Origin of the sequence: Litorimonas taeanensis (assembly GCF_003634015.1) — a bacterium.
Classification (GTDB): domain Bacteria; phylum Pseudomonadota; class Alphaproteobacteria; order Caulobacterales; family Maricaulaceae; genus Litorimonas; species Litorimonas taeanensis.
Window position 1 is genome coordinate 115,344 of the sequence record NZ_RBII01000002.1, and the last position, 228,337, is coordinate 343,680.

The following is a 228,337-nucleotide window of genomic DNA, read 5'->3' on the forward strand; positions in this document are numbered from 1 at the left end:
GGCCCCTGTTAGAGTTTTGCCGCAAAGCGTTTGAAGGTTATCAACAAAACTTACTTGTGGACTGGAATGGCTCTCAAGCTTCTCATTTTGAGGTTGAGAATTGTCTGCGCATGCGACCAAAAAGGCGGGCAAAAGAATAGCCGCCACTGAAAAACGGGATAAAAATGAGCGATAAGAAGTTTTCATATAAAGGCCCTATCAGTCAACTTTAAGGAATGAAACAATAAGTTTTCAAGAAAGGTTTGACGGCGAGAGGGTGATAAAACGGCTCGTCCCATATAACTAGACATCCCATAACTAGAGATCCCACAGACATCCCAAGTCCCCCCCCCGAAACTCCCGAAACTACAGGCCTGTGAAAAGTTAAATGATCTCGCGAGACGAGTCGAATACACCTTGATATAAGACACAAAAACAAGGCCTTTGCGTTTGTATCTCTTTGATTTGGGCCAATAGGCTTATTAAACTACATTCATCTTCTGTCCTGACCTCTTGTTGTCGGCGTCACCGCTATTAAATTGACAACAGATTAACTTAGTTAAGATTTAAGGAGTCCCCCTATGCGCAAATCTCTCTTGATTGCAGCCAGTGGTATCGCGCTAATCGCAGCGCCCATTGCAATCTCCCAAGGCGTTTATTCAAACAGCCCCGCTATCGGTCAAAGCGGCGTCTTGACGATTGATAACAATCGCGGCGTTCTGACGATGGCGCCGCTATTAGAGCGCATCACCCCTGCCGTTGTCTCTATCGACGTGGAAGGTACGAGCAAACCCGCCTCTCAAGACTATAGCAGCCAAGAAGATCTCTTACGCCGTTTTTTTGGCGGTAATTTACCAGAAGCTCAGAACCGCCCCACACGCGGCTTGGGTTCGGGCGTAATCATCGACGCGAGCGAAGGTTTAATCGTTACGAATAATCATGTCGTCGAAGATGCCGATCGCATCACTATCACTCTCGAAGATAAACGAGAATTAGATGGCAAATTAATCGGCTCTGACCCGAAAACAGATATCGCCCTTGTCAAAGTTGATGCGAAAAACCTTTCTGAATTAAAATTCGCCAAAAGCCGTGATGTTCGTGTGGGCGATTATGTTATCGCCGTGGGCAACCCGTTTGGCCTATCTTCGACTGTGACCTCTGGCATTATCAGTGCCTTAGGCCGAGACCAAGGCGGTGCTGAAAATTACCAAGACTATATTCAAACAGATGCCTCTATTAACCCCGGCAATTCTGGTGGGGCTCTGGTGAATTCCAAAGGTGAATTGATTGGTATTAATACCGCTATTTTATCGCGCTCTGGCGGGAATAACGGTATTGGTTTTGCTGTCCCAACCCGCATTGTAACGTCTGTCGTTGAGCAGTTAAAAGAAAATGGTGAGGTTCGCCGTGGCCGTATCGGCGTTGGCATTCAAAATATTACGCCAACCTTGCGAGAGTCGCTCAACCTGACAACACTTAATGGCGCCTTGGTTAGTTCTGTTTCCGAAGGTACACCGGCTGATAAAGCTGGATTGAAAGAAGGTGATGTTATCGTCGGGTTTAATGGCGATGAAATTTCAGATAGTTCTGACATCCGTAATGCGGTTGGTCTTGTCCTCCCCGGTACGCGGACGGACATAACCTATATTCGCGATGGTAAGCGCCGAACTACCCGTATCGAAGTGGCCGAAGTCGAGGAAGACCGCGAAATCCTTACGGCCGAAGCTGTCGACGACATTCCTGCGATGGAAGCTTTTTCCGGCGCCTCAATAGGCGACATTCCTGATGATGTGGAACTACGCGGCGGCGAGAAAGGCGTTTACGTCATGTCTGTCGAGAACGGCTCCAAAGCCTATCGCGCTGGCCTGCGCCGCGGCGACGTCATCCGCTCGGTCAATTTGAAAGATGTGTCAAACCTAAAGGATTTTGAAAGCCGTATTGCAAATAAATCAGGACCATTTGCTTTGTCCGTTGAGCGTGAAGGCCAACGTGTTTTAATGGCCGTTAAATAACGTCCTGAAAACTCAAAGAAAAAGGCCCCGAATAAGGGACTTATAGAATAAGAGACTTAGACAAGAGTTTCATTTTCATGAAATCGGCTCGGCAAAATTGCCGGGCCTTTTTAATGTCTACCGTTTATAACAACAGGGCAGAGAATAGACCTGATGAAAACCCGAAAGCTGTCTCATTGACATAATCTATATGAATTCTTACGGTTATGCGTGGATTTAATGGGGGCATTCCATGCAGGCAGATACGATAGACCGTATTTATGAGGCATCGTTCATCCCTGAACTTTGGCCTTCAATTCTTGATGAAATCGCAGCGCAAACAGAAGCCCGTGGAGGGCTCTTATTCACCGTAAGAGATCGGATCCTTAATTGGACATCTTCTGATGATATTGAAGATGATTTTCATAGCTATGTGACAGGCGGTTGGTTCAGTCGATGCGGTCGCAAACTTTGTATGTTTAAGAAAGCGCACTCTTCTTTCATGATTGAAAATGATTATTGGACTGAAGAAGAATTCCAATCCAACGAAATCTATCAAAAATTCTTTAGACCAAGAGATTTGGGCTGTTCAGCAGGTACGGGGTTTCAAGTCCCCACGGGTGATAATATCGTCTTTAGCGTTGAACGCTCTCATCGACATGGCCCGTTAGAGCGGAAACATATCCATCACTTAAATTCGCTGCGGCCCCATATCGCCAGAAGCGCCCTCGTCTCCGCAAGGCTTGGTTTAAAAGCCGCTCAAGGCGCTAGTGAAGCCTTAAACAAAATCGGATTACCTACCCTGTTATTGAATTCAGAAGGCCATGTTGTTGAATCTAGTCATTTAGACGATACAGCGTCTGAATATATCATCTGGGGCGCGAATAACCGCATGGCGCTTTCGGATAAAAAGGCCAATAATTTACTCGTGACGGCTTTAGAGACTCTATCGCTTCACCCCGAAAAAGTTATCCGTTCTTTCCCTATTCGCGGACAAGACGGACAGCCTAGCTATGTCGGACATATAATTCCCATAAGCCGTTCCGCCCATGATTTATTTGCGCATAGTTACGCCGTCTTTGTTATGACACCATTGAATGTGAAACATGTCCCCCCTGTCGAACTCGTGCGCTCGCTCTTTGATTTCACTGCCTCCGAAGCCCGGGTCGCCCGAGGACTGGCCGCAGGGAATAGCTTGGAGAATATCGCTCAGGACGGTGATGTTGCTATAACCACAGTGCGTACTCAGTTACGAAATGTAATGGAAAAGACAGGGTGTAGCCGCCAAGCCGAAGTTGTGGCCTTGATGGCGAATATAAGTCTGCAGCGCCAAGATGCCCCTAAATAAAGACGCTCTTTAAAATGACCCTAAATAAAGAAAAATAGAAATTTTCTAAAGAATACCGCAAAACATCATCAATATTGATGATGCCAGTCCCATTTGAGGCCTCCAAAACCATACTGTTCAGATAACACAGTATTGGAGGATCACATGACAACCACTCGAAAAACAGCACAGTTTCTACTCGCCAGCGCTCTGGCTGTGTCTTTATCCGCTTGCGGCGCCTCTACGGGTGGCCTCGCGAAAAGCCTAGCAAAAGATGCTGCTATGAAGACTGTTTCCAATCAAGTCAGCCCACAGACCGTAGCGCCAAGCGTCGTGTCTGCGCCCCTCCCTGATGCTGCGGCATCAACCGAGCCAACGCCAACACCTATTGTGAGGCGCGCGAAAACAAACAAAAAATGTAAAGCTATTGCAGAAGAAATGAACGAAATTGATGCCAATATCGTCGCCTATACCGAAATAATTAATAATGGAGGGTCTTCTTTGGCTGGGCAAGCCGCAGCCACCGGTGCCTCTCATGCTGCTGTCCATAGTGGGGCCGCCAATGCTTTGATGAAAGTACCTTTTGGGGGGCTATTTGCAAAAAGCGCGATTGATAGCCTCGCAAATTCAGGGGCCAAAAAAGTCGAAAAAGCCCAAAAAGATTTAGAAAAAGCGAATTTACGGAAAGCAACACTTACGGGTCTTTATACCGGTAAAGACTGCGCCGCGTAAAACCTCCTACGGGGCGGTGAGACGGCGGGAAGCCAATGCGGCCCGCCGTCAAACAAATAAAGGAACACAGTATCTGCGTTAAATCTAGAGCGGAAAATGACACATATATTTGACAAATTTTTTGCAAAGATTGGCCTTGAAGAAGATGAAATACAAGGCTCCCCTCTGCGGGGCATTCTTTATGTCGGCATTGCTGTGATGACCGCCTTAATGTTTATCTTCACAGCTCTGACCATTTTCACCTGAGCATTAATAATTTAAAATCGGCGACAACCAACGCTCTGTATCTTCTACGCTCATTCCCTTGCGCCGTGCATAGTCTTCGACTTGGTCTTTTTCGATTTTCCCAACACCAAAATACACACTCTCTGGATGTCCGAAATATAGACCCGACACAGAACTCGCGGGATGCATTGCAAAGCTTTGTGTTAGAACAACTTCGGTTTCTTTTGTGGCATCCAGCAATCTGAATAGGGTTGCCTTTTCTGTATGATCAGGTTGTGCTGGGTACCCTGGCGCGGGGCGAATTCCAGCATATCTCTCTGCAATTAGATCCTCACCCATAGCTGTTTCATCCGGAGCATACCCCCAAAACTCTGTCCGAACACGTTTATGTAAATGTTCAGCGAAGGCCTCAGCCAAACGGTCACAAAGCGCTTTGAATAGAATAGAATTATAATCGTCACCCGCCGCGACATATTCTTTGGATTTAGCTTCTTCACCAAGGCCCGCCGTTACACAAAACCCTCCGATATAATCTCCATTCGGAGAACAAAAATCAGAAATGGCATAATTTGGCTTGGCTTGAGACCCTTTGCTAATCTGTTGACGCAGACCATGAAATGTCGCGCATTTCTCATTCATGTCTGGGTCGGCATAAACATCAATATCATCACCGCTTTTCTTGGCTGGCCAGAACCCAAACACTGCATTTGCTTTTACCCATTTGCCTGCAATCATGTCATCAAGCATTGCATTCGCATCGCGGAACAAATCTTTCGCCGCGGCGCCGAAACGCTCATTGTCTAAAATAGCTGGATAACGCCCTTTCAATTCCCATGTGGCAAAGAACGGCGTCCAATCAATATAGTCTCTTAAGTCTTCGAGCGGGTAGTCCAACAAGGTCTTTGTGCCAATGAAGCTTGGCTTATGCGGTTTAAAATTATCCCAGCCCTCTTTTGGGAGCCAAGGGTTGTCCCGCGCCTCTTTCAAGGTCAGTCTGACCTTGGCCGTTTGGCCTTTATTATGGGCCTCACGCGCTTTGACATACTCCCCTTTAATCTTGTTTTGATAGTCCTGTGACTCCTCGCCCAATAAAGACCCTACAACGCCGACTGCACGGGAGGCATCCGTTACATACACTACCTGACCCTTTTCATAAGCCGGATCAATTTTAACGGCTGTATGCGTTTTGGATGTAGTAGCGCCGCCAATCAATAGGGGCATGTCCATACCCAATCGCTGCATCTCTTTACCAACGTAAACCATTTCATCTAATGACGGCGTGATTAAACCTGACAAACCAATCATATCGACATTGTTTTCTTTTGCGGCAGCAAGGATTTTATCACAGGGCACCATCACCCCCAGATCAATCACGTCATAGCCGTTACATTGCAAAACCACCCCGACAATGTTCTTACCAATGTCGTGAACATCACCTTTGACGGTCGCCATTAAAATGGTGCCATTAGACGAACCCGCCGTGCCAAGTTCCTCTTTTTCAGCCTCCATAAAAGGCATAAGATGCGCAACAGAGGCTTTCATAACACGCGCGGATTTCACGACTTGCGGAAGGAACATTTTCCCCGAACCGAACAAATCACCTACGACATTCATGCCGTCCATTAAGGGGCCTTCAATAACATGCAAAGGTCGCTCTGCATCAAGGCGAGCCTCTTCTGTATCCTCGACGATATAGTCTGTAATACCTCTGACCAGAGCGTGCTCAAGGCGTTTATTTACAGGTAAATCACGCCATTTATTATCCACCTCAACCGCTTTAGATTTGCCATCACCTCGGTATTTTTCTGCAACGTCTAGAAGCCTATCCGTAGCATCATCACGGCGATTCAGAATAACATCTTCGACGCGCTCTCGTAGCTCTTCTGGAATGTCATCATAAATGGTGAGCTGCCCTGCATTCACAATCGCCATATCTAATCCGGCTGGAATTGCATGATATAGAAAAACTGAATGCATGGCTTCACGAACGGGTTCATTACCGCGAAACGCAAAACTGACATTTGATAATCCGCCAGAAATTCGTGCGTGGGGCAGCTTGGCCTTAATCCGTCTACAGGCTTCGATAAAATCGACAGAATAGTTATTGTGTTCTTCGATACCCGTCGCGACAGCAAATATATTCGGGTCAAAAATTATATCTTCAGGCGGGAAATTAATTGTTTCTGTCAGCAGACGATAGGCGCGTTCACATATCTCAAATTTGTGGTCAGCCGTTTCGGCTTGTCCTTCTTCGTCAAAGGCCATGACAACAACGGCCGCGCCCAGGTCGCGGCATTTTCTGGCTTGTTCCAAAAACGGTGCCTCGCCCTCTTTCATAGAGATAGAATTCACGACGGCCTTACCTTGAATACATTTCAGGCCAGCCTCGAGTACTTCCCATTTGGAGCTATCAATCATAATTGGCACACGGGAAATATCAGGTTCTCCTGCCAGTAATTGCAAGAAACGCGTCATCGCGGCAACACCGTCAATTAATCCGTCATCCATATTAATGTCGATGATTTGCGCGCCGTTCTCTACTTGTTGGCGAGCCACTGAGAGTGCCTTTTCAAAGTCGCCTTTGACAATCATCTTCTTAAAACGTGCGGAGCCAGACACATTGGTGCGCTCGCCTACATTTACAAAATTCGCTGTTGAGGTCATGCGATTGCGGCCCATCCACGCCGAGGACATTCGGCAAAAATTGAATTAAATAGATTAAAACGCATTGGGTGAATCCATGTCACTATACGATTTTCCATGAGTTGTAATGTAGCCCAGTAAAGGGGGAGGTTACTTAAAGCCTGCCCAAGAGCGTCAATAACATCAACGCAAAATATTTCTTTATTTTGCCTCATCACACAGCGATCTGAAAAGGTTCCAAACCTGACAAACGCAATGTCGCTTTAGGTTTAACCGGATGACGCGGCGCAATGCCTTCTGCCGCTTGGGCAATGGCTGCGATATGCTCTGGCGTTGTGCCGCAACAACCGCCCAGAATATTGACAAAACCCTCTTCGACCCATGGCGTAATTTGTCCGCTCATATCACTGGGTGTTTCATCATATTCCCCAAATGCATTCGGGAGACCTGCATTCGGAAAGGCAATGACATAAGTATCGGCGACGCGCGATATGGCTTCGATATGGGGCCGCATTTCATCTGCGCCCAATGCGCAGTTTAAACCCACAGCGAATGGGTTTGCGTGCGCTATCGAAATCCAAAAGGCTTCGGGCGTTTGACCCGAAAGTGTACGCCCCGAACGGTCGGTAATCGTACCTGAAATCAAAATAGGCTTTTTATACCCAACCTTATCAAAGACAGCATGCGTAGCTGCAATGGCCGCTTTGCAATTGAGTGTGTCAAAGACGGTCTCAATCAAAATCGCATCCACAATATCAATCATGGCTTCGATCTGGCCAATATAACTCTCTTTCACTTCATCAAAAGTGACATCGCGAAAGCCAGGGTCTTCGACCTTGGGCGAGATAGATAAGGTTTTATTCATGGGGCCAACAGACCCTAACACACATCGAGGTTTCTCAGGGGTTTTCGCTGTCCATTCATCCGCGCATTTTCGCGCTATCTGCGCTGCAGCGCGAGCAATCTCTGGCGCTAGTTCAGCCATATCATAATCGGCTTGTGATATCGTCGTCGCATTAAAGCTGTTCGTCTCTATCAAATCAGCCCCGGCCTTTAGGAAGGCATGATGTACTTTTTCAACGGCTTCAGGCTTGGTCAGGACAAGTAAATCATTATTCCCCTGTAAGGGAGAAGGCCAGTCTTGGAAACGCTCGCCGCGGAAATCATCTTCTTGAAGGCTTTGTTTTTGCAGCATTGTGCCCATGGCCCCATCGAGCATTATGATACGATTTTTGACGGCGTCTTCGATTTTCGACCAATTCGACATAAGGCATTCCTATTGCGTAGGGCTATTTAACAGGCCTCCCCTAAATATCAATATAAAGATTTCTTTATATGCAATAAATTTACACTTGATTCTCTCACCCAAAGCCCTAAAGCCCCCCCGTTGGTCAGATGGAAACATCTGTGAATATGGGAACGGACTGTGATTGTCCGACGGCTCCCGCCGCTGTGAAGGGCGAGAGGCGACACAAATGTCACTGGGAAACTGGGAAGACGTGCCGCCTCGACTAAACCCTAAGTCAGAAGACCTGCCAACACGTCGCCAGCGCGCTTGGTCGGGATGCCCAAAGCGTATGGAGGAACCTGCGGGCTCCGCTCCAATGACGACACAACTGAAACCGTCACCCTGCACATTGGCAGGATATAATGGAGTGTGACATGAAACGACTATTATTGGGCGTGGCCCTCTCAACCTTAGCCCCCACTGTTTGGGCACAAAATACAGCAAATGACCGCGATGATATCATCTCAATTGGCAGCCTCATCGACACAGCGGATACCGATACTTTAACGAGCCCCGTCAGCATCTTGACTGCCGCCGATATAGAAGCTCGTAATCAAGCATTTGTTACGGATTTACTGCGTACTATTCCAGGCCTTGCAGTCTCTCAATCTGGCGGCGGCGGTAGCCTGACGCAGATTCGCTTGCGCGGTTCCGAAGCAAACCACGTCCTTGTTATTATTGACGGTGTAGAAGTAAATAACCCCTCAGACGGCGCCTTTGATTTTGGCGGACTGCGTAGTGAAGACGTTGAAAAAATAGAAGTGCTTCGTGGAGAACAATCCGCGCTATATGGCCCAGACGCTGTCGGCGGCGTTATCAACATCATTACGCGTACAGGAAATGTCACCAAGCAATGGCGTGCCTCTGCCGAAGCGGGGAGCCGCGGCACGGTTGAAGGTCAATTCACAGGCGTCATACCCATAGGCCGCGCGGCCCTGACTGTTAATGGGAATGCCTTTAATACGGAAGGATTTGATGTCTCCGGTCTTGGCGGAGAGAAAGACGGCTCCAGTAGTCGCCGCCTCGCCCTTGGCCTGAATAATTTCGCCCTTGGCTCTGTCACGTTTTCGGCGAATGGCGCCGTTAATCTGCGCACTTCTGAATATGACGAAGATTTGCCTGATCAGAACTTTATATTCGATGGGCGCTTAGACAATTCTGATAGTGAAACCGATGTAAAAACCACGACGGCCCGTATCGACGCCCGTTTCTCTCTCGCAGGATTTGAGCATCTTGTGCAGTCAAATATGGTTGAAACCGAGACTGACACGAAAGCCAGCTTTGCGACGAAAACCACAGGCACTCGCCAAAATGCCAGCTGGGCCGCGAAACGCACTTTTGCTGAGGCTCACAGCTTTACCGTGCTTGGAGAAGTCGAACGGGAAGAGTATGAATTTGAGGGCGATGAGGATGTGCCTGATATTTATAATTACGGACTCGTTGCGGATTATAAATTTAGCCAAAACAATTTGGATCTCACGGGATCAGTCCGTCATGATATAAATGACGTGTTCTCAGATACAACGACATGGCGCGTAGGCGCAGGCTATGGATTTAATTGGAATGGCCGTTTGCGGGGCTCTGTTGGGACGGGAGTAAAAAACCCAACCCTGATAGAGTTGTTCGGATTTTTCCCAAATAGCCGTTTCACAGGTAATCCCGATTTGAAAGCCGAGACATCACTTGGCTATTCTTTAGGGTATGAGCAGGCGTTTGGCGATTTAAATGTATCTATCGATTATTTCCATTCAGACCTCGAAGACGAAATCACAACAATTTTTAATCCCGATTTTACGTCCTCTGTTATCAATCTTGCCACGGATAGCACACGTGAAGGCATTGAAGTTGCGGCTAATTGGTCTCTGACAGATCGGTTTACCCTAGATGGATCAGCTAGCTTTCTAGACAGTAGCGAGAATGAAATCGAAGAAATTCGACGCCCCGATTTCCTCGCAAGCGCAACGCTATCATGGCAAGCCAGTGACACTGTTAGCTTTACCTTAAGCGCGGATCACACTGGATCCCAGCTCGATACAGACTTTGGTACATTCCAACGCGTTGAGCTCGATGCCTATACTTTGGTCGGGTTAAATATCGCTGTGGATATAAATGATCACTTTGGTGTGTATGTACGCGGAACCAATCTTCTTAGCGAAGATTATCAAGAAGTCTTTGGCTACCGCTCTGCGGGCGCAGGGGCCTTCACAGGTATCAGAGCCGCATTTTAGCGGCTCTCATCCCCAGGACGTTCAATCGTTAATTCCGTGGGCGAGATTACATTCTCGCCCATAAATGCATAATGCCGTTCAACCTGATACCCTGCCTTCTCAAATTCTGTGAGCAGGCTTTCCTCGCCCAATAAATGCGCAACGCCAACCACGACAAGGCTTTCCCCACTGCCCTCCATATGAGGCACAAGGATTTCGGCCCATTTCTTATTGCGGTTTACCAAAACAGAGCGGTACATTTCTCCTGCGTCTTGGCGAAGTGGATCTATCATTTGTTGTTTCATAAAATCGGTTTGACCCACAGACCACCCAATAGAGAGACGTTTTAATTGCGCGCCTAAATCGTCAAACTGCTCCATCGTTTCTGTTAAAATTTCTAGCTGAAGGCTCTGCGGCAAGTCCGATACGGCGCGTATTTGATCTTCAACACTCTCTAAATAAATCACATTCTTTTGCTGTCGTCTTGCCATGGATTTCAAAGCTTCATCAGCCGATATATCACCTGACAATCCAGCTTGCTCCGCTGCCGTTAGGGTCAAATATTCACTCGCAAGCCAAGGCTTCATAGAATCTAAACTGGCTATTGAAATCTGCCCATTATGCGCCACCGCCTCTAAAAGTTTCATTTGATAATTATCGAGACTGTCAGCCAGACGTAAGCCATCTTGGCGAAGACCAAGGCGCGCACTTATAATCGTCGCATCGGCGCGCCCCGTTTCAGAAGTGTCGACCTCAAAAAACACAGTTCCAACGTCTCGCACCACATCCCTAAGGTCATCACGAAGCCAATTCGCATCGTCGGGCAAGAGATGCATCGAACCAAACAAATATAGCGTACTATCGAAATCTGTGACTTTCCAAATCGCAGGCCCATCGTTTCGTGCCCGCGCTTCAGCCACGCGGTCCGAGACGGACTCCGTCGGCCCCGAAGGGCCGTTACAAGCGGTTATCAACAATCCATATATCAGACTGATACAAAAGCGGCAAATTTTCATCATAATACGCCCTACCCCAAGGCATTAAAGATGGAAACCATCATTGCACAGCGCGCGCGATTGGCATAAGAGCCTCTCATTGGAAGCACCTATAGCTCAGCTGGATAGAGCGCTGCCCTCCGAAGGCAGAGGTCGCACGTTCGAATCGTGCTAGGTGCGCCAATATTAACATATTGATTTACAAAGGCTTTTACTTGCTACCTAACCCCCTCAAGGTTGGTAAATCTTGCCCAAAACACCCCCGCTATGTCCAATTTTACCGCCGACCTCTGGGCAAAATCTGGGCAATAGCTTTTTCACTCACCGCCGCTTGCTCACTCTTTAGTGTTGGCGCTAAAGCAGCCCCGATAAGCAATAAGCCCCCAGGTTACTGGGTCACGGTTGATCGTGTGGTGGATGGTGATACGTTTTGGGCGGAGGGTATCAAATACCGACTGGTTGACATCGATACGCCAGAAACATCCGCTGACAAACGTCATGGTTATAAATGCGATGCGGAGCGCCGCCTAGGTGAATTGGCCACAGCCGAAGCCGAAATCCTATTATTGAACAGAAAAGTTTGGATAAAGCCGAGCGGAAGTGACGACCGTTATGGACGAAAATTAGTCAAAGTTCGTTACGCCTATGGGCAATGGTACGGCGAACATATGATAAAATCGCGCTTGGCGGCGCGGTGGCAAGGGCGTAAACACGCTTGGTGCAAAACTCAAAATTAACTCACGCCGTTTTCGACAAACACGGCACGGCCTTTATTGCGGGCACAAGCCGGCAAGATTGTTTGCTGCAGCTTATCGGGACAGACACGCCAGACGCTTTACTGGAGGCCGAATGGCGGCGAGATTGGGCCGTCAAAGGGTTTCAAGTCCAAAAAATTAAGCGAATAAGACCTGCCGATAAAGGACTATCTGGCTATGATTTAAGTCCTGATTACGGCAGTCAGGATGGAGGACAGTCCGCCAATTTCAGCCTGATAACTGGCGGCATTGTGACAGGTTTAAGCTTAGCCCTTCTGGCCGTTATCATCGGAAGATTAGTCTAATCATCCCCCGCCGCAGCAATCGCCCGTATCCCATTTTACAGGTAGAATAATAGCCGCAAAGCGTAAATATAATACGACAAAATGTCGTTTTTCTCTTGCATAATACGACAAAATGTCGTATAAAATGTTATCGACGGGGAGTGGCCCCGCCGAGTAACAAAGGAGTAAATGATGTGAAAATCAAGTATCTCTGGTTTAGTTTAACCCTTAAATTTTTCGGTCTCAAAATCGAATTTAAGATAAAACGCTAAACCTCGAAGGTGGCCCGCAAGGGTCGCCTTCACCGAGATACATATCACATTTAAAAGTAATATGGAAGACAAACAAATATTCAAAGCTTGGATGGCTGAACTTGATTTTGATACGCGTGGCGGTATCGCAAAAGCGGCGAAGGCCTTAGGCAAGGACCGCCGCACAATTGAACGATATATAGAAGGGGCTTCGCTCTCTAAAGAAACACGCTTGGCGATGACGGCCATTGCGCAAAATCTTTCGCCATGGGATCCGCAAACCGAAGGACTCCCTGCTGTGCATTTCAGCCTATCTATCGGCGGAAAACAAAAGAAAGCTTAAAGTCGTGGCCTTCATCTTTGCGACGTTCGAGTAACAGGATCGTGATTTCATTTCCGGACTTAGAGAAACACACCAAGCGTTTCTCTAAGTCCTTGTATATGAGGTAAATATGACTCCACAAATAATAAAACTTAATGCTAACATTCGGTTATGCGAATATTTTATTGGTTAATCGGGATTTGGATTATACTTCAAAAGGTTATACTTCCTGGTCTATTTTTCGTCCTATCGGTATTTACCGCTCCAGAAGATATGTCTGAAGCCGTCAAGGAGAGCAGGATGATTTTGGACACTCTCAACAATAACCTTATTACAGAGATTACGCTATTCATCCTTCTTTTTGTTGGAGTTTTGCTCACATTCGGTAATGGAAATTGGCGTCATGTTGTTCACCGATATGCGTCAAAACCAAGGTTAAAAAGGTTATCAGAAGACGCCAAGCGAGTTGCTGAAGACATTGCTAACACTATCTCACAGCAAAATGCGCGTGAGTATGAACAACTAAATCAAGAATGGCATGAAAGACGGGAAGGAATAAATCGGCCAATGCGGCGGATCACTCAAGATCAAAGGTACTTATCAAAGCATATGATGGAATCTCACTCCGTTATACAGCGATTAAAGCAAGTCGGTTATTGGAACCCTGATAAATACTTTAGCGAGATAGGCATTGCGGGGGCCACTGGATTTGCTGCGGAATCCACCAGCAAAGCGCTTTTTTCAGCATCAGAACAAATTCGCTGTGACCTTGAGGATGGGTTTTTAACCATAATAACTCAACCTAAATTGCCTCAAGATGATAAATCAAGAGCTCGCTCTTAGCTAGCTTGTAAACGTTCGGAAGGTTAATCTAATCACCCTTCAGCGCCGCCAGTCTTTCTAAGGCTAAACGCCGCTCTTCATTCTGACGCTTTATCAATTGGGCCGCGGCTGTTTCGCGATTCTCAATCGCGGCTACCAAGCCTTGGCCCCATTTTAGCAGCTCGATAGACCAAAGCCCTAGGCGCTGCGCTCTCTCATCCGCGCTGTGGTAATCTGAGGCAATGGGCAAAGCCGGTTTTGGCGGGGCACGTTTGATTTCAGGGTCAACGGGGTCAATGGGTTTGGCAGGAAGGGGAATTTCAACGGCTTCGTAAGAGGCGGTCAATGTCCGTGTGGATTGACAGGCTGGTAGAAGGCAAAGGGGTAGTAGCGCAATCAGGCAAAATAGGGTTCGCATTTTCAATCTCCAATTTTAATGACTTAAGCGTGTTTCGAAGGGCCGTGTTTTCGGCGATGACGGCCGCATCAATGGCGGCGACCTCTTTGATGACCTCAATATAAACGGAGTCCGTTTTGTCAGCTTCGGCCGCCGCAGCGTCGGCATTGTCGTCCAGCTTGGACTTGGTTTTTTGCGCCTGCTCTGCAAAGGCCCGTTCAGTGCGGGAGACCCCAAGCGCGAATTGAGCCTTTCCGTAATCAAGGATTTGTGCCCGAATGAATAAGCCCATACCAAGAAGCGCCAAGACCCCGCCCAATCCGAATAAAAATTTAGGCTTTAGAAGAAAAGACAACATTAGCGCAGCACCTCCCACGCATCCGCGAGAGATACGCAATCCATAGAATTATCTGGCCGGCCATCACCCGTTAGATCTGTTTGCCCATTTTGATTGACGACGATGCAAATAGGCTGGCCGTGACTGTCCAGACCCGGAGAGCCAGACATTCCCCCAACCACAGGCTCGCGTTCAAATGTCGGGCGGGGACCCGTTTCAAAAACCACAATATATCCACCCATCGCATATGTTTCGCCGCCAGAGGCCCGTTTTAAATAGGCGTAACCCTTGCGATAAGCGAGGCCGTCAGCCCCTGCGGGATAACCTATGATTTCAACAATTTCGCCTGCCTCTATGTTTCGCGGAGAGGTCTTTGGAAAGCTTACACCATAAAAAGCCGCATCAATTTCAGAGGCATAAGAGGGCGTCAGCCCATCCAAAAAAGGCGGCGGGAAACCGTGCGTTTGTTTTGCCCTTTCAATTTCATCATGGCAGTGGCCCGCCGTGGCCCAGCCGCCCCAGAGGGGGAAAAAGCTGCACCAGCTTTGGCCCGTAAAATGGCGCTGAACAGGCAAGTCTGAAAATAAAGCCTGTCTGCGAGACTGGGTTATTTCTTGGCGCCAGCCTGTCGGAATATCCCATGGGCTCGCATCGGATATCTCATTTGAAAACTGTTTAATTCGTTTTATATATTGAATCGTTTCAGCGGCATGGCGGCCCGTAACTCGGCCCTGACAAGGTGCAATATCTTTCCACAGGCGCGCATCCCCGCATAGTTTTTGCGCTTTAAGGCAATTCCCCATCCCCGCATTATAGGCACAGAGCCCTAATTCATGGGCCTGTTCAGGTGTTCGATATCGTCGTCGCCACGGGGCCGTACGTTTTGCCTGATAGTAAGCGCCCTTATCAATGGCTTGGCGGGCATTAAACCTGTCAAAATCAAAACCAAATTGTTTCGAAATATCGCCCGCCGTGGCGGACATAAATTGCGCAATTCCGCCCGCGCCAGCAGGGGAGCGCGCCGCAGGATTGCAAAGGCTTTCTTGATAAAGCTGCGCCGCCCAAACGGTTGGATATTGAAAGTCATCAGGGAAGCGGCGGGAAACCGCCGCCCTGATATCATCAATGTAAACCTCGCAGGCGGTAAATTTTGACGGCCAAACAGGGCCGACTTGATCAGACGCTGAGGAGGATGGCGCCAGCCACAAACACCAAAGCAATGGCAATATAAAGCTGGCCTGTAAGCCCGGCGCGCGCCGCCGCAGACAGGTCGTCTGGAACGCCTTTAATTTCATCATGATAGACAGCGCGAATGCGCCAAACAAACCACGCCGCGCAAGGTAAAAGCCCCGAAAGCAAGCCTGTAATCGCCACAAATCGAATGACTTGTGCCAGGACAAAATCAGACGGGAAGAGAGACCCCAAAAATAAGATAATAAACAAAAGCCCCGCAAAGAACAAAGCCGAGAGAGGGTTGGTGAAGAATTTTCGCATGATGTTTCCTTTCGATGAGTCATAGCGTTTTCCATAAAAAAAGCGTCCCGAGGAACGCGTGTGAAAAGTAAGGCTTTAAGAGATTATTTGGTTTATTATTTGGGGGCTGATATTTCAGTAATTTCACCGAGCCCCGCGACATAGTCATTGTCGTTCGCGGCAAAGCGCCATTTTGCGCCTTCGAAAACATATTGTTTATCCGTCAATCGGGAATAGAAACTATATTCTAAATTATCGACATATCCGTCCCGCCAAGCTTTCTCATCCGCCTTGAAAAACTCGGCAGCGGTTTTTGTGTCATAGACCTCGGCATCTGTTTTACCGACGTAAAACTGGGCTGACCGGCTTAATAGATGCAAAGCATAATAATCACTGCACTGAACCATGACATAACGAACAGAGCCGTCCGATAAGACAATTCTTTTTTTAATCCAAATAAAGGCGCGCGCCGATTTCACTAATTGTTTTAACTCTGCCAAGCTGACAAGGTTATCATTCAAAGCTGTGCGCATTTCTAAAATCGTTATGTCTTCTGGGGCCTTGGCAAGGACGGCGCCGAAAAGCGTTCGCAACGAATAGAGGTCCCGCTCGGCCACATATCTGGCCTCGCGCTGCGAGTCTCTTTCCTCGGTAATATCTTTCACAGACCCGCCAATAAATGTCCCGGCCGCCACCACAATTGTGGCCAGCGCCGTGATCAAAGCTTCGGATAAGGTGGGCCAGCGAAAGCCTGATTTATGACCTGACAAATTGGATGACATCGCATTACTCTTTTGATTGGGTATTAATTGCTTTCAGTTTCAGTTTCTGAATTGCTCTCAGTTTCTGAATTGCTCTCAGTTTCTGAATTACTTTCAGCCAGCGCTGCCACCATTTCGGCATGTTTCTTTTTTAAAACCATTTCAAAATATTTTCTGCATTGGATGATTTCAGCCATGCCCACCACCTTGGACGGCATCGTCTCAATAAGGTAATCAATATCGGCAATAGGCCCTTCGAATATCAAAAACAGATCATTAAAAATGTCGACCATGCCTTGTAATTGGCTTTGTTCGGCGGCTTCGATTTGGGCGCTTGCTGCGGCGGCTTGTGCATCGGCAGATTGCTGAAAACTCGATTTAGTCATTGTTTATCCTTTAATTCGAAGGTTCAAAGATGGAGATTGAAACGGACCTAGAGAAAGTCCATGCGAGTGCACCCGTTGTCGGGGTAGGAAGATCGCTTTCGCTGTCGATGACCGTTTTCCAATTATAGGTCTCGGCCGAAGAACTCACTTGTTCATGGACATAGGTGCCCGACATGTGAAAGGTCTCACTGACGTGATATTGACCAAATTCTGGGTCGTATGGGCTTGTTGTTCGCGTGACGATGCCCGTCACACTGAGTGTATGGGCGAGGACATATCCTGAGCTGCCTTCTTCTCTGTAGAGTTTCAGAGTCGCCGCGCCCTTGGTATAAGAGGTGTTTCCCGCATCCGTAGAGCTCCAATAGGTTCGATTGCCCGTCCGAAGAAACGCCATTGTGGCTTCGGTTGTGTTTCCATTTGAGCCAATAGATGTGATTTCTGCGGTTGTTCCTGTTGAGCTGTTACTCGCTGATATAGGCGTGCCGCCTTCCTTACCGCCCTCCAGATAGCTTTCCCCATCAATGGTTTTGGCCCTCTTTCCATTTGTCTTCGTGCAGCCATCTACTGTGGCGGAATAGGGCCCAAACCATTCCATTAAATCGCTATTCGCGCCGAAACCAAGACCCAGAACATACATCGTGGTTGGATTTGTGGGCGTGCCGCCACCCACCCAGCGCAGGGCCTTGTTTAAGGTCATCCCATTCGCATCAGAATACCAGATAACCTCGCCATCAGCTTCGTGGCGGAGCTTGTCAGCAGACATTATAAAGTCAGATTCTGTAACTGTTCCTGTGTCTGAAGCGCGAAGATATAGACCCGATATTTCGTTATTCGCTCTGACAGAGAGGGTGGCCCCTGCGGCCGCGTAATTTTCTAAACCGACAACAGCGGCCTGCGTCAAGGCTGACTCTGCAATGATATTTGGAACCCTACTGGCTTCAATGTCGGATTGTGTAGAGGGGGCTATGGCGGCTTTATGCCAAGTAATAGTCCGAGAGCCTTGATTCAATCCAAACAAAGCGCCTGTCGTATAAGCCCTTAAATCCAATATGGCCTCGGCGCCATCCTGACAGTGTATTAGCTTTGAAAATCTATACCGTTTTCCTGGAACGCCCGCGCCAATAATATTACCTGAACTGTCTGGTTCGCTGGAAAAATTCAACGTATAACTAGCCAGAGATGTAGAGGCCGCATTTCTGGTGATAATCTGAAGACCAGACCCGTTTAATGTTCCCGTTTCAAGTGTGATGTCAGCCGAAATCAGCCAATATCCTGTGCTGAAACGACTATCATCTGCCGACAGATATCGGATACCTGCGCCCGAAGCGCCATCACTGATTTGTTGGAAAGCATAAGGCGAAACGCCTCCAGCCACTGAAACACCGGCGCCTCCTAAGGACGTCCAAGAGTCAGGTAAAACGCCGCTGTCATATGTCTCAAACGTACTATTCGGATTGATTGCCCCTGATCGAATAGCTGCGCTTGCCACATAAAGGTTTTGAGCTGATGCCGCAGCCGCCGCCGCATTCGTAGATTGTTCAATAGCCGTATCAGCGTGGCTTTCAGCTGTTTCAACAGCGGTGTTGATACGAAGTTCGGCAGCTACAACGGCATCTTTTGCATCTTCTGCGTCATCGGCGAAAGCAGAGGCTTGCGTTACAGACGTCGCTGCATTTGCTGCATAACCCTGCGCTTCGGTTGCGCTCCCGTCAGAGGCAAAAGCAAAAGCTCCAGCCGCGCCCTCGGAAGCCAGCGCCTCGGCGGCACTTGTGGCCGCCGCTTGTGCTTCGCTTTGTGCTAGCTTTGTTTGCGTTATATCTTCTACGGCCACGAAGGATATTTGAGCGATACAATCTGATGACCCTCCGCGCGCCGTATCAAAGGCAAAGCGCCAAGTGGACGCATTTTCAAAGCCATTTGTGGCCGCAGCTCTTAGCGCGAAAGGATTGAATTCAATGTCTCTGTTGAGCCATCCGTCAGCCACAGTCTGGGCAGACATAGATTTACTGGTAAAAACACTATACGCCCCAGTTTCTGTTAATCCGACGATTGAGATATAGGATAGGGTTTCGGTTCCTGTTGTTAAACGCCTACGAATTGTCAGTTTAACAATTTGGTTTTCAATGAAAGGCCGAGATGATCTTTCGCTAATGATGCGAAGAGTAGAGCCAGCATGCTCTAAAACCTTGCCTTCTCCCGACACATCTTCAATCGTTATATTACTATAGCTCTCTTGAGCAGGTGGGGCCGCATCCAGCTGGGCTTGCGATAAGGTATATCCCCCCACCCAATAATCGCCCTTAGAAAAATCTTGATCATATTGTTTGGATTGAGAAAATTCTATGTCCGCCTGAGTTGTCGCCACAAGCGTTTGAGCCGCCAAAGCAGCGACGGCAGACCCCTCGGCATTTGTCTCTGATGTAGCGGCATTGGTCTCGCTGATGGCGGCGTTGCTCTCGGCGGTTTCGGCAGACACTCTTGATGTGTCAGCGGCGGAGGCGGATTGGCCCGCAGAGGTGTCAGAGGCCGCAGCAGAGGCCGCGCTTTGCGCCGCCGCTGTGGCAGCGTTTTCGCTATCATCCTTAGCTGCAACAGCCTCAAGGCGGTGTTGATTGGCCGCCGCCGCATGAGACGAGGCCGCTGTCTCAGAATTACCCGCATTTGTCTCTGATGAAGCGGCATTGGTCTCGCTGATGGCGGCGTTGCTCTCGGCGGTTTCGGCAGACACTCTTGATGTGTCTGCGGCGGAGGCGGATTGGCCCGCAGAGGTGTCAGAGGCCGCAGCAGAGGCCGCGCTTTGCGCCGCCGCCGTGGCAGCGTTTTCGCTATCATCCTTAGCTGCAACAGCCTCAAGGCGGTGTTGATTGGCCGCCGCTGCATGAGACGAGGCCGCTGTCTCAGAATTACCCGCATTTGTCTCTGATGTGGCGGCATTGGTCTCGCTGATGGCAGCGTTACTCTCGGCGGTTTCAGCCGCTAATTTCGCCTGATTGGCGGCGGACGCAGATTGTTCGCTATCGTCAGCATATCCTTCTGCGAGGCTGGCGCTGCTATTGGCTGCTGTCGCAAAATCACCTGCGTTTGTGGCCGCTGTTGCGGCTTGGTCTTTGAAGGTTGAAGCTTGAGCGCTTGAAGACTGCGCGTCTGAAGCCGATTGCGCAGAATTAGTTTCTGCTGTTTCCGCGCCGCTTCTGGCCGTTTCAGCCAATACTCTTTCAGAGGAAGCAATAATAGCGTTCTGTTCTGCGGCCGTAGCACTGGCGCCCGCAGCGGTTTGCGAACTTGCCGACGCTAAGGCACTTTTAAGCGCGGCGTCTGACTCGGTAATATCGCAAAAAAGCAGTGTATCAAAATAGCTGTCATCATTGGCTTCACTGTTATAATCACTGAAAATAACCAGCCTGACTTGTGTGCAATCCGCGGGGAATTTGAATGGGGCTGAAGGGTCAATGCCTGTGTGGGATACAGGGTCGCTTTCAAAGTCAATCCATCCATCCGTGTCTTTGGTAAAATGCCCCGGCACACCAATGTATAAATACCCAGCATCACTGCCTGTGACATTACCAGAGGCGTCAAATGTCTGAACACCTATATAATATTGGGCCGTAACTGTGCTATCTGTTCGGTAGGCGCCACTAAGTTTATATGTCCTGCCCTGAGCCACAGGGATTCTTTCCGCCGAATATACATTAAATCTTGTTTGCGGCAGTCTGAGAACATGTTGCCGGCCCGCATATGTCTCTAAGACACTATGCGTGTTATATTGCGTATCCCAACCTTTATCGCCTAACTCAAAATAGGGATTTACGGTTAATCCCTCTTTTGAAGCCGCCAACACTGACATTTCGGAATGCGTAACGGCTGAGGACTGCGCTGTCTCCGCGGCGAGTTTTGCGGTTTCGGCGGCGGTCTTGGCTGACTGCGCAGACGTCTCTAAACCTTGAACGGCTGTAAGCGCGGTTTCAGCCGCGCCTTGGGCTATCTCAGCTAAGTTTTGTGCAGCCGCGCTCGTCTGAGCATGGGCTTCTGCGGCGTCTTTAAAACCCAAAGCCTCAGACGCACTCTGCGCGGCTGAAACTGTGTCGCCGTAAGTTTCAACAAGGTCGTCAACCCCGCTTAGAGCGGTTTGAATATGGGCTAAAACTTCATCTGCAGGCTGTCCGCCTATAGCGACAGAATTGCCAGCCGTGAATTCGGACGGCACAGCAATGTCCGTCAGAACAACCTTATCCGATAAGGCCGTGACAGACCCGCGCACATCACGCCAAGACAGGCGGATATCGATAGGGACGCCGGGCGTTAATCCAGTCAGTGTTTTGGTAGGGTTTTCAGCAGGGGCTGTTGTCGGCGCGCCCCAGTCAGTTGAACCTGAAACTCTACGTTCAATTAAAAGCGTTTCAAAAATAGCGGGATCAACAGGGTTAACCTGAATATCTACGACAGGAAATTTGACGCCGTCTGAATTGGTTTGAACCCGTCCAATAGCGCTGGCGCCGAGCGGCGCAGGCACGAAACTCGCACTGGTAATATTCTCGACAAGCAGCGGGCTTGAGCGTTGCCCGTCAAAATCAACAGATCTGATTTCAGCATTATATTGACGGTCAGGAAGCCCCGCCTCAAAGCTAAATTTACGCGCGTCAGGCGAAAGTGTGGGGCCTGTTATAGGGGAGACATCTTCGCCTGCGCCGCCTGTACGCCAATAACGGGTTTCAAATCCAGCAAGGCCAGATTTGTAACCATCGGGCAAATCAAAAGTGACGGTAATGGAATCGCGGCTGGATGTGACCCCAATCAAAAGCGGTAAGGGCGGCGCCGTCCAATTGGTTGGGCCAGACGGAACATGTTCGGGCAGAGCAGGCTTTGTGAGGCGCTCTGGCAAATAGGCGACTAATTCAACATCAAATTGGCGCGGGCCTGAGGGCTCAAGATGTTTTACCAAACCTTCAAAACTATCTTCGCCGGCTATCCCAATAATCACTAAATCATCAGGATCTAAGGCAACACCCTCTGGCAAGGCTTCGCCCAATGTAATGATGTCTGTGGTCAGTTCGGGGTTGAGGATTGAGACCCAGCCTTGCGCCTCGATAGAGGCCGTTCCATCTTCATGGTCAAAGATTTTTCGATAGCGTAAAATATAGTCTTCTCCGAGACCAAATTCTATGGGTTTATCAAGACGAAGTGAGTTTCCCGCAACAGAAAGAATCCGCGCCGAGTCAGCCACAGAATTTAAGATTGGGTGTTGTAGACGGACGAAATCGCCGAGCTGAAGCGTTGTCCCTTCTATGTCCATCTCAAAATTGGCAACAGTTGATAACAGCCTCGCCGAAGAGAGATAATAATCCCCGCTTTCATAAACGCGGTCATATTGTGTCTGCCCTGGGGTTGAAATCTCTTGGAACTCTGTTGCCGACAATGCGTCAAATCCCGGGGCGTAAACCGTGACTTCGTCATCTTGGAAATTATTATCTCGGTTTGTGAATGGAATTCTAAGTGCGTGAATGGCTTGGCTGAAAGTGCGGGTAAAGACAAAGCCCCGTGCATTTTTTGGGGTGATGATTTGGCTTGGGCCTTCTAGCCTTGGGCGATCAATGGCAATATGTTTTTTTCCATCAGATCCACGAAAGACCCGTCCGCGCCCCGCAGCGGCTATCATTTCTTCGACTTCGCGCCGCGCTAAATCCTGCGCGATAGGTAAATCAAAATTATAATTATTTTCATCACACCAAAGCCAGAAGGCCGCATAATCAGGCCAGTAAATTTCAGTGTCAGGCGTCGGGCGTTTCGTATGCGCGCCGCGTACCGCATCGAGCAATACATCCGCGCAGTTTCGGCTGGGTGTTGGATTGTTGTCCCAATGCGCCGCGCTGGCCAGAGCCGGGTCAAAGGTTTCAGGGTCAGCGTTAAATGTCGGGATAATTTTCTGAGCCCGCACATTCAAATTCGAGACTAGCCCAGAGAGTTCTCCTGAGGCCTTCATTCGGAAAAAGGCCGTGGCAAGTTTTGGCTCTGGCGTTAGATCCTTTTTTGACCAGCTATTGAGCTTGAACCAAGAGACATCATTCGCAACAAGGGAGTCCGTGTTTTTGGCCGTCGTTCGGCGAACCCGCACATCATATTGGCGGCCGGGCGGTACTGAAAAACGGATGCGATCTGCAAAGGGTTTGATGTCAGAACGGCGATATGTCTTTGACAACCCATTTGATTGCGAAATAACGGCTTGGTGATATTCAGAAAAGGTGGAAAAATTAGACCAATAATCATAGCGCCCGCCGCGCATTTCAGGATCCCAATAGCTATCTGCGACCGCGCCATTATTGGGCCCCGCATTTTCCCAATCTCCATAGGTTTCGCCGGCGCCTTCATCAGGATAAACCACACGATATTGAACGTCGACAGTGACAGAGACGGATTGCGGATTACCGGAGTCATCTGACGTGCCAAGGCCTCGAGCAAAAGAGAGCATAACATCGATATCGGCGACATCATCGGCTGTGCGCTCGATATGCCAAGTCGTGTCTAAATCCACCCCCAAATCAGTTTGGGTGAAATCCCCAGGAATAAGGGTCTGCCGAGGCGCGTCTTGCGTTGCTTGCTCTTGGATCTCTACCCCTGAATAATTTGAGAGCGGAGTGTCGCCCAGACGCCAATCTGAAAACACGTAATCACCAACACCAACGCAAACGCCAAAAGATATCCAAATATCATCTCCAACAGGTTCTTGATATTGCTCGGTGATAAGGCTGGGTGTGTAGCGATGCTCACCCAGAATGACCTCTACAACCTCGCGCGGACGCAGGCGGTTTTGTGTGCCTTGGAGGCTATAGGTCGGATCAGTCTCAGCGCGTGCATTGCCAGAGGTGGTTGGAACAGGCAAAAGCGCATTAATCGCAAGATTAGCGGTTAAGGTGAAGGCTGCCGCCGCCACGGCCGCCGCCGTTTTAGACCCAAAGAGAAAGGCGCCCGCCGCCGTCGGCCCAGCAATCCAAGCGGCGACAACGGCAACGGCGATAATGAGCACAGTTTTGAGGATTTTTTTACCCGTTTGCCCCGCAGGTTTTAATCCAATTTGAACCCGTGTTTGTGCTTTTGGCCGAATATGCGACCAATTCTTGCGGGGGATAATTTCGCCGGCCATTAAAATCACGGCATGCGCGCGCAAGATGGGGTCTGGCAGCGCGGCATTCATTACCTCTAAGAGAGACTTGCCAGCCACAAAATTCACTAGCCGTGGCTGGCAAAACCTATCGAGCTTTTCAGCGCTAATTGAGTGGGACATTTTCATCCTTTTGCGCCGCCGAAAGCAAAGCCTCTGATGGCCAATAATATCCAGTTATTTGATGCTTTAATTCATGTAAGGGCGTTTGCACGACCGCGCCTGCGCCGCCATTGGCCGTTTCATCCGCGTGAACAACCCAGCCGCCAAAGGCATAGACACCGATATGCGTGATGTTTTTCCCGCGCCGCATTTGGACAAGGCTGAGAGGACGGGGCGCGCTGAGTTTATCCCAGAGTTTGACTTCTTGCACGACCAAGGCATTGACCGCTCGAATTCGGGCGGTTGAGAATTCCCCTTTGGCAGGTAAATCTTCGGCAAAATGCGGTAAGTAAACCCCCGCTTGTTCCTGCCAAGCCAAACAAGCAAAGCCCCAGCATGAAAGCCCCGACCTGTCATAACCATGAAAATCATAAGGCAGACCAATATAGGGGGCCTGCCAGCCCAAGGGCGGGCTCACATTATTTGGGCTGGACATCACGCAAAAACCCCGGGGGTGACGGCAGGGTGAAAACGGTAGGAACAAAAGGGTTCCAAGCTGTCATCTGGCGGAGACATATCTGTTTCAACGGAAAGCGGCTGGAGCCGAATGGTTGAAATTTTAAAGACGGTAAAACTTTCCTCGATGATATCAGGGGTGGCGGCGAGAATATGCTCCGCCTCCACTATAATTTCAGCATCGGATGGCAAGAGTTTTACGGCTTCGCCAATGCGGCGATCAATATTTTCAAAGCGTAAATTGGCGGCAGAAACATCGTCGCCTTGCGCAGGCGGGGTGAATTCGAACTGCCAAGGAATATAGGTTTTCCCCTGGGAGGTGATGGGCTCTGTATTATCAACAAAATACATTGTGCCAGCCTCCCAATTCAGTGGGAAGTCCTCAAAATCTTCCGCCGTTAAATCAGCCCAATCGGGGAAATCCGCGCAGGAAAGCCGCAAGAGAAATAAATCCACATCCTCAGAAACACTGGCTGTGGCATGACGAAAATATCTAGGAGAGGGCACGGTCGAGAAACCTTACTTCGAAATTGACAAACATATTCGCGCCGGGCCCCGGCGAGGGAACATATGCCCGACCGCCTTCTTGGGGGACAAAATACGCCGCCACCGTGTAGGAGGAGAGAGGCGGATTATAGGTAAAAGGCCGAATGCCGTCTTTGAGCTCATCGCGCACAAAGGCTTTAAATATAGCGAATTCGCCGAGAGAAAACCGCCAAACGCCCTTATGTTTTGACCAGCCAATTGTGAATTTACGGGCGGATTTCGCGCCGTCTTCCATATCGGAAACCCGCATATTATCGGCAGGTAGAGGCTGAAATCCATCCTTACGAATTTGCCCTTGATTACCGGGCAGGCCCGCAGGCCAAGACACTGGGGTCACTTAGGCGGTTCCTAATTTCGGCCGAAAGCCATAGGTTTGTTTCATGGTCTTTTGTCCTTGGGGGGAGCGCAGCGCCGCCAACGCTCCTGTTTGAATCCGTTTATCTATCTTGAGAAGGAGTTCGCGTTCGCCGCTTGGGTTCTGGCGCTCTTCGGTTTCAACCTGAGCATTGGCATTGTTTATTACCGTCATTTTAATCGGCACGTGGACCGCCGCCGAAGCCGCAGAAGGGCGGTTGATGGCCGCAATCAGCGCGCGGTTGTCACTGGCCGAAAAGACGCGTTCATTGGCTTGCAAAATGGCAGGATATTCATCCGAGCCAATTTGGGCTTTACCCTGATGATAACGCGGGGCTTGATTGAAAATTTCAGCGCTGACATTTCGGGTTACTGATGCGCTTTTGCCGACTTGGGCGATGCCGATGTGATGTACGCCCGCTGTTACGGTTTGCGGCGTGGGGGTAGAGCCGCCAACCCCCAGCGCGCCCGCAAGGCCCGAACCGATTGTTTCAAGAAGCCCGCCTAACCCGCCACCTGCACTCAGCCTATCCAGTTTTGACTTGGTTAGGACGGCCTCGGCGGCAATCTTGATTAAGGTTTGCAAAGCAATCGTCTTAAAATCTTTCCAGCTCGCTATATTGCTGTCTAAACCCTGCCCCATTTGGCCTAAAATATCGACGTGACCTTCGCCTTTTTTATTCAGTGCCTCATAGGCCTCTGTCGCCTTTTTAATCGCGCGCGCATATTCCTCTTCGGTAAGGCCGCCCTCAACCCCAATAGAGGCCCGCAATCCTGCGAGCCGCTCTAATTCAAGATTAAGCCTTTGATGATCAGTCAGCAATGAAGCCCTAACCGCTTTGGCAGCTTCGATTTGTTTAAGACGTTCCGCTTCGGCTTGATTGGCGGCCTCAAGGTCAGTTTTCAAAACTCTAAGTCGCGCGGAATAAGTTTCGACAGATAAATAGGGTTTAAGCTCGTTCAACGCGCGCAGCTGATTATTATAAATATCTTGCGGTGAATGGACCGCGTTTATGGCATCAGCCAAGGCCAAAGATAAATCGGCGGCTTGTTGTTTTAGACGGGTTTCTTTTTCCAGCTGCGTAATCGATTCATCGCGCGTGGTTTGCAGCTCTTTCAGTGCGGCTTGATATTGCTTATCCGACAGGCGGGATCGAACGGCGTTCAGTTTTTCCAGTTCAGCCGTATAACGCTCAGTCGGAGTCAGGCTGTCCGCGACAATCCGTGCCACAAGGCGTTCTTCTTCGGCGCGGCGGCGCGCGGCGGCAATTGCGGCTTCTTGAGCGGCGACGTAATCGTTGGACGTTTTAGATGGCGGCTTTTTTTCACCATCATCTTCACCTTCTTCTTTGAGCAAACCCTCACGACGTTCTTGAATTTTTGCAAGTTTAGTTTGAATTTTCTCAAGCTGTTTATCTAACACTCCAAGATAAGGGTTTGTCCAAACCTTACCTTGGTCATTTATAAACTCACCAACCCCTAAATCCCCTTTTAGCTTCCCTAATAGAGTTAAATTTTCATCAACATTGGGCTGACTTCGCAAAAGGTCATAACGCCGTTTTAGAATTTGGTTTTGCTCTTCGGCGGCTTTGTTCTGACGGAGAATGGCCTGCCGATTATCCACTTTTTCTAAGCCTTTAAAGCCATTTACAAAATCTTTCGAGCTTCTGACGAAGTCTGCGAATTTGGCGGTCGCCGTTACAATGACAGGCGCGAGGTCGACGAAAGCGGATTTCAATTGCAAGTCTATGACCTGAGCTGAAATCGAAAGTTCTGAGGACATTTTTTCGGATTTCCGCAAAACCGCTTCATCAATCACCAAGCCCATATTGCGCGCTTCGGTAATCAGGCCCTCAATTGCGTTTTCCTGATCGCCCAAAACACGGATCATGGAGCGCCCGCTCTCCCCAAAGGCTGCTGTCGCGATTAAGGTTTTTTCTTCTTCGTTTCGCGCTTGGCTCAGAGCCCGCGCGACCGCGTTCAGCTTACTTTCCATGGTTGTTTCAAGCTGAATTGATTTTAAAAGCTCTGGGTGCGAATTTTTAAGCTTTTCAGATAATTCCCCTCGGCCCGTTGAGGCTTCGGCGGCAGCACGGGTAAATTGTCGTAGCGCCGCCTCTGTTTGCCCAAATTCGACAGAGGCCTGAGCCGAGGCGGCCTTTAAAGCCTGAAAACTATCCGTACCAAGTCCCAAATCATCTGCGGATTTAGCCATTTGGTCAAACGCTTTTGCGGCGTCCAGCGCGACTCTAAGCGCGCTAGCGCCCGCAACAGCGACTGCGCCTATCCCAACCGCCGCAAACTTCCCCGCAGGCCCCAGACCCCCTAAAATTCGGCCCAATGGCCCCGCCTGAGATTGGAGCCCATCCAACGACCCTTCGAGCTCTTTGACCGAGCTATCGAGAAAATTAAATCCGGGCGCTGTTTGTTTGGTCGCGCGGTCCAGCCTCTTAAGCGCGGTTTCTCCAGCAGGGCCAAGAGCAATGAGATCCTTGCGCAGGCGCTCTCCACCTGTGCTGGTGAGCTCTATAACAATCTTACCTGATTTGCGTTGCATAATGTTTACTCAACATCCGGGTCAGAAAGGGGCTTTTCAAGCGGGTCGGCTTGTCCCGCCAACGCACCCCCTTCGATACAGCGTAAAAAATAGGCGGCGGTTTCTTTGTCCGCCGATGTTGCTGCTGAAAGACGGCTCATCGCGTCGTTAAAATCCAAGCCCGTTAATCTGCCCATAGGGCCAATACGCCACGCCCCGCCCTGCGCCGATTGAAGCGCAGCCGTCCCCTCGATTGATGTCGGCGCATTGTCGACAAAAGGACATCTTTTACCGTCTAAGCCTTTTTCGCCTTGGGCGCAGGGGGCATTGTCGTCTTTGCAGGATTTGCAATATTTTCCGCCGCCGCGCCAATCCCATTGCGCGAGGGCGAAAAGACGTTTCCCTCCAAGATGACCTTATCCGCTGCGCGCGCCTCTTGGTCGATAAAGTCTGATCCAATTTGTTTCATAACTTCGGTGATCGCGGCACGAGACACGCTGATGTTTTCGCCTGAAGGCGTTTCAACCCCTGTCCAGCTTTCAATGATCAAAACACCGAGCTCAACCGCGTAAGCAAGTTCTGAAAATCCCATTAAAACATGAGGCTCTGTCAAAGCGTCAAGATGATCAGGCGAATATCCAAAGTCGGATAAGACTTCGCCGCCATCCGCAAGGGTTCGCATTTTAGAGGCGGCTTTATTTCGCGCCGCTGTCCGCGTAACAATATCCGCGTAAGCGACCGTTATTGTTACGTCCCCTCCCGCCAGAGACAGTGTGCGAGATTGTTTGTCGGGGCTAAGCATTAAAACCATTATAGATAGTCGTTTTCTGCGACAAAGTTATAAAGCTCAACCGTTAGCATTGGATCATTGACGGTTTGCTCAGCCATGATTTCATATTGCACATCAATCCCGCCCGGGCCTGTTATCGGCTCTGTGGTTGGCGCGACACGGCAATTAGGCGCTTTTAAAATGAGCTTTGCCTCGCCTGCGCCTTGGAATTCAATTTCAACGGGGAAAAGACCATCCTCACCGCTAAAGGCGTCGGCGGCGAGATTGGCATAAGTTTCGTTTTTATAGCGAACGGTAATCGGCGAAGAAAAAGTGCCCTCCCCCGGATAAATATCACCGATAAAGGCATCGTCTGTGAGAAATTCTGCTGTCTCTAGGTTATTGTTATAAACAGGAGCGGCGCTGAGTAAACTGGCCTCTGCGATGCCGTCAACGCGGAAAATACCGCGATAAGCCGCGTAACGCAAAAGACCCATAGCTGTGCTGGCTGTGCCCAAAGAAAGGTCAGTCAGTTTTTCAACTTTTCGTGCAGCGCCCGCCACATTAATCCGCGCAAAACCTGCATTGCGGCCTAAATTAAAAGTCATCTGGCCACCAACAAAGCCCAGTACACGGCGATGCTTATCCGCTGCGAGACTGTAAGCCAGTGTTGTGGCGGGTAGAGCGTCTTTGCCGGATGTATAAACCCGTTTATTAGGTGCACTATCAATGCCCGCTGTAAAGGTCGGCGCGCCAAACATCATATTGAGCGCATAACCCAAATGATTAAGGCAGCCAGGCAGAACAAGAGAACAGGCACTATCGGCAAGCCCAGGCGCTGGCGCTGAGGCATCACGATTGTTATTCAAGTTACCGCCCAGAATCGGGTCCGCTTCAAAACTTTGCCCTCCGCCAGGTGAAATGGAATACATGAAGCTATTGTGGTAGCTGTCCGCAACAGCGGCGGTTTTAAGGTCGGCTTGAGGGCCAAAGTAAAGAGGGACGGATTTACCGCGTATTTGTGACATGGAAGTCTCCTTTTAAGAGGGTCTGATGAGAGAATGAAAGAGTGGCCGCGACCTATCGCAGCCCGATGCCTTTTTCTTTATCTGTGGGAATACGGGCCTCACCCGTTTTTAAAGCTTTGGCTTCCGCCAAAGTTAAGGTCGCGATGGTACCGCGCGCGCCATACACAGGGCTATCTTTAAGTAAAAGCCGGTAAGTATAGCCCGCCGGCGCACCATCTTTTTCAAGGGGGCGAAGACCTTCTTGAACGGTTTTAGGTTTTGATGTCACCGTCTTGATAAGAGTTTCATCAGCCTTTTTTTCAGCTGCCTTATTATCTGTCTTGTTTTCATCCGTCATAAGAACTTAGCCTTTCTCTATCCAACCGGACTGGTCGAAGTGTAGTGAAGTTGAATTGTAATCTGGGTGGCGCGAGATTTTTCAGCCCCTGCCTCTGGTTCGACATCGTTTGTCGCGCCAATAATCAGAACGTCATCGACGGCGTCCCCCAAGCGCGGATCTGTTTCGATTGCCTCAATAACCCGCGCGCGAATGATGGCCTCTTTGGCCTTATCCTTATGCAGGGTCACAATATCAAAACTGGCCTCGGAATAGACTTCATAAAGCGGCCGCGTCGCGCCGATTAAGGTTTCGACGAGCACGTCATTGCCCTCTTGCACCGTGACAAAAACATCGTCTTCGCCCAGATGGCTGGGATCAAGTTCGTCTTCGGCAATCGCCTCCAAACCTTCGAGGGTTTGAAGTTTTGCCAGAAAGGCCGCTCGCGCGCCTGTCGCTGTTTGATACGCCATCAATCGACTCGCCCATTTTCAAGAGAAGCGGCGATACCCCGCGCCAGAAATGCGCTCCAATCCGCCGCCAAATCCCGCTCAATTGCTTTATAGTTCAAGCGTTTTTTCAGGCGGGCTTGCGGCACGAGAACAAATAAAACCACATCTTCGGTGCGCCCTGTTCGGCGGGCCGTATCAGAGGCCGTCCGATATCCGCCCCGTTTGCTGCGAGATTTCTGCAAACCATCCGCGACTAAAAGGCCGATTTTTTTTCCCTTAACAGGGATTAATCGTAAACGCCCGAAACGGGATTCAGCTAATTTGATGAGGTTTTTTCTATTTTGCGAACGTGCACGCGCGGATATTGATGATAAAAAATCAGCCGTCGGAATTGGCAGGTAATGCCCTGCACCCGATTTAATCGTTTCGCCCGTTTCAAAAGCATTGATAATAACCGCGGCTTTATTATCAAAGCGAACTTTCGGTTCCATCGATAAGGCTCGAGACGGGAAAACCCGCGCGCGCCATGTCTTTGCCAATTTAGGCCCCAAACCGCCACGTTCAACATCACCGCGCAAGGCGCGCTTACCGCGGCCTTCCATGCGGTAAGCCGCATCCATAGCCCCGCGCTCAATCGCGTGAATTTCGCCTTCGATAAAATCACCGAGTTTGCCTTGAACGGCAAGGCCGAGTTCGAAACTCATGCCGAGACCTCGACCAATTCGAGCGTCCATTCGGCCTTGTCACTATCGAGCAAGCGCGGCGCAGCGTTGACCTTGTAATCAGTTCCATCAATCGCAGGGAAGGTGATAATATCGCCGACCACAATAATGGGAATTTCAGAGCGCCGCACCGTATAGATATTACGCACGGCCGTTACGTCGAACCCGCCGAGATTATAAGAGCCGTCGCCTTGATCGGCCAAAACCAAACAGTCCTGCCCCTGCGCGCCTGATTTGGGCGCGAAGAACGCCGGTAAGCCAAGCTCTTCATAAACGCCGTTCAAAACGGCATTGGCAAAATCAGAGGACATGTTGCAAAATTCAGCGGGTTAAAATCTCGGCGGATTAAAGACTGCGTTTAAGCCGCTTTGGTCTGCGCTTTAGCGGGCGCGGGATTTAAAACCGCCTCGAGATCATCAATCGTGATATCATTATCCGCCAGAATCTTTTCGATACGATCTTTATAGGCCGTCAGCGCTTTATTATCCGCTGCCAAGCCTTCATTTTCAGTTATAAGGCGCGCAATTTTTGACGTGTCTTGCGGGGCGCTTTCGCCCAATACAGTACCTTCTTTAAGGAAGACGCAAGAAGCCAATCCCGCAGCCGCTGTGTTTTCAGGGACCTTGATGGTTTCGCCCAAATCATAAGGTTTGTTGGTTTTCGGGTCTAAGTAGAGGCCAGCGACAACAACCGAAATCATTTGCATTTTAGTTTTAGTAGACATGAAATGTCCTTTCAAATTTTTATAAGGGAGGGATAAAACCCGCCCGAAGGCGGGTTTTAAGCGGTTTTCTTTCCGATCGATTTAGTTATCGGTTACCGTGCAGTGATTGACCGCGTTCGGATTGCCCGGCACGATAAGCGGCGCAGATTGCGTCATAAGATTCCGTTTTGAAGGATCTTCCTGATCCCACATCTTTGGGAAATACTTTGTCGCAACCATCGCTTCATGGTCTTCGATCGCGCCGAAAACTTGCATGCCGTTTAATCCAGCAGGCGCAACAGAAATGCACGTCTTACCAGGAAGATAAGGCACTAACTGGCCTGATTGATTGGTGTATTTTGCTCCAAACACCCAGAATTCATGGTCACCAGAACTGCCTATATAACGCGCGCCTGTTGCATTAGACGCCACATTCCCATCCCCCAAGGCAATTGCAGACAGCTCTACATTGCCGGAGGCCTGACGGCGGTTATCAAGGGTTTCCCGCCAGTTGGTGTCTTTCCGTGCGAGTTTCCACGCTTCGGGCGTCATAATATGAACTGTCCCTGCAAAGCCGGTTTCGTCCTGAATTTTACCCGCACGCTCTTCGAAGAAATCTTCGGCGTTAAAGCCGGATTGATCCCAACGCGCCGTACCCGAGAGTAATTCTGTATGAGACGATTTACGGCCAAAATCGACAGTCACCGACGGATAGTCATCGCCTTCGACCGTCACAGACCCGCTAATCATCGCTGACCATGCCATCCATTCGAGGCGGCGTTCGATCATATCGACTTGTTTCTGCAATAATTCAGCCACGTAGAGATCACGGCGCTGCGCAATTGATAAACTCCCTGTAATTGGCTCACCTGGACGGCGCTTTCGAGCCTGACTCGGCGAGACCGTATGTTTGGGTTTAATATAAGCGGGGCGGAAGACCTTGGTATCAAAGCCTTTATGTTTAATCGACTTTCCCGCCACATTAGGGCTGACAAAAGGCGCAAGCGGAGCCGAGAAGGGCAGCTTGTCAAACATAATATCTTCGTCTTCTTGTTCTTCAATTCGGCTGAAAAACATATCCAACGCAAAAGTTGGCGGGGTTTCGACGTGCTCTTCAATCATGCCCAAGAGCTGGGACGTTGCATAAAGATCCATTTTTTCTTTCCTTTAAATGGGGTTTGGCCAATAAAAAACCCGCTCAAAGGCGGGTAATTTTTGGCAATCGCGTTTAACCGCTCTAGATGGCACCGAGCGTTTTGAGGGTGATGGGCGTCCGATCAAAGGCCGCAATCAATGCAGCGTCTGTCCAATCACCCTTTTCGATTTTGCTAATGTCAAAACCGCCTGACTTATAGAACGTCAGCGGATCATCATCCGCCGCGGCCGCATGCGCTGAAATACCAATTGGAACTTCAGAGCCGTCTTCGGCCGCGGGATCAGAGGCAATGACTTTTTTGCTTGATGTCACACGTCCGATAACAGTAATCGCGGTCACGGCCGCGCCTGCCGTTGCCGTTTCGGTTTGAATGGGATAATCGCCGGCATGAATTTCCTCCGGCGTGTAGCTTTCGCTGTCGAATGTCGCTGTCATGTTGTCTCCTTTTCACAGCGTTGATCGAAATTTTTAACATCGGTCATCGATCGAAACCGAGTTTAGAGGCCGGAGGCCGCTAAGGGTCGACCGCTATCCTCTGCGGCCAATTCGAAGTTTAGGATTGGCGGCCTTGGCCGCGGCCATGCGCTGGACAGGGTCCTTTGAGTCTGCACTTGGGCCGCCTTCGCTGGGTTGAGCGCTGTTAAGCGGTTTTGGCGCATCCGAAATCATCGTTTGAAGCTGGGCACTGGCAGCCTTTGGAGCCGTTTTAATGAGATCCAAAGCCTCAACCGATGTAAGTTTTTTATTATTGACCAAGGCTTCGGCAAAATCACTACAACCGGCCGCTTGACCCGCTTTCATAATTGTCAGGGCGCGGGCAGTGGCATCTTCGTCTTCATCGACGGTCTTTGGGTTTTGGTCATCGCCCTCAGCTTTTGTATCTTCGTCTTCGCCCTCTGCTATTGTATCTTCGTCTTCGTTTTCAGCTTTTGAAGCTTCGTCGTCACTTTCAGCTTTGGGGTCTTTCTCATCGCCTTCGGCCTTTGAATCATCGCCTTCAGCTTTTGATTCTTCATCTTCATTTTCAGCGGCAGTTTTCATCGCCAAAGAAAGCGCGGATTTTTGATTTAGGTTTAGGGTTGAATTGCTGGCTTCGAGCAATTTTTCAAGAGCGGCTTTGAATGACATATCAGTCTCCTTTGTGGTGGCCGTTTGGGTTGGTGTGGCACGCGCGGCAGGGGCCGATTGCGCCGGGGTTACGGCGACCGACGGGCCACCCTGTAGAAAAGATGAGAACAAGGCGCGGGCCCTGCGTGGATTAGCCACGATATCGACAAGGCCTGCCGTCTGGGCGGCGTGACCTGTGTAAATATTGGCATTTTGAGCGAGCACATCGGCGGTATCCAAACCGCGCGCACGCGCGACATGCGCAACAAAGACTTCGCCAACCGGAGCAATAACATCATAAAGCCGGGCGCGCTCATCCTCATCGAAAGCTTTATAACTGCCGCCATCACCTTTGAAGTCGCCAAAATGAATTGGGACAGGGCGAATGCCGATTTTTTCGTTAAATCCGGTGTTATCGGAAAGGAGCAACATCACGCCGATGGATCCTGTGACAGCGGTGGATGAGGCGATAATGCGATCGCAGCAGGCGGCAAGGGAATACCCCGCCGAACAGGCCGCGCCTGTCACAATGCCCCAAACCGGTTTTGCGCCTTGGGCTTTGGCCTGAAGGATATAGTCAACGGCTTCGAACCCTCCCTTGACGAGGCCCCCAGGAGTGTCGAGCTCAAAAATAATGCCCTGAACATTTGGGTCAAGCTGCGCTTGTGCATGAGCCGCCGCTATCCGGTCATAGCCATCGCGGGCCACACTTTGCTCGTTTTGGTCCTCAATCATGATGGCCCGATCATAAAGTGGACCTGAAATTCTTATTGTAGCGATTCCCTCTGAGAGGTTATCCCACAATGGCCGCGCGCCTTCGCCGCCATTTATTTCGGCGTGATTCAAATAGCGATAGGTGGGGCCCCGAGAACCCATCATAGGCATAAGGGCCGAAACACCGGCCATGAGCTGGGAAATCAGACTGCCAAGGGCGGGTTGCATCGCGCCGCCAAGCTGGTCCACAAATTGCGTTTGCCCCAATGGGGCCAGCAAAAGCGGCTGACCCAAATAATCAGAGAGGCGCGGTAATTGGGCAAGGGTTTCAGTTTTATAGGTCATGCTAGGCTCGACTTTTGTTTTTCATGAAATCGATTTGTGTGACTTCGGTTTCAGCATTTACGGACTCATTATCTGTATTGCCTTCATCCTCTGTATTGCCCTCATCGGATTTATCTTCGCGGGCATTGGTCGACATCGCGACTTTGAACGGCATAACTGGCAAACCTAAATCTTCGCGGGCTTTGCGCTCGCGGGCTTTTTGGTGCAGAATATCTTTCCAATCTTTGCCTTGTTCAGCGGCCTCATCAGCAAGGCTGGATAAATCCAAATTCATGCGAATGCCCGAAGCTGTGGCCTCTTTGACGGGATCGACCCAGCCTTTGGGCGGCAAGATAGGTTTAAACCGCGCATAGGCCGCAGGCGCGTCGTAAAAGTCAGGGGCAGTGTTGCCCGACTTTCCTTTCGGCGGGGTAAGACGGCGAAGGGCGAAAGCCTCTTCGAGCCATGCGAAAAACCAAACCCCGAAAAACCCTTTGGCAAAATCTTCTTGATCACGGCGAAAGTCTTTATAAATTTCGAGTAATGCGCCTCGGGCCGCAGAATAGTTTAGCTTGTCCCATCGCATCGTCATCTGTTCAAAGGTCAATCCAGCTGCCGCTGCAACATGATGCAAAACGCGATTCACAAAATCTTCACCCGTATCGCGCCGCGTTTCAACGGGACTGTATGTGTCACCACCTGGCAACACAGGATATTTTCCACCCATCGGGTTTTTCCGCACCCCTGGATTCGCTTCGTAATAATCCAAGCGTTGTTCTTCGATTTTTGTGGCAACCTCAGCCGCGACAGCTTGCCCAGCCGTAGCCACATCAAATTGCGAGGTAATAAATCCCGTGACAACAGAATTGGCGACCTTGGTTTGAAGCTCTGCATCATCAAAAACATTCAACGCTCGCAGCGGTTTGAGCAAAGGCGTCAGGCGCGACGTCCCGCGCAATTGACCAATACGGGTGCGAACTTTGTGGTGAATAACATTGGGGCGGCCTGTGCCGCCGCGCATTGGAACGCGGCGCCAAGTTTGGGATTTCATCGGCACTGTCCAATCAGCGGGATGACCTTCGCGAATATGAATCGCAATCACCCGCCCATTACCGTCAATTTCCATCCCGCGTTTTAACGTTTCTGTGTCCATGGCGTTTTGCGGGTTAGAAACACGGTCTGGGTCAATCAACTGTATCCGCGTCGCGTAATGATGGCCGCGATGCGGCGCGACCATAGGCAGAAGCGCAAATACCTCGCCGTCACGATAAGTATAACGATAAGCCATGCCGAGGATTTGCGAGAGGCTATAATCTTCTTCGATCGTCAGGCAGCCCAAGGGATGGTTTGTGTATAGCTCCCACTCACATTCAATTAATTCGGCCAAATCCACAGCGGCGTCAAAATCCAAACCTAGCGCTTTGGCATTGGGCATAGCGGTTAAGCCCCAACCATGGCCGATGATATTATCAACGCGCCGTTCAATCGCAGAGCGGGCCAGCGGGTCATTATTTTCAAGGTCACGGATCCGCGCTGTGACGGTATCGCGTTCATATTGATCGCCCAGCGGGTTAGGCGCGTTTAAATAAGCCGACCAGCCTTCGAGAAGTCGGCTGTCATCCCCTGCCCCATCAAAACGCCGACCGCCAAACCGGGCGCTGCGGGTTTCAACGGGCACACGCAGTCTCGTTTCAGTACCGTTAGGTTTTGGCGTGATAGAAAACATTCCGTCCTGCACGGACGACACCGTCAAATCGGTTTGAATAGGTGTTGAAAGGGTCACAATGTTCCCCGCACATAACCATGGCGGCGTGCGCGGGACGCCCCATTTTGTTCTGGGCAAAGCGACTCTAATTCCCGGATCGCTTCGTTTAAGGCGGCCAAATCGACAGGGGCATAAGTGACCTCTTTATCGTTATAGCGCGCCTTAGTTTTTAGCTTTCCTGTCAGCAGGGCTGTTTTGGCGGCGCGGAGACTGGTCAATTCGGCGCGTTGCGCGTCAGTGCACATAATTAATCATCCCCATCATTATTAAGGCGGGCCAAGCGCGCAAGCGCCGCCGCACGACTGGCTGTGCGCGGCAGGACTTTGGATTCAGTCACACCTGCGGCCTCCAATTTATCCTGGACAGAGGCCAAAGGTGCGGGCCCCCATAAATCTTCGAGAGATTTTTGTTCTTTTTCAGGTTCGCCGCCGCGTTCTGCAATCAGGGCCTCCCAATCGGCAGGGGTCCGGCTGTCCCAGCGCAGACGGCCGCAGGCTAGGGCCAGATTATAAATCGCAATATCATGATGCTCATTGGCGCGGCGTTTGATTTTTTCCCAATGATAGGAAATGCGGCCGCCCCGTCTTTGATGTGGAATTAACACTTCTGCAGTTAATTGGGCAAAAAACTCAATGTCAGCATTTTGCCCAAAATGGATAATGCCTCTGGGCCATTGGCCAACCTCATTTGGGCCTTCTGTCCATTGCCGGATCATTCCATATAAACGGGATTTAAGATTATACGTGCCAACATCAAATTTTTGAATCTGGCCCATCACGATATTACCGACCTTATGTTTCAAAGTACGGGCCGTGCCCAAAGGTGGGGCATGCGGTTTATCGGAACCACGCCCATCCAAATTCAGCACATTCGGAAAACCTTTGGTCGCCTGATAAACATAAGGCGAACGATAACCTGAATCGACGCCCCACAAATCAACCGGAATTGTCACTCCAGAAGAATATCTATAGGCCTTAGTTGCCCATAATTCGCGGGCCTTTTCCCAAACTTCGGGCTGATCAGTTGCGCCCTCAAGAATACCTTTTTCGACGAGTTGCCCCTGAAGATTTGGGCCCCAAGCATAGGTGCCCCATTCAATTCGGTCGATTTGGACATCCATAGCGCCGGTGGCGAAATACATGCCGGGCAAGATTTGCGCATCCGGGAAGCTCTCGACCCGTTTGGCGAGATCTTCGTGGTCGGGGGCTTCGCCGCTATCATCCCACGGTTCGGCCAAAGTTTGTTGCCAAAAGACTTTCAGGCTTTCGGGATTGCCTTCGGCGTCTTCGGATTCGACAAGGATGGATGGCCAATCGCCAAGATTAGAATAGATTTTCCAGAGATGATAACCTTTGACGCGGCGGCCTTCGCAATCGCGGGCGCGCCAATGGGGCAGAGCCGCGCGGGCGACGATAGACGGCGGGGCGGGATTACTGGCGTCTTTGGACGGGAAGCAAGGCAGCCAAACGCCCTGGGCGACCATATCGAATTTATCGCGTTCATAAATATCACAACCACAAGAGCCGCAGGAATAAACCGCAACTTTTGCACCTGAGCCTGATAAGCCCCAAGCAAGGTTTTCCCAGTCCAGAATTTGGAAATCATCGCAATGCGGACAGGGAACATAAAATCGGCGTTGATCGGAGCGTTCATATTCTTCGGAAATTTTGCAGCTATGTTTTAACTGGCAGGTCGAAGTGAGCAGATATTTCGAAAGCGCGCCCCAAGCCTCCATCCGTTTAATGGCTTGGCGTACGGGGTCGCCGCGCGAGCCCGCCTCGGCCGGATATTCGCCGACTTCGTCGCCCCAATAGCGGGCGCGAGAGGAGCTCTGCAAATCGGCCGAGGCATTGGCGGAGCCCAAATGGCAGCCGCCGCCCGCGAAATGTTTGAAACGCGTTGTGGAATTTTCGCCGAGCCGGTCGCCTTCGGGTGCAATCGATTCGCGCATACGCGGCGTGGCATCGATAGAGGGCTGTAATTTTTCGCGGTTGAATTTAACCAGCTGGACGATACCCGGCTGGGTTATCAGCATCGGTTTATGATCAATATCGGCGACATAGCCGAGCCAATTAATGCCAATTTCGGTTTTGCCGACTTGCGCCGACATTTTACAAACAACCCCAGCACAGGGATCATCGGAGCCGAGCGATTCCATAGGTTCGACCAGATAAGGCGTTGTGGCATTGTCCCATTTACCCGGACGCGGGGAACCAGAGCCGGGCGCAATATAGCGATATTTTTGCGCCCATTGCGCGGGGTTGATATCTTCGGGCGGCAAGACAGCTTCGGCCAAAGCGTCAAAAGCGACGATATGGCCGACCGCCACAGCGGAGAGGCCAATGCGTAGGCCCCATTTAATGAAACCTGAAGACAGCACATCATAGCCCCTGTCGAGGTATGATTTTAATTCAGCGGGGGTCATTAACCGTTCCCGTTGCCCGATAGGGTTTGCGCGCCCGCAGGGCGTGACGGCGGGGACGCCGAGGCGGTCGCAGGCGTGGGCCCCGCAGGGGAAACCTCTATATCACCAAAATACTTCACAATCGCAGCCGTTAGCGTCGATTTGCGAGAGTCCACATGACCAATCATGGCGATGCGTTTGGGGCGTTCGATCATAGCGTTTAAGCGCTTCGCCGCGTTTCAGATTGGCCAGCCTCTTGAGAGGCAGCAGCGATTTTATCGAAGCCGCGCAGGGCTTCGGCATATTGTTCCAAAATATCAAAATCGGCGCGTTTAAGCGCAACAAGGATATCATGGGCGGATTGATGTTCGAGCCGTTTGGCCAAATCGGTGCGGCGGCGTTCCATCGCTTGGTGCAAGAGCGCAGCCGCGGCGGGGCCCACGCCTTGGACTTCGATTTTGGGTACGAGGTTCCCCGCGGCGCGATTATATTTCAGATTGGACATCCGCGCATCGGCGGTTTCTTTGGCGGCCCGAGAGGCTTTGACACGATCAGCCATTTCGTCGCGGACGGGCTCGGGCGGTTCTTGTCTTTGTGCGGCCTCTGGGTTTTGGGGCGCTTCGCTTTGTGCTTTAAGCGGGTTTTGCATGGCGGCAAGGTTAGAATCTGTGGCGGCCACATCGACGCGTATTTTTTGATTAGCATCATGGACCAAAACCAAATGGCCTTGATTTTTCCATTTATTGACAGTTTGGCGTTCAACCCCGCGATAGCGGGCATAGGCAGCTTTGGTCATAAGGGTGGGAATATCCGCGCCTGATGTTTCAGACATGGTTTATTCAGCGGCCTCTAGTTCAGCCGATTGATATTCGGCTTCGTAATCGGATAGGGGACGACCGTCGAGCGTGGGTTGTTCGCCCGTGGCGAGACGCCAACGGCGTAAAATACGGTCGCAATAAGTTTCTGATAATTCAATCAGGCGCGCTTGGCGGCCACGGTTTTCGCAGGCCATAAGCGTGGAGCCTGAACCGCCAAACCCGTCAATGACGATATCACCCGCTTTGGTCGAATTGCGCAAGGCGCGTTCAATTAAAGCGACAGGCTTCATCGTGGGATGGAGGCCATTGCCTTGGGGTTTGGGGAATTCCCAGACCGTGCTTTCATTTTGCGGGCCGTAGAATTTGTGAGACCCTTTGACCCAGCCGTAAAGGATCACTTCGTGTTGATAGTGGTAATCCGCGCGGCCAAGGACTATATGATTTTTAACCCAAATGATTTGATGGTTTAGCGGATAACCTGAATCGGTCATTGCGTTCATCATTGAAAAATTGCCCTCGGAGCCACCCGTCATGCAAACGTAATATGCGCCGCCCTCGGCCATAAAGGCGCGCGCGGCGGTAAAAGCATCGGTAAGAAACGGGATGAGATCAGCGGCGTTTAGAGCATCGTTTTCGATAATTTCTTCATTTTGACTCTGCGTCCCCCCGACGCCCCGACGATTCATATCGGCAGTCTTTGCGGAATAACTCACACCATAAGGCGGATCGGTAAAGAGGAGGTGCGCTTGCGCGCCAGCCATAAGGCGTGTCCAGTTTTTCGGATCGATTGAGCTGCCACATAAAAGCTTATGCTGGCCCAGATGCCAAATTTGCCCCGAACGCACGATTGACGGGCCGTCTTTCGCCTCTATTTCAGGGTCGGCAGATTTGGTTTTGGTTGCGGCGCGGCGCTCGGCGCTGATATCCATATCCGGCAGGAACTTGATTAATTCACGGTCATTAAAGCCCAGCATCGATAGGTCGAAGTCTTCGTCAATATCGGCTTCGGTTTGGAGGGCTTCTAATTCGCTTTTCAAAATATCGTCATTCCAGCCCGCTAGGTCTGATGATTTATTATCCATAATCACAAAAGCGCGTGCTTTCGTGAAATCAAGATGGGAAGCATCAGCGCAGGGGATTTCCTCTATGCCTTCGAGTTTGGCGGCTTCAACCGTGCCGTGACCCGCTAGGATGAGATTATCACGCCAGATTACAATTGGTTTGCGGAAGCCATATTCGCGCAACGATGTCCTGATGGCCTCAATGTTGCGCTTGGAATGCTTGCGGGAGTTTTGATCGTAAGGCTTTAAGGCATTAACTGACCGATAGACAATCGACAGCTCGGGCGCTGTATCGGGCGCGGGGCTTTCTGTGATGTCAGTTTCGGTTTTCATGAAATGCGAGTTTCCTTTTGTAATTGGTGGGGCGGGATTTTGTAAACCGCGCGGCCATTTGTAAGCCTTGTTAAAAATACGAGTAAAAAAAAACCTCAAACGCTCTGCCCGCCCGTATACGCGGGGTGGCTAGGAAGGACCCTACGATTCAGGGGCTTCGGTTAAGGGTTTTCTGGGGATAGCCGATATATGCATCGCTTTAGGGGGGGAAGTCAATCCAAGCTGAACTGCCAAGTGCGATAGTCCCAAACGTAAGAATGCACCCCCCACCATCCGTCGAGCTTCAGCCTTGCTATACGCCCCGATAAACCCGTCAATCCCTGTCAGCGTAGCCCCGTTTATCACGACAGCCACCACAGCCTGTCGCACTTCAGGAATGAGCATACCCATAGCCCACTCCCAGTTTTCCTGTGCCTGCACCCGCGCAGCCATAGCCCGATCAGCCCCCGCTCCCCCGCCACCAGATGTCCGCTCTTCGTATTTAACCGACCGCATAGTCGATCCGAACCCGCGATCATGCACAGCAATAAGCCAAGCCGCCGCCTTAAGGTCCGCATCTGATAAAGACCCCTTCGCCCGCATCCGCACCAATGTCGTCGGCAAGCTTTCCGTCAGTCGAACCGTCCCGAACCGAGAGACCGAAACCAAAGAACCCGACCCCACAATCCGCTCAACCGTAGGACCGCTTCGCGGCAAGCCAGAGAGCTTTCCCTTAACCTCATCCCGCTCAGTCTTAACCGTTTTACCCATAACTCTTTTCCTTCTTAAAAATAACTTCAAATGCAAATATGCAAAAATGCAAACAATTCAGGGGTTAGCCCCGCGCACACACACCCACACATGGAGCAACGCTCCTGCAAAGTTTGCATATTTGCATAAAACCTAACCTAAACTCTTGTTTTTAAATACATTTTCTAAAATCTCTTTGCATATATTTTGCATTATAGTCGCATGTTTTCGGTGGAGTTTGCGGCCAAAACCCCCAGATGCGCTCTGATAAGAACGCCGCCAAACCGTCCAAAACCCATGGCCGCTCCTGGGGCTTCATAACAACTCCCCTTGAAAACCGCCCTGAAAACCGCCCTGAATCTCCGCCACATCATCAGACCCTATCGAACCCGCTACCGACCGAGTAGCGCGGGCATTCGCCACGCATCCCGCATAAAAAGCGGCCCGAACAATGCGCCGCAAATTCATATCCTTATGCGCCGACCGCCCCGCCAAAAATCGGTATATCCGCTCGCACGGCTCCTCAAATTCGGGCGGCATGTGCGGCGGATCTGGACGGGCATCAAGCAAAGGCGGACATTCGCCAAGCGCGCACACAGCGCATTCAGCGCCCTTGCAAGAGGCGGAACATTTCGGCCCGCCAACCGCTTGCAAAACCGCGCTCGCTTTATCGGTTAATTGCATTTCCCCAAAGCGCACATAGCCCCGCTCCCACAGCGATAAACAAACCCTCTCCCGCGCCTCTCGCTGATCCGCAGGCATACGATAATCACCGCGAATATCGCGCAAAACATCCACCTCAAAATCAGTAAGTTCTAAACACTTCATCACGCACCGCCTTTCAGGGCTGGCCGCGCGGCATGAGACGCCACATATTCGCGCGCCACATGTTTAGTCTCGCAAACAATATACTGGCCAAGGGCTAAGGGAAATTTTACGCGCCCGACCCAACCCTCGGCGTTCTTATAAACAGCCCCGCGATAACGACCCTCGGCATCCAAACACACCTCGGTTCCACGACAAATTTTTTCAAACGACACAGCCTTTTCTATCTTCTCTTGTTCTTTACTGGTCATAATTACCCCCAAATTCAGCCGCGACCTGCGAAAGCAAACAGTCGTAATTGTCATTTGCTGTAGATAGCAACAGGTCAACCTCGCGACCTATCTTAAGCGCTACTTGTCCAGCCACGCTCTCGGACTTCATCAAGTTTTTCTGCTCTTTACTGGTCATGGTTTGTCTCCTTTGGGCTTGGAATTATCCTCGCGTCCTGAGTGGCAACAAGATGTTCATCGCGCGAAAGATAATAAGCAAGAAGAATGGCATCGAAATGTGCGGCCATCTCCTCGTTGCGACAGGCGTTTCTCTTTTTTACTAAGTCATGTACCACAAGCCGCAGGACTTCTGTGCGACTAAGATGAACTGAAACACCCATAGCTATATCCATACTTCTAGCAGAGGCCATTCCATCCATAAACTGTTGCATTAATGCTGTAGGTTTATCGCTCATTAAGCACCTCCTTCTAGGGGCGAACAAGGCTCTAAAATTGTGCTTATCATCACTCACCGCCTTTCAGGGCTTCTTGCTCTTGCATCCAATTCACCATGTCTTCGTAATCGGTATCATCCCAAATTACGCCTAAGCCGCCACACTCACCGCATCCTGAACCTTGCTCGCAGTTGAAGAATGGATGAAATGAATACCACCCCGTCGAAGCCCCTTCATTAGTTTCGTGACAACCCGAACAAGACTTCCAAAAACCACTCTCGTCCATTGCCTCCCTTACCGATTCGTCTGGCGTGGAAAGCTCTCGCCTCTCACTCTCAGCAAGAGCGGCTTTAAGACGGATAATTTCGGCGCGTAGTTCTTCAACGCTCTCTGCGGTTTCAAGAGCTTCATTAAGCACCTTTTTCCCGACGTCAGGAATATGGTCGCTCTCTGTGTGTTTTGTGTTGGTCATTTTATTGGCTCCCCTTTTGAGGTTAAAAAAACAGTGTGATTGCAACGAGAGCACTCATTGAACGGGCCGAATGTCCAAATCTTTCGGATATATCTGTGACCAAAAACACAACAGATTATCTTTTTCATAAACACCCCCTCATCAATCCGACAGCTCAATGCCGGCCTCCATTGCGGCGGCATCGATATTCTCTTTGCCCCGACTTTTTTCACGGGTTTCTTCTGTTTGCATCATCTGCAAACCAGACTTTAATTGGATCTGATCTTTGAATGTCTGCCCGCCTGGGCGAACCGAAACGATTTGCCTATCAGAGAGCTGCGCAGAAAATGTGCGGCTGGCCATAGGTCTAAATGAATTCATTTCACACCACGCGGCGTAATCTTCATAAAGCTCCGAAAGCGGGATTTTATGATCGACAGTTTGGCCGTAATCAAACCGCTCATCCAACCAATCGCCCATGGGGTCAGATTGCCCACGATATCGTTGCACCGCATCTTTCACGGCGTCAGGCGGATTTAAACCGTCCGCCATCCAATCCCCCAAACCCTCAATTGCCCAGTTTAAAATACCCGCAGCTTCTGCCTGTAATTTGCGGTCAATATTACGGTCTCTTACCGCTTCAGGAATGCGGTTTGTCCATTCCAATAATTGGATGCGGCGCCATGTTCCGTGATCCGATGATGTGATAATGGGCTTTGGATTGCAGGGGACAATCATTTTAAAAATAGGGAAAAACTCAAAGATGTCTTGGCGCAATTTTCGCGCCGTCATCCGGTCCCCTCCCGTCAAAGATTTTACGCCGGCCTCATCCAGCTTATCACCCTTTTTCGGCTCGGACACATAAACAAACCGCGCCGGCCCCGCCAGACGGGCAATATCAGGGCTAGCATCCGACCCGCTGCGATAATCATTGGCTAAAAACGAACGAATGCTGACGCTCATCGCATAATCACCCAACATATAAGCCAGCGCGTTAATCGTAACGGATTTACCGTCTGCGCCCTGCCCTTGCATAATCAGAAATTTCTGTTCTGATATATCCCCCGTCAAAGAATATCCGCACCAGCGTTGAAAATAGGCGCGCTTTTCAATGTCAGGCAGACACATCTCCAAATGCTTACGCCAGAGCGGACAATCTGCCTCGGGGTCATAGGCCACCCGCGCGGTCGCGGTGCAATAATTTTGCTTGTTATGCGGAAACAATACCGCCTCAACACCATTATCAGACGGTTTAAAATGCAAGGTCCCATTTTGCACATTCAAGAGATAAGGGTCTTCATCCCAATCTTCGCGGTCACGCCGGACAAGCGCCCCCGCCTGATCCAGCATCGCACGGGATTTGCCGGCATTGCCCGAATCCGCGCCCCATTTACGATGCGCGGCGATACGGGCGTTAAAATCTTTGGCCTCCTCCCCTTCATAAGGGCCTTTGGCCTTCAGCGCGTCGGCTTCTAAATCGATTGCATCAGCGGTCGCATGCGCCGCAATCCGCGCCTTGGATTCCCCGTCATCATCAATGGCCCAGCAAACACCATTCCAGGCCCGCCACCCCTGCCTTGGGACAAAACGGATATCATCACCAAAACGTTCAATCATTCTCCGGGCATTACCCAGATCCGATTTAGGCAAGCGCGCCAGCATTAAATCATCTGCAGCAGGCTTGACCTGTTCTTCTGAAAAACGAGGCATTAGGCAATTCTCTGCTGTGAATATACCGCAGGCTCGCCGTCCCAAATTTTACCGATATAGCGCCCGTTTATTTGAGACCACAAAGCCTGCATCTTCCCATCAGATTTCATATCAGCTCCATCTGTTTTTCCCAGGCTTCACACTGGGCTTTAATATCGGCGTTCAAGGCATCAGGGCCTCGCCTTAATGTGTAACGGCGCCCCATCTGGCCAGAATCGCGCTCAATAATTGCGCCCGCATCAATCAAACCCTGCAAACCAAGGCGCACAGTCGCGAATGAAAATTGCAAAACCCCAGAGATATAAGAGCGGGATGCAGGGCCATCATGGCGATGCAGCATTCGCAGAATTAAAGCTTCACTGCGAAGCAAAGCCGGCAAGGCCTCAGGGGTTTTTTCAGATGTCCTCGCAGGCCAAAACCTCTGCGTTCGGCCGCGCTCTACTGGCAAAGCTCGCCAATCACCTCTCTCCACAAGGCCATTTGCAACCCGCCGAGAGAAAGAGCGGCTAATTTTGAAATGATCGGCCAAGGCAGTTAAAGTCAAACCTTCAGGATACTCAAGAATTAGCCTTGCCTGATCACGTACCGAGTCTTCCAATAGACTTTGATAGCGCAGGTCAGCGGCCGTCAGCCCCGCCTCACCCTCTTCAGAGGATGGCATACGTGTCTCGGCTGCACGGCTTAAAGCCTCCGCCACATTGCGCCGATAAGTCTTTTGCTTTTCAGCCGCGCGAAGTCGAGAGCAGGGATTGATGGTCTCTAAAGAACGTAACAAACGAAGAGAAGATACAGTCTTTGAATCTGACATAGAATCTGACATGGAATCTGACAGCGCAATGGCTTTCTTTGATCCTTTCAAACATGCCAAAACATAGGCTGCCCCATCCACACTCAGCCCCATGGCCTCGGATAAACGCAGCCGAATATCAAAAATAGTCAACTCAGAGAGATCATCCCAATCATGCAATAGGCTAAGCGCCCAGACCTCTTTGATATTCAACTTAGCAAAGGGCGGCCACTTACAATTAGTGGTCCATAAAAAAGGGGTTTCTCCTCGGCGGAGGACACGGCAATGAAAGGGCGACAGGTTCTGCAGCCTCAAATAACCCAAAAGCGTGCGGGACGGTTTAGGCGACCAGCCATAAAAATCCACCAAGGCCTGGGGGTCAATGCCTTCAGGATAGGTTTTAATTAAAACAGGTAAATCCTGAATAAGCTCAACAACCTGCTCAGCAAAGCCTTCACATCCCCGCAATTGTCCCAAAATGTCAGCGGATGACCACGTCATTGACTACACCGCCGCCGCGTTCTTCGGCATATCGCCGAGCCAGACTGGAAATCCATATCGCTCTGATACCGCATTAAATTTCCAGACAATCGCATCTGATAAATTCACGCCGTAATATTGCGCCATGATCATCAAATATTTTTGGCAACGTCGAAGGGATTTTTGCGTTTGCGGCGATAAGGGCGGAATCGCATGGGGCATGATAGAGTCCTCGCGCCGTAAATGGCGGATCTTCTCACCCAAAATGCCTAACCAAATCCCCAGCTCGACCGTGATATCTTCGCCGCCCAGAAAGGATGATACTTCTGGAAAATTATGCTCGTAGCTTTCAAAAAACTCCGCCCGCATTCCCAGTTTTTCCGCTAAAATATCTAAATAGATAATGGCGTCCGCAATTTCATACCCTAAATCGAGCATTAATGATTCATGGCTTAAACCTAAATGGGCCCCTAAATCGGCAATGCCATCATCCAGCCGGTCCAATTTTTTCCGCGCGCCAGCCGCTTCTCCCGCCTCATTCAACAAAGCGCCATAAAGCTTAGCAATATTCCAAGACGTTTCCGCTTTGGCTTGCCAATATTTTTGGCGTTTTATATTTGCCTGTCTCAAATCCGTGACCGTTAAATATGTTGACATAAAGGCTCTCCCTTCATTTTCGACTCAAGAATATCCATGGCATCCTCCAAGCTAATATTACGCGCTAAAGCCACGAGCTGGACAACATCACCTTGCGCACCGCACAGGGCTGGCGGCTGGCCTTTCAAAGGCTGCGGTGGAGTCTTCACCCCGCATAAAAAATAATGTTGCGACGTGGAAATGTCCGGGCCGTGGCAAACCGGACAAATATGAATGGCAAGGGAAAGCCCTTCTAATTCCGCTAGTAACCGATAACCATCCGCGATGGTATAATGCGCCTTTATCAGCGCACGCCTGTGGCGATTATGCACGCTCTTTGGCAAAGGCCCATTCATATCAGCCCCTTTGCGCGCAGCCCATCGGCAACTCTTATGGCGGTATGATAGCTCACATGATGACGTTCGGCCGCGTCTTTGACAGGAAAACCTGCTAAGATATCCGCCCGAATGGCACATGAATCCACATCAGCGGTTTTACTATGATGCAGATAACGGTCCTGAATAGTGTCTAAATTTATGTCAGGTAAAATACGGTCTCGACGATAGACTTCCGCAATATTTAAGAGCTTTTTTCGCTCTGGAAGATCATAACCAACCCCCCAAAGCGTAACAATTGGACAGCCCATTGCCGCAAGAACACGCCTTACCTTACAAATATAGACATCAACAATTTTATCCAAGGGCGGTTCATGATTATCCCAATACATCGCCTCATAAAGTTGGCGTTTTGTTTTCGAACCTTCACAGAGCGCCGCCAGAATACGACCCGCCAGAGGGCCAAAACCCGCCCGCTTTAATAGCGGATGCGCGTCCTCAACAGCCTTACACAACACAAACAGGTCAAAACCCTTTTCCGTGAAATCACTTTGCTGCTCTCGAAATAGAAAATCGACATTGGCCGCGTAATTTTCCAATATTTCACGGTCCATAAGTTTGAAATCTGGCGGGCTTTTAGGAAAGATGAAATCCGTCACGCCCGCACATCCAATAGCGCATCTTTTTGAGGTTGGCGAAACACCCCCACTTCCCCCGCGCGAAGGCGCGCATGGCCAAACTCAGTAATATTACAATCCTGCCCAATCACGCCTATGGATTTCAGACGACTTAACATCGTCGTCGACACAATAAAGGTGCCGCATTCGCCAGTCATCTCGGTGCTATGGCCGGTCCATCCGTCTCTCACCCCGACAACGCGGCCCAGATCGTTGATGGCCTCTAAATCCGCCAAAACCGCGTCGCTAATTTCGACGGCAATTGGCGCGCATTTTGGTTCTAATTTATCGGCCAAGGCGCGAAGCCCTGCCGCCGTCAATCGGCTCCAGTTTCCAGATTTTAATAAAACGGTACTCATACGTCCCCCGAAGATGTTGAAATAAAGGCCTCTAAATTGGCCAAACTATCGGCATTATCGGCCGCGACCTTTCTCTGCAGGGCGTCATTGGCATCACAGCCAGCCGGCGGCCAAGCGATCCAAACGCCGCGCACCCCTGCCTGCGCATTGAATTTGGCAGAGGCGAGGTGAAAGGCCTCTTGCGCGCGCTGCGTGCCGGGTATTTTATTCTTCAGGTCATCCTTTAAATCGTCTTCAGCGATAATTCTGACGCTGCCATTCCAATGGTCAGGTGGTACAAACCCAGGGCGATTAAGATCAGGTTTTGGCACGCCGCGCGGCAAACCAAGCTTTGGCACGGGGACACCGTTTCGGGTAACAATCTGTGTAAATAGAGGGCGGTTATATTTATCCCGCGCCTGTGCGCCCGTCACATTGCCGAGCGAAAGCCCCGCCCAATAGGCGCCATGTTGCGCTGTATGGCCGCTCAAAATATCAAGCTGCCGCGCGGCCATGACCGATTCCAATCCTTCGCCAATATTTAACGTTTGCGGCGATTGCGAAGGCGCGGACGGGTTTAACGCACCCCAAAGCGGCGCAGCCCCGCCAAAACAATCGCCATACATTTGTTTGGCGGCGCGCTTGCCTTTTGGGCCGCGCTTTGTGGCGTCGATTTTTCCAGACCCGTCCGCCTTTAAAAAGGTCACATGTGCGCCCGTGACTACGCCGTTTTTATAAACGGGATGGGTCATGGCCCGAAAGACTTCGCCGGAGCGGTTTTTAAGGCTGGGGTGATAACCCAGCGCTTTCGGTAATCCGCCTAACACATCAACGCGGATATCGCGGCCATATAAATAGGTCTCGACAATCGTGCCGGTCGCAGGTCGCGATTCAGAAATTATCTTTTGCGCATATTCAATCAACCGCGCACGATATGCCGCCTCATCTTCATCGCGCTGCTGAATATCGCGGTCAATCGCCTTGATTTGAGCAGGGCTCGCCTCGCCAATTTCAAGGCCTGCCAGAACTTGCGCTTCTTTAATCGCCTGCGGAAAGGACAGACCCTTTTGCGTCATAAGCCAGGTAAAAATATCACCGTGACTACTCGTTGAAAAACAATGATAATGATCGCACCACACTTTAAACGAAGGGGAGCGCTCGGCAGAAAAGGGTGACAATCCCACATCTTTTTTGGCATCTTCACGCTTTAATTTTACGGAACGGCCAATCACGCTTCGCAGATCAATACGTGCAATAAGGCGCGCCTTATCAATCGCGGACAGGGTTTTATACTCCCCGCTCATCTATCGCCCGCCTGCTGGGATGTATCGGCAATCGCGCGAAAATGTGCTTTCAAAAGCGCAGCCCCGTTAATCACAAGGTCCAGCTGGGTCATCAGCTTTAAATCCGAAACCTCATCGGCGGTCACCTTGCCATCAGCGATCGTGCGCGCCAGTTTGGCAATGACTGCACCGCCCTCGGCGATTTGATCCGCCGTTTGGCTTAAAACACAGCCACGAACTTCGGGCTGGGCAATCAAATCATACCCCAACTGGTCTGCCATATAAGTCAAAAGCGCCGTATTGTCTGATGCCGCCATTAAATCGAGGGCAACATCAACTGGCATGAACCGCGCCGTATCATCGCTATGCTGCGATGAAAATCGCTGCAAGCATGACAAGCTTTCAATTCGCGAATGCGGCGCGGCGCATTTCAGCGGACCAAAACTATTTAACAAAGCCTTGGTCGCTGTTTTTAATCCGCGATAAGTGGATGAAGAAAACGCGCGCATTAAGCCTCGCCTCCACTCTCAGGGATAGAGGCGGCCAGAGGCCCTGTTAAGGCCCCATCCAAAGGCATGGGGATATTCACCCGCGCTTTCCCCATGACGGGGTCATTATCAGACGCTAACTTGCCCTCATGACCCAAACGTTTCAAATAAGCTTCAATCAGCTCAAGCGTCCCAAGAGACACGTTTTCACCCCTTTCAAGCTTGAACAACACGCGCTTATCAACCCCAGCCCCCAAGCAAAAAGCCCGCGCGCTTACGTCATGCGCCTTGCAATAATCCTGCGCTTGATTCAGAATAGTTTCACGAATTGTCATGAGGCTGGAAATAGTGGGAATAATTATTCCCGTCAAGTATTATTATTCCCGTGCGGGGATAATTGTTTCCGTATAAGGCCGTGATATGGTAGACAAACAAGACAGAAGCGCAATTTTACGCAGCCGGCTACGAACGCTTATGCGACTAAAAGGCATCTCTGGCCGCAAGTTATCAGCACACACCGACCTTTCAGAAAGCTATGTTAAGCGCATTTTATCTGGCCACATCCTTATACCCAGCGCAGATATCCTCGCGAGAATAGAGCGCTCACTTGGTGTTCCGCTTGGCTATCTAACCGCGGCAAAAGAAAATATTTACGACGAGAATTACCTGGAACGATGTATCGACGCGGAAAAATATCGTGAAATAGCCAAGAATACCTCTGATAAAGATCAGAAAGCGCGGCTGTTACATGACGCGGACCTTCTGGATGAGGCATTTTACGACGGATCGTTTGAATGGCTTGCTGCATACGCGCCGCGCGGAACGGTTCAAAACTATATAAAACGCATGCGTTCACGTGAGCTCTTTTCGCCTTACGACACGCATGATTATACATATAACACGCACAGCCCACATGAAGCCTTAGAGATGGCCAGCGCGGACGAAGAATTTGACTCTGCACCTTACATGGCTGCGCCGACCCCACAACCAAACCAAATCCCGATCATGGGCTATGTCGGGGCAGGCGCCGAGATTCACCCCATCAATGATTATGCCAAGGGGGATTATGAAGACTCAATTATTGCCCCCTTTAATGTCCCAGAAAACGCCGCAGCCCTCCTCATTAAAGGCGATTCAATGTACCCCGAAATGGATGATGGCGATATTTTGGTTTACAGTCCTCATGCCCCGTTTGAGCTGGAAAATTGCTTGGGCCGTCGCTGCGTCATTCATACCGCGGACGGACAAATACTTGTAAAACGGCTAAAACGCGGCAGCCGCAAAGGCCTGTTTAATTTACACAGCGCGAATGCCCCCTTAATGGAAAACATAGAAATTACATGGGCCGGCCGCGTTCACGGCACAATTTATCGCTAATCGAGATTAATGCGCCGGTAACATCGGCTCGCGAATTTTTCTTGGCAGGTCCGCTCAACGATTACGACGATGCGCTCGCCGGTCAAAAGCTTAAGCGGGCAATGATAAATATTCGGGGTCTTTTTTTCCCCGCCAAGCATCGCTTCAGATATTTCATAACCCGCCTCCTTATTCACCAAATTCGCGCCCATGACGCAGGTCTCAATAACGTCGGCATCACTATAATCTGAAACTTTACTTCCCCCCACCCCTGTCATGGACTCCAAGACACTCGACCCAATCAGGAATGCAATAACAATCAAGATGACAACGACGAAAGTAACCCCGCAGCCACTCTTATTACGTCTTTCCACGTAAACAATTTTTTCTTCAGCCATAACTCCTCTTACACGTTTAATCTGTAATCGGAAAGGACTACATACTGAAAGAGAAGGTATAATAATTCCCGTTTTTAGAAATTATTCCCATAATTGAATTGACACGGGAATTATAATTCCCTATTTGTCGCTCCAAATTACGGAGCTGACTCATGCAAACCCCTGACACACCGCGATCACATTCACTGGCACCGACGCCGCCTATTCGCCTCGGCTTACCAGACTATAGCGCACCACGCTTCACAGCCCGCGAAACAGCTTCAGCAGAAGACTTAATCGCGGCGGCTAATCGGCTGACCTCTCTCATCGAAAGCGCACTCCTTGAAAACCGACTCTGGAATAAAACCCAATTGCGGGACTGTATTCGCGACATCGGCCTAAAAACCACAATCCTTTGCCGCCATCAAACACACCCTGTCAGAACAAATGGTGAGTGTCCCTAATGTCCCGCCCTATTAACGCTTATCCTCTTCAATGGCCGCAGGGTCATCCGCGCCAAGGCCCGCGCAAGGCGACGTCTCAATTCAGAACGCAGCTAAAAGGCGCGCTGAATAACGTAAAAGACAGCCTGCAGAAATTTGGCAATGACAGCGGCAAAGCGGTCACAAACTTAGTGATAAGTTCTGACGTCACGCTCGGCGTTGATAACCCGCCTGATAGCGGCGTTGCCGTTTATTTTGATTGGGCGGGGGAACCGCGCGTAATTCCTGTCGACCGCTACAGCAAAGTGCAAGACAACCTCCAAGCTATTCACCACATTATCGAGGCCCGCCGGACCGAGCTCCGCCACGGCGGCCTGCACATTGTGAAAACCAGTTTTGCAGGCTTTAAAGCGCTGCCCCCTCCTGCTGATTATGAAGATTGGCAAACCATTCTAAAGCTTGGGCAGGACGCTACCCGCGCAGAGATCTTCAGCGCCTATAAAAACTTGGCTAAAATACATCACCCCGACAAAGGGGGAAACGAAGCCGAGATGCAAAAAATAACAGCGGCCCGCGATACGGCCCTTGCTCAATTGGGGCAAGACTAATGTACGCCCCATTCCCATTCCCTGCGCGCCCCGATGTAAAAAGCGCAGGGGTAAAGCCAGAGGGGCCGGCCATCAGCTCTCCGCGCCCCTCTGGTAATCCTATCCGCATCGGAGGCCCGTTATGAGCCCGCCGAAACGACCGCGCGTCACGCCAAAAATAACATTATCAGATGGCTCTATATTTGAATTACTGCCCGATGAGAGCGTGTCCGAGGCATTGGCCCGCGCCGAAGACTTACGCGCGCAAGGCCTGAGCCCCGCCAATGTCAAGGCCGCCGATGTCGCGGGGCAACCGAAAACCACGTCGCTGTCCTATGACGATGATGAACATGCCAAAATTGCCGAGGCCTTTGACCGCGAGAAAGCCGGCGAAGCCTCCGAGTCAGACAAAATTCTGCTGGATGTTGCACGCGGCAAAGGCGGAACAGACGGCGCAACAATTAAATCCAAATTTGTCGCGGCGGCGCTCTGCAATTTTATCGGCCGCGTTGAAAATATAAACGCCGAAATCAAAGATCGGCAATGGGACCGAAAAGAAATCTACACCGAGGTTAAAATTTTCGGCTTTGATGTACCCACCGTCAAACGGGTTGTCCGCCTGCGCCAAATTGAACGTGCCTTGCGCGAAGAACAAGCCGCCTTAGATCAAATCTATCTAGAGGCCACCGAAGGTGAGGACGGCTCTGACATTCCTCTGCCATCACTGCCCGAAGCCAAAAAAGCCCGGCGAAAATCACAAGCGCGGCTGAAAAAAGACAAGGCCCGAGACGCCATGGAGGCCGATGCCCGCGCCGCACGCGAAGCCGTAGCAGCCCGTGTCGAAGCGGTCTCAAAATCTGGGTTAGGCAGCCATAAAGGGGGTGCCCGATGAGCCCTGTTATCGATAAAGTTATCGACAAAGCGCCCCCCGACCAGACAACAAAACCACGGGATCCGCGAAACTATGCCCGCGCGCCCTTGCTCCTGGGCAAAAACGGAACGCGCCGTTTTTTGGTTGATGTCATGGTCTATGATGTCCCGCATCATGACCGGGTCAAACAATGCGGTTTCAGCACTGGGTTTTGGCCGCAGCGTGCACAAGCCAAACGACTCGCCGATCACTGGAAAGACCTCTTGGAACGCCCAGATTATGGCACAGAAAAATGGTGCGCCGATAAAGCAGCCCTCTTGGCCATAACCCTAAAATCCCGCGACGCCCATTTTAAGGCAGGTGTGTAATGGTTGATTTTACCAATTTCGAAAACTGGCTGACCGATACAAAACGCCTAAGAGATCACCTCTCAATCCGATTGAGAATGTTCCTATCGAACCGCACAGAAACCAAGCCTGAAACCGTTGTGCCAGGGGTCTTATTAACCGCTTACAACTTTCACCGCAGCCATTGCAGCGCGCGCGGCGTAACCGTCGAAGCCGACATTATCCGCAGCTGGGAATCCCACTGCAACCTTATTCCCAAAGTCGCAGCAGAAGCCACCAAACATCAGAAAGGCCCTAACCATGGCAGCTAGCGTGAATAAAGTTATCCTTATCGGCCATGTCGGTAAGGACCCTGAAATCAGAAGCTTTTCCAATGGCGGGAAAGTCGCCAATTTTTCGATTGCGACCTCTGAACATTGGAAAAACAAACAAGGCGAGCGCCAAGAAAAAACCGAATGGCACAATATTGCCGTCTTCAATGACGGGCTGGTCGGTGTGGTCGAACGCTATATCAAAAAAGGGGCCAAGCTTTACATCGAGGGCAAACTGCAGACCCGAAAATGGACGGATCGCGACGGGAATGACAAATATACAACTGAAGTCGTACTGCAGGGTTACAGCGGCATTATTAAGATGCTGGACAGCCGAAGCGGCAATGACGGCTCATCCCGCCAAGCCTCGCGCACACAATCCGCCGATACCAAGGCTGAAACCGATTTCGACCTTGATGACGACATCCCATTTTAGAGAACACCAATAAAGGAACACCATGCCCAAAAAAAACACTCTAGCAGATCTCAACGATCATCTGTTCATGCAAATTGAAAAGCTTAATGACGATGAGCTTACGGGCGAAGCACTGGAAGCTGAAATTGATCGCGCGGAAGCCATGACGAACATAGGCAGCCAAATAACAAACGGGATGAAGCTCCAACTTGAGGCCGCGAAGATCATTGCGTCTCACGGAGATAAATTTAGACATGACTTAACGGGCTTGACGAAATCTGAAGACACAGCACCCCGCTTGTCTGAAAACACGCGCCCAAAAGCTGACTAATGAAACCCCGTCGGATTTTATATAGTGCTGCGGAACGCGAATGGATTAAATCCAATTCGCGTCGCCCCCGTAAAGATATGCATGCCGATTTTGTCCAAAAATTCGGGAGAGAGGACGTATCTATTCATAATATAAAATCGCTTTGCACGCGAGAAGGATGGGTAACCAGAACTCCACGACCCAAAATTGTTCTGACGCCGGCCGAACTCAATTGGATCAAAACACACCGAAAGAATCCTCGCGCCCAGACATTGAAATCCTTACATGCGAAATTTGGCAGAACTGATATTGATGTAAAGAATTTGCAATCTATCTATACACGAAAGGGTTGGTTGCGCCGACAAAACGCACATAGAGGCTGGATATCTTACAGTGAAGAAGAACTGGCATGGATTAAAAGTCATGCCTCTATGCCCCGAAACGCAATTTTCGAATTATTCGTAGAGACCTTTAAAAGAACAGATGTTCGTCAGGACGACATAAAATCTCTATGCACGAGACGTAAATGGAGAGCAGCCAGTGACGGTCGCTTTAAAAAAGGGACCATCCCGCCCAATAAAGGCAAAAAGAAAGTCACACTGCACCCTAATACCCTTCGGGCTCAGTTCAAAGCCGGGCACCAACCTGCGAATTCCAAGCCCTTAGGGTATGAACGCATATGTTCTAAAAACGGCTACATCTTAATAAAGGTTGCGCAAACTAACCCTTATACGGGTGCCCCAACCCGCATTATGCCTAAGCACAGATATTTATGGGAACAAGAAAACGGCCCTATCCCTGCTGGCTGTGTTTTACGCTGCCTAGATAATAATAAATTAAACACCGACCCAAACAATTGGATATGCATTTCCTTAAGTTTAAATGCTCGATTGAATATTGCTGGATATAATGAAGCGCCTGCATCACTGCGACCTAGCATTCTGACAACCCAAATGCTCAAGGATAAAGTCGGAGAACATCGGCCTAGCCCTATGCAAATCATAGCCGCTAAAGAAGGTTTTAAAAGACCCAGTCGCCGCGCAAAACCCGCCGATAACTTACGGGATCTTATCGAAGAAACAGTCTTTGATTTTAATCCAAGCCACTATGCTCAGAAAATAGACCAAGCCATTGCGGCCGCCTGGCACGGCGGTGCCAATCTCTCAGATTGGGCTGTCCCCCTACCTTTTCTAAAAAATGACGAGACGCCCACGACTATTCACATTGACTGGAGACGCCTTCGCAGACGGCCGGACCTCCGAAACCGTTTGAAACAATTAATAGAGGCCACCTTATGACTAATGAAATTTATGTCACCGACATTGAAACAACAGGTACAGATCCTAAAACCGATGAAATCATAGAAATCGGTTCACAAAAGTGGATAAACCCGCAACCTTCATTCGGAGTAGAAGGCCCGGATGAACAAACGAGTTGGGTAAAATTTTCCGCGCTTGTAAGGCCCAATCAAAGCGTGCCAGCTGAAACATCAGCCATCCATCATCTCACCGATTGGCACCTAAGCGAAGCCCTTGACTTGAGCGATGTCTTAACTGACTTCACTTATAAAATGCACCCTCGCCCTATATTCGCCGCGCACAACTCAACATTCGAAGCCAGTTTTTTAGAGGCTAGCTTGGCTGAAAAAGGTGTCAAACCACGATGGATTTGCACTTACAAACTGGCTTTGCATCTTTTCCCAGATGCACCTAGCCACAGCAATTCTAGTTTATTTTACTTTCTAGGGGTGTTCAAAAACCTGCCTGAATTCTGGGAATCGTTTTTGCAGAAAAACAGGCTGCACCGCGCTTGGCCAGATGCCTATATTACCACTCAGCTTTTAAATATCTTCTTGAATTATGTTAGCATACCAGAAGCCCTGAGAATATCATCCGCCCCAGCCCTCTTGCCTAAAGTGAACTTCACAAAGGATCACAGAGGTAAAAAATGGGCCCAAATGGATGAAAGCTTTCTTACGTGGGTTTTGCACCCTGACCGCGATTTTGACGCCGACGTCATTCACACAGCCCAGTATTGGCTAGATAAGGCCAAACAAGAAGACGAATGACGCAACCCCGCGCCATATCAGATCACGCCGTCGCGAAGGCTTACGGCCTCAATATCCGCCGGTTAAGGCCGTTTCTGGACAAGCATAACCTTGCCATTCGATTGGGCAATGGCCCGCGTAACGTCTTGATCAAAGACTTGCCACATCTAGAATCACTCCTTAAAGCCGAATCCCAATGCTTAAACTCGACCAACGACCTTCCGGAATTTGGCGGATCCGTGGCACTCTCCACGGAGTCACCGTTGACAAGAGCGCTCGCACTCGCAGCCGAGCAGAGGCGGAACAAATCCGTAAAGCGTGGGAACGCGAAATCTTCGCCCAGATCTATGGCTTCAAAGACAACAGCAAAAATCACACCTTTGCCGATGCGGCAGAGGCATGGGTCCTAAGCGGCGGCGATACAACTGCCTTTTATTATTTCGAAAAAATATTAACCCAACTCGCCCAGATCTCCCTCAATGATTTAACGGTCGGCCGGATTAAACGCGAAGCTCGAGTTTCGTTTCCCACACAATCAAATGCAACAATTAATAGGCACTTCATGGGCTTGGTGTCTGTAATCTTGAATCATGCGGCGGACGAAAAAATGATTCCAGCTGTTCGAATGAAGCGCCTCCCAGTCAAGAAAACTCGTATAGATTGGCAACCCCCCTCTGTAATAGAAAATCTAATCGATGTTGCGGGTGATATGGCGCCGTTGATTACCTTCGTAGTGGGCACAGGGGCGCGCACAAATGAAGTCTTTCGTCTTGATTGGAAAGATGTCTCCCCGAAAGGCGAACGCGTCACACTTTGGCGAACCAAAGGAAATCACCCACGCTCTATCGATCTCTGCCCACGCACCCGAGCTGCGCTGCCAGAGAGAGGCATTGGCTTTGTCTGGAAACGTCAAGACGGCCAACCTTGGAGTGAAGCACCCAATGGTAGGTTTTATGGACCCGCCCGGAAACTTTCACGTATATGCAAAGCACATGAATTACCTAATATCGGAATTCACAGCCTTCGTCACAGCTGGGCCAGCTGGCAGTATGCAATAGATAAAGACCCAATTGCCTTAATGGGGCGTGGCGGTTGGACATCGCTTAAAATGGTTCTTAATTACGCACACCTCGCCACTGATGACCTTGCCCAGCAAGTGGAAGAATATGGTTGGTTTTCAAATCAAACTGGGCAAAATCTGGGCAAAATACAAGACCATGCAATTTAAACCATTGTTTTTATTATCATTTATTCACAATATCAAACGCCCTCCGAAGGCAGAGGTCGCACGTTCGAATCGTGCTAGGTGCGCCATTTCACAAAGATTTAACTTCGTAGGCTCTTCGTTGTCATTGTGCGCTGGTGCAGACACTCGCTGGTCATACCTGATAGCCTTTAAAGCGATGAGAAAAGGTATGGGCGCGCCTGATTGTCGTGTGGGTTTTGATGGAATGACTTTCCCCGCCCTAGGGTTTAAATGATTCTATTCTTTGCCGTGTTTACGGTTGGCCTCGTCTGTCTTTCTGTCCATAAGCACATATGCTTTTTCGGAGCTTAAATAGAATCATTTTGCCAAGCTGTGTTACGACAAGCCTTTTTTTATTGACGGCCTGCCAAGAGCCAAGAGCAACGATAGCTGTCAAGGCACCGGTTAAAACGGTGAGCACATCGCTTTGCGGAGATAATTATCTGCAAGTCTTTTTGCCTGACACCATTGCGGCTTTATCATGGCAATCCCGCTCCGCTCTTTCACGTGCCTCGCCTGAACATAAAGCCTTACCCCAAGTCAAAGCTACGCCTGAAACACTTTTGGGTTGGCGGGATTCGCTTATCCTTTTAGGGGCCGGCGAAAGTCATGGCCTTAAAATCACGTTGCCACATCAAATAGAGTTATCTTGGGGAGAAGACTTCAACAGCGTTTCGAAAAATGCCCGCGAAATCTTGTCTGCTTTATCATATTCAAAAGACCGTCTATTGTTATGGGAAGATAGGCTTAAAACCTTATTGACGAAAACAAGTTCCATTCCAAAACATCTGGCCAAACCCAAAATTTTATACCTGTCACGCGCGGGCGGGAGCGCAGGCCCGCAGACCTTTATTGATAGCGTTATAACAGCAGCAGGCGGCGAAAATATTAATCCCCAATCGGGTTGGCATACGCCAAATATTGAAACCGTTTTATCTTATGAACCCGATATTATTTTGACGAGTTTTTCAGGCGGCAATTATCACTCCCGCAGTGATATAACTAACCCTGTGATTAGGGACTATTTGGCCAATAAAACCATCATAGATATAGACGGGTCTTTTTGGCCATGCGCTGGGCCGGGATTGCTTGACGCCGCCGAGCAATTACAAGACGCAATAATAAAGTGGCAGAGCTTGCACGATGCGTAACCTATTCCTCTTTTTCGGCCTTATCATCGGCACAGCCATATTGATATATGGCGCTTTATTTTTAGGGTCTACAGCCTTATCTCCGCGGGCTGTTTGGTTGGCGGTCATGGGACAAGGGGACCCCCTTACTCAGACTATCATTACTGAGGTTCGTCTCCCTCGCCTTTTACTTGCCCTTTGCATTGGCGCGGGGCTCGGCGGCTCTGGAGCCGCCTTGCAGGGCTACACACGCAATGATTTAGCTGCGCCTGGCCTATTGGGGTTTTCGGCCTGCGCGGCATTAGGGGCTGTTTGCGCGCTATATTTTGGACAGCGATTATGGATAACGCCCGCTGCCATTTTAGGCGCTTTAATTGGAGCAGGTTTGATATTTACTATGACATTGGCCAAGGGCCACGCAGGAGAAAGCTCAGGGCAATTAATTCTCGCAGGTATTGGGATTGGGGCCCTCGCAACAGCGCTAACGGGCTTATTAATGAACCTTGCCCCTAACCCTTGGGCCCTGTCCGAAATTGTATATTGGATGATGGGGTCATTGGATAAGGCCCATATGGACCAAGTATGGATTTGCGCGGGATTTACGCTTTTGGGTTTACTGTGTTTAACCTTCACTGGGGCGTATTTAAAAAGCCTCAGCCTAGGAGAAGAAACGGCTAAGAGTCTTGGCGTGAATTTACGGTTTACTCAGGCCCTCATTATCACAGGTACAGCGCTTTGTGTGGGCAGCGGCGTCGCAGTAGCCGGAGCAATTGGTTTTGTTGGCTTATTTATCCCTCATATTATGCGGTTTTTAATTGGCCCTAACCCGGCAAGACTTATTCCATTCTCTGCTCTCGCTGGAGGGTTATTCTTACTTTTAACGGATACTGCTATCCGTGTGACTAGCGGGCCGGGCACGCCGCTTTATCTCGGCGTTGTTACGGCGCTCATCGGTGTACCTTTCTTTTTATATCTGGCCATGAGGGCTCAGCCATGACGCTATATGCTGAGAATTTAAATGCCGCTTACGGCAAAACGGATGTCTTAAACGATGTCTCCGTCCAATTTGAAAGAGAAAAGTTTTACGCGTTAATAGGTCCAAATGGATCGGGAAAATCGACTTTATTAAAAGTTCTTGCCGGTCTGAAAACGCCAACAGGCGGAACTATAAAAGGTCTCTCAAACGTGACGCCTCACGCTCAGCAGATCGCCTATTTATCGCAAACACGTATAGCCCACCCTCTTATGACAGTCTCGGACATTGTTGCTTTGGGCCGCGCCCCCTATCGCAAACCTTTTGGCAATTTAACCTCTCATGACAAAAATAGCATAGAGATGGCCATAGAGAAAACGGATCTAACCGCTTTGAGAGATAAAGCCTATGGAAAGCTCTCTGGCGGGCAGCAGGCTCGTGTTTTGCTTGCACGCGCCTTGGCCGTAGACGCCCCCATCTTATTGGTAGATGAACCTGCCGCAGCGCTAGATCCCTATTATCAACTTACAATATTAGAATTGCTTGAGCAGGAAGCACTAACAGGTAAAACTGTCATTGCTGCGCTCCATGACCTTGCCTTAATCCAGCAATTTTCTGATGAAATTGTTGTTATGAAGAATGGATATATTCAAGCAAAAGGACAGGCTGAAACAACACTCACCAATGAAATATTGGCGTCTGTATTTCATATAAAAAAAACGGGCGGCAAGTACCGGCCCGTTTGATTTTATTTGTCATGGGAAGGGAACAACCCTTATTTCGCGAATTCGCTCTTACCCAGATTACGCTCAAGGAATTTGTCTAGCCCTTTGAAAAAGGCTTTCCGGTTTTCCTCATTTGAAAGATAATGATCTTCTTTCTCAAATTCCATATAAGTCACATTTGCATCACTTTTTCTCAGCGCACTTTTCATACGTCTAAACTGATTGAAATCGACTTGTTGGTCGTATTTACCGTGCGCCAAAAATAAAGGCACGGTCATGTCTTCTGCAATTTTTACAGGGGAATTTGCTTTAATATCATCTTTGTCTTTAAAGCCATTGCCAATAAAGGCACGAGATGTTTGGCGACCAAAACGATATTGTTTTTGCTCCCGCATGAACCCTTTTATGTCTGTGAGGGCGGCCATCGCAATAGCACATGTATAGAGGTCTGGTTGTTTAGCAGCCCCCATCAAAGCCGCATAACCGCCATATGACCACCCTGCTATACAAATACGGTCTGGGTCAGCATAGCCTTTTTCAATAAGCCATTTCGTACCATCTTCGACATCATCTTGCATGACGGTCCAATTATCGCGCCCAGCCTGTTCGAAAGATTTACCATAACCTTCAGAGCCTCTGAAGTTCATTTGTAAAACCCCATAACCTCGCGTAGCAAAAAACTGCGCAAAATAATCAAATCGTTTTGCATCCCGCGCATAAGGACCACCGTGAGGTAAAACAATGAAGGGAAGGTTTTTGAACTGAGATGTTTCAGTTATAGAAGGTGGAAGTGTTACAAAACTCGGGATTTTTTGATTATCGCGGGCACTATAACTAATGCTAACGACTTCACCCAATTCTTGTGGTTTTAGAGAAGGTCTTAAGCCTGCTAATTTTTTAAATTTCTTGTTACTGCTTTCGTAAAGCATGATGGCACCAGGATCATAGGGACTGGACACCTTAAATAATATTGTTTTTCCGTCCTGTGATTGGTCAATATGATCGACTGTGAAGCCAATAAACTGCTCCCGAATATTTTGCATAATAGTGACTGTGTCACCCAACATTTCAGTTTGCGGTGTGTCTCCAGTGAATTTTGCTCCGATAATTTTATCCCCATCATGCGATAAGATTACACCCGTCGCATCATATGTATTATTATGATAAATTGTCCGCGTGATTGATTTCTTTGACAGATCATAGACATAGAGCCCAATCGTATCTTGGCCTTGATAGCTACTAATTATGAGCTCGTCTGGGTTTGATGTAAAACCATGAATATCTGTATCGCTCTCCAGTCCAGTGTAATCGTCAGCCGAATTCCAATCCCCGGTTTTACTATCCCGAATACGCATAACCCAACTGGCGTCTGAATCATCTGCTCGACCTTGGCCAATTCGGGGCTCCCCTGTGAGGTCTGTGTACCAATACTGGACATCTGGCATCCCGCGTTGAACAACCGTATCTGAGCCAGTTGACACGTTTACACGGCGAATATCGGGCTTAATGTTATTATCATTTTCAGAATATGACATTAGGATGTGGTCAGGGTCATCCTCTAACCAATCGACAACAATATTATTAAATTGACGAAAGACGCTGCTTTTTGCCAGACGGCTTCCTGTACTAGGCCTGCCGCTTTTTGATGGATCTACTAATATACTCCCTTTCATAGAATTAGTATCTAGTGAATAGAGATAGCCTGTTCGATATGGCACACCACCGGATTCTTCGCTTTGCCAAAAAGACAATATTACCCGGTGATCATTCACCCACTTCACATATTCTGGCTTAACCCCCTCGCCCAAGCCTATAGCTTTGGGGCTAGATTCTTTTTCTTTTAAATTTGTCATGGCAAGAACCGTACGGCCATCTTTATTCATTATATAAGCAATTTTCGAAGAATCTGGAGATAAAGCAGCGTCATGAATATCAGGCAGTTTCCCGAAAAGCTCCGCGGCGGGCGGCGCAGCATGGGCCTGATTGAAAGAAGAAGAAAGAGGAGCGCCTAACAGGAAGCTTAGAAGCAAACTCCCAAACATTATTTTATTTAACATAGAGAATGACCCTGATTAATCTTGCCCTTTCTTATCACAGGATTTGCTATTTTAAAGTGTAAAATGCTTTGATAGCCTCAAACCTTGCGATTGGTAATGTGAGCCCTTTGTACCGTATAATTCCTGTGGATCTTCACTGAGTGGTTCAAAAACGAGCTTGGCAACAGATTGCCCGTGACGGAGCAAAAATGGCACGTCCCGCCCGCGAACCTCTAAGACGGCACGGCTACCCTGTCCGCCCGCTTCTTCTAGGCCAAAACCCGGATCGAAGAACCCTGCATAATGCGCGCGGAACTCGCCAATCTCGGGCGCAATAGGTGCCATTTCTGCGGCTCGGTTTTGCGGAATACAAACAGCTTCTTGACTGGCTAAAATATAGAATTCTTCCGGATCCAATACAAGTTGCTCATTGGGCGCCATCAAAGGTTCCCAATAGTCTCGGGCTTTATGAGCGCCGATACCGCGTAAATCCACCATCCCCGAATGTCGGCGGGCGCGCCATCCAATAATATCAGACCCATCAATCCCGCGCAGGTCAATGCTGACAGTTTGCGTGTTTAATATTTGCGCCTCACCAGAACGAAAACGCAGCTGAACAAGTCGGTCACCTGGACGGACCAATATAGGAAAAGTTCGCGGCGCAACTTCGACATAAAGTGGGCCCGAATATCCAGCTGGCACAGAATCAAATCGGGTCGCTCCATCGCAAATCACACGGGTAAAGACGTCCAATCGCCCTGTAGAACTTTTGGGGTTGGCTGCTGCGCTTAGGTTTTTGGGTAAATCTAGCGCTTCAACCAGAGGCAAAAGATAAACACAGCCAGTTTCCAATACCGCTCCGTGAGTAATATCGAATGAATGGAGGCATAAATCCTGCAAAGTATCTTTGATAATGCCCCCTTCCCCGGGTAGATAGCTTGCTCGCATACGATAGGCCGTAACCCCTAATTGCAGGTCCAAGCTGGCAGGTTGAACAAGCGGCGGCAGTTCTTGGGCATCAGGGAAAAGGTCATCTATTTCGGAATTCCGAATGACCCCTGAATCGATTAAATCCCGAATAGCTTGCTCTGGTAAAATGCCCTTATTCATAAAAACGGCGTACCATGCCTTTCGCGTCACACAAGAATGAACTGCAAATTTATGTCTTAATATGGTCTAAAGACTTGCGACTCTGGATTTCTAGGCGCAATATCTTGCAAGAGGGGTCGAAAACGCAATCCTTGCGCTTTTGATACGAGAGGGAGACTGGGGTATGCCTGACTTAGAGGGTTTCGTCATTAATGACATTGAAATGCCAATTTCGTTTGAACAACGTACAAAGGATGTCATTGTTCGTGTCGAACCTGAATTCCTAGCTGAACAATCCTCTGTTTCTGACTCCCGTTTTATTTGGGCCTATACAGTCGAAATCGACAATCAAGGCACGAAAGACCTACAAGTAACGGGTCGGTTTTGGCAAATCGCAGATAGTCGAGGCCAAGTCCAAGAAGTACGCGGCTCGGGTGTTGTGGGCGAGCAACCGACTATCAAATCTGGCGAAGTGTTCCGATATACAAGTGGTGCGCCTCTGACGGCGCCATCAGGAATGATGCGCGGTACATATCGCGTCGAAGCCACAGATGGCGAGAGCTATGACATTGATATCCCAGCTTTTGTCCTCGATAGCCCCCATGAAGGCCTTGTTCTTAACTAGAGAACTGTAAAAACAGGTGACGGAGCCGCCCTCGCCATGATATGGGCCCGCCCATGGCTTCAACCACACTCATACAACAGGCAGACATCACGTCATCGTCTGCCGATACGCTATCCGTCGATAGTCGCCCGTCCTTAGTAGGCTTAGGGCGTAAAGAAATAGCGGCCCATTTGGAAACAATCGGTATTGAACCGAAAAAAATCCGTATGCGGACAAAGCAAATTTTTCACTGGATATATAATTACGGCGTCCGCGAATGGGACGAGATGACTAATATCGCCAAACCTTTGCGCGCTAAACTCTCAGATCATTTCACCCTCGCCCGCCCAGAGCTCGTCGAACGGCAAATTAGTAAAGATGGCACGCGCAAATATCTGATACGCATGGCGCCGGGCGTCGAAGTCGAGAGCGTTTTCATCCCTGATGTCTCTAAAACAGGGGCCTTATGTGTGTCTTCCCAAGTCGGTTGTACGCTGACCTGTAAGTTTTGCCATACAGGCACACAGCGCCTTGTACGTAATTTGACCGCCCGCGAAATCGTGTTGCAAGTTATCATGGCCCGAGATGATCTGGGTGAATGGCCTACAACCCAAGAGAACCGCAGATTGACCAATATTGTCTTTATGGGCATGGGCGAGCCACTTTATAATACAGATAATGTTGGGGATTCACTAGACGTGATTTGCGACCCCGAAGGCCTTGGCATTGGCCGTCGTCGTATCACCGTATCAACCAGCGGCGTTGTACCTGATATTGGCCCCATGGGAGAGCGAACCTCTGCCATGCTCGCCATTTCTCTACATGCTGCAAATGATGCGCTGCGAACGCAAATTATGCCCATTAATAAAAAATACCCACTCGCTGAATTAATGCAGGCTTGTCGTGATTACCCCGGGCTTTCAAATTCTCGGCGTATTACATTTGAATATGTCATGCTTAAAGGCATTAATGACAGCCCAAAACACGCCAAAGAGCTTATAAACCTTTTGAAAGGCATTCCTGCGAAAGTGAACCTTATTCCGTTCAACCCTTGGCCAGGCTCTGATTATGAATGTTCAGATTGGGATACAATTGAGACATTTGCCGACATCGTCAATCGGGCGGGCTATGCAAGTCCTATCCGGACGCCCCGAGGCCGAGACATTTTGGCGGCTTGCGGTCAGTTAAAATCTGAATCAGAGAAAAAGCGCGCTTCCGCCGTTCGTGCCCAAGCAAAAGCCGAGACAGAGTCCTCCGCCTTATCTGATAAAGGCTAATAGAAAGACGAATTATGCAGCCTGCCCTAGACAGTCTGGCCAATGGCCTCCCTATTTTGATTTTTTATCTGGTTGTTGTCACACTAATTTTTATTGCAGGCCTTGTAATTTATACGCGCCTAACACCGCATAAGGAATTAAAGCTCGTTCAAGAAGGCAATATGGCCGCCGCCATTCATTTCAGCGCCCTCATCATTGGCTTAACACTCCCTCTCGCTGCGTGTCTGGTGAATCGGTTTAGCCTATTTGATGTTGCCATATGGGGCACAACCAGTCTTTTCCTTCAGCTCTTTCTCTTTCGCTTAACAGATGCAATTTTCAAAGGCATGCCAAATCGCATTATCAATAATGAGACGGCGCCAGCGCTTGTATTGGCAGCGTTTAAGCTCGCAGGCTCAATCATTCTCGCTTTAGCTATCGTCGGATAGAGCTATGTTCCGGAAAATACCGGATTGGGTACTTTACGCTCTGATTTTAGGCGGCATATTCTTTTATGCCTCTTACCTGCGTGACAGAATTGATGCCCCGCCGCCGCCGACAGACTTAGGGCCGCTTTTACCAAGCGAAACACCCAAGGATGAACAAGTTATCACGCGTGTGGCCGAGCCAAGGTCGGGTATTGGAACCGCTTTCTCATTGGATGATAGAGGGCTTTGGCTAACGGCTAGACATGTCGTTGATAGTTGTGACCAAGTTGGCTTAAAAATAACAAACCAAAAAATCATTCGGGCCGAGGTCGAAGTTTATGAGGATCATGACCTCGCACGGTTACGCACGCAATGGCGGCGTCAGCCCTTACCCCATGATGTGCTAAGCCAGCGCTCTATTGGCGAAACAGGTTATTTTATTGGGTTTCCTCAGGGTCGCCCCGGCGAAGCTGTGGGCAGTCTTATTGCCCGCAACCGAATGGTTGTTCGAGGCCGTTATAGCGCCGAAGAATCTGTCTTGGCTTGGGCTGAAACCGGGCGCACAAGTGGACTACGTGGCAGTCTCGGCGGATTATCTGGTGCCCCCGTCTTAGATAAAGACGGTGAAGTGATTGGCGTCGTCACCGCAGAAAATCCACGCCGTGGCCGTATTTACTCTGTTGCACCACGAGCCTTAATACCTTTTTACCCTGAAGAAAGCGGAGACCCTGAACCCGTCCCTCATAATAATTATGGCTTGCAAGCCGACAAGCTGAGACGAGATAGGCGCATCGCACAAGTGCTTTGTTTCGTGGATAATTGACGTTTATATCTTATAAGATGTCATGATCCGATGGAAAGGCCCAGTAATTTGGATAGGCGTTGCCTTGCTCTTTATGGGCTCATTTTATCTTGTGAACAGATATGTGCCCCCTCAACATTTGGGGTGGAAGAGGCTTGATACCTCACGCCCCCTTGGGTTAGCCACCAAAGCACAGATCTTGCGCCTATCCCTGTCATCATCTGCAAGCTGTATGGATATGGCGCGAGACACTATTGGCTTTGAGTCTATCCCTGCTGATCCGAAACCCTCCCCTGAAAAAGGAAATGGTGCAGGCGTTTGCGGATTTGACATTGGGCGGGTCGTCTATGGGCAAGATGACATCTCCTTGACGCCCGGCGAGGCGAACATGCAATGCCCTCTTTCTATTGGGGCCTATCTCTGGAGCCGCGAAATCGATCAAATCGCCCAAGAACGCTATGGTTACGGTCTGGCAAAAATACATCATATTGGGACTTATTCCTGTCGTCGTCAAAACGGGAATAGTTCGGGCTTATGGAGTGAACATGCCTTTGCTAATGCTTGGGATGTTTCGGGGTTTGAGTTGGAAAACGGACATTTGGTGACCGTTCTCGCCCATTGGGATACCGTGGATCAAGATGCGGCCTTTCTTCGTGATATTCGCGAGGCGGCTTGTAAAATTTTCCGCGTTACACTTTCCCCTGATTATAATGCCGCGCATCGTGACCATTTTCACGTCGATATGGGCCCATCTTCAACATGTCGTTAAGAGACATGCGATTAAGGATAAAGAGTCTAAGGAACAGAAATTATGCACATCCTCGCTCTTATCACTACTATAGCCATGGCAATTTTCTGGGTCTCGCGTGCCGCTCGAGGCTCTCGTGATATCATCGACGCGGCCCATGAGATTAAAAACTTACCTCGAAATCGTAAGTTTCAAAAAGCCTTTGGAAAAACCGGTTATGACTTAGTCGAAACTCCGATAGAAGCGGCGACTGTTTTAATGATTTCCACGGCACGCCTCGATAATTTACGTGAAATCAGTGCTGCCGAAATCGCGGCCATCACTCTAGAACTCGAAACTCATATGCATTTAGACATCGACATCGCTGACGGGATTTTTCGTCAGATGCAGAATTTAACTCAACAGATCACATTACCCGAATCTGCCTTATTTCCGATGCTCGATATCTTGAAATCCAATATAAGCCGTGATGATGCGTTTCAGCTTGCGGCCATGATGGAACGTGTGGCCTCATGCGAAAAATCCGCTACGCATGAACAGCTAGACTTTATCCGCCGCTTTAAAAACCGCATGGGTATTTTAAACTAAGACATCTCTTAGCTAAAAGGCTTTATCGCTTTTGCCAAATAGCGCAGCCAATAATTTTCCAAGCCCTTGCAATATTTCTTGCCATCTAAAGCCAACCAGAATTAAACATGATAGCCAAACCAAACAGGCCGCAATAAATAATCCGCCGCCATCATTATTTGGATCCGTACCAAGCGGCGTAAATAAATGGAATGAAATTGCGCCTGTCATTATTGCTAGCCCCAACAAGGCGCCCAACCCCTGCAAACGCTTGAAACGCGGTATGATGCCAATGAGCAAAAAGAGCGAGGCAATACCCTCTGCCGTTCCAATTGTATATTGCGAAAACAATCCCGTTTGCGCGAATAGACCCTCTGCGCCAAGACTTGCCGTCCAATCATTTAATCGACCAAAAATTTCTTGGGTATTCGGATGGTTTGTGAATTTATACCGCAGGCTATCAATGAAAATTGCGCTACAAAATAACGACAAAATTGCAGGAATAATCAGTTTAACAAATTTCATAAGATTTACCTTTTTCCCTTATATTCCATTTTCATACGGATTTGTCACGCCGCATGACATCTACGGTCGCGTGTTGAATATGGAAAACCTCTAACAAGCGTTCCTTTATGGCGGTGCTGACAGGCTCAAGGCGCGTCTCAGGTGCAACAAAAGCTTCTAGTGTCATCATTGGCCGTTCGGGGGTTATCGACCAAGCGTGAATATGTTCGACCGCTAAAAGCTCTGGAATATGCGCGAGCAAATCTTCGCTTATGTCATGAGTATTTAAATTCTCAGGTGCACCCTCTAGCAAAATATGAGCGCTGTCTTTGATGAGCGCCCATCCACTCTTTAGAATTATCAAGGCAACGAAAACAGATAAGATAGGGTCAATAGGTGTCCACCCTGTTTGTAATATAATCAACGCCGCAACGATTGCGGCTACCGACCCCAACATATCCCCCAGCACGTGCAACACAGCGCCTCGAATATTCAAGTTATCCTGATCTGCGCCCTGTAAAATTTTGAAGACGACAACATTCACAATCAGTCCGCCAATCGCGACCCATAACATGGGGCCAGCCAGAACCTCCCCAGGTATGAAGAGGCGCTCTATGGCTTCCTTTACAATTAAACCCGCGACAAGAAACAGGGTAAGCCCATTTACAAAAGCAATGAGAACAGAGAATCTGTCATAGCCAAATGTGTGTTTCCAAGTGGCCGGACGCCGCGCAATCGTGAATGCCCCCCAAGCCATCGCCAAAGCAGCGAAGTCTGTCAACATATGCCCTGCATCAGCGATAAGGGCGAGAGACCCCGAAATATACCCGCCTGCGGCTTCGGCGATCATAAACACGCCTGTCAAAAAAGCGGCAAACCCGACTCGCGTTCGGTTTTTCTCATTGACCTTGGGCGCATGATTATGAGCATGACCGTGAGTGTGACTATGGTCATGGCCCGCTGAGTGATCATGTGAATGCAAATGGCCCATAGTTTTACTTAAGCCCTATGCCCTTTTAATCAAAGGCAATTACAAATTTGCGCTTAAATCTTCATAAAAACAGTGAAGGTAGCCTCGGCTTTAAGGCCCTCTTAGCCCTTTTTTGCTATGCCCCATTCCTATGGCAAAGCCGTTAGAAAATATTTGGGATAAGACCGTGGGCGGAAACACCTTGCAAACCTATGTCTATAAAAGCCAAGATCTGCCTGACGCCGTGCGGGCGGCTTGGTCTCGGTTGCGCGCATCAAACCCTAAGCTCTACTCACCTTATTTCCACATTGATTACACTCTTGCTGTCGCGTCGCTACGCAAAGACGTAAATATCGCCGTTTTAGAAGAGGCTGGCGAGATAGTCGCGATATTACCCTATCAAGGCGAAAGCTTTGCGCGGCCAGTCGGCGCGCCGATGACTGATTATCATGGCCTAATTTGCGGCCCTGATTATCGTTACTCCCTCCAAGACATTTTATCTGCCACGTCAGTGGGGGCTTACCATTTTAGCGCTTTGGTAAGTGATATTGAACAAGACGTCCCTAAAACACATTTAGGCGCGGTTATGTCCTTTCCTGAAGGCGCAGAAGTCTGGCGCGAAGCTCGCGACAGTTCTTTTAGAAAACATCAGAAAAGTCTACGTCGCCGCATTCGCAAAGCAACGGAAGAGATTGGCGCCCCACATATTATTTTTAGATCCCAATCCATCGAAGAATTTGACACCTTAATTGATTGGAAAGTGGCCCAATACGCGGCCAGCGGATATTACAATGTCTTGGGAGCTGAATGGACATTGCCGCTCTTAAAGTCTCTCTGGAAAAAAGGAATAGACGCGCCATTGCGGCTTGAAATGCACAGCCTCTATTTCGGCAATCAATTGGCCGCCATTGATACGGGCTTAACCGATGGCACGACTTATCACAGCTGGATTGTCGCTTATAATAACGCCTTCCGTTCATATTCTCCGGGCACACAATTACTGAACCAAATTATCGATGCGTCGGATACGCTTGGATATAAGACAATCGATCTTGGTCTTGGGATAGACGATTTCAAGCAATATTATGCCAGCGAAACCGTGAAAGCGGCCTCTGGCTTTGCCTCAATTTCTGGGCCTGCCGCAAAGCTGTCTAAGCTCTATGATGCCGCAGAGAAACTGGGACAAAAGCATTTATCTGATGCGCCTGGACGTTTGCGCCGACGCTACAATCAAGTCTCGGCCTGTGAAGATACACTTAGCGGGCGGGCCAAAGCGATGTTTTCAGCGGTAACAGCCAAAAAGTCTTAACCGCTTTATATCGCGGTTCGGCGCCCATTGGATTCTGTTTAACATCCATACAGTATATCTCCTGCCTTTCGCTCGACAGCTATCACGAAACCCGCCATATTCGTAGAAAACACAGAGCGGGAGAACGATGATGGTTAGGATTAATCCAGACGCCAGTGCGCGGAAAAAAACAATCTTGAAATCTGATACAGCCAAAAACATTGCCCGTATTCGTGCAGTACAAAGACAAGCCTTTGACGCCGCGCCCTACCCAGTCTGGGAAACACGAAAAACAAATCTTATTAAGCTTCGTGATGTTATTTTGGGTCATGAAGCTGAATTCGTAAAAGCCATATCGGATGATTTTGGGCACCGCGCCGCGGAAGATACAATCATCGCAGAATTTTTAGTCATGCAAGGCGGCTTTTCCCATGCGCTCAAACATACGCCAAAATGGATGAAAACCCGCAAGGCGCCAACCGCTCTGCAATATAAACCCGCATCCAACCGTATCGTCCCGCAACCTCTTGGTGTCGTGGGCATTATCAGCCCGTGGAACTATCCGCTTCAACTCGCCATCATGCCGCTTATTGGCGCGCTAGGAGCTGGCAATCGCGCCATGATTAAACCTAGCGAATACACACCTCGAATGTCGGCTTTGTTAAAGTCCCTTTTGGCGGAGGCTTTCTCAGAAGACGAAATTTATGTTGCTACAGGCGGGGTGGATGTGGCGAGTGCCTTTTCAGAACTTCCCTTTGACCATCTAGTCTTCACAGGCTCAACAAATGTAGGCCGTATTGTCGCCCAAGCGGCCGCGAAAAATCTTACACCTGTCACACTTGAACTTGGCGGGAAATCTCCTGTTATTATCGATGACAGCGCCAATCTAGATTTAACTCTTCCGCGTCTTGTAAATGGAAAATTACTTAATGCGGGGCAAACTTGTGTCGCGCCCGATTATGTTTTGATGCCGCAAAATAAAATTAAAGGCTTTACAGACGCAGTTATTAAACACGCTGAGACCCTATACCCAAAATTTTCGAGAAATGATGATTATACGAGCATCATAGCGGACTCGCATTACGCCCGCCTGCAAAACTTACTCGAAGACGCAGAAAATAAAGGCGCGAAAATTCAAACCGCCGGGGATGATGATAAACAGCAACTGGCCAAAGAGCGCCGCGTAGCCTTTACCGTTGTCACCAATACGACGCCAGATATGAAAATCATGCAGGAAGAAATTTTTGGCCCTCTCTTACCTGTCGTCGCCTCAGAAAGCCTTGATGAGAGCCTAGCTTATGTACAAAAACATGACCGTCCCTTGGCTCTCTATTGGTTCGGCGAAGATAAAAATAAACGCGAACAAGTCTTAAAGGAAAGTCATTCTGGCGGTGTTAGCATCAATGAATGTGCATGGCATGTCGTTCAAGAAGACATCCCTTTTGGCGGTGTTGGGCCATCAGGTATGGGCGCTTATCACGGTGAAGCTGGGTTTGAGAGCTTTTCTCATATGAAAGGGGTGTTCATCCAGAGCCGATTTTCACAGGGCAAAACGCTGTTTCCGCCATACACTGATAAGACCCGTAAAATGATCGGATTTATGAAGAAGTTTTTATAGGCTTCACCATGGGCAAATCTCATCCACTCCTTTCACTGTCTGGCGCCCCAATAGCCGACACTTATGATTACATTATTTGCGGCGCGGGGTCGGCGGGCTGTACACTTGCTAACCGTCTTTCAGAAGATGAAACGGTTTCTGTCCTTTTGATAGAAGCAGGTAAGTCACATAAGCATTTCTCTGTCACTGTCCCGGGAATGGGATTGATTACCATGCTGACGAAAAGCCGTAATTGGGCCTTTAACACAGTCCCGCAAGCCGGGCTTAATGGGCGCAAAGGGTTTCAACCGCGCGGCAAGATGCTCGGCGGATCCTCTGGGTCTAACGCCATGATTTATATTCGCGGCCATAAGGCAGATTATGACAATTGGGCCGCTTTGGGAAATAAAGGCTGGGCCTATAAAGATGTATTGCCTTACTTTAAAAAATCCCAACACCGCGAAGCTGGGGCTGATGAATATCACGGGCAAGGCGGCCCGCTCAATGTCGCCCCTATCGCCGACCCTGGGTCTGTAAACGCCACCTTTATTCAAGCCTGCAAAGCGCTTCAAATTCCACACAACCCAGATTTCAACGGTGCGCGCCAAGAAGGTGTGGGCCTGTACGAAGTTACGCAAAAAAATGCGGAACGCTGGTCCACGGCTAGGGCCTTCCTAGATCCCATCATGGATCGTCCGAATTTACATATTGTGAAAAACACTACAGTGGAAAAGGTAACGCTTGAGAATAAAAAAGCTACGGGTGTCATTCTAAAGCCAAAGTCCGAAAAAATCCCTCTTACAGTTTTAGCGAAACGAGAAGTCATCCTGTGCGCGGGGGCCTTTGGGTCGCCGCAAATTCTTTTGCTCTCTGGCATTGGCGATGCAGAGAAAATCACGCCGCATGGAATTCAACACCACCACGACTTAAAGGGCGTAGGCGAAAATCTTCAAGACCACCTAGATTACACGCTGAGCTATGATGGGTTTGTCAAAGATAATTTCAGTGTGTCTTGGCGCGGAATATTTGGGTTTCCTAAACAAATTTGGAAATATCGCAAACACCGCAAAGGTGTCCTGACGACGAATTATGCGGAATCGGGTGGGTTTATATATGCCGACAGACAAGAACCCTCGCCTGATCTGCAACTGCATTTAATACGTGGCATTGTCGATGATCACGGCCGTAAAATGCACTTTAGCAATGGCTATACTTTGCATGTCTGTGTTTTGCGGCCCCATAGCCGCGGCACATTAACATTAGCGTCTAATGACCCCAGTGCAGCCCCACTGATTGACCCGGCCTATCTTAGTGATGAACGCGATATGGATAAGCTTTATCAAGGGGCACGTTTGGCCCAAAATATTTTGCAAAGCTCTGCGTGGAGTACGGTGCGCGGAAAACCCTATTATGATTGCGACGCCAAAGATGAGGAGACATTAAAAGAAGATATCCGTAATCACTCCGATACGGTTTATCATCCTGTAGGAACCTGCAAAATGGGAAAGGGTGACGAGGCTGTGGTTGATGCACGGCTGCGTGTATATGGGCTCACAGGATTACGCGTCATTGACGCCTCTATCATGCCGCAAATCATATCAGGCAATACAAACGCCCCAACCATTATGATCGCTGAAAAAGGCGCCGATATGATAAAGGAGGATTGGAGCCATTAAGGCTCTTAATTTGCGCTTTTCACCTATGCGCCCTATTTCTCTATAGTGAAATAGAATGTGGATCCCGCATCGAGTTTAGATTCAACCCAAATCTTTCCGCCATGACGTTCGACAATTTTACGGCAAATAGATAAGCCTACACCGGTCCCTGCATATTCGTTTCTTCGATGCAATCTCTGAAATACTTCAAATATTTTATCGAAGTAAGACTCATCAATTCCAATACCATTATCTGTCACTGCGATTTCCCACGCATTGTTAAGGTCACGCGCGCTAACATGGACGTTCCCATTTTGGCCCGGTTTCTGATATTTCAAACCGTTTGAAACCAAATTTAGCATTAATTGATATATTTGAGTCTTCTTGCCCATAATGGTCGGCAGAGCGTCCCAAGTTATGTGTGCAGACTCTGATGAATTATCTTTTAAATACGTCTTCGTCACGACAGACAAAATAGAGTTCATATCTACAGCTTCTATATGTCTATCGTCGGCATCAATACTGGAATATGATAATATATCGCGAATTAAATCCTGAGCGCGTTTTGCCCCATCGGTTATGAAGCTTAGGTATTTTTTGCCTTTCGTATCATTTTCTAGGCTGTCATGCAGGTGCCGCTCCAAAAGTTCAGAAAAACTTCTTACCATGCGTAAAGGCTCTTGTAGGTCGTGAGAGCAAACATAAGCGAAGCGTTCTAATTCTTCATTCGATTCTGAAAGTTTATCGACAAGCTTTTCTCGTTGTAATTCCACTTCTTTACGCGGTGAAATGTCCTTCATAAAACAATGATGACCATCAAAGGTGCCAGCTTCATCAAAGAGAGGCACCATTGTGACTTGTTTATAAAACATTTTCCCCGTTTTGCTTTGTCCACGGGTTTCTAATGTGACCTTCCCCTCTTTGATCATGTCTTGATAAGCGGCTTTTAGAATAGGAAGTTCTTCAGGATAAACCGTGACGTCCCATTTTTCACCAATAAGTTCCGAGGGTTCATATCCGGCCGTCAGGGCGTAGGCCGAATTAACACCCACATATCGTCCCGACCGAGAAACCCTTGCAATACCTTCGACCGCTTTGGAAATAGCTTCTTGGCTTTGGGCAAGGTCTGCATAAGGCTGAACAATCAGTCGCCGCCCATAATAGGCAAGAAATGTAAATGATAGGAGCGCGGCAAAACCCGCAAGCATAAGAAACTTTACTAAAAAGCCTCTCTGCGTGATGTTAACGGAGGTTCGGCTGGTCACATGCGTTATGTTCACGCCATATTTGTCAACATATTGAATTTTAGAAAAAGGCTGTTCAATGGCTTGAATATCAGTCGACAGGACAACGTCATTTTTCGAAAGGATAACCCCTGAACTGTTCGCCTCAAATTCTGTCAGGTTGAAAATATTTTCGAGTGATACTGGAAAACGGGCCACCATAACGCCTTCGCGTCCCCGTCCAAATTTTATTGGAATTGCGAGTTCGAATTGCGCTTTTTCTGAGTTGGGGATTAAATGGAATTCTTGCTCAGTTGCACCGTCTATAATTTTACGGGCCCAACTATAGTCCTGCGTTGTTTCGCTTTCAGTAAAGATTATTTCTGCATTTAAATCGAGTACGGTTAGAATAGGGTCTTCTCTTAACAATTTTGCGTGGCTCACAAAATCTCTAAAGTCAGCACGGTCACCCTGGGCCAATAAAACCGCATTCAAAACATAGGAAGACTCCGCAATATCCAGCAAGCCAAACTCTCTGTCTTCGATATATCGGTGTAGCATGCTGGCATATGTTTTGGCATAATTTTCATCTGATTGGTTTTGCACCTTATCAAATACATTTTGAACTTGAGGGTATATTAATGCCGCGGTCAGGCCGAGAAAGATGACCACAGAAAGAAGAACATAATAGATAAAGTTCCGGGAAATAGATTTCCTATCATAGGCAGACTCTATTGTGTCTTGCGCGTGTTTCATATTAGGGCGCTGAACTTTGAACTAATATCTGATTGCGATCCCCATATTTTGCCAAACATATATGTTCAGCGCCCAAGGCTTCATGGGCATCAGGGTTATCCGCCGAAAACACAGAAAACGGTCTTTCATAGGTTTTCATCAAACCCTTAACGGGTGTATCAATACCTTCTAAACTCTCTCTCAAATCTGCGCGAAGGGCTTGAATATCGCCTTGGTTTAATTCCACTGTCTCCAAGGCAGAGAGCAATATCTTCATTAGGTCATATGCATGAACAAAACCCACAGGGGATTTTATATCTTCGGGTGAGGATATATCATTGGGGTATATTTGTTTGACTTTGGAAAAAACAGTTTGCCCAATTGGCGGGAGGGGCTCGTCTAGAAATGAAAAACAGGTTTGGAGAAACGAAACATCGACGATTTTTCGCAGATCTTTATTGATGACTTCATGAAAATTTCCACCTGTTATACCCCAGTGACTAATGACAGGGATGCGTTGATTGTCATCCAATTCAGTGATAGCCAGAGCAATCTGAGAACCCTCAGCCACATTGGCCACTAAAATGATACATTCAGCCTTAGCATCAACCACATTTTGGATAATGTTGCGGGCTTTGTAACTCTTTAGCGCCCACGTCATTCTCTCTATACCAGCCGGTATTGTTCCTTGGCGCTTCAATGCGGCTTTGATACTTTTCTCATTTGAATCACCCCAAGAAGTACTCTCCAATAAAATATAAGGTGAATTGCAATTGAAATCATGCGTCGCAAAATCAACTAAGGCTGCGCCCGCCTTTGTATCGTCTAGTGACAATCGAAACATTGAATTTTTAGGGGATGGATATCGCGTAATGGGGCCGCCCGCCGCCCATGGCACTAATACTGGAATTCCATTTTCGTTAATAAAATCTCTATTTGCGATTAAAGGCGGAGAATGCATTCCAGCGAATACTGCAATCGCTTGGTCATCTTCGAGGAAGTCCTGCATGTTCCCAAGGCTTCGCGTTACGTTTCCGCTATGATTTTTTTTCACTAACGTAATTTTCACACCATTAATTTCATGCCCAACCTCTTTCAGGGCAACCGTCATTCCGCGCCAAATGGCCTCGGAAGACTCATAATTATTTGACCAATCAGAATCGTGGTAAATTTTAAGCGCAGGCACGTCTTGTCCCGAAGCCGCATCAGAGTGCGCAATCCAGAGGCCCAGTAAGAGGCCTAGAATTTGAAATATTCGCATTGTACCCCCTTAATCCAGAACCCAACGAAGTTGAAGCTGTGCAACCCGCTCATCCACATCTTTAAGTCCAAATTTATTATTCCAATGTTGGTATTCTATACCCAAGAACAGTTTATCGGCTTGGCCCAGATGTGTACCAATATCGGCCAAGAGGGTTGGAGCCGCTAATTGATAGCCAGATCGTGTCCCCTCTGACCCTGCCATATCCACAAAACCATCAAATAAGAAGGGCTGACCTCTGACAGCGAAGGTTTTTTTCCATGCAAAAGTTGTGGCCCATGTGTGCCCAGCTAAATCCGGATTATCACGGAGATAGAAATTAGTAGCAAAAAATTTGAACCCGGGGATTGTCCAATCCGCCCCGACGCCAAATAAATATCTGGCTGAGCCCTTTTCAGGCACTTCAAGCGTTGATGCCAAAAGAATATCTTTGACAGGTCCAATCTTCACCGGAGCCTTCCTAATTTTTTTAAGACTCAAACGCGAATGCCATTCAAAATAGTCTTGGCCAGAAAGGGTCGCATCATAGAAAACCATATTGTCCCCTAATGTCCATCCATGAGCATGCTGCAGAGTGATAATTTCACGTTGAGACGACCCGAGGGCATAACCACTACCGCGCAGTAGCTGAACATTCGTGCTATGCCATTGGATGAGGCCATCATCCTTTGCGAAAGCAGCCACTGGCCAAATTGCACAGATAAAGACAACAAAGCCTATTTGCCAAAAATTATTCAATACGCGCCACACAATGGGTATAAGATGAACCAACACGACTTAATTCGGCATTTTTAAAATAATAATCATTCACCGTGATTGGAATCAAACACTTAACCAACCCCTAATTTATTTGATATTTCAACTAAAAACAATCTCGGAATTCTATGATAAGTTGAAAAACTAGCAAAAATTTACATAAATCAGAATGAATTACGAAATAACAATCAAGGGTAGTAAGCCTTAAAAGAGTCAATAATAGAAATTCTAAAACCAGAACTGGCAGTGACACCATCGTCAGAATTTAAAAGGAATGGTGGGCCTGTCAGGGGAAAGTTTGAACCTTTTGTTTGAGGAACTCTCCCAATGGAACCTTGAACTTGAAAACGTTACAGCTCTTGGGCGGAATTCTAAAGAGCAGCATAATAATACAGCTGACTGACAGAACTCAGTATTTTTCAGGACAAGTTGCACCACCGCGTCGACAGGATTTACAGCGCGGGGAGTCCCATCGTCAGAGTTTAGAGCGTGGGCGCGCTGTGGCAAGGCAATTCCCTGACGGGAAGTGTGGCGTGATCGCGATTTAAAAGAGCGCGGCAGAGTATCAAGCAAGCGAGTGTTGCGACCGACTATCGGGAGTACGGCGGCGTGGGTTTCGTCCGATTAAGTGGACAGCCCGCGTGGTGGCCTCTACGATGGAGACCAATGATGAGTTTTGTTTTACGCAGCTTCCACCACGCGGCAGCGGTTTATTATGAACGGCATGATTATGACCCCGCAGCCCCGCTGTCCCGCTCGGCAGAAGGTGTCGTCTTCCTGTCCATATTTGAAAGAACATAATGAAAATAAGGGTGAATGGAGACGCGGGGATACGATTGTTGAAAAGACAGTTTTATCGGAGGAAATGAGTGTTTAGAGCGAGGATGCATGCGTCTAACTTAATTGCAGAGTGAGACCCGCCCCGCGAGGGTTCTGGGTGCGCGGCGTGCCTTGGGACGAGCTGGATTTCTTGGTCTTGCGCCCGCCTAAAATGAAGTCATCATCATTGGCCATGCGATTAACATAACAGAAAACGGCTCAAGAGTCCCGATTGGAAAGAGGGAGTAAATTACAGGATTCTACAGGGTTGCGGGATAGGGTCACTTCTGGCCCAAGGTGATGATAAAATAGTGTCACTTTGGCCCACAAAATAAGTCGTAATTACAGAGCTTTAGCGTCGAAGTGGGCCACAATGGCCGCTTCGCTTTATCTTGTTTCACGCCTAATCTGACACTTTTTATGATTTCACCGAACAAAATTTGCTTCCAATCTATCAAATAACCTATTCGAATTTCGGTTGATAAAAAACGCAAAAGACTTCCGTTTCATCATTGATTTTTTTTACAATGAAGCTTTTTTCAGGAAAGTCTATTTTGAGCTTTGCTCTCCACATTTCGGTTACTCGAATAGCGATATACTCTTGAACTTTAGATGTAGCGGATGAACATATGCTTTCTATACTAATTAAATTCATCCAATATTCTAATTGAACTTCATTGTTAGAAATTACCTCTCGATATTTTTTTTCAGAAAACTCTTCCTTCAAAAATACAAAACCATCCACTTCATGAAAGGTTGGCCAATAAAGCTGCAACAGGGCAACAGCTAAATCAGGAGAAATATTGTCAAAATTTAGTTTTGCATGAACATAGTCCAAAAGTGAAAATCGCTTAGATTTATTCGCTTTCACCCAACTTTGATAATCTGAAAGTTCTTTCTTCATCTTATTACTATTCGCCTTACTATCTAGGTATCTCATCAGGGAAAGGTGGCCGAACTTCTGTCTTACCCGGAAACTTTTGCCCATTTGGGGCTTCGTTCAATTTATTCTCTTTTACGTTAAGACGAGGAACATCACCATGATCTTTCCCCGACCCGCGATATTGCTTAAATGTACCGTCCCCATTGTGAGTTGTATACTGACCATCTGGTCCGGGCTTCTCAATTATTGAATGAGGTCGACCTTCAGCTTCTTCCAATGGGTCAGGCCTGGTGCTTCTATTTTTCTTACAATTATGCACCAGAACTTTGTTTTCACCAACAAAGTAAGTTTCAAAATCGGCTACCGTTAGATTGTATGTTGCATCAACTCGGTCAGTTTTGACAACTTTAGTGATGACCATAGTCTGGTTGTCAGCAGTCGTCACAATCATGTCGTCAGATAATTCAGCAGTTTTTTTCCAACTCCCGTTCCCGTCCGCATCAACAATCCACCAAGGATGGTCATCTGTTGTTTCAAAGAATTCGGACGAGTTGTTCTCGCCTGAAAGAGAGACTTCCCAAATCATTCGTTCATTTAAACGGATGAGGTCGGTAACAGCTTTGAAGGCCGTCTTGCCTGTTTCAGGATTTCGAGCTAGAACGCGGTCGTCTAATTCAATCTCTTCAATTGGACGCAAACCATCTTCTGTTTCGACGAGCGTTCCTGCGACAAAGCAGCATTTGCCTCCAAGTAACCGCTTCGCTCCCTTAGCTTCATCTCCAAACCCTGTTGCGAGGTCGAAGATTGCGAAGGCTTTATCACCTAAGGATGCGTCCTTACTTAATAATGTCGCACCATTTTCGACATAGCTAAGCGCTTCATCTTTCAAAGCCCCCTTTAGGTTTCCGCCGTTTTTGTAAGTTCGTTTGCCGACGTTATACACGGATTTAACGATTTTCAGAAACTCGTCATTGGGGTCGGTTGCGTTAATCGGATCGTTCCAAGTGTAGGCATATCTATTGAACTGACCGGGATAAGGTTTGTCCAAGAACGTTATGGGGTCTATGCTCAGGAACCGCCCCATAACCGGATCATAATAGCGGGCCTGCATATAGTTCAGGTCTGTGGCTGCATCTTTAATATGCCCCGTGAACCCGCCTTGGTTGGTGAGGTCGGGATTATCATCCATTGCGATGCCGAACGGTGTGTAGCGTTCCCGCTTTATCGCCGCGCTGCCCTTTTTCGTCGCCACGGGCGAGCCAAGGTGGTCTGCGAAGATGTAGGTGACCGTGGATTTGTTCTCGACTCTGGCTATGGATTTCCCGCCGAGGCTCACATAATCTGTGCGCTTTTCGGGGACGGATTGCGCTTGCGCGTCGGTATAGGGGCGTTCATCAACATGGACTAACTGACCTGCCATATTGTAAACATTATAAATCGTCCTCCCGTTGACGACAGACCGAACCCCGAACTTATGAAATTTGCAACGATGATGTTTAAAACGATATGGGAGAAAAATCTGGCGGACGCCCAAAACCGTCAAAAAGCTGCACAGCAGAAATTGAATGCACTGGAGACGCGCGTCAAAGCACTAGTTAACAGGATTGTGAAGGCCACACAGCCGGCACTGATAAATGCATATGAGGGTGAGTTGATCAAACTGGAATCTCAACGATTAGCCGCCGAAGAACAAATTGAGCATTTGGAAAGCCAAAAGGGGCATGAAAGCCCTGACTTTGAAGGGGCTTATAGAACCGCCATGCGATTCCTCTCAAACCCTTGTTATTTATGAGAGTCTTCACACATCGGATATAAACGAACTGCGGTCAAATTGGCCTTTAAGGGCTCCCTACTTTATGACCGAAACGAAGGCTACAGAACCGCCCAAACCAATCTTCCTTTTCAAGTAATTCAAAGACCTAGCAAGGTAAGAAAAGGGGATTCCATTCAAAACGAAGGAATGGTGGGCCTGTCAGGGGAAAGTTTGAACCTTTTGTTTGAGGAACTCTCCCAATGGAACCTTGAACTTGAAAACGTTGCAGCTCTTGAGCGGAATTCTAAAGAGCAGCATAATAATACAAAGGTGACGTCTTCCTGTCCATATTTGAAAGAACATAATGAAAATAAGGGTGAATGGAGACGCGGGGATACGATTGTTGAAAAGACAGTTTTATCGGAGGAAATGAGTGTTTAGAGCGAGGATGCATGCGTCTAACTTAATTGCAGAGTGAGACCCGCCCCGCGAGGGTTCTGGGTGCGCGGCGTGCCTTGGGACGAGCTGGATTTCTTGGTCTTGCGCCCGCCTAAAATGAAGTCATCATCATTGGCCATGCGATTAACATAACAGAAAACGGCTCAAGAGTCCCGATTGGAAAGAGGGAGTAAAATGCAGCTAGATACAAGGTTCAGAGAATAGGGTCACTTAGTGCAATTTTTGCTCGTAAAAAATGCACGGGGGCCAAGGTGATAGAAAAATGGTGTCACTTTGGGCCATAAAATTAATCGTTTGCTACGGCAAACCAGTGGTAAAAACAGAGCTTTAGCGCTTTGGAGGCGGTTGGCCTTGACCGAAGGTCTGGGCCAAATAATCGGTTCGGGGAACCGATTATAGACGGAAAAGGCCACGGCAGTGGCGGGGTGGGCCACAATGGCCGCTTCGTTTTATCTTGTTTCTCACCGAATTTGACCCTTTTTTTCATACCTTCAAGAGTTCTCCATCATACCAGACATCTTCGTAGCCATGAGCTTTCAAGAACCTCCAACCGGGCGGAAGACCAAGAAACTTTAGAATACTTGGATACAAGTCCATAATGTGTTCTGTATGTATAGGTTTAAAAAAGTCGGGGTCTTCAGAATACTCGCCAGCCCAAACATACCAACCATTTGTTCCCTCACTTAAGGGATGCCTTAGACCATGAATCGGTTCTTCACCTTTTTTTACTTGAGCGGATATCCCAATAATGTTCTCAAAAGGAGATGGGCAATATATTGCTCCATAATCCGCACATACTTCCCGCTGTGTAATTTCTATTTTGTTAGTCAAATCCATGCTCTCTTTTCATTGCCTTTGAGAAAGCACTCATACGACCACCTTCAGCATTAGAACAGGTCGGACAATGCGGAGTTACTGCTTTTGTGCTACGCATCCTTGTAGTGTTTATGGTTCCCGTACTGTAGTACTCTTTTACCAGTGGTGGAGTATGATTTGCGCGTTGAACTGGTGCAACTTTTCCATATTCCGTGCAAGGCTTTCCTTGCACAGCAGCTCTTTGGGCGGGCGTTGTTGCATTTGATGGCCGCGCATATGGTTGCGTAATCGTGGGTTTTGGAATGGTTGCAGTTACTGATCGTGTTGCAGCAGGAGCAGCTGTTGTATTTGGCCCAACTCTACCCATGCTTGCATTGCCTAAACTAGCTGTCAAAGCACCAACAACTTGCATTTCGCCGTTTGAAATTGATTGCCCGCCAGGCATTGTCTGACCAATATCAGAAATAGGCTGGCCATACTTTTCAACTAATTCTTGGGGATTGTCGGGACCCGGCAGCGCATTACGAATTGCATTTGCAACTTTGTTACAGAGGCCTTCATCACAAATCATTCCTGTGGAGTCAGCCCCATTAATAGGATCATTGAATACATAGGCATAACGATTGAACATTCCAGGGTTCATGTCAGCGTCCATCATGGTCACGGGGTCAATGCTCAAGAACCGTCCCATAACCGGATCATAATAGCGGGCCTGCATATAGTTCAGGTCTGTGGCTGAATCTTTAATATGCCCCGTGAACCCGCCTTGGTTGGTGAGGTCGGGATTATCATCCATTGCGATGCCGAACGGTGTGTAGCGTTCCCGCTTTATCGCCGCGCTGCCCTTTTTCGTCGCCACGGGCGAGCCAAGGTGGTCTGCGAAGATGTAGGTGGCCGTGGATTTGTTCTCGACTCTGGCTATGGATTTCCCGCCGAGGCTCACATAATCTGTGCGCTTTTCGGGGACGGATTGCGCTTGCGCGTCGGTATAGGGGCGTTCATCAACATGGACTAACTGACCTGCCATATTGTAAACATTATAAATCGTCCTCCCGTTGACGACAGACCGAACCCGTTTCAGATTTCCATCATAGAGATAAGTCCCATTCGCCGCGCCCGTCACGAGGGTCGGCTGATTGCTGTAATCATATGCTCTCACTCGGGCGACGTTACTTAAAATGGTGTCACTTTGGGTCATAAAATTAATCGTTTGCTACGGCAAACCAGTGGTAAAAACAGAGCTTTAGCGCTTTGGAGGCGGTTGGCCTTGACCGAAGGTCTGGGCCAAATAATCGGTTCGGGGAACCGATTATAGACGGAAAAGGCCACGGCAGTGGCGTAATGGGCCACAAAGCACGCTTCGCTTTATCTTGCTCTACACACTTTCTGACCCTTTTTAATAAATTTTTCTAAGAGCGATGCCTTCTTCAATAAATAAAAACCATCACACATATCGATAATTGTTGAACTCTCTAGCAAGTCTTTTATGTGACTTTCTTCAAAGTATATTCCCTTACTTTCAAGATATAAGGCAATTCTCCAAGCACTAACTTTGTCTGGCTGATCGATATGTTTTTCCATATCTACTGATAATTCATCAGAGTATCTGATAAAATTAACCCCAAAACCATGTTTGATATAACGCCACCTTTCAGTATCGATTGTTAAATCGCCTCGTTGGTTTTTCGCATTTACCAAAAAGACTGATGACAACCTATGCTGATGACAAATAATTTCTTTAACAGATTTTTCTATGATTTCTAACTGAGGTTCTGTCATTATCGACCCCAATTAGCGTTAGCGGCATCATTTATATACTCTGAGGCTTCGGTAGCATTCGCGGGTTCTCTGACACGTACAGGAACTTCGTCAAGGCCTGCTCTAATCGCAGCTTTTGCTCGATGATGACCGTCTTCAATAATAACGTTACCGTTTACGTTTACGCCACTAATAGGTTCACCCACGTATCCATCTTTCCTCATAGATTTAGCTATCCTTTTGACGGCGCTATTTGTCATTTCGTTTCTACCTTGCCTACTAAGTAACAATTTAGGGCTCATTTTAACTACATCATCGGCACTACTGATTACAGTCCTTGCAGCCATACCTCCTACAGCGACCTCAGAAACCGCAAATGCTTGGCTTTGAACATAACCCTCTATAGCGCCATCTAATGCGGCTGGCGCACCTGCACCTGCAATGCGGTCACCAAGAGATGCATCATTTACATTTAATGTTTGACCTCCATCTATACCGCCACTGCGCTGTCCCATTGCAACATAATCACCAACAGCAGAACTCGTATCTGCAGCAAACATTTCAGTAAATATATTGGAAATCCAATCAGATTGGCCTGACGGGTCGGTGCAATTCACAGGGTCGTTCGCGCAATATCGATAGCGGTTAAAGTATGATGGATTCCCAGTATCCAAGAACGTGACGGGATCGATGCTCAAGAACTGACCCTATCCAATACAGACAGGTTTATTTCATAAAGTCACACTCCTTTGTCATAGTTTCAACTCACCCGTCGTAAGTTAATTTTATGAGACCTATTCTATCCCTTTTCAAGTAATTCAAAGACTTAGCAAGGTAAGAAAAGGGGATTCCATTCAAAACGAAGGAATGGTGGGCGATACTGGGATTGAACCAGTGACCCCTACAATGTCAATGTAGTGCTCTCCCGCTGAGCTAATCGCCCGTCCTATTCGACGTCAGACATATGTAACACATATGTCATCGGGAAACGGGCGTATAGGCGAGGCGGCGTGGCTAATCAAGCCCGAAATCGCCTCTCATACAGCTCATTTTACTTATTTTATGAGGGCGTGACTTGCGGGGGCTTAAACATCGGACTAAGTCTCCGAAATGTTCTATAGACGTGGCCATAATCTCATCGCGATAGCCCTAGCCAGTCTTGTGCTTTCGCCGATTGCTTATGCGCAATCAGGACCGTCAAAGCTCACACCCGCAGAAATGATAATTTGCCAAAATGCAAAACAATGCCTTGATATTCTGGCACGGCATGACGAAAAAAGTTTCGATTATTCAGTTCTTATCGAGGCCTTTTCGCGCCTAGGCAATCAAGGGCGTAACGCTCTCATGCGCGCTTTAAGGGATAAGGATAAAAATTTATCCCATCGCGCCGCTTTGATATTAGCGCGAGCTGAATTTAACTATGGCCCGAGCGAACAAGCCTTCATCGCTGAAACGTGGGTTCGCGGGGCCTCCGCAACCCTTTCCAAAGTCATGGAGCAGCAATACACGCCCACCCTGCGCGAGGCTTTCATTAACACGCTTAATCACTCTGATTCGTCCATTCGCCAAGCGTCACGGACCGGAATTTACGTTGGTGAAAATATAAGCCGCCCAAACAAAGCCCTAACTCCGCCCTTCAATGCTAAACCAAATCTCTATCCGGCTCTCGCAAAAGCCGCTTTGGATAATCCGACAGCGGAAATCGCAAATTTCATCAGCGCTTACCCCCTACAACGCTCGCAATCTATATTGGCGCGGCTATTACGCTCTGAGAAAGAGGATGTGGTTTTTGCGGCCTATCAAGGGCTTTATGACATCAATCCCGAATCCGCTTTTGAGACTCTTCTCTCAACGCTTCGTGAGCTCAAGGCTGGGGACGAACCTATTGCCTTGGCTCTCGGCGATCTTTTGGCAAGGCGGCATCAAAATAGAGCCGACGGGTTTTACTTGCAATTTGCCAGTGAGCTCATCGAAGATACTGCCATGCCAAAACTTGCACAAATGGCTGCGGTTCATGCCATTATGGAGCAAGGTCAGAGTAAAAATCAGGCGACAATCTCCCTTCCCAACGCCGTAAATGTTGGAAGCTTATTGAAAAGCCTCATACAAATTCAAAACACCATTCCTCGCCAATATAGCGAAGCGCTCTATAATAAATTAGGGACGCAAAGCGAGGTTTTAATCCCGCAGCTCTTTGACGGGTTCAGCGTGTTAGGGGATCAAAACATAGAGCATTTCATTTCAGCGTTAACATCGCCTCCCAACAAAAAAGAAGAGCTGAATCAAGCTGCCACCACGGTATTGCTTCAATTATTAGATAATAAAGCAGATTGGCGTCTTGCGTCTAGGAGCGCGCAAATATTGAGTGAGAACAAGGTTCAAAGCGCCTTGCCCACTCTCAGGAAAATTGCCTCTCATTCATTGTTTTCTGAATTCCGTATTAGAGCCTTAGCGGCCATTGATACGCTCAACGGTAAGAGCGACTTTCAAGCACAATTTGATAAACATGCGAACAGGCTTTTAGAGAATAGCGACTCTTGTACAATTCAGCCGACTGATTTTTCTGTAAAAGCCAGACAGCTTCCTTTTTTTAAACCATCCGAACTCGCCTTCGGATATAGGACTGAACGCGCTTCTTTAACGTCTGCTGTCCCCACCAAGAAAGGCTGGCTTGCAGGGTATGACAAAGGAGAGTGGTCAGGCGGGTTAGTCGCCTATGACACTTTGGCCGGTACGGATAAACTTATATTGGGATCAAAAACGTCTAAATTTATAATCCCCAACATTAAGGCCATTATGCCAAAAATGCCCACTCCCCTTGGTCAATATTCCTCTCATTTTTGGGCGGTCTCGGGATTAAATCATTTAAGTTTAAACCATAGCTTTGTCATATCTATCACAGATAATGATGGGGACTATTTCATCAAGCATCACCTACGTTTACCGCGCGTCCCTTCGGCGATCGCCCAGCAAAAAGATGGCAGTGTTCTTTTCGGCTTTGGTGACAAACCTGAAAAATTTAATCGATACGACATTTACCAACCCCCTCTTCGCCTATGGCCTGACGGGAAATTAACGGATGCCTGCACTGGAACACCTAAATCAGCCACCGGAGTCATGCGGTAATGGCTTATTCTGAAAGTGAAGCCTTAAGGGCCCTAAAAGGTCTCTCTGACCCTCTTACGGGTAAAGACTTAGTCACGGCCGGTCTATTAAATGCCCTGCAGTTTGAGAACGGCGTTGTTCGCGCTGTCTTGCAGATTGATCCCAGTCACGCAGATAAATATGAAGCACTTCAACGCGCTACGCAAAAGGCGTTAGCAAGTGTAAACGGCGTAGAAACCGCTTCTGTTATTTTATCAGCCCATAAATCAGCGCCCAAAGTTGGTGGGCGCAAACGTCCGCAGCCCCATGCGGCGCGGCGCCCCGAAGGATATCAGGGCGACTCCAAAGTCGCTCGTGTCATCGCCGTAAGCTCTGCCAAAGGCGGCGTTGGAAAATCTACAATGGCCGTAAACCTAGCCGTTGCTCTAGCAAAATCAGGCCAGAAAATTGGGCTGCTTGATGCTGACATTCACGGCCCAAGCGTGCCGATGCTTCTTGGCCTTGCCGGAGAACGCGCCAAAACCGAAGAGGTAGAAGGCAGGCGGTTAATTAGCCCAAAAATCGCTTTCGGTCTTAAAGCGATGTCGATTGGGTTTTTAACGGATGATGATGGCCCTGTTGTCTGGCGCGGCCCTATGGTTCAGGGCGCGATATCCAGAATGATTTGGGATGTGAATTGGGGAACGCTTGATACGCTCATTATTGATATGCCGCCAGGTACTGGCGATGCTCAATTAGGCCTCGCCCAAGATATCAAACCCGCCGGCGCTATCATTGTTTCTACGCCGCAAGACCTTGCATTACTAGACGCCAGAAAAGGCGTTCGCATGTTTGAAAAAGTTGGCATTCCTGTTCTCGGTTTGATTGAGAATATGGCCGTTTTCACCTGCCCTGATTGTGGGTCACAACATCATATTTTTGGCACAGGCGGTGCCAAGCGTGACGCCGAAAAACTTGGCATATCCTATATCGGCGCCGCACCATTAACCTTGCCAATTCGCGAAAGTGGCGATGCGGGCAAGCCTATTGCTCAAGGCAATAGCGAAGAGGCTAAAATTTTTGATGCCTTAGCAAAAGCGGCCTTTAACTAAGCCAAACATCCTGCGCGTCAGTCTTCCACCCAACCGTTATCGTGTGACCATCGGTAATAATGGGGCGTTTTATCAGAGTTGGGTGCTCCGCTATTAAAGCAACGGCTTTTTCAAGATTAACATCGGTCTTTTCAGAAGCCTCTAAACCCCGCCATGTTGTTGACCGTGTATTCAGGACAGCCTCATACCCCAAAGTCTCTGCCCAGTATTTAATCTGCGACTCTGATACGCCATCAGCTCGCACATCAATTAACTCTGGTGATAGCCCTGATTGGGTCAGAGCCTTAATCGCTTTCCGGCATGTATCGCAGGTCTTTAGGTGATAAACAGAGAGGGTCATTTTTCATTCATTTTTATTTGAGTGTTTATAAAGGCGATCATTTCTGACAGAACTTCGGCGCGCGGCGTATCGTGATGCATTTCATGCTCTGAGTTCTCATAAGCACGGAAAACAATATTTCGTCCAGCTTCTGCAAAACTTTCACTGCCTTGGAAACTCGTCAACTGATCTTCCTTTGCATGCATCAGCAATAAGGGCTTTGACCATAGCCCGGCTCGGTCCGATATAGATTGACCTATCGCGAGGGCATCCATAGCAAAACCAAATCCGATTTGGTTATGATTAAGTGGATCCGCTTCATAGCTTTCTTGTTCTACAGGCAGGGTTGATATCTTATCTCCAGACAAAGGCTGTCTCATAGTCGCTTGGGGTGCAATTTTTGCTATAACTTTCGCAAGGCCTCGCAAAATTGCTGGCGGCGACTTGGGAAGTAATATGAATGGAGCCGAAGCCATAATACCCATGATATCAGCCTCAGCCGTGAAGCCGTAATCAAGCACGACTCCGCCTCCCATAGAATGCCCATAAAGGAAATGAGGTCGCTGAGGATAAAGGCGCCGCGTTGTATCAAGGAGCGCTTGTAAATCACTCCGTAATAGAGCGTAGTCCGTACACACACCGCGTTTCCCGTCGCTTTGACCATGACCGCGTAAATCAATTGCTACTACAGCCACACCCGCTTTGACCAAATCCGGAGCAAGGCTTTCATACCGACCTGAATGTTCACCTAGGCCATGCACTAAACTCATAACGGCTTTTGGCTTCTGTACGGCCCAATGCCGACCGACCAATTTTGTTTCATCAGCCAAACTGATTGTTTCGAAAAGCACCGAGGTCAATTTAGGCCTCCCGCATTTTCACAGCCGTTCCATAAGCCAGTAATTCTGCGCCGCCTGGGCTTTGAGGTGATTTCCCTGAGACAGCTGAAAATTCAATGCGAATATTATGCACAGCCGTCGCCCCCAGCGCATCAGCCTCTCTTAACATTCTCACGACAGCCTCACGCCGAGCGCGTTCTAAAATCGTCTCATAAGAGCGAAGTGACCCTCCAAACAAAGCCTTTATCGCCGCTGCGATTTTCTTGAAATAATCAAGCCCAACCACAACACTTCCACTCACAAGGATAGCCCCTCCTTCCAGATCTCCTGCGTGGACATCTGGAATATGTTTAAGGTTTGTTTTTAGAATATGTGAAAATGCGGCTTCATCTTCTCTTAGGCGCTTAAAGTGCCGTCTTTCATTAATCCCGCCAAATATAACACCGATTGATATCAGTATGACAATAAAACCGAGCTGTATTAAACCCGCCATTAGTCAAGAACTACGGCTGTGCCATAAACATATAGCTCTGACGCGCCTTGGGCGACCGAGCTCGTCGAAAAGCGTACATTGACAACGGCATTTGCGCCCATCGAGCGGGCTTCATCGATCATGCGCTCTGTGGCCTGCCCGCGCGCATCTTCTAAGAGTTCTGTATACCCTCTCAGTTCGCCCCCCACGATATTTTTGAGGCCCGCCATTATATCACGGCCTACATGTTTGGCGCGCACCGTGTTGCCCTGCACCAATCCCTTCCACGATACGATTTCGCGCCCAGGAACAGTCTCTAAATTGGATAAAATAAATTCGCTCATAAAGTTCTCCTGTTTCACATTAACTCAGAGCTACATATCTGGCGACTGAAAAACGAAAAAATTGGTTAGGCGATAACGAATTCGTCATATACGATTTTGATAGCGTGACAGACTTGCGCGCGGCTTTCGGCTCTGGCACGAAGTCACTATGACGAAACACTCTCCTTTGCGCATTGCTTTCCAAATGGACCCCATGGAGGCCGTCGATATCAACGGCGATACAACCTTTGCGCTCGCGGAAGTCGCGGCGCAGCGCGGTATGTCCCTCTTTGAATATGGCCCGCAACATCTTGTTTATAACCATGGCCGTATTCAGGCCTATGCGCGCCCAATGACGGTTAGACGCGAAAAAAGAAACCACGTCAGTTTTGAGTCTCGCCGCCTTATTGACCTCGTCGATGACATTGATGTTGTTTGGATGCGCCAAGACCCACCTTTTGACATGGCATATATTACCGCTGCCCATATTTTAGAGCGGTTAAAAGGACAGACACTGGTTGCCAATGACCCTGAATGGGTCCGCTCTGGCCCTGAAAAAATTCTACCGCTTGATTACCCTCATTTGATGCCTGAAACTCTCATCACTCGCGATGAAACCGCTATTAGAGCCTTTCGTGATACGCATAAAGATATCATCATCAAGCCTCTCTATGGGAATGGCGGAGCCGGTGTATTTCGAATGAAAGAAGGCGACAGCAATTTTGCCTCTTTGCTTGAAATGTTTTTCTCTGTGTCTCGTGAACCGATTATCGCGCAGGCCTTTTTAAAAGACGTATCCAAAGGTGATAAGCGCATTATTATCATTGATGGAACACCTGTCGGGGCAATAAATCGCGTACCACAGCCTGGGGAAACACGGTCAAATATGCATGTCGGCGGAGAAGCCCGGGCGACCGATTTAACAGAAACCGATATGATTATCTGCGATGCCATTGGCCCGATGCTCAAAGAACGAGGACAAATTTTGGTCGGCATTGATGTCATTGGCGATAAAATGACAGAGATTAACACGACGAGCCCGACCGGCGTTCAAGAACTAAAACGCTTCACGGGCATAGATGCTGCGGCTTTATCTTGGGACGCAATCGAGCGGCGTTTAAATGCAAATTAAATATCAAAATATAATTATAATAAGAGGGAATACTGCATGGGAAAAACGACCAACCAGCCATGGCTAGAACATCACGCGGCATTGGGAATTAAAGCCTCCGAATTTGAAAATCGGCCTTTAGGATCCTATATCGAAGAACATGCCGAACAAAGACCTGAAGCCCCAGCCCTATGGTATGTCGCCCGAGCCATTTCATTTTCCGACTATAATAAATATGCCAACAAACTCGCAAATGCCCTAAAGGCGCAAGGCATTCAAAAAGGTGACGTCATTGGTATTCACATGCCAAATATCCCGCAATATGCGATTGCTTTGGTTGCCATAAGCAAAATGGGCGCGATAGGGTCGGGTATTTCCCCTTTATTAGCTCCACCCGAAATTGCACATCAAGTTAAAGACGCAAACATTAAGCTCATATTGACGCTTTCAGATTTGACACCCGCTTTATCGGCCATGACGGAAATACCAGATTGCCTCAAGGCTGTGGTCGTTACAGGGGCAAAAGACTTCCTTGCCCCAGATGACATCACACTCCCCACCCTGAAAGCCGTTGATGTAAAGGCTTACTTACCTTTTACACAAAACGAATCTGAGTCCTTTTCTCAAATCGAAGTCGACCCGCATGATACTTTCATGATTCAATATACAGGGGGCACAACAGGGCGCTCCAAAGGCGCCATGCTCAGCCATCGCAATATAATGCATAATACGGCGCAAACCTTAGCCATTAATCCAACGGAAATTGGCAAGGGTATCATTCTAAGCGCATTTCCTATGTTCCATATCGCAGGGCTATCCAATGCTATTTCAGCCGGGAAATATGCCGCCTTAGCCGTCTTAATTCCAAACCCGCGGGACACAGATTTTATTTGCGCCCAGTTGCGCGCTCATCCGCCGACCATTATCGCTGCGGTGCCTGCGTTATATGATATGATGGTGGCAAATCCTGAATTCTCTAAGCTGGATTTCTCTAAACTAGAAATGGCTATAACTGGCGCAGCCCCTTTAACACGTTCCACACACGAAGCCCTTACGACTATCCTTGGGGACAATAAAATCAGTGATGTTTTTGGCATGACTGAAACTTCACCTTGCTACACCGCCAATCCACCGTCCCGCTATAAACTTGGGTCGATTGGCATGCCTTTGCCGGGCGTCACCGTTCGTATCCGAGACACAGAGACAGGGGAAAAAGATATGCCCACAGGCGAAGCGGGTGAAATCGTTTGCACAGGGCCACAAGTGATGAAGGGCTATTTAAACCTCCCCAAAGAAACCAACATTGCCTTACGCGAGATAGATGGTGAACGCTGGATGTTCTCAGGGGACGTCGGTTATATGGATGAAGAAGGATATATATTCTTGTGTGACCGCGCTAAAGACATGTTGATTGTCGGCGGGTTCAAAGTCTTTTCTGTCGAAGTTGAAGATAAGCTTTGCTCACTCCCCGAGATTGCGGCCTGTGCCATCATCGGCACCAAAGACAATGAGCGCCCCGGCAATGATATCGTTAATCTTTTTGTTGAACTCACCCCTTCGTTTAAAGGCGCTAATGAAGCTGAAATAAAAGATAAAATCATTAGTTTTGTTCGCAGCACTATGGCGGCCTATAAAGTGCCGAAACACATTCATATTATCGACGCCATACCGCTCACCCCTATCGGAAAAATCGATAAAAAAGCGCTACGCGCCTAAGAGTTAAATAGCTAAAGCACTGAATATAAGAGGTAAGTCATGTCTGTACTTTCAATCCTTGAAAGCCGTTATTCCGTTCGCGGATTTAAAAAAGATCCTGTTGATGCAGAATTAATAAAATCAATTTTTTCTCAGGCCCAGCGCTCGGCCTCTAATTGTAATGTTCAACCTTGGCAAAGCTATGTTGTAAGCGGTGAAACAAGAGACAAAGTTTCAGAAGCCCTTGTTAAGGCCGTAATGTCAGGCAACCCACCAAATCCGAAATTTGACTGGGTGACACGTTATCAAGATGAGCATCGCCAACGCCAATTCGGTTCAGCCAATGCGTTATATTCTGCTCTTGGAATTGCCCGTGAAGACAAAATGGCACGAAATATTGCCATGCTTCGGAACTGGCAGTTCTTTGATGCTCCTCATGCCGTGTTTTTCGTTATGGAAAAATATATGGGTATAATGGGTGCGGTAGACATTGGGATTTATGCCCAGACATTGTCATTATTACTTGAGGAAAATGGCATTCAAAGCTGTATGCAAGGCGCTCTTGGCCAATTCCCTGCGCCAGTCGAAGAGCTCTTAGGCATTCCAGAAAGCCAAGGTATTTTGTTTGGCATGTCTTTTGGTTATGAAGACAAAGAACATCCTGCCAATGCCGCCCGAACGGACCGCGCCGATTTATCCGACGCGGTTAAGTTTTTTACCTAAGCTAAACACTCACTTTTTGGGGGATGGGGCAACTCACCCCCGTTGGGCCATGCATGCAATAACCTTCGGGGTTCTTAGCAAGATATTGCTGATGATAATCTTCAGCAGGGTAATATTTCGGCGCTTTGCCAATTTCAGTTGTTACAGGACGACCATAAGCCTTTTCATAGCGTGTCGCCGCAGCTTTGGCCTTGGCAAGATGTTCATCCGAATACACATATAAAGCGCTGCGATATTGCGACCCAACATCATTTCCTTGTCGATTGCCTTGCGTTGGGTCATGATTTTCAAAATAGACCTTTAAGATTTCATCAAAACTGATAACTTTGGGGTCATAGACGACATGGACAATTTCCGCATGTCCTGTCGCACCCGAACACACAAGTTCATAATTGGGCGTTGTTACCGTTCCGCCTGCATAGCCCACAGAGGTCACGTGAACGCCGTCAAGCTTCCAAAGTATTCTTTCGGCGCCCCAGAAGCAGCCCATACCCAGCAATACTTGCTCAAATCCCTCTGGCGTTTCCCCAAACATGGATTGACCATTCACGTGATGTTTATCAATTGTTGCGAGCATATTAATCTCCTATTTTGGAAGTGGGTCAAACTTTCCAGCGACAATCAACTCTAAGCGATCCGCCAAAATATCTGCCATCTCTTCGGCTTTGTCTTGAGTATCGATATGGTCTTGGCGTATCTCGATTGCAAGGTGACGGAGTGCGCGCGGGGCCACATGTTCATCAACTGTATAATTTAAGTCATAAGCAGAATAAGGCAGATTCATTCCAATTGTGAAGTTTCGACCAAGCCGCATAAAGCTTTCTCGTAAAAGTTCGGCGCTTTCCTCATCATGACGAATTAACAATCCAATATCTGTCATGCGAAACTCGCCCTCTCGCGGCTGTGGCGTAAAGCTGTGAATAGACAAAACGAAAGGCTGATTTAGACTATCCAAAGTCTCTCCAAGTTGACGGTGATATGGGGCATAAAACCGTTTCAATCTCGATTGCCGCTCTTTCGCCGATATGTTTTGATTGCCAGGCACCCATGTTCCGTCGCTTATCTCTGGAATAAGCCCCGAGGCTTTGGGATCACGATTTAAATCTATCACAAGGCGCGAAATGGCCGCCAGCTGCCCGGGGCATTTAAAATGCGCACAGAGGCGGCGAATTATCGTTTCTGTTCCGATGTCCCATGCAATATGACGGGTGAGCTCATCCCCGGATAAACCCAAATCATCGTATTCGGGCGGTATAAAATTTGACGCATGGTCACCGAATATAAAAACGTCATCACAACCCGTTGCGGGAATAAGGTGAAAAGCATCTGTCATAACGCTTAATTGCCCTAGATAAGCCTATTGTGCCAGTAAAGTTTCAGTGCTAATGCGCCGCTTTCCAAGGTTATAGACACTTCAGAGGTGAGGTGGCCGAGTGGTTTAAGGCGCACGCTTGGAAAGCGTGTTTAGGTTTGTAGCCTAACGTGGGTTCGAATCCCATCCTCACCTCCAGTGGTTCAAACAAAACCACACCTCTTCAGAATTCGAGACCCAGTAAATATATCTGTTGAGCGGTCTATATGAACGTCTCTATTCGGCCTATTTCTTGAGAAAGGGAACCTTCTCAAGCGACGAGGCGCTCATGGGCTTTGTGAAATAATCGATGACAGATTTATGCGCTCTTGACTTTGCTTTATCTTCGTCCTGATCAGAAGATGTGAGCATTATCACAACCGCCGAACGGTTTTCCCACGTTTCATATTCGGCTAAAAACTCATGCCCATTCATACGCGGCATATTGATGTCTAGAAAAATAACATGTGGCTGTTCGGGCAGCTCCATTAAAAGGTCTAGCGCCTCTTGGCCATCATACGCCTGTAAAATATTGATACTTGAGTCAAACTCTTCAATCGCATCTTTGGCTAAATATTGATCGGGCTCACTATCATCGACAATCATAACAGTACGCATATCTATCCCTTTTACATTTGAGAGGGCCCTGATGTTCTATGGGGCCTAACATTTGATTATAATGATAAAGGTATTACCACTTTGAAGATAGAGCCAATTCCAGGGTCTTCATAAGAAATGTCTCCCCCTAATATCGTAACGCTCTTTTTCATCATATATAGTCCGAGGCCAGAGCCAAAAGATGTGCGGGGATGGAACCGTTTGAACATTTGGAACAGGTTCTTTTGTTGATTTTTGGGAACCCCTAATCCATTATCTTTAACGGATAAAACAAAGTTATTTCGTTCCCTATATGTCGATATTTCTACTATGGCATTTTCATTAGACAGGTCTTGATATTTAACGGCGTTCGATATCAAATTCTCTATGATGAGAACCACCCGACTTTTCTTTGCGTAAAGCGTATCAGAAAATTCAAGGTTTTGTTTGATTTTTAAACGGTCAAAATTATCCATATATTTCAACTTATCGAGTGTCTCCATCACGACAGCTTCAACATCTATGGCTTGCTTATCCTCTTTCTCATTTTTTGTTTGAGTCAGCACGAGAATATCTTTGACCAGTTCCTCTAACTTTTTAAGGGACTTTTGAGTGTGAGATAAACTTGCCAGAGCCTTTGTTTTATTATCAGCGTGAATAGCCTTCTCAGCAATGCCTAATAAGCTGATTGAGGAAACAAGAGGTGACCGCAAGTCATGCGACGTCCGATAGGCAAATTCCTCTAATTCAGCATTCGCCTGTTTAATCTCTGCTTCCGCTTTTTTGCGCTTACCAACATCACGGAATACAACCACGGCCCCAGCAAGTTGATTGTTTTTATCACGTATCGGTCTGCTGGTATATTCCACAGGTATAGCTGTACCGTTCTTATGCCAAAACACTTCGCTGTCATCGGAATAGGTCTTCCCGTCTCTTATTGTAGAAAGAAAGTTACCATCTTTTTCATCAAAGGGCGTACCATCGGCATAGCTATGCTGGATTAAATCGTGTTGAGATTTATTCAACATCTCTTCCAAACTGTACCCTAAGAGGTTCTGGGCGGCTTTGTTTGCAAAGGTTGTATGCCCTTCTAGATCAAGTCCATATATACCCTCCCCTGCACTATCGAAAACGAGTTGCAAGCGTTTTTCGCTCTCAACTAATTTGTCAGTTTGCCTTTCGACTTCGCGGGCAATGATTTCCTTACTGCGAAGCAAACGCATCAAGGTATAGTACAAAAGCATGGAACATAACGCCCCAAATATAAGAACGAAAACAGACAACTTTTGGCTATAGGGCGGAGTCAATTCATGCGTACCATGCCAGTAAACAGTCCATTGCCGCCCTGCGAGTTTAAGCATCGTTTGTGTTTGATAGAGGCTATCGGAAGTTGAATCTGTGACTGAACTATAAATAAGTCCATCTTCAGATATCTCATTGCCGTCATACACACGAAAACTGATTTGATTTCTATTGACATCGGCAAGCCCCTTCATGAAATCGGATGCAATAAAAGGCGCATATACCCAGCCGGTAAAATGCTCCCGTCGCGCATCAATCGTATCGGGCACAAATTTTGTCTCATATACTGGGACCAACAGTAAAAACCCTGGCGTTTTCTGGCCATCCTGTACGAGGATGATTTTCTCCGTCAGTGATGGAACACCAAAGTCTCGCGCCTTTTCAGCCGCCGCGCGCCTATTCTTTTCAAACCCTATATCCAGCCCAATCGCTTTTTCGTTAAAGGCCTCTGGCTCAATATAGGTAATTATAAACTTATCAGGATTTGATGTTTTTGGATGGTTGATAAAAGTGGGTGCTGCATCAAGGCGAGCCTTCTCGATAAAGACAGGCAAGTCTTCAACTTGGACAGAGTTAATAAAACCGATTCCCGCGATTCCCGGCAATGTCTCTTCTATATTTAAGGCTTTAACATAAGCGCGCCAATCAAGCCTTTCTACACGGGTTGACGCGTACATCACACCAACACCGCCTAAGAGAGTATGTTGATAAAGACTGAAGCGCTCGTAAACTGCATCATGGGTATCAGAAACTAAACGTTCAAAATATTCCGTATTACTAACGGCCGTTGCTTCTTTTATCCCATAACTTGATAACAGAGTTAGTATCATCACAATGGCTGACAAAGTGGCGGGCACCACGCGCCATAAATCAAGTTTTTTGACGTTTTCCTCAACAAAGGCCAAGGATATTATACCAATTCCTAAAACGACAAAACATGAGGCCGTGTGAATCGCCATGCGCGTAAGACTGCCCCACCCATAGACGCCTTCAACATTTGTCAGATATCCAATCAGCGCCAAAATTGATAAGACAATTATAGAGCTACCTAAGCTTATTTGAATTTTTTGGTTTCTGGGGCCAATAGATAACACCAATCCGACAACGGTAAAACAAAGCGCTGTATTGGGCGCCATTCGCCCAGGGTGAGAGGTCTTCACCATGATGTACGCGTCCATGAATAGCTCATCAAGGCCGACATTGAGACCAAATATATATTGTAGAAGTGTAATACCCCCGAGCAATATACACCCTATCCCACAAAGAACCGTCAGCTTTGAATACTCGCGCGTAAGTGCAAAGAGGCCTAACCCAGCCAAGAGAAACCCTAAAGCTGTGTTATATTGCATGGGAGCAAAATGAGGCAAAACTTGTATCAACGCCTCATTCGCTGTGTACCAGCCAAACAAGACTAAGAGACCAAAAAACGCCGAAACTGCGCCGCATAGCCGTGGGAAAACTCTTAAATTATTAACGATAGTTAGCATCAAGGCTGCTCTATCAGTCAGGCATTAAGAAATTCTGATACCCTTTAAAATCACAATGTTCAGTGATATGATTTGAAGCTTAACAGTTCAAAGCTCTCGCGTCATCTCAGCTATCTGCTGACTCCCCCATTGCCATTTCGCTTACATTCCCTTAATCCCACGCGATGCCGAATATTCGGTACGGGGATAGAAAGAAGACAACTATGACAGTGCATTTCCACAAAGGCGATTTACCCGACAATTTAGACCTCGGGACCTCCATTGCAGTTGATACGGAAACACAAGGTTTGTCTCTTGTACGTGATAAGCTCTGCCTTGTTCAGCTCTCGGCTGGTGATGGTGATGCCCATATCGTGCAGATGGACAGAAATACCTATGACGCGCCTAATTTAAAAGCGTTATTGTCTAACCCCAAGGTTGAAACAATTTACCATTTTGCGCGCTTTGATGTCGCTATTATCAAGCGTGATTTGGGCGTGGATCTTGGGCCAATATTTTGCACCAAAATTGCCTCTGGTCTTGTCCGCACCTATACAGATCGCCACGGCCTGAAAGATATATGTAAAGAGCTTTTGGGCGTTGATATCTCTAAGCAACAGCAAAGCTCTGATTGGGCATCAGATGAACTTTCAGAAGCTCAATTAAACTATGCCGCTTCTGATGTTTTATATCTCCACCAACTTAAAACTATTTTGACTGCCCGTCTATTACGAGAAAGCCGCTATGATATGGCCAAGGCTTGCTTTGAGTTCTTACCAACGCGTGCAGCGCTAGACCTAGGTGGTTGGCCTGATGTTGATATTTTTTCTCACCGCATGCGTCGCCCTGATTAGATAACCGTTATAGGATGCGGGGCTCGCACGCGAAATCCTACCTTAACAAGTCTTCATCAGACAGAATTGGCGCTACACTTTGCGCGCTGACTACCCTATAGATTTAGCCATGGACGTAACCTCAACATCATCACCCAATGGCGTGCGTAATTTGCCCGTGCGTGATCATGGAGCAAGCGAGGCTTTAGGCCTGTGGGAACCCAAGCGTTCTTTGACATTAGAGGCAGCCCGCCGGCACACCCAACGCATCCAAATTTTGCGAAAAATTCTTATCGCCATGGCAACAGCCTTGGTCATTGTATTGGGATTGCAATTTATGGGCAAAGGCACCAGCACCTTTGACAACCCTAACCCAACAGAATCCGTAAAGATGGTAAACCCTCGCTATAGCGGACGAACAGCCGATGGATTACCTTTCTACCTGACGGCCGATACAGCCACACGAACAATGGCCAAAAGAGACGAAGTCGCGCTTATAAACCCAGTCTTGGAATTTGTCCGTCTGGACGGTGCAGCCTCTTCTTTTGTTCTCGCCAATAATGGTACTTATAATGATGTAACCAAGGTTCTCGACCTTAATGACTCTGTAAATTTAGAAACCGATGATGGCTATATCTGCCAAACGACGTTTTCGCGTATATTTGCGCGTGAAAAGCGCATTGAAGGTTCAGAGCCAATTCAATGCACGGGAACTTTTGGCGTCGTCAATGGCCAAGCTTATGAAATTAATAAAAACTACACTGAGTTTATTTTTAAAGACGGCATGAGCGCGCAAATCAAACAAGATCCAGCACAAAAACCTGCGGCTGACGCTAGCAACCCAGAGGCCTCAAACCAATTTGCCTTTAGCGGCGATGGTCTTGTCTATGTAGATGCAGACCGCGGTATATATGAAGGCGGAACGACCAAGCTGTTTGCGCGTGAAGGAGAAACCGTAACAGTGAAGCAAGGTGCGGCCACAATTAACGCGCAAGAAATAACAATTCTACGGCGCGAAGCGACGTCACAAGCTGATGGTTCATTGCGTCTCGGAGAGGTCAATAAAATCATCGCCCAAAAAGATTTCCGCTATCAAAACCCACAGAATGACGCTCGGGGTGATCAGGGTGTTTACGAACGCGATAAAAGCCTTATCACCGTTACGGGAAATGTCCGCGTCATGCAGCCGAGTGGGAATATGGTCAAAACAGATCGTCTGACCTATAACACTATCACAGAAACGGCGCGGTTTTCAGGTAATTGCCAAGGCCGCGATTGTGGTTCAAATGGCAGAAGCCGTACAACAATTGGCGGGAATTAGGTCTGCTGATGCAGGTAATAGGAACAGGAATGACTATGCGTATTTTATCAGCTCTGCCCGTTTTCTCTCTCTTAGGGATGATAGGTTTTGCATCACCTACCTTTGCACAGTTTTCAAATACTTCCAACGCGCCGATTACCATTGACGCCGATGATAGTCGCCTTGAAAGTGGTTCTGCCGTTTTTTCTGGCCAAGTCGATGCTCGCCAAGGCGATGTGCGAATCTTAACAGATGAAATGACTATCACAGGTCGGAAAGGCGGCGGGGTGAATGCTGCTGTAAGTGACATTGACACCATCGTGGCTGTTGGAAATTTTTATTACATTACGCCGACCCAAGAGGTCCGAGGTCAACGCGGAATTTATCGTCAAGCCAGCAATGATTTTACCGTCACTGGAAATGTCGTTCTCTTGCAAAATGATAGTGTCGTCACAGGCGACACACTCATTTACAATCTCGAAACCGAAGAAGCACGGATGGTCAGCAATTGTAAAGGTCGCAAATGCGGCCTAAGCCAACGTGTTCGGGTTCTTATTCAAAACACTGACCAAAACGGAACCAAGGGTTAGCCCGTTTCCAATTCATCCCAAAGGGCGAAGCATCAGGCTTATACGTAAAGAAATTTAATGGCTGAAACAAAAACAACATCCGCAGGACAAGTCATTACGCCGCCCGCCAAAGGGTTGGCTGCCAATCATATTGGTAAAGCCTATCGAGGCCGTGTTGTGGTAAAAGATATCACGCTAACGGTTCAGCGTGGAGAAGTCGTTGCCTTAATGGGGCCTAACGGCGCAGGTAAGACAACCAGTTTTTACATGATTATGGGCTTGATCGAAGCTGATCGCGGCATGATCACTTTGGATGGTCAAGACATCACGGCTTTACCTATGTACCAACGGGCCCGTTTGGGCGTTGGCTATCTCCCGCAAGAGCAAAGCATCTTCCGCGGCCTTACTGTCGAAGAAAATATCCGAGCCGTCGTACAGTTAACGGAAAAAGACAGATCCAAATGGAGCGATAATGTAGATGCGCTTTTGGACGAACTCAATATTGGTCATATCAAACACAGCCCTGCTCTTGCGCTCTCAGGCGGAGAACGGCGCCGAGTTGAAATCGCGCGGGCCCTTGCCTCTCGTCCTAGCTTCATGCTTTTGGATGAGCCCTTTACGGGTATTGATCCAATCGCCATCGCGGATATTTCTGAACTTGTTCTCTATCTCAAAAAACGGGGCATCGGCATTTTGATTACGGATCACCGCGTAAGAGAAACCCTCGATATCGTTGACCGCGCCTCTATTTTGTTCCAAGGCGAAGCCTTATTCGAGGGAACACCAGACGAAATCCGAGCTAACAAAGATGTACGGCGCGTTTATCTTGGCGAAAAATACGCCTAGTTCAAAACTAAATATTCTAACTCGCGGCTAAATGCTTCACCATCATATTGGCAGATCCTATGATTATGCAAAGCAGTGAAAGGCCACTCTTCTTTCAACATTTTCTTTGGATTATCGGACAGCCTGAGACGTGGCTAACCTTACTAATATGGGCTGTCTTAATTTTCGGCGTTGCAAAAGGTATCAGGCGCTTGTGGAAGACTGGCCGAAAGAAGTGGTCGGTATTTTTATTTATAATCGCTGTGACACTTCTCTCTTATTATATTTGGTTATCGGTAAATGCCGTAAGCTTTTATGCAGAAGGTCGGGTCTCAGAGCTAAAAGCTCTACGAAATGGCAAACGTATTGTTATCGGCCTTTTAGGCCTTTCCCTTTTTTGGTTAATTTTTGACCGACACATTTCAAAACTTTTGAAATCGTAATCCCTATCCCATCAGGATATTGTGAACATCTTTTGTTAGCTCCAATGACCGCAGTCTTGCCGTTTGATCATAAAAGTTTTTCGCGATGATAATTTCATCGAGCTGTAATTCATCTAAGAAATAGGACAATCGTTTAGCAATTGTCTCAACGGTTCCAACTGCGCTAACCTGCAACATCGCCTGTAACTGCGGCGCAATATGCGCTGGGACTTCGAAGTCTTCAACAGGGGCCCGGGTCAAGCCTCGATTATTCGTCAAAATCCCTGTAAATGCCTGCACTAAAGTCGAAAATTGGAATTTTGCCTCTTCTTCGGAATCTGCTGCAAAAACATTACAGGCCATCATGAAATAAGGCTTCGTTAAATGTGCTGAAGGCTTGAACTCACGGCGGTATATTTCTGCGGCTTGGAATAAATGAGTTGGTGCAAAATGCGAGGCAAAAGCATAGGGCAAGCCAAGCTTCGCCGCGAGTTGCGCGCCATATAGGCTAGACCCTAATATCCATACAGGCACTTCTGTGCCCTCTCCTGGAATAGCCCGTACCGACACCGTCTTTGTTTCATCTGGTTTAGCTAAATAGCCAATCAACTCTTCTACATCAGAAGGGTATTGCCGCCCCGCCCGTTCATAATCTTTGCGCATAGCCCGTATCACGCCCATATCCCCGCCTGGGGCACGGCCCACCCCCAAATCAATTCGGCCGGGGTGCAACGTGGCCAAAGTCCCGAACTGCTCTGCGATTAAAAGCGGCGCATGGTTAGGTAGCATTATACCCCCAGCGCCAAGGCGTATAGATTTCGTATGCGCCGCTATATGAGCGATTAAAACAGAAGTCGCGGAACTCGCTACACTCGCAATGTTATGGTGTTCGGCATACCAAACGCGCTTAAAATTTAAGGCCTCGGCTTTTTGAGCTAGCGCTACACTGCCTTCAAAACTTTTTGCAATTGAACCCCCATCTGTAACTTGAGCCAAATCTAGAATAGAAAAGGGAACCGTCATCTGCATAATCCTTTAGCAATCAGGCAATAGACGTATGGCTCATTACACAGAAATCAAGGCGCCCTATTGCATTCACGGCAGTTCACAAATGCACTCTTCATCAAGTAACCCTGAAAAACCCCTTTAAACCTTTATGCTACATGTAATTTCAACTGTTTTGATGTCGTAAAAATGTCATAATAAAAATAAATCCGACACAAAAATAAAAGGATGCAGGGGTGGACACACATATTTTGAAATCTCAAAGTCTTTCCAAACGTGGAAAACGGCGAATTCGGCGTAATACTCTGCAAGCTTTTCTTGAGGCCTGCAAAGTACAGGGTTCAAAGAAGAAAATCCTTACGGATGGTGACGGACGTGAGTTTAGCTATGGCGAGCTGCGCCAAGCCATTTTTGCGCTCTCCTCACCGTTAAAGAAAAAAACTCACGGCCATAAAAATATAGGGATATTATTACCCACAGGAGCAGGCGCCGTTATCGCGCTCTTATCTATACATGCTGCGGGCAGAACGCCCGCAATGTTAAACTTTACCTCAGGTATAAAGAACCTCAAAGCCGCTATAGCCACTGCGCCTTTGAAAACCATTGTCACAGCGCGTAAATTCATTGAAATTGCAGGACTCTCGGCATTGATTGAAGAGTTATCTAAAGCCGTCAATATTGTTTACCTTGAGGACCTGCGCGAAGAAATAGGGTTACAAGGTAAGTTGCGTGCCATTCTGGGGCCCATATCTCCGCAACTTTTTGTTCCTCACCAGAGCCCAGATGATACAGGCGTCATATTGTTTACCTCTGGTACAGAAGGAAACCCTAAAGGCGTTGTGCTGACCCACAGTAATATTCTCGCTAATATTGAACAAATAGAGGAACATGTAGAATTAGAAAAAACAGATAAGTTCTTTAACCCTCTACCGACATTCCATTGTTATGGCCTGACCGCAGGAACCTTGTGGCCAATTTTTAGCGGTTATCCTGTTGTCCTCCACCCCTCACCTCTGCAAACTAAAACTATTGCGAAGCGTATTTTTAAAACGCGATCGACCGTTCTTTTTGCTACAGACACATTCCTGCAGCAATATATGCGAGCGAGCGCCGATGGCGGAATGAACTCGTTACGCATTGCTGTTTGCGGCGCTGAACGCGTCCGTGAGGAGACCCGAAAAACGGCCGAACAAAGGTTTTCCTTTGAGGTCTTAGAAGGATATGGCGTCACTGAATGCGCGCCCGTGCTCGCGGCAAATCAACCCGGAGACATTCGAGCAGGAACTATTGGAAAAATGTTACCCGGCATTGAGACACGCTTAGAGCCTGTCGAAGGTCTAGAAGATGCGGGTTGCCTTTGGGTTAGGGGCCCTAACATAATGAAGGGTTATATTTCTGCAGATAATCCCGGGAAACTCGTGCCCTTAAAAGACGGTTGGCATAATACAGGGGATGTCGTTTCCATTGATGAAGAAGGCTATTATGTCATTCGAGGGCGTATAAAACGCTTTGCGAAAATTGGCGGAGAAATGGTTTCACTGACAGTCGTTGAAAATTGTGCTTCCGCTGTTTGGCCAGACAATAATCATGCTGCCGCCATAATTCCCGATTCACGTAAAGGCGAGCAAATCGTATTGGTTACTGATCACCCCGAGCCTAAGCGTCATGAGCTCATGACATGGGCAAAAACTCACGGCGTTCCAGAGATATCAGTCCCTAAAAAAGTTATCTCTGTTGAAGCCCTTCCTGTTTTAGGCACGGGCAAATTGGATTATCTTTCCGTGACTAACATTGCAAAAGAGTTCGCTGCTATTTCATAGCGCTACGGCTCGACAACCACGTTCTCGCATAGCCTATTCTCACAACGGCATACAAAAATGCGCTCATAAAAAAACCCGCCCTTTATGAAGGCGGGTTTTCGTAAAATGTAATTCAGTTGAATTATTTTTTAGCAAGAAGATCGCGAATTTCAGCCAAAAGAACTTCGTTTGCTGGCGGCGCTGCTGGAGCGGCTTCTTCTTTAACCATGGCTTTGTTCATACCTTTAATGATGAGGAACATAACAAAAGCGACAATAATGAAAGAGATAAGTGACGTTAGAAATTGGCCGAAGTTAATCACCCAACCTGCGTCTGCGACAGTACCATCAGCCGCCAGCGTTGGAGCTTCAAGAACCCATTTCCAAGTCGATAGATCAATACCGCCCATAATAGGCTGAATAGCTGGCATGAATACGCCATCAATGAAGTCTTTTACAACTGTTGCAAAGGCAGAGCCCATAACAAAGCCAACAGCCATATCGACTAAATTGCCCTTCATAGCGAAGGCTTTAAATTCTGAAATCATTCCCATGATATCCCCCAAAAAAGAAAAAATGACGAAAATCGTCTAAAATACATAGTGCATAAGCACCGTGAAGCGTCAATATATATATAGTTAATGAACCTAGTCTAAACAGGCACTTAGGGCTTAGAGTTATCTATTTTTTCCCGTAGGTCTTTCCCTGTTCGGAAGAAAGGCACGTGTTTTTCAGGTACGAAAACATTGGTACCTGTCCGTGGGTTTCGGCCTGACCTCGCCTTGCGGTGGCGAACAGAAAATGCCCCAAATCCACGAAGCTCTACACGAGCGCCTCGCTCTAATGTCTGCGTAATTGATTCCAGAACAACGGCCACAACACGTTCCATATCCCTTCGCGTCAGATGTTCATTGTCATCGTGAAGTTTGTCAATGAGTTCAGATCTAAGCATAGGGACTTATAACCTTTTTTTCCTAGTAGGCGTCAAGCGCTTTCATTCTAAATATAAAAAAAGCCCTCCTGGTGGAGGGCTATCAAACTTATAATCGGTTCAAGATTAGTAGCTATACCGAGCTGTTAAACCGAATGTTCTCGGCTGATTTGTTCTGAAACCAAGCCGCGCACGACCGCCGCGTTCGCGATCGAATGAAAGGTTCGCATTTTCATCGAAAATATTGGTCACATAGAGTTGCAGATCAAAACTATCGAATTCCAAACCTGTCGTTACATTCGCAATCGTGTATTTATCTAAGCTTAAGTCGACTGTGTTGACTTCCGCCCCTGTAGCGCCGCCAAAGGGCAAGCCAGATACGAATGTTCCCGCTCCAGCCTCTTGGTCACTGGGCTGTGTGAAGCGATTATCTACATTTTGCATTGATAGCGTTAGATAGCCGCCCTCATTCCCTGTGAAAGGGTTGTCAAAGAAACGCGTAACATTGGCAGAAAGCTGGAACTGAGGCACGGATGGCAAGCGATTTCCATCGCGAAGCCCAGCCAACACAGTGCCTGTACCGTCCGCAACTGTTGAATCGAATTCAGCTTCAATAAAGCTACCAGATAAACCAAATTCCCAGTCATCACCGGCAGGGGCGTTAAATTCAAATTCAACCCCTGCTGTATGTGCATCCGGAACGTTAAACACGACACGTGAAGAACATGAACCGGCATCCAAAGTGGCTTGTAGGTTAGAAATGTCTGTATAGAAGGCGGCTGCGTTAAATGTCAGGCCATTTTTACGAATTTTTACACCTGTTTCATAATTCCAGAGTGTCTCATCATCATATGACTGGAAGCCCCCAAAAATGGCAGCATCTTCTGTTGAACATAAAGCCGTATTCAATGGGTCGTTAACGCCGCCTAATCGGAAACCTTGAGACACTTGAGCGTTCAAAGTCACAGCTTCTGATGCGTCATAGCTAACAAGAAAACGCGGCGTGAATCCGCTTGAAGATGTCTCATCCGTTTGCAAGGGGCCACCTGCCGCAAAAAGTCCGCCCGTTTTAATGTCGCGCGTCTCGTTAAAGTCATAATAACGGCCACCCGCAGTCAAGGTAAGTTTTTCACTGAGATCAAAGCTAGCTTCACCAAAAATCGCGATTTGTTCTAGCTCATATGGTAAATCTGAATTGAACGGAGAATCAGCTGGGAAACCATTAGCAACAGCATCCGCTGTGCCGGCTCCGAGTGCCGCATCTGTGGCGGCATCATAACCTGGCGTGGGCAAGCGTTGTGTGTAAACGCGATCTGTCTTTGCATAAAACCCACCGATGAGCCATTGAAGAGGACCCTCAGCTGTAGAAGACAAACGCAGCTCTTGTGTAAATTGCTCAACTTCTGTTCGGTCACGCAAATTCGAAGGCAATAATACGGCGTCATCCGCAAAGCCTAAGTCTATAGATACAGACCCAGACAAGGCGCTCGCATCGCGGCTGACAAGAATATCTCTGTCAGTATAAGTAGTAACTGACGTTAAATCCACGGCGCCCAATCCTATATTGGCCGTGAGGTCTGCTATCAATGTTTCATCAGAGAAGGATTCATCAAGCAATAAATATTGCTGACGCTCTTCGAGCTGAATAGCTGGGCGTGTTGTAGTATAGGGGTTGGCGAAAAGGTTGAACTGTTCCTGACGGTTAAAACCATCCGCTTCAATTTCCTGATACACTATGCGCGGGGTAATCGAAACATTGTCCGACGGTTCAAAGGTTAAAGCGACACGGCCACCAATACGTGACCCGCTATTCACATCTTTATCCAGACTTCCGCCTTCGCCAAGTGCATCAATAAATCCAGCATATTCTGTCCAGTAACCCACAGCTCTTAGCGCGGCCTTACCATCGGCAAACGGTATGTTGTACATACCTTTCAAATGCCCGCCTTCGCTGCCATCTGTCACTGTGTTTACATTGGCTTCTAACATCGCCTCTGTTTCATCAAGGTTTGGCTGGTTCGTAATAAAGCGAAGCGTACCGCCCACAGACCCAGAGCCAAATAGAGTGCCTTGTGGCCCTCTCAACGTTTCAACGCGATTTAAATCAAAAAGATCAAGGTCTGGCGTGAAAAGAGACAGAGAGATCACAGATTCATCAAGGTATACGCCAACTTGCTCTTTTACACCGGGTTGATCACGCACAATTTGCCCAGCAGAAACACCGCGAATAGCCACTTGGCTTTGGCCGGGTCCAAGATTCTGAATCGTCAGACCTGCAACATTACGAGACACATCTTCTAAATTGGTCGCGCCAGTTCTTTGAATGTCTTCCTGAGAAATAGCATTGATAGAAAAGGGGACATCCTGAATTGTTGAAGCCCGTTTCGTCGCCGTCACGATAATTTCATCGGTCACTTGAGCAAAGGCTTGGGAAGATGCCAACAAAGCGGCACAAGCAGCTCCAGAACTGAGTATGGCACGGTAAGACGATAGTTTCATTTTTATTCCCCTCTTGGATATGAACTTATTTTATTGTGCTTTCACAGCTATTTCATTCACTCCGCTATGACAATTCACAATTGAGAGATTATTTCCAATCGAAAGCAAAAAAAAACCCGCTCGGAAGGCCGAACGGGTTAAAAATAAGCTTAGAGCCTTTATGGCTTAGTTGTCGCCTTTCAGCGCGGCACCAAGGATATCACCCAAGGATGCGCCAGAGTCAGCAGAGCCATATTGTTGTACAGCTTCTTTCTCTTCAGCGATTTCGAGCGCTTTGATAGAGAGTGAATATGTACGTGTCTTACGGTCAACACGTGTGATCAAGGCATCAACCTTATCGCCAACAGCATAGCGCTCTGGGCGTTGCTCTGAACGCTCACGAGACAAATCACCTTTACGGATAAAGGCTGTCGCTTCTGCGTCACCTTCACCAAAGGTAACTTCGATACCGCCAGAATTCACTTCTTTCACTGTACAAGTGACAGTCGTGCCGCGGTTTACACCAGCGGAACCTGAAGGCATTGTGTCTTTGACAAGTTGCTTGATACCCAAAGAGATACGCTCTTTTTCGATATCAACTTCAAGGATTTTAGCTTCGACTTCGTCGCCTTTTTTGTAATCCTGAAGGGCTTCTTCGCCAGATTTTTCCCAAGAAAGGTCAGACAAGTGAGCCATGCCATCAATATCGCCATCAAGACCGATAAAGAGACCAAACTCAGTGACAGAGCGAACTTCGCCTTTGATTGTTGAACCAACAGGGAAACGATCTGTAAAGCTGTCCCAAGGATTGTCCTGAACCTGCTTGATACCAAGCGAGATACGGCGCTTTTCTTGATCCACTTCGAGAACTTCGACATCGACTTCTTGTGAAGTAGAAACGATTTTTCCTGGGTGTACATTCTTCTTTGTCCAAGACATTTCAGAAACGTGAACAAGACCTTCGACGCCTTCTTCCAATTCAATGAATGCACCGTAATCAGCAATATTTGTGACTGTACCAGTGTGGCGTGAACCAACTGTGTATTTCGCAGCCGCGATATTCCAAGGATCTTCTTGAAGCTGTTTCATGCCAAGAGAAATACGTTGTGTCTCTGGGTTAATGCGGACAATCTTAACTTTGACAGTGTCGCCAACATTTAAGACTTGTGAAGGATGGCTAACACGGCGCCAGCTCATATCAGTGACATGTAGAAGACCATCAATACCGCCAAGGTCAACGAATGCACCGTAATCAGTGATATTCTTGACAACACCTTCACGTGTTTCGCCTTCAGCCAATTGACCGACAAGCTCTGCGCGCTGCTCTGCACGGCTCTCTTCGAGAATAGCACGGCGTGAAACAACGATGTTTCCGCGCGAACGATCCATTTTCAAGATCATGAAAGGCTGTGTTTCATTCATCAGCGGGCCTACATCACGTACAGGACGAATGTCGACTTGCGAACCTGGCAAGAAGGCATTGATACCGCCAAGGTCAACTGTAAAGCCGCCTTTAACACGGCCAACAATAGCCCCTTTAACGGGCTCTTCGCCTTCAAAGAATTTCGCCATTTTAATCCAGCTTTCTTCACGGCGTGCTTTGTCGCGAGATAGAACAGCTTGACCAAGTGCGTTTTCAATGCGCTCTAGATAGATATCGACTTCGTCGCCGACTTTTAATGTATTTTCTTCACCGGGCGTGAAAAACTCACGCATGTCGATACGGCCTTCAGTTTTCAAACCGATATCGATGATGGCTGCGTCTTTTTCGATACCTGTTACGATACCTTTGATGACGGTGCCTTCTTCCATTGAATTCGTCTCGAAAGACGCTTCAAACATAGACGCAAAATCGTCCGTCGTTGGATTCATTGATTGAGCATTGCTCATAGTGTGGAACTCCAAAATTTAGGTCCTGCCTATGGGTCCATCTTTTATGGCCCACGGTCTAGCCCAGCCAATCCGGGCGTAAATAAAAACGAGAAAAGGAGGTTTTTAGGCCACGATATTCGCGCTAATTTATTCGGGGCTTGGAAAAACCCGCTAAAATCGAGGGGCGTATAGGCGGGGAGATGGGGAATAGCAAGCGTAAAGCGCATCCGTCGATGAACAGTCTTTCACACCATTATCACTCAGCAGTGATGAAGTCAGCCGGTTATGTGAACACACTCTAGGCTCTTTTTATTGTATATATCTTTAAACAGTTCAAAAAACAGGTCAAATTTGAGGATGAAATGCGTTTTCTAAAACTCTCCTTTTATACTGACTCTGTCGTCACGCACTTAATTGCAAGCTCCGTTCTTGTGGTCTTTTCTTTTGCGGCTGATAAATTTATTGAAAAACACATGCTGCTGAATTATCTCATGCTTCTGTTGTTGAGACCAAAACCTTACAAGCTCAAAAAACCTCACCCTAAATCAAAGTCAATCAAGATTTATTCGTCGCTATCGCGGATAGATATAGCTTCGAAAAAACGGATGAATGAATTGATGCTTTAGGTAATAAAAATAGACATGGTTGCTATTTCCTTGGAATGTGGGTTTATGGGGGTCTCTAAAGGTAGCTATCATGATCTGAACCTGTCTCAGTCTTATCCTCTCTATTTTGACATCGCTCACACTCTCAGCCTGCCAAGCGCAGAAAGCTTTGCCCATTATTGAAACAGAATGGGAAATCGTTGAGGCGATTGGTGAACCGACTCCACGACATGAGGCTTCTGTGGTTGCTTTCAAGAATAAGCTTTACCTGATTGGCGGCAGACGCATCAATCCTGTGGATGTCTATGATCCGGCCACAAATATTTGGACCGCCCTATCCAAAACGCCACTGGAACTGCATCACTTCCAAGCTATTGTCATTGATGACGCCATATATTTAATGGGAGCCATGACGGGTGGATGGCCGCGCGAAACGCCGCTTGATAAAGTAATGGTCTACTACCCCGAAGAAGACCGATTTGAAATGACGCATGATATTCCCGCAGATAGACATCGAGGCGCAGCAGGCGTCGCCTTGCGCAACGGCAAAATCTATATGGTTGGCGGCATTACGAATGGTCATATGGACGGGTTTGAAAATTGGCTTGATGAATATAACCCAAAAACAGGCGAATGGCGCGTTCTGCCTGACGCACCCCATAAGCGCGATCACCTGGATGCTGTCATTGCCAAAGATAGGCTTTATTCTTTCGCAGGGCGAACGTCTCATCATGCAATGGGCAAAGGATTTGAATCCACAGTGAAGCCGGGCGATATTTTCGACTTCAAAACTGAGACATGGCTTAACCCTCAAGCTGCTTTTGATATTCCGACAGAACGCGCCGTTAATATGACCTTTGTATGGGGGGTGAGAGGTCATTATTGGCGGTGGTGAAAGCGGCAATCAAGAAGCTGCCCATAATGAAGTCGAAGCCTTTGACATTCATACACAGACTTGGCGTGCTTGGCCAAGTTTACAACGTGGACGCCATGGTTCCGGTTTCGTCGTCATTGGCGATTATGTTTACACGGCCTCCGGCAGTGGTAATCGCGGTGGCGGACCTGAACTCACAAGTCTTGAACGATTGAAGCTGCCCTAAAAATCTAAAGACAGGCAGGCCGAACCTCACTGAGGATTGAAAGGATCCAGCCTGCGCGTTTCGCCGCCCTGCTCTAGGGTAAGGGAGATCAACTCATATTCCCATGGATTGTGGCCTTCACCTTCGGGAATGACAGGCACTTTTCGCTCCGCGGTTAGTCTAATGGGCTGTCCTGACTTATCCAGTCCCGTCATAATAATATCATCACCGGATTTCGTCACTTGGAGGCTCAAGAGGTCAAAAGTCTCTTCCCAAAATTTCCGTACCTTTGCTGACGCAACCCAGAGAGCATGTCGCGTGCGTTGATCTTCATTGGACAGGTCAGAGGTTGGCGCGTTATTCTGCCACCCAAAATACCAATCTACACCTGACGCGCCGCCCATCAATGCAGGCCAGAGTACACCTTCAATCGCCCGTTTGTGCGTCTCAACATCGGCGTCCGGCTGGGCACCGAATTCCCATCCCAAAGGCTCGTCGACAAAAAACACCCAAGGGCGGTCTGCCTCTTTCGAACGCTCTGTCCACTCCTTGGCTTTTTCGAAATAGCTATGATGCGCTTGGAGAGATATGCCTGAAAAGGCTTGCTCGCCTAATAACGGCCCATAATGGTCTTCTTCGCCATCGGGCCAATTATGACTGACAATAGCATGGTCATAAGGATCAAGGTCACGAATATATTGCGCAAATTGACGGCGTTGTTCGACACTCGTTGGTTGCCGATAAGGGTCTTCCCCTGAATTCCCGACAACCCCGTGTTCTTCACCCAGGTTCCAAACAAGGCCGAGCGAATGACCAAAACGCGCGACCATTTCGCGGTAGTAGAGCTTTCGGCTATCCGCAAAATCTTTGCCCACTTCGACACCATCAACAACTTCGAAATAGCTTTCATTTTCAGTTTCCAAAAACAGGAAATTTTTGGCGATGCCTTTTTTATCCATATAATCAAAAACGAGTTGCCACTGCGCCAATTTGGACACGTCAAAGACATAAGGGTCTGTCGGGTCGACATAAGGGAACACATCCTGTCCATCGCCCTTATAATTCATCATCACCATATACTGATTATTCACGCCGACATCGGCGTAGTAATTCATGAGGCCAATCAGGCCTTTGCCTTTACCGTCTCCCCAAGTGGGGTCTCCCTCACGCCAATCTTTGATGTGGGGTTCAAATTCATGAAGTTGGTTTTTTCCAAGCGAAGGAAAGTTTGTACCGCCTGCGTCATAGGTCCCGTCAAAATCAGCATAGGCGAAAATATTTTCGGGTGAGCCTGCCCCCGTTTTGAGCCAAGGTTCATTCGTGCCGGAGAACTCTAAATATCCTTTACGCCAATCCTTTAAAAAACCTTTTGAGATTTGTTTAGTCGAAGTCTTTGCTGATTTTGATACATCAAAATAGCCACTATAAAATTTTTGTTCCGCGTCACCACTAGGAGCCCACACATTCACGCCATCGCCAAATGCAATTTGTGACTGGTGCGTGAATGCTAGTTGATAGTGCCATGTTCCACTTATGGGAGGAACAAACTTTGCTTCCCAAATATTCCCATAATGAGTATTTGTTGCTAAGGCGTTTTTACTACCGGCAAAATAACCTGTCACATAGTACCATATATCTTCGGAGTCATGGTAAAAGAAAACATCTAAACTATAGTCCGTAAAAGTGGACCGCTCTTCTTTTACCATTGGACCTTCGAAAGAGAGCGTTTGAACGTGCCAGACTTCGGGTTCGCCAGTGATTTGAACCGGCAGTTCTGGTGATCTGGCTGTACAAGCCGCCAGACAAAGCACAAAAATTGTTAGTCCCCAAACCCGCATAATGTCCCCCATCCTATTATTCTGATAATGCCATCTCTAACGCTTCAACCGCCGCTTCGAAAGCTAAAAGCGTAGAGGTATGACGGGCGGGATAGGCTTTGACGCCTTTTAAGAGCTTGAGCTTTTCAAATCGCCCTGTCGGCGGTTCGCCGTCTGCTTTTAACATGTCCCTTAAAGCGTCTCTGGCGTTTTTCAATTCATCAAGGCTTGCCCCTTCGATTGATTCTTTGAGTATAGCCGCACTGGCTTGGCCAAGGGCGCAGGCTTGTACGCGCAGCGCCGCATCGGCGACTTTGTCGCCGTCTAGTGTCACATCAATTTCGAGCCAAGATCCGCATAGTTTTGACACTTTACGGGACGTGCCGTCAGGCGCATCCAAATGCGCATTCCGAAGCGTCGCGGTTAAGGCTAAAATTTCGCCATTATAAAGGTCATCAATCACAGCCCCTATATAAGCGTTTATTTGCATTTCGCCATTACAGAGTTTGCTTTGAACCTTTCACTTTTGCAGCTTGGCCCCATATAGTGTGAGAAACCATAGAGGAGACTCCCATGCCAGCTTCACCGCGCGGAAAAATTTATGACAGCATTTTAGATACAATGGGCGGCACCCCACTGGTTCGCCTTCCCAATATAACAGAAGGCGTACCAGCGGAGCTTTTATACAAGCTTGAATTTTTTAACCCGATTGCATCGGTTAAAGATCGGATTGGCATCGCTATGGTCGAAGACCTCGAAAAATCTGGCAAGCTTAAACCCGGCGGAACGATTGTAGAGCCAACATCTGGTAATACAGGTATCGCCATTGCCTTTGCCGCAGCCGCCAAAGGTTATAAAGCCATCCTCGTCATGCCCGAGCAAATGTCGATTGAGCGGCGCAAAATGATGAAACTCCTCGGCGCTGAGCTTGTCTTAACTGAAGCATCTGGCGGCATTCCGGGCGCCATAGCAAAAGCCGATGAAATCTGCGAAGCAACCCCTGGCGCGGTTCAGGCGGGTCAATTTGTTAATCCTGCCAATCCCGCTATTCACTACGCTACAACGGGGCCAGAAATCTGGGCCGATACAGATGGCAATGTCGATGTTTTGATTGCCGGCGTTGGCACTGGCGGCACTTTAACTGGAACGGGCAAATATCTAAAAGAAAAAAACCCTAACTGCCAAGTTATGGCTATTGAGCCCGTTGGCTCGCCTATTATTTCTAAAGGCGAAAAGGGCCCGCACAAGATACAGGGCATTGGCGCTGGGTTCATTCCTGATGTACTGAATACAGACATCATTGATGACGTTATTCTAATCGACAATGACGCGGCCTTTGGTACGGCCAAACATGTCGCGGCAGTTGACGGCGTTCCAGTGGGCATCTCATCTGGAGCCGCCATTGCAGCAAGCCTAATTGTTGGCGCGCGCCCAGAGATGAAAGGCAAGCGCATTGTGACAATCATTCCGAGCTTTGCGGAAAGATATCTTTCAACGCCTTTATTTGATTAGATAGAATGCGGCCTGAACAAATAGAGCGCTACGCCCGCCATTTGGTTTTGAAAGAAATCGGTGGGCCAGGTCAGGCCGCCTTATTAGAGGCAAAAGTTGCCATTGTAGGCGCCGGCGGACTTGGCGGCCCTGCAGGGCTTTATTTGGCCGCGGCGGGCATTGGTCATATTACTTTGATTGATGACGATGTTGTCGAACCATCGAATTTGCAACGTCAAATCCAGTTTGTGCATATGGACCGCGGCATGGCCAAAGCCACAGTCATGGCGGACACATTAATCGAATTAAATCCCGACGTAAAACCCGTTGCTAAACAAGTAAGACTAACCCGCGAAAATGCTAATACGCTTTTATCGGGACATGATATTGTTCTGGATGGGGTCGATAGTTTTGAGACACGTTATGCTGTCAATGAAGCCTGCCTAGAACTTGGTATTCCTTTAATATCGGGGGCGTTAGGGCGCTTTAACGGGCAAGTGGGTCTCTTTCCTAGCAATCGCACTGGGCCTTGTTATCAATGTTTTGTCCCCAATGAACCGCCCGATGCCGAGACCTGTTCACAAATAGGCGTCATGGGCGCGTTAGCGGGCATTATTGGTTCTATGATGGCGATGGAAACAGTTAAACATGTCACCGGAGCCGGCAAATCTCTTGCTGGTCGCCTATGGATTTACGATGGGCTTAACGCTGAAAGTCGGACGATAAAACTCAACAAAGATCCCGCCTGCCTCGCTTGCGGGGAATCGTGACAATCCGCTAGACTGTAAAAAGGTATAATTCCGTCAGTCTATTGGTTTTCAAGTCAGCGAAGCGACGAATTCTGACAGCATGACAGGGTCTTGACCACGACTCATCGAGGCCGCTTAACTGAGCCATATATCACACACGGCATTATCCTTTCATAAAAGGAAAACGCCGTATCTTTCTTTAAGTCTGCTTAATGCTTCGGAGCCTTGTAATGCCGGCGCCGATTATATGGACGGCCAGCATAAGCACTTCGGTTATAGCTTACATAACGGCGAGAATAGGGTCGATTTGAACGCGCTCGATCTTGCATTCTAAGGGCGCGTTGCTCGGCCTCAAAGCGCTTCTCTTCAAGTGCTAAACGGCGAAATTCAAGTTGGCTCGCGATCGCGATATTACGTTGGGATTGTTGCGAAGTCCCATTCACAATCGTGGTTTTGGCAGGCAAAGTCACGACACGCGTTTGTTGCGTGGGCGGACGATAAATTGTAACGCCGCTATCACAAGACACATAATGCGCCCCATTCATTTGACCACAATAAGCACTCACTCCAGCCTGCGCGTTCTGCGCGGTAAGGGCGAGAACAAAAGCTGTCGCCGTGACCGCGATAAATTTGAATAGATTTCGCTTCATATCAAAACTCCTCGATTGAAGTTTTGATGGCGACTTATTCCATCACTGAACAGCGCTTGCACCCCATAGGCGAAGGCGCAAAAAATTTACACAAATTAACCCTATAAATTAACTATATGATGACTACGGCATGCTGCGCCAGAGCTTCATAATCATCACGGCACTGCATAGCGATAACCTTATGGCTCTCAGTTAAAACGGGCATATCTGTTGGCGCGGCCCCAAATCCAGTAGAATTTTGAACCGAAGCATACCAATAAGGTGCCCAAGCCCCATCTTCAGCTCGGGGGCCTGCTGGCCATGACAACATGGCAGAATCAAAAGGCATATTCAGCGCATTGCATAAGGCTCGCAATGCCCTTTCAGGCGCTTTCAAAATATCATGACTATGAATCACGGGTGGGCAATGGCCTAATGTTTTGGTCAATCTTTCAAATAATCGCCTTTGCGGCGCGAACCCTAAATCCTCAATTTCAAACTCTGATCGACCTTTGACATAAGACGCTATGACGCGCTCTGGTTCTCGCAAGAGGAAAAAATGCTTTGCCTTCTCTGTCCATGATAAAGAAAAGCTATCGAGCATATGATGCGGCATGTGCTTCTGAAAAGAGTATCGCGTCTGATCCGCGGGACTGGCACACATAGCCGCCACCTTGTCGGGATTTGTTTCATGGTGTTGGAGCGTTTCATCTCGCCCGGGATGTTCTTTACCTGTCACGGCTAAGTAAGGAGCAAAAAAGGGCTCGTCCATTACAGAACAATCTGCACGAGCACCGAAACTTCGCATCATTGCAGTTGAGAGGTTGCGCGGCCCAGACCACATTGCAATTATCTCAGTCACATCTGTACCCTTTATGGCCCTTTATCCCACCGTGTCTTTATGGATGTGTTCCATATAAAGCTTTTGCAAACGCTCGACCATTGGGCCTCTTTTGCCTGACCCTATTTTTCGCCCATCGATTTCACCGACTGGGGCAAGTCCAGCAAATGTGCCTGTCGTAAAAGCCTCATCCGCGCTATAACATTTCATCAAAGAAAAATTCTTTTGAAATACTGGAATGTCATTGGCGCGGCACAAGTCAATTATCTTTCCGCGCGTAATTCCGCCTAAACAATAATCCCCTGACGAAGTCCACACTTCGCCTTTGCGAACAACGAAGAAATGCGTCGAATTACAAGTAGCCACAAAGCCTTGTGGGTCGAGCATAAGCCCTTCATCCGCCCCAGCTTTGATCGCCTGAATACAGGCTGTGATACAATTAATTTTTGAATGAGAATTTAATCCGGGGTCTTGAACATCTGCCCGGCCCCTGCGTACAGATACTGTATAAAGTGAAAGCGGGCGCCGCGCTGTTTCTGGGTCTGCCTTTTTATATTCTGGCGCGATAACAATCGTCGCATCACTTATTATGACCCGCGGGTCTTGGTAAGGTGTGCTCCGCAGTCCCCGCGTCAACATTAGCCGAATATGCACATCTTCATGCATATTATTGATAGCGAGTGTTGCCTCTATGCGTGCTGATAATTCCGCTTGTGAGAGCCCGATATCAATGTCCAGCGCGGCGGCCCCTTCCCATAAACGATCTAGATGATCCTGTAGAAAAGCAACTTTACCGTTATGGACACGCAAACCTTCCCAAACACCATCACCTAACATAAAGCCAGAATCGAAAACATTAACGACCGCTTTCTCTCGCGGAAGCATTTTCCCGTTTACATTAAACAAGACACTCTCATTCCGAGCATCCGGTACATAGGCATGAGACCCATAAGACATAAGATAACTCCGATATTAAGAGTAGAAGGTTCTGCTAACAAAGCCCGTGATTATGAAGCTAAGCTGATCCGGGCGCCTGGCGGAAGCACCCTATCAGGGCACGCATGGTGGTCCATTTTTGCGCGTATATTGATAAGAACTTTTTCGCCCATCTCGCGCCGGCTCTCATGAGTGGCCGATCCGATATGCGGCGCCAAAATTACATTGGGCAAAGTCAGAAGCGCAGGATTCACGGCTGGCTCTTCTTCATAAACATCCAACCCTGCCCCAGCAATTTGCCCTGCTGACAAAGCAGCCGCCAAAGCAGATTCGTCTATAACCTCTCCGCGTGATGTATTCACAATATAGCTATTGGGCCCCATCAATTTGAGACGTCGAGCATCTATTAAATGGTGCGTATCAGGCGTAGAAGGGCAATTAACCGATACAATATCGACTGCCGCTAACATCGCATCCAAATCTTCCCAATATTTTGCTGATAGGCTATTTTCAATGCCTTTCGGAACAGGATGGCGATTATGGTAATGAACGGATAAGCCAAAAGCATCAGCACGGCGCGCCACCGCTTGTCCAATACGGCCCATCCCAATAATACCGAGTGCTTTTCCTCTAACGCGGTGCCCTAACATATGGGTGGGGCTCCACCCTTCAAACTCCCCCGCACGCATACGGCGGTCGCCTTCGACCAATCGGCGCGGTACAGCCAAGATTAAAGCCAGAGTTAAATCAGCGGTGTCTTCGGTCAAAACGCCGGGTGTATTAGAAACCGTGATACCTTTTGAATAAGCTGTCGCCACATCTATATGGTCTGTACCCGCCCCGAAATTAGCAATGAGTTTCAGCTTATCCGATGCAGAATTAATAACGTCTTTTGTGATTTCGTCCGTTACCGTTGGTACAAAGACATCACAATCGGCAATCGCGGCCTTTAACTCGGCTTCAGACATAGGCGTGTCATCAGAGCGTAAGCGTGCATCAAATAAATCGCTTAATCGCGCCTCGATAACATCGGGCAAACGCCGTGTGACTCTTACAATCGGTTTCTGTCGCATAAGATTCCCTTTGCGCTTAATAAGCGCGTTTATCAAAGAAAACTCAAGTAAAATGCAGGACGAATTACATGATTTCTTGCCTGTTTTAACGTCAGATTAACCCAGTTTTGGGACACATGCCCTATGTTTTATCAGGGCCTTAACATATTCGACCTGTCTCGGAAGGCCAAAAGCCTAAAAAAGCGCTCTGTTCGCGTCGCCATAGCGCTTTTAACGATTTACGGAACCCCAATCACCGTATCCGCGCAGTTACATTCTCCATCAGGTGAATCGGCCAATGCCTCTATGACATCTGCACCAAGCGATGTTCAAGCTTCACTCCGCGTTATCAAAGAAGCGGTTCCTAATACAAAACCACATGAATATTTCAGAAAGGCCGCGAGCGAGACACCTTCTGGGTTTCCTGTTCCTCGCTATGTCAGCCTTAAATTTGGAAAGGTAAACGGACGCACTGGCCCAAGCCGAGATCATTCCATCGCTTGGCAATATCGCCGCCGAGGCTTGCCCTTGGTTATTGTTGCTGAAACAGAAATGTGGCGGAAAGTACGTGACATCAACGGAGATGAAGCCTGGGTGCGTCGCCCTGCCCTCTCAGGAGAGCGATTTGTTCTTACCCGTGCAGAAACCACCTTATTATCCAAGCCAAAACTCGGATCCAAAGTCATTGCAGCTACTGATTCTGGCGCTTTATTAAAGCTCGAAGAATGCAACGAAAGTGGCTGGTGCCGCGTTACGTCTGGAAATGGCATTCGTGGGTGGACATCAAATCGCCACCTTTGGGGTGCCGATACACTTTAATTTCATCCTGTAATCAGGACGAGCGTGAAAGGAGATTTAAGATGTTGAGCGTTGTATTTTTATCAGCTGTCCTAATGATAATTCTCTCAATCGTTTTCGGGGCCTTCGTTTCTTAAAAGACGTCGAAATCGAAGCATTGTCAATTATCTTGGGGTACGCCCTGACCTGATTTAACCTCTAGCTTTGGCTCAGAGCTCGGCCTGCGACCGCGTCTAATTTTGAGAGTAATTTTGGATCGCGCTTCTCTGGTGCAGTAATTATAGCCACGTCCAAATTCGTCTCTATCCCTTGTGGTGAGGGTGTTCGCTCCAGTGTTGATAGATGCGTTATAAGAGACTTCACCGTATCGCGGGCCTTTTCAGCATTTTTAAGTAAGACCGCAATAACAGCCGCCACATCAACATTTCCATGCCCTTCATGCCAACAGTCATAATCTGTAACCATGCCTATGGTCGCATAGGGTAGCTCCGCTTCACGGGCGAGTTTTGCCTCTGGCATATTTGTCATTCCAATAATATCACAGCCCCATTGACGATACATATGGCTTTCGGCCTTTGTTGAGAATTGAGGCCCCTCCATGGCCAAATATGTCCCGCCGCGATGTACCTTTACTCCCGCTGTCTTAGCCGCCTTTTCTGCCAACTCCGCTAGACGCTCGCAAACGGGGTCAGCAATACTTACATGGGCCACACAGCCTTTACCAAAAAAGCTTTTCTCGCGTTTAAAAGTGCGATCAATAAATTGATCGACAACAACGAAATCCCCTGGGGCATAGGCTTCTTGCAGAGACCCTACAGCGGAAAGCGAGAGTAAATCCGTACAACCTGCCCGTTTCATCGCATCAATATTGGCACGGTAATTCAAATCTGATGGGGATAGGGCATGCCCTCGGCCGTGGCGGGGTAGAAAGCGTAATTTTATACCATCCAATTCTGCGAATAAGATAGAATCAGAAGGTGAGCCCCATGGCGTCTCAATATCGACCCATTGTGGATTATCCAGCCCATCAATATCGTACAAACCGGATCCACCGATAATGCCAAGCACCCAATCCTTTTGCATATTGCCTCCACGCGCTGTCTGAATTTTAATTGCTGTATCTAAGCAACCCTTACAGAGCCTATCGTCCGCCTCAAGCCATAAGCACAAAAAAACCCGCCAGATAGCGGGTTTGTGATGAGATTAAATATATAGGGGCAAGCTACCAAATTTTAACGCGCTTTTCTGGTGGAATATACATAGCGTTCTCTGGTGTTACGTTGAACGCATCGTACCAAGGCCCAAAGTTTCTTACGATACCATTTGCACGGAACTCACCCGGGCTATGAGGGCCATTTTTAATTTGCGTCGAGAGCGCTTCGTCTTTCCACTTAATAGCCCAAACCTGTGCCCACGCCATAAAGAATCTTTGGTCACCCGTCATACCCTCTATAACGGGCGCTGGTTTGCCGCCGAGTGAACGCTTATAGGCATTATACGCCATTGTCACACCGGTTAAATCACCAATATTCTCACCAAGCCCCAAGCGGCCATTTAGGAACTCGCCAGGCAAAGGTTCAAATTCGCTGTACTGATCAGCCAAAGCAGCAGCACGGCTTTCAAATCCCTCAGCGTCTTGCTCTGTCCACCAATCACGCTGGATACCGTCACCATCAGATTTACGGCCTTGATCGTCAAACCCATGCCCCATCTCATGACCGATGACGGCGCCAATACCGCCATAATTTACAGCCGGATCAGCATTTGGGTCAAAGAATGGTGCGTCGAGGATGGCGGCAGGGAACACAATCTCGTTTAATACTGAGTTATAATAGGCATTCACAGTTTGTGGTGTCATACCCCATTCTGCCCTATCAATGGGCCCGCCCAATTGACTCAATTCGTCGTTCCAAGACCATTCACGTGCACTTTTCACAGTACCTATAAGGTCTGAGCCATCAACGTTCAGCCCTTCATAAGTTTCGAACTCATCTGGGTAACCGATTTTTGGGTTAAATTTTGCTAGCTTATATTGGGCTTCTTTTTTGGTATCTTCACCCATCCATTCAAGACCATCAATACCTTCTTTGAATGCGCCGCGTAGGTTTTCAACCAATTCTTGCATCTGCGCTTTAGACGCTGGTGGGAAATATTCTTTTACATAAACCTTACCCACGACTTCGCCCAATGTGCCATTGACCAGTGAAACACCACGTTTCCACCGAGGGCGTTGTTCTTCTTGCCCACGTAACGTACGGCCATAAAATTCAAAATTGGCCTCATCAATCACTGCAGGCAAATAAGACGAGTGATTAGAAAGCAAGTTTGCCGTTAGGTAATCCTTTAAAACGTCAACATCTGTCTTTGCGAAAACCTTGGCAGCATTTTCAATCGCTGATTTTTCGCGTACAATGACACTGTCTTGATCGCTTAAACCCAGATCCGCAAAAACTGTGTCGAACATCATGCCAGGAGCCAGTTTATTTAATTCCGCCCGAGTCATTTTATTATAGGTTAAGTCACGGTTACGTTGCTTGACGCGTTCCCAATGACCCTCAGCCAAATTCGTTTCGAACTCCATGACCGCTTTCGCCCGATCCATAGAGCCTTCAACACCGGCTTCGCTGAGCATTTTCGCAATGAAGTCAACATAACCGGCACGAATAGCATCAGATTTTTCACCTTCGTCAAAATAATAGTCACGGTTCGGCAGACCAAGGCCAGACTGCGTAAGATAAACGGCGTATTCATCGTTTTTCTTCGCATCAATGTAAATATAGGGAGACACTGGCGCATCCAATCCCAAGCGCACATCTGTCATTAAACTCAATATATCTTCATGAGTTTTTGCGACGCGAATACGATTAAGGTCTGCCTCTAACGGCGCGAGGCCTTTAGCTTCGATAGTGGCCGTATCAAGATAAGCATTATAGTAATCACCGATACGTTTTTCGTCCGCACTTGGGTTTTCTTTGGAGGCCGCAGTCTCAATAATACTGCGTACGCGGACTTCTGCTTGGTCGCGTAAAATCCCGAAGCTACCATAATTAGAACGGTCAGATGGGATGGCTGTATTCTTAAGCCATGTACCATTGACATATTCAAAGAAATTATCGCCAGGACTGACTTCCGTATTCATATGGGCTGTTTCAATTCCATAAGTGCCACGCTTTGGGCTTTGAACCGCGTTTGCGACAGTCACGTCCTCTTTAACAGAGTTACTATCAGAGTTACAGGCAACAAGCCCGATTACGAGTAAACTCGGTATAATTAAATGTTTCATTTTTTTCACGAAAACCTCCTTCGTATATTTATTATTATGTAGTCGCTTTATTATTATGTAGTCACTGGCGGAGTACCGCTTGGATGGGTTCCAGACCCAATCTGCAGATCCTCATCCAGTTCCATATCTTCTAAGGCTAGAGCCATATCTGGATCATATGAAGACCCAAATCCAGGCTGTTTCACACCTGTCCATAAACCTCTGAACAACCGCGTAATATCGACACCTATACCATACATAGCGGGTACCAACATCAATGTAAGGAAGAAGTCAAATAAGACACCAAAAGCCAAGGCAACCACCATCGGCTTTAAAAATTCTGCCTGACTAGACGTTTCGAATAAGATCGGCGTAATCCCAATAAAGGTGGTGACGGATGTAAGCAAAATTGGCCGGAAACGCGCCACACAGGCATCAAGCATGGCTTGATAGGCGCCAACGCCCTTAGCTCTGAGGCGGTTTACATAGTCGATTAAGACCAAATTATCATTCACGGCGACGCCGCCTGCCGCAAACAATCCAAAGATCGAAAACATTCCAAAGGGTACGCCCGTAATCATATTACCAAAAATCATTCCAACTAAGGCAAATGGCAAAGCCACCATTATGAGGAAAGGTTGTGCATAGGATTTAAAGGCTACTGCCAAAAGAACATACATCAGGCCGAGAATGACGACGACAGATATCAAGAGTTCGCGCTGCATAGTGGACTGAATTTGGTCATCCCCCACTACAACTCGGCTTACTCTAGAGTTTCTAAGCTCCCACTGTGGAAAGAAATTTTCTTCCATGTCACGTTTGATTTCCGCCACGCGTGATTGTTCACCGCGAACGCGGCCACCTGTGTAATTTACTTGTTTTCTGTCACGGCGATTAATGCGTCCCACACCTTCGGTAAAGGACACCTCCGCGACAGAGAATAACGGTACTTCGACCCCATTCGCCGCACGAATGCGCAAAGTTTGTAGACTATCTATGCTCTCACGTGCTGCCTCAGGGTAACGCACCATTACACGAACATCCTCGCCATTACGCGGGAGGCGCTGGACTTCTCGTCCATAAAAGGCTTCTCTGACCTGACGCGTTACTTCAGAGAGCGTAATGCCTAATGTCTCTGCTCCGGGTTTCAGAGTAAATCGAATTTCACTCGCGGAGCTTTCCATATTATCCCAAGCCCGTGGAATATCTGGATAAGTTTCCATCTGGTCTTTAATTTCTAATAAGGCCACTCTCAGCGCCTCAGCGTCTGCAGAGGTTACGCCGTAACGTAAGCCGCCGCCATTACCTGAACCGCCTTCAGTGGTGCCATAATCCACGCGATAAGCATCGGGGATTGGGCCTACATATTCTTCCAGTTTATCCGCAATCATTTTGGTAGAAATGTCAGGTCTATTTTCGCTTAACCCTAAATAACCTTCAACGCCGCGATTATCCGTAAATGTCGCTGGCTTTGTAATAAGCGGCCAATCTATACCAAAGTCTTTTTCCACATTCGCATTTAATTCTGCAATGCCTGCATCTAATTGTTCGCGAACGACAAGCTTTCGTTCAAAATTAGTGCCTTCAGGAAAACTAGAGTTAAACACAATCATATCGGCCTCAACCTCGGGAAGGAAGGCACTGGGGGCGACCCCTTTGACAAGGAAGGTCATCGACATGATGAATAGACCCACAAATGTCGCCATTGTGACATAACGCCATTTCATCAAAAAGGCGACGAGCGGCCGGAAATAAACCCTCGCAAATGTCACTAAGCTCTCCGCCAAACGGTTTTGAAATCTCAATAGACGATTATTACTCGACTTCTCATGCTTCAGGTGACGCAAATGTGCAGGAAGAATGAAAAAGGCCTCAAGCAAAGAAAACACCAAGACGGCAATGACGACCAAACTAATCTGCGCGGTGATTGCCCGAATAGGCCCCGTTAGCAACATAAAGGGAATGAACATCATTATGGTTGTGATAACCGCGAAGAAAACAGGTTTGGCCACCATATAAGCGCCCGCAACGGCCCCGCGTTGACCTTGCACACCATTTTCAACGTGGAAATGGATACTTTCACCGACAACAATAGCGTCATCCACAACGATACCAATCACCAATAAGAAGGCAAATAGGCTAATCATATTCAATGTGATACCAATGGACGGTGCGATTGCTATCGCACCCGCAAAGGCAGCCGCAATTCCAACCGTCACCCAAACCGCAACGGCGGGGCGCAAGAACAACATTAGAGTGATTAAAACCAGAATCATCCCTGACAGCGCATTGGAACCAATAAGGTTCATACGACTATCGAACATTGTCGATCCATCGAAATGAATGGCGAAGTCTAAATTGGGTGGCAGTGAGTTCCGAATATCCTTTTCAAATTGACGAATAGCGTCTCCTGATTTGGTAATATTCATCTCGTCTGGCGATAAGACTTGGAAGATAGCCGTTTCCTTGCCTCGGAAACGCGCGCTGAAATCATCCGTTTCGAACCCGTCAATGACTGACGCAATATCACGCACCCGAACCGTGCCACCATCACTGGTTTGCCTTACAATAATTTGCTCAAATTCTTCGGCGCTGTTAGCCAGACTGCGCGCTCTTAATTGTAAGTTTCCGCCTGTTGTTTCCACAGTCCCAGCAGAGAGATTTACAGAGGATCCTGATATAGCTGTCGCAACTTGAGAAAATGTCAAATTATAGCGCCTCAACGCCTCTTCAGAAATTTCAATCGTCACTTGTTCTGGGACTTTGGTAACTTGAGATGTAAGCTGCAGTCCAGGAAGCTTCGTCAATTTTTGCCGTAAAGCTGTCGCCTCGCGTTGTAGTGTTAACCGATCTGTATCGCCATATAGCGCCAGATACATAATATCAGCCCGTGCATCCCACCGAAAAATTTGAGGGCGAAATGCATCAGGTGGTAGATTCTGAATAGAGTCGACCCGTGATTTTACTTGGTCGAGCATTTTCTCATAATCAATGGTGAGCTTTGTACGAACATTGACATTACCGCTGCCCTCACGGGACGTGCTTTCAATATAATCAATGCCATCTAAGCCATCGATAGCTTCTTCGATACGCGTTACAATTTGTTGCTCTACATCACGCGGACTGGCGCCCGGCCAAGACGCAGAAATGGTCATACCGTTTACGGTGGTTTGCGGAATAAATTCCCGCTGCATAGAGAAATAGCCATAAGCCCCAGCTGCAAATAAGATTATCATAATCAAATTTGCGGCAACTGGGTTTTTAACAAACCATGTAATTAGACCTTTCATCTCTATTCTCCAGATCCGTCAACGCTATTACTAGACGCTTCATTTGCAGCGTCAGGCTCTTCGGTTTTCTTCTTGTCGCTCTCGTCTTCAGTCTCTTTTTTTCTTCGGTTAAAAAACCCGCGTTTCTCTTTCTTTTCTGCGGACTTTTCTTCTGACGCTTTTTTCTCTTTTTCTTCAGCTTCTTTTTTCATCCATTCGGGTTCCGGCGGGTCGACAATAACTGTCTTTGGATCATTCACATCTAAAACCTTCAATGGCATCGCAATACGCGAGCGTTCCATAGGTGACACAACAACGAGCTCGCCACTTTCTACGCCCGTGGCCAGAACAGCACGCTCTGGATTCGTATCCAAGACAACTGTTTGGCGAATCTCGGCGTTGCCTTCCTCATCAACAATATACACCTCGTCTTGAGGGCGCAGACCATCGCGAGAGATAACAACAACGCCTTCCATCAAACGCCCTTGCACGCGCGCGTCTACAAAAAGCCCCGGCGCAAGCGGAACATCATTTTGGGAGGCGCCTTTTCCATAGGGATCAAAGACTTCAACGATAGCGAATAGGGCCCGAGATTGTGTATCATAAGTAGAATCAGTTCGCATAATATAACCGGTCCACTCTTGGGGTTTCCCAGCAATTGTTGTGCTTAATATGACTTTTGGGGCCGAGTCTTTTGATTTCGCATTAAATGCAATCGGCAGATCAGTTTTTGATAAATCAGAATCTGTTAAAGGCAAACGCACTTCAACGATATCCGTTGAAAATATACGGCCCAAAGTAGCGCCTGGATTCACATATTTACCGACATCTGAACTTTTAGCCCGTACGCGTCCAGTGAATGGGGCCAAAACTTTTGTTCTGCTTAACTGTAAATCCGCGTTGCGCAGGTCAGCTTGTGCCGCTTGCAATGCCGCCTCAGCCTGTTGACGTTGCGGAATGCGGAGCGCCAAGTCGCTCGGGGTCCCTCGCCCTAATTCTTCAAAGTCACGGCGAGCGATTTCCCCCTCTGCGACTTCCTGCGCTAAGGTTTGCTCAGCCTGCGCAACAGACGCCAATGCCCGCACGCGAGCGACCTGATAATTTGCATCATCAATACGAATAAGCGTTTCGCCCTTTTTGAAATATCCGCCTTCTACAAAATTGCGCGAAACATACACAATTTTTCCGCCAACCTCGGGGACTAAATCAATCTCAGTCTGCGGGCGGACCTCACCCTGCGTTGTAACAGTTAATTGGACATTATCCGTATAAGCGCGAGCGCCCATCACAGCGAGCGTATTAAAACTTTGCTTTTTCACTTCGGGTTTAGCGTTCATTTTGACAACGATATTTGTCACAATGAATAAACCAACCAGCATTAAGACAGAAAATACCACGGTCCTGAAAACCGGGTATTTATCTTTCACTTCAGCTTCACCCAAAGAATTTTGATGCGCCATTCCTACTTCCTAAGTCTTTTTATGTTGGCAATTGGCCAATTATACTTTTGTTGGTTTCTAACCCTGATTTGATGACAATAATTTGCCAATAAGCCCTTCATCGCTTTCAATGTCGGTGGCAGGCACTTCTGCCCCATATTCACCTCCACCTATCGCAACATTCATACGCACTCGGTTATTGAGTCGCTCGGCTCGCGCCCCAATTAACTGCCCCTCAGCATTAAGGCGGCGAGATTGCGCATCTAATAATTGCAATATCGTTGCGAGACCTTCGATATAACGTGATTCGAGCCGTTCCTCGGCCTTTTGTGCCTCATAAAGCGATTCCCGCAAAGCGTCTTCGCGTTCAGCAAGACGTTCCTCAGCATCCAGTGCATTTTCAACCTCTTGATAAGCCGTTAACACGGTTCCAACATAGCTTTCAACGCGTTGACGCAAGACCGCTTCTTGTCCGTCAATTTGCGCTTTAATTCTGCCGCCTTGAAATAGAGGCGCCGTGAGCTGTGCCGTCAATCGTTGTGCAATACCCTTCAAGTCAAACAAATCCAGAATATCAAAATCATTCGCACTCGACAAAGCTTGCTCGGTTAATGAACCTGATAAATTTAACTGTGGATATAGAGATTTCCGAGCGACATCGACATTCAGACCCGCTTCTGCAATTCTTCGTTCTGCGGCTAAGATATCTGGACGTTTTTGTAACAAATAAGCGGGATTTGCAGCCCCTGTTAAAACAGGCAATTCTGGGAAATCATTTGGAATATCCATCACAGAGTCAGGATATTGCCGCAGCAATACTTTCAACCCTCTTATCGTTACATCACGATTTTGAAGACGTGTAGCTAAGACAGCCTCGGCATTCGCTACAGAAGACCGCGCTAACCGGACGTCAGAAGATCCGGCAAGACCATTATCAAATCGGCGTTGCGTCAGACGTAGAGCCCGCTCTTGTGTTTCAATGTCGCGGCGGGACAAATCCACTAATAAATCACCTTGAATCGCGTTAAACCAAGATTGTCCAACCTGACCCGCAATTGAAAGCCGGGCTGCAGCAAGGTCAGCCGAACTTGCGGCCGCGCCCATTTCAGCCGCGCGGACCTGATCACGAAGTCGGCCAAATAAATCTACTTCCCAGCCCGAGTTTAAACCTAAACTATAACTAGTGCTATCCGTATTAAAGTCGTTGCCGCCGCTACTACGCGTAATTGTAGACCCAAAATTCAAGTTAGGCATTAAATCAGCGCGGCTCGTCCGTATACGTGACAAGGCCCCATCCAATTGCGCCAAACTTTGACCGATAGTCGTGTTTTGCTCCAAGGCCGTATCAACCAATAAAGACAGCTCTTTGCTGTTAAAGTCAGCCACCCAATCTGTGCTGGGTAATGCATCTGGGGCTGGCTCAACCCAATCAGGCTGAACGGGTATCTCTGCTTTAGAATCAATTATTGTGGCATCTGGCCCGAGGTCTCGTATTGTTTGGCAGGCTGATAATGATATGACAGCCACACCTAACAAAAGCGAACGCGACGCTGGCACACATCTCATAGCTTTTTTACAAATAGACATTTTTCACTCCTTAAGCGTCTCATACGCGTGGAATATGCCGAAAGTCAACGAATGATTATCGAAAAACAATAATTTATAGGGATAATTTCCAAAAACTGAATTCAACCCCCCAAGAATTACCAAGAAATCCTGACAGCTCTCCGCCTTTGCACCGTAAAATTTGTAATTGATACCTTTACCTCATGCCCTCATACTGATTTACGATAGCTATCAATGTTTATTATTGTTTAGCGAAAAACCAAAAGCAGCTGCATGCCCTCACGCCCTGAAATCGGCCTTTTAGCTTGTCTCGCCATCATTGCGATTTTGGCTTTAGGCATTATCGTACAAGCCCCCCTATTACCGACGCTTATTATCGTCACGCTTTATGCTGTCTTGGGGTGGACTCTACACCGAATTTCGACGTCTAAGGCGCGGAAAACAGAATCTGAATTCGGCACGCCCAGAAAATCCGTACGGCACTTAGATAGCTGGATTAATGTAATAGACGCCTTACCTGTAGCTTGCGCCCTTATTGATAGAGATAAACGCGTCATCCACGCCAATAAAAGAGCGCAAGACTTAGCCACGATTGACAAAATCGGTTTACCACTATCAAGCTATCTGAGAGGAACAGAGATTATACAAGCTTTGGAGCGTGCACAGGCGGGATATTCTACTCAGCCCGTTGAGATTTTAAAGCTCACGCCTGAAGAACGCTATCTTCGGGTAACATTAACGACTGCGAGCCTTGTTCGCCCAAGTAATGGTCAAAGTTATCTACTGGCTGTTATCACAGACATTACAGAAGACCGTGTCAGCCAGATGCAAAAGGCTGACTTTTTAGCCAATGCTTCACATGAGCTAAAAACGCCTATTGCTTCACTTCTTGGATATATTGAGACGCTCCGCCATCACGCCAAAGACGATCCTGTCGCACAAGAAAAATTCTTAGGGATTATGCAGAGCCAAGCTGAACGCATGGTACGTTTAATCGATGACTTATTATCTTTGCGGAAAATTGAGCAAATAGAACATATCGCCCCCGAAGATATGGCGGATATAAATCAATCCCTGAAGGCGGCGATGGAAGTTGTTACACCCATAGCTGAGAAAAATGGCGTCACGTTGAGTTATAAAGGGCCTGATAAAGCCATAACTCGCGCAACCAGAGATGAATCCGTTCAACTCTTTTTGAATTTAATCGATAACGCCGTAAAATTTACACCGCGTGGGGAGTCTGTAAAAATTAAAGTATCGTCCGTTCGGAATTGGTCTCCTGCAGTAGCTTTTCGGGATAGCTCATTACCGGCAGAGAGCCCCAGTCGGCGTATTGCTGAACCCCCCAAATCAACAATCCAAGGTAAGGTCTGGCAAATTCAAATACGTGACCAAGGCCCCGGTTTCGCCCGTGAGCATCTACCTCGAATTGGGGAACGGTTCTATCGCATCGCAGGGGATCTTTCCTCGAAAGAAAAAGGAACAGGCCTTGGCCTAGCCATTGTCAAACACATTACGATTCGCCACAGAGCTGGCCTCTACATTCGAAGCCAGCAGGGTGAAGGCACTGAATTCACTGTTGTCTTGCCATTTATTTCAGAGAAAAAAGCGAAGTAATTCAGCCCCATCATTAGGCCAACCCTTTCCCACCACATTGTCACAGAGCTGTATTCGGTGCGTCATAATTCTGTTGTAAAATTGACATAGGTGGGCGTAAGACGAGGTATATGATGAATAAATTAGCCGACCATATTGTCAGCGGGTATGATGCCGACCTGAATGACTTAAATGCTAAACTCTCTCAAATGGGTAGCTTGGCCGAAACCATGCTGTCTGATGTTATTCGCTCTTTAAAAAAAAGAGACAATGAATTGGCAGAGGCTGTTATTGCCGCTGATTCTCAGGTGAACCGCTTTCAAGAAGAAATTGATGAAGACGCCCTTCGAATCGTTGCTTTGCGTCATCCGATGGCCTCTGACTTACGCCGTGTTATGGGCGCTGTTAGGGTTGCAAATGATATGGAACGCGTTGGCGACCTTGCCGAGGGTATTGCGTGGCGTACTTTATCCTTGAACGAGGTGGACCGCCTAAGCCTTGCCAAAGGCGTGGCCCGAATGGGTAAAATGGTAAAAGGTCAACTGTCTCAAGCGCTCGATGCTTTATTACGTGAAGACACAGATTTAGCCGTACAAATCTGGCTTGCCGACGAAGATGTCGATGAAATGTATAACTCTATATTCAGAGAGTTACTGACTTATATGATGGCTGACCCCAGAACTATCACAGCCAGCGCGTCTCTTTTATTCATCGCAAAGAATATGGAGCGCATAGGCGACTTGGCCACCAATATTTGCGAATCAATCTATTTCACCGTGAATGGCACACAGCTAATTCGCGACCATCGTGTTGAAAAAGCACGGAAAAATGGGAAATAATTTCCAGAGGCTATTATGAAACCATATGTTTTAATTGTTGAAGACGAAGATGCTCTTTCCACTTTGTTGGAATACAACTTTACAAAAGAAGGCTACGAAACTGCCATAGCAGAAGATGGTGAGGAAGCCTTGCTTATGGCCGAAGAACGCACGCCTGATCTTATCCTCTTGGACTGGATGCTTCCTAAATTATCAGGTGTGGAGGTCTGCCGCCGACTTCGTCGCAACAAGAAAACCACCAGCACCCCCGTCATCATGTTAACCGCACGTAGCGATGAAACGGATAAAATTACGGGTTTGGATTACGGGGCGGACGACTATCTCGTTAAGCCATTCTCTATGCCGGAATTGTTTGCGCGGACACGATCTTTGCTAAGACGCGCCAAACCCGCCCTTCTCCAAGACATTATCGTCCAAGGCGATATCGAAGTGGATATGCAAGCTTTTCGTGTCAAACGCGGCGAGAAAACAATTCATCTTGGCCCGACAGAATTCCGTTTATTGGAACATTTTATCAAAAATCCTGGGCGTGTTTTTTCACGCGAACAGTTACTTGATACGGTTTGGGGGCGTGATGTTTATGTTGAGGCAAGAACCGTCGATGTCCATATTGGCCGCTTACGCAAAGCCCTAGGCGCACCAAAATTACCAGACCCAATCCGAACAGTCCGTTCAGCAGGATATGCATTTGAGCCGAAAGCCTAATTCGGCTCTCGGCTTAACGGTTAAAGAACGTCTAAAATCGCTTTTGCGAGTAAAGGGATATTTCGTATATTTGCACCCGCAATATTTATACGGCCCGAATTTGTCATATAGACTGAGTAATCAGCCCTAAGAGCTTCGGCTTGTTCCTTTGAAACAGGCAATGTCGAAAACATGCCGTTCTGTGCTTTTACCGCATTCGCCATGACTTCTGAACCTTGCACCGCAAGTTCATTTGAAAGCCGTGAACGCAAATCTAACATCCGGTTTCGCATGGCGTCCAATTCTTCAATCCACATAGCGCGGAGCTCTGAATCATTAAGTATCTTCGCGACAAGCGCAGCGCCATGATCAGGCGGCATTGAGATAATTTTGCGTTGAATAGACCCTAATTGGCTCTGTGCAATTTTCGCTGTCTCTTGGTCTTTCGTTACAACAGCAATTAGGCCTACCCGCTCACGGTAAAGACCAAAATTCTTTGAACAACTCGCAGCCACTAAGGCTTCAGGACATGTCGCCAGTATTTTCCGCAGACCATAAACATCATCTTCCATGCCACGGCCAAGGCCAAAATAAGCAAGATCAACATAAGGCAAGAGGTTACGCTCGACTAAAAACTCAGCCATGTAATCCCATTGTTCGTGAGACAAGTCTGCACCTGTAGGATTATGGCAACAGCCATGTAACAATACAACATCCCCAGCTTTGGCTTTAGAGCGAAGGTGATCAATCATATCCTCAAAATCGACGCCCAAAGTTTCGCGATTATAATAAGGATAATTCTCCATCTTTAGCCCAGCAGAACTAATTAGCGGTGTATGATTGGCCCAAGTCGGTGTGCTGACCCAAACAGTCGCATCCGGAGCCGCGGATTTAATCACTTCAGCTCCAAGACGTAGCGCTCCTGATCCGCCGCCCGCCTGTGCAGATGCTAACCGGCCTTCCGTTATGACGGAGTTATCCTCACCAAACATCATCGCGCACATCGCATCACGGAAATCAGCACGACCAACAGTAGAGACATAGGACTTGGTCTGCTCTTCTGCCCACCAGCGTTTTTCAGCTTCTTTGACGGCCTTCATGACCGTCGTTTCGCCCGCATCATTTTTGTACACCCCGACGCCGAGATCAATTTTATTCGGATTAGTATCAGCCTTACAGGCCTCCATTAACGCCATAATTGCGTCAGGTGCGCGAGGAACGAGATATTCAAACATTTAAAAATCCATCAATACAAAATCGAATGTAACACCATTTGCCCCACTGACTATATCAGGGCTTACTGATTTAAAAGCAGGCAATAACGCGTTACCCCCAAGAATGACACTTTTTTATTTGTCATGAGCCAATTGCCTCGCCTATGGTCGTTCAAATATAAAATTTGTGCCTTAAAATAGGCTGGGAGATATTGCTTCATGGAAACATTTAACGCGCTGATGGAGACCCTTAACGGTTTTGTTTGGGGCCCGCCAATGATGGTCCTTCTTTTGGGTGTCGGTTTCTTTTTAACCGTCGGATTACGGTTTCTCTCCATCCTTCGTGTGGGGTATGGGTTTAAACAACTTTTCAAGAAACGGACTGGCGAAGCTCATGAAGGCGATGTCTCGCCATTTGCTGCTTTGATGACGGCCTTATCTTCAACTGTAGGAACAGGCAACATCGCTGGCGTCGCTGCCGCCATTGCAATTGGCGGTCCTGGCGCAGTCTTCTGGATGTGGATGACAGCCATTTTAGGAACAGCCACAAAATTTGCTGAAGGGGTTCTTTCCGTACGCTTTCGAGAAATCGACGCCAATGGAAACCGCGTTGGCGGACCGATGTATTATATCAAAAATGGCCTAGGCCCGAAATTTATCGGCCTTGCTTTTGCCTTTGCTTTATTTGGTATCATTGGCGCGCTCTCTACTGGGAATGCGGTTCAGGCCAATTCCATCGCAGATGCTTTACAAAGCCAATATAATTTTGACCCTCGTATTGTTGCTGTTGTTCTTGCGCTGCTTGTGGGCGGAGTGGTTTTTGGAGGCATTAAACGAATTGGGGCCGTCGCTTCTCGCCTCGTTCCTCTTATGGCTTTGCTTTATATCAGCGCCGCCCTCATCGTGATTGCCGCCAATATTGGTAACGTGCCTGCCGCATTTGGTATGATTTTCAAAGGCGCTTTCGGTATGCAAGAAGCTGGCACAGGCATCACCATTGGCTTGATGATGTTAGCCATGCAAAAAGGCATCGCTCGCGGCCTCTTTTCTAATGAGGCAGGTCAGGGATCAGCTCCAATTGCTCATGCTGCTGCTCAAAATAACGACCCAGTCAACCAAGGTATTATTGCCATGCTTGGCACAATTATCGACACGTTGATTATCTGTACAATTACAGCGCTCGTCATTCTAACATCAGGCGTAATGACGCCCGATTGCCTTGCTAACCCTGCGATTTTAGAAATGCTAAAAAGCGGCTCTACTCCAATGGGTTGTGAAATTGGAGTGCCTTTAACGGCCCAGGCCTTTGATGCCGTTTTGGTTGGTTTTGGCGGTCATATCGTAACGATATGTCTAGCGATATTTGCGTTCACAACCATTATCGGTTGGTCATATTATGGTGAACGCTGCACAGCCTTTATCTTTAAAGAGAAATCGATTCCTATTTTCCGTGCTTTTTGGGTCCTGGCTGTTTTCGCGTCCACTTATGCCATGTCATTCGAAACAGATGGCGACAATATGGTAGTGGCAACTTTCTGGCTTATCGCGGATAGTTTGACTGGGCTGATGGCCGCGCCAAACTTAATTGCGCTTATCTTCCTTTCACCAATTGTCTTCAAAATGGCGAAGGAATATTTCGACAAAGAGAAAATCGCGACTGACGGCTTAATAGACCAAGATGATTTAAAATAGGTCTTAACGATTTAGTCGCCTTATAGGCGAAAAAATCTAAACCCCGACACCGTGTCGGGGTTTTTTTATTTGTCCAAAGCGCCAAATCAATCCACAAGAGTGATAACAGAATTGGGCCCGTGCCACAGCGCGCCCCTTTCAATACAGAATTAAAGCGAGACCGTGATCATGAGTGAACCCATTATAAAATTAACCCCGTCAACACTCGCAGCTTTGATGTGCTCTCGCATATGCCACGACCTCATTAATCCTGTTGGCATGGTGAATACGGGCTTAGAAGTTCTGGATGATAAATCGAATGTAGAGATGCATGAAGACGCAATTGAACTTATCCGCACGTCTTCGAGACAAGCCAATGCCAAACTTAACTTTTTACGGGATGCTTTCGGAGCCGCGGGCTCCTCTGCAGGCATTATCCCATTAGCCGACACCATCAAAAAAATTGAAGATATGTATAAAGATGGCAAAGCAAATTTCATCTGGGAAATGACCCGTGATGAATTACCAAAAGGACAAGCCCGTCTTTTAATGAATTTAGTCATGTTGGCGGTAAATGCGATTCCCCGTGGCGGCGACATTGTTATATCTGAGTCTGGTGAGAATAAGCGTATTAGACTTAAGTCTACTGGAAGGCGGGCAAAACTTGACCCGAACATTGCCGCTGCCCTCGCTGGGAAAGCCCCCGAAGGCGGCTTTGATGGCCGCACTATCCAGCCTTTTTATGCTGGTATGATTGCACGCGAAATTCAGTGCGTTATTACAGCCCAAGCGGAAGAAGATAGCGTAACATTTGAGATAACCCCCGCGGCAAGTTAAGCTCGAAGCCTGCAATTAAAATGCGGAAACCTATTCAAAAACTATCTTGGCTTTAGCCCGTCTTAACCCTTTTTCGGCATAAATCTCATTATGCAAACCGTTCTGCCTTACTGATTCTGAACGCAAACGAAATCGGACGATACTTTTTATGGGTGATAGCACACAACAGGCCCGCGCCTTTATGCGCAACTGCCAATCTGCCCTTGCAGATTTGGATGGGACGAATCCTGCTGATTTGCCTGCTGAAGACCTCACTAAAGCTCTTACGGATGTGCAAAGCGGCGCAAAACTTAATCATGCACGCGCCATTTATCGCGCCGCGCAAGATACGTTAAACGCCGTACAAACGTCTCAGCCTGTGACTCATCACTTACGCACATTGACATATTTACTGGCGCAATATGAAGAAGGTTTGATTGAACTGGAAGGCCTAGAATTAGACGTTAATCGCGGCGAAACACAAGAATCATCTGATGTTATTGCTCTAACGCTTTCTCCAGACGCTCAAAAAGACAGAGCTGAAGATGCTTTAAAAGCATCAATTCACTTGGCGCGCCCAAATGAACAGCCCATGCTTTCAACGCTTTTGGCCTTTTCAAAAGGGGAAGCTAAGAAAGAACACAAGCCTCACGCTTCAACTGAGGCATTTTCTGATACAAGTTCTGTAGAGAAGCAAACTCTAGTCAAACCCACGCGTTTATCTGAGGTCGCCTCTGAAATCGCTATGGACGCCTTTATTAGCGAGATAATCCAAATTGGCCTAAGTGAAGCCCGGCAGCGTGGTATAACCCTCAGCCTATCTTATGACGTGGCTGGCTTTGCCCTATCTAAGCTCGAAGCCGAAAAGATGCGCATGCGCCTAGAAGCTTGGATTAGCCGTTTAGTCTTACATCTGTCTATTCATATCTCACCCGAAGAACTGGGCCACATTGATATCAGTGTAAATGGTAAGAATCTTCAGCTTACTGCCAATGCGCCCGCGATGGCTGGCATCATAATGAGTGCAGCGCCCGATACGAAACTGACATCACAAAGCGTAGACCCTATCACAGGTAATCTGGTCCTCAGCCTCTCTGTAAACCCAATCGCTCAGGCTGAAGTTTCACCCAAAATGCCTGTTGATGAAGGTATAGGCGCAAGACTTGGCGCTTTGATGGAACAGCCATTAATGGATGAGGACAGCACTCTTGTCTTGTTTGAATCGAAACGAGCCGTTTAATGACGACACAGCGCACTTGTTTAATTGTTGATGATTCCAAAATGATCCGCCGCGTGGCTTCGCGGATTTTGAAGGATTTAGACTTTCAAGTCACCGAGGCCGCTAATGGGCAAGAAGCTTTGGATCAGTGCCGTATTAACATGCCCGATGCAATTTTATTGGACTGGCATATGCCGGTTATGGACGGCTTTGCCTTTTTAAAAGTGTTGCGTGATGTGCCCAATGGCCAACATCCTGTTATCGTTTTTTGCACGGCAGAACGCAGTGTCGAGAAAATAACACAAGCCCTACAATTTGGCGCCAATGAATATGTTATGAAACCTTTTGATTCCGATATTATAGAATCGAAGTTTCAATTGGCGGGCCTGCTCTAACCATGTCTTCGGTGCTTTCCCTAAATGCCTCTTACTATGAAGCTTTAAAAAGGCTGACCTTAGAGCTTGCGGGTGTAAATTTAGGGTCGAACCATGCTTTTCTGGTGGAAACACGTCTCTCTGCTCTTGCCCGTAAAGAAGGCTTTGAGACCCTTGATGCTCTGGTAGATGAACTGTTTAAAACGGGGCATCCAAAATTAGCTATTCAAGTTGTGTCGGCCCTTTTAGAGCGCGATACTCGCTTTAATAATGACCCGCAAAGTTTCACGCGGTTTACCGATGAAGTTTTACCCAATTTATACCGCGTGCGGGGCGGCGGACACATACGCGTGCTCTCTTTTGGCTGCGCATCAGGACAAGAAGCCTATGGCATCGCAATGGCCTTTGAGCGAGCGCGTGACCAATATCCAAATCTCAGCCTCGATATTATGGGCGTGGATTATCCCTCAACCGCTTTGGACAGAGCCAAGTCAGGACGTTACACGCATTTCGAAGTGCAGCGTGGTTTAGCAACAAGAGATCTGATTGATTTTTTCAACCCTGCTCCTGAGGCTCAGAGCACTGATTGGATTATACGAGATCGCCTAAAGCAATATGTTCGTTTTGAGGATGTCCATCTTCTCTCTAATCTGGGAACTTTGCCCAAATTTCACGCCGTGTTATTCCGCGGATCACTTCCGCATTATTCAGCAACGGCCCAATTGCGAGTCTTACGGGGGCTAGCCTCACTAGTCCTTCCACATGGATATCTTCTCCTCGGCACAAACGAGACCCTAAATAACTTCAACTTTGGTTTTGATACGGTTGGAGAAGGGCCTGGGCTTTACCAGAAACGTGAAGAGATTGTTGAAGATATAGAACCGATAGAAGACCCCAACATTAAAAAACCCAATGGCCGCAAGACCTTTTTGAGCACGTCACCTCAGAAATCAGCTTAAGCTACCCCCGTAAAACAATCTGTAGCGGTAGAAGAATAAGCTATTCTGCTCTCCTCAGTCATGACGGTTGACGAAGCCCCTTGAAAACGCCAAAACGCGCGGCAAATAGAGCGGCCTTTTCGCCGCGCCCAAAATGCCGAAAGACCCGCCACTATGGCTGATATTAAGTCCGTAAAAACCAAAATAGCCGCTCAGATTGAAGCCGCGACTGACCTTCAAACCTTAGATGACATTCGCGTCTCTGCCCTAGGTAAAAAGGGCGAAGTCTCTCTGATGATGCGAGAGCTTGGCAAGATGAGTGTCGAAGAAAAGAAAGTTATGGGCCCGGCGCTTAACGGACTTAAGAATGATCTAAATGCCTTGGTAGACGCTAAAAAATCCGATCTAGAAAATGCGGCCCTAGAAGCGGCTCTCTCTTCAGAAACGATGGACATGTCACTTCCGGTTCTTCGGCACCAAGGTACACTTCATCCTGTGCCGCAGGTTATGGAGGAAATGGCCGTTATTTTTTCTGATATGGGTTTCTCTGTTGCCGAAGGTCCAGACATTGAAGATGATTTCCACAACTTCACGGCTTTAAATTTCCCTCCTGGGCATCCGGCTCGTGATATGCACGATACCTTTTTTATGTCGGCAATAGAGGGTGAAGAAGAGAAAAAAGTGCTCCGCACTCACACATCGCCTGTACAAATTCGTACGATGATAAATCAAAAGCCGCCTATCCGTATCATCGCTCCGGGACGAACATATCGTTGCGATAGCGACCAAACCCATACGCCCATGTTCCATCAGGTTGAAGGCCTTGTCATCGATAAAGATATTCATATGGGGCACTTAAAAGGTGTGCTTATGGATTTCATTAGCGCGTTTTTTGAAACTGATGTTGATGTACAATTTCGCCCACACCATTTCCCATTCACGGAACCCTCTGCGGAAATGGATGTTCGGTATGAACGCGACGGCGCCGCTATTAAAATCGGACAAGGTGACAAATGGATGGAAATTTTGGGATGTGGCATGGTCCACCCGAATGTTCTACGCGCTTGCGGTCTGGACCCTGATGAATATCAGGGCTTCGCTTTCGGTATGGGCGTCGACCGCCTTGCCATGTTAAAATACGGCATGCCTGACCTGCGCGACATGTTCGCCGCCGACACACGTTGGCTTGGCCATTACGGCTTTGACCCACTTCTTCAAGCTAACCTCGCGACGGGGCTTTCATAATGAAATTCACATTAAGCTGGCTTAAAAAGCACCTCGAAACGGATGCGACAATTGACGAAGTTGTCGAGGCGATGACCCTTGCCGGTCTCGAAGTCGAAGACGTTGAAAACCCTGCCGAGAAGCTCTCTGAGTTTTCGATAGCCAAAGTCCTTACGGCCGAGAAGCACCCGGATGCTGATAAATTAAAAGTTTGCACTGTTGAAACCCGCGACGGCGTTAAACAAATTGTCTGCGGCGCACCAAATGCTCGGGCTGATATGACAGTGGCTTATGCTCCGCTTGGCGCTTATATTCCAGGTCTAGATTTTAGTCTTGATAAAAAGCCACGCAAAATTCGCGGCATTGAAAGCTCGGGCATGATGTGTTCTGGCAAAGAGCTTGAAATTGATGGTGAAGATGATGGCATCATGGATTTACCGCAAGATTTGGCTATGGGTACGCCCCTCGCCGAAGCTTTGAACCTAGATGATCCCGTAATTGATTTCGAGGTTACCCCTAACCGCCCTGACTGGCTTGGTGTGAATTCAATTGCACGCGACCTTGCAGCAGTTGGCCTTGGCAAATTGATAAGCCCTAATATTAACGCTTCAGATATTAAGTTTAAAAATCCGCAAACGATACGCATCGAAGACACAGACGGATGCCCTGCCTTTGCAGGCCGCGTTATTCGCGGGGTGAAAAATGGCCCCTCACCAAAATGGTTACAAGACCAATTAAAAGCTATTGGATTACGGCCCATTTCAGCCTTGGTCGATATTACGAATTATATCACTTATGACCGCGCGCGCCCGCTTCATTTTTATGATATGGCCAAATTAAAAGGCGCAATAAATGTTCGCCGCGGCGCCGACGAGAGCTTCGACGCTTTAGACGATAAATCCTATACAGCCACAGAAGATGATATTGTTATCACGGATGATAATGGCGTTTTAGGTCTTGGCGGAATTGTTGGGGGCACCACAACGGGCTGTGATGAAACGACAACAGAAATTTTGATTGAAAGCGCCTATTTTGACCCGCTGACCATTCGCCGTTCGGCTAAACGTCTTGGCGTGAATTCTGATGCTAAATATCGTTTTGAACGCGGTGTCGACACTGGTGGCCTTATAGATGGCGTCGAACTTGCCACGCAAATGGTCATCGATATTTGTGGCGGCGAAGCCAGTGATATTACAGTGGCAGGTGAAACACCTGCGCTACCAGAGCCTATTGAATTTGACCCCATGCAAGTGACGCGTTTGACGAGCTTGAAACTCTCTGACGACACAATGGAAAAAATTCTGACAGATCTTGGGTTTTCTGTAAAACGTGAACCTCTATGGACGGTAACCGTCCCGAGCTTTCGCCGGGATGCATCTGAAGGTGCCGATTTAGTCGAAGAAATTGCTCGTATTCACGGCTTTCATAATCTGGAGGCCGTCAGTCTACCGCCCTTACCCGGTCGACGTGAACCCACAGCGACTCTTACCCAGAACCGTACACGCCTTGCAAGGCGGGCTCTAGCTTTACGTGGTTTATCAGAAGCCGTGACATGGTCTTTTGCCCTTGACGATCATGCGGCATTATTCGGCGGAGACGATGAAAGCCTACGCGTTGACAATCCTATTTCTAGTGATTTGAACACGATGCGTCCAAGCGCATTAATCCACCTTTTACTCGCAGGACAACGCAATGCTGATAAAGGCTATCCTTCAGCAGCTCTATTTGAACTGGGCCCTGTCTTTTCAGGACAAAACCCTGATGACCAACGCTTATCCTTAGCAGGAGTGCGGCGCGTGGAAGCCAAGAGAGACTGGTCAGGCGTAGAAGAAATAACAGCCCTAACGGCTAAGGCTGATGTATTAGACGCTCTGGAGTCTATGGGCGCTGCAACGGGCAACCTTCAGCTCTTTGACGCCGTAGGGGATTATTGGCACCCTGGACGCTCTGCATCGCTCCGTATGGGGCCAAAGAATGTCTTGGCAAGTTTTGGTGAACTCCACCCTCGTGTTTTGAAAGCCATGGGTATTGAGAGCCGCATAGTGGCTTTTGAAATTTGGCCTGAAGCCATACCCGCACCACGTGCCAAAAAAGGAAAAAGCGTGTCCAAAGCTAAAACGGCTCTCTCGCTTTCTGACCTCATGCCTGTCACACGCGATTTTGCTTTTATTGTGCCAGAAGCAATAGCGGCCAATGACGTATTACGCGCGGCCAAAAGTGCGGACAAAGCGCTGATTTCTGATGTTACTTTATTTGATGTCTACCAAGGTAAAGGCGTCGAGGATGGTCATAAGTCACTCGCGATTGAAGTGACCCTTTCCCCTAAAGACGCGACCCTTACGGATAAAGAAATTGAAGCCATCAGTGACAAAGTCATTTCGAATGCAATGAAAGTTGGCGCGCGCTTACGTAGCTAAGCCTCGTCACATAACTGTGACTGGCGCGGCCAATAGATACTTATAAAATGACCGTAAATCACCTCCTATTTGGAGCATAGGAGGGTTTCCCCGCGTGAAGTATAACAACTCAATTGTGAACGATAATGTCCCTCGTATGGGTAATGCCGTAACGCGTGCTATCGGCAGCGGCCTCTTAAATCTATTAGGCTGGAAAGTCGAAGGCGCCCTACCCAATGTACCTAAGGTCATATTGTTAGGAGAGCCTCATACATCAAATTGGGATTTCATTTTAATTATGATGGCGGCGCAATCTGTCGGATTTCGAATGTCTTATTTAATGAAGAAAGAAGCCTTCTCTTGGCCACTCGGCGGTTTCTTTCGTTGGATGGGTGGTATCCCTATTGAGCGACAGAAAGGCAAAGACGCCATTGCCGCTATCGAAAATATTTTACAAAAATCAGATAATATTTTTCTGGCTATAACCCCCAGTGGGAGCCGCAGTCCTAAAGAGAGCTTTAAAACGGGATATCTTCGCTTGGCTCATGCAACGGATACCCCCTTATTTATCATCGGGCTGCATGCGCCAACAAAGTCAATCATTCTTGATCAATTAATTGATGCAACTGGGCCTCTAAAGACGCAGAACAAGTCGATTAAACATTATATCGATGCCAATTATCGCGGGATAAAACCCCATAATCAAAGCCCTAATCCTTTACCCAAGAAAAAAACAAATACAGTCATTGGTCAGCGTATACCAAGTTAAAGAAGCTCTCGCTCTAGCCCTCAGAAAATGACTTGAGGTCTCGTAAAATTAGGCTATTGAAATTTAAGGCCAACACTTAATTCAGAGTGAGAGACATGAATAAGTAAATCGAACTATTTTTCGATTATTTCTCCCATCTTCCTGAGGTGGTTTCTTTCTTACATTTTGGATTCTTCATGAAACGCTTAAACAACAAAATCTGTCTCGTAACAGGTGCAGCCCGCGGTATTGGCGCGGCCATCGCAGCCGCCTTTAAAGACGAAGGCGCAAAAGTTATATTAACGGATAAAAATCTGAGGACTTTACACGCTACCGCATCAGATCTCAGCATGGAATTTCACGAGCTCGACGTCGAAAATGAAGAACATTGGGAAAGGCTATCACAGCTATACCCCCAAATTGACGTACTCGTTAACAATGCTGGTATTACAGGGTTCGAAGATAGTCACGCCTCTCAGGACCCCGAAAATTCAACCCTTGAGGATTGGAAACGCGTTCACCGGGTGAATTTAGACGGAACATTCTTAGGGTGTCGATATGCTATTCGAGCGATGCGTAAAAAGGGCCAAGGGTCTATCATCAATATTTCTTCACGTTCTGGACTTGTTGGTATTCCGCAAGCCGCGGCTTATGCTTCTTCGAAAGCGGCCATACGCAACCACACGAAAACGGTGGCCCTCTATTGCGCAGAACAGGGCCTTAATATCCGATGCAACTCCATCCACCCTGCCGCCATTTTAACGCCCATGTGGGAACCAATGTTAGGTGATGGCCCTGACAGAGAAACACGAATGGAAACTATTGTTGCAGACACGCCGGCGCGTCGGTTTGGTCAACCTAAAGAAGTTGCCGCTTTAGCCGTGCTTCTCGCCTCCGACGAAGCCGCCTATATCACAGGCACCGAAATGACAATTGATGGGGGTTTGCTCGCGGGTTCAATCGCCAGCCCAGCGCGGGATTAAAGAGGAAAAGACACAGGAGTGAAACTCCTCCCTTCCCTCTTTTGCTGTTCTGTGACAAAAGAACAAATATGGAACCTATCATTCGCTACTCTGGTTTAGAACTTACATTTGTGGAAATCATTCTGGGTGTAGCTTTGCTCTTACTCGGTGCTTTTTTCGCCCTTCTTTTCGGTGGGCGACGTAAAGACCCAGAAGCTGCTGCATTAGCAGCCCAAATGCGTGAAAAACTCAGCGAGATGCAATCCCAACAAGGCGAGTTACAGGGACGTATCGCTCAATTTGCAGAAGATAGCGCACAGCGTGATGATTTGTTTCGGCAAAGTCTGGACGAACGTTTATCCAAAGTTTCTGAACGCGTCGGTCAATCTATCGTTCAAACCCAAGAGCGTAATTCCGCTAATTTAAAACAATTACACGAACGGCTCGCACTCATCGATCGCGCCCAGAAAAACATAGAAACCCTTTCTGGCGAAGTTTCAGGCTTGCAATCACTTCTCTCAAACAAGCAAGCACGCGGCGCGTTTGGCGAAAAACAAATGCAGGATTTGATAGAAAGCTATTTACCGCCTAACGCTTTTTCCTTTCAGCACACACTATCAAACGGGAAACGGGTGGATGCTCTTATTCATTTACCTGGCGAACAGGGCGATGTGGCTATTGATTCCAAATTCCCTATGGAAGCCTGGCGGCGCCTAACAACGGCAGAGAATACCGATCAAGAGACGACAGCCAAACGTGCCTTTGCCGCTGATGTGACCCGGCATATTAAAGACATTGCCAGTAAATACCTCATTTTTGGGGAAACACATGATATCGCCATGTTATTCTTGCCCAGTGAGGCTGTTTACGCAGAGTTACACACCCATTTCCCGCAAGTCGTCGAATTCGGGTTCAAAGAAAAAGTGATGATTGTGTCGCCCACGACTTTTATGGCAACACTTCATACTATGCGGGCCGTTATGCGCGACGCCGCTATGCGCGAGCAAGCCCATATCTTACAGCGTGAAGTCGGCTTGATGGCCAAAGATGTCACCTTGCTCGATGACCGCGTCGCCAAGTTGCAAAGTCATTTTAATCAAAGCACAGAAGACCTTCGTAAGATACGGATTTCCACTGAAAAAATTACAAAACGTGCTGACAAAATAGAAAGCCTAGATGTTGAAGAACGCGAAAGCGCGGCCAACAATATCGCTGAGTTCCGCAAGCCAACGGGATAAAATCACATGATAAAAAAACCTAAGAATCCCATCTGGTATGGTGGAAGGTTATTTCGCCCTGTCACAACAAATGGAGCTTCTGAAACAACATCAGAGACTATTTTCAAATATGAACAGAAATTCGATCTTGTAACCGGAACCTACTCAGGCGGAGAAATAGAATTCGGACAGTTAATTGCGACTATACAGCCTAATGGAAATCTCGACATGCGTTATCAACACCGCAATAAAAGTGGAGAGTTAATGACCGGACATTGTCATTCCGTTCCAGAAATTATGCCTGATGGAAAAATGCGCTTACATGAAACTTGGCAATGGACCTGCCAAGATAACAGTCATGGAACATCCATTTTAGAAGAAATTTAGGGTATCAACTCGGCAACTTAAATTCGTTATGCTCTGCGCTATGGCTCACAATGTCGATTAAAGTCTTCAGCAAAACAAGTAAAACGAGCGCCAATATTGGCGCTCCGAAAGCTTGCACCAAGGCACCACCGAACATGATAACAATATGCATAATAAAGACGCGTCCATAAGGGATAAACATCTGTGTATTGGCCGACCGCATTTTATACTCCGCTTTCCCATAAAAATTGCGAAACATGGAAAAGAGATGACTTACCATTAATCCGATGACTGAAACCGCTAGGCCTTGAGCGGAAATAATCTCCGCAATTAAATCAGAAAGAGGGGGAATCGAATTAAAAAACGCATCCAAAAATGTGTAATGTCCAAATGAAAACACACCGTAATGAACAGAAAAGAAAACACAGAGAAACAATTTTCCACCTAAGCTTGGCGGTTGCTTCGCAGCGTTTTCATCATCGCCTTGGCAGGACAAGATTTTAGGAATATTTAATATGCCAATAACGATGCTCTCTAACCAATAGAGTAATAATAGCGTTCCCGTATCCCAGCCAAAAAGAAAAACGCCTAAAACAGGCAAAAGATTCATCACAACAAGGAAGAATATAGCGGGAGTGAAATTTATCTGACGCCCTACAACTGACATGTTGTCCCCCTATTCGATAATTTGCCTTAAAAAGGCCGACGGCTCTTCATCGCAGCAGAAATCGTTCCATCATCTAGATAATCTAGTTCCCCTCCCACAGGGACGCCATGCGCAAGGCGTGAAACTTGGACATTCGCTTTCGCTAAATGATCCGTTATATAATGCGCCGTAGTTTGCCCATCCACAGTGGCATTCATAGCCAAAATAACTTCTTTCACATCCTCATGCGAAGCACGATCAATCAAAGAGGCAATATTTAAATCTTCTGGCCGGATACCATCAAGCGCAGATAACGTACCCCCCAAAATATGATAACGCCCCCGAAAGGCGCCGGCTCTTTCCATCGCCCATAAATCAGCCACATCTTGCACGACGCATAATGTCGTTATGTCTCTCCCGGGCGCCGTACATATATGGCAGGGGTTTTGCGCATCTACATTACCGCATATTTGGCATGTCGAAATCCTGTCGGCGGCTTCGCCCAGAGCCAACGCCAACGGCCGCATTAAGGCATTAGGTTTTTTCAATAAATCAAGAGCCGCTCTACGAGCCGAACGCGGTCCCAAGCCAGGCAGCTTGGCCAGTAGCGCTATCAGGCGTTCAATTTCTGGGCTGACATTTAAGCCTGACATACGATTCCTTGAAAGACGTAAAATTGATTCTCTAGCAGAGAATAATGCGTCTCTCCTTTATGTTCTATGGGGGCCGACTTTATGGATGCAGCAATAATTATGTGCCTTAAAATGGCATCTTCATACCCGGCGGTAATTGTATATCGCCCATAGCTGATTTCATTGTTTCGCCTTGGGCCTCATCAAGCTTGGCTTTGGCATCTTGATAGGCCGCAACAATTAAGTCTTCAACGATCTCCGCCTCTTCGCTAGATAAGAGACTGGGATCAATTTTCAGCCCTTTCATATTGCCTCCACCAGCAAGGCTAACAGTCACAAGACCCCCTCCGGAACGTCCTTCGACGACCAAGTCAGCGACTTGTGCCTGAGCAGCTTCCATTTTCTTTTGCATATCCTTGGCTTGTTTCATCAAGCCCATAATATCTTTCATGACTATGTCCTTATTCTTGTCATCTGGCTAATACTCAGGAGGTGTGTAATCTGAAGGCACCCCTTCATCTATGCTATACTCATCGATATCATTTCTGGCATCATCCGCGCTTAATGCCTCTGATCTTCGAAAATCACCTTGAATGACATTTGAAGATTCTCGGTTTTTAATACCCAGCAATTCTGCACCTTTCAGTAGTGGATGATTAAAAGCGGGATGAGCGCGGTCTTTGGCTTTTTGGTCAGACTTCTTCTTTCGCCGTGCCTCTGCCAAAGTTGGCGCACCGCCAGATTTTTCAGGACTAATCAACCAAGGTGAACCCGTCAAATCTTGAAGAGCGCCAACCATTTTGCCAATTAAATCATTTGGCGCTCCATCCAAAATTTCAACGCGAACATTTTGGCGCTTAAATTGAATGGGCCGAACATAACGCGCAATGTCAGATTTTAATTTAACTTTCGCTTTTGGTAGCAAATCAACAAATTGTTCTAATGTGTCAATCTCTACTGATGGAGGCGTTACAGATACTGATTTCGGTGCGCTAAGCTGCGCGGTAGCACCTGTACTAGGCGCGTTATGACTTACTTGACCGTTTGGAGAATTACCTAGCAAGGTCTGTCCTGACGTGACCCGCGTTTGGGCTGCGGAGGGAGAGGCCGAAGTGGTTGGAGCATTTAACACAGGCAGCCCCGCCCCGCCCTCTTTTGCCGCGTGTTGGGCTTGCTCAATAATCTGAGCCGCGAGTTCAGGCGGCGGCATTTGTCCCGCAACGGCGAGTTTTAGCATCGCCATTTCAGCGGCCGCCAAAGGCGCAGGGGCTTGCCGCACTTCTGTATGGGATTGAGTCAAAATCTGCCAAAGACGAGTCAACTGCCCCATAGATAATCGCTCAGCCAAAGACGTAAGTCGTTCGATTTGGTCTGGCGCAGCATCAAAGTCCGCGCCTTCGCCTAATGTCTTAGCGCGGCTGACTTCGTGGCAAATATCCATCAAATCGCGCATGATCACGGCCGGATCGGCGCCGTCATCATATTGCGCCCGCATCTCCGTAATTGCGCCCTTGCCATCGCCCAAAGCCGCCATACCGAATAAATCTAAAACGCGCACGCGATCGGCCAGACCCAGCATAGCCCGCACTTGCTCAAAGGTAACTTCATTCCCATCAAGCCCCGCTTGAACAATAGCTTGATCCAACAAAGAAAGACTGTCTCGCACAGAGCCTTCAGCGGCCCGCGCAATTAAAGCTAAACCCTCATCCGAGACTTTTACATTTTCTTTGGCGCAAATACCTTTTAGATGCGCCGCCAATAATCCAGCCTCTACGCGCCTAAGGTCAAACCTTTGGCATCGCGAGAGCACAGTAATTGGAACTTTGCGTATTTCAGTTGTTGCAAATATGAATTTTGCATGATCCGGAGGTTCTTCAAGCGTCTTCAAAAGTGCATTAAAAGCCCCGGCTGAGAGCATATGCACCTCATCGATAATATACACTTTATACCGTGCTGTAGCCGGCGCATAACGTACACCGTCCAGCATCTCTCGCATGTTCTCTACACCTGTGCGAGACGCAGCGTCCATTTCGAGCACGTCCATATGAGAGCTAGCCATGATGGCTTCACAATGTTTGCCAGGCACAGATAAATCCGTCGAAGGGCCGTTTATCTCGTCCGTTTCATAATTTAGGGCCCGCGCCAACAGCCGCGCCGTCGTCGTCTTCCCAATCCCTCTGACGCCTGTCATCATAAAGGCATGAGCGACGCGCCCCGCCTCAAACGCATTCGTCAAAGTGGTTACCATCGCATCTTGACCAATCATATCCTCAAAGGTGGCAGGACGATACTTTCGCGCCAAAACCTGATAAGATTGTTGAGAGTTCGTGGTCATCAAAATAGATATAGAGAGGATTAAGACCTGTGGGAAGGGACTAGAGCTTCACGTCCACAGCTATTTGATGGTTAATGTAAAATGAAAAGTGGAAGGCTGAACCCTGACCCGAAAAAACCTCGTTACGGCTGCTTCGTTCCCGACCTGACCGGGTTGGCGCGGATTCCCGTCCAAAGCCAACCTTCCGAGCGGTTATATGGGGAATTCAGATCAATGGCGCAAGTCCTTAGGCCATAAAAAAGCCACGCACCAAAGGAACGGGGCTAATATTAAAAATGACTCTAAACGCTAGAATTTACGTACATAGGAGACGTCCCAAACATCGGCATCAAGATCAACGCCGTTCAGATCGCCATCTTTATAGGTATAGCCTAAACGAAGGCCGCTGCGGTCATTGAGGTTGTACTGAACCCCGCCACCCACAGCATAACCGTCAACTTCATCGCTATCAGTGACGCCCGCAACTGTGGCTTCTACGCTCACGACAGTGTAACCGCCGCGTACAAAAGCTTCAAATTGATTGCTAAGGGGCAGACGAGCCACGGCGTAAGCGCCCAAGTCCCACTCGGTATCAACCTCTACACCATTGTCATCTTCACCGATAACACCGATAGAACCTTCGCCCTCAATCCCGAAATACTCGTTCAGATTATATCCTAAACGGCCCGTTATATTATAAGTATCAAACTCATAAGTGCTAACACCCAATGTACCATATGCACCTGTGTCTTGCGCCATCGCTTGACCAGCAAATCCAGTCAGAGCGAGCGTGGCAATTGTTGTTTTCAAAAACTTCATTGTTTTATCCTTTCCAAATAAAGTCACCCGCAAATGGTAGGGACAGGCTAAGAAAACAACCTACAAAACAGTAACTTAACGCTCACAGAAACGTGTTGTCACAAAAATGCAACAGATAATTAAACTGTGTTCAGATAGCAGTTACCGTAAATTAAATGGTGGTTAGAACCGGGCAATTTTTGATCATATTTTATTTCACTGCGTAACAAACTTAGGAAAATAGATGGTCGTATTTTCAGACAGACAAGGTTATAGGGTGACATGACCTTTACTGATATTATGCCCTTCGCAGGCAGCCCTTTAGATTTTTGTGAAACCAAGCGTTCCCCTGAGGAATTGCAACACTATATGGCCCTACCCGCGGCCCGTGCAATTCTATTTCATAAAGGCAAACCCGCCGTCGGGCAGGATGGAAAAGCTATACGCGTTCATCCATCCGAATTGATTGGTCAAAACCTTTTAGACCCGCATATCATTTTTATGGGACTGGATGGAAATCGCCCTATATTTGCAGCTAACCTCGCGAAAGATGATGCCATAACTTTGGAGAGCGACTTCCAAAGCATACGGGAAATCGGAGGAAGGCTCGATTCTGAAACTCTGGCTTTATTTGGCCGTGCTAAATCGATTTTCGATTGGCATAAAGACCATATGTGCTGCGCCAAATGCGGCGCGCAATGCAGTCCCGCTGATGGGGGACATAAACGCGTTTGTCCTCGGCCCGAATGCCAAGCAGAACATTTTCCCCGCGTAAACCCTGTTGTTATTATGTTGGTAGTAAAAGACGATAAAGTTCTTTTGGGCCGCGGACCAGGATGGCCAGAAGGATTCATGTCAACGCTCGCTGGATTCGTTTCCCCAGGAGAAACAATTGAAGAGGCTACCGCCCGCGAAGTATTGGAAGAAGCGGGTATTCGAACTAAAAATCACCGCTATATTGCAAGCCAGCCTTGGCCTTTTCCCAGTCAGTTAATGATAGGCGTTATTTGTGAAGCAGAGAACACAGACATTCAGGTGAATCCTGATGAACTAGAAGACGCTCAATGGTTTAGCCGCGATGAGGTCGCCGCTGTATTTGCTAAAACGGGCAATGCCTTTCGGCGACCACCCCGCATTGCAATCGCGCATCAATTATTAAAGCACTGGTTACAAGAAGGCTTATAAACGGCGCCTAACGCGTCGCCATCGCTATGGATGAGACGCAACTATTTGCGTCGAATAGTAAGGTCTTCGATAGATTCAAACTCTACACTCTCCGAGCAGTCTTCGCCCATTGTTTTACAGGTTAGATTATTAGCCGTAATTTCTAATAATTCATCGCATTGACGCGTGGGGAATAAAATATAGGCCGTGTTTGTTTCACCAGCCTCAACACTTTGTGCGAACATATTTCCGCTATCATCGTCTCCAGTGCCTGTAACGCTAAATTCCATCATCGACACTGAAACCTCAGTCTCTGTACCGTTTTGAACGGTAATCGGAAGTATGCACGCATTGGGTTCAAATACTTTCGGGAGCGAAGAAATAACAATACGGCCGTCAGTGCTTAATACTGTTTCTTCAATGTCACTCTGAAGCGACTCGTCATTTTGCACGTCACGAGAGGGGTCACCACAAGCCGATAAACCAAGAAAAGTAGCACAGCAAAGCATGATTAAGCGGTTCATAGTCAATCCATTTCAATTAATGAGTGGCATATCATTTAAATAGGAACGCCTTCAGCCTCACAGAAGTTCCGCACTATATCACGCAAAGATGTCATGCGTGAATGTATGTTTATATGGGGCTCTATTGCCGCTCTCAACTTTTCAACATCCAGAGCAAGGAGGGCTGATTTCACAGGGCCAATTCCTGTAACGGGCATAGACAATGTATCAAAACCCAGCGCAACAAGACAGCAAGCCTCTAGGGGTCTACCCGCAATTTCTCCACAAACGCTCACCGGTGTTCCGCTAGACTTACACCCTTGCGCGATGAATTTAAGAATGGAAAGTGCGGCAGGGTGAAGTGGATCATAGCGATCCGCGACTCTCGGATTATCACGGTCAGCCGCGAAGAAGAACTGCATCAGATCATTCGCGCCTACACTGACAAAATCTACATGGTCACACACAGATAAAACTTGCCATGCAAGGGATGGTGTCTCGAGCATAACGCCGATTTCAATTTTCTCGGGTAATTCCAGCCCTAAATTTCGCGCCCGTGTAACCTCACGGTTAAACAGTTCTTTGGCGGCAATCATTTCAGCAACAGTCGTCACCATCGGGAACATAACCCGCAAGTGTTTTCCGGCCCCTGCCGTTACCAATGCTCGCAACTGGTAACGCATCAAACCCGGCCTATCCAAAGCGATGCGGATTGAGCGCCAACCCATAGCTGGGTTCTCTTCTGGAACAGGGTCCATATAAGGCAGGATTTTATCAGAGCCCAAATCCAATGTCCTGAACGTAACGGGGCGATGCCCTGCGGTTTCAATGGCTTGGCGATAAAGCGCTGTTTGTTCCTTCAGTTTTGGCATGAAATCACTCACCATAAACTGAAATTCCGTACGAAAGAGACCTATCCCATCAGCGCCAGACAAATCCATTTGTGGTAAATCCACCAACAGGCCAGCGTTTAATTGCAACGAAACATGCCGCTTATCTTTCGTAATTGCAGGCTTCAGCCTAAGCGCGTCATAGGCCTTAGTCATTTCGCCGCGTATGTTTTCGCGTAATGTAAAACCAGAAATTTGAGTATCTACAGGCCGAATGTGTACTGTGCCACTTTCGCCATCGACAAGAACCTCATCCCCCGTTTCAATAAGGTCAAGAACGCCTTCAGCCCGCCCGACCAGCGGAATCCCCAATGCACGACATATAATAGCCGTGTGAGAGCTAGCCGCGCCTTCCTCCAAGACTATCGCTTTAAGCTTGTCTCGGTCATAATCTAATAACTCAGCAGGGCCAATTTCACGTGCAAAAATCACAGCTTTATCTGAAATATCTTTATTCCCTGGCATAAGGGCTTCACCAGATAACGCCCTTAATAGACGGTTTGCTAAATCCTCTAAGTCATGCAGCCGAGCACGCAAATAGGCGTCGCGGGACTTCATTAATCGGGCCCGGTGTTCATTACGGACCCGCTCCACAGCCGCCTCGGCCGTTAGGCCAGAATGTACGGCTTCACGTAACCGCCCGACCCATTTTCGGTCATAAGCGAACATTCTATAGGTTTCATAAATTTCTTTTGACGCGCGGGAAATGCCCGCGGCTTCACCTGACACCATGGCATCGACACTGGCACGGAGCTTCTTAATACCTTCTTCGAGGCGAGCTTCTTCTGCTGCAATATTGTCGGCAAGTAGGTTCGCGGGTGTAACAGGTGGTAAATGCAAATAGGCTTGGCCACGCGCTAAACCATCTGCGAAGGCCTTACCTTTAATCGTTTCGGGTTTAACAGAGACAAGAGAAATACCTTTTAAGGCAGACCCCTTACCGCCCAGTCTTTCATCGCCAACAATTATTTCACCTATGACCATGGCGACGGTCAATAAATCTTCAACTTCTTCTTCGTTAAAGCTGCGCGCGTTTTCGGACTGAACAACTAATACCCCCAATCCGCGGCCACCCCGTAAAATTGGCACCGCAAGAAATGAGCGATAAGGGTCTTCCCCTGTTTCTGGCCGATATGAAAAGAGGGGGTGCCGCGGTGCATCGGCTAGGTTTAGGGGCCTCGCTGTCAAGGCCACATGCCCCACCAAACCCTCTCCGGGTTTTAGTCTTGTTTTATGAACGGCTGATTTTTTCAGACCTTCTGTGGCTGATAATTCGAGGTCATCCCCCTGCCGTACAAGGTAAATCGACGCTACGCTGACCTTCATCGCTTTTGAGATAGCAGAAACAAATCCGTCTAGACGGCCCTGAACGGAAACCGTACCAGCCATAGACGCTCTTATAGCGCGCATGAGCTTTGGCGGCGTCGTTTTTATATTCGGGTCATGACTCACAAAGACTATATAGCAAAGATATCAAAAATTGCTCGTATTCAAATTATGAAATTCGCGTAATTCACGAAAAAAGGTAAATTTTCACCCCTCATCCGCCAATTGCGGGACGATTATTAAGCGTCCGCGCTCCAAATCCACTTTAGGCGTGGCCAATTTTGTGAAGGGGTGAAAAAAGCTCGCCGCGCTTTTCTTGTTTTTTTTATCCGGGAAAGGTGCAATTTCTATCATATCCCCCGCGCCAAACTCATGAATTGCAATGACTTCACCAATTCGTTTTCCATCCGTGGATTTCACTTCTAAACCTATCAGGTCGGAATAGTAAAAGTCATCCTCATCTGGTTCTGGCAACACATCTCTGGATATATAGAGCTTGGTTGACTTTAAAGATTCGGCTTGCTCACGAGACGAGACCTCTTCTGCTGTGACGGCCACAAAGTCCTTCATCACGCGATAAGAGATCGGCGTTATTACAACACTTCCCTTATCGCTGAGTAACGGACCATAAGAGACACAGCCTTCTGGAAATTCCGTGAAGGGTTTCAGCTTTACCTCACCTTTTACGCCAAAAGCCCCAGCAATGGCGGCGACACAGATAAGTTCATTGTCTTGAATTTTAGTCATCGACGAAAATACTACGCAAACAGCGCCTTAATAGGAATAGCGAAATGCAATCTGTGGTGACGATTAGAGCGCCGCTCTAATCGCCTCAACCAAATCAGTCTTTTCCCAAGAAAATCCACCATCAGCATCTGGTTTACGGCCAAAGTGACCATAAGCCGCTGTTCGCGCAAATATAGGCTGGTTCAGATTTAAATGCTTTCGAATGCCGCGCGGTGTCAAATCCATGACTTCGCGGCAAATACGTTCGATTACATCTCCTGATACATCATTGGCATCATCGACATTGACATAAATTGACGTCGGCGTAGCCACACCAATGGCGTAAGAAAGCTGAATATCCACCCAAGGGGCTAACCCTGCCGCAACAATATTCTTGGCGAGATATCGCGTCGCATAAGCGGCAGATCGGTCAACTTTAGTTGAATCCTTTCCTGAAAAAGCCCCGCCGCCATGTGGAGCCATGCCGCCATAAGTGTCGACAATGATTTTGCGCCCTGTAAGGCCCGTATCGCCGTCTGGGCCGCCAATTACAAATTTTCCAGTGGGGTTAATGTGCCAGATTGTGTCTTCTGTAATCCAGCCATCAGGCAAGACTTCATAAACATAAGGCTTTACCAGCTTCGCAATATCCGCAGAATTCAAGCTTGCATCAAGGTGCTGAGTTGAAAGAACAATTGACTTAGCGTGTACAGGTTTTCTGTCCCTATACGCCACAGTGACTTGCGCCTTGCTGTCTGGGCCCAGTTGAGTAACACCTTCTTCCTTACGGGCTTTTGCCAAGCGTTCTAAAATTTTATGGCTGTAATAAACTGGTGCAGGCATAAAATCTTCAGTATCGGAACACGCATAACCAAACATAATGCCTTGGTCGCCAGCGCCCTCCTCTTTCGTCGGGCCGTCACCTTGATCAACGCCTTGGGCTATATCGGCCGATTGCGCATGAAGTAGCACATCAATATCAGCATGTTTCCAATGAAAACCCTCTTGCTCATAGCCAATATCTTTTATGGCGGCGCGCGCGGTTTCAATTATCATTTCTGGCGTAATACGGTCTGATCCTCGCGTTTCACCCGCAATGATAACTTTATTCGTCGTTGTTAAAGTTTCCGCCGCAACGCGAATATCCCAAGGCGACATACCGTCCTTAACAGACTCACGAAAATATAGATCGACAATTTCGTCGCTAATACGGTCAGCGACTTTATCAGGGTGACCTTCAGAAACTGATTCTGAGGTAAAGTCGTAATGCTTGCGGCTCATAATGAACTCCTCTTAAATTTTAAGGCTCTTCGCTTTTTGTTTTTATCTGAGGGGTTTCGGGCGCTGTATATAACGCCTGAAAGATTTTTAATATCGATAATGCTCAGGCTTAAATGGCCCTTCTTTTGACACTCCGATATAATCGGCTTGCTCTTGGCTCATTTCAGTAAGCTTCGCACCGATTTTCTCAAGGTGTAGACGCGCTACTTTTTCGTCTAAATGTTTAGGCAACATATAGACTTTGTTTTCATAACGCGGCGACGAAGATTGAGAATCTTCCCAAAGCTCTATTTGCGCCAGAACTTGGTTAGTGAAGGAAGCAGACATAACAAACGACGGATGCCCTGTTGCATTTCCGAGGTTCAACAAACGTCCTTGGGACAACAAAATCATACGGTTCCCCTTCGGGAAAGTAATCATGTCCACCTGATCCTTGATATTTGTCCACTTCAAGTTACGTAATGCTGCCACCTGAATTTCATTATCAAAGTGACCGATATTACCAACGATGGCCATATCCTTCATTTCGCGCATATGTTCGAGACGGATAACGTCTTTATTGCCTGTCGTTGTCACGAATATATCAGCGTCTTTTACTGTGTCTTCTAAGGTCGTAACTTCAAAACCATCCATCGCGGCTTGAAGGGCACAAATAGGGTCTACTTCTGTAACTTTTACGCGTGCACCTGCGCCGCGAAGCGAAGCCGCAGACCCCTTACCTACATCGCCATAACCAAGAACAACCGCCGTTTTACCAGCCATCATTGTATCTGTTGCGCGGCGAATACCATCCACGAGAGATTCTTTACAGCCATATTTATTATCGAACTTCGACTTCGTAACAGAATCATTTACGTTAATCGCAGGGAATGGCAGCTGGCCTTTTTCAACAAGTTCATAAAGACGATGAACCCCTGTTGTTGTTTCTTCAGAAACCCCAACGATTTGATCCCGCATTTTCGTAAACCAGCCGGGGCTAGCCTCTAGGCGTTTTTTAACCTGACCAAAAACAGCCTCTTCTTCTTCAGAACTTGGCTCCCCTTGGATAAGCTCTGGCTCACCATTTTCAACACGCGCACCAAGCAAGATATATAGGGTCGCATCTCCGCCATCATCCAAAATAATATTCGGGCCATCGTCGAATAAAAAAGATTTATCAAGATAGTCCCAATGTTCTTCTAGAGATTGCCCTTTAATCGCAAAAACAGGGACGCCTGAGGCTGCAATGGCCGCCGCTGCATGGTCTTGCGTTGAAAAAATGTTGCATGATGCCCAACGCACATCAGCCCCAAGCGCGGTAAGCGTTTCAATCAAGACCGCTGTTTGAATTGTCATGTGCAGTGACCCAACAATACGCGCACCTTTTAAAGGCTTGCTTTCGCCAAACTCTTCGCGAAGAGCCATTAGGCCCGGCATTTCCGTCTCAGCGATATCTAACTCTTTGCGGCCATAATCTGCCAAAGCGATATCTTTTACGATGTAGTCAGTCTTGCTCATATTAAAATCGCCCTTCGGACGCCACAATCAAGGTTTAAAATTTTCGCGCTCAATAGGCTTAATCCATCAAAGCGTCAACACGATATAACATTTTCTTTATATGAAAAATACGCCCTCAAAATCTCAAATTGCAAATTCAACCTGTACTGTTTTGCCTACACACTCCGAAAACTCACAAGACACCATAAAAGTTTAACAATTTCTCCGTAATGTCCTCAAAACAGAAACGGAATTTTCAATGACGCGTAAACCTCAGCCCTCAATTGCGACCAATACAATTGAGTTTGAAACACAAGCTCTCGTAAAACCAACGGGTTTCCGAGAATATGATGCGCGTTGGTGGTTCGGGCTTCCAAGCGAAGAAAAGCCTTCTGAGCTAAATCTATATGGGGTCCAAGCCCTGGGTGAGGGGCTAGGCACATTAATGCATGAACGCGGCGTCCCGCCCAAAATCGCCGTAGGTCATGATTTCAGGCACTATTCCCTCGGCATCAAACAAGCCTTAATGCTCGGACTCGTGAATGCAGGTATTGAAGTACTTGATATCGGTTTGGCCTTATCGCCTATGGCCTATTTTGCGCAATTCCACCTTGATTGTCCTGGTGTAGCTATGGTTACAGCCTCTCATAACTCTAACGGCTGGACAGGCGTTAAAATGGGCATTGAACCGCCACTGACCTTTGGGCCCGATGAAATGGCACGTTTAAAAGAAATCGTGTTAGAGGGACAGTCTGTTCCCCGAGCTGGAGGCTCTTATCGATATGTAGACGGCGTCAGAGAGGCTTATATTGATGACCTCGTAAAGGACGTGAAACTAAAGAACAAAATCAAAGTCGTTGCCGCCTGTGGTAATGGCACGGCTGGTGCCTTTGCCGAAGAAGTATTAAGCAAAATAGGCGCAGATGTCGTCGCGGTCGAATGCGACCTTGATTACAACTTTCCTAATTACAACCCTAACCCCGAAGACATGAAAATGCTTCACGCCATGGCCGATGCCTGCAAAGCGAACGGCGCTGACGTTGCGCTGGGTTTTGACGGAGATGGAGATCGATGCGGCGTTGTCGACAATGAAGGAGAGGAAATATTTGCCGATAAAGTTGGTGTTATGCTCGCGCGTGACCTTTCCGCACTATATCCGAATGCCCAATTTGTTGCAGATGTTAAGTCGACAGGACTTTTCAATACTGACCCGGTCTTACTCGAAAATGGTGCAAAAACTGATTATTATAAAACAGGGCACAGCTATATTAAACGCCGCTCCAAAGAACTAAACGCTCTGGTCGGATTCGAAAAATCGGGGCATTATTTTTTCAATGCCCCGATTGGACGCGGCTATGATTGCGGCCTGACGTCCGCCATTGCCATTTTGCAAATGCTGGACCGTAATCCAGATAAATCTATGGCAGATTTGCGCCGTGCCTTACCCAAAACTTGGGGGAGCCCGACAATGTCGCCCTATTGCGCTGACGAAGAAAAATATGACGTCGTTGACCGTATCATTGCCGAAGTTCAAGCCGATGCCGATGCCGGTATGAAAATTCTAGGACAAGAGATTGTGGACGTTAACACGGTGAACGGCGTGCGCATGACGCTTGAAGACGGGACTTGGGGCCTTATGCGGGCGAGTTCTAACACGCCCAATCTTGTTGTTGTGGTTGAAAGCCCTGCCTCGGAAGAGAACATGATTGGCATGTTCAGGGAAATCGAGCGGCGACTTTCTGGTTATTCAGAAATCGGCGCTTTTGATCAGAAAATTTAATCGGTTCTGACCGTTACAGTTTTCATTGGAAAGTTTTCATTGGACGGTCAAGGCTATCTTGTTCTAGTTTGAGTTAAATAAGAAGGCTAATCTCAGGCTTTCTTAGAACCCTCTTTATAACACGGCCTGAAATGAAAAACCCTTTGCAAAAGCTTCCAACACGCCGTGGTTTTCTAGGGGCTTTGGGTGTTGGGTCTGTTGCGGCTTGCGCAGATACGGCAAGCCTCTCCTTTTCGGCTAAGAATGAAAGCCGCAGTGGTCAATTTGCACATGGCGTCTCATCTGGAGACCCCTTCTCTGATTCTGTCATTTTGTGGACACGCGTAACTCCTGACACTGAAGGCCCCGTCGAACTTGTCTGGGAGATTGATCAAGATGCGAATTTCAAATCACTTTCAGCATCGGGTAATGTCACAACGAATGCGTCTAAAGATTACACAGTCAAAGTAGAAGCTACGGGTCTGCAGGCAGGCACATGGTATTTTTATCGCTTCCGCATTGGGGAAACAGTGTCCCAAATTGGACGGACACGCACCTTACCGAATGGAAGTTTACAAGCCGCCCGATTCGCCGTTGTTTCCTGTTCAAATTGGCAGCATGGATATTTTAATGCCTATGACCACATAGCACGACAAGCCGAAGGAGATGCTTTCGACGCCCTTATTCATTTAGGCGATTATTATTATGAATATGGCATTGAAGATGCACCAAAACTTCCTGACCGCGCCCACTTGCCCCCTCATGAAATCATAACGCTCAAGGATTACAGAACACGGCACGCCCAATATCGGTCCGACTCAACCTTACAAGATGTCACCGCAAAAATGCCGCTTATTGCTGTATGGGACGACCATGAAACCACGAATGATAGCTGGAAAGGCGGTGCGGAGAATCATAATTCTGATGAAGGTGACTGGGACATAAGAAGAGAAGCCGCCCTTCGCGCTTATTATGAATGGATGCCCTTGCGTGAACCCAAGTTTGGACGCTCTCGCAATGAAATTTACCGCGCTTTTGAATGGGGAGACCTGGCCTCTATAGTTTGCGTGGAAACACGCCTAACAGCTCGAGCAGAACAGATTATTGTTGAAGATTATATCGACCAAATTGATACACCCGGCGGCGCGGAAAAGTTTAAAAAAGACATACTTAATGCCCCTAATCGTGATATGCTTGGGAAAGAACAACAAGAGTTTATTGTTGATACATTCAAAGCCTCAAAAGCAAAGGGCACGTCTTGGCGGCTATTAGCTAATCAAGTTATTATGGGGCGTTTGCTCACGCCTGATTTCACGCCTTACATTGACGAATCCGCTTTAGAGACTATTGAACAAGACTGGGCCGGGGTTCGTGACTTTTTGACTTTATCAAAATATAATGTGCCTGTTTACCCCGACAGTTGGGATGGTTACCCTGTTGCAAGAAATGCTTTTTACAACGCATTATCAGATGCTGATATCCATGACATGCTTGTGCTTACAGGGGATGCACATGAATTTTGGGTCAATGAATTAACCACAGAAAACCATGAAAAAATGGGTGTAGAGCTTGTGACATCTTCTGTGTCGTCTCAAACTTTGACCGCCTATTTAGGTGAAGCTACTGCCGACCATAATTTATTGCTAACGCAATCTAATCAAGACGCACGATATTATAATGCCCTCGTCAATGGTTATATAGACCTGAGCCTTACTCAGAAAAAAGCCAAAGTAAAAATGGTCGGAATAAGCACCGTGTTGAGCCGTGATTACGAAGCTTTTGATGCCGCACGTTTTACCCTTAGAAAAAGTAAGGACACGATAAAGGTTACAGCTCCCAAAGGGCTGAATTTCAAACAAAGGTTATTATTCGCTGGCTTGGGATGAATGTAAAGCCGCGCTTTAGGCGCTTTAAATCGCATCACCACTCTTTTGTTGTGCGTAATAGTTTTGCTTAATTTGCACCGATGTTTGCCGAGAACCATCATGCGAATATCCAGGCCGCCCAAACATATACCCCAGCCTTTGGGTGAAGCTTAACTTCGGAGCAAATATCTCTCTAAAGATCGCCACCCATTCTGAAAATGCGATCTTTATTGGATTAAATGTCTCTATAGGCTTCACGACGCCATATGTATTTTCAATATCAGACTGTTCAGCGACAAATGTACCAAACATTTTGTCCCAAATAATAAACATTCCCGCATAATTTGAATCAAGATAAAGGGGGTGCGTACCATGATGAACACGATGATGACTCGGCGTATTCATGATGCATTCAAACCATGAGGGCATTTTATCAATTGCCTCTGTATGAATCCAAAATTGATAGACCAAATTTATCGATGCTATAAAGACGATCAAAAGAGGGTGAAACCCCAGAAGAACAAGCGGTGATGTCAGTAACACATAACCGGTAAACTCACTATGCCAAGGTTGGCGCAAGGCTGTTGTCAAATTATAATGCTCGGAGCTGTGATGCACAATATGAGCACTCCAGAACCAACGTACCTCATGCGAAATACGATGTTTCCAATAGTATAAGAAATCCTGCACAATTATCGTCAGCAATATAACGGGGAGGCTATATCCCAAGTCAAATACCCTAAACTGCCAAACAAAGAACAAAGCGCTCAGGCCTATCGCGCCGAATAATAGACCAGAAATGAGATTGCCTAGCCCCATCGCCATAGAAGCAAACGCATCTTTCTTTTCATATTTCCCAGCGATTTTTTTGCGACTCACTAATAGCCATTCTGCTGCCACAGATAATACGAAAAATGGCGCCGCCCAGGCTAAAACAAAGGGGAAGTTTAGCGCGGCTCCATCCATATAAACTCTCTCCCCTCATTTTTGTGTTTTTTAAGACTTTACAGGCCCTTACTGCGCTATGATGTCGTTTGCAAAATGCTGATATAATCTCCGCTCAGTCTTACCGCAGTTAACGGACCATTTTTATGAGCGCCAGTATCAATGCCTATACGGTTTGATAAAATTTCAGGTTCCGCTGAAACCGTGTGACCATGCACCACAACATAGGGGTGAGGCTTCTCATAAGACAGAAACTTTTCTCTTATCCATCGCATATCTTTTGATGTTTGCTTTTTAAGTGGAATTTTTGGCCGTATGCCGGCATGCACACAAAGATATTTGCCTGTGATATGATAATTCTCAAAACGAGAAATAAATTTGTGATGTTCTTCGGGGACGCGGATTTGTATTTCGGCTAAAAGGTTCTCAGGATCAGAGTGAATACGGCTTAAATTAATCATGCCATAACTTCGAACGCACTCTCTTCCCCCAAATTCGAACCAAGCGGCCAGAGAGCGTTGACTACCTTCTAAAACTTTCAAAAAGACTTCTTCGTGATTTCCCATCAAAAAGACAACGTCGGCAAATTCTGGATTATACGTCGATAAAAACTCAATAATCTCTGCCGATTTCGGCCCTCTATCAATCAAGTCACCTAAGAAAATAATCTTTTTCTTCATATCAGGAAATTTCGTACAATCTGCTTCGATAAGCCCCAATAGTTCTATAAGTTTATCATAGCATCCATGGACATCCCCTATCGCGTAAGCAATCTCAGGCTCCCCGCTCTCAGAGACGCCTTCTATAGCGTCCATTTCATTTGGCAGCGTGGCCTCAGCCTTTGGAGTTGGCTTCTTTTTTGATTTAAAACTCGGAATTTTAAACATGCAAACTTTCGTAACCACTTAATGCGAAGTCATTTCTTCACAGACCATGAGGCTCTAGGCCACATGCCCTCTCTTATCTAAAGATAATTAGGCCTCAAAAAAGCCTTAATGAGCCTTAATAATAAGGGGCCTATGTTACAACGCAGGAATGCATATTGTGTGTGTTTTTACTATCATTTTTCGAAAACCTTGGCCCGTAGCTATCACATCGCCAGTAATCCACAATCAGGCTCGGAATGCATTTTTAGAGCAAGTTACATAAGGACACGCAATATTGGTTTTAAGACTGTACGAACTCCTAAATTTTGCTTGAATTCACAACCTTAGGCCCATATCACCACAAAGACGAAAGACAGCTAAAATTGTATAAGTCACAGCTTAAGGCATTCGCCTCATAAACCATAAACCTCTCGAACTGGGGATAGTAAATTTAGACATATCCGACCATTAACAGGGTGAGTCTTTTTTCGCTACAATTCCATATGACAAACACGTCCAATTTTTCTGAGTTTCAAGATCAAAACCCCCTCGAAAGTAATGGGTTTGATTTCTGGGCCTTATTTAGAATTTTACAAAAATGGTTTTGGCTTGTCCTACTCATCATAACAATTGTTATGTCGCTGGCAGTTCTAAAACTCGTCAGAACAACGCCGATTTATCGGGCTTCCGCTGTATTAGAGGTCAAACAAGAAGAACGAAATATTATCGAGGTTTCTGAGGTCGAAAACATCATTGCGGATAAAGAGTTTTTATCAACACAAGTTGAGCTATTAAAAAGTGACAGCTTAGTGAGAGATGTTGTCGAAGCCTTGAATTTGGTTTCAGACACAAACTTTTACGACCCCACAGATGAAGACTGGCTGAACCTGCCGCGCGAAGAACGTATTCGCAGCGTTATCGCTGAAGTCAAAAACAAAATCACAGTCACACCTATTGGTCGGAGCCGCCTAATCAATGTGAGTTTTGAACATTCAAGCCCGCGCCAAGCGGCCTTCATTGCGAATACGCTAACTGAGACATTCATCAACAACACACTGGCCAGAAAATTCAATGCGACAGCCTATGCCCGCGACTTTCTGGAGAACCGCCTCCAGACGGTGAAAGCCTCGCTTGAAGAAGCTGAAGAAGAACTTGTTCAATATGCTTCAGATAACAATCTTTTAGTTTTAAATAATGAGGACGGCAGAGAAGTCACAAGTTCACTCGATGCGTCCTCTCTTATTCAGCTCGATGCTGAACTGACAACAGCTATTACGGAACGCGTAGCAGCGGAAATCGCCTATAAACAAGTCGAGGAAGGTCGTTTCTTAACGGAAATCATGAAAGACCAGACAATTTCGCAGCTTAAATCCGCCCGTGTTGAGCTTAATTCTGAGTACATTGAGAAACTGGCTGTCTACAAACCAGACTTTCCTGAAATGCTAGAGCTTAAATCTCGGATAGATCTTTTTGACAAAACGATTGAGGAAGAAACGCAAGCCATCGTTGGTGGTCGTAAAGACGAGTTACAAGCCGCTTATGACCTCGCGCTAGCGAAGGAAAGAGATCTAACACAACGCGTGGCTAACCTTAAATCATCAGTCATCGACATCCGTGAAAAGAGCATTAATTACACCATTCTGAAACGGCAAGTGGATACAGAGCGAACACAATATGATGCATTATTGCAACGACTGAAAGAAGTCAGCGTATCAGACAATATTGGTTCAAACTTGGTTCAAATTGTTGATGCAGCTACGCCGCCTCAACTCCCATTTTCACCTCAAAAAGCCCGTACGCTTATTCTTGCTTTCCTATTGAGCAGCCTCTTAGGCGGCGGACTCGTTTACTTAATTGAAATCATTGATGATCGGGTCAAAGGCCCCGATGATGTTAAAAACAAGGTGAAGCAGATTATCATGGGCGTGATTCCAGCCGTTGAAGTCGAAGATGATATTTTTGACAGCCTACAGGATCCGCAATCTGCAATTTCAGAAGCCTATGCTTCATTGCGGACGAACCTACAATTCTCTGGCCCGAATGGCGGCCCGAAGGTTATTCAAATGACCAGTACGCGAAGTGGTGAAGGTAAATCCGTTTCCTCTCTCAGCCTTGCCATGAAGTTTGCGGGGCTTGGTAAACGGGTCCTGCTGATTGACGCTGATATGAGATTGCCCACTTTCCTAAAAGGGAAAGGCCAAACAGTGGGTTTATCTGGTATTCTTACCTCTGATGTAAATTTTGCAGACCAGATTCAGCAAAGTAATTTTGAAAATTTAGATTTGCTACCAAGTGGCCATAGTGTGCCCAATCCGTCTGAAATTTTATCGACGGGACGCTTAGATGAACTTATCGAATATGCGCGCCAAAACTACACACATGTTTTGGTCGACTCTCCGCCTGTGTTAGGCCTAGCGGATGCGCCAACACTTGGGGCAAAAGTCGACGCCACACTCTTGATCGTTGAATCAAGAAAAATCCGTACACCAAATGTGAAAGCCTCTATTGAGCGATTGCAAGCGAGTGGCACCCGTTTATTGGGTGTCGTCTTAACAAAGTACAAGACAGGTTCTAATGGATATGGTGATTATTATAAATACAGTTACGGAACCAGTGCGAGCACGTATGGCCAGAATTCCAAGAAAGACGCGACCCCAGGTAAGTCAAAACGTAAATTCAAAATTGCCTAAGGTTCATTAAATGACCCGGCTTCTTACGAATGTTGCGATTTGGATAACGGCATTTTTCGCTTTTGCTTTTGTGTATTCAGTTTGCGCTGTCCGTATGGATGGCGCAACGGTCGACACAAAAACCTTAATATTCACGCCGAAAAACTCCACTAACCTTATTGCTGAAAACCTTGAAATCATCTCCAAGGCTGACGCAACAAAAGTCAAGACAATTCGAGAAAATGCAAAAGTGTTGCTGAAGCAAACGCCTTTAAACGATCATGCCCTATTACATCTCGCTGTTGCTGACCTTATGGAAAATGGGACAAATACCAATGGTGAAATCCTCCTAGAAGCAAAATCTCGAAACCCTCGTAACAGAGGCACGCTTCGCATGTTAATGTATTACCACCTCAATAAAGGCGATGTTACGAACACAATTAATGAGTTGTCATTACTTCAGCGTCTGGATGACCGTAACTCGGAAGAATACGACAACATTATGCGCAGCATTAATGCGCTGCCGGGTGGCCAAGAAAAAATCACAGCCCTCTTAAGTACCGCGCCGAGTTGGGGATATGGCTACCTTCAAAGCACCATCAACGAAAGCAATGCACAGACCATTCAATCTTTTGGACACTCTATAATAGAGTTCTCGACCAAGACTGAAGATAGAAAATCAGCCCTTTTGCTAATGCAAAGCTATTTGGCCAAATTGATTGAGTTTGGCTTTATTGAAGAAGCGTATGCTGAATGGGCCAAGGCCTTCTCTGTTGGTCCCGACTATTTTGAAAATGGAAACATAGCCTTTAACCCTAAGCTTGAAGACTTAAGGGCGACAATTCCATTTAACTGGCAACATGCGAGAAACAATCATGTGACTGTTAGTTTAGAAAGAAATAGCGGCATGTTTTTGTCTTATGACGGCAAAAAGCCTCAAATTGGCTTGCGCCAATTCCTACCATTAAACGCTCAGTCTCGAAATGGGCTTAAATTAAGTGTTGAAGCTGACCTACATGCATCAAGTAAACAAGGTTCATTTGAATGGCGTGCCTATTGTTACAAAGAGCCTCAAATTCTTTTTAAGGCTAAGATAGGCAAGACGTCTACGCTTTCAGAAAGTTTGGCGACGTTTGCTGTTCCAGAAGATTGTGCGTTTTTAGATCTCCAACTCTGGGGAATTCCTGGCATTTATCCAAGCCGCGTCTCTTTAACGCTTAAAGAAGTTCAGTTGACGCCCTTATCATCAAGTTATGAGAACTAAGCTATGAGGCTTCGCCGATTTAACTCCTCTATCCGAACATTGGCTAGCTATAGGTTAGGCTTATTTCTGGCCCTGTGTTTTATACTAGGCGGCACGAGCCAAGATGTCATTGCCGTGAAGATACCACTTTATTTTATATCCATTGCCTTAATTGCGGATGTAATGACCTCAAAAAAACGTCTTCCATATAAAGGCTTAATCGCGGCTCCAATTGTAATCGGTGGTTTGCTCTTATTGCTTCACCTTGTCTATTTAATCCCTCTACCTCCTGGATTATGGTCAGGTCTTGAGGGGCGGGACATTGTTGAACGGGGTTTTAATTCTGCACAGATTGCCCTCCCTTTCCTGCCTTTATCTCTAACACCAGAGAAAACGTTATACGCAATATTTGATTTCCTCCCTGTCATAGCAGTGTTTTTCATTGCCGTTTTGGCTCCCCGGCAAAATGAAATTGAAAATGCCTTAAAAGTCATCATTGGCTTTGCCATTGTGGCCGTGTTTTTAGGGCTTTTCCAAGTTCTTGGAGGCTCAAAAGCGCTGTACCTTTATGACATTTCAAATTTTGGATATCCTGTCGGCTTTTTCTCTAATGCGAACCACCAAGCCTCGTTCTTAGCGATGATACTGCCCATAACTTTGTATTTCGCTCTGAATAAATTACGCACCGATAAAAATGGAAGCGCAATATCTCAAGAACAAAGCCTCATTTGTCTAATCGCCTCTGTTCTTATCGCATTAGGCATTATAATTGCAGGCTCTCTAATGGGCTATATTCTGCTCGCTCTTGTTATATTTTTTACACTGTTGAATTTACGCGCCAAAGCACGAATAACATTTATTGGCTTAGCGGTTTTTGGTGTTATTTTATCCGCAGTGATTATAGATAGCTATTTCTTCGGCAATCAAATCGAGAGTTTATTATCGCGCTTCACAGTTGAATCCAGCCTCTCTCGCCCCGCTATGTATGCCACCACATGGGAAGCGACAAAAGACTTTGGATTCTGGGGAACAGGTCCGGGTTCATTTTATAACATCTATGTTATGAAAGAAAATCAAACCGCTTTATCAACCTTCTATGCTCCGCAAGCCCATAATGACTATCTACAAACCTATCTAGAGTTTGGTCTCTTAGGCGTTATCGTCATTCTTGCTTTTTTAGCATATTATGGCGCCGCAATTTTTACGTACATTAAAAACTTTTCTCATTCAGAGCGTTGGACAGGCGTTTTGTTAATCGGTATTTTGTGTCCTGTTTTGCATAGTTCTATTGACTATCCATTACGCACAATCGCCGTCGCTGTTTTGCTCACTTTTTACCTGTCTCTTATGGTAACGAAAGACGCGTAATATAAAGACGCGTAATAGATTGGCGCTGTATGTTTTCGCTGTCTTGTTAAGGCAGCGCACCTCACAGCTGGCCATTAGTGAATCGAACCTTGTATCAATCTTTGTAATAATACTACGGTAGAATAACGGTCTTATTACCATTAATAAATGCCCTGTGCTCTGCGTGTAGTTTTACGGCTCGAGCTAACGTTTGTGCTTCAACATCACGGCCTATAGCAATCAATTCACTAGGCATCATCGTATGGTCCACACGTTGGACGCTTTGTTCGATAATCGGGCCTTCATCCAACTCTGACGTCACATAATGGGCTGTCGCTCCAATCAGCTTAACCCCGCGCTCATAGGCCCTGTGATAGGGCTTGGCCCCCTTAAAACTTGGTAAGAACGAATGATGTATATTAATAATACGTCCAGAGTAAGTCGCACAAAGATCATCAGAAAGTATTTGCATATAGCGCGCAAGAATAATTAATTCCGTCTCAGTGCTTTCTACGATTTCACTAAGTTTACGTTCAGCGTCCTCTTTCGTGTTTTTTGTAATCGGTATGTGATGAAAGGGAATTTGAGCATGATCCGCATGATGCGAAGCATCTTCATGATTTGAAATGATAGCCTTGATCTCAATGGGTAGAGCCCCAGATTGGGTTTTGTATAAAATATCCGCTAAACAATGATCGAACTTAGAGACCATCACGGTCACCTTCATTTTGACCATTTCTTCGATGATATTTACATTAAGTTCAAGCGCCCTTGAGATTTTATCAATATCACCTTTAAAGGCCTCAATATTTTGGTCAGGCATTTTAAACTCAATACGAGAATAAAAACGCTCCGATGTTGGTGTTCCGAACTGCGCCAGCTCAGTGATGAAACCATCATGAGCCGCCAAACATGTTGTGAGCGACGACACAATACCGATGCGGTCTTCGCTTTGGGTCGTCATGATATATTTTGTCATGTCGAAAACTACCTATTGCTGAGGAAAAGGTACAGATTGAAACTGTGTAAAATAATCAAGCTTCGTGAATATAAGAGAGTAAATCCCGATTCACTTTGTTTACATCAAATGTGCGCTCGGCAAATTCGCGCCCTGCCCGGCCCATTTCTTGCCAAGCCTCTCGCTTTTCAATCATCGTCATCATGCCTTCAGACAGAGCTACGGCATCCTTCACAGGTACTAAGAGACCTGTTTCGCCTTCAATAACTGTATCTCGGCATCCAGGTACATCGGTGGTAATGACAGGACGGCCCGTAGACATCGCCTCGATAACGGTTCTTGGTAAACCTTCATGGTAAGAAGGTAGAACATAAATTTGGCACCCCTGAAGATGAGGGCGGACGTCAGCGGCTTCCCCTAAATACTCAATCACACCCTCTTTATCTAATTGCGTAACAGTCTCTATAGGGAATGCGTTTGGCGAAGGGTCACCTGGCCCCACCAGCAAGAATCGGGCTTGGGGATAACGCGCTTTAACAATCTTAGCGGCTTCAATATATTCTGATATGCCTTTGTCATATAAAAGGCGGGCGATTAGCAAAAACTTCGTTTCATTCGTGTCAATTGGAGTTTCTACATATCGCTCAATATTGACACCAGAACCACTCACTTGAACGGCTTTCGAAGGTTTCACCAGCCCACGACTTTCAAAAACCTGACGGTTATCAGAGTTTTGGAAAATGACTTTGCTCGCTCCCATCAAGGAGAGCTTATAAAGTTGGCTAACCACTCCTCGTAAGATGGATTTTAAAAATCCACTTTTCTGGAAGGTAAACCCTAGACCCGTGATAAGGGCTAGAAATTTAGGGCGTCCCGCAAAACGTGTGGCAAGTCCGCCCCATATCACAGGCTTAATCGTATAACTAAACACGACATCAGGTTTTATGTCGGCAAGAGCGCGGCGTAAGGCAAAAAAGGTTTGCAAGTCAGACTTCACTGACAGACCATTACGCTGAATGGGATAATCTCGATAGCTTACCCCTAAGGCCTCAACGGCGGCGCGGTCTTCCTCTGATGCCCCCCCCGCCATGGCGGTAACAGTCCATCCATCCGCCATGAGGGCCCTCAGAAAGTCCCCTCTGAAATTTATCAATGAACTCGGCAGACCACCAATAACGACGATTGATTTCTTTGTAGACATGAAACTACCTAGTTTTTTGCGCATCAAGCTTTTTGAGGAACTCTGAAGTCACTGCGGAGAAAGCCCGATAGTCAAAGATAGGATTATCATGGCAAAATTTCTTCATTCTTTCGTGTTCAGTTTTTGGCTGCGATAAAATTGTTTTCATTTTTTCAACTTGCCCATTCAAGTCACCTAATGGGAGAGCATAATGATTATTTCCTTCATCAACAAACTCAGAGACGCTACTGTAAATATTTGAAATTACGGGCGTACCAAAGGTCATGGATTCAGAAAATTTGCTCGGAAATCCAGCCTCAATCGTACGATTTAAATGACGGATGAATATTGAGAAATTTGCGCTCTGAAGCATGTCAATGACTGTACTATGCGGTTGTCGGCCGTGAAAAATTACGCGGTCACCTAACGCCTCCAGTTTACTTTTAAACTCAGGGAACGCCAATAGAAAATTGTCTTTTGTCAAACCAATCAAGTCTAATTGAAAATTGTTATGGGTTGGCAATAGGTGGCTGAAGATATCAATGACTGTATCTGTGCGATCTTTCACATTCGACCGGTCCGCGTTCAATAAATTTAACACAAAAGGACTACCCGCATACAGAAACTTCACAGGAGTATTGTCTGGTAGCCCTTTGATAAGGGTGGGTCTTTCAACGCGGCTGTCTAAATCATAAAGGGTTGGGAGAACCACAGTCGTCTTGCAACTCGCTTTATAATACTCTTCTAAATATGGGCTGGTTAAAATCAACCCATCTACCTTTTTATTAACATAGTTCATACGAAGCGCAGTATCGAAATCCTTGACTGCCGCATGAATGGATTTTTTCCCATACTGAGAATACCACTCTGTCGAATCTGCAACCAAATGAATGCTGCGACGCCGACAAAAACCTTGCAATCTTATCTGAGAGATAGCCGGATAATTATAACAAATTATGCTATGCACACGTCCTGCAAGAGGGCCATTAACCAAAGCTTTAATATTGGCCGTTGAAACAGTTTGCTTAAACCAAGCAAGCTTCCCGCTAGGATAAGGCTGTGCCCAACTGTCAAAATTGAAATATTGAGTCCGTGTGGACACTACATCCACTCCAGTTTCCAATGACTTGTCATACCCTAAAAAGGCAGGTTCATATCCTAGTGACTTAAAAATTTTTGCGTTAGCCGACACCCGATGAGCGGCTGCATTTTTATCAGGTAGTTCAAAACCACCGACATAAAGAATTACATTTTTCTCGGACATATACGTTCTTAATAAAGCTTGGTTAGATATTTAACGTCAAAACTAAACGTCAAAACCATTCCTTTTCTCAAAATTTTTAAACTTATCGCACCACTTTTGTAGCGCCTCTATATCACTGTTCTTGGAAAGGCTATGAGTTTTTAAATGAATCACTATAAATATCCTTGATATTAGTAAGTAACTTGCTAGGTGAAGCGCTAATAAGAGCTCGTGTAACGACCTCAATAAACACACCGGATGAGTGGACGGTCAAGTGTCACAAGCAATCTTAAAATCAGGTGTTGGTATAATCGCCTTAATCATTGCTGGGAAAATTCTCGGCCTATTAAAAGATGTCGTTATTTCGGCCACTTTCGGCACAGGCGCAGCGATTGACGCTTACTTCATGGCAATGAATATCAGCACAGTTTTTTTTGCCGCCTTCACAACAACAATAACACTTGTATTTCTCCCCTTATATCATGACCGATTATTAAACAGAGGTGAGAGCGAAGCCTCTATATATGCGAACAGCATTCTGAATGTTTTTGCTATAATTAGTTGCGGCTTCATGCTCGTTCTTATTACATTCGCTCCGCAGATAATGTCCGCTATTGATTTATCATCCGCAACTGAACGACGCGACATATCAATTATCGCCCTAAGACTAATGGCAACCTCTTATGTCTTTTCAACTATTACGACTTTTTTGACATCTATGCAGTTGGCTAGAAAATCTTATTTCTACCTTCATTTTGTGCCAATCATTAGTAATATGATGGTCATATTGGCCGCTCTTTTCTTTGCGAGTCAATTTGGCGTTTATGCTATTATTATTGCAGGCGTGTTGGCTTGGATTATACAAATTCCGTTCCATAGCTTCATAACCAGGAAATATTTCTCCTATCGCGCTAAAATAAATCTATCCAAGGCAGACCTCGCAAAACTAGGCCTTCTAATCGTTCCCGCTTTTTTAGGATTGCTTGCCGATCAGTTAAATGTGCTTGTCACAACGATTCTTGTAACCAGTCTCGATCTTGGCGCCATCAGCGCTTTAAATTACGCCTATAAGCTAATCTTACTTGCTAGCGGAACATTTGTGGTGGCAGTCATGACAATGATGTTCCCTCTTTTTTCTGAGCACGCGGCCAAACGCGATATGGACGCGCTCTCCAGTGCAGTGAAAAGAGGTATTCGTCTGATATGCCTCATCATGGTTCCTATCACTGCCGTCACCTTATTTTATCATCAAGATATAGTTTCAATAGTTTTCGAACGCGGCGCCTTCAGCCGAGAGGATACTTTGCTGACCTCGCCCATCTTATTTTATTTTGCGTTCGGCTTGATTTTCATGGGCCTGCGAGAAGTGCTTAACAAAGCTTTTTACGCTTTAAAACGAACAACCTTGCCACTTTACGTAAGCCTCTTTTCCGTTGGGCTAAATATACCGCTTAGCCTGTTATGGATAAAATCAATGCAAGCCAACGGCCTCGCTTTAGCGGTTTCTGTATCCATAGCTTTTTGCGTATTATGTCAATTCTTCTTCCTTCGACGCGAGATTGGCCCTGCCTTTTACAAAGGGCTTTTCCCCTTTTTCTTAAGGTTATGTTTAGCGGCTATTATCGCCATAATTATTCTTTACGGCTGCCAGACAGCCTTGCAGTCAATCCCAACTCTGTTGCGTTTTATGGTGGCGAGCGGTTTAGCCATTGGCGGGTATGGAATAGCCTTATGGATTCTTCGAATCGAGGAGTTAGACCTTATAAAAAGGCGGCTTTAAACAGGCCTAAAATGACGTTTTTTATACCAATTAAATGTTTGAAGCGAAAGACTCACCATGCTAGAGGCGGCTCATTATATGTCGGGCCTTCTATTTTAAGTCGACATACGGGCGAAAATTATCAAGATTGAGTGTGGTCAAAGAGAGAAGAAACATGGCTGAATCCCGCATTGCCATTATTGGCTTGGGCTATGTCGGCTTGCCGCTCGCTGTAGAGTTCGGCAAGACCATTCCCACCATTGGCTTCGACATCAATGCTGAACGCGTTGCGGAACTCCGTACAGGCGTAGACCATACATTAGAAGTCGAACCAGAATATCTAAGCAAAGCCGTTAAACTTTCTTATTCGACGGATACCTCGGACATTGCGGATTGTAATATTTATATTGTAACGGTCCCGACGCCCATTGATCAGTCTAAGCAGCCAGACCTTACGCCTGTTCGCCGCGCGACGGAGATGCTCGGCAAGCTAATTAGTAAAGATGACATTGTTATCTATGAATCCACAGTCTTTCCTGGCTGCACCGCCAATATCTGCGTCCCTATTCTAGAACGTTTGTCCGGCATGAAACATAATGTCGATTTCTTCACAGGCTATAGCCCGGAACGCATCAACCCCGGCGATAAAGAACATCGCGTAACAGATATTGTTAAAGTGACGAGCGGCTCTACGCCTGAAATAGCCGAGAAAGTCGATGCGCTTTACAGCAGCATTATCACAGCTGGCACTTACAAAGCTCAGAGCATTGAAGTGGCTGAGGCGGCTAAAGTTATTGAAAACACACAACGCGATTTAAATATCGCCTTGATGAACGAACTGGCTATTATCTTTAATAAGCTTGATATTGACACCCAAGATGTTCTTGATGCCGCGGCAACAAAATGGAACTTCTTACGCTTCACCCCCGGTCTTGTGGGTGGACACTGTATCGGCGTTGACCCTTATTATCTGACATACCGCGCACAAGAAGTTGGCTATCACCCAGATGTCGTTCTTGCTGGGCGCCGCATCAATGATAACATGCCTGAATATATTGCGACCCGTCTTTCAAACATGATGATGCAAAAAAGCATCCCAGTTGTCGGCAGTAACATTCTTGTTATGGGTTTAACATTCAAAGAAAACTGTCCCGATTTACGAAATTCAAAAGTTTATGAAGTCATCAAAAAACTTCAGAGCTTTAATGCTAATGTTGATATTTACGACCCTTGGGTCGAAGCTGAAGCGGCTAAAACTGTTTACAACGTAGATCTTTTGGAATCGCTTCCTCAGAAGCCTCACTATGATGCAATCTTGCTTGCCGTAGGCCATAAAGAATTTAAAGCGCTCGGCGCAGACGCCATTCGAGCCCTCGGAAAAGACCCTCATATCTTTTTCGACCTTAAAGCTATTTTTGACCGCCAAAGCAGCGATGCGAGATTATAATGAGTATTTGTGTAACAGGCTGTGCAGGCTTTATTGGTTTTTTCGTTACGAAACAGCTTCTTGCGCGCGGTGAAACTGTCGTCGGCATTGATGTTGTAAATGATTATTACGATGTAAGCCTAAAAGAAAAACGGTTAAAAGTTCTGCATGAATTAGCAGAGAGCAGTCCTGGGGCGTTTGAGTTTTTTCGCATAAATTTGGCTGATAAAGACGCTGTTAATGCATGTTTTAATGAACACCGTCCAACCCATGTAATCAATTTGGCCGCTCAGGCCGGTGTTCGCTACAGTCTAGAAAACCCACATGCTTATATTGAGTCTAACATTACAGGTTTTACAAATATCCTAGAAGCCTGCCGTTATTTTGATGTTCAACATTTGACCTATGCGTCAACATCCAGTGTTTATGGCAACCACACAAAAATGCCTTTCACTGAACATGAGAGTGTTGATCACCCCATTCAGTTTTATGCAGCCACGAAAAAAGCCAATGAGTTGATGGCGCATTCTTATAGCCATTTGTTTAAGCTTCCCACGAGTGGCCTCCGCTTCTTTACAGTTTATGGGCCTTGGGGCCGTCCTGATATGGCGCTCTTTTTGTTTACTAAAAACATTTTAGCTGGCGAGCCTATCAATGTCTTTAACCATGGGAAACACACACGTGACTTCACCTATGTCGATGACATTGTAGAAGGCGTAATTCGTGTCAGCGACTCACCCGCTCAACCAAATCCAGATTGGGATCCATCTGCGCCTGATCCGCAAAGTTCAAGTGCTCCTTACCGCATTTTCAATATTGGTAATAATGCCCCTGTCAAACTGATGACCTATGTAAAAGCCATCGAAGACGCTTTAGGTAAAAAAGCAGAGATTAACTACCTCCCCCTTCAAAAAGGCGACGTGCCTTCAACCTATGCTGATGTCAGCGAGTTGATGAAGGCTGTCGATTATAAACCCGACACTAAAGTACAGACCGGCGTAAGTAATTTTGTCCAATGGTATCGAGACTATTACAAACTCTGATTTTCATGAAATATGAGACTTGATTATGTTTAAAGATAAGACACTTTTAATTACAGGCGGAACGGGCTCTTTTGGTAACGCTGTCCTACGTCGTTTTCTTTCTAGTGATGTCGGCGAGATTCGTATCTTTTCTCGAGATGAGAAAAAGCAAGACGATATGCGTAAACACTATAACAATGAAAAACTCGTTTTTCATATTGGTGATGTCCGAGATTATGACAGCGTAGATCGTGTCATGCAGGGCGTAGATTTTGTTTTTCATGCCGCAGCTTTGAAACAAGTACCATCTTGTGAATTTTTTCCGATGGAAGCTATTCGGACCAATGAATTAGGCGCGAATAACGTGATGACAGCGGCCGCACGTAACGGCGTCGAACGCGTTGTGGTCCTTAGCACAGATAAGGCCGTTTATCCTATCAATGCCATGGGCCTCTCAAAGGCTATGATGGAAAAATTAATGGTCGCTAATGCGCGGACATATGCCAAACAAGGCACAACATTCTGCGCCACCCGCTATGGTAATGTTATGGCGTCACGTGGTTCTGTAATCCCTCTATTCCTAGACCAAATTAAATCTGGGCAGGACCTTACCATCACTGACCCTGCTATGACGCGTTATTTAATGACGCTTGATGAATCTGTAGAGCTCGTTCTCTTCGCATTCCACAATGCTCAACCTGGTGATATTTTCGTACAAAAATCGCCAGCATCAACCATTGCAGATCTAGCCCAAGCCATGATGGAAATGTTCAAAGGTTCAGGGAAAATAAAATATATCGGTACACGCCACGGCGAAAAACTCTATGAAACTTTAGTCTCTCGCGAAGAAATGGCTAAAGCCGAAGAATTCGATCGCTATTACCGTGTTCCCGCTGATAATCGTGGATTAAACTATGACCGATTCTTTAGCGATGGCGATGAAACCGTTGCCGCACATGATGACTACAACTCACACAATACAGAACGCCTCGATATTGAGGGCGTCAAGAAAACACTCATGAAGCTCGAACTCATCAGAGAGGCATTAAAATGATTAAAGTCATGACTATTGTGGGCACACGTCCAGAAATCATCAAACTAAGTCAGGTGATGAAGGAGTTGGATGCTCATACAGACCATGTCATTACACATACGGGTCAAAATTATGATTATGAACTCAATGAGATATTCTTTGAGCAACTTAACGTTAGACGTCCGGACCATTTCTTAAATGCGGTGAAAAGCCCAGTTGCAGCCACTATTGGCGATATCATCACAAAAACGGACGCCCTTCTTGAAGAAGTCAAGCCAGATGCCATCCTTGTCTATGGCGATACAAATAGCTGCCTTGCTGTCATCGCAGCAAAGAGACGGAAAGTGCCAATTTTCCACATGGAAGCTGGCAACCGTTGCTTTGATCAACGCGTTCCAGAAGAAATTAACCGCAAAATTGTTGACCACTTAAGTGACATTAATATGCCGCTAAGTGAACAGGCTCGCGACTACCTTATTGCAGAAGGCCTGCGCCCTGAAACCGTCATTAAGACTGGTTCTTCCATGAAAGAAGTCCTTGAAGTCAACATGGAAAAAATCTTGGAATCTGACATCCTTGAACGTGAAGAGCTTAAAAAACGCAACTACATTTTGATGAGTATTCACCGCGAAGAAAATGTTGATTCACCCAAAAACTTTACTGATCTTTTGGAGTCAATTGAGGCATTGACGACGACATTCAAAATGCCTGTCATTATCTCTACTCATCCCCGCACACGCATTAAACTTGAGCAAATGGGTTATGAGCAAACAAATCCACTTATTCGTTTCTCAAAGCCTTACGGCTTCCACGAATACAACAATCTGCAACTCAATGCTTTTTGCGTGATTTCAGACAGCGGAACAATTGCAGAAGAAGGCTCAATTATGAATCTTCCTGCGGTAACAATTCGTCAAGCCCATGAGCGTCCAGAGGGCATGGATGAAGGCACACTTATCATGTCAGGCCTTTCAAAAAACCGGGTGCTTGAGTCAGTTAAAGTTGTTACATCCCAGCATCGTGAAGAACGCGTAATGAAAATTGTTAGTGACTATGATGTCGACAATGTGTCAAAGAAAGTTTTACGGATAATCCTTTCTTACACAGATTATATTAACCGTACTGTATGGCATAAACCTATCTAGGAAACTGATCTAAATTATGAATTTTCGCATGCCAAGTTATATGCCACTGCGATTTTTCGCTATTTATATCGTTTTCGGCTTACTCGTCAGCTTTTCTGGCCCCATCATATTCTTGGGTTATGAAAAGGCCAAAGTTGGCGTTTATGTAAGCTTTTTCATACTGTTATTCTCACTAGGATATTGGCTCGGTATTAAGTCATTTCGATACAGGCCTCTTACAGAAGCCTATGAGACGATCACCCAATTTAAAGTCTTAAAATGGGTGAAGATTATGATTTTAATCTTCACCCTTTCTCAAATTGCCTCCCTTGGCATCGGTTTTGCCAGCGGCACCATTAGCGCCTCCTTATCAAATGTGGGGGATGCGTATATCAGTGGTTATGCAGATTACGAGCGTAATACGGGTAATTATAGTCTCACCTTCTTAATCGAAACAGCCGCTTATATACCTTACCTTGTAACGACTATTTTAGGTGTCTTATATTTTAAAAAACTTCCTACCTCGTATAAATTGATGGTCGTTTTTGCTTATGTTTCAATTATTTTCATCCATACTCTTAACAATGGCAAACAAAAACAGTTTGCCGATTTAATAATCATTCTTCTTTTACTTTACGTCATTAATGTTTCTGGGAAGCCTAAGAAAATAGCCAGAAACTTAAGCTCAACAATACTTTATGTAATTGGCGGAGCCTTTGGCATAGGAGGCTTGTTATACCTTTTAGCCAGTCGATATGAAGCCATTGGTATCCATGCGGGCAATATAAACGATAAGATTCACCCGCTCATGCAAATTGATTTTAGTAATAGTCTCTTTGCAGTTTTTGGAGAGAAAATCGGCCTGACTATAGCCCAATTATCTGGGTATCTATCCCAAGGTTATTATGGGTTATCTCTCAGCATGCGTGAATCGTTTGAGTGGACCTATTTCGTTGGGAATTCTTACTCTCTTACAGTCTTTTTGAATCGATTCTTAGGCCTACCTCTCGATTATAGAGATACCTATCCTTATCGAGCCGCATTAAATACTGGCTGGGGCGAGACAAAATGGTCAAGCGCCTTCTCATGGTATGCTGGCGATTTCACCTTTACAGGGACTTTATTTTTCTACGGGTTCATGGCGTTTTTATATAGCCGTGTTTGGATCGAGTCTGTTCGCTTTAAGAATCCAATTTCAATTGTTTTGTTCATTACCCTGTCTATCGGCTTGCTATATGTACCCGCGAACAATCAACTTATGCACACACCAGGCAGTTGTTTTGCAATTATCTTCTTCCTAGGCGCCTGGGTATTTCGACATAATTATTTTAATTTTCAAACAGATCGCCTAGTGAACCGGAAATAGAGACCAATTCCGATTCAGCACTTAAACAAAACTAGAAATTATAATGGGGATAAAGGTCTAGATTTTCATCCATTAAGGCTTTCAATCGCACCAGCATTTCCCGATATGTTGGAACCTTGTAATCAAAATCAGTTCTTGTAGAAATTAGGCTCTTATCTGCCTTGTAATCAGCATACGCATTGATTTCCAAAGGACGCTCCCAAATTTCAGCTAATAGCTTCAGGAGTTCATATTTCGAAATTTTATCTGAAGGGGCGAAATGATAAAGTCCGGTAATATTTTGCTCGATGAAATGTGGAACTGCGCGGGCGATTTCAAGCGTTGTCACACCAGACCAATAAGCTTGGCTATAACCCGTAATCGTGCCTTCTTGTTTAAAGAGCCAATCCATCAGGCCAGTACCATCTGGCTTTAATTCTGGTCCAATTTTGGATGTTCGTATTGTTAAATCATAATCATTAACGACCTCGCCAAGGGCTTTACTGCGCGCATAGTTATCATCACCATCCCTAAGTGAATCTTCAACATATTGCCCTGCCTTACCTGAAAATACACAGTCCGTACTCAGTTGTATAAGACGAAAGTCCATCTCACGGCCAAAATTAGCAAGGTGATGTGGAAGACAGCTATTTAACCAAATCCCGCTCTCAGGTTCATTTTTGCACTGCGTAATGAGGGCACCAGCTAAGTTAACGACATAGTCGGGTTTGATACGGACGAGTGTTTCGCGCAACGCTGTCAAATCCGACACATCCAATTGGTCTGTCACGAATGGACAGTCTCGGCGCGCAGCACCAAACACTTCATATCCCTTATGTTGACGCAAAGACCGAACCATCATGTGCCCAGCCATGCCACTCGCACCTAGAACTAATACTCTATGCTTTGTCATTTTATCACCTTAAATTCCAACACCATCCCCTTACAATTAAACCCAACTAAATCACATATATTTTTTTATAATTTCGGATGACGACATCACATACAACAGAGTGAAAAACGCCGCTCGATTCGTATGTCTCCCGCTCTCAAAGCCAAAGGTTGGCACTGGGAATAAGGCCTAAGTTTTGGCCCGCTGCAAGCGGTATAAGGTTCGGCATGAGAGACGGTAGCGCCAAATGATAAACCGTCCCAGGAACTGCATAAATGCGAAAAAAACTTGAGTGATAACCTAGGCTTTCTGACACATTTGATGGCTTTGATTGGGTGACTTGTACCCACTCATTATCATTCGGCACAGCTATGTTATCTTGCCCTTTGGCTTCTCCATCAAAATATATGTCCTGACCCGCGCCTATCGCAGCTGCCCCTGAAATCACACGAATGTAGTAGTTCAGTGTATATTGGGGGAACATAGGCGCAGAGACCGTGAGAAATGTGAGATAGTGATATTGTCCATTAATTTGGACTGGAGAAGCAGAACTGCCTGTTCCCGCCGTTATTTCAAGTGAGTAAAACTCTGGTCCAAAGCGCCTAGCATTTGGGCTCCGCAGTTTAGTGATTAAATCATCCATGACAGGCTGCAAATTAGCGGCGTTCCCCCCATAGGTTCCGTTATCATGGATAAACTTTTCGCCTTCTGAAAACACACTCCCATTAATTGAGTTTATATAACTAGGTATTGAGAAGCTTGTTACCCCAACAGACCGCGGTTCAGGTACGCCTGCAAACCGTCCTGAACCTTCGAGGTAATTCACCAAGGCATATGAGGGTGTGTGCGGGTAATCTGGACTCTGTGGGAAGTTGACCTCACCCGTCTTTCGATCAATTTTAATAGCTGTTTTCCAACTCTGACCATCTTCGCTCACTTTTATGGTAAAGTTATCTGAGCCCGATACGCCCAATTCTGCACATCCAGAAAAATCATTCTGAAAAATTATAGAGCCTGTATCATCCTCGGATTGCTTGTTTATAGCGAGGCGCACATTACCGCTGCCAGGCGTCACATCATCATGAGAAAACAAGGCGGCATCTGTCTTTACCGATAACCTATTTATAGTATCAGCTTGTGTATTTATGCCTATCTTATCAGTTTCAACATAAGCCGACTCAAATCGCGAGAGCCCGACCCCATCAAATATAAAGGCTTGAGACAAGGCTTTATCCCAAACAATCCAACCGGCGCGCAATACCTCAAATTGCCATTGACTATCGCGGTAAATTGCCAATTTTCCACTCTGATTCAACCAAGCTCCTTCTGGGTCTAGACCCACTACAAATTTTTCTCCCTCGATGGGCATTGCAGGCGGTAGGGATTCAGATTGGCTTGTGATTGTAATATGAAGAATGTCGTCAAGGCGTGACAAGGCCTCATTATGCGTAATGTGTTTTTGCGCCTGTGACGGCATAATAAAAGGTAAATCAAGATTAGGCGAACGGCTCATTAATTGCTCCAATAGTTTCTCCAAACTATAGCCGCTCCGTAAGAGCTGTGGATGCAATTATAGCGGCCACTGAAAACCTTAAGATTTTCAATCCATCAAATAGGATCTAAAGAGGCGCCCGCCTCAAGGTTTACGTCAGTGGTTTGACTTTAAATCTCGCCAGTGAAAGTAGAGACGTCAATTTGCAAATGATCGGGTAAAATCTTATTCATCAATCGGCTTTCGGGCTTAACGATGTACCAAAGCGTCATGAATATTATTTTTATGTCCAAAATAAAGGACGCATTTTCAGCGTACCACATTTCAAGTTGCGCCTTATAAGGTACGATTTGTTTTGTATAACAAACGTCGCGGTCAACAGCCTGCGTTAGAACCATTTCCTCGTCACGGAAGACGATAGACCCTACACCTGTAATACCTGGGCGAACCTTCTCAAAAACAACATTATACTCATCTGGATATAAATTATGCACACGTAACATTTGCGGGCGAGGTCCAACGAGACTCATTTTTCCGCGAAAGACATCCCAGAGCTGAATAATTTCATTAATTTTTGTCTTACGTAAAAACTTACCAACAGGAAGAATTCGTGGGTCACCCTTAGTTGTGTAATCGCCCGCCTTCATGAAAGCCGCACTTTTTACCATTGTCGCAAATTTTGTAATATTAAAGGGTTTATTTTTATACCCCATTCTCTCTTGCAAAAAGAAAATCTCGCCCTCACCCGTTAACCGAAGAACCAGCATGGTGAGTAATAATATGGGCGCCAAAATTATAAGGGCTAGACCACTTGAAGTGATATCGAACGCGCGTTTTAACATTACATTCTTCCATCTAAATATCGGCCCGTTTCCATATGATCGAAATTGGGTATCATCGCGTTAAACAAATCAACAATGGGCTTCTTTTCCCATGTTTGTGATTCACGAATAGAAGCAATCTCTTTCAAGAAACCATCCAATTGCTGACTATCAAAATCAAGCTGGGATTTAATTATGCCGAGATTTTCAAAGCGCTCCATATCGAGCGTCTCCGCACTCGTAAAGAATTCTTCATAGCTCTTTTCACCCGTCGTGTCCGATGAGAAGAAATATACAGGCCATTTTTTTTGACCAATTAATTCAGAAGCGCGGTCACGCGCTTCATCTTCGGAAGAACACGCATAGGGCGTGAAACCAAGAGCCTCTAAGTAATTCACGGCAATGTCCGAAAATTTTGTAAGTTGTAAAGCTTCGCTCATTTTCGGAAAGAATATATCGCGGTTTTCGCCAAGAATACATGATGCGAGGCAAAGCTCTCCTGCCTCTTGTGGTACGACAAAGTAACGTCGAACATCATTGGGCGCAGAGATAGGCTGTTGTTTCGCAAAACGCTGATTAAAACCATGTAATAGCGAGCCATCTGAGAATGCCACATTCGCGAAACGCGCCGTAGAAATATCAAGGGTTGAGCTTTCGCGCATCAAAAACATTTCCATAATGCGTTTGCTCGCGCCCATCATGTTAACGGGGTTGGCGGCTTTATCCGTGGAAACACAGAAATACTTCTTTGCGCCGCCCGCCTTAGCTTGGGCCAAGGTCGAAATCGTATTCAGGATGTTCACTTCGATCATTCGCATTAATGTGAATGGGTCCTTTTCAGATCTAACATGCTTCAAAGCCGATAGGTTTAGAACGTAATCATACCCTTCTTCCATTGCGAGAAGAGCAGCAAATTCACGTGAACCGCAATCCAAAGCAAATGTTCTAAAGTCACCGTCAATATACCCCAAAGTTGATCGGATATCGCGAACCAATTCCACCAAATTGTTCTCGGAAATATCAACCGCATGAAGTGCTTTTGGTTTGCGTTTAAAAATCTCGCGCGTCACAGCCTGCCCAATGGTACCCGCACCGCCAATAACAAGAAAACGTGATTCTGCGACTCGGGCAGAGAGCTCTTCCTCATGGCGACTAATGTCATTCTTAAACAATAAGTCTTGACGGTCGATAATACTTAAGACGTTCATGAGGATAGCTCCGCAATACGGTTATCTGGGACGGAAGATGATATATTCACAATCCGCTCTTCTAGCCATTTGGCTGTTTTAACGCCATCTGTCTGGCACGATTTAAACATTTCAAGCTCGTTCATCAGCCGCCAAATTGGACGTGTCATAACGCCGGCCGCATTGGTCTGTTTGATGAAGATTTCTCGTTCCTTAGGCGTCTCAAGGCAAATAGCATTCAACCAATTATTCGCTTTCATCCCATCAATAGGCTTTACAAGAGACCACTTATTTTCTTCGCAATATGTAACATAATTTGCGGTGATTTCAGCCTTTATGGCCTGCATAGCAGGTAGCATCTCCATTTGCGCGACCCCAAGAATCGCATTCAAATTTGGCATGCGATAGTTAAACCCTATTCTGTCATGCACAAATTCATAAGGATGCGGGACTTTGGCGGTTGTTGTTATATGTTTGGCTTGGCGCGCTAACTCTTCGTCATTGGTGATAATCATACCACCGCCGCCCGTCGTGATGACTTTATTACCATTGAAAGAAAGAGTCGCAAATTGTCCGAAATTACCAGTATGGGTTCCCCCGACAAAACTGCCCAAGCTTTCTGCGGCGTCTTCGATAAGAGCGATGTTATGCTCTGAACAGATATCAGCGATTTCTTTAATTCTTAGCGGCAAACCAAATGTGTGCATGGGCACGCAGGCCCGGATAACGGCTTTGGTGTCTTTATTGATGCAAACCCCGCCCTCTTGGCGAGTATTCGCTTCAAGCCAATTTTTAAGCGCCGTTGGGCTCATGCCCATCGTATCTTTATCAACATCAATGAATACGGGTTGAGCCTTACAATAAGAAATTGCATTACACGTCGCAATAAATGTGAGTGGTTGCGATAAAACTTCGTCACCTTGTTTTACGCCAGATAGCACTAACGCCGCGTGCAATGCGGCTGTGCCATTTACGGTCGCGACTGCGTATTTAGCCCCTGTGTAATCCGCAATCATATTCTCAAAATCAATGACGCCTTGGCCAACCGATGAAACGAAATTACTGTCAATCACATCGACAAGATATTGACGCTCATTCCCAGCAAAAACGGGACGATGAAGTGGAATGAAGTCTTCCCCATACAGGCTGCGAATGAATGTGATAAAATCATCAACGCGCGTTTCAAACTCTGCCATAATCGACTCTTACATTCTGAAAACGGCCACACCGTTTCATGCAAATTTGCTTTTTAAGGCAGATATATTCACTTGAATTTCGTCGCAGTGTAATCGCAACGCGCCCAAGGTAATGCATTGATATCGCCCCATCAATCTTCAAGGAGCTATTAATACAAAAATTTCACAATTCAAGGCTTCTTGATAGGCTGCGTTCACGCCATCGCTTTGCTAAAACAACTCTAAGAAAAGGCTCTTCACCAAAGAAACTGACGCAAGACCCTCAGCATCACCTTCAAATAGGGAGAGGTATTTCACTCCTCTGAAGTTTACCCCTCGCGGCTCTCCATATGCCAATAAAACTTAGCGTCACTCATGACGCCTTAATTTCGCCGCAAATGCTATCAAAAATGCAGGGTTGAGGGCTTATTTCAACAAAAACATAGGGTAAATAGGTTCTTAATTAAATCGGCGTAGTGGAATTTATTCATCCTTTGTTTAACTGAACATATATAAGGAATGATGCGCTTGCTAAATCACTGTCGTGTTATAAAGAGTGGATTTTTAACGTCCCCACTGATACGGGGCATGGAACTTTAGCTTTTAGAAAAGCCTTTTCGCAGGGTTTTGATAAATGAGGATTTTTACAGTGACTAAACCCGCATTCATCACGCAAATGTCTCAGTCGGTTTCATGGCTTGAATCAAAGCTATTGGCCCGGGTAAACAGCCTGAATCTTAAAAGCATAGTTTGCGTTTTATTCTCCTTCACTCTTCTTACTGCCTGCTCAACCGTTAACAGTCAGTCCTTAGAGGGGCAGCTAGACGCCAATGGTAACCCCGTCTCTGATATGTTTGTTACGGAATTCCCTGAAGTCTCCCTTGATCAGGTTATTGCTCAGTCAAGAAACGATACTTTCAAGGTTGGCGATACGGCTATTGTGTCAGTTTACAATGTGGAAACACTTTCAACGGACTATGTCGTTGACCGCGCCGGCAATATTGTATTTCCGCTTATTGGAACCGTTAAAGTCGCGGGACTAAGTACCTTAGAGGTGCAAGAAGCCTTAGTTGAAAGATATGGCAGCCAATATTTACGCAACCCAAGCATTTCCGTTAAAATTGAAGCCCGTGACCTTGGAAAAATCGTTGTCGACGGCGCCGTTGAAAAGCCTGGTGTTTTTGAACTCAACAATGTCATTCGCTTGACGGAAGCCATTGCCTTGGCTGAAGGCGTTACAAATGATGCCAATCTGAAGGAAGTTTTCATCATAAGAGACGTAAATGGCGAACGCCTGGTACAGAGCGTCAACTTTGAAAATGTTCGGAAGCTAGGGACGGCAGACCCTGTCATTATACCAAATGACGTCGTTTACATACGTGATAGTTTCTCACGTGTTGCCTTCCGCGAATTCCTAAGGACTGTCCCGCTATTAAATACTGCGGCCATCTTAGCCACTCGCTAAGCTCCCCTTTGATTTGCACAATACAGCCATCAAACCGTAACATATTTGTCGTAATTTGAACCTAGGCGTTACGACTCATATTCCCTATACACGCCACACGAACGAGACGTGACATTAAGGAATATCTATGCGTGTTGTAATGGTTGGCACGGGCTATGTAGGGCTCGTATCGGGTGTATGTTTTTCTGACTTTGGTCACGATGTAGTTTGCGTCGACAAAGATGAAAAGAAAATCGAAATGTTGGATGCAGGCGGCATTCCAATTTTCGAGCCAGGGCTAGATGTCTTAGTCTCGAAGAACGTAAAGTCAAAACGCCTTTCTTTCACGTCTGATTTATCAGAAGCGATGAAAAATGCCGATGCGGTCTTTATCGGCGTCGGAACGCCCTCTCGCCGCGGCGATGGTTATGCTGACTTGAGCTATGTTTACGCTGCAACTGAAGAAATTGCTCAAAACATTGCAGCAAGCGATGCGCCTTTCACCGTTGTCGTAACCAAATCAACAGTACCCGTCGGCACAGGCGATGAAGTTGAAGCTATCATTGCAAAACATGTCGATCCGTCCAGATTTGCAGTTGTATCAAACCCTGAATTTTTACGCGAAGGTTCGGCGATTACTGACTTTAAACGGCCTGACCGCGTTGTTGTCGGAACGGAGAACGAAAAAGCTCGCGCTGTAATGCGCGCGATATATCGCCCCCTCTTTATCAATGAAACGCCAATTCTATTCACGACGCGGCGCACATCTGAGCTGATTAAATATGCAGGAAACGCCTTTCTTGCGACCAAGATCACCTTCATTAATGAAATGGCTGACCTGTGCGAAGCGGTTGGCGCTAACGTCCAAGAAGTTGCACGCGGTATTGGCCTTGATAAGCGTATTGGTTCTAAATTCCTTCATGCGGGCCCAGGATATGGGGGGTCTTGTTTCCCAAAAGACACGCTGGCTTTAACGCGCACAGCGAATGAGCATAACTCGCCCGTCACTATTGTTCAGGCCGTTATTGACGCGAATAATCAGCGCAAATCCAATATGGCCGACAAGATAATGCGCACTATCACGGCGCATCATGGCGGCGGTGATGTCAGTGGTAAAACCATAGCCATATTAGGGCTCGCATTTAAACCCAACACTGATGATATGCGTGATGCACCATCTCTAACCATTATCCCCCGCCTCATCGAAGCTGGTGCAAAAATTCGTGCTTATGACCCCGAATCTATGAAAGAGGCTAAACCTCTACTGCCCGATATCGAGTATTTGGATAATGCATATACTTGTTTGGAAGGGGCCGATGCAGTGGTGATTATTACCGAATGGGATGAGTTCCGAGCGCTAAATATGACACGGGTCAAAGCCTTACTAAGCGCCCCAATTCTTGTTGATTTACGTAATATTTATAGACCTGAGACTATGAAGGCTCACGGCTTTACCTATTCAAACATTGGACGGCCTGTATAAAAGGAAAGTCTTATGAAACCCGTTCGCATTGCTGTTTTGCCTGTCGCTGGATTTGGAACGCGTGTTCTTCCAGCCACAAAAACAATTCCAAAAGAAATGCTGCCGATTGTTGATCGTCCTGCTCTTCAATATGTTGTTGATGAAGCCTTAGACGCGGGCATTGAGCATTTTGTTTTTGTCACGGGCCGTAATAAAAATGCCATCGAAGATTATTTTGATAGCGCGTATGAGCTAGAAGACGCTTTGCAGAATAAAGGCAAAACGGAAATTTATAGCCACTTAAAGGCAAAACAACCGCGTGAAGGTTCGATGAGTTTTGTACGGCAACAAGACGCCAAAGGTTTGGGTCATGCCGTATGGTGCGCTAGAGACATTGTTGGGGATGAGCCGTTTGCCGTATTACTTCCCGACGTTTTAATTCAATCTCAGAAAAGTTGCCTTGCTCAAATGATGGACGCCTATAACAAAGTTGGCGGAAACATTATTGCCGTTGATGCCGTTCCTGAAGACCGGGTGTCTAGTTATGGCGTAATTCAGCCAAAGGCCGGTGAAGATTATAAATCCAAGTCTCTTATCTCTATGGACGGCATGGTAGAAAAACCTGCACGAGAAAATGCCCCCTCTAACTTGAAAATTACAGGTCGTTACATCCTGCAACCTGAATTGATGACGTTGCTAAAAGATCAAGAAGCGGGCGCAGGCGGAGAAATACAGCTGACGGATGCTATGGCTCGGTTAATGAATGACCAGAACTTTCATGCCTTTGTCTATGAAGGTCAAGATTACGATTGTGGCAGTAAAATCGGATATTTAGAGGCCGTTCTAGCCTTTGCCCAATCTCATGATGAAATCGGTGCAGAGGCCCGTGACCTCATAAAACGCATGAGCCAGTAATGACTTAATTTGGTCACACAATTCGTTTAGCCATCATTTCAATCTGGCGAAACCAATTGTGAGAAAAATATCATATCTTGTCCTTGCAAATCATGGTTGACATGGCATAGGGCGTGCAGGGCGATTATCAAATTTAATTAAGTAGCTTACGTGTCAGTTGGCGCGTTTCATGTGAGTGTATTATATTATGTGTGGAATTTTAGGAATTGTGGGGAAAACCCAAGTCACGTCTCGATTGATAGACGGCCTTAAACGCTTGGAATATAGAGGGTATGATAGCTCTGGCGTCGCTTTATTAGATACGGGCGAGCTAAAACGTGTTCGCGCAGAAGGTAAAATTGCAAAGCTCGAAAAAGCGCTTGAAAGCAATATGGTCGAGGGACAAACAGGGATTGCTCATACGCGTTGGGCGACTCATGGGATACCAAGTGAAATTAATGCCCACCCTCATATTGCAGGGCGTGTTAGCATTGTTCACAATGGTATTATTGAAAACTATGCAGAGCTTCGCGATAGCTTAGAACACAATCCAAAAATTGAATCCGAAACTGATACAGAAATCGTCGCGCATTTAATGAACGGCTATTTAGAACAAGGTTTGGAGCCCACACAGGCATTCAGTCAATCTCTTAAACAGCTTCGCGGGGCCTATGCCCTCGGATTGATTATTGATGGACATTCTGATCACTTGTTCTGCGCTCGCGCGGGCTCGCCCTTAGCTATTGGTATTGGCGAAGGCGAGATGTTTATTGGCTCTGATGCAATTGCGCTCGAACAGCTCAGCAAAAAATTAGTTTATTTGGAAGAAGGTGACTGGGCCATTCTTACACCTGATAGCTATGTTATTTTTGATGAAAATGACAAAAAGGTTGAGCGCCCCATAGTCTATTTAGAAAATAATATCATCCAAGCCACTAAGGGTAACTATCGGCATTTCATGCTGAAGGAAATTTTCGAACAGCCCATTACCATTGGGCAAACTCTAGCCACCTTTATGGATGAGTTCGGGAAGCCAGCTAATGGCTTCGAGGATATAGACTTTTCTAAATATAAGCGTCTTTTTATTGTGGCCTGCGGAACCGCTTACTACGCTGGAGCTGTTGCTAAGTATTGGTTTGAGCAAGTCGCCGGCATTCCAGTTGAAATTGATATCGCCTCAGAGTTTCGGTATCGCCAACCCATATTAGATAAAGATTGTCTTTTTGTCGCCATCTCTCAATCTGGCGAAACGGCCGACACCTTAGCGGCGCTACGTTATGCTAAGGCTCACAATGTCGGAACTCTCGCTTTGGTCAATGTAACCACATCGACTATGGCCAGAGAGGCAGATATATTCTTACCTATCAATGCAGGTCCTGAAATTGGGGTTGCCTCAACAAAAGCCTTCACATCACAACTTGCTGCTCTAGCTTGCTTCGCCCTGGCTATGAGCGAACATACAAGTTTCAAAGATAAAGAAACTATAATGCGCTTTACCAAAGCACTCACAGAGTTGCCCGACACAGTTAGCGAAACGCTGCGTCTGGATGCTCAGATTGAGAAACTGTGCTTAGGTTTATCAAGTGCTAAGTCGGTATTTTATTTGGGAAGAGATATGAATTTCCCAATCGCTCTTGAAGCCGCCTTAAAGCTGAAAGAAATTTCCTATATACATGCTGAAGGTTATGCGGCCGGTGAATTAAAACACGGCCCTATTGCATTGATAGAGCCAGGAACGCCGGTGATTGTTTTGGCCGCACAAGACCCTCTTTTTGACAAGACTGTATCAAACCTCAGAGAAGTTTCTGCACGTGGCGCTAAAGTCTATTTGATTACTGACAAAGCCGGCGCGAAAATCGCCAGTGAGATGGCTGAGGAAGTCATTATTCTGCCTGAATGCGAATCTTTTGTGTCCCCCTTAATCGTGACCATTGCCATTCAGCTTATGGCCTACCATACGGCGGTCCATCTTGGCACTGATGTTGATCAGCCGCGCAATTTGGCAAAATCTGTGACGGTTGAATAAAGACGTCATTCGTCGTTAAAGCGACTCTAATTCTTGCTTTTCATGGCTCAGGCGATTTCTTCTAAATTATTGAATGACAAACGTATTTTACAAGCTTGTCACTCAATGCCGTTCAAGAAACTTTCATATTTCTTATTTTATTAAGCCTTGATTAAACAACAGGGATATGGTTTATTTACGCGGGCGCAGTTTTTATCTGCAATAGAATAACGACGTATACGAACGGAATAACTGCTTTTCAGTAGAATCGTTGGGGCGATAATAATGTCAAAAATTATGACTATAAATAACTACGTTAGGCGTCACTATGCCTTACTCAAGCGCCTTATGGATATCGTAGTCTCAGCCTCATTACTTTTACTACTTTCCCCTATCCTGTTACTCTCAGCGCTTGCTGTTAAGCTTACCTCAAAAGGCCCGGCTCTGTATTGGTCGAACCGCCGAGGTCTGAATGGAACCACTTTTTCCATGCCAAAACTCCGGACAATGACAGTCTGTTCAAAAGAAGTCTCCAGAGAGCTTGCCACAGAATCAGATATTCGCTTCACACCTATCGGGCGTTTTCTACGCAAGGTAAGTTTGGATGAACTTCCACAGTTATGGTCAGTGTTAACGGGTAAAATGAGCCTTGTTGGGCCCCGTCCTCTGATTGTTAATGATCAGGCAGAGGCGCTAAGGCTTCAAAACGCCGTAATCTATGACGTTAAACCCGGCATAACAGGTCTGGCGCAAGTAAATGGGCGCAGCTTTATTACTGTAAAAAACAAAACGCGTTATGATGCTTTTTACGCAACGCGCGTTTGTTTGTTCTTAGACTTCAAGATTTTGCTAAGAACGGCCGGAATCTTGTTCAAAACAGACATGGTGAAGTAACAAAGAGCTTCATTTTTACATCGGTAGGTAGACTTTTTTTCTAACTACTATTAAGAATTGTGTAGACACAGCAATGGAATCGCTTTGTCTTTGCATTTGGGTAATAAAGTTAAAGTATAAAAAACCTTAATTTCTTACGATTTTTTTACAAGGCTTTAATATTCACTAAAAATAACGGGAACGACTCACAGCCGATTGATTTTTAACGATTTTTTTCATGCCTATTTTTGAAAAATAACACTTGAAAACTAAACCGGGGCGTGTCATATGATAGAAGAACTCTTAAACGGAAGATATTCATGTTAAACTTTAAACAACTTACTTTAACGGCGCTTGGCGCATTGGCGCTATCAGCGACAACTGCCGTAGCTAACGATAGCGTAGGCTTTATTTCATCACTAAACGGTGATGTTCTAATCGAGCGCAATGGTGAGCTTCTTAAAGCTCAAATGAACAGTGCAGTACTACCGGGCGACCGTATCACTGCTACTAACGGTGCAAATGCTGCTGTAAACTTCGCTGGCTGCACAAGCTCAGTTGAAAGCCAAACTTCAGCTGTTGTTGCTCTTGAAAGCGGCCCATGTGGCGCTGGATTGAACTTCTCAGTAAACGGTGCGCCTGTTCTTGGTGCTGAAGCTGGTGCGATTGCTTCATTCTCACCTGCTATCCTACTAGCTGGTGCTGGCGCAATTGCTGTTGCTGCTGTTGCTTTGTCTGACGACGATCCATCAAGCCCATAATATTCTAAAAAATTATTTTAAAAGCCTCGACCTTGGTCGGGGCTTTTTTTATGCCTGATATTTTGAAAATCAATTTTTGTATAAGCCTATTGTGAATAGCGGAAGGGTTAGCCGTATAATATTTGCCGTATAATATATGATGCACAGCTCCATAGATTACGGGTACAAGGCTATCAGGCTACTCATGTCACGGTCTATCACTGAGTTGAATAGGTCCCCACTCCCCCAAGCTTCGTTCTAAGGATTAATAAACCCGTATTTTACAATGATAATATTGACTTAGCCTTTGAAGCTATGGGCTATCATGTTGAAGTGTTTAGGGTGGAATAGACTTCACTAAGACAGCCGCCTTCAATCCCCTTCAATGGCTACGGCTATCATTCTCTTCTAAGAATTTTATCGGTTAAAATATTACCTATAGCGCCTGATCTAAAGTTGGCCTTTAACAGAACTGGATCATAGTAGGTTTCGGCCCATTCCATGAAATCAATTGGATCTGCCCTATTATGGCCTAAGTAGCTTTCAAAAAAGAAATCCAAGACACCCGTCTTACCGTATTTTATATGGCCGTATTTAAAAGAGAGCTGAGATAAAGCCTGTTCAATCGAATCGCCCATAACAAAGTGACGATACAGAACGCTCATGATGCCCGCTCTGTCCGCACCGGATTTACAATGCATTAAAGCTGGATATTTAATGCGCTGAAACAAATCTCTAACGCCCTTTAACCGCACAACGCTATGTATATCGCGGCTATACATACGGTAGTTCACCAAATGAATACCATGTTTCTCACAGGCTTCACGCTCCAAGAGGTAAAACCCCATAGGGCTCTCCCCTCTCAGATTGATAATCGTCTTTATCCCCATCTCAGCTAGCGCTTCAATTCGATTGGCACTTGGCTGTACAGCGCGGTACATACCCCCCCCTAAATCATGTTGATTATGGAGCCAGAGTCTAAGGAAACCGTGGTCCCCCCATAGAGCTTCACGATTCGCACGTCTTCTGTCCGCTATATGATTGAGATTTAAAGACATATGACCTAAGCGAGAGAGAGTTTTTTGCTGTCTAACAGGAGGATTGCACATGTTCAAACGCTTGCTGCGTTCCGCCTTCATGACAGCCTTTATAGGCTGGCTTATTGCCGCTTATATGGTGCTTATCAAATATTCAACGCGATGGGAGGTGCAAAATTTTGATAGAGCACAACCCGTTATAAACGGACAAAAAGGCCTCATCGCTCTTACCTGGCATTCCCGCTTCATGATGTTAAATTCTGCGTGGAAGAAACAATATGCGCTGCCTTATGTTCTCATTTCCCGTTCAAGAGATGGGGCCATCGTCGCAAAAACAACACAATTTCTCGGCCTGAAAACCATTAGAGGATCAGCCCAGAAAATCGGAAGTGACAAAGCCAAAGGCGGCGCACAAGCAGGCTCTGCTATTATAGACGCGATTCGCAATGATGGCTGCGTTGTGATTACGCCCGATGGTCCGAGGGGGCCAAGGCAACGATTAGGGGAAGGTCCGTTGCGTCTCGCTAAACTAACGGGTGCGCCCATATTACCCTGTATATTCTCTGTCTCGCGTCGAAAACAGTTTAATAGCTGGGACAAATTTGTATTACCCCTGCCCTTTGGCCGCGGAAAAATTATATGGGGAAGCCCCGTCTATATAAAGCAAAGTGATGATTTTAAAGGCATGGACAGAATCAGACAGGAAATCGAGGATGAAATGAATACACTCCTCCGCCAAGCTGATATAGAAATGGGACACAACCCAGTAGATGCTCAATGAAAAAACGCTATGCCTTAACGATGCGATTATTATCTATTATCGCTCCTCTATGGCTACGAAAACGGGTCAAAGATGAGAAAGAAGATAAAGAGCGCATAAAAGAACGCTACGGTCGATCATCTCTGACAAGGCCGAATGAAGGTCGATTAATCTGGATGCATGGAGCCTCGGTAGGTGAGACGAAAACATTTCTACCCTTAATTTCCGAAATATTAGAGAGCCATCCCGATTATTCTGTTTTAGTCACGAGCGGCACGAAAACGTCTGCAGACCTCATGGTCAAAACCCTGCCAGACAGAGCCGTTCATCAATATATTCCATTAGATGCACCGCAATATGTGACGCGGTTTTTAAACCATTGGAAGCCCGACATGGCCATTTGGATGGAATCCGAAATCTGGCCAAATTTGATTTTTGAAACCTCCAAACGCAAAATCCCCATGGCATTAATTAATGCACGGCTAAATCCAAAATCTATGATGGGTTGGAATAAGCGCCATAAATTCGCGCAATCCATTTTTGAACAGTTTGACACTATATTACCCTCCGACACGCCCACAGCACATTGGTTGAGTGAATTATTAGGCAGAGACATATCGAGTATTGGCAATCTGAAATATGATGCCCCTCCGCTTTCATTCGACATTGAGGAAAGGTCAGCGCTTCTATCGGCTATCGGTAATCGCAAAATTTGGACAGCCGCCAGTATTCACGGCGAGGAAATGGATAGAATTATTGCGGCGCAAAAAACACTAAAGCATCAGTCATGCCTTGTTATGGTGCCACGACACCCCAGTGATGCAGGCTCACGCATGTTTATTGCAGATCATCCCAATTTAAAATTCGCACGCCGCTCTAAAAACCAAATACCAAAGCCGGAAACAGATATTTATCTTTTTGATACGTTTGGAGAAATGGGGCTTGCTTATAGCTTAGCCGATTTGACTGTAATTGGCGGATCGCTCGCCCCGTCCTTATTAGGGCATAATCCTTTGGAACCTGTTCGCCTGAATATACCAACCTTTACAGGCCCCCATATTGCAAGCTTTGCAGAAATCTATGCGCCATATTTAGAAAATAATGGCATTAAAACTATTGAAGACCACGATAGCCTTGCCCAAATAGTAGGCGACATGCTTTCTGACCCAACAACCCTCGACGCGATGCGCAAAAACTCGGCAAATATTATTTCCGAAAACGGCGGCACTTTGCAAATAACCCTAAAGGCCTTAGAGGCCTTATTAGATAAATCCAAAGGCTCAAAATTTTGAGACCGCCTGAATTTTGGAACCATCGTCAAGGGCGTGACGCTGCCCCAATGATAAGGACGTTATTATCGCCTTTCGCTTGGCTTTACGCCAGAGCGGTGAAGCGGCGATTTAAAACCACACAAAGCTATGACGCCGGCATCCCTGTTATTTGCGTTGGAAACGCAACAATGGGCGGTACAGGAAAAACGCCTGTCGTTATTTACCTTCTACAAAGCTTACGCCGAATGCAGCTCAATGCCGTTGGCCTTACGCGGGGATATGGTGGCCAAGAGAAAGGCCCAATTCCCGTACATGAGCGTCACACTGCCAAAGATGTTGGTGATGAGCCCTTACTCCTAGCCCGTCACGGGCCGGTATGGGTGGCAGAAGGTAAGGATGATGGCGCTCGAGCGGCAAGATCTCATGGCGCTCAGATAATCGTTATGGATGATGGCCACCAGAACCCACAGCTAACTAAAACGCTCTCTCTACTGGTCGTTGATGCAGAGGTGGGGTTTGGAAACGGATGCGTTTTCCCCGCAGGACCTCTTCGTGAACCCTTGGCCGAAGCGCTATCCCGCGCTGATGCGATTATATTAATGAAACCATCTGCAGATTATGAAATAGACGCTCATTTAGCTGAACAGATTAAAGGGCAAGTCGTAATTCCCGCTTATCTTGCACCGCAAGGGCAGCCGCCAAAAGGCAAACTATATGCTTTTGCTGGGATTGGGCGCCCTAACAAGTTTTTCGATACACTTCGCCGTCATGGGGGAGATATCGTCGAAGAAGTGCCATTTGCAGATCATCACAAATATAATGACGAAGAAATCGAAAGCCTCTTCCTCCTCGCAAGTGAATATGACGCCTCATTGATCACTACAGAAAAAGATCATGTCAGACTGCCGCAGGGTTATAAAAAAGGTATTCATGCTTGGCCTGTCAAAGTTGTATTTGAGGATGAGTTAACTTTGCGCCGCTTTTTACACCCCATTATCAACGCTTCAAAATAACCGTGCCTGATAATTCTCCACCCTTATCCAGAAGAATATCATGGAGAGTAGAGGCTCTTGCCTATGATGTGGTGAATTTCATTCTTAACCTATTTCCTTTTGCTTGGATATCCACGCTGGGTGGCTTCCTCTTGAGGAAGATAGGCCCTTTCACCTCTAAACATAAAATTGCTGAGACGGGCCTCAAAATAGCCTTCCCTGAAGCATCAGAGGCACAAATTCACAAACTATTGGACGCTCAATGGGATAATATTGGGCGTACATTTGCTGAATTCCCTCTCTTACACCGCATTAAAGCCTTTAGTGGGAAACGTGTCGAAATTGTCGGCTTAGAGATTTTTAAGCAACATAATCCAGCCATCATTATCACAGGGCATTTTGCCAATTGGGAAGTTATGGCAACGGTACTCACCCAATCCAATTCGCCCGTCCGTATTACCTATCGTAAAATCAATAACCCTTATATTGATGCGCGTGTCCGGAAGAAAAGAGAAGCCTATGGCACACAATTTCTCGTTCAAAAGTCAGGCCATAAAGGTGGTCGCGAGCTATTCGAAGCTTTGAATAACGGTGAGAGCATTGCGATTTTAAACGATCAAAAATTCAACACAGGTTATTCAATTCCTTTTTTTGGCGAGAATGCCATGACAGCTCAAGGGGCAACTCGCCTTGCCTTAAAGACGGGACGGCCGCTTCTTCCCATGGCTATCACGCGCAATGGTGCCAAATTCACCGTCACTTTTTATGATCCAATTCCCCTTGAAACTACAGGAGATAGAGAAAATGACGTTTTCAATGGGGTGTTAAAGATTACGCAATTTATTGAGGCGCGAATTCGCGAAAAGCCAGAGCAATGGTTTTGGGTCCATCGTCGTTGGCCCAAAACCCTCTATAAAGCTCATAAAAACTAAGCCGTTTTTTTGCCCTTGGTTGTATCCCAAACATCAAATTCATGCGCGATACAGCGTTCAATTAATTTACGCCAGACTGGCTCTGCAATTTCCTGTGAAAGGCCCAGTGCATTGGCCTCAACCAAAACCTTTGCCACGACATCTTCAATGCGGTCTTCATCATAGACAGAATCTCGGCTCTGTTTAATACGGGCCGCTGCGTGCATATAGCCCTGACGTATCACCAAAAGACGCACCAGTTCTCGGTCAAGCATATCCACCCCTTGGCGAACATCCGACATCGTCTTGCAGTCATCAGGTTTGGGCGTCATGGCTAGCTTTCAATACATCCTATGGCGATCAGTCTTGCGACCATTGCGTTAGTAATTCAGGGTCAAGATTACGGTTACGCCATTTTAAACGCCAGCATAAATGCGGTCCAGTTGAGCGGCCTTTTGACCCAACTGTCGCAATCTGTTCGCCCTGTTTTACGGCTTGCCCATCCTCAACCATCACGTCATCCATGTGAAGATAATAACTAATAAGTCCCTGCCCGTGATCAATTAATATTAGAGCGCCTTCAAAATACATATCTTCGCTGGCAAGGCTGACAATACCATCGGCAGGCGCCACTATGGGCGTGCCTTTCGGCGCCGCAAGGTCCACGCCGTAATGTGGCTTTTTCGGTACGCCATTTAGAATACGCTGCGCTCCGAAATTCGTAGTTTTTATATAATCTTCTTGAATAGGGTAGATAAATCCATCTTTGAAGCCCACCGGCTGAACCCGAGACGCAAACCCTATTTTCTTTTTTGCTGAAGCCGCTCGAATACGTTTTAATTCTTCAGGCGTATATTCATTGACCATGTTCTTTGGCAGGCCATCAATTCGTGAGGTATCATAGTCTCTAGGCTTAAGTTCAAACGTCACACGATTACCAGCGTGTTCAATGAAATTCGTCGCTTCATCTCGATCAAATCCAACGAATAAAATACCATTTTCATCCGACGTCTCGAAATAGAAATCATCTTCGGCTCGAGCAATTTTCACTTGGGCGTTTGGTTCTGTACGGCAAACCACTAAGCCACCTTGCTCTGCAATACCGTAACACGTAATTGGAACAGGCCCCATTTTTGGTATTGTAGTGGCAGAGTTAGTCTCTTGGTGCTTTTCAGCCTCTAAAAGTGTTTCATGGGCTGCTACGTGGTTATGAGATGGCGCTGCTTCTTGAAGCCTAGCTGTATCAGTCTGCTTTACGGTTTGGCTCTCCACAGACTCGGCGCAGGCTACCAAAGGGAAAGCAAGCAAAGCAACGCCTAAAGCCCATACGCGCATCAAACGTAATCGCCTTTAAACGCCTCTAGGCTGGCCGCAGCATCTTTATAAGCCTCTTGTCGATCTGAACTCCAATAGCGAAGTCGATCAAGCGGAATTTTCTGCCCTGTTACCGCGCAGGTGACATAGGCCCCGGTTTTCATAATCGTAAAATCCGCATCACCATAATGGATCTGCGCTTCACCTTGGTTTTGGAAAAAATTATTCATGCTTTCCTATATCGAACTTACCTTAGAAAGCGAAGGCCTATATCCATCTCAATATGCGATGAACTTCACTCACCACTTATCAAACTTAACCTCTAGGCCTTTATCGCTGCCTTAACACTTTCGATGACTTTATCTTGGGAGTCTTCATCTAAATAAGGGTGCATCGGCAAACTTATCACTTTGCCTATACAGTCCTCTGTCGCGGGAAGGCCTGCTGAGGCCACAGGATAATGTCTATAGGCAGTCTGCATATGTATGGGCGTAGGGTAATATCGCGCAGACGGTATGCCCGAAGCCTTCAAATTGTCTGAAAGAGCATCAGGTTTTTCAACTTCAATTGTATACTGTGCCCAAGTTGAAACAACACCCTGCTTTACAGTCGGCACGCGGCTTACGTGTTCTTTCAATCCTACGGTATAACGGTCTGCAACGTCGTTTCTTTTGCTTATTTCATCAGAGAATATAGCTAGTTTAGGCAGTAGAATGGCCGCCTGTAATGAATCTAAACGTGAATTTAGGCCGATACGCACATTATCGTAATTACTACGGCCCTTTCCATGCACATGAAGTGATCGAAGGAGATCTGTAAGCGTTTCATCATTGGTGAAAAGCGCCCCCCCATCCCCATACGCACCTAACGGCTTGGCAGGAAAGAAACTGGTCGTCGCAATATCCGCCCAGTGCGTAGGGTGATACCCGTTCAACGTCGTACCAAAGCCCTGAGCAGAATCGGAAATCAGCTTCAAGCCAAACTCGTTCGCAATTGCAGAAATCCCTTCATAATCAGCAGATTGCCCGAAGAGATCGACCGCTATAATTGCGCGGGCCGTCAGATCGCCTTTCTGAACGACCTCTTCAACAGCAGCCCGTAAGCTCTTTGGACATAGATTGTAGGTTTCTCTATCTATATCGACAAAGAAGGGGGTCGCACCTGTTAAGGCAACACTTTCTGCGGTCGCACAAAATGTAAAAGATGGACAAAAAACAACGTCACCTTCTCCAATTTCATACGCCATTAAAGCTAAACTTAACGCGTCCGTGCCATTAGCACAGGCGATAGCATGTTTTGTTTGACAAAACACTGCGAGCTTTTCTTCAAGCTCTTGAACCTCAGGCCCTAAAATATATCGACCATGGCTCAGGACTTTCTCTATTCCTAAATCAATCTCAGACTTAATTCGTAGTTGCTGTGCCTTTAAGTCAATAAAATCCATGGAGATCAGCCTTTTACACGTGCCTTTTGGGCTATTTTAAAGCGAATTAATTTATCCCTTGATACTTAACACGCAGATCAACGAAAATATAAATACACTTTAGTAATATGGAGCGTTGTCTTTAGTGTTAGGTTTATTAGTTTATCTTGCCGACGTTCCAACTGAACTTCCATTACGCATTGTTGCACTAAGTGATGCCTCTGAGACATGGTCACTGAAGCTATCAGGGCAAAATCTATCTGATGAGGAAAACTATTTCACAGGGTTTGCACCCGCTGAAGATATAGCCGCATTTGGGATATTACGTCCTCGCACTTGGATGGTTACATTTAGCTACAAGATGTAAAACCTAAATCTATTCAATTTAATTAAATAGAATAAACGCGCGCGGTTATTTTGACTATAAATCAAAAACAGACCGCGCGCAGTTTATATCATCTTCCGACCTCTTCTCTAATCATATAACAAGAGAAGAGGTCTTAATTATTTAAGCCTTATTCAGCTGGCTCAGGGATTGGATGCGTTTGCATTGGCGGCTTAGATTCTTTTTCCAATCGCCGTGTCACATCTAATGGGGAACCAGAACCTTTTGCGAGTAGCGCATACGCGGTCGGCACAAATAATACTGTGATAAGGGCCGCAGCAACAACGCCATAAAGTATAACCACCCCAATCGCCGCCCGTGTTTCCGCCCCAGCACCACTTGATAGGATAAGAGGCAGACTACCCGCTACGGTCGTGAGGCTTGTCATCACAATTGGCCGAAAGCGGATCATTGCAGCATTCTTAACAGCGTCGTAGAATTCTTGCCCTTCATCCCGCAATTGGTTTGCAAATTCCACAATCAGAATTCCATTTTTTGCGGCCAGACCAATTAGCATAATCAGGGCAATTTGCGTGTAAATATTCAACGTGTTGCCTGTCAGCCACAACCCAACCAGGCCGCCGGCGACAGTGGCAGGTACACAAAGAATAATAATCACTGGATGGCGGTAGCTTTCAAACTGCGCGGCCAAAACAAGGAATACGATAACGATACCAATAGCGAAAACAAAAATCATGGACTGCCCCGACTCTTTATAGTCCAACGATTGACCTTTGAATGCGATAGTCGCCTCTTGGGGCAATACCTCTCTGGCTGTTTTTACCATTTCATCCAAAACGGGTCCAATATAGGCCCCCTCAGCAAGCCCCACCTCAATCGTTATAGCCCTTACGCGATTATAACGATTTAACGAGCCACTATCGGCAGTCGCATCAATTGTAACGAGGTTGGATAGCGGCACTAATTGGCCAGATCGGTCAGATCTCACATAGATATTATCGACGTCGCCCGGACTATTTTGTTCCGAACGGAGACCTTCCAGAACCACATCATATTCTTGCCCCTTATCAATATAAGTTGTGACATTTCGTGACCCCAACATGGTTTCCAAGGTACTTCCTATGTCATTGATGCGTACGCCCAAATCAGCCGCTCGGTCATAGTTAACTTTGATCCTGAATTGTGGCTGCGTTTCTTTGTAATCCCAATCTATATCAATAAGGCCTGGATTGTTTTCCTCCAAAGCTGCGACAAATATATCCCGCCACTCTGTAAGCGTCTCATAAGACGGGCCACCTAAAACGAATTGAATAGGCTTACCCGTACCTCCGCCTAAACCTTGACGCATCCGGGCATAAGCTTTCACGCCGGGTAGATCTGATAATTGTTTGTTGACGTCAGCAATAATCTCATCCGCATGGCGACGGTTTGCCCAATCATCTAAAACGACGATAACAAACCCAGCGTTAAATGAATTACTACCAAAACCAGGGGCTCTGATGAGTAGACGCTGAATTTCACCGGCCTCAGTGAATGGCAGTAACCGTCTCTCGATTTCATCAAGATACCGCTCCATATAAGAGAATGACGCACCTTCAGGACCGCGAATAGAAACAAAAAATCCACCACGGTCTTCAGCGGGAACATATTCCTGTTTTATGGTTTGCGTGAATTGAAACGTCACACCCATAAGGCCAAAGAGGATTAATCCAACCAATATCGGCCGGCGTATGAGGCGATCAAGAACCCAGCTATATCCGCGAAGAACGACACTGAAACCCTTATCGATAAACTCAGGAATTTTAGCAAAGAAGCCTTTCTCCTTAGTGTTCTTCAACAGTTTGGAAGCAAGCATAGGCGTCAATGTCAAAGCAAGAAGGCTAGAGAAAACAACCGCAGCCGAGATTGTAAATGCAAACTCTCTGAACAAACGACCAATATCACCCTGCAAAAATGTGATTGGCACAAATACGGCGACAAGAACCATAGTAGTTGCAATAACCGCAAACCCCACTTGTCGTGTTCCGTTAAAAGCGGCTACGAGCGGCGTTTCACCCAATTCATCCATACGCCGAACAATATTTTCCAACACGACGATAGCATCGTCGACCACTAGGCCAATAGCCAATACAAGTGCTAACAATGTCAACAGATTGATGGAAAGACCGAGTGCCAATAAAATTATAAAAGTCGCTATAATTGAAACAGGGACTGTTATGGCTGGGATGATCGTAACGCGCAGACTCCCTAAAAACAGGAAAATAACAAGGGTCACCAGCCCAACAGCGATAAAGAGCGTCTGATAAACTTCTGAAATAGACGCGGAAATAAATACCGAACTGTCATAACTCCGTGCAATAATAATGCCGTCTGGCAATGTCCCATTCAGTTGATCCGCAAGGTCTCTCGCGGCTTTCGCAACATCAACCGTATTTGCAGTGGACTGTTTAACGACACCCAATCCAACCATGGGGACTCCATTTCCTCGAAATAGGTTGCGATCTTCTGTCGTGCCGCGTTCAACTCGAGCCACATCACCGAGACGCACCAAATAACCATCATCACCTTCTGCAATGACAAGAGATGCAAAATCATCTGGTGTATAAAACGACCGGTCGATCCTCATCGTATATGTCCGCTGATTGGATTCTAGGCTTCCCGCTGGCGACTCTATGTTTTCAGATCGAAGCGCATTTTCAATATCGGTTACAGTCAAATTACGGGCTGCAAGTTTTCTACGGTCAATCCAAACCCGCAGAGCGTAATTTTTAGCGCCTCCTACGCGTACACGCGCGACACCATCCAAAGCAGAAAATCGGTCAACTAAATAGCGTTCAGCATAATCAGAAAGTTCTGGAGTCGTCAGGTTTTCACTGGCGAGGTTGTGCCAAATAATGACGTCATCATTAGAGTCAGCCTTTTCCACCTCAGGCGGATCAGCTTCTTCGGGTAAATTATCTAAAACACCAGAAATTCTGTCGCGAATATCATTCGCTGCTGCATCGATATCTCTGTCCACGCCAAACTCAATACTGATGCTTGAACGACCATCTGATGATGAAGAATTAATATTCCGAATACCCTCGATTCCAGCAATACGGTCTTCGATAATTTGGGTGATACGCGTTTCCACGACAGAGGCCGAGGCACCTGAATAATTGGTGTCAATGGTGACGATAGGGGAATCAATATCGGGGTACTCACGCAGAGACAAACGGTCAAAGGCGATAATGCCAAATACAATGAGAATCAGTGAAATGACCGAAGCGAAAACGGGGCGTTTGACCGCTACATCTGACAAGATCATTTTTAATTCTCACCCGCAGCTGTCGATAAATTTCGATCTCCACGCGAAGACCCGCTCGGAGACAGAATGGACTTGGGTTGAATTTTGACTAGGCCGCCGTCACGAATTCCGATAATGCCTTCAGTCACGATTTTTTGGCCGGCCTGTATACCCGATAGTACCTCTACAAAACCATCTTGATGAATGCCAAGTTGAACCTCAGTTTTTGTGGCAATAAGGTCGCCCGCATTAGTATCGATGACATAAACAAAATTTCGGGGACCAACAGGTTGTACAGATTCCTCTGGAATAGCGGGAACAGACCTTGAATCAGCCGTAAGAGTCACTTCCATGAACATTCCAGTTAACAATAAACGCTCTGGGTTCGGCAACTTGGCTCTAACTTTTACAGTGCGAGTAACGGGGTCAATAGCATTATCAACTGTCTCCACTTCGCCTTCAAAAACTTCCCCGGGCCAATCATCTGTTGTCGCATTTACCGGCGTTCCGGGTTTTAGATAACGAAGAAAAGTTGATGGCACTGAAAATTCCAAATTCATTTCCCCGTCATCAATCAGCCTCGCAACAACATCACCAGGCTGAACATAGGAACCAACACTTACGCGCCGAAATCCCAATATACCGTCAAATGGGGCGACAAGTACGCGGTCTTTTTGCCGTGATTGCACAGCCCGCAATTGCGCTTTGGCACTGTTTAAATCTCTTTGCGCCTCATCCACTTCTGATTGAGATACAGCGTTTCTGACAATTAATCTATTAACTCGGTCAAGCTGTTGTTGGGCTTCAGATACTCTGGCATCTTCGGCTTCGACAAGCGCACGTTGCTCATTTTGTGCAAGTGACAAGAGCGTTTGCCCTTCTCTAACGCGGTCCCCATCATCAAAGTATAAACTCTGAACCCTATCCGCGGCATTTAGCGTCAGCTCAACCTGTTCATTCGGTTCCAAAGTTCCAAGCGCCTCAATTCTGGAGGCAAACTCGCGTACGTTAACCGTTTCAGCAAAGACGTTGGCCGGTTTTGAGTTTTGCGCATTGGCAAACGGTGCGAAAATCGCAACATTCAACAAGGCGAACGTTAATATGGTCACATTTAATTTCATGAGTTTATCTATCTTTAATTCGTCAAGCTATTGACAGTTTCTGCTCGCTCATCACTCAGCTCTTCCTCTGTCCACATCCCACCTAAGGCGCGATAGGCAGAGATAGCATAAGTGGTCACCAGAACCTCATTTTGGACACGGTCGTCTTCTGCATCCAGCAATGTTCGCTGTGCATCCAGTACATCAAGAAAGTCATCATAACCTTCATCAAAACGCAGGCGGGCGAGTTCAAGAGCATTTTTTGCCGCATGAGAAGCCTTTTCCAAATCTTCTCGACGCTCCATTTCCCGTCCGTACCGCGCCAAAGCCATCTCAACATCTGACAGAGCCGTTAAGAGTGTTTGCTCATATTGCGAGATCGCTGCCTCTGTTTGCGCATCACTGATATCAATATCGGCTCGGACGGCTCTTAGGTCTGGGCCTTCCCAAGAAATAGTGGGACCAAGACCAAACCCAATGCTACTCAATTGATCGAGTCGATTGGCCCCATTGAACAAAGCACTTATATCTGTGTTAAAGACAATGCGAGGAAACAAACGCGCGCGTTCGACATCACTTAACGCCAAACGACGAGAAATTTCGGCCTCGGCCTGCCGAATGTCTGGACGACGGTTTATTAGGTCTTGAGGGGAACCCGTCGCAACCTCAGATAAGAGACTAGGAATTTGACCAACTGACGTTAACTCTGGCAAAGCTGAACTTGCTTCATTTGCAGCCACGCCAGTTAAAGCCGCCAATTGTGCAATAGATACTTGGATAGTGGCTTGAAAGAGAGGCAGCGACGCAAGCGTGGTACGGTAAAGCGTTTCTGAACGATGAAGGTCTAGATCACTAGAGCGCCCATTATCAACCAGCTCTTGAATGAGGCTAAGAGCTTCCGCTTGAAGTTCAGCATTTTGCTGGGCAACCGCTAAGCGCTGCTGCGCTCCCCGGAGATCAACATAGGCCTGAGCAGTCTGAGCTGCGACAAGTACGGCAATATCCCGCTGCGCTTGTAAAACAGATTCTCGATTATATTCAGCCGCTTTAATTTGCGACTCTATTCGATCAAAAGCATCATATTCCCAGCTACCCGCTATGCCGCCTGATAGGTTCAACTCAACGTCATTATTCGCCCCCGTTGAACGCCCTAGGTCAGCACCAACAGAGGTCGAGGTACTATATGATTTCCCTAGCCTCGCAGCTCTGACAAGTGCATCAGCGGCCCTTAAATTCGCGGCGGCAACGTCAATATTTCGGTTGTTTCGCAGGGCCGTGTCGACAAGACTTTCTAAGATCGGGTCGTCGAAACTACTCCACCAATCAGGCACGCTTTGCTCGCCTTCTTGCACAGCATTGGCAAAAGTATTTTGCGTAACAATTTGAGACGTGAATTCTGGCTTCGGCGGTACAGACGGCGTGGCACAAGCCGACAACGTTAAGGCGAGCCCAGTTAAACTGGCAGCATAGAATTTGCTGAATATTATATGGGGTGCCGAGTTCATAATACGCAATTTTCTTAATGAGATGCAGTAGCAATAAGGATATCAAGATAACTCCCGACGCCAACTGACAATCTCGTGAGGTCGCCTTTTTATTTACCGCAATAAATATCAAGGTTCACTTTCCGCACGCTATAACCTGCACAGAACTAAATATCAGTGCAGATTTAACGCCATAGTTTCTGATTATCTCGGAGGTCTACCGCCGCCCTGCCCCCGTCCGCCGCCTCGGCCTTGTTGTTCCGTATTGCGGGAGCGCTCACCTTGTGGAGCTGCGAAGGCGACAATTAATTCTGAGCGCTCTACTTTACCGTCAGCATTTTTATCCAAAGCCTTAAATTCACCTTCAAGTCGTTTATTAAATTCGGCCTCAGTGATAACACCGTTAAAATCTCTATCAAAACTCATGAAACTCGGCATCGCATCAGTAGACCCCAGGTTAGTCATACTCCATTGTGCAAAATAGGCAGCGCTAGGGTTACGGTTAAACTTTGACCATTCAATCTCGGCGCCCGCATGAAGCTCTTCAAGTGTCGTCATTTTATCTTTGTTCGCATCCATATCGGCCAATAAAACGGCGATTGGCTGCATAAAAGTGCCAGATTGCCGCGCTTGCCCTCCTCTTCGTTCTCCATCAGCTGGGGGGCCACGACGATCAGATTTAGTGGCACAGGCAGATAATGTAAGGCTTGCAACAGCCATTATCGCCAGAGCAAAGTTTGCGCGGCGGAGAGATGCAGTATTCATGATGTTAATCCCAGTAAAATCAGTGTCACAATAAGGTGTGCGCATCACATGAGATGAGGCAAACGGACACATTTCGAAAATAGGCGTGTCGATAAGAGAAGGATAGCGCCATTCATAACACGAACCATACCAAGGGAGAGATTATGTTCGCATACCAGTTTCCACGGGGCGGGCATTAGCTATCCTATTCTTATCGACCCCCTTCTTTTACGGAGAACGCCTCTAAAAATTCAGCCTTAATTTGTATGAAGATGTATCAATGCAGATACAAGATTACCTGAAGTTTAGATTGGCAAGCTTAGGGTCGCTCGCAACCCATTTGGCTTTTGATTGGAAAGCGTAAGCGTTCCACCGTGAATTTGCGCAATCGAATTTGCAATGGACAGCCCCAAGCCCGTGCCGCCAGTGTCTTTACTGCGCGACGTTTCAAGGCGCACAAAAGGCTTTAGGATTTCTGTAAGCTGGACCTCAGTAACGCCGGGCCCTGTATCGGCAATATCAATATTCACCATGTTATTAGCACATGTAACGGATACACTTGCAGATTGCCCGAATTGAAGAGCGTTATTGATAAGGTTTTGCAAAGCTCTCTTGATAGAGGTTCGGCGAATTTTGACAGTAAAAGATTCAAAATCATGCAAGAAAACATCATGTCCTTGGTCTTGATAGTCATCCGTCAGACTTTCGAGAAATGACCTCAAGTCAACAGAAGCAAGAGATTCAGTACCTGACGCATCTTTGGCCCAACTCAGAATTTCTTCGGTCATCACAGTCATATCCGCGAGTGTCGATATGACTTTCTCCCGCTCTATGTCATCAGCAATGTTTTCGGCCCGAAGCCGCAAAGAGGTGAGCGGGGTACGCAAATCATGGCCGACAGCACGAAGCATTGTGCGCTGCGTTTCTAGCATTCGGGTTACACGAGTTTGCATTGTATTAAAGGCACTAGCGGCAAGACGCATATCGTCTGGGCCTGTTTCTGATAATAGCTCTGGATCTTCTCCGCGCCCAAGCCGCTCTGCTGCTAAGGCAAAGCTTGAAATTGGGCGAGATATACGGCGGGCAAAAAACCAGACCGCCAACAAAGACAAGCCCAAAAGCAAACTCGTTGCGAGCAAAATTCGCCCCGTTAAAGACTCAGTCGGCAGACGGGGCAACATAGCATTAAACCAAACCCCAGGCTCTAGCTCCACCGATAGACGAATTTCTTGAAGCTCGGAGCGCCTATCACGAATATTATTAGGACTAGGCGAAGTCTCGGTCGTACTCGTGCCGCCGTGTTGCATGGCAGACCCATAATCACTCATAGGATGCCGAGGGGGTCTGTTAGGAAAAAAAACGATTGAGGTCCGCAGCGGCGTGATATCTCGCTCCTCAAGGAGTGTACGAAAACGCGGCTCATATCGCGGCTGATCAATGCCGCCATCATTTGTGCTCACTTGGTTGTCCCTAGAGACAAAGAAAACTCCCCTTACGCTCCCACGCTCTCTGGGCAGTACATAGGGTAGCTCTATCGGTCGGTCCTCTGGTAATTCTGCTATCAGGCGCGCCGTGTGTTCCATGGCGGTATTAAATGCATTAGCCCGCGCTTGAAATCTTTGCGTACCGACAAGCAAAACCAAGTTGATAAGCTGTGCAATGATTAGCACCCCAAAGAGTAAGGCAATTAACTGCCCCGCAAGCGTACGCGGATATAGGCGTTTCGGCGTCATGATATATCCGCAATAAAACGATACCCATCGCCCCAAACAGTTTTAATATATGTAGGATGGGAAGGATCAATTTCGATTTTTCGGCGCAAACGTGAAATCATATTATCGATACTGCGCTCAAAGGCAAAGCCGTCACGACCTTTTGTAAGGTTAAACAAATCATCGCGCGACAGGGTTTCACCTGCATGTTCAACGAACACTTTCAATAGTCTAAGCTCGCCCGTGCTCAGCGTGACAATACCTGAATCGTCACTGAATAACTCGCCTGATTCAACGTCCAATTTCCAAGGACCAAATACGATATTTCGCGTCTCTTGGCATGGGCTTTGTTTTGAGGTACGCCGAAGGACAGAACGGATGCGCGCAACAAGTTCACGTGGATTAAATGGCTTGGTCACATAATCATCTGCGCCAATTTCAAGACCAATAATTCGGTCCGTATCATCTGCTAGGGCCGTCAATAAAATTACAGGTGTTTCTGAGGTTTCAGATAAGGACTTACATAAACTCAACCCTGTCTCGCCGGGCATCATTATATCCAGAACAACGAGATCAACAGGGCTAGCATTCAACAACTCGCGGGCCTGCATGGCATCTGCCGCTGGAGTCGCTGAAAATCCATTGCGCTCTAAATGCTCGCATAAGGCATCTCGAATGTCTGGCTGGTCATCAACCACTAAGATATGCGTCATTCGTCATTCCTATTCACGCCCATCACAACCCATCTACCTCTGAGCCATGCCCTAACCTTGGCACCTTCTTCTCAATTAACTATCCGCAAATTGTATCAAATGTAATTCTAATTGATACAATTTGGCACGGTTTGATATTGGTATGCATTATGAAGCCTTGATAATCTACTCATGAACTCGCAGTAATTAGACGTAGAATTTGAAAGTCGAGAATGTCAAAAAAATATTTTTACCTAGCGGGTGTGATTATTGCTGCCGCCTCAATTTGGGCCATTTTTTTAAGACCAGAATCTGCCGCAGATAGCGGCACTTTTGACATTGAGACGGCGCGCGTCGAATCTGGCGAAGTCGCACAAATTGTATCCGCTTCTGGGGCGGTTCGTGCCCTAACAACAGTAGAAGTCGGCTCTCAAGTCTCAGGTCAAATTATTGCTCTAAACGCTGACTATAACTCTGAAGTCAAAGAAGGCGACATTATCGCCCGTATTGACCCACAAACATTTGAAACGCGCGTTGAGTCAGCCAATGCTGATGTTCAAAGCGCTGAAGCCAATCTCGCAGTCCAGCAAGCTAATATTGCCAGTGCCGAAGCCACACTTGCGCAAGCTGAAAGGGATTTTGCACGGCAACAAGCCTTATACGCCGCTGATGCTGTGGCCCGCTCGACACTAGAAGATAATGAACGTGCCCTCGCCGTCGCCAAAGCGAATTTGGATGTTAGTCGAGCCCAACTCAGAACATCTAATGCAACTCTTTCGCAACGCAAAGCTTCACTCCGCTCTGCCCAAGTTGATCTTGAGCGCACAATCATTCGCTCTCCCATCGATGGAGTCGTAATTTCCAGAAATGTCGATGTCGGTCAGACTGTGGCAGCCAGTTTTTCTGCTCCTGTTCTTTTCACAATCGCTCAGGATCTAGAAGACATCCGGATTGATGCCGCTGTAGTTGAAAGTGACATTGGCGGAATCAATACTGGAGATTCAGCGGAATTTACCGTGGATGCTTATCCTGACCAAACCTTTAAAGGGACTGTTGAACAGGTTCGTTTGGCCTCCGAGACTCTGCAAAATGTTGTTACCTACACAGTGGTTATCGAAGCCAAAAATCCATCTGGCCGCCTTTTGCCGGGAATGACGGCGAATGTTGAGGTAACGGCCGACAAGCGAGAAAATGTTTTGAGAATAGCGGAATCTGCCATTCGTTTTCGTCCGCCAGCCAATGGCCCTGAAGTAATCGAAGCGGCTGCGGCAGAAGCTGGTCAGAGAGGCCCGCGCGGTGGTGGACAAAGAGGCGGCGGAGCTCAATTACTAAATGGCATTAACATTGACGACGACAAAAAAGCCGCCATTCAAGCAGATTTACAAAAAGAAATGGCCGCCGTGCGTGAATCTATGGGCGAGCGCGCACAATTTGATCGCGCTCAAATGCGTCAACGCATCCAAGCTGCCACGGACAAAGTCCTTTTACGTAATTTAACCGATGCCGAGTATAAGCAGGTTCAAGAAGCAATGAAGGCCCGTGCTACAGTCACGCAAGTCGAAGTCTATAAACAAACTGTAGACGGAAAACTTGAAAAGCAATCTTTAGTCTTGGGCTTGCAAGATGGCTCCTTTGCTGAAATTTTACGTGGCGCTGAGGCAGGGCAAGAATTTGTCACACGTGCTCGCTTGAATGCGACGGGCGAATAGGCCTCCCAATGGACACAGTGTCTCAATCTTCCTCGCCTTCTCCTGCCCTCATTTCATGTCGGGATGTAACCAAGACTTATGTCATGGGAACTCAGAAAGTTCACGCCCTACGCGGGGTTAATGTCGATTTTCATCGTGGAGAAATGACGGCAATTATGGGCCCGTCAGGGTCTGGCAAATCCACGTTAATGAACCTAATTGGCGCACTTGACGTCCCAACATCTGGAACTTTGGAAATTAATGGCCGAAATTTAGCCACGCTAAAACCAAATGATTTGGCTGATCTACGCAATGAAACAATTGGTTTCGTCTTTCAACAATTCAACTTGCTAGGGCGCTCCTCAGCTCTCACTAATGTTAAACTACCTCTGCGTTATTCTCGTAAACCCCTGAGCGATATAGACGCCCGCGCAGCGGAGTGTTTGAAAATGGTTGGTCTGGGCGACCGGATGGATCATCGTCCGATGCAGCTCTCTGGTGGGCAACAACAGCGCGTTGCGATCGCTCGCGCTTTGGCAGGGTCTCCGTCAATCATCCTAGCGGATGAGCCCACGGGCGCGCTCGACACTAAAACATCCGAAGAAATTATGGCGCTTTTAACAGGCCTAGGAGAAAGCGGGATTACCGTTATTATTGTGACACATGAGCCAGAAGTCGCTGAGTACGCTGCACGGCAAATCCATTTCAGAGACGGACAAATTGAACGGGATGAAAGGGCAAAGCCATGAAATACGGCGTCGCACTCAGATCCGCAATAGAGGCTTTGCGCTCTAATCCTATGCGTAGTTTCTTGACCATGCTAGGCATTATGATTGGCGTCGCCTCTGTCATGGCTATGATGGCAATCAGTGAAGGCGCGGCCCGACAGGTCGATGAACAAATTTCTTCACTGGGCGCCAACAATCTTACGGTGCGGCCAGGAGCCGATCGACGCGGTGGACGCTCATCAGGGGCGGGTAGCGCCACTCCTTTCACGGATAGCGACCTTGAAGCTCTAAGGAGCGAGCCTTATGCCCTCGCCGTCACAGGACGTATTAATGGGTCGGGCACTGTTGTCGCAGGCGAAACAAATTGGACAACGAGCATTTATGGCGTCAACGCCGATTTCTTTATTAGTCAAGATTGGCAAGCACAGGAAGGCCGTGTCCTCGAAGACATTGACGTGACCACTGGTGCCGCCGTTGCCGTAATCGGAAGTACAATTGCCGATACCTTATTTGAGGGCTCAAGCGCTATGGGTCAGCGTATCCGCGTTAACAATGTCCCACTCACAGTCATCGGAATATTAGACACGAAAGGGCAATCTAATTTTGGGAGCGACCGAGATGATGTTGTTGTCATTCCTATTAAAACAGCGAGGAACCGTGTGCTCGGCGGGCACAGCACAACGCCAAATTATGTTTCATCAATAGAGCTCTCAGTCACGTCAGGTTATGATATGACCCGTGCACAAGACGAATTAGAAGAGAGACTTCGGACTTTGCGCCGAATCCGGCCAGGTGCGACTGATGATTTTCGTGTCTTCAACATTGCTGATTTCATTCGAGCGCGGTCCAGTACACAAGCCACATTTGGCATATTATTAGCTTTCACAGCCGCGGTGTCTCTTATTGTTGGCGGCGTCGGCGTGATGAATATTATGCTGGTATCGGTCACCGAACGCACACGTGAAATCGGCCTCCGTATGGCCATAGGCGCGCGCGGTCAGGATATATTAGGACAATTTCTTTTTGAAGCGATAGGACTTTGCTTGCTGGGCGGAATTATGGGGTCTGGTTTAGGAGTGGGCGCGGCTGAACTCGCGGCTAAGCTGGGTGATTTTCCAGTTAAGATATCTCCCTTCATCGCTGTCATCGCAATTGGCTCTGCGGTAGTCGTCGGTTTGTTTTTTGGATTTTTTCCAGCCCGCCGCGCCGCCAAGCTTAACCCTATTGAGGCGCTTCGCCATGACTAAAATACTACTCACAACCACTATGATGGCCCTCTCCTTAAATCTAGGAGCCTGCGCATCTCTTAATATCGGGATATCGCCAACCGAATCCTTGCGCGAGGAAAGCAGCGCATTAGAGGCGCCTGCGAGCTGGGTGTTCGGGGATCAAACCGACGGGCAAATAGCGGCAGCATGGTCAGATTTAATTTCAGACTCAGTCCTAGATAGTTATATCGAAACAGCGCTCAGAAATAACCTCTCTTTACGGGCTAGTCAGGAAAATGTGGCGCGCGCCGACGCGTTATTGCGCCAAGCCCGCTCAAGCTTTCTTCCCTCGATTGGCTATTCTACCTCAGCCAATGGCGGCGGTGCGCTTGAGGGTGATAGTTTTTCAGATAATTATTCCGCAGGTGTAAATGCAAGCTGGGAAGCCGATCTTTGGGGCGACATAAAGGCTGGCGTATTAGGGTCAGCTTATAATTTAGAAAGCACTAAAGCGACTTATGAATCTGCGCGGCAAGCTTTAATAGCGTCAGTAGCCCGCGCCTATATCTTGACTATAGAATCTGAATTTCTAATCGCACTCAGCGAAAAGACTCTGGCCGCGCAGGAGGAAACACTCCGCATTGTGAAAGTCCGCTATGACTTAGGAGCTGCATCACGTCGTGAATTAGTTCTAGCTGAATCCGATGTCGCAAGCGCTCAAGATGGGTTGATTGTCATTCGTTCCACACGCACTGATACCGCTATGGCCTTACAAATATTACTGGGCCTCTACCCAAATGGTGAGATTAATACATCACAGGACTTCCCGACTATGACTCGTAATATATCTGCTGGCACCCCGGCTGATATATTACGGCGACGCCCTGATATTATCGCCTCTGAAATGGATGTCCTTAGCGCGTTTCAATCCACCCGCCTCGCAAGAACAGGGAATTGGCCTGGGCTCACTTTATCAGGCGGAATAAATACGGGGTCTAGTAATTTAGGAGATATTCTTGACCCTGTTTCTATTGCCTATTCACTGGGCGCACGGCTCGCCGGTACATTATTCGATGGCGGTCTAAATACAGCTCGCATTGATGCTGCCACAGCGACCCAGCGCCAAACTTTGGCAAATTATGGCCAATCTGTTTTAGAGGCGTATTTTGATGTTGAATCAGCTCTTGAAGATATTCGTACACTCGAAAGCAGAGCCCCCTATGTCGCCGAGAGCGCAAATGCAGCTCGTGAAACTTTGGCGTTGGCGGAAATTCAATATAAAGAAGGAGCGATTGACTTGCTAGATGTCTTAACCTTCCGTCAGCGTAGTTTCCAAGCCGACCAAACCGAAATTGTATTGCAGCGCCAAACATTAGAGGCGCGTATCGCCTTATATCTTGCCCTTGGCGGCGCTGGGTTTGAGTCAGCGCTTTAATATCATTCCACCCTTCTGAAGGCCTAGAAGGGTCAGCCGAGACGCTAGCATACCCTAAATAAATAACTCTAGGCGTTATACGGGTTAAGCGCCTTCGTTAAGAATCCTTTTCTTATAGTGAGTGGCGACCTTAGCCCTATTGCCACAGACCTCCATACTGCACCATTTTCTACGTCCCGATTTTGAAGTATCTTTGAACGTCAAAATACATGATGGATTGGCACATTGTTTTATCCGTTTCTTAGGCGTGTCGACCAGCATGGAAGAAGCGCCATTTATCATCAGTAAAATGCGTAAGTTCCTTGGTAATCTAGACAAGGGTTAAGACACACAATCAGTTTTCGAATCTAAACGGCTATGTTATGTTAATTGACACAGTGGTCACTCAGCTATGCAGACCACCCTTAGCGATGCGATCTTTGCAAATAGCCTTGAACGCCGACGCAATCAAACACGGCGTCAATCTATCTCATGAAACTATATAGGTGGATTGATAAACTTGGTTCAATTTATGTGAAAGGCATAAAGTCTCAACCTGAAAGCCCCTCGCCTATTTGGTATTTGGATGAAGTCTACACCACAATAATTAGCAAGTTAGCTTACCTTAATAAAGTGGTGGATGATGTAGGAACAATTAATGACGATGAAGGCCGAAAGAAGAATCGTTCTGAATGGTCTTAAGTCCCCATACGCAAACGAAACCGACAATCATAAAAATTTCGGTCAGCAAAAGAACCTCTAAACCCACACTTAAATCTACACTCTATTTAGCCAACTAAATTCATTTAGTCCCATTATCATGTGGTTACGAACATAAAGTTTGTCACGTATTATTGCTTATGGCCAAATTACGTTCTCCCAAGTTACGGTATCTCGCGAGTATAGCTGGATGCATTTTCTTGATATTTTCAGTCTGGTGTTCTGCGATTGCACAGACCAATGGCAATCTCCCTCCTAAAGGTTTGACATTTACAGCGGCAAGAAGCCTTGACGCTACGAATACAGCTTCCGCGTCTTGCGGTAAAACCTCGCAAGGCGATCCAATGTGCAATCCCTATGAAGGAGATACGTATTGTAGTACGGCCCTGCCCTTACTTTGTATTCTTGACATTGATGCGCCAGTGCCTTCAACACTCAGTGACTCGAAATATTGGAGCGGCGGTGTTCTTGCAAAATCATCCCCTTGGCGCGGCACAGATATTTCAACATTGAAGCAGGCGAATGGCATTTGCACACAAAGTTTTGGTAAAAAATGGCGTGTTGCGAGCTTTCATGACGGCGGGGGATGGGCCGTTGAAGGTTATGGCGTTTTGTCTGAAAAGGGAGACTCGGATGACGCCGTCAGTCTGTGGGTCGATATTAAAGATCAGCCATCGGGCACATGCTGGTCTCGATAAAGCATTGTTTCACAGAAGCCCTCATTTTTATTGAATATAATTTCATCTTTCCCAAACCTGATGTAAGAGGCAGAGATAATGTCAAAAGGCTCTCTATTTTTAATTAGCGCGTTAAGCGCAGTATTGGGCGGGGTAATAGTTGCCATCGCGATTTGGATGATAGTCAACGCTACGGGCATTTTAAAGGCATCGGAGCCGGATATATACGGCGCAGGTGCAGGCTACGAAATGCTGGCCGAGTACCAATGTATGTTCGGCGAATCCAAGGAAATTATCATGCGCGGCGTGGATGACGATTATGCTTTGGAAAATTCTGAATCCGGGCGAGTAAATGAGCAGCTATCTGACCTTCCGGGAAATCACGCAAATTTTTCTGCACGGCGTGACTACGATGAAGGTGGTCAGGATAAGGTGTTATCAGATTATTTCGATGTCCCTTCAAATATCACCAAGGGGATATTTGTGACACGAATGAAGCCCGCCTCACTGACTTCCGAAAGTTTCGGTAATGACTTGATTTTAATTGGGCACCTTGGAGACCACAAACCCGAAAATTTCAATGCGGACCACCATGTGTTCCATTCTGCAATTGCTCATTTAGAAGCACAACCCGGCTGGGTGCGTCATGACGATATTTATAGCGCTCCATTTAATCAAATTCGCTATCGTTCTAATGATGCAAAACACGATGTAAACATCAAACGCGGCTATGGCGATTTGCTAGAACAGCAGCGCGACAAAGCTGCGGACCGTAGAATAGATTTTACTGTTTTTGATGACACTAGAGTAGATTTTGCCGGCGTCGCCTATTGTGTGCACCCGGAGACTCCTCGAGGCCTGACCTTTATGAACTCTCCCGCGTTTGACGCCGTTATATCTGACTTGGTCCTCTTAGCCTGTGATGTGGACCCGAATTCAAGATGGTGCAATCCAATCTACGGAGATACGGATTGCACTACCTCTCAGCCCTTGGCTTGCTTTTTGGATGAAAATACGCCCATTCCTGACCTTGATGAAGTTGCGCCTATAGCCGGGTTGTGGATTGATAAATATTGGGGTGGCGGAAAAATTGCTTTTTCTCCTCCTGTTACGGGGACACAGTTCAAAACCTTGACCGAAGTCAATAAATTTTGCGCATCGACCTTTGGCAAAAATTGGCGCGTACTAGATTGGCATGACAGTAACCTAAAAGGCGTTGCTGGGCGACGCCACGGACCACGACACAACGGGCGCGCCTGGGTTGATATTAAAGACCAACCCAATGGCACATGTTGGGCTAGAGAGGATGCATCGTGGGAGAAGTAATACACGTTGGCATTCTTGAAGATAATGACAATATGCGCGCTCACTTTTGTAGAATTGTAGAGAAATCGTCTACGCTCTCCCTTGCATTTGCTGCAGAAACTTTATCCGAAGCCCGTGAAATCTTTAATAAAAACACTTGTGATATCTGCCTTGTCGATTTGCAATTGCCCGACGGGAACGGGTTGGAATTCGTTGCCGACTTACAAAAAGAAGGCGAAACCAACGCCCTTATCCTAACGGTTCTAGGTGACCGCGTTAGCGTTCTCGCGGGCCTGCAAGCCGGCGCCAAAGGGTACCTTTTAAAAGACACGCCTCCCGCCCAAATAGAGCAAGCGATACTGGCTGTAATGAACGGGGGCAACCCAATCAGCCCGCAAGCTGCGACACACTTGTTGGAAATTCTGAACAAGACGCCTGAGAATAAAAAAGCCGAAATTTTACCGGGAACAGAGAGTATTACAGACCGTGAAAAAGATATCCTGACGATGTTCTCCCGTGGCATGTCCTATCAAGAGACCGCCGACATTTTAGGTATTAAAATTAATACGGTCAGAGATCATACCAAATCCATTTATCGAAAACTCAGTGTGCACTCGCGCAATGAAGCTATCTTCGAAGCGCTACAAAATGGTTGGATTGAGATGACACGCTAAGACGATGTAACTGGCGGAATTATTAATGTGTAAGAGAGCCCTTTACCACCAAGCCCCATGCCTTTGACTAGCTCGGCACCCAAGCTTTTGGCCCTAGCCTGCATATTCTTCAAACCTTGCCCACACGGTATTTTAATGAGATCTGGCACCCCCTTGCCGTTATCCGCAATATATATCCGAAAGGGTTGGCTAGGTCCGGTACAGGACAGATCAATACAAAGTGTGTTCGCCCCAGAATGACGCACCGTGTTGGATATAGCTTCCTGCATAAAGCGGTATAAGTTCAGAACGGTCTTGGGTCCGTATTGTCCGGGCTTAAAAGGCGTAGAAATTTTCCAGTCTAGCGCAATACCCGATGCCATTAATTGAGGCTTGGCGCGTGCATGAAACGTCTTGAGCGCACTTTCAATATCATCAGCACTATGATCCATAGAATCCACAATAAGACGCAGATCATTCAGCCCGCTTTGTAGTTCCGCCTCAATATCACTTTGACTCGCATCCCCTGATTGAACCCGTACCAATAAAGACAATAAATGCCCGCCAATACCGTCATGAATATCACGAGTCAGACGTTGCCGCTCTTCCATCTGAGCAGACTTTTTGATCTCCAGATCAAGCGCAGCCCGTTGATCTATGATAATATGTTCAGCAGTGGTGAGTTTGTTTATCAGATCCTTCTTTGATGTTTTTGATTGCCTGTAATCGGCCCAAAGTTGCGTCCAAAGAGCAAAGCCTAGAAAGGGTAAAACGCCAACGGCCATGAACGGTATGACGGGTTCAAACCGAATGGTATTTGATAGCGGCATAAACGCAAAAGCCGTCAATAGAAGTGCTAAAACCGCCGCCAAAGCTAAGCCGCGCAGCACGACTGTCCATCGGCTGCGGAACCTAATGAATAGGGCGCACACACATAGTCCTAGAATGCATTCTATAACAAGAGAAGCGGGAAAGAGGCTTATGCCAGCTGATAAGGCGATAGCATTAGAGAGCATAGCCTTTAACATTAAAGCGCCACTTGCAATTCCATATACAAAATAACGCTGCCATGCCCAGCTCAGAGCGAGACCGATGATTACAGCTAATAAACCAAGACTTGCGGACACGGCCCATAGTTTACGGGTGAAATCCATAGCAACAATTTCTTTGGAAACTGGCTCTAACTCGGTTTTCGAGCCTAAATAAATTTCCGAAATTTCGGCTCCCCATTCATTAGGCGTGATGATGAATTCTAGCCGATTATTGCCTGTTTGAAAATGTGAGTTCGGAATACTGAGGTCAATATAAAACGGTTTCTGTCCAGAGCTAACATAGGGCCGAGCACGTTCTTGGCCAATTCTAACACCATTGACATAGGCCACCACAGACCCTCCGACTTGCGGAACAATCGTCCTTTGTGGTGGAACATCATCACTAGATAAAATAAATAGGTGGCTATATTGCCGGATGCTCGCCTGCGGCAAAGTAAATTGATCATCCAGCGTCAAATTTTGATCAGATACTTTTCGGCGACGTAAACGTTCATTACTTTCGAGCTGGAGGATATTGATTGACTCAGCGGGAAGCGACTGTGGCCGTTGCTTAGAAATTTGTCCGCTCACGAATACGCAAAGACATAAAAAACTCACAGCAATCACAATGGGAATTAATAGCCCTGCAGCCCCCCAGCGCCAATCTCCCATCGAGTCATGATGTGATGTTTCAAACTTCCCCATTAATTTAGTGATGACAGCTACTTAGCTCTCTCGCAATTAAAAAATAAGACGCGAGCTAAAGCTCCCCACCACATGAATATGGGATGGTGAAAATGACTGATGGGTTTAATTCATCTTCAGAGTTAACAACTGAAGTGGAATCGGAAATGAACCTGTTTAAAACGCCTAACAATCTAATTAAACTTTGCACGGTAGCATTGACCGGTGTGTTAATCGCTATGCCGACCCACGCGCAAACAAATGATCGGGTAAAGAGTGCCAAGCCAATCGCTCACTCTCAAATGAAAGCCTCGCCTTGCGTTAACCCAATGGAGCCGTGTGGTGGTCAAATTTTCACTCTCGATGTTCGAAAAGTCAAATCACTCAAGCTCCAGGACCGAGACTTGAAGAAATATATCATGAGCCAAATTCATGAGCAATATCCTGAAGCTTCAGAAGAAACACTTGAGGGGAGTTCTGGCCTTCTCATTGCACTTTTGGCCTCCGTACAGGACACTCCTGACGTTGAAGATATCGAGTTAGAATTAGTTAAGTGGCCGCCCGTCATTACTTTTGAATTCAAGATTAAAATTAAGTTCGGCAAGTAAGCACTCTCGCAAGACTAACGGGGCGCTTGCGAAACAACCCTAAGGGTTGTCGAGCGCTTTGGTTGAAATAGACAAATTCTATCGCTTTAGACATACATTGGAGACTTCAATGAGAAAACGCTACTTACTCACTTCTGCTTGCATATCGATGGTAGTCGGGAGTCCTGCATTAGCCGAAGACATGCTCGTTGAACGCGTCAGATATTGTACAAAACCTGGCATTGAAAATGTTTGCGGAAGCACTCAATTGAATTCTAAATTCAAAGAATGGAACACCCACGGCGTAGAAACTCAAGAACAATTAGAAACTTATATTTCTATAATTAATCAACCAGAGCGCAGTAAAGTTAAACGCGTTGTCTTTGTTTCCGCAGGACAACAAATAAATGATGGCTACCCCAATGCGCTTACTGGGCAACCTGACAAGTATAAGAAAGACTGCAAAAACCAAACCAAAAACTGTATGCGCCCCATTCATCCTATGTCACTGGTTGGGCGTTTGAGAGCGAGTGGTGAATTTGACGATAGTGAAACACTCTATATATCAGCCTTAGACGCTAAGTTTGGATATTTTAGATCAGTCGAGCAAAAACAAAATCGTGAAAATGCATACTGGGATTTCCTAACCTCCAAGTTTGACCCTAGTAATGTGGAGCTTATGGTCTTGGCAGGACAAAGCCGTGGCGGATGTTTAATGTACCGCCTGGGCAGCCGAATGCGGAAGTCCACCAAGCATCAGAACATACCGTTAATCGTGCAAGGCTATGACCCTGTCTGTACGACACCCGACTTAAATGTTGACGGGTTGGAACTACCGGCAGGCAATGTCAGAATTTCACCGACCTCAACACTACCGACTAACAAAGTTAATAACCCTCTAAATAGCAGTTTCATATCTTATATTGTGAATATGGATAAGGTCTTTCCTGCTGCATTTCGTGATAATTTAAAAGTTTTGAATATCCACGCCGGAGGGAAAGTGGGTAGCCAAAATGTTATTCGGTCTTTCACCTGGTATAACAAGGATACTGACATTGGTTGGTGGAAACAAAAATGGGTAAACTATGAGCATAATGATATGGGCGGCTATCTGACGAGCGCTAGCGCTACGGCACATGCTCGACCTGCTATTGGTGACGTCGGTTATGCTCATATTTATAATTACTCAAAATATGAGCTTGGCCGTCCAGACCCCACTAACTTTCGCGCTAAGCCGCGTTATCCAGTAGATGTAAATGGAGACCGCAAAAGCGATATAATCTTGGCCTATCGTGATCGGAATAAAGGGCTAACTTTTCATACTAAAATCTCTAATGGCGACGGAACATTTAGTCACAAAAAACATGTGGCCGGGGACGGGGTTGGCACGCATGACTGGGGATTGCATTCAGGGTATTTCAACAAGGATTCTAAGACTGATATCTTGGCGCCCTATCAACACAAAACCCAAGGCCTGATACTACGCACCAAGATGTCAAATGGTGATGGAACCTATTCTGAAAAATCACACATTGCTGGTGATGGTGTAAGTGCAAATGACCTTCCCATGTTAATTGGTGACATAGATGGAGACGGGCTTTCCGATGTTATCATGCCATATCAACACCCGACGGATGGTTTACGCATTCGAACAAAGACCTCTAACGGCGATGGTAGTTTCAATAATCACGATTTTAAAGCCGGAGATGGTAATCTTGGTAAGACATTGCGAGTCCACGCTGGGGATGTAAACGGTGATAAGAAAACAGATTTAATTTATCTGTATCAACGTGGGTCTGATGAAAAAATGGAAGTGAGGACGCGGACGTCTAATGGAGATGGCACTTTCGGATACAGTAAAACCCTTCCATTACACTATACCCCTTGGACGAATATTCAGTCTTTTGTTGCAGACGTTAATCGTGATGGAAAATCAGATCTGATTGTATTGGAGAGAGGCAATAAAGGTCAACTTGAGGCGCATACATTCTTCTTCAAACCCGACGGTAATTACGACCGCGTGATTGAAAAATTCTCGGATGGACCCGAAGTTGACGCCATGGAAACTATTGTGGCTGATGTGAATGGCGACCGCCGTACTGATATCGTCATGCGTGTCCGCGATAAAACGAAAGGTCTGATCCTTCGGGTAAAACTGTCCCAAGGCAATGGTCATTACACGTCCTCCGAATATTCAGCAGGGGATGGCGCGTCCGTTGATAATCTTCATATCTTGAGCGGACATTACGATTCAGGCCGGCATACAGATTTGGCCCTGCGTTACCGCCATTCTCAAAAGGGACTAATCTTCAGAACAAAGCATGGTACGTCACAAGGTTCGTTTACAGAGAAAGAATTCGCATCAGGCGACGGAAGCGCAGTCGATAAAATGGAAGCCCTGAGCGGCCCAGTATTTTGGGACGGTGGAGCGACGTTTAACCCGCCGCGGGAGAGTATAGGATCAAGCACCGCGCCTGCGGTCAACGTCAACACGACAGTAAAGCCAGGCATTGGACTTAAGCCCGTCGAAAGCAGCAAGCCTATTGCGAGACCTCTACCCTCAACAAAGAAAGCCCTACCGAGCTCAATAAAACCAAAGAAAGTTAATGAGTAAGTTTATGAAATTTCTCATTTCAAAATTGGCTATATCGACTTTGGCCTCGATAGGTTTGATTGCGTGTCAAGCCGATGACCTTGATGCAACAGGCCCCGATACAGCTCACTCAGAGACGCCATCACACCCAGAGACGCCATCACAAATTGGGGCGAGTGCCCCCTCAACATTACCTAGCTATGATTTCGAACGCACTCTACAAATATGCGTGGGGACAATTTGTAAGCTCGGCGCGACGGAAAGTATGAAAATGTCAGACTATAGCGCCAATCTAATTAGCACCATGGGGTTAGGTCAATCCGATACGCTATCGGACGCACGCAGTAAGCTATCCGAGTTTTATGGCGGTATCGTTTCGTCCAGCCTTGGCGGAACCTCAGATCCAGAGCTGAAACTGTTATCTGCTCAACTATCTCCCGGAACGGATAAGAATTTGCCTGAATATGACGTTGTCATTCGTACTAAGGGCATGAGTAACGGGGCGCGGGTTCATGACTGGGGGGCACGTATACGCTGCGCTCCAGTCATGGCAAGCACGCCATGGCAAAAGACGCCTTGCCTTTAAAACAGAAACGCATGGGTCACCGCACTCGTCTCGCCGATCAACCGCCCCTCCCTTTCATGATGGTAATGGACATCCGTCACATTTCCAAAGTTATCAGTCGCTGTCTTGGCAATACGCTGTTCAAAGACATCATAAGTGTATGACGCAGCAACCGCGCCATCACGGTATACTGTTTCAATGTTGTAGTCATTCAAAGCTTCTTCCCAGAGCCCCAACTTGTGATTTATTTTGCCTCTGAAAAAAGACCCGCCACGTCGTTTTCAAACAAATATAGGTTTTTATACGCTTTTTTTCATCAGAGTAGTGTTGAAGCCGCCTAAAAGCATGGCCAATATCTTCCCATAATCGAGGATTAGTATTTATTTCAAACTCGTTTTCGGCAATGTATTTTTGCAAGTCCTCTTTTGTTGCGATGCTGGTCGATTTTAAATTACTGTCCTGAATAATTAACCTTGTTGCTCCCGTAAGATTCCGAAACATCACCCTTCAGTCATTCTAAAGGTAAAACCCTGCCAAAGAATGGTAGGAAGTTGGGTACAAATCACTTAGAATATTTTTAGCCATACTGAATATAGAACAAAAATAATAAAGAAAATTGAAGCCGTCGCCAATATAACAAATAATGGAGCTGTTATTATAAACACAGATATAGGCGTATCGTTAATTAAGGTTTTCAGTAGAAAAAATGCAAACGATACAACAGGAACCCCTATTAATATAAATTTTGTTTGGATGTTCTCGCGTTCATATTTGCGAATTTCTTCAATCTTGGCACTCGATATATTAATTGTACGATCACCAAAATTGCATTTAATCTTTGTCGATGGGCCATACATATCCTTACGAATTCCCTCACCAACATTTAATTTTGAGAAATCAAAAACAACTGACTTATTTTTTTCTGTTATATTTTTATGCTTTGGCGGAAGCATTTTTGAATCTAAATTCAAAGACAAATCCTCATTCAGCAAGGTATTTGCTTTAAAAATCTGTTCGCTCTTCAAGAGCCTTTCAATAAAAACTCTCCCTTGTTTGCCGCTGACATTCTTTAAAAACTCACATATATTATTACTTGCAACAAGTAGCACATATGGGTCATGAGAATTATAAATAACAGGTGTATCAGCCTTAGTTGTGTCCAGTAAATGAAAACTGTTTCCTTCATAGTCCCTAGCAAAAGCTACAAAAAAGTTTTCTTTTGGAAAACTAAATTCAATGTCTTCAGTGAACCCTAAACTCCAGTCTATTTCAATTTCATCCAGTGAAATTTTTTCAGACCTTCCTATCAGACTCATGAAAGACTCATCAAAATCAGGAACTAGTTCAAATTTTTTGTATATGTTAGCGACCGCGTTGTCATTAATGCGCCCATTATAACTTTTCGTTTCTTCAACCAAGACATTATAGGCTTTGAAGCATTCATTTTTAACATTGACAATCATTATTGTTTCTCACTTGCCCAAGTAGAGGCGCACCCGTGCCACCCTTCAAGTAATCAGGAATGCGATCAAAACCTCGAATAAACTTATGGGGCTTATCAATTACTTTCTCACCCTTTAAACGACGCCAATAATCATGTCCTGAATGCCGTTGCGGGCTCACCCATTGTCCATTTAATCCTCCGCGTCTGTTTAAAAGATTTTTAATTCTACCATTTTTCTTGAAAAATCTTTCAACATTCTTCTTAGATATGCCATGAGACCACTCTTGCCCAGCCCTTTTGATACCACTACGGGCAACCCCTCCGCCCGCACCAAAAACACCAAAAGCACCAGATATAAGTACACTATTATAGTCTAAACACTTAAGACTCCCACCATTTTCCGCCAGTTGAAAAGCAACATCTATGATTGCACCCATAGCAAAACCAATCAGAATGGGTATAAATATTGCTTCCCCGGTAGGGTCTACATAACTCACCGGGTTCCCGCCCACATAGGCATATCTATTCAACCCTCCCGCCAAGCCTATTGGATCGCTCTGTAAATACCGGCCTAATGTCGGGTCATAGGTTCTGTGCCAGTTATCATAATATCCCGT

At 47.0% G+C, this 228,337-nt stretch carries 220 protein-coding genes, 3 tRNA genes, 1 other RNA gene and 1 riboswitch (1 of these 225 running past the window's edge); of the genes, 100 read left to right on the forward strand and 124 right to left on the reverse strand.

The window, feature by feature from the left end:
- Positions 1-186, reverse strand: the start of a protein-coding gene (locus tag DES40_RS08405; protein ID WP_121100722.1) for a hypothetical protein. The gene continues 426 nt to the left of window position 1, outside the view; only the first 186 of its 612 coding nucleotides appear in the window; its start codon is at positions 184-186; its stop codon lies off the left edge, out of view.
- 374 nt (positions 187-560) lie between these two features.
- Between DES40_RS08405 and DES40_RS08410 the strand changes: the two genes are divergently transcribed.
- The 4 genes from DES40_RS08410 (at position 561) to DES40_RS13200 (ending at position 4,275) form a co-directional block, all read left to right on the forward strand.
- Positions 561-1,991 (forward strand): Do family serine endopeptidase, encoded by a 1,431-nt coding sequence (locus DES40_RS08410; protein WP_121100724.1) that lies wholly within the window; start codon positions 561-563, stop codon positions 1,989-1,991.
- 232 nt (positions 1,992-2,223) lie between these two features.
- Positions 2,224-3,318 carry a helix-turn-helix transcriptional regulator gene (locus tag DES40_RS08415; protein ID WP_121100726.1) on the forward strand — a complete coding sequence of 365 codons (1,095 nt, stop codon included), beginning with the start codon at positions 2,224-2,226 and terminating at the stop codon, positions 3,316-3,318.
- Positions 3,319-3,462: 144 nt separating this feature from the next.
- A complete protein-coding gene (locus DES40_RS08420) occupies positions 3,463-4,029 on the forward strand; it encodes a hypothetical protein (RefSeq protein WP_121100728.1) in 567 nt (188 codons plus the stop codon).
- Positions 4,030-4,125: 96 nt separating this feature from the next.
- Positions 4,126-4,275, forward strand: coding sequence for a hypothetical protein (locus tag DES40_RS13200; protein WP_170144937.1), 150 nt, complete (start codon positions 4,126-4,128; stop codon positions 4,273-4,275).
- 3 nt (positions 4,276-4,278) lie between these two features.
- On the opposite strand, the gene metH is transcribed toward DES40_RS13200, so the two are convergent.
- Both metH and DES40_RS08435 read right to left on the reverse strand, forming a co-directional pair.
- The gene (gene metH, locus DES40_RS08425; RefSeq protein WP_407656789.1) at positions 4,279-6,873 is read right to left on the reverse strand and encodes a methionine synthase; all 2,595 of its coding nucleotides are present in this window, start codon (positions 6,871-6,873) and stop codon (positions 4,279-4,281) included.
- A gap of 238 nt (positions 6,874-7,111) precedes the next feature.
- The gene (locus DES40_RS08435; RefSeq protein WP_121100735.1) at positions 7,112-8,164 is read right to left on the reverse strand and encodes a homocysteine S-methyltransferase family protein; all 1,053 of its coding nucleotides are present in this window, start codon (positions 8,162-8,164) and stop codon (positions 7,112-7,114) included.
- 104 nt (positions 8,165-8,268) lie between these two features.
- A riboswitch (cobalamin riboswitch) is annotated at positions 8,269-8,451 on the forward strand.
- Between the two features lie 108 nt (positions 8,452-8,559).
- Between DES40_RS08435 and DES40_RS08440 the strand changes: the two genes are divergently transcribed.
- Positions 8,560-10,413, forward strand: coding sequence for a TonB-dependent receptor plug domain-containing protein (locus DES40_RS08440; protein ID WP_170144938.1), 1,854 nt, complete (start codon positions 8,560-8,562; stop codon positions 10,411-10,413).
- Here DES40_RS08440 and DES40_RS08445 read toward each other — a convergent pair.
- Entirely contained in the window at positions 10,410-11,411 is a 1,002-nt protein-coding gene (locus DES40_RS08445; protein WP_121100739.1) for a TraB/GumN family protein, read from the reverse strand. The two genes, DES40_RS08440 and DES40_RS08445, sit on opposite strands and share 4 nt — an antisense overlap.
- A gap of 82 nt (positions 11,412-11,493) precedes the next feature.
- On the opposite strand from DES40_RS08445, the gene DES40_RS08450 reads away from it, so the two are divergent.
- The 5 genes from DES40_RS08450 (at position 11,494) to DES40_RS08470 (ending at position 13,842) form a co-directional block, all read left to right on the forward strand.
- Positions 11,494-11,570: transfer RNA gene (locus DES40_RS08450), tRNA-Arg, on the forward strand.
- 32 nt (positions 11,571-11,602) lie between these two features.
- On the forward strand, positions 11,603-12,124 hold the full coding sequence (locus DES40_RS08455; protein WP_233345541.1) for a thermonuclease family protein: 522 nt from the start codon (positions 11,603-11,605) through the stop codon (positions 12,122-12,124).
- The gene (locus tag DES40_RS08460; RefSeq protein ID WP_121100741.1) at positions 12,106-12,447 is read left to right on the forward strand and encodes a hypothetical protein; all 342 of its coding nucleotides are present in this window, start codon (positions 12,106-12,108) and stop codon (positions 12,445-12,447) included. Before DES40_RS08455 ends, DES40_RS08460 begins: the two co-directional genes overlap by 19 nt.
- A 312-nt stretch (positions 12,448-12,759) precedes the next feature.
- Positions 12,760-13,020 (forward strand): hypothetical protein, encoded by a 261-nt coding sequence (locus tag DES40_RS08465; protein ID WP_121100743.1) that lies wholly within the window; start codon positions 12,760-12,762, stop codon positions 13,018-13,020.
- A 279-nt stretch (positions 13,021-13,299) separates the two neighbouring features.
- On the forward strand, positions 13,300-13,842 hold the full coding sequence (locus DES40_RS08470; RefSeq protein ID WP_147405875.1) for a hypothetical protein: 543 nt from the start codon (positions 13,300-13,302) through the stop codon (positions 13,840-13,842).
- 28 nt (positions 13,843-13,870) lie between these two features.
- On the opposite strand, the gene DES40_RS08475 is transcribed toward DES40_RS08470, so the two are convergent.
- The 43 genes from DES40_RS08475 to DES40_RS08670 all read right to left on the reverse strand — a co-directional run bounded on the left by DES40_RS08475 (position 13,871) and on the right by DES40_RS08670 (position 51,792).
- The gene (locus DES40_RS08475; RefSeq protein WP_121100747.1) at positions 13,871-14,167 is read right to left on the reverse strand and encodes a hypothetical protein; all 297 of its coding nucleotides are present in this window, start codon (positions 14,165-14,167) and stop codon (positions 13,871-13,873) included.
- Entirely contained in the window at positions 14,142-14,576 is a 435-nt protein-coding gene (locus DES40_RS08480; protein WP_121100749.1) for a hypothetical protein, read from the reverse strand. Before DES40_RS08480 ends, DES40_RS08475 begins: the two co-directional genes overlap by 26 nt.
- On the reverse strand, positions 14,576-15,781 hold the full coding sequence (locus tag DES40_RS08485; RefSeq protein WP_170144939.1) for a transglycosylase SLT domain-containing protein: 1,206 nt from the start codon (positions 15,779-15,781) through the stop codon (positions 14,576-14,578). Before DES40_RS08485 ends, DES40_RS08480 begins: the two co-directional genes overlap by 1 nt.
- Complete coding sequence (locus DES40_RS13205) at positions 15,732-16,049, reverse strand: hypothetical protein (protein ID WP_170144940.1); 318 nt, start codon at positions 16,047-16,049, stop codon at positions 15,732-15,734. The genes DES40_RS08485 and DES40_RS13205 overlap by 50 nt, the downstream gene beginning before the upstream one ends.
- Before the next feature lie 95 nt (positions 16,050-16,144).
- Positions 16,145-16,810 (reverse strand): hypothetical protein, encoded by a 666-nt coding sequence (locus DES40_RS08490; protein WP_121100753.1) that lies wholly within the window; start codon positions 16,808-16,810, stop codon positions 16,145-16,147.
- Positions 16,811-16,833: 23 nt separating this feature from the next.
- Positions 16,834-17,175 carry a hypothetical protein gene (locus DES40_RS08495; protein WP_121100755.1) on the reverse strand — a complete coding sequence of 114 codons (342 nt, stop codon included), beginning with the start codon at positions 17,173-17,175 and terminating at the stop codon, positions 16,834-16,836.
- Between the two features lie 10 nt (positions 17,176-17,185).
- Positions 17,186-24,451 (reverse strand): TipJ family phage tail tip protein, encoded by a 7,266-nt coding sequence (gpJ, locus tag DES40_RS08500; RefSeq protein WP_121100757.1) that lies wholly within the window; start codon positions 24,449-24,451, stop codon positions 17,186-17,188.
- Complete coding sequence (locus tag DES40_RS08505) at positions 24,435-24,926, reverse strand: NlpC/P60 family protein (protein ID WP_121100759.1); 492 nt, start codon at positions 24,924-24,926, stop codon at positions 24,435-24,437. Before DES40_RS08505 ends, gpJ begins: the two co-directional genes overlap by 17 nt.
- Positions 24,926-25,453 carry a hypothetical protein gene (locus DES40_RS08510; protein ID WP_121100760.1) on the reverse strand — a complete coding sequence of 176 codons (528 nt, stop codon included), beginning with the start codon at positions 25,451-25,453 and terminating at the stop codon, positions 24,926-24,928. Before DES40_RS08510 ends, DES40_RS08505 begins: the two co-directional genes overlap by 1 nt.
- A complete protein-coding gene (locus DES40_RS08515; RefSeq protein WP_121100762.1) occupies positions 25,440-25,829 on the reverse strand; it encodes a hypothetical protein in 390 nt (129 codons plus the stop codon). The genes DES40_RS08510 and DES40_RS08515 overlap by 14 nt, the downstream gene beginning before the upstream one ends.
- Positions 25,830-28,403 carry a coiled-coil domain-containing protein gene (locus DES40_RS08520; protein ID WP_121100764.1) on the reverse strand — a complete coding sequence of 858 codons (2,574 nt, stop codon included), beginning with the start codon at positions 28,401-28,403 and terminating at the stop codon, positions 25,830-25,832.
- A 5-nt stretch (positions 28,404-28,408) separates the two neighbouring features.
- The gene (locus tag DES40_RS13210; RefSeq protein ID WP_170144941.1) at positions 28,409-28,579 is read right to left on the reverse strand and encodes a hypothetical protein; all 171 of its coding nucleotides are present in this window, start codon (positions 28,577-28,579) and stop codon (positions 28,409-28,411) included.
- A gap of 98 nt (positions 28,580-28,677) precedes the next feature.
- Positions 28,678-29,193, reverse strand: a complete 516-nt coding sequence (locus DES40_RS08525; protein ID WP_121100766.1) for a hypothetical protein — start codon at positions 29,191-29,193, stop codon at positions 28,678-28,680.
- Positions 29,193-30,179, reverse strand: coding sequence for a phage tail tube protein (locus DES40_RS08530; RefSeq protein WP_121100768.1), 987 nt, complete (start codon positions 30,177-30,179; stop codon positions 29,193-29,195). Before DES40_RS08530 ends, DES40_RS08525 begins: the two co-directional genes overlap by 1 nt.
- A 52-nt stretch (positions 30,180-30,231) precedes the next feature.
- Positions 30,232-30,516 (reverse strand): hypothetical protein, encoded by a 285-nt coding sequence (locus DES40_RS08535; RefSeq protein ID WP_121100770.1) that lies wholly within the window; start codon positions 30,514-30,516, stop codon positions 30,232-30,234.
- A 17-nt stretch (positions 30,517-30,533) separates the two neighbouring features.
- Complete coding sequence (locus DES40_RS08540; protein ID WP_121100772.1) at positions 30,534-30,968, reverse strand: hypothetical protein; 435 nt, start codon at positions 30,966-30,968, stop codon at positions 30,534-30,536.
- Positions 30,968-31,681: a DUF6441 family protein gene (locus DES40_RS08545; RefSeq protein WP_147405877.1), complete on the reverse strand. Its 714-nt coding sequence runs from the start codon at positions 31,679-31,681 to the stop codon at positions 30,968-30,970. Before DES40_RS08545 ends, DES40_RS08540 begins: the two co-directional genes overlap by 1 nt.
- Positions 31,648-31,980 (reverse strand): head-tail joining protein, encoded by a 333-nt coding sequence (locus DES40_RS08550; RefSeq protein ID WP_121100776.1) that lies wholly within the window; start codon positions 31,978-31,980, stop codon positions 31,648-31,650. The genes DES40_RS08545 and DES40_RS08550 overlap by 34 nt, the downstream gene beginning before the upstream one ends.
- Before the next feature lie 47 nt (positions 31,981-32,027).
- Positions 32,028-32,393 carry a hypothetical protein gene (locus DES40_RS08555; RefSeq protein WP_121100778.1) on the reverse strand — a complete coding sequence of 122 codons (366 nt, stop codon included), beginning with the start codon at positions 32,391-32,393 and terminating at the stop codon, positions 32,028-32,030.
- A gap of 81 nt (positions 32,394-32,474) precedes the next feature.
- The gene (locus DES40_RS08560) at positions 32,475-33,527 is read right to left on the reverse strand and encodes a major capsid protein (protein WP_121100780.1); all 1,053 of its coding nucleotides are present in this window, start codon (positions 33,525-33,527) and stop codon (positions 32,475-32,477) included.
- An 82-nt stretch (positions 33,528-33,609) separates the two neighbouring features.
- Entirely contained in the window at positions 33,610-33,963 is a 354-nt protein-coding gene (locus DES40_RS08565; RefSeq protein WP_121100783.1) for a head decoration protein, read from the reverse strand.
- A gap of 93 nt (positions 33,964-34,056) precedes the next feature.
- Positions 34,057-35,694 (reverse strand): S49 family peptidase, encoded by a 1,638-nt coding sequence (locus DES40_RS08570; protein WP_121100786.1) that lies wholly within the window; start codon positions 35,692-35,694, stop codon positions 34,057-34,059.
- 1 nt (position 35,695) lies between these two features.
- Entirely contained in the window at positions 35,696-37,456 is a 1,761-nt protein-coding gene (locus DES40_RS08575) for a phage portal protein (RefSeq protein ID WP_147405878.1), read from the reverse strand.
- Complete coding sequence (locus DES40_RS08580; RefSeq protein WP_121100792.1) at positions 37,453-37,683, reverse strand: gpW family head-tail joining protein; 231 nt, start codon at positions 37,681-37,683, stop codon at positions 37,453-37,455. Before DES40_RS08580 ends, DES40_RS08575 begins: the two co-directional genes overlap by 4 nt.
- A 2-nt stretch (positions 37,684-37,685) precedes the next feature.
- Positions 37,686-39,863: a terminase gpA endonuclease subunit gene (locus DES40_RS08585; RefSeq protein WP_121100795.1), complete on the reverse strand. Its 2,178-nt coding sequence runs from the start codon at positions 39,861-39,863 to the stop codon at positions 37,686-37,688.
- Positions 39,863-40,057 (reverse strand): hypothetical protein, encoded by a 195-nt coding sequence (locus tag DES40_RS08590; protein WP_121100798.1) that lies wholly within the window; start codon positions 40,055-40,057, stop codon positions 39,863-39,865. The genes DES40_RS08585 and DES40_RS08590 overlap by 1 nt, the downstream gene beginning before the upstream one ends.
- Before the next feature lie 5 nt (positions 40,058-40,062).
- Entirely contained in the window at positions 40,063-40,674 is a 612-nt protein-coding gene (locus DES40_RS08595) for a nucleotidyltransferase family protein (protein WP_121100801.1), read from the reverse strand.
- 3 nt (positions 40,675-40,677) lie between these two features.
- Positions 40,678-42,054: a site-specific DNA-methyltransferase gene (locus tag DES40_RS08600; RefSeq protein ID WP_121100804.1), complete on the reverse strand. Its 1,377-nt coding sequence runs from the start codon at positions 42,052-42,054 to the stop codon at positions 40,678-40,680.
- A gap of 141 nt (positions 42,055-42,195) precedes the next feature.
- Positions 42,196-42,804, reverse strand: coding sequence for a hypothetical protein (locus DES40_RS08605; RefSeq protein ID WP_121100807.1), 609 nt, complete (start codon positions 42,802-42,804; stop codon positions 42,196-42,198).
- Between the two features lie 294 nt (positions 42,805-43,098).
- On the reverse strand, positions 43,099-43,611 hold the full coding sequence (locus tag DES40_RS08610) for a hypothetical protein (RefSeq protein WP_121100810.1): 513 nt from the start codon (positions 43,609-43,611) through the stop codon (positions 43,099-43,101).
- Positions 43,611-43,859, reverse strand: a complete 249-nt coding sequence (locus tag DES40_RS08615) for a hypothetical protein (RefSeq protein ID WP_121100813.1) — start codon at positions 43,857-43,859, stop codon at positions 43,611-43,613. The genes DES40_RS08610 and DES40_RS08615 overlap by 1 nt, the downstream gene beginning before the upstream one ends.
- On the reverse strand, positions 43,849-44,016 hold the full coding sequence (locus DES40_RS13215) for a hypothetical protein (protein WP_170144942.1): 168 nt from the start codon (positions 44,014-44,016) through the stop codon (positions 43,849-43,851). Before DES40_RS13215 ends, DES40_RS08615 begins: the two co-directional genes overlap by 11 nt.
- On the reverse strand, positions 44,006-44,293 hold the full coding sequence (locus DES40_RS08620) for a hypothetical protein (RefSeq protein ID WP_121100816.1): 288 nt from the start codon (positions 44,291-44,293) through the stop codon (positions 44,006-44,008). Before DES40_RS08620 ends, DES40_RS13215 begins: the two co-directional genes overlap by 11 nt.
- Before the next feature lie 49 nt (positions 44,294-44,342).
- Positions 44,343-44,744 (reverse strand): hypothetical protein, encoded by a 402-nt coding sequence (locus DES40_RS08625; protein WP_121100819.1) that lies wholly within the window; start codon positions 44,742-44,744, stop codon positions 44,343-44,345.
- A gap of 141 nt (positions 44,745-44,885) precedes the next feature.
- The gene (locus DES40_RS08630; RefSeq protein WP_121100821.1) at positions 44,886-46,433 is read right to left on the reverse strand and encodes a DNA primase family protein; all 1,548 of its coding nucleotides are present in this window, start codon (positions 46,431-46,433) and stop codon (positions 44,886-44,888) included.
- A 106-nt stretch (positions 46,434-46,539) separates the two neighbouring features.
- Entirely contained in the window at positions 46,540-47,721 is a 1,182-nt protein-coding gene (locus DES40_RS08635; RefSeq protein WP_121100826.1) for a hypothetical protein, read from the reverse strand.
- A 3-nt stretch (positions 47,722-47,724) separates the two neighbouring features.
- The gene (locus DES40_RS08640) at positions 47,725-48,357 is read right to left on the reverse strand and encodes a MazG-like family protein (RefSeq protein ID WP_121100828.1); all 633 of its coding nucleotides are present in this window, start codon (positions 48,355-48,357) and stop codon (positions 47,725-47,727) included.
- Entirely contained in the window at positions 48,342-48,692 is a 351-nt protein-coding gene (locus DES40_RS08645) for a hypothetical protein (protein ID WP_121100832.1), read from the reverse strand. The genes DES40_RS08640 and DES40_RS08645 overlap by 16 nt, the downstream gene beginning before the upstream one ends.
- The gene (locus DES40_RS08650; protein ID WP_121100835.1) at positions 48,689-49,330 is read right to left on the reverse strand and encodes a helix-turn-helix domain-containing protein; all 642 of its coding nucleotides are present in this window, start codon (positions 49,328-49,330) and stop codon (positions 48,689-48,691) included. The genes DES40_RS08645 and DES40_RS08650 overlap by 4 nt, the downstream gene beginning before the upstream one ends.
- Positions 49,327-49,707 carry a hypothetical protein gene (locus tag DES40_RS08655; protein WP_121100838.1) on the reverse strand — a complete coding sequence of 127 codons (381 nt, stop codon included), beginning with the start codon at positions 49,705-49,707 and terminating at the stop codon, positions 49,327-49,329. Before DES40_RS08655 ends, DES40_RS08650 begins: the two co-directional genes overlap by 4 nt.
- Complete coding sequence (locus DES40_RS08660; protein ID WP_121100841.1) at positions 49,704-50,990, reverse strand: DUF7146 domain-containing protein; 1,287 nt, start codon at positions 50,988-50,990, stop codon at positions 49,704-49,706. Before DES40_RS08660 ends, DES40_RS08655 begins: the two co-directional genes overlap by 4 nt.
- Positions 50,987-51,478 (reverse strand): phage regulatory CII family protein, encoded by a 492-nt coding sequence (locus DES40_RS08665; protein ID WP_121100844.1) that lies wholly within the window; start codon positions 51,476-51,478, stop codon positions 50,987-50,989. Before DES40_RS08665 ends, DES40_RS08660 begins: the two co-directional genes overlap by 4 nt.
- A complete protein-coding gene (locus DES40_RS08670; RefSeq protein ID WP_121100847.1) occupies positions 51,478-51,792 on the reverse strand; it encodes a hypothetical protein in 315 nt (104 codons plus the stop codon). The genes DES40_RS08665 and DES40_RS08670 overlap by 1 nt, the downstream gene beginning before the upstream one ends.
- An 85-nt stretch (positions 51,793-51,877) precedes the next feature.
- Here DES40_RS08670 and DES40_RS08675 point away from each other — a divergent pair, with 85 nt between their 5' ends.
- Positions 51,878-52,834, forward strand: coding sequence for an XRE family transcriptional regulator (locus DES40_RS08675; protein ID WP_121100850.1), 957 nt, complete (start codon positions 51,878-51,880; stop codon positions 52,832-52,834).
- On the opposite strand, the gene DES40_RS08680 is transcribed toward DES40_RS08675, so the two are convergent.
- Positions 52,831-53,211, reverse strand: coding sequence for a hypothetical protein (locus tag DES40_RS08680; protein WP_121100853.1), 381 nt, complete (start codon positions 53,209-53,211; stop codon positions 52,831-52,833). The two genes, DES40_RS08675 and DES40_RS08680, sit on opposite strands and share 4 nt — an antisense overlap.
- Before the next feature lie 152 nt (positions 53,212-53,363).
- Here DES40_RS08680 and DES40_RS08685 point away from each other — a divergent pair, with 152 nt between their 5' ends.
- From DES40_RS08685 to DES40_RS08750, 13 genes are all read left to right on the forward strand, one after another.
- Positions 53,364-53,654, forward strand: a complete 291-nt coding sequence (locus DES40_RS08685) for a hypothetical protein (RefSeq protein WP_121100856.1) — start codon at positions 53,364-53,366, stop codon at positions 53,652-53,654.
- Positions 53,654-54,241, forward strand: a complete 588-nt coding sequence (locus DES40_RS08690) for a J domain-containing protein (RefSeq protein ID WP_121100859.1) — start codon at positions 53,654-53,656, stop codon at positions 54,239-54,241. Before DES40_RS08685 ends, DES40_RS08690 begins: the two co-directional genes overlap by 1 nt.
- A 121-nt stretch (positions 54,242-54,362) precedes the next feature.
- Positions 54,363-55,112: a GapR family DNA-binding domain-containing protein gene (locus DES40_RS08695; protein ID WP_121100862.1), complete on the forward strand. Its 750-nt coding sequence runs from the start codon at positions 54,363-54,365 to the stop codon at positions 55,110-55,112.
- Positions 55,109-55,459: a hypothetical protein gene (locus DES40_RS08700; protein WP_121100865.1), complete on the forward strand. Its 351-nt coding sequence runs from the start codon at positions 55,109-55,111 to the stop codon at positions 55,457-55,459. Before DES40_RS08695 ends, DES40_RS08700 begins: the two co-directional genes overlap by 4 nt.
- Positions 55,459-55,749: a hypothetical protein gene (locus tag DES40_RS08705; protein ID WP_121100868.1), complete on the forward strand. Its 291-nt coding sequence runs from the start codon at positions 55,459-55,461 to the stop codon at positions 55,747-55,749. The genes DES40_RS08700 and DES40_RS08705 overlap by 1 nt, the downstream gene beginning before the upstream one ends.
- The gene (gene ssb / locus DES40_RS08710; RefSeq protein WP_121100871.1) at positions 55,739-56,185 is read left to right on the forward strand and encodes a single-stranded DNA-binding protein; all 447 of its coding nucleotides are present in this window, start codon (positions 55,739-55,741) and stop codon (positions 56,183-56,185) included. Before DES40_RS08705 ends, ssb begins: the two co-directional genes overlap by 11 nt.
- 22 nt (positions 56,186-56,207) lie before the next feature.
- Entirely contained in the window at positions 56,208-56,495 is a 288-nt protein-coding gene (locus DES40_RS08715; RefSeq protein WP_121100874.1) for a hypothetical protein, read from the forward strand.
- A complete protein-coding gene (locus tag DES40_RS08720; protein WP_121100876.1) occupies positions 56,495-57,772 on the forward strand; it encodes an HNH endonuclease signature motif containing protein in 1,278 nt (425 codons plus the stop codon). Before DES40_RS08715 ends, DES40_RS08720 begins: the two co-directional genes overlap by 1 nt.
- Positions 57,769-58,542: a 3'-5' exonuclease gene (locus DES40_RS08725; protein ID WP_121100879.1), complete on the forward strand. Its 774-nt coding sequence runs from the start codon at positions 57,769-57,771 to the stop codon at positions 58,540-58,542. The genes DES40_RS08720 and DES40_RS08725 overlap by 4 nt, the downstream gene beginning before the upstream one ends.
- Positions 58,543-58,717: 175 nt before the next feature.
- Positions 58,718-59,749: a tyrosine-type recombinase/integrase gene (locus tag DES40_RS08730; RefSeq protein ID WP_121100882.1), complete on the forward strand. Its 1,032-nt coding sequence runs from the start codon at positions 58,718-58,720 to the stop codon at positions 59,747-59,749.
- Positions 59,750-60,180: 431 nt separating this feature from the next.
- Positions 60,181-60,918 (forward strand): ABC transporter substrate-binding protein, encoded by a 738-nt coding sequence (locus DES40_RS08740; RefSeq protein WP_147405880.1) that lies wholly within the window; start codon positions 60,181-60,183, stop codon positions 60,916-60,918.
- Positions 60,911-61,894 (forward strand): FecCD family ABC transporter permease, encoded by a 984-nt coding sequence (locus DES40_RS08745; protein ID WP_121100891.1) that lies wholly within the window; start codon positions 60,911-60,913, stop codon positions 61,892-61,894. The genes DES40_RS08740 and DES40_RS08745 overlap by 8 nt, the downstream gene beginning before the upstream one ends.
- Complete coding sequence (locus tag DES40_RS08750; protein WP_121100894.1) at positions 61,891-62,616, forward strand: ABC transporter ATP-binding protein; 726 nt, start codon at positions 61,891-61,893, stop codon at positions 62,614-62,616. Before DES40_RS08745 ends, DES40_RS08750 begins: the two co-directional genes overlap by 4 nt.
- 29 nt (positions 62,617-62,645) lie before the next feature.
- Here DES40_RS08750 and DES40_RS08755 read toward each other — a convergent pair whose 3' ends face one another.
- Together DES40_RS08755 and DES40_RS08760 are read right to left on the reverse strand one after the other, a co-directional pair.
- Positions 62,646-64,652: an alpha/beta hydrolase family protein gene (locus DES40_RS08755; protein WP_121100897.1), complete on the reverse strand. Its 2,007-nt coding sequence runs from the start codon at positions 64,650-64,652 to the stop codon at positions 62,646-62,648.
- Between the two features lie 51 nt (positions 64,653-64,703).
- Positions 64,704-65,741 carry a 2'-deoxycytidine 5'-triphosphate deaminase gene (locus DES40_RS08760; protein WP_121100900.1) on the reverse strand — a complete coding sequence of 346 codons (1,038 nt, stop codon included), beginning with the start codon at positions 65,739-65,741 and terminating at the stop codon, positions 64,704-64,706.
- Between the two features lie 163 nt (positions 65,742-65,904).
- Here DES40_RS08760 and apaG point away from each other — a divergent pair, with 163 nt between their 5' ends.
- From apaG to DES40_RS08790, 6 genes are read left to right on the forward strand one after another with little or no spacing between them, the layout of a single operon-like run.
- Complete coding sequence (gene apaG / locus DES40_RS08765; RefSeq protein WP_233345542.1) at positions 65,905-66,345, forward strand: Co2+/Mg2+ efflux protein ApaG; 441 nt, start codon at positions 65,905-65,907, stop codon at positions 66,343-66,345.
- Positions 66,346-66,398: 53 nt separating this feature from the next.
- On the forward strand, positions 66,399-67,601 hold the full coding sequence (rlmN, locus tag DES40_RS08770) for a 23S rRNA (adenine(2503)-C(2))-methyltransferase RlmN (protein ID WP_121100902.1): 1,203 nt from the start codon (positions 66,399-66,401) through the stop codon (positions 67,599-67,601).
- A gap of 14 nt (positions 67,602-67,615) precedes the next feature.
- Positions 67,616-68,029, forward strand: coding sequence for a DUF350 domain-containing protein (locus DES40_RS08775; protein WP_121100905.1), 414 nt, complete (start codon positions 67,616-67,618; stop codon positions 68,027-68,029).
- A gap of 4 nt (positions 68,030-68,033) precedes the next feature.
- On the forward strand, positions 68,034-68,831 hold the full coding sequence (locus DES40_RS08780) for a S1 family peptidase (RefSeq protein ID WP_121100908.1): 798 nt from the start codon (positions 68,034-68,036) through the stop codon (positions 68,829-68,831).
- A gap of 22 nt (positions 68,832-68,853) precedes the next feature.
- Positions 68,854-69,579: an extensin-like domain-containing protein gene (locus tag DES40_RS08785; RefSeq protein WP_121100911.1), complete on the forward strand. Its 726-nt coding sequence runs from the start codon at positions 68,854-68,856 to the stop codon at positions 69,577-69,579.
- 42 nt (positions 69,580-69,621) lie between these two features.
- Positions 69,622-70,146 (forward strand): tellurite resistance TerB family protein, encoded by a 525-nt coding sequence (locus DES40_RS08790; protein WP_121100914.1) that lies wholly within the window; start codon positions 69,622-69,624, stop codon positions 70,144-70,146.
- Positions 70,147-70,158: 12 nt separating this feature from the next.
- Here the strand turns inward: DES40_RS08790 and DES40_RS08795 are convergent, their stop codons facing one another.
- Entirely contained in the window at positions 70,159-70,650 is a 492-nt protein-coding gene (locus tag DES40_RS08795; RefSeq protein WP_121100917.1) for a hypothetical protein, read from the reverse strand.
- A gap of 31 nt (positions 70,651-70,681) precedes the next feature.
- Positions 70,682-71,620 (reverse strand): cation diffusion facilitator family transporter, encoded by a 939-nt coding sequence (locus tag DES40_RS08800; RefSeq protein WP_121100920.1) that lies wholly within the window; start codon positions 71,618-71,620, stop codon positions 70,682-70,684.
- A 130-nt stretch (positions 71,621-71,750) separates the two neighbouring features.
- Between DES40_RS08800 and DES40_RS08805 the strand changes: the two genes are divergently transcribed.
- The 3 genes from DES40_RS08805 (at position 71,751) to DES40_RS08815 (ending at position 76,160) form a co-directional block, all read left to right on the forward strand.
- Positions 71,751-72,908 (forward strand): GNAT family N-acetyltransferase, encoded by a 1,158-nt coding sequence (locus tag DES40_RS08805; RefSeq protein WP_121100925.1) that lies wholly within the window; start codon positions 71,751-71,753, stop codon positions 72,906-72,908.
- 127 nt (positions 72,909-73,035) lie between these two features.
- Positions 73,036-74,505, forward strand: coding sequence for a coniferyl aldehyde dehydrogenase (locus DES40_RS08810; protein ID WP_233345543.1), 1,470 nt, complete (start codon positions 73,036-73,038; stop codon positions 74,503-74,505).
- Positions 74,506-74,513: 8 nt separating this feature from the next.
- Positions 74,514-76,160: a GMC family oxidoreductase gene (locus tag DES40_RS08815; protein ID WP_121100928.1), complete on the forward strand. Its 1,647-nt coding sequence runs from the start codon at positions 74,514-74,516 to the stop codon at positions 76,158-76,160.
- A 32-nt stretch (positions 76,161-76,192) separates the two neighbouring features.
- Here DES40_RS08815 and DES40_RS08820 read toward each other — a convergent pair whose 3' ends face one another.
- The 3 genes from DES40_RS08820 to DES40_RS08830 are packed head-to-tail and all read right to left on the reverse strand — an operon-like array spanning position 76,193 to position 80,096.
- Entirely contained in the window at positions 76,193-78,118 is a 1,926-nt protein-coding gene (locus tag DES40_RS08820) for a PAS domain-containing sensor histidine kinase (RefSeq protein ID WP_121100930.1), read from the reverse strand.
- 1 nt (position 78,119) lies between these two features.
- Positions 78,120-79,358 carry an ABC transporter substrate-binding protein gene (locus tag DES40_RS08825; RefSeq protein WP_121100932.1) on the reverse strand — a complete coding sequence of 413 codons (1,239 nt, stop codon included), beginning with the start codon at positions 79,356-79,358 and terminating at the stop codon, positions 78,120-78,122.
- A gap of 9 nt (positions 79,359-79,367) precedes the next feature.
- Complete coding sequence (locus tag DES40_RS08830) at positions 79,368-80,096, reverse strand: DUF5020 domain-containing protein (RefSeq protein WP_147405881.1); 729 nt, start codon at positions 80,094-80,096, stop codon at positions 79,368-79,370.
- A 684-nt stretch (positions 80,097-80,780) separates the two neighbouring features.
- Here DES40_RS08830 and DES40_RS13450 point away from each other — a divergent pair.
- Positions 80,781-80,915 carry a hypothetical protein gene (locus DES40_RS13450; protein ID WP_267896628.1) on the forward strand — a complete coding sequence of 45 codons (135 nt, stop codon included), beginning with the start codon at positions 80,781-80,783 and terminating at the stop codon, positions 80,913-80,915.
- 481 nt (positions 80,916-81,396) lie between these two features.
- Here DES40_RS13450 and DES40_RS08835 read toward each other — a convergent pair whose 3' ends face one another.
- Complete coding sequence (locus DES40_RS08835) at positions 81,397-81,837, reverse strand: hypothetical protein (RefSeq protein WP_121100938.1); 441 nt, start codon at positions 81,835-81,837, stop codon at positions 81,397-81,399.
- A gap of 19 nt (positions 81,838-81,856) precedes the next feature.
- Positions 81,857-83,236, reverse strand: a complete 1,380-nt coding sequence (locus tag DES40_RS08840; protein ID WP_121100941.1) for an RHS repeat-associated core domain-containing protein — start codon at positions 83,234-83,236, stop codon at positions 81,857-81,859.
- Between the two features lie 54 nt (positions 83,237-83,290).
- On the opposite strand from DES40_RS08840, the gene DES40_RS08845 reads away from it, so the two are divergent.
- Entirely contained in the window at positions 83,291-83,608 is a 318-nt protein-coding gene (locus DES40_RS08845) for a hypothetical protein (RefSeq protein ID WP_147405882.1), read from the forward strand.
- Between the two features lie 39 nt (positions 83,609-83,647).
- Positions 83,648-84,010 carry a hypothetical protein gene (locus DES40_RS13105; RefSeq protein ID WP_147405883.1) on the forward strand — a complete coding sequence of 121 codons (363 nt, stop codon included), beginning with the start codon at positions 83,648-83,650 and terminating at the stop codon, positions 84,008-84,010.
- Between the two features lie 501 nt (positions 84,011-84,511).
- Here DES40_RS13105 and DES40_RS08855 read toward each other — a convergent pair.
- The 5 genes from DES40_RS08855 to DES40_RS08875 all read right to left on the reverse strand — a co-directional run bounded on the left by DES40_RS08855 (position 84,512) and on the right by DES40_RS08875 (position 87,545).
- Complete coding sequence (locus DES40_RS08855; protein WP_121100950.1) at positions 84,512-84,865, reverse strand: immunity protein Imm33 domain-containing protein; 354 nt, start codon at positions 84,863-84,865, stop codon at positions 84,512-84,514.
- Positions 84,852-86,042 carry an RHS repeat-associated core domain-containing protein gene (locus DES40_RS08860; RefSeq protein WP_121100952.1) on the reverse strand — a complete coding sequence of 397 codons (1,191 nt, stop codon included), beginning with the start codon at positions 86,040-86,042 and terminating at the stop codon, positions 84,852-84,854. The genes DES40_RS08855 and DES40_RS08860 overlap by 14 nt, the downstream gene beginning before the upstream one ends.
- 167 nt (positions 86,043-86,209) lie before the next feature.
- Complete coding sequence (locus DES40_RS08865) at positions 86,210-86,623, reverse strand: DUF6896 domain-containing protein (protein ID WP_121100955.1); 414 nt, start codon at positions 86,621-86,623, stop codon at positions 86,210-86,212.
- Positions 86,623-87,300, reverse strand: a complete 678-nt coding sequence (locus tag DES40_RS08870) for a ParB N-terminal domain-containing protein (protein WP_147405884.1) — start codon at positions 87,298-87,300, stop codon at positions 86,623-86,625. The genes DES40_RS08865 and DES40_RS08870 overlap by 1 nt, the downstream gene beginning before the upstream one ends.
- A gap of 170 nt (positions 87,301-87,470) precedes the next feature.
- A tRNA-Val gene (locus DES40_RS08875) sits at positions 87,471-87,545 on the reverse strand.
- 167 nt (positions 87,546-87,712) lie between these two features.
- Between DES40_RS08875 and DES40_RS08880 the strand changes: the two genes are divergently transcribed.
- Both DES40_RS08880 and DES40_RS08885 read left to right on the forward strand, forming a co-directional pair.
- Complete coding sequence (locus DES40_RS08880; RefSeq protein WP_121100961.1) at positions 87,713-89,728, forward strand: HEAT repeat domain-containing protein; 2,016 nt, start codon at positions 87,713-87,715, stop codon at positions 89,726-89,728.
- Complete coding sequence (locus tag DES40_RS08885) at positions 89,728-90,798, forward strand: Mrp/NBP35 family ATP-binding protein (RefSeq protein WP_121100964.1); 1,071 nt, start codon at positions 89,728-89,730, stop codon at positions 90,796-90,798. The genes DES40_RS08880 and DES40_RS08885 overlap by 1 nt, the downstream gene beginning before the upstream one ends.
- Here DES40_RS08885 and DES40_RS08890 read toward each other — a convergent pair.
- The 4 genes from DES40_RS08890 to DES40_RS08905 are packed head-to-tail and all read right to left on the reverse strand — an operon-like array spanning position 90,791 to position 92,772.
- The gene (locus DES40_RS08890) at positions 90,791-91,138 is read right to left on the reverse strand and encodes an arsenate reductase family protein (protein ID WP_121100967.1); all 348 of its coding nucleotides are present in this window, start codon (positions 91,136-91,138) and stop codon (positions 90,791-90,793) included. The genes DES40_RS08885 and DES40_RS08890 overlap by 8 nt on opposite strands.
- Positions 91,135-91,968 carry an alpha/beta hydrolase gene (locus tag DES40_RS08895; protein ID WP_233345650.1) on the reverse strand — a complete coding sequence of 278 codons (834 nt, stop codon included), beginning with the start codon at positions 91,966-91,968 and terminating at the stop codon, positions 91,135-91,137. The genes DES40_RS08890 and DES40_RS08895 overlap by 4 nt, the downstream gene beginning before the upstream one ends.
- Positions 91,969-91,978: 10 nt before the next feature.
- Positions 91,979-92,449 carry a YbjQ family protein gene (locus DES40_RS08900; protein WP_121100973.1) on the reverse strand — a complete coding sequence of 157 codons (471 nt, stop codon included), beginning with the start codon at positions 92,447-92,449 and terminating at the stop codon, positions 91,979-91,981.
- Entirely contained in the window at positions 92,449-92,772 is a 324-nt protein-coding gene (locus DES40_RS08905) for a YbjQ family protein (protein WP_121100976.1), read from the reverse strand. Before DES40_RS08905 ends, DES40_RS08900 begins: the two co-directional genes overlap by 1 nt.
- 148 nt (positions 92,773-92,920) lie before the next feature.
- Here DES40_RS08905 and gshB point away from each other — a divergent pair, with 148 nt between their 5' ends.
- The 3 genes from gshB to DES40_RS08920 are packed head-to-tail and all read left to right on the forward strand — an operon-like array spanning position 92,921 to position 96,280.
- Positions 92,921-93,883 carry a glutathione synthase gene (gene gshB, locus DES40_RS08910; protein ID WP_121100979.1) on the forward strand — a complete coding sequence of 321 codons (963 nt, stop codon included), beginning with the start codon at positions 92,921-92,923 and terminating at the stop codon, positions 93,881-93,883.
- Positions 93,884-93,919: 36 nt separating this feature from the next.
- Entirely contained in the window at positions 93,920-95,578 is a 1,659-nt protein-coding gene (locus tag DES40_RS08915; RefSeq protein ID WP_121100982.1) for an AMP-binding protein, read from the forward strand.
- Between the two features lie 39 nt (positions 95,579-95,617).
- Complete coding sequence (locus DES40_RS08920) at positions 95,618-96,280, forward strand: nitroreductase (protein ID WP_121100984.1); 663 nt, start codon at positions 95,618-95,620, stop codon at positions 96,278-96,280.
- A 1-nt stretch (position 96,281) separates the two neighbouring features.
- On the opposite strand, the gene msrA is transcribed toward DES40_RS08920, so the two are convergent.
- Together msrA and DES40_RS08930 are read right to left on the reverse strand one after the other, a co-directional pair.
- Positions 96,282-96,857: a peptide-methionine (S)-S-oxide reductase MsrA gene (gene msrA, locus DES40_RS08925; RefSeq protein ID WP_121100987.1), complete on the reverse strand. Its 576-nt coding sequence runs from the start codon at positions 96,855-96,857 to the stop codon at positions 96,282-96,284.
- 9 nt (positions 96,858-96,866) lie between these two features.
- Complete coding sequence (locus DES40_RS08930; protein WP_121100990.1) at positions 96,867-97,613, reverse strand: N-formylglutamate amidohydrolase; 747 nt, start codon at positions 97,611-97,613, stop codon at positions 96,867-96,869.
- 86 nt (positions 97,614-97,699) lie between these two features.
- Here DES40_RS08930 and DES40_RS08935 point away from each other — a divergent pair.
- Positions 97,700-97,790, forward strand: a tRNA-Ser gene (locus tag DES40_RS08935).
- A gap of 87 nt (positions 97,791-97,877) precedes the next feature.
- Here the strand turns inward: DES40_RS08935 and DES40_RS08940 are convergent.
- Positions 97,878-98,249 carry a response regulator gene (locus DES40_RS08940; protein WP_233345544.1) on the reverse strand — a complete coding sequence of 124 codons (372 nt, stop codon included), beginning with the start codon at positions 98,247-98,249 and terminating at the stop codon, positions 97,878-97,880.
- A 56-nt stretch (positions 98,250-98,305) separates the two neighbouring features.
- Positions 98,306-101,017: a CHASE domain-containing sensor histidine kinase gene (locus DES40_RS08945; protein ID WP_121100996.1), complete on the reverse strand. Its 2,712-nt coding sequence runs from the start codon at positions 101,015-101,017 to the stop codon at positions 98,306-98,308.
- Between the two features lie 203 nt (positions 101,018-101,220).
- Between DES40_RS08945 and DES40_RS08950 the strand changes: the two genes are divergently transcribed.
- From DES40_RS08950 to DES40_RS08970, 5 genes are all read left to right on the forward strand, one after another.
- Positions 101,221-101,850 (forward strand): ribonuclease D, encoded by a 630-nt coding sequence (locus tag DES40_RS08950; RefSeq protein WP_121100999.1) that lies wholly within the window; start codon positions 101,221-101,223, stop codon positions 101,848-101,850.
- 109 nt (positions 101,851-101,959) lie between these two features.
- Entirely contained in the window at positions 101,960-103,150 is a 1,191-nt protein-coding gene (gene lptC / locus DES40_RS08955) for an LPS export ABC transporter periplasmic protein LptC (RefSeq protein ID WP_147405885.1), read from the forward strand.
- A gap of 29 nt (positions 103,151-103,179) precedes the next feature.
- Positions 103,180-103,719, forward strand: a complete 540-nt coding sequence (locus DES40_RS08960; RefSeq protein WP_170144943.1) for an LptA/OstA family protein — start codon at positions 103,180-103,182, stop codon at positions 103,717-103,719.
- Positions 103,720-103,776: 57 nt separating this feature from the next.
- Positions 103,777-104,544, forward strand: coding sequence for an LPS export ABC transporter ATP-binding protein (gene lptB / locus DES40_RS08965; protein WP_121101009.1), 768 nt, complete (start codon positions 103,777-103,779; stop codon positions 104,542-104,544).
- A gap of 59 nt (positions 104,545-104,603) precedes the next feature.
- Positions 104,604-104,966 carry a hypothetical protein gene (locus DES40_RS08970; RefSeq protein ID WP_121101012.1) on the forward strand — a complete coding sequence of 121 codons (363 nt, stop codon included), beginning with the start codon at positions 104,604-104,606 and terminating at the stop codon, positions 104,964-104,966.
- A 3-nt stretch (positions 104,967-104,969) separates the two neighbouring features.
- Here DES40_RS08970 and DES40_RS08975 read toward each other — a convergent pair whose 3' ends face one another.
- Positions 104,970-105,968, reverse strand: coding sequence for an LLM class flavin-dependent oxidoreductase (locus DES40_RS08975; RefSeq protein WP_121101014.1), 999 nt, complete (start codon positions 105,966-105,968; stop codon positions 104,970-104,972).
- 218 nt (positions 105,969-106,186) lie between these two features.
- On the opposite strand from DES40_RS08975, the gene DES40_RS08980 reads away from it, so the two are divergent.
- Positions 106,187-107,770, forward strand: a complete 1,584-nt coding sequence (locus DES40_RS08980) for an AMP-binding protein (RefSeq protein WP_121101017.1) — start codon at positions 106,187-106,189, stop codon at positions 107,768-107,770.
- A gap of 121 nt (positions 107,771-107,891) precedes the next feature.
- On the opposite strand, the gene mscL is transcribed toward DES40_RS08980, so the two are convergent.
- From mscL to rpsA, 4 genes are all read right to left on the reverse strand, one after another.
- Positions 107,892-108,302: a large conductance mechanosensitive channel protein MscL gene (gene mscL, locus DES40_RS08985; RefSeq protein WP_121101019.1), complete on the reverse strand. Its 411-nt coding sequence runs from the start codon at positions 108,300-108,302 to the stop codon at positions 107,892-107,894.
- Positions 108,303-108,412: 110 nt separating this feature from the next.
- Entirely contained in the window at positions 108,413-108,700 is a 288-nt protein-coding gene (locus DES40_RS08990; protein ID WP_121101022.1) for an integration host factor subunit beta, read from the reverse strand.
- 105 nt (positions 108,701-108,805) lie between these two features.
- Positions 108,806-111,178 (reverse strand): TonB-dependent receptor, encoded by a 2,373-nt coding sequence (locus DES40_RS08995; protein ID WP_121101025.1) that lies wholly within the window; start codon positions 111,176-111,178, stop codon positions 108,806-108,808.
- 165 nt (positions 111,179-111,343) lie between these two features.
- Positions 111,344-113,047 carry a 30S ribosomal protein S1 gene (gene rpsA, locus DES40_RS09000; protein ID WP_121101027.1) on the reverse strand — a complete coding sequence of 568 codons (1,704 nt, stop codon included), beginning with the start codon at positions 113,045-113,047 and terminating at the stop codon, positions 111,344-111,346.
- A gap of 714 nt (positions 113,048-113,761) precedes the next feature.
- On the opposite strand from rpsA, the gene DES40_RS09010 reads away from it, so the two are divergent.
- Positions 113,762-114,529 (forward strand): Kelch repeat-containing protein, encoded by a 768-nt coding sequence (locus DES40_RS09010; protein WP_121101033.1) that lies wholly within the window; start codon positions 113,762-113,764, stop codon positions 114,527-114,529.
- A 231-nt stretch (positions 114,530-114,760) separates the two neighbouring features.
- Here DES40_RS09010 and DES40_RS09020 read toward each other — a convergent pair whose 3' ends face one another.
- Together DES40_RS09020 and DES40_RS09025 are read right to left on the reverse strand one after the other, a co-directional pair.
- Positions 114,761-116,551: a DUF5060 domain-containing protein gene (locus tag DES40_RS09020; RefSeq protein ID WP_170144944.1), complete on the reverse strand. Its 1,791-nt coding sequence runs from the start codon at positions 116,549-116,551 to the stop codon at positions 114,761-114,763.
- A 16-nt stretch (positions 116,552-116,567) separates the two neighbouring features.
- Positions 116,568-117,020, reverse strand: a complete 453-nt coding sequence (locus DES40_RS09025) for an iron-sulfur cluster assembly scaffold protein (protein WP_233345546.1) — start codon at positions 117,018-117,020, stop codon at positions 116,568-116,570.
- Positions 117,021-117,103: 83 nt separating this feature from the next.
- On the opposite strand from DES40_RS09025, the gene cysK reads away from it, so the two are divergent.
- Positions 117,104-118,042 (forward strand): cysteine synthase A, encoded by a 939-nt coding sequence (cysK, locus tag DES40_RS09030; RefSeq protein ID WP_121101042.1) that lies wholly within the window; start codon positions 117,104-117,106, stop codon positions 118,040-118,042.
- Between the two features lie 5 nt (positions 118,043-118,047).
- Positions 118,048-118,791: a HesA/MoeB/ThiF family protein gene (locus DES40_RS09035; RefSeq protein WP_121101044.1), complete on the forward strand. Its 744-nt coding sequence runs from the start codon at positions 118,048-118,050 to the stop codon at positions 118,789-118,791.
- A 188-nt stretch (positions 118,792-118,979) separates the two neighbouring features.
- Here the strand turns inward: DES40_RS09035 and DES40_RS09040 are convergent, their stop codons facing one another.
- The 4 genes from DES40_RS09040 to DES40_RS09055 form a co-directional block, all read right to left on the reverse strand.
- Positions 118,980-119,420 carry a hypothetical protein gene (locus DES40_RS09040; RefSeq protein WP_121101047.1) on the reverse strand — a complete coding sequence of 147 codons (441 nt, stop codon included), beginning with the start codon at positions 119,418-119,420 and terminating at the stop codon, positions 118,980-118,982.
- Between the two features lie 112 nt (positions 119,421-119,532).
- Positions 119,533-120,261 (reverse strand): sulfotransferase-like domain-containing protein, encoded by a 729-nt coding sequence (locus DES40_RS09045; protein ID WP_199288135.1) that lies wholly within the window; start codon positions 120,259-120,261, stop codon positions 119,533-119,535.
- A 21-nt stretch (positions 120,262-120,282) separates the two neighbouring features.
- Complete coding sequence (locus DES40_RS09050) at positions 120,283-121,197, reverse strand: aminotransferase class IV (protein WP_121101050.1); 915 nt, start codon at positions 121,195-121,197, stop codon at positions 120,283-120,285.
- Between the two features lie 50 nt (positions 121,198-121,247).
- Positions 121,248-122,249 carry a 2-hydroxyacid dehydrogenase gene (locus DES40_RS09055; protein ID WP_121101053.1) on the reverse strand — a complete coding sequence of 334 codons (1,002 nt, stop codon included), beginning with the start codon at positions 122,247-122,249 and terminating at the stop codon, positions 121,248-121,250.
- 123 nt (positions 122,250-122,372) lie between these two features.
- Between DES40_RS09055 and DES40_RS13220 the strand changes: the two genes are divergently transcribed.
- Positions 122,373-123,047 carry an SH3 domain-containing protein gene (locus DES40_RS13220; protein ID WP_170144945.1) on the forward strand — a complete coding sequence of 225 codons (675 nt, stop codon included), beginning with the start codon at positions 122,373-122,375 and terminating at the stop codon, positions 123,045-123,047.
- A 177-nt stretch (positions 123,048-123,224) separates the two neighbouring features.
- Here DES40_RS13220 and DES40_RS09065 read toward each other — a convergent pair whose 3' ends face one another.
- The 5 genes from DES40_RS09065 to DES40_RS09085 form a co-directional block, all read right to left on the reverse strand.
- Entirely contained in the window at positions 123,225-124,109 is an 885-nt protein-coding gene (locus DES40_RS09065) for an S-methyl-5'-thioadenosine phosphorylase (protein ID WP_121101055.1), read from the reverse strand.
- A gap of 139 nt (positions 124,110-124,248) precedes the next feature.
- A complete protein-coding gene (locus DES40_RS09070) occupies positions 124,249-126,309 on the reverse strand; it encodes a M13 family metallopeptidase (protein ID WP_121102892.1) in 2,061 nt (686 codons plus the stop codon).
- Between the two features lie 53 nt (positions 126,310-126,362).
- Positions 126,363-129,578, reverse strand: a complete 3,216-nt coding sequence (locus DES40_RS09075) for an efflux RND transporter permease subunit (protein WP_121101058.1) — start codon at positions 129,576-129,578, stop codon at positions 126,363-126,365.
- A gap of 2 nt (positions 129,579-129,580) precedes the next feature.
- Positions 129,581-131,017 carry an efflux RND transporter periplasmic adaptor subunit gene (locus DES40_RS09080; RefSeq protein ID WP_121101061.1) on the reverse strand — a complete coding sequence of 479 codons (1,437 nt, stop codon included), beginning with the start codon at positions 131,015-131,017 and terminating at the stop codon, positions 129,581-129,583.
- Between the two features lie 57 nt (positions 131,018-131,074).
- A complete protein-coding gene (locus tag DES40_RS09085) occupies positions 131,075-132,583 on the reverse strand; it encodes an efflux transporter outer membrane subunit (RefSeq protein WP_121101064.1) in 1,509 nt (502 codons plus the stop codon).
- Positions 132,584-132,835: 252 nt separating this feature from the next.
- Here DES40_RS09085 and DES40_RS09090 point away from each other — a divergent pair, with 252 nt between their 5' ends.
- The 3 genes from DES40_RS09090 (at position 132,836) to phoB (ending at position 135,702) form a co-directional block, all read left to right on the forward strand.
- Positions 132,836-134,179 (forward strand): sensor histidine kinase, encoded by a 1,344-nt coding sequence (locus tag DES40_RS09090; RefSeq protein ID WP_121101067.1) that lies wholly within the window; start codon positions 132,836-132,838, stop codon positions 134,177-134,179.
- A 110-nt stretch (positions 134,180-134,289) separates the two neighbouring features.
- Entirely contained in the window at positions 134,290-134,997 is a 708-nt protein-coding gene (gene phoU / locus DES40_RS09095) for a phosphate signaling complex protein PhoU (RefSeq protein ID WP_121101070.1), read from the forward strand.
- 15 nt (positions 134,998-135,012) lie between these two features.
- Positions 135,013-135,702: a phosphate regulon transcriptional regulator PhoB gene (gene phoB, locus DES40_RS09100; protein WP_121101073.1), complete on the forward strand. Its 690-nt coding sequence runs from the start codon at positions 135,013-135,015 to the stop codon at positions 135,700-135,702.
- Between the two features lie 20 nt (positions 135,703-135,722).
- Here the strand turns inward: phoB and DES40_RS09105 are convergent, their stop codons facing one another.
- Positions 135,723-136,916 (reverse strand): amino acid aminotransferase, encoded by a 1,194-nt coding sequence (locus DES40_RS09105; protein WP_121101076.1) that lies wholly within the window; start codon positions 136,914-136,916, stop codon positions 135,723-135,725.
- Between the two features lie 198 nt (positions 136,917-137,114).
- Between DES40_RS09105 and DES40_RS09110 the strand changes: the two genes are divergently transcribed.
- From DES40_RS09110 to DES40_RS09160, 11 genes are all read left to right on the forward strand, one after another.
- Positions 137,115-138,587 (forward strand): alanine/glycine:cation symporter family protein, encoded by a 1,473-nt coding sequence (locus DES40_RS09110; protein WP_121101079.1) that lies wholly within the window; start codon positions 137,115-137,117, stop codon positions 138,585-138,587.
- 168 nt (positions 138,588-138,755) lie between these two features.
- Positions 138,756-139,403: a histidine phosphotransferase family protein gene (locus DES40_RS09115; RefSeq protein ID WP_121101082.1), complete on the forward strand. Its 648-nt coding sequence runs from the start codon at positions 138,756-138,758 to the stop codon at positions 139,401-139,403.
- Between the two features lie 148 nt (positions 139,404-139,551).
- Positions 139,552-140,622, forward strand: a complete 1,071-nt coding sequence (locus DES40_RS09120; RefSeq protein WP_121101085.1) for a hypothetical protein — start codon at positions 139,552-139,554, stop codon at positions 140,620-140,622.
- Positions 140,622-140,996, forward strand: a complete 375-nt coding sequence (locus DES40_RS09125; RefSeq protein ID WP_121101090.1) for a response regulator — start codon at positions 140,622-140,624, stop codon at positions 140,994-140,996. Before DES40_RS09120 ends, DES40_RS09125 begins: the two co-directional genes overlap by 1 nt.
- A gap of 2 nt (positions 140,997-140,998) precedes the next feature.
- On the forward strand, positions 140,999-141,934 hold the full coding sequence (locus DES40_RS09130; protein ID WP_121101093.1) for a CheR family methyltransferase: 936 nt from the start codon (positions 140,999-141,001) through the stop codon (positions 141,932-141,934).
- A 153-nt stretch (positions 141,935-142,087) separates the two neighbouring features.
- The gene (gene pheS, locus DES40_RS09135; protein WP_121101095.1) at positions 142,088-143,158 is read left to right on the forward strand and encodes a phenylalanine--tRNA ligase subunit alpha; all 1,071 of its coding nucleotides are present in this window, start codon (positions 142,088-142,090) and stop codon (positions 143,156-143,158) included.
- Complete coding sequence (pheT, locus tag DES40_RS09140) at positions 143,158-145,554, forward strand: phenylalanine--tRNA ligase subunit beta (protein WP_121101098.1); 2,397 nt, start codon at positions 143,158-143,160, stop codon at positions 145,552-145,554. Before pheS ends, pheT begins: the two co-directional genes overlap by 1 nt.
- A 94-nt stretch (positions 145,555-145,648) precedes the next feature.
- Positions 145,649-146,302 (forward strand): 1-acyl-sn-glycerol-3-phosphate acyltransferase, encoded by a 654-nt coding sequence (locus DES40_RS09145; protein WP_147405886.1) that lies wholly within the window; start codon positions 145,649-145,651, stop codon positions 146,300-146,302.
- A gap of 176 nt (positions 146,303-146,478) precedes the next feature.
- Positions 146,479-147,264, forward strand: a complete 786-nt coding sequence (locus DES40_RS09150) for an SDR family oxidoreductase (RefSeq protein WP_121101105.1) — start codon at positions 146,479-146,481, stop codon at positions 147,262-147,264.
- A 68-nt stretch (positions 147,265-147,332) separates the two neighbouring features.
- Complete coding sequence (locus DES40_RS09155; protein ID WP_121101108.1) at positions 147,333-148,481, forward strand: DNA recombination protein RmuC; 1,149 nt, start codon at positions 147,333-147,335, stop codon at positions 148,479-148,481.
- A gap of 6 nt (positions 148,482-148,487) precedes the next feature.
- A complete protein-coding gene (locus DES40_RS09160) occupies positions 148,488-148,847 on the forward strand; it encodes a hypothetical protein (protein WP_233345548.1) in 360 nt (119 codons plus the stop codon).
- 4 nt (positions 148,848-148,851) lie between these two features.
- Here DES40_RS09160 and DES40_RS09165 read toward each other — a convergent pair whose 3' ends face one another.
- The 6 genes from DES40_RS09165 to DES40_RS09190 all read right to left on the reverse strand — a co-directional run bounded on the left by DES40_RS09165 (position 148,852) and on the right by DES40_RS09190 (position 153,237).
- On the reverse strand, positions 148,852-149,493 hold the full coding sequence (locus DES40_RS09165) for a DUF6498-containing protein (protein WP_121101111.1): 642 nt from the start codon (positions 149,491-149,493) through the stop codon (positions 148,852-148,854).
- 26 nt (positions 149,494-149,519) lie between these two features.
- Positions 149,520-150,125, reverse strand: coding sequence for a recombination mediator RecR (gene recR / locus DES40_RS09170; protein WP_121101114.1), 606 nt, complete (start codon positions 150,123-150,125; stop codon positions 149,520-149,522).
- Positions 150,126-150,231: 106 nt separating this feature from the next.
- Positions 150,232-150,555, reverse strand: a complete 324-nt coding sequence (locus DES40_RS09175) for a YbaB/EbfC family nucleoid-associated protein (RefSeq protein WP_121101117.1) — start codon at positions 150,553-150,555, stop codon at positions 150,232-150,234.
- 27 nt (positions 150,556-150,582) lie between these two features.
- Positions 150,583-152,439, reverse strand: coding sequence for a DNA polymerase III subunit gamma/tau (locus tag DES40_RS09180; RefSeq protein WP_121101119.1), 1,857 nt, complete (start codon positions 152,437-152,439; stop codon positions 150,583-150,585).
- 87 nt (positions 152,440-152,526) lie between these two features.
- Positions 152,527-152,625, reverse strand: an RNA gene (gene ffs / locus DES40_RS09185) — signal recognition particle sRNA small type.
- Positions 152,626-152,727: 102 nt separating this feature from the next.
- Positions 152,728-153,237: a porin family protein gene (locus DES40_RS09190; RefSeq protein ID WP_121101122.1), complete on the reverse strand. Its 510-nt coding sequence runs from the start codon at positions 153,235-153,237 to the stop codon at positions 152,728-152,730.
- Between the two features lie 261 nt (positions 153,238-153,498).
- Between DES40_RS09190 and nudC the strand changes: the two genes are divergently transcribed.
- A complete protein-coding gene (gene nudC, locus DES40_RS09195; RefSeq protein ID WP_121101125.1) occupies positions 153,499-154,401 on the forward strand; it encodes an NAD(+) diphosphatase in 903 nt (300 codons plus the stop codon).
- A 41-nt stretch (positions 154,402-154,442) separates the two neighbouring features.
- On the opposite strand, the gene DES40_RS09200 is transcribed toward nudC, so the two are convergent.
- The 5 genes from DES40_RS09200 to ahcY all read right to left on the reverse strand — a co-directional run bounded on the left by DES40_RS09200 (position 154,443) and on the right by ahcY (position 160,603).
- Positions 154,443-154,904 (reverse strand): hypothetical protein, encoded by a 462-nt coding sequence (locus tag DES40_RS09200; RefSeq protein ID WP_121101128.1) that lies wholly within the window; start codon positions 154,902-154,904, stop codon positions 154,443-154,445.
- 35 nt (positions 154,905-154,939) lie between these two features.
- Positions 154,940-157,162, reverse strand: coding sequence for a phosphoenolpyruvate--protein phosphotransferase (ptsP, locus tag DES40_RS09205; protein WP_233345550.1), 2,223 nt, complete (start codon positions 157,160-157,162; stop codon positions 154,940-154,942).
- 144 nt (positions 157,163-157,306) lie between these two features.
- A complete protein-coding gene (rimM, locus tag DES40_RS09210) occupies positions 157,307-157,846 on the reverse strand; it encodes a ribosome maturation factor RimM (protein ID WP_121101131.1) in 540 nt (179 codons plus the stop codon).
- 63 nt (positions 157,847-157,909) lie between these two features.
- Positions 157,910-159,106, reverse strand: coding sequence for a methionine adenosyltransferase (gene metK, locus DES40_RS09215; RefSeq protein ID WP_121101134.1), 1,197 nt, complete (start codon positions 159,104-159,106; stop codon positions 157,910-157,912).
- Between the two features lie 87 nt (positions 159,107-159,193).
- Positions 159,194-160,603 (reverse strand): adenosylhomocysteinase, encoded by a 1,410-nt coding sequence (gene ahcY / locus DES40_RS09220; RefSeq protein ID WP_121101136.1) that lies wholly within the window; start codon positions 160,601-160,603, stop codon positions 159,194-159,196.
- 238 nt (positions 160,604-160,841) lie between these two features.
- On the opposite strand from ahcY, the gene DES40_RS09225 reads away from it, so the two are divergent.
- The gene (locus tag DES40_RS09225) at positions 160,842-162,362 is read left to right on the forward strand and encodes a phosphomannomutase/phosphoglucomutase (RefSeq protein ID WP_121101139.1); all 1,521 of its coding nucleotides are present in this window, start codon (positions 160,842-160,844) and stop codon (positions 162,360-162,362) included.
- A gap of 131 nt (positions 162,363-162,493) precedes the next feature.
- A complete protein-coding gene (locus tag DES40_RS09230; protein WP_121101142.1) occupies positions 162,494-164,227 on the forward strand; it encodes an alkaline phosphatase D family protein in 1,734 nt (577 codons plus the stop codon).
- 24 nt (positions 164,228-164,251) lie between these two features.
- Here the strand turns inward: DES40_RS09230 and DES40_RS09235 are convergent, their stop codons facing one another.
- Both DES40_RS09235 and DES40_RS09240 read right to left on the reverse strand, forming a co-directional pair.
- The gene (locus tag DES40_RS09235; protein ID WP_121101145.1) at positions 164,252-165,172 is read right to left on the reverse strand and encodes a sterol desaturase family protein; all 921 of its coding nucleotides are present in this window, start codon (positions 165,170-165,172) and stop codon (positions 164,252-164,254) included.
- 56 nt (positions 165,173-165,228) lie between these two features.
- A complete protein-coding gene (locus tag DES40_RS09240; RefSeq protein WP_121101148.1) occupies positions 165,229-166,038 on the reverse strand; it encodes a metallophosphoesterase family protein in 810 nt (269 codons plus the stop codon).
- Between the two features lie 482 nt (positions 166,039-166,520).
- Here DES40_RS09240 and DES40_RS09245 point away from each other — a divergent pair, with 482 nt between their 5' ends.
- From DES40_RS09245 to DES40_RS09255, 3 genes are read left to right on the forward strand one after another with little or no spacing between them, the layout of a single operon-like run.
- The gene (locus DES40_RS09245) at positions 166,521-168,707 is read left to right on the forward strand and encodes a GumC family protein (RefSeq protein ID WP_121101151.1); all 2,187 of its coding nucleotides are present in this window, start codon (positions 166,521-166,523) and stop codon (positions 168,705-168,707) included.
- A 10-nt stretch (positions 168,708-168,717) separates the two neighbouring features.
- Positions 168,718-169,950 carry a hypothetical protein gene (locus tag DES40_RS09250; protein ID WP_121101154.1) on the forward strand — a complete coding sequence of 411 codons (1,233 nt, stop codon included), beginning with the start codon at positions 168,718-168,720 and terminating at the stop codon, positions 169,948-169,950.
- Between the two features lie 3 nt (positions 169,951-169,953).
- Complete coding sequence (locus DES40_RS09255) at positions 169,954-171,297, forward strand: O-antigen ligase family protein (RefSeq protein ID WP_121101157.1); 1,344 nt, start codon at positions 169,954-169,956, stop codon at positions 171,295-171,297.
- A 112-nt stretch (positions 171,298-171,409) separates the two neighbouring features.
- Here the strand turns inward: DES40_RS09255 and purU are convergent, their stop codons facing one another.
- From purU to DES40_RS09270, 3 genes are read right to left on the reverse strand one after another with little or no spacing between them, the layout of a single operon-like run.
- A complete protein-coding gene (purU, locus tag DES40_RS09260) occupies positions 171,410-172,255 on the reverse strand; it encodes a formyltetrahydrofolate deformylase (protein ID WP_121101159.1) in 846 nt (281 codons plus the stop codon).
- 55 nt (positions 172,256-172,310) lie between these two features.
- Positions 172,311-173,435, reverse strand: a complete 1,125-nt coding sequence (locus DES40_RS09265) for a glycosyltransferase family 4 protein (protein WP_121102897.1) — start codon at positions 173,433-173,435, stop codon at positions 172,311-172,313.
- A 4-nt stretch (positions 173,436-173,439) separates the two neighbouring features.
- Entirely contained in the window at positions 173,440-174,678 is a 1,239-nt protein-coding gene (locus DES40_RS09270; RefSeq protein ID WP_121101162.1) for a glycosyltransferase, read from the reverse strand.
- A gap of 253 nt (positions 174,679-174,931) precedes the next feature.
- Here DES40_RS09270 and murJ point away from each other — a divergent pair, with 253 nt between their 5' ends.
- The 6 genes from murJ (at position 174,932) to DES40_RS09300 (ending at position 182,387) form a co-directional block, all read left to right on the forward strand.
- The gene (gene murJ, locus DES40_RS09275; protein ID WP_170144946.1) at positions 174,932-176,437 is read left to right on the forward strand and encodes a murein biosynthesis integral membrane protein MurJ; all 1,506 of its coding nucleotides are present in this window, start codon (positions 174,932-174,934) and stop codon (positions 176,435-176,437) included.
- 154 nt (positions 176,438-176,591) lie between these two features.
- A complete protein-coding gene (gene tviB / locus DES40_RS09280; RefSeq protein ID WP_121101168.1) occupies positions 176,592-177,863 on the forward strand; it encodes a Vi polysaccharide biosynthesis UDP-N-acetylglucosamine C-6 dehydrogenase TviB in 1,272 nt (423 codons plus the stop codon).
- Positions 177,863-178,885 carry an NAD-dependent epimerase gene (locus DES40_RS09285; RefSeq protein ID WP_121101171.1) on the forward strand — a complete coding sequence of 341 codons (1,023 nt, stop codon included), beginning with the start codon at positions 177,863-177,865 and terminating at the stop codon, positions 178,883-178,885. The genes tviB and DES40_RS09285 overlap by 1 nt, the downstream gene beginning before the upstream one ends.
- 25 nt (positions 178,886-178,910) lie before the next feature.
- Positions 178,911-179,918, forward strand: a complete 1,008-nt coding sequence (locus DES40_RS09290) for a polysaccharide biosynthesis protein (protein WP_121101173.1) — start codon at positions 178,911-178,913, stop codon at positions 179,916-179,918.
- The gene (gene wecB / locus DES40_RS09295) at positions 179,915-181,042 is read left to right on the forward strand and encodes a non-hydrolyzing UDP-N-acetylglucosamine 2-epimerase (protein WP_121101176.1); all 1,128 of its coding nucleotides are present in this window, start codon (positions 179,915-179,917) and stop codon (positions 181,040-181,042) included. The genes DES40_RS09290 and wecB overlap by 4 nt, the downstream gene beginning before the upstream one ends.
- Before the next feature lie 271 nt (positions 181,043-181,313).
- On the forward strand, positions 181,314-182,387 hold the full coding sequence (locus tag DES40_RS09300; RefSeq protein WP_147405887.1) for a hypothetical protein: 1,074 nt from the start codon (positions 181,314-181,316) through the stop codon (positions 182,385-182,387).
- Positions 182,388-182,418: 31 nt separating this feature from the next.
- On the opposite strand, the gene DES40_RS09305 is transcribed toward DES40_RS09300, so the two are convergent.
- The 5 genes from DES40_RS09305 to DES40_RS09325 all read right to left on the reverse strand — a co-directional run bounded on the left by DES40_RS09305 (position 182,419) and on the right by DES40_RS09325 (position 187,954).
- On the reverse strand, positions 182,419-183,279 hold the full coding sequence (locus DES40_RS09305) for a dTDP-4-dehydrorhamnose reductase family protein (protein ID WP_121101182.1): 861 nt from the start codon (positions 183,277-183,279) through the stop codon (positions 182,419-182,421).
- 136 nt (positions 183,280-183,415) lie between these two features.
- Entirely contained in the window at positions 183,416-184,771 is a 1,356-nt protein-coding gene (locus DES40_RS09310; RefSeq protein ID WP_121101185.1) for a DUF2793 domain-containing protein, read from the reverse strand.
- 149 nt (positions 184,772-184,920) lie between these two features.
- Complete coding sequence (locus tag DES40_RS09315) at positions 184,921-185,592, reverse strand: sugar transferase (protein ID WP_121101187.1); 672 nt, start codon at positions 185,590-185,592, stop codon at positions 184,921-184,923.
- Positions 185,592-186,779, reverse strand: a complete 1,188-nt coding sequence (locus DES40_RS09320) for a UDP-N-acetylglucosamine 4,6-dehydratase (RefSeq protein WP_121101190.1) — start codon at positions 186,777-186,779, stop codon at positions 185,592-185,594. The genes DES40_RS09315 and DES40_RS09320 overlap by 1 nt, the downstream gene beginning before the upstream one ends.
- The gene (locus DES40_RS09325; RefSeq protein ID WP_121101193.1) at positions 186,776-187,954 is read right to left on the reverse strand and encodes a LegC family aminotransferase; all 1,179 of its coding nucleotides are present in this window, start codon (positions 187,952-187,954) and stop codon (positions 186,776-186,778) included. Before DES40_RS09325 ends, DES40_RS09320 begins: the two co-directional genes overlap by 4 nt.
- A gap of 628 nt (positions 187,955-188,582) precedes the next feature.
- On the opposite strand from DES40_RS09325, the gene DES40_RS09330 reads away from it, so the two are divergent.
- From DES40_RS09330 to DES40_RS09355, 6 genes are all read left to right on the forward strand, one after another.
- A complete protein-coding gene (locus DES40_RS09330) occupies positions 188,583-189,398 on the forward strand; it encodes a polysaccharide biosynthesis/export family protein (RefSeq protein ID WP_170144947.1) in 816 nt (271 codons plus the stop codon).
- Positions 189,399-189,525: 127 nt separating this feature from the next.
- Positions 189,526-190,860 carry a UDP-glucose dehydrogenase family protein gene (locus DES40_RS09335; protein WP_121101198.1) on the forward strand — a complete coding sequence of 445 codons (1,335 nt, stop codon included), beginning with the start codon at positions 189,526-189,528 and terminating at the stop codon, positions 190,858-190,860.
- 12 nt (positions 190,861-190,872) lie between these two features.
- Positions 190,873-191,754, forward strand: coding sequence for a UTP--glucose-1-phosphate uridylyltransferase GalU (gene galU, locus DES40_RS09340; RefSeq protein ID WP_121101201.1), 882 nt, complete (start codon positions 190,873-190,875; stop codon positions 191,752-191,754).
- Positions 191,755-191,941: 187 nt separating this feature from the next.
- Positions 191,942-193,759, forward strand: a complete 1,818-nt coding sequence (glmS, locus tag DES40_RS09345; protein ID WP_121101204.1) for a glutamine--fructose-6-phosphate transaminase (isomerizing) — start codon at positions 191,942-191,944, stop codon at positions 193,757-193,759.
- A 264-nt stretch (positions 193,760-194,023) separates the two neighbouring features.
- A complete protein-coding gene (locus tag DES40_RS09350; RefSeq protein WP_233345552.1) occupies positions 194,024-194,632 on the forward strand; it encodes a sugar transferase in 609 nt (202 codons plus the stop codon).
- Positions 194,633-194,931: 299 nt separating this feature from the next.
- On the forward strand, positions 194,932-195,372 hold the full coding sequence (locus tag DES40_RS09355; protein WP_121101207.1) for a hypothetical protein: 441 nt from the start codon (positions 194,932-194,934) through the stop codon (positions 195,370-195,372).
- A gap of 377 nt (positions 195,373-195,749) precedes the next feature.
- On the opposite strand, the gene DES40_RS09360 is transcribed toward DES40_RS09355, so the two are convergent.
- Positions 195,750-196,292, reverse strand: coding sequence for a fused DSP-PTPase phosphatase/NAD kinase-like protein (locus DES40_RS09360; protein WP_233345554.1), 543 nt, complete (start codon positions 196,290-196,292; stop codon positions 195,750-195,752).
- Between the two features lie 166 nt (positions 196,293-196,458).
- On the opposite strand from DES40_RS09360, the gene DES40_RS09365 reads away from it, so the two are divergent.
- From DES40_RS09365 to DES40_RS09380, 4 genes are read left to right on the forward strand one after another with little or no spacing between them, the layout of a single operon-like run.
- On the forward strand, positions 196,459-197,169 hold the full coding sequence (locus DES40_RS09365) for a lysophospholipid acyltransferase family protein (RefSeq protein WP_121101210.1): 711 nt from the start codon (positions 196,459-196,461) through the stop codon (positions 197,167-197,169).
- Positions 197,166-198,440 carry a 3-deoxy-D-manno-octulosonic acid transferase gene (locus DES40_RS09370; protein WP_121101214.1) on the forward strand — a complete coding sequence of 425 codons (1,275 nt, stop codon included), beginning with the start codon at positions 197,166-197,168 and terminating at the stop codon, positions 198,438-198,440. The genes DES40_RS09365 and DES40_RS09370 overlap by 4 nt, the downstream gene beginning before the upstream one ends.
- A gap of 47 nt (positions 198,441-198,487) precedes the next feature.
- A complete protein-coding gene (gene lpxK, locus DES40_RS09375) occupies positions 198,488-199,432 on the forward strand; it encodes a tetraacyldisaccharide 4'-kinase (RefSeq protein ID WP_121102903.1) in 945 nt (314 codons plus the stop codon).
- Positions 199,433-199,434: 2 nt separating this feature from the next.
- Entirely contained in the window at positions 199,435-200,343 is a 909-nt protein-coding gene (locus DES40_RS09380) for a lysophospholipid acyltransferase family protein (RefSeq protein ID WP_170144948.1), read from the forward strand.
- Here the strand turns inward: DES40_RS09380 and DES40_RS09385 are convergent.
- The 4 genes from DES40_RS09385 to DES40_RS09400 all read right to left on the reverse strand — a co-directional run bounded on the left by DES40_RS09385 (position 200,340) and on the right by DES40_RS09400 (position 203,086).
- On the reverse strand, positions 200,340-200,654 hold the full coding sequence (locus tag DES40_RS09385) for a chorismate mutase (RefSeq protein WP_121101220.1): 315 nt from the start codon (positions 200,652-200,654) through the stop codon (positions 200,340-200,342). The genes DES40_RS09380 and DES40_RS09385 overlap by 4 nt on opposite strands.
- 28 nt (positions 200,655-200,682) lie before the next feature.
- Positions 200,683-201,657, reverse strand: coding sequence for a M23 family metallopeptidase (locus DES40_RS09390; RefSeq protein WP_233345555.1), 975 nt, complete (start codon positions 201,655-201,657; stop codon positions 200,683-200,685).
- Complete coding sequence (locus tag DES40_RS09395) at positions 201,657-201,866, reverse strand: DUF2093 domain-containing protein (protein ID WP_121101223.1); 210 nt, start codon at positions 201,864-201,866, stop codon at positions 201,657-201,659. The genes DES40_RS09390 and DES40_RS09395 overlap by 1 nt, the downstream gene beginning before the upstream one ends.
- Before the next feature lie 92 nt (positions 201,867-201,958).
- Positions 201,959-203,086, reverse strand: coding sequence for a DegT/DnrJ/EryC1/StrS family aminotransferase (locus DES40_RS09400; protein ID WP_121101226.1), 1,128 nt, complete (start codon positions 203,084-203,086; stop codon positions 201,959-201,961).
- A gap of 118 nt (positions 203,087-203,204) precedes the next feature.
- On the opposite strand from DES40_RS09400, the gene DES40_RS09405 reads away from it, so the two are divergent.
- A complete protein-coding gene (locus DES40_RS09405) occupies positions 203,205-203,426 on the forward strand; it encodes a hypothetical protein (RefSeq protein WP_121101229.1) in 222 nt (73 codons plus the stop codon).
- Between the two features lie 148 nt (positions 203,427-203,574).
- On the opposite strand, the gene DES40_RS09410 is transcribed toward DES40_RS09405, so the two are convergent.
- The 6 genes from DES40_RS09410 to DES40_RS09435 all read right to left on the reverse strand — a co-directional run bounded on the left by DES40_RS09410 (position 203,575) and on the right by DES40_RS09435 (position 212,444).
- A complete protein-coding gene (locus DES40_RS09410; protein WP_121101233.1) occupies positions 203,575-206,712 on the reverse strand; it encodes an efflux RND transporter permease subunit in 3,138 nt (1,045 codons plus the stop codon).
- 2 nt (positions 206,713-206,714) lie between these two features.
- Positions 206,715-207,800, reverse strand: a complete 1,086-nt coding sequence (locus DES40_RS09415) for an efflux RND transporter periplasmic adaptor subunit (RefSeq protein WP_233345556.1) — start codon at positions 207,798-207,800, stop codon at positions 206,715-206,717.
- 26 nt (positions 207,801-207,826) lie between these two features.
- Positions 207,827-209,296 carry a TolC family protein gene (locus DES40_RS09420; RefSeq protein WP_121101250.1) on the reverse strand — a complete coding sequence of 490 codons (1,470 nt, stop codon included), beginning with the start codon at positions 209,294-209,296 and terminating at the stop codon, positions 207,827-207,829.
- A gap of 183 nt (positions 209,297-209,479) precedes the next feature.
- Positions 209,480-210,040, reverse strand: coding sequence for an EF-hand domain-containing protein (locus DES40_RS09425; RefSeq protein ID WP_170144949.1), 561 nt, complete (start codon positions 210,038-210,040; stop codon positions 209,480-209,482).
- A gap of 284 nt (positions 210,041-210,324) precedes the next feature.
- Positions 210,325-211,752, reverse strand: a complete 1,428-nt coding sequence (locus tag DES40_RS09430; protein WP_121101257.1) for a sensor histidine kinase — start codon at positions 211,750-211,752, stop codon at positions 210,325-210,327.
- Complete coding sequence (locus DES40_RS09435; RefSeq protein ID WP_121101260.1) at positions 211,749-212,444, reverse strand: response regulator; 696 nt, start codon at positions 212,442-212,444, stop codon at positions 211,749-211,751. Before DES40_RS09435 ends, DES40_RS09430 begins: the two co-directional genes overlap by 4 nt.
- Positions 212,445-212,656: 212 nt before the next feature.
- Here DES40_RS09435 and DES40_RS09440 point away from each other — a divergent pair, with 212 nt between their 5' ends.
- Genes DES40_RS09440 through DES40_RS09455 form a run of 4 tightly spaced genes read left to right on the forward strand, consistent with a single transcriptional unit; the run spans position 212,657 to position 217,482 of the window.
- Positions 212,657-214,132, forward strand: coding sequence for an efflux RND transporter periplasmic adaptor subunit (locus tag DES40_RS09440; protein WP_121101263.1), 1,476 nt, complete (start codon positions 212,657-212,659; stop codon positions 214,130-214,132).
- Positions 214,133-214,140: 8 nt separating this feature from the next.
- Positions 214,141-214,860, forward strand: a complete 720-nt coding sequence (locus DES40_RS09445) for an ABC transporter ATP-binding protein (protein WP_121101266.1) — start codon at positions 214,141-214,143, stop codon at positions 214,858-214,860.
- A complete protein-coding gene (locus tag DES40_RS09450) occupies positions 214,857-216,086 on the forward strand; it encodes an ABC transporter permease (protein ID WP_121101269.1) in 1,230 nt (409 codons plus the stop codon). Before DES40_RS09445 ends, DES40_RS09450 begins: the two co-directional genes overlap by 4 nt.
- Entirely contained in the window at positions 216,079-217,482 is a 1,404-nt protein-coding gene (locus tag DES40_RS09455) for a TolC family protein (protein WP_121101272.1), read from the forward strand. The genes DES40_RS09450 and DES40_RS09455 overlap by 8 nt, the downstream gene beginning before the upstream one ends.
- 84 nt (positions 217,483-217,566) lie before the next feature.
- On the opposite strand, the gene DES40_RS13500 is transcribed toward DES40_RS09455, so the two are convergent.
- On the reverse strand, positions 217,567-217,764 hold the full coding sequence (locus tag DES40_RS13500; RefSeq protein WP_121101274.1) for a CGNR zinc finger domain-containing protein: 198 nt from the start codon (positions 217,762-217,764) through the stop codon (positions 217,567-217,569).
- A gap of 189 nt (positions 217,765-217,953) precedes the next feature.
- Here DES40_RS13500 and DES40_RS09465 point away from each other — a divergent pair, with 189 nt between their 5' ends.
- From DES40_RS09465 to DES40_RS09480, 4 genes are all read left to right on the forward strand, one after another.
- Positions 217,954-218,163, forward strand: a complete 210-nt coding sequence (locus DES40_RS09465) for a hypothetical protein (RefSeq protein ID WP_121101277.1) — start codon at positions 217,954-217,956, stop codon at positions 218,161-218,163.
- A 158-nt stretch (positions 218,164-218,321) separates the two neighbouring features.
- A complete protein-coding gene (locus DES40_RS09470) occupies positions 218,322-218,879 on the forward strand; it encodes a hypothetical protein (protein ID WP_121101280.1) in 558 nt (185 codons plus the stop codon).
- A gap of 78 nt (positions 218,880-218,957) precedes the next feature.
- Positions 218,958-220,184, forward strand: coding sequence for a hypothetical protein (locus tag DES40_RS09475; RefSeq protein ID WP_121101283.1), 1,227 nt, complete (start codon positions 218,958-218,960; stop codon positions 220,182-220,184).
- Positions 220,172-220,837: a response regulator gene (locus DES40_RS09480; RefSeq protein ID WP_121101286.1), complete on the forward strand. Its 666-nt coding sequence runs from the start codon at positions 220,172-220,174 to the stop codon at positions 220,835-220,837. The genes DES40_RS09475 and DES40_RS09480 overlap by 13 nt, the downstream gene beginning before the upstream one ends.
- Here the strand turns inward: DES40_RS09480 and DES40_RS09485 are convergent.
- The gene (locus DES40_RS09485; protein WP_147405888.1) at positions 220,834-222,552 is read right to left on the reverse strand and encodes a sensor histidine kinase; all 1,719 of its coding nucleotides are present in this window, start codon (positions 222,550-222,552) and stop codon (positions 220,834-220,836) included. The genes DES40_RS09480 and DES40_RS09485 overlap by 4 nt on opposite strands.
- Positions 222,553-222,644: 92 nt before the next feature.
- Here DES40_RS09485 and DES40_RS09490 point away from each other — a divergent pair, with 92 nt between their 5' ends.
- The 3 genes from DES40_RS09490 (at position 222,645) to DES40_RS09500 (ending at position 226,297) form a co-directional block, all read left to right on the forward strand.
- Positions 222,645-223,139 carry a hypothetical protein gene (locus tag DES40_RS09490; RefSeq protein ID WP_121101292.1) on the forward strand — a complete coding sequence of 165 codons (495 nt, stop codon included), beginning with the start codon at positions 222,645-222,647 and terminating at the stop codon, positions 223,137-223,139.
- Between the two features lie 109 nt (positions 223,140-223,248).
- Positions 223,249-225,732 carry an FG-GAP repeat domain-containing protein gene (locus DES40_RS09495; protein WP_121101295.1) on the forward strand — a complete coding sequence of 828 codons (2,484 nt, stop codon included), beginning with the start codon at positions 223,249-223,251 and terminating at the stop codon, positions 225,730-225,732.
- A gap of 4 nt (positions 225,733-225,736) precedes the next feature.
- A complete protein-coding gene (locus tag DES40_RS09500) occupies positions 225,737-226,297 on the forward strand; it encodes a hypothetical protein (RefSeq protein ID WP_147405889.1) in 561 nt (186 codons plus the stop codon).
- Here the strand turns inward: DES40_RS09500 and DES40_RS09505 are convergent.
- From DES40_RS09505 to DES40_RS09520, 3 genes are all read right to left on the reverse strand, one after another.
- Complete coding sequence (locus DES40_RS09505) at positions 226,294-226,491, reverse strand: hypothetical protein (RefSeq protein WP_121101301.1); 198 nt, start codon at positions 226,489-226,491, stop codon at positions 226,294-226,296. The genes DES40_RS09500 and DES40_RS09505 overlap by 4 nt on opposite strands.
- 351 nt (positions 226,492-226,842) lie before the next feature.
- Positions 226,843-227,739: a hypothetical protein gene (locus DES40_RS09515; RefSeq protein ID WP_121101307.1), complete on the reverse strand. Its 897-nt coding sequence runs from the start codon at positions 227,737-227,739 to the stop codon at positions 226,843-226,845.
- Positions 227,723-228,337 (reverse strand): RHS repeat-associated core domain-containing protein (locus DES40_RS09520; protein ID WP_147405921.1); only part of this gene is annotated, 615 nt, incomplete at its 5' end. The genes DES40_RS09515 and DES40_RS09520, both read right to left, overlap by 17 nt.

Bases quoted from the DNA above. Each gene is read 5' to 3' on its own strand.
- DES40_RS09515 (WP_121101307.1), bottom strand. From the start codon at position 227,739: ATGATTGTCAATGTTAAAAATGAATGCTTCAAAGCCTATAATGTCTTG.
- DES40_RS08660 (WP_121100841.1), bottom strand. From the start codon at position 50,990: ATGAGCGGGGAGTATAAAACCCTGTCCGCGATTGATAAGGCGCGCCTT.
- DES40_RS09080 (WP_121101061.1), bottom strand. From the start codon at position 131,017: ATGGCGCATCAAAATTCTTTGGGTGAAGCTGAAGTGAAAGATAAATAC.
- phoU (WP_121101070.1), top strand. From the start codon at position 134,290: ATGATGAATAAATTAGCCGACCATATTGTCAGCGGGTATGATGCCGAC.
- DES40_RS09315 (WP_121101187.1), bottom strand. From the start codon at position 185,592: ATGTTAAAACGCGCGTTCGATATCACTTCAAGTGGTCTAGCCCTTATA.
- DES40_RS08640 (WP_121100828.1), bottom strand. From the start codon at position 48,357: ATGTCAACATATTTAACGGTCACGGATTTGAGACAGGCAAATATAAAA.
- DES40_RS08685 (WP_121100856.1), top strand. From the start codon at position 53,364: ATGCAAACCCCTGACACACCGCGATCACATTCACTGGCACCGACGCCG.
- DES40_RS09335 (WP_121101198.1), top strand. From the start codon at position 189,526: ATGCGTGTTGTAATGGTTGGCACGGGCTATGTAGGGCTCGTATCGGGT.
- DES40_RS08580 (WP_121100792.1), bottom strand. From the start codon at position 37,683: ATGTGCACTGACGCGCAACGCGCCGAATTGACCAGTCTCCGCGCCGCC.
- DES40_RS09390 (WP_233345555.1), bottom strand. From the start codon at position 201,657: ATGCGCGTATGGGCTTTAGGCGTTGCTTTGCTTGCTTTCCCTTTGGTA.
- DES40_RS09245 (WP_121101151.1), top strand. From the start codon at position 166,521: ATGACAAACACGTCCAATTTTTCTGAGTTTCAAGATCAAAACCCCCTC.
- DES40_RS08990 (WP_121101022.1), bottom strand. From the start codon at position 108,700: ATGCTTAGATCTGAACTCATTGACAAACTTCACGATGACAATGAACAT.
- DES40_RS08410 (WP_121100724.1), top strand. From the start codon at position 561: ATGCGCAAATCTCTCTTGATTGCAGCCAGTGGTATCGCGCTAATCGCA.
- DES40_RS08960 (WP_170144943.1), top strand. From the start codon at position 103,180: ATGACTATGCGTATTTTATCAGCTCTGCCCGTTTTCTCTCTCTTAGGG.
- DES40_RS09160 (WP_233345548.1), top strand. From the start codon at position 148,488: ATGATAAAAAAACCTAAGAATCCCATCTGGTATGGTGGAAGGTTATTT.
- DES40_RS09240 (WP_121101148.1), bottom strand. From the start codon at position 166,038: ATGTTTAAAATTCCGAGTTTTAAATCAAAAAAGAAGCCAACTCCAAAG.
- DES40_RS09155 (WP_121101108.1), top strand. From the start codon at position 147,333: ATGGAACCTATCATTCGCTACTCTGGTTTAGAACTTACATTTGTGGAA.
- DES40_RS08950 (WP_121100999.1), top strand. From the start codon at position 101,221: ATGACAGTGCATTTCCACAAAGGCGATTTACCCGACAATTTAGACCTC.
- DES40_RS09250 (WP_121101154.1), top strand. From the start codon at position 168,718: ATGACCCGGCTTCTTACGAATGTTGCGATTTGGATAACGGCATTTTTC.
- DES40_RS13200 (WP_170144937.1), top strand. From the start codon at position 4,126: ATGACACATATATTTGACAAATTTTTTGCAAAGATTGGCCTTGAAGAA.
- mscL (WP_121101019.1), bottom strand. From the start codon at position 108,302: ATGGGAATGATTTCAGAATTTAAAGCCTTCGCTATGAAGGGCAATTTA.
- DES40_RS08670 (WP_121100847.1), bottom strand. From the start codon at position 51,792: ATGACAATTCGTGAAACTATTCTGAATCAAGCGCAGGATTATTGCAAG.
- DES40_RS09090 (WP_121101067.1), top strand. From the start codon at position 132,836: ATGCCCTCACGCCCTGAAATCGGCCTTTTAGCTTGTCTCGCCATCATT.
- DES40_RS08625 (WP_121100819.1), bottom strand. From the start codon at position 44,744: ATGACCAACACAAAACACACAGAGAGCGACCATATTCCTGACGTCGGG.
- DES40_RS09235 (WP_121101145.1), bottom strand. From the start codon at position 165,172: ATGGATGGAGCCGCGCTAAACTTCCCCTTTGTTTTAGCCTGGGCGGCG.
- DES40_RS09355 (WP_121101207.1), top strand. From the start codon at position 194,932: ATGTTAAACTTTAAACAACTTACTTTAACGGCGCTTGGCGCATTGGCG.
- DES40_RS08470 (WP_147405875.1), top strand. From the start codon at position 13,300: ATGATTTTGGACACTCTCAACAATAACCTTATTACAGAGATTACGCTA.
- DES40_RS08835 (WP_121100938.1), bottom strand. From the start codon at position 81,837: ATGAAGAAAGAACTTTCAGATTATCAAAGTTGGGTGAAAGCGAATAAA.
- DES40_RS08920 (WP_121100984.1), top strand. From the start codon at position 95,618: ATGTCTGTACTTTCAATCCTTGAAAGCCGTTATTCCGTTCGCGGATTT.
- DES40_RS08645 (WP_121100832.1), bottom strand. From the start codon at position 48,692: ATGAATGGGCCTTTGCCAAAGAGCGTGCATAATCGCCACAGGCGTGCG.
- DES40_RS08540 (WP_121100772.1), bottom strand. From the start codon at position 30,968: ATGGCGTATCAAACAGCGACAGGCGCGCGAGCGGCCTTTCTGGCAAAA.
- DES40_RS09385 (WP_121101220.1), bottom strand. From the start codon at position 200,654: ATGACGCCCAAACCTGATGACTGCAAGACGATGTCGGATGTTCGCCAA.
- rimM (WP_121101131.1), bottom strand. From the start codon at position 157,846: ATGACTAAAATTCAAGACAATGAACTTATCTGTGTCGCCGCCATTGCT.
- DES40_RS08725 (WP_121100879.1), top strand. From the start codon at position 57,769: ATGACTAATGAAATTTATGTCACCGACATTGAAACAACAGGTACAGAT.
- apaG (WP_233345542.1), top strand. From the start codon at position 65,905: ATGCCTGACTTAGAGGGTTTCGTCATTAATGACATTGAAATGCCAATT.
- DES40_RS08630 (WP_121100821.1), bottom strand. From the start codon at position 46,433: ATGCCTCGTTTTTCAGAAGAACAGGTCAAGCCTGCTGCAGATGATTTA.
- DES40_RS08600 (WP_121100804.1), bottom strand. From the start codon at position 42,054: ATGAAAACCGAAACTGACATCACAGAAAGCCCCGCGCCCGATACAGCG.
- DES40_RS09105 (WP_121101076.1), bottom strand. From the start codon at position 136,916: ATGTTTGAATATCTCGTTCCTCGCGCACCTGACGCAATTATGGCGTTA.
- DES40_RS09115 (WP_121101082.1), top strand. From the start codon at position 138,756: ATGAGTGAACCCATTATAAAATTAACCCCGTCAACACTCGCAGCTTTG.
- DES40_RS09050 (WP_121101050.1), bottom strand. From the start codon at position 121,197: ATGTCTTATGGGTCTCATGCCTATGTACCGGATGCTCGGAATGAGAGT.
- DES40_RS08535 (WP_121100770.1), bottom strand. From the start codon at position 30,516: ATGACGGATGAAAACAAGACAGATAATAAGGCAGCTGAAAAAAAGGCT.
- phoB (WP_121101073.1), top strand. From the start codon at position 135,013: ATGAAACCATATGTTTTAATTGTTGAAGACGAAGATGCTCTTTCCACT.
- DES40_RS08825 (WP_121100932.1), bottom strand. From the start codon at position 79,358: ATGCGAATATTTCAAATTCTAGGCCTCTTACTGGGCCTCTGGATTGCG.
- DES40_RS08745 (WP_121100891.1), top strand. From the start codon at position 60,911: ATGCGTAACCTATTCCTCTTTTTCGGCCTTATCATCGGCACAGCCATA.
- DES40_RS08415 (WP_121100726.1), top strand. From the start codon at position 2,224: ATGCAGGCAGATACGATAGACCGTATTTATGAGGCATCGTTCATCCCT.
- purU (WP_121101159.1), bottom strand. From the start codon at position 172,255: ATGACAAAATATATCATGACGACCCAAAGCGAAGACCGCATCGGTATT.
- DES40_RS08505 (WP_121100759.1), bottom strand. From the start codon at position 24,926: ATGTCCAGCCCAAATAATGTGAGCCCGCCCTTGGGCTGGCAGGCCCCC.
- DES40_RS08845 (WP_147405882.1), top strand. From the start codon at position 83,291: ATGAAATTTGCAACGATGATGTTTAAAACGATATGGGAGAAAAATCTG.
- DES40_RS09425 (WP_170144949.1), bottom strand. From the start codon at position 210,040: ATGAATACTGCATCTCTCCGCCGCGCAAACTTTGCTCTGGCGATAATG.
- DES40_RS09035 (WP_121101044.1), top strand. From the start codon at position 118,048: ATGCGGCCTGAACAAATAGAGCGCTACGCCCGCCATTTGGTTTTGAAA.
- ptsP (WP_233345550.1), bottom strand. From the start codon at position 157,162: ATGGCTGGTACGGTTTCCGTTCAGGGCCGTCTAGACGGATTTGTTTCT.
- DES40_RS09350 (WP_233345552.1), top strand. From the start codon at position 194,024: ATGTCAAAAATTATGACTATAAATAACTACGTTAGGCGTCACTATGCC.
- DES40_RS08635 (WP_121100826.1), bottom strand. From the start codon at position 47,721: ATGACGTGGTCATCCGCTGACATTTTGGGACAATTGCGGGGATGTGAA.
- DES40_RS08495 (WP_121100755.1), bottom strand. From the start codon at position 17,175: ATGACTAAATCGAGTTTTCAGCAATCTGCCGATGCACAAGCCGCCGCA.
- DES40_RS08855 (WP_121100950.1), bottom strand. From the start codon at position 84,865: ATGGATTTGACTAACAAAATAGAAATTACACAGCGGGAAGTATGTGCG.
- DES40_RS08420 (WP_121100728.1), top strand. From the start codon at position 3,463: ATGACAACCACTCGAAAAACAGCACAGTTTCTACTCGCCAGCGCTCTG.
- gshB (WP_121100979.1), top strand. From the start codon at position 92,921: ATGACGAAACACTCTCCTTTGCGCATTGCTTTCCAAATGGACCCCATG.
- cysK (WP_121101042.1), top strand. From the start codon at position 117,104: ATGCCAGCTTCACCGCGCGGAAAAATTTATGACAGCATTTTAGATACA.
- DES40_RS08525 (WP_121100766.1), bottom strand. From the start codon at position 29,193: ATGGTTTTAATGCTTAGCCCCGACAAACAATCTCGCACACTGTCTCTG.
- DES40_RS09435 (WP_121101260.1), bottom strand. From the start codon at position 212,444: ATGACGCATATCTTAGTGGTTGATGACCAGCCAGACATTCGAGATGCC.
- DES40_RS09360 (WP_233345554.1), bottom strand. From the start codon at position 196,292: ATGTACCGCGCTGTACAGCCAAGTGCCAATCGAATTGAAGCGCTAGCT.
- DES40_RS09290 (WP_121101173.1), top strand. From the start codon at position 178,911: ATGTTTAAAGATAAGACACTTTTAATTACAGGCGGAACGGGCTCTTTT.
- rpsA (WP_121101027.1), bottom strand. From the start codon at position 113,047: ATGAGCAATGCTCAATCAATGAATCCAACGACGGACGATTTTGCGTCT.
- DES40_RS09040 (WP_121101047.1), bottom strand. From the start codon at position 119,420: ATGAAGCGAAATCTATTCAAATTTATCGCGGTCACGGCGACAGCTTTT.
- DES40_RS08665 (WP_121100844.1), bottom strand. From the start codon at position 51,478: ATGCGCGCGTTTTCTTCATCCACTTATCGCGGATTAAAAACAGCGACC.
- galU (WP_121101201.1), top strand. From the start codon at position 190,873: ATGAAACCCGTTCGCATTGCTGTTTTGCCTGTCGCTGGATTTGGAACG.
- DES40_RS09450 (WP_121101269.1), top strand. From the start codon at position 214,857: ATGAAATACGGCGTCGCACTCAGATCCGCAATAGAGGCTTTGCGCTCT.
- msrA (WP_121100987.1), bottom strand. From the start codon at position 96,857: ATGCTCGCAACAATTGATAAACATCACGTGAATGGTCAATCCATGTTT.
- DES40_RS09130 (WP_121101093.1), top strand. From the start codon at position 140,999: ATGTCTTCGGTGCTTTCCCTAAATGCCTCTTACTATGAAGCTTTAAAA.
- DES40_RS08585 (WP_121100795.1), bottom strand. From the start codon at position 39,863: ATGACCCCCGCTGAATTAAAATCATACCTCGACAGGGGCTATGATGTG.
- DES40_RS08695 (WP_121100862.1), top strand. From the start codon at position 54,363: ATGAGCCCGCCGAAACGACCGCGCGTCACGCCAAAAATAACATTATCA.
- DES40_RS08570 (WP_121100786.1), bottom strand. From the start codon at position 35,694: ATGACCTATAAAACTGAAACCCTTGCCCAATTACCGCGCCTCTCTGAT.
- DES40_RS09440 (WP_121101263.1), top strand. From the start codon at position 212,657: ATGTCAAAAAAATATTTTTACCTAGCGGGTGTGATTATTGCTGCCGCC.
- DES40_RS08805 (WP_121100925.1), top strand. From the start codon at position 71,751: ATGGCAAAGCCGTTAGAAAATATTTGGGATAAGACCGTGGGCGGAAAC.
- DES40_RS08940 (WP_233345544.1), bottom strand. From the start codon at position 98,249: ATGCGTACTGTTATGATTGTCGATGATAGTGAGCCCGATCAATATTTA.
- DES40_RS08445 (WP_121100739.1), bottom strand. From the start codon at position 11,411: ATGATGAAAATTTGCCGCTTTTGTATCAGTCTGATATATGGATTGTTG.
- DES40_RS08945 (WP_121100996.1), bottom strand. From the start codon at position 101,017: ATGCTAACTATCGTTAATAATTTAAGAGTTTTCCCACGGCTATGCGGC.
- DES40_RS09230 (WP_121101142.1), top strand. From the start codon at position 162,494: ATGAAAAACCCTTTGCAAAAGCTTCCAACACGCCGTGGTTTTCTAGGG.
- DES40_RS09320 (WP_121101190.1), bottom strand. From the start codon at position 186,779: ATGAACGTCTTAAGTATTATCGACCGTCAAGACTTATTGTTTAAGAAT.
- DES40_RS08595 (WP_121100801.1), bottom strand. From the start codon at position 40,674: ATGTCTGAAACATCAGGCGCGGATATTCCCACCCTTATGACCAAAGCT.
- DES40_RS08930 (WP_121100990.1), bottom strand. From the start codon at position 97,613: ATGACAGATGCTTTTCACCTTATTCCCGCAACGGGTTGTGATGACGTT.
- DES40_RS13500 (WP_121101274.1), bottom strand. From the start codon at position 217,764: ATGATAAATGGCGCTTCTTCCATGCTGGTCGACACGCCTAAGAAACGG.
- DES40_RS09255 (WP_121101157.1), top strand. From the start codon at position 169,954: ATGAGGCTTCGCCGATTTAACTCCTCTATCCGAACATTGGCTAGCTAT.
- lptB (WP_121101009.1), top strand. From the start codon at position 103,777: ATGGCTGAAACAAAAACAACATCCGCAGGACAAGTCATTACGCCGCCC.
- DES40_RS08720 (WP_121100876.1), top strand. From the start codon at position 56,495: ATGAAACCCCGTCGGATTTTATATAGTGCTGCGGAACGCGAATGGATT.
- lptC (WP_147405885.1), top strand. From the start codon at position 101,960: ATGGACGTAACCTCAACATCATCACCCAATGGCGTGCGTAATTTGCCC.
- DES40_RS08690 (WP_121100859.1), top strand. From the start codon at position 53,654: ATGTCCCGCCCTATTAACGCTTATCCTCTTCAATGGCCGCAGGGTCAT.
- DES40_RS08775 (WP_121100905.1), top strand. From the start codon at position 67,616: ATGCAGCCTGCCCTAGACAGTCTGGCCAATGGCCTCCCTATTTTGATT.
- ahcY (WP_121101136.1), bottom strand. From the start codon at position 160,603: ATGAGCAAGACTGACTACATCGTAAAAGATATCGCTTTGGCAGATTAT.
- DES40_RS08520 (WP_121100764.1), bottom strand. From the start codon at position 28,403: ATGCAACGCAAATCAGGTAAGATTGTTATAGAGCTCACCAGCACAGGT.
- DES40_RS08750 (WP_121100894.1), top strand. From the start codon at position 61,891: ATGACGCTATATGCTGAGAATTTAAATGCCGCTTACGGCAAAACGGAT.
- DES40_RS13215 (WP_170144942.1), bottom strand. From the start codon at position 44,016: ATGACCAGTAAAGAGCAGAAAAACTTGATGAAGTCCGAGAGCGTGGCT.
- DES40_RS09490 (WP_121101292.1), top strand. From the start codon at position 222,645: ATGACTGATGGGTTTAATTCATCTTCAGAGTTAACAACTGAAGTGGAA.
- DES40_RS09110 (WP_121101079.1), top strand. From the start codon at position 137,115: ATGGAAACATTTAACGCGCTGATGGAGACCCTTAACGGTTTTGTTTGG.
- DES40_RS08530 (WP_121100768.1), bottom strand. From the start codon at position 30,179: ATGTCACAAATACGCGGTAAATCCGTCCCTCTTTACTTTGGCCCTCAA.
- DES40_RS08705 (WP_121100868.1), top strand. From the start codon at position 55,459: ATGGTTGATTTTACCAATTTCGAAAACTGGCTGACCGATACAAAACGC.
- DES40_RS08905 (WP_121100976.1), bottom strand. From the start codon at position 92,772: ATGAGCGAATTTATTTTATCCAATTTAGAGACTGTTCCTGGGCGCGAA.
- DES40_RS08680 (WP_121100853.1), bottom strand. From the start codon at position 53,211: ATGGCTGAAGAAAAAATTGTTTACGTGGAAAGACGTAATAAGAGTGGC.
- DES40_RS09465 (WP_121101277.1), top strand. From the start codon at position 217,954: ATGAAACTATATAGGTGGATTGATAAACTTGGTTCAATTTATGTGAAA.
- DES40_RS09305 (WP_121101182.1), bottom strand. From the start codon at position 183,279: ATGACAAAGCATAGAGTATTAGTTCTAGGTGCGAGTGGCATGGCTGGG.
- DES40_RS09085 (WP_121101064.1), bottom strand. From the start codon at position 132,583: ATGTCTATTTGTAAAAAAGCTATGAGATGTGTGCCAGCGTCGCGTTCG.
- DES40_RS08675 (WP_121100850.1), top strand. From the start codon at position 51,878: ATGGTAGACAAACAAGACAGAAGCGCAATTTTACGCAGCCGGCTACGA.
- DES40_RS13220 (WP_170144945.1), top strand. From the start codon at position 122,373: ATGTTTTATCAGGGCCTTAACATATTCGACCTGTCTCGGAAGGCCAAA.
- wecB (WP_121101176.1), top strand. From the start codon at position 179,915: ATGATTAAAGTCATGACTATTGTGGGCACACGTCCAGAAATCATCAAA.
- ssb (WP_121100871.1), top strand. From the start codon at position 55,739: ATGGCAGCTAGCGTGAATAAAGTTATCCTTATCGGCCATGTCGGTAAG.
- DES40_RS08890 (WP_121100967.1), bottom strand. From the start codon at position 91,138: ATGACCCTCTCTGTTTATCACCTAAAGACCTGCGATACATGCCGGAAA.
- DES40_RS09285 (WP_121101171.1), top strand. From the start codon at position 177,863: ATGAGTATTTGTGTAACAGGCTGTGCAGGCTTTATTGGTTTTTTCGTT.
- metK (WP_121101134.1), bottom strand. From the start codon at position 159,106: ATGAGCCGCAAGCATTACGACTTTACCTCAGAATCAGTTTCTGAAGGT.
- DES40_RS09200 (WP_121101128.1), bottom strand. From the start codon at position 154,904: ATGAACCGCTTAATCATGCTTTGCTGTGCTACTTTTCTTGGTTTATCG.
- DES40_RS08915 (WP_121100982.1), top strand. From the start codon at position 93,920: ATGGGAAAAACGACCAACCAGCCATGGCTAGAACATCACGCGGCATTG.
- DES40_RS08550 (WP_121100776.1), bottom strand. From the start codon at position 31,980: ATGTCCTCTGATTTTGCCAATGCCGTTTTGAACGGCGTTTATGAAGAG.
- DES40_RS08715 (WP_121100874.1), top strand. From the start codon at position 56,208: ATGCCCAAAAAAAACACTCTAGCAGATCTCAACGATCATCTGTTCATG.
- DES40_RS08885 (WP_121100964.1), top strand. From the start codon at position 89,728: ATGGCTTATTCTGAAAGTGAAGCCTTAAGGGCCCTAAAAGGTCTCTCT.
- glmS (WP_121101204.1), top strand. From the start codon at position 191,942: ATGTGTGGAATTTTAGGAATTGTGGGGAAAACCCAAGTCACGTCTCGA.
- lpxK (WP_121102903.1), top strand. From the start codon at position 198,488: ATGATAAGGACGTTATTATCGCCTTTCGCTTGGCTTTACGCCAGAGCG.
- DES40_RS08865 (WP_121100955.1), bottom strand. From the start codon at position 86,623: ATGACAGAACCTCAGTTAGAAATCATAGAAAAATCTGTTAAAGAAATT.
- DES40_RS08840 (WP_121100941.1), bottom strand. From the start codon at position 83,236: ATGGCAGGTCAGTTAGTCCATGTTGATGAACGCCCCTATACCGACGCG.
- DES40_RS08970 (WP_121101012.1), top strand. From the start codon at position 104,604: ATGATTATGCAAAGCAGTGAAAGGCCACTCTTCTTTCAACATTTTCTT.
- DES40_RS09455 (WP_121101272.1), top strand. From the start codon at position 216,079: ATGACTAAAATACTACTCACAACCACTATGATGGCCCTCTCCTTAAAT.
- DES40_RS09370 (WP_121101214.1), top strand. From the start codon at position 197,166: ATGAAAAAACGCTATGCCTTAACGATGCGATTATTATCTATTATCGCT.
- DES40_RS08610 (WP_121100810.1), bottom strand. From the start codon at position 43,611: ATGAAGTGTTTAGAACTTACTGATTTTGAGGTGGATGTTTTGCGCGAT.
- DES40_RS08655 (WP_121100838.1), bottom strand. From the start codon at position 49,707: ATGAGTACCGTTTTATTAAAATCTGGAAACTGGAGCCGATTGACGGCG.
- DES40_RS08795 (WP_121100917.1), bottom strand. From the start codon at position 70,650: ATGAAATTTGTTAAACTGATTATTCCTGCAATTTTGTCGTTATTTTGT.
- DES40_RS09310 (WP_121101185.1), bottom strand. From the start codon at position 184,771: ATGAGCCGTTCGCCTAATCTTGATTTACCTTTTATTATGCCGTCACAG.
- DES40_RS09065 (WP_121101055.1), bottom strand. From the start codon at position 124,109: ATGCAAAAGGATTGGGTGCTTGGCATTATCGGTGGATCCGGTTTGTAC.
- DES40_RS13450 (WP_267896628.1), top strand. From the start codon at position 80,781: ATGATGAGTTTTGTTTTACGCAGCTTCCACCACGCGGCAGCGGTTTAT.
- pheS (WP_121101095.1), top strand. From the start codon at position 142,088: ATGGCTGATATTAAGTCCGTAAAAACCAAAATAGCCGCTCAGATTGAA.
- DES40_RS08565 (WP_121100783.1), bottom strand. From the start codon at position 33,963: ATGACAGCGACATTCGACAGCGAAAGCTACACGCCGGAGGAAATTCAT.
- DES40_RS08435 (WP_121100735.1), bottom strand. From the start codon at position 8,164: ATGTCGAATTGGTCGAAAATCGAAGACGCCGTCAAAAATCGTATCATA.
- DES40_RS08560 (WP_121100780.1), bottom strand. From the start codon at position 33,527: ATGGATCTTTATGCAACGTCCCAGCTCTTGGGCATGATTGAAGAGCAC.
- DES40_RS09270 (WP_121101162.1), bottom strand. From the start codon at position 174,678: ATGTCCGAGAAAAATGTAATTCTTTATGTCGGTGGTTTTGAACTACCT.
- tviB (WP_121101168.1), top strand. From the start codon at position 176,592: ATGGCTGAATCCCGCATTGCCATTATTGGCTTGGGCTATGTCGGCTTG.
- DES40_RS08780 (WP_121100908.1), top strand. From the start codon at position 68,034: ATGTTCCGGAAAATACCGGATTGGGTACTTTACGCTCTGATTTTAGGC.
- DES40_RS09120 (WP_121101085.1), top strand. From the start codon at position 139,552: ATGGGTGATAGCACACAACAGGCCCGCGCCTTTATGCGCAACTGCCAA.
- DES40_RS08545 (WP_147405877.1), bottom strand. From the start codon at position 31,681: ATGGACGCTCGAATTGGTCGAGGTCTCGGCATGAGTTTCGAACTCGGC.
- DES40_RS08790 (WP_121100914.1), top strand. From the start codon at position 69,622: ATGCACATCCTCGCTCTTATCACTACTATAGCCATGGCAATTTTCTGG.
- DES40_RS08995 (WP_121101025.1), bottom strand. From the start codon at position 111,178: ATGAAACTATCGTCTTACCGTGCCATACTCAGTTCTGGAGCTGCTTGT.
- DES40_RS08730 (WP_121100882.1), top strand. From the start codon at position 58,718: ATGCTTAAACTCGACCAACGACCTTCCGGAATTTGGCGGATCCGTGGC.
- DES40_RS09020 (WP_170144944.1), bottom strand. From the start codon at position 116,551: ATGCGGGTTTGGGGACTAACAATTTTTGTGCTTTGTCTGGCGGCTTGT.
- DES40_RS09325 (WP_121101193.1), bottom strand. From the start codon at position 187,954: ATGGCAGAGTTTGAAACGCGCGTTGATGATTTTATCACATTCATTCGC.
- DES40_RS09190 (WP_121101122.1), bottom strand. From the start codon at position 153,237: ATGAAGTTTTTGAAAACAACAATTGCCACGCTCGCTCTGACTGGATTT.
- DES40_RS08815 (WP_121100928.1), top strand. From the start codon at position 74,514: ATGGGCAAATCTCATCCACTCCTTTCACTGTCTGGCGCCCCAATAGCC.
- DES40_RS08820 (WP_121100930.1), bottom strand. From the start codon at position 78,118: ATGAAACACGCGCAAGACACAATAGAGTCTGCCTATGATAGGAAATCT.
- DES40_RS09225 (WP_121101139.1), top strand. From the start codon at position 160,842: ATGACGCGTAAACCTCAGCCCTCAATTGCGACCAATACAATTGAGTTT.
- DES40_RS08800 (WP_121100920.1), bottom strand. From the start codon at position 71,620: ATGGGCCATTTGCATTCACATGATCACTCAGCGGGCCATGACCATAGT.
- DES40_RS09150 (WP_121101105.1), top strand. From the start codon at position 146,479: ATGAAACGCTTAAACAACAAAATCTGTCTCGTAACAGGTGCAGCCCGC.
- DES40_RS09485 (WP_147405888.1), bottom strand. From the start codon at position 222,552: ATGGGGAAGTTTGAAACATCACATCATGACTCGATGGGAGATTGGCGC.
- DES40_RS09475 (WP_121101283.1), top strand. From the start codon at position 218,958: ATGTCAAAAGGCTCTCTATTTTTAATTAGCGCGTTAAGCGCAGTATTG.
- DES40_RS08620 (WP_121100816.1), bottom strand. From the start codon at position 44,293: ATGAGCGATAAACCTACAGCATTAATGCAACAGTTTATGGATGGAATG.
- DES40_RS08785 (WP_121100911.1), top strand. From the start codon at position 68,854: ATGATCCGATGGAAAGGCCCAGTAATTTGGATAGGCGTTGCCTTGCTC.
- DES40_RS08615 (WP_121100813.1), bottom strand. From the start codon at position 43,859: ATGACCAGTAAAGAACAAGAGAAGATAGAAAAGGCTGTGTCGTTTGAA.
- DES40_RS08760 (WP_121100900.1), bottom strand. From the start codon at position 65,741: ATGAATAAGGGCATTTTACCAGAGCAAGCTATTCGGGATTTAATCGAT.
- DES40_RS09070 (WP_121102892.1), bottom strand. From the start codon at position 126,309: ATGAAACATTTAATTATACCGAGTTTACTCGTAATCGGGCTTGTTGCC.
- DES40_RS09165 (WP_121101111.1), bottom strand. From the start codon at position 149,493: ATGTCAGTTGTAGGGCGTCAGATAAATTTCACTCCCGCTATATTCTTC.
- DES40_RS09025 (WP_233345546.1), bottom strand. From the start codon at position 117,020: ATGCAAATAAACGCTTATATAGGGGCTGTGATTGATGACCTTTATAAT.
- DES40_RS09075 (WP_121101058.1), bottom strand. From the start codon at position 129,578: ATGAAAGGTCTAATTACATGGTTTGTTAAAAACCCAGTTGCCGCAAAT.
- DES40_RS09430 (WP_121101257.1), bottom strand. From the start codon at position 211,752: ATGACGCCGAAACGCCTATATCCGCGTACGCTTGCGGGGCAGTTAATT.
- rlmN (WP_121100902.1), top strand. From the start codon at position 66,399: ATGGCTTCAACCACACTCATACAACAGGCAGACATCACGTCATCGTCT.
- DES40_RS09445 (WP_121101266.1), top strand. From the start codon at position 214,141: ATGGACACAGTGTCTCAATCTTCCTCGCCTTCTCCTGCCCTCATTTCA.
- DES40_RS09500 (WP_147405889.1), top strand. From the start codon at position 225,737: ATGAAATTTCTCATTTCAAAATTGGCTATATCGACTTTGGCCTCGATA.
- DES40_RS08700 (WP_121100865.1), top strand. From the start codon at position 55,109: ATGAGCCCTGTTATCGATAAAGTTATCGACAAAGCGCCCCCCGACCAG.
- gpJ (WP_121100757.1), bottom strand. From the start codon at position 24,451: ATGTCCCACTCAATTAGCGCTGAAAAGCTCGATAGGTTTTGCCAGCCA.
- DES40_RS08900 (WP_121100973.1), bottom strand. From the start codon at position 92,449: ATGGCGGGTTTAATACAGCTCGGTTTTATTGTCATACTGATATCAATC.
- DES40_RS08880 (WP_121100961.1), top strand. From the start codon at position 87,713: ATGTTCTATAGACGTGGCCATAATCTCATCGCGATAGCCCTAGCCAGT.
- recR (WP_121101114.1), bottom strand. From the start codon at position 150,125: ATGTCAGGCTTAAATGTCAGCCCAGAAATTGAACGCCTGATAGCGCTA.
- DES40_RS09365 (WP_121101210.1), top strand. From the start codon at position 196,459: ATGTTCAAACGCTTGCTGCGTTCCGCCTTCATGACAGCCTTTATAGGC.
- DES40_RS08490 (WP_121100753.1), bottom strand. From the start codon at position 16,810: ATGTCATCCAATTTGTCAGGTCATAAATCAGGCTTTCGCTGGCCCACC.
- DES40_RS08810 (WP_233345543.1), top strand. From the start codon at position 73,036: ATGATGGTTAGGATTAATCCAGACGCCAGTGCGCGGAAAAAAACAATC.
- DES40_RS09175 (WP_121101117.1), bottom strand. From the start codon at position 150,555: ATGAAAGATATTATGGGCTTGATGAAACAAGCCAAGGATATGCAAAAG.
- DES40_RS08440 (WP_170144938.1), top strand. From the start codon at position 8,560: ATGAAACGACTATTATTGGGCGTGGCCCTCTCAACCTTAGCCCCCACT.
- DES40_RS09470 (WP_121101280.1), top strand. From the start codon at position 218,322: ATGGCCAAATTACGTTCTCCCAAGTTACGGTATCTCGCGAGTATAGCT.
- pheT (WP_121101098.1), top strand. From the start codon at position 143,158: ATGAAATTCACATTAAGCTGGCTTAAAAAGCACCTCGAAACGGATGCG.
- DES40_RS09300 (WP_147405887.1), top strand. From the start codon at position 181,314: ATGATTTTAATCTTCACCCTTTCTCAAATTGCCTCCCTTGGCATCGGT.
- DES40_RS08755 (WP_121100897.1), bottom strand. From the start codon at position 64,652: ATGTTAAATAAAATAATGTTTGGGAGTTTGCTTCTAAGCTTCCTGTTA.
- DES40_RS08860 (WP_121100952.1), bottom strand. From the start codon at position 86,042: ATGACCCAAAGTGACACCATTTTAAGTAACGTCGCCCGAGTGAGAGCA.
- DES40_RS09495 (WP_121101295.1), top strand. From the start codon at position 223,249: ATGAGAAAACGCTACTTACTCACTTCTGCTTGCATATCGATGGTAGTC.
- DES40_RS09180 (WP_121101119.1), bottom strand. From the start codon at position 152,439: ATGACCACGAACTCTCAACAATCTTATCAGGTTTTGGCGCGAAAGTAT.
- DES40_RS08605 (WP_121100807.1), bottom strand. From the start codon at position 42,804: ATGGGTAAAACGGTTAAGACTGAGCGGGATGAGGTTAAGGGAAAGCTC.
- nudC (WP_121101125.1), top strand. From the start codon at position 153,499: ATGACCTTTACTGATATTATGCCCTTCGCAGGCAGCCCTTTAGATTTT.
- DES40_RS08555 (WP_121100778.1), bottom strand. From the start codon at position 32,393: ATGTCTACTAAAACTAAAATGCAAATGATTTCGGTTGTTGTCGCTGGC.
- DES40_RS09125 (WP_121101090.1), top strand. From the start codon at position 140,622: ATGACGACACAGCGCACTTGTTTAATTGTTGATGATTCCAAAATGATC.
- DES40_RS08465 (WP_121100743.1), top strand. From the start codon at position 12,760: ATGGAAGACAAACAAATATTCAAAGCTTGGATGGCTGAACTTGATTTT.
- DES40_RS09265 (WP_121102897.1), bottom strand. From the start codon at position 173,435: ATGTCTACAAAGAAATCAATCGTCGTTATTGGTGGTCTGCCGAGTTCA.
- DES40_RS08590 (WP_121100798.1), bottom strand. From the start codon at position 40,057: ATGATCGAACGCCCCAAACGCATCGCCATGATTGGTCATGTGGACTCT.
- DES40_RS13205 (WP_170144940.1), bottom strand. From the start codon at position 16,049: ATGCGAAAATTCTTCACCAACCCTCTCTCGGCTTTGTTCTTTGCGGGG.
- DES40_RS09055 (WP_121101053.1), bottom strand. From the start codon at position 122,249: ATGCGACAGAAACCGATTGTAAGAGTCACACGGCGTTTGCCCGATGTT.
- DES40_RS08975 (WP_121101014.1), bottom strand. From the start codon at position 105,968: ATGACGGTTCCCTTTTCTATTCTAGATTTGGCTCAAGTTACAGATGGG.
- DES40_RS09410 (WP_121101233.1), bottom strand. From the start codon at position 206,712: ATGATCTTGTCAGATGTAGCGGTCAAACGCCCCGTTTTCGCTTCGGTC.
- DES40_RS09420 (WP_121101250.1), bottom strand. From the start codon at position 209,296: ATGAACTCGGCACCCCATATAATATTCAGCAAATTCTATGCTGCCAGT.
- DES40_RS09395 (WP_121101223.1), bottom strand. From the start codon at position 201,866: ATGAATAATTTTTTCCAAAACCAAGGTGAAGCGCAGATCCATTATGGT.
- DES40_RS08480 (WP_121100749.1), bottom strand. From the start codon at position 14,576: ATGTTGTCTTTTCTTCTAAAGCCTAAATTTTTATTCGGATTGGGCGGG.
- DES40_RS13210 (WP_170144941.1), bottom strand. From the start codon at position 28,579: ATGGGCAGATTAACGGGCTTGGATTTTAACGACGCGATGAGCCGTCTT.